Origin of the sequence: Paenibacillus sp. FSL R5-0701 (assembly GCF_037973995.1) — a bacterium.
In the GTDB taxonomy this organism is placed as follows: domain Bacteria; phylum Bacillota; class Bacilli; order Paenibacillales; family Paenibacillaceae; genus Paenibacillus.
The window spans coordinates 6,745,333-6,976,018 of sequence record NZ_CP150230.1; the positions used below are offsets into that span (position 1 = coordinate 6,745,333).

The following is a 230,686-nucleotide window of genomic DNA, read 5'->3' on the forward strand; positions in this document are numbered from 1 at the left end:
GAAGATTACCTGAAAAGATATGTAGAAGATTTTCTAGAAAGGTATGGCGATCTTAAAGAAATCCCCGTTTTAGAATTGATTGATGATGAGCTTGGATTGGGTCCTCCGGCGACGTATCGTTATCCTGAAAACCGAAAAAATTCATATGCGTTAAAGCGCAGGGATTCTCAGGGTAAAATGGGACAGGAACATTTATTTATGGAACTCTTGGTATCCGCAATACATAAAGGCCAGCATACAGTTGAATTGGATGAACACGTTATACAACAACTGGAAGGATCCAATGATTCCCAACTACCACCATTACCATCTATGGAATTGTATTTTTCCCTTCACACGTTGGATCAAAACAGTCTTGATCATGGGGAGTACAAACTGGTGCTCGCGCCTAATCCCGGCTCAAACGGAGCGGGAAAAACTTTCGGTCGTTTTTTAGATATCCTTGAACCCAATCTCCAAAAAGATTTAACACTGATTTCAAAAAAAGAAAAGGACTTGTATCCTGATGCAATGTGGGCAGAAACATCTTTTCTTCCCACTTCGGGTAAATCTGCGAATGTAATGCTTACGAAGAACTACCGGGACCATGAAATTCCGCTTAGTCATGGTGGGATAACTCCAAACGAACAGATCATATCCATGTCTGATCTTGTCGTAGGTGCGAGAGAAGGAAGGTTATATATTAGGTCCGTATCCCAAAACAAAGAAGTAATTCCAACTGCAGGTCATATGTTCAATTATCATCATGCGCCGAACATCTATAGATTCCTGATGGAGGTTGGCTTGATGAGATTTGATCAATGGTCCGCCCCAGACTTTGGGTATTTAATGCATGCCCCATTTATGCCAAGAATTCAATATAAAAAAATTGTGTTGTCTCCTGCAAAATGGAATCTTCGTTACCCTAATAATAATTTGAAAGAAAGTATTAATGCAGACAAATTAAAGAATTGGGTTTTAACATTTTTGAGGGAATGGAATGTTCCAAGATATGTTTATTTGATTGATTCAGATAATCGAATTTTACTGGATTTGGATCATCCGCTACATTTAAGTGAATTATTAAAAAATTTAAAGACAACACGACATATAAATTTAATCGAACACGCCGGCGGATTTGAAAATTTGCCTATCCATCGTAGTGATGGTTGTTTGGCTGCTGAATTTGTGTTTCCACTCATTATAGACGATGCTATGCCAATTAAAGGAAGTTCATCCGTTTTCCCTTTCAAAAAGCTATCGGACAGACGGGTTTTAGGGAAAGATATCTATCTCCCTGGCAATGAGTGGTTTTATGCTAAATTATACGGATTGGATAGCAGACAAAATGAATTCCTTGCTCTTTATTGGGAGGAATGTGTGAACGAGGCTAAAGATAATAGTTTAATAGAACAAGCTTATTTTATACGCTACGCTGATCCTGATCCGCATGTTAGGGTAAGGTTCAAGTTCAAATCCAATGATAAATCTCAGCTATTCGCTCAGTTATTTAAAAAATGGAGTGACGAGTGGTTTAAAGATGGTTATATAACTAAATTCACACTAGAAACTTATGAACCTGAAATAGAAAGATATGGCGGAACGGAATTAATGAAGTTAGCAGAATCTCTGTTCTCCGAAGATAGTTATGTGGTGGCTGGATTAATTCGTCTAAACCGTTTCGAGAGACGTGAATTTGAGATTGAACAAATTGGTGTACTTAGTGTAATTCATCTTCTTACTCATCTAGGATACAACAAAACTGAATGTTTCGAAACTTTAAATGATAAGTTTGATGTTAAAGATTACCTTCAAGATTTTCGCAAGGTCCGCAACACATATATGGATATGCTTAATACTTTTTTTGGTTTGAATGCTTCCCAAACCTCTGCTTCAGGAAACTTTTCACAAGAATTACTGCCCGTTTTTGAAGCAAGAGCAAACAGCTGTTTAACATACTACCAAAAGCTTGAGCAACATCGTTCAGAAGCTTTATTGACGAATAGCAAAGATGACATCGTGTTTAGCATTATTCACATGCACTTGAATCGACTAATTGGAACTGATCGAAAGCTGGAACAGAAAATAATGATATTGACACGCCATGCGATGAACAGCTTGATACAATACCATAAAAGAAAAAGAATAGAAAATTTGAGCAGGATATGATTTTTTTTGTAAACCAAAAAATTATAAACGGAAAATGGAGTCTTTATGTGGAATTCAGCGAAAAGCAGCATGAAGTTATTTTCACTAATTTTTCAGACTAATAAAGTATTGTTCATAATTAGTGCAATATTGCATATCCTGCAAGGTTTGATTCCCTTTTTTAGTTTGGTTGTTATGCAGAATATGTTGAATGGGATTTCATATTCTTTGATGCATGGAGCGGATCTAGTACGCATACCTTTTATCTTGTTTGTTATTGTGTACGCAGTAAAATTAATCATTAATTCAGGACAAACCTATGTGGAGGGGAATTTAGAAGCATCATTAGCGAAGTCTTTGAATATCATGATCGGGAAAAAATCAACTCAACTTGGACTTGCTGACTTCGAAAATTCGTCTATCAACGATCAATTAAAACGTGCAACTCAGGAAGCAGCATTTCGGCCATATCAGCTATATAGCCAATTAGCAGGTATTATCTCTGGTCTTATCACTGTAATTTCATCTTCAACTTGGTTGTTTCTATGGAAATGGTGGACCGTACCGATCATTCTCGTAGTCTCTTTGACATCACTGTATTCTTTATTCAAATTAAACAAACAACAATTCGATATCTATATGAAAAGGACCCCTTTATATCGTCAATCATGGTATCTGACGCATTTGCTTACAAATGATCGAGCAGTTAAGGAAGTTAAGGTTTTTCAATTGAGCACTCATTTACTTAACCGCTACTCTGAATTGCTCGAAAGCTTTTATAAAGTAGACAAGAGAATGTTAGGAAAGCTAACTAAATACACATTTATTTACAATTTTTTTGAGCTTGCAGTAATGCTTTGGTTGGTTTGGTTTGTCATTCAAGAAACTTTGTTAAGTACCTTGATGATTGGCAGTTTGTACGGGTATATTCAGGCAATAGTACTTACACAAAGTCAGATACAATCCATAATGAGGAGTTTATTGCAATTTTCCCAAAATCATCTCTATATGGAGCAATTGTTCCTGTTCTTTGAGTTACCAACATCTGACCCAGTTGCTCGATCTTCTCTGCAAAACAAAAAATCTGATTTTAGCATAGAACACCTGGAACTCAAGAATGTTTCTTTTCAGTACACTGGGAATGACAAGATAGCGTTGAAGAACATTTCCTTATCGTTACGAAGGGGGCAGACCATCGCAATAGTTGGGAAAAACGGATCGGGAAAAACAACGTTAATGAAAGTATTAATGCAACTTTATGACAATTACGAAGGTGAAATTATCATAAACGGAAAAAACATAACCGATTATGATCTGAATATGTATCAAAAAAAAATCGGTACTGTTTTTCAAGATTTCGTTCATTATGAAATGTCCGCCAGGAACAACATAGGTTTTGGTTCATTGGATCAGTTGGACCAAGACGAACTGATACTAAATGCAGCCAAGTACGCATCTATTGATGATGTAATCCATTCTTTGCCCCAAGGCCTTGATACGCAGTTGGGTAAATGGTTTGAAGAAGGTCAGCAATTATCTGGTGGTCAATGGCAGAGGTTAGCCATAGCCAGAGCTTTCATGCGCAATGCCGATTTATACATTTTAGATGAACCTAGCGCGTTTTTGGACCCGGTTGCAGAACGAGATTTGTTGGAGTTGTTTCTTGATTTAATGAAAGATAAGATCGGTGTATTCATTACTCATCGGCTATCTTCTGCACGCCTTGCTCATCAGATAATTGTCATGGAGAACGGTGAGATTATCGAACAGGGAACACACGAGAAATTGCTTAATGATAATGGTACGTATGCAGAGATGTATCGTATACAAGCTAAGACCTTTCAGGAAAATAACATTGAGGAGGTATATCAGCATTGAGTATTGCGATAAACCCTAATCTGGATAGATGGTTGGGCTTAGAAGGCGACTTAAGAAACAACGTTGCAAGCACTTTGGCGTCTGTTGCAAACAGATATAAAACTCCAAGCGAAATTTCAATGAAATCTCAAAATTCTATATTAGCAGTTGATGGATTCGAAGTAGAACGGTGGACGGAAGAAAGTCTAAGTAACGGACATTCCGGAATTTGCCTATTAATGGGGGAATTGGATTATCTCCAACCTGATGCTGGTTGGGATTATATAGGACATCAGTATTTAAAGGAATTGCAGAATAAGCTTGAACAAACGGGGTTGCATGATTTGTCATTATACGGCGGATTGCCTGGTGTTCTAGTGGCCATACGTTCCCTATCCCGGAGAGGCACCCGTTACCAGTCAATGACAGAAGGTATTGCAACTTGGATGGAAGAACTAGCAATTAAAAAAGTTGATGAACTAGTTGAAAATTGGGGAAGTACTGATTTAAAAATAGGAGATTATGATACGATTCTTGGTCTAAGTGGGCTTGGAAGAGTTATTTTATCATATTATGATCGCCCGGGAATGAAAAAGGTATGGGAACAGATTGTAAATTGGTTCAAATTATATTGTGCAAAAAAGGAAATAGGAGAAGAAACCGTCCCAGGATGGCATATTTCTGCTCGGAGCCAATTTCATGCTAGTGAGACGAATCAGTATCCTTCTGGAAACTTCAATTTAGGACTTTCCCATGGAATAGCAGGGCCCATTGCACTTATGAGCATTGCGATCCTTAAAGGACTACCTGCCGAACCCTTTAAGGATCAATTAAGTAAACTAACTGATTGGCTTGTTCAGTGGAAGGTCAATGGTGAAGATGGAATATACTGGCCTGGCAGGGTTTCTTATGAAGAATGGAAATTAGGTAATCTGCATGTTGAAAATAAAATGCATCCAAGAGATTCGTGGTGCTACGGAACTCCTGGAATTGCACGTGCAATATGGTTGGCAGGCAATGCTTTGGAAAATAAAGAATTATCTAATCTTGCACTTGAATCATATCTGGATATGGAAAAACGCATAGATATGGACGGAGGGCTAATCTCACCAACCGTTTGTCATGGCCTTTCAGGTTGGCTTCTACTCATCCAACGGATGTACTCTGAAACCGGAGAAGAACGTTTAAGAATGATGCGTGACCGCCTTGTAGAAAAGACTCTAGATTTCTACAAGGCGGACTCTATATTTGGATATTGCGACATAAACTGGATTGATAATAAACTTCAGTATATTGATGAAGCAGGCCTTTTAAACGGAGCAGCTGGGGTCTCTCTGGTCTTGGCATCATTATTATCGGATAAAAGTCCTGAATGGGATCAAGTGTTATTGATACATTAAATGAAAAAAAACGATCATTTACTGACCCCAGACGTATCCATCAATCGTTCTCATCAAGCTCTGCAATGTAATTGGAATACCCAGTAATAATGTTGCGTCGACAGTCCCACTTCCGCGGCAACCTCAGCCAGCCCTAGCGCCTCATACAGCCCAGTCTCGATCAAGTACAGACTCTGGCCAATTATAGCGCTATACTGACTTATGGAAAGTGAAGCAGAATCTTTGGCTAAACCATCACCGAGAAAAGGAAAGTTACTCGGTGATGGTTTAGCCATTATTTTAGCGTTCACTGTCCTAAACGGCAGGAACGGTCTGCGTTACAACCTCTTCGTCATCATGCTCCACCAGTTCATGTTTCTCCCAAGCTCTGCTCTTCCAACGGAAGAACATAATGACCGCACGGGTCCACTCATCAGCCGCAATGGCAAGCCACACACCCGCGAGCCCCAGATGAAGCTTGAATATGAGCAGGTATCCCAGTGGCAGACTCATGCAGACCATGGAAATCAGACCCATGTATACCGGGAACTTTGCATCACCTGCCGCACGCAGGGAACCAATGATCACTATATTGCAGGTACGCCCGGTTTCGAGCAACAGACTGAGTAAAATCACTTGAGCCCCCAGCTTGATAATTTCCGGATTATCCGTAAATATGCTCATCAGCGGCACACGGAACAGAATAATGATTACATCAATGATAACCGTGGCCAGAAGGGCCCATTTTACACTGTCAAAAACACGTTTGTACGCATCGTCTTTGCGCCGCGCACCCACAAGTCGACCTACAATGATCGATGTCCCCATACCAATCGCCATGCTGAACAAGTAGATATAGCTGGAGATGTTACCCGCATACTGTTTGGTTGCCATAGCTTCTGCACCCAGATAGGTCACATACAGCGTGAACACGAGCTGGCAGGAATGATATACCATGGATTCCATCGCAGATGGAATGCCAATCCGCAGAATTTTGCCAATAAAATGTTTGGACAACTTAATGTAGTATTCGAAATCCACCCGCACCTCGCTCACACGATACAACAACCAGAAAAAGATCAGCAGGCAGATAAACCGGCTTCCCACCGTAGAGATCGCTGCCCCTTCCACTCCAAGCTTCGGCAGGCCGAAGTGTCCAAAGATCAATGCATAGTTACCAACAACGTGAATCACGTTCATGAATACAGCAACATACATCGTTTCTTTGGTGTAACCATGTGTACGGATCGTCGCAGCCAGCGCATTAATGAGTGCCTGGAGGAATATCCCGCCACCAACGATATTTATATACGAACGGGCAAAATCATAAATTTCGCCTTGAATATTCAGAAGTGTTAACAATTGTCCTCCGAACAGAAGGAAGATTCCGCTCAGGACCAGACCTACGATAAGGTTCAGTGTAATCGCATTACCCGTAACTTGTGCTGCTTCACTTAACTTTTTCGATCCGATATATTGTGCGACTACAATCGCAGCACCATGTCCAATGACTTCCAATACAAGGATAGCGATAGAAATAATCTGATTGGCTGCTCCAACGCCGGAGACCGCATTATCGGACACCGAGCTGAGCATGAGCGTATCCACGCTCCCCATCAACATAAATAAGAAGAGTTCCAGGAAAATAGGCCATGTCAGTCGAATCAGATTCAGATCCTTGGCATCAGAACGAAGGGACTCTTTGGTTGAGGATATTGCTGTCATTTTCTCACCTTTCCCATGTGGGCTTTAATTCTTAGGGTATGTTAGCACAGGTGGTTTGAAAATGCAGTAGTTTTGCGAAAATAGTTGAAAGTTTTTTGTAATTCCATATATAGGTATTTTCACCGCTTTCATAAAGCCCCGCTTCCGTACGTCTGCCAGAGGTTTTAGAAGACAAAAAAGGCCCCTCCCAACTCGCTTTTAAGCAAGAATGGAAGGGCCTTAGGCCCACAGCCTCTTAACCTTTAACAGAACCCGCAGCAATTCCCTCCACGATTCGGTTACTCAAGATAAGAAAAGCAATCAGGATTGGCATAATGCTAATCATCAGCGTTGCACCAATGGCTCCCCAATCCGTTGTGTATTGACCGATAAAGTTCTGTACACCAACAGTCAGGGTTTTGTACGAATCTGTACTGATGAACGTATTAACAAAGATGAATTCATTCCAGTTATAGATCATGTTAATGATCGCCGTTGTGGAAATGACCGAAGACGTCATCGGCAGCACAATCCGAAAGAAAATCCGATGCACGGAGCAGCCATCCATCACTGCGGCTTCTTCCACTTCTCGGGGAAGCGCGTAGTAGAATCCGAGTAAAATCATAATGGTAATTGGCATATTAAAGGCAATATAAGACAAGATGACTGACAAAGGATGATCGGTGAGATGAAGCTTCAGGAACAAGCTGAACAGCGGGATCAACGTGGAGTGTACAGGGATCATCAGACCCACCATGAATAGTCCCAGCACCAGCGAACGACCCTTCCAGCGCATACGTGTAATGGCGAAGGTCACCAGACTGGCAAACAGCACGGTAACCACCACCGAGACCACCGTAATCCATACACTGTTGAAGAAGTACAAGCTGATATTTCCCTCTGTCCATACCTTGACATAGTTTTCCCAACGCGGAGTAGCAGGAAGGGAAAAAGGCGCCATGTCGAATACTTCCTGATTATTTTTAAGCGAGAACAACAGCAGCCATACCAAGGGTAAAATTTGCAGCAAAGCTACCAGGGACAAGAGGAAATACAGCAGAATATATCCGAATCTCCTTAACCATGCCGAACCTCGGCCTGTCCCCGGGTAAGTTGGCAATCTAACGGTCGTATCCGTCTTCACCGGGATGGACCTCCTTTCATTTCACTAGGGCGTGTCTGGAAACTCCGAAGGTGGCAGATTTTGCCGAATTTTCGTTCCAAGCAAGGAAATTTTCCGCAGGCGTGCCGGGGCACGTCAAGGGAAAGTGACGCAGCAGGGGGCGAAAAGGCGGTAAAAGATGCACTTCAGCGAGTTTTCAGACACGAACTAGCGTCAGGAATACTGGATCGTATCTTTGGATGCTGTCGCTTTTCGAAGCAGCCAGGTAACCAGCAGACAGATCAAGAGCAGGAAGAAACCTACAGCACTGCCGTAACCAAAGTCGAAGCTACGGAACGCCTGACGATACATATAGGAGGCCATCACTTCGCTGGAGCCATTCGGTCCGCCATCGGTCATGACGTAGATGAGGTCAAAATACTTGAGCGAGCCCACCACAGCCAGTACAACGGTCACCTTGATGACTTCAGTAATTAGCGGCAGCTTGATTCGAAAAGCGATCTGCCAAGGGCTTGCCCCATCAATCCGGGCTGCTTCCACCAGAGATTCCGGAATATTTTTGAGGGCCGCATAATAGATCAATATATAGAAGCCTGCATACTGCCATAGAATCGGTACGAATAGTGCATACAGCACCAGGGATGGCTCCGCCAGCCAGGCTGGCGGATTGCTGAAGCCGATCGCTTCCAGAAAGGTGTTCAGTACACCATTGCTGGGATGATAGATCTTCAGCCATAACTGGGCGATCGCGACCGAAGACAGCAGCATCGGGATCAAATATATTTTGCGGAACAGATTGGCCCCCTTGATCTTGCCTGACAGCACCAAAGCGATCATCAGATAACCGATCAGACTCAGCGCAGAGAACAAAGCAAGCAAAAAAGTATGGTTCGCACTCTGCCAGAATGTCCCGTCTTGAAGCAGTCTGGCGTAATTATCTAATCCAATAAAGGTCATTGCACCGATCCCGTCCCATTGCATCAACCCATAATACCCGGTGAGCACGATCGGGATGTAAACCAAGACCAGCAGCAGAAGCAGTGCAGGAAGCACGTACAACGCAGCAACGAGACGGTTGGACATGACTTTGTCCATCACATTATCCTCCCTTCAAGCGTTCAAACGTGTGTACGTCAATTGCCTTTATCAATTGCAGCCTGATGATTCTTCACAAAATCCTCTGGTGTTACCGCTTTGCCAAACAATGCCTGGATCATGTCAAGATGGGCCTGAGCGGCTGCCGGTTTCATCTGTACGTCTGCAAAGAGTGTAAGGCTGCTCGCCTGATTCAATTCGTTGAGCAAGTCAATGTAAAGCTGTGGCAGCTGTACTGCAGCTGTATCCACTTTGGTAGCCGGGATGACGCCTGCTTCAGTTACCGAACTTTCACCCCATTTTTCCACAAAGTATTGCACAAACTTCTGCGCTTCTTCCTTCACTTTGGAGTTCTGGGCCACGAACAGTCCTACACCTGGACCACCTACCCAGCTGTTAATGTCACTCTTGCCATCTTCCATTGTTGGGAATTTGAAAAATCCGATCTTGTCCTTGAATTCCTGCGGGATGTCCGGGTTAGTCGTGAAGTTTGGCAGTTCCCAAGTACCCATCAGGTACATGGCAGCTTTTTCGTTCATGAATTCGGATTTGCCCTCATCGTTGGACAACCCGTTGAAGCCTTTGTTGAAAGCATTCATATCCACCAGTTTTTGTACCTCGGCAGCAGCTTGTGTCAACGCAGGATCGTCAAACTTGCCAGAGCCATTGATGGCCTTTTCCAATGCATCTCCACCTAACCGATTCGCCAGATACATATACCAGAGTGAGCCGGTCCAACGGTCTTTATTGCCCAGTGCAATCGGCACCTCACCGTTCTCTGTCAGTGTCTTTAGCACATTCAGGAATTCATCGTACGTTGCTGGCGGATGCAAGTTATATTTTGCAAAAATGGCTTTGTTATAATAAATGGGGGAGATATTCAACTCGATTGGTAACGCATATGTTTTGCCGTCTATGGCATAAGCTTCTGTTGTTCCGGCTATGAATTTCTCGCCCAGCGAGTCACTCAGCAGATCATCGACCGGTGCGAACAGATTCCCCTTTACATAAGGCTCCAGAAATCCGGCAGCCCAAGTTACACCAACATCGGGAAGTTCATTGGATGCCGACAGGATTTTCAATTTGTTCTTATATTGTTCATTCTCCAGCACTTCCTGCTTAATGGTTACATTCGGATGATCCGTCTGATACTGCTTGATGATATCGTTGACCAGTTTGTTTTGCTGTGCGGAGCTGCCTGCTGGCCAGAGGTGCATGAATTTGAGGGTTACTTTCCCATCTGTGCCGTTGCTGCCTGTTTCACCCTCTTCATCCGAACTTGAACTGTTACATCCGGATAAAATTACGGCGAGAACCAGCGTCCATGACAGAAGAATGGCCATCGTTTTTTTGCTCATTATTCCAGACCCCCTTGGTTTTTTCGGTTAATGTAACCGCTTTAACCAAATTGTAGCATGGGCCTATTGCCTCTATAAGACCAGAACAATTTGGAAAAACTCCACTTTTTTGAGGTTATTTGTTATTTCGTTCAGATAGGGAATGCCGATATTTGCTTGGACTTAGCCCCTCAAGACTTTTAAATACTGTGATAAAATACTTATCCGTCTGATAACCCACCTGTTCGGCAATCTCCGAGATTGGCATCGTTGTCTGCACAAGCAACTCCTTCGCGCGCTGAATGCGTTTGCGGGTAAGATATTCACTAAAATTGATACCGATCTGTTCCTTAAACAATACGCTGAAGTAACTGGAGTTGAGATGGAGTAAATCAGCGATTTCACGCATGGTTACATGTTCACCCAGATGAGTATCCACATAGGTCAAAGCTTCACTGATCTGGCTATTTAGCCTCTGTTCCCCTCGCTCCTTAACATCCAGCAACTTGGGGTCAACCATTTCTTGCATCGTTTGAATACGTCGTTGTTGTTCGCTGAACTTTAGGGCTTTTTCGACGGTCTGCAGCAATTGCTCCTTATCTATCGGTTTCAACATATACTCCACAACACCCAACTTCATGGCCTGCTGGGCGTATTGAAAATCGGCATGTCCCGACATAATCAGGACAACAGGCTTGTTCGAAAAATGTTGAATGGCTTCAATCAGAGACAAGCCAGAGAATTCCGGCATGCGAACATCCGTTATTAACAGATCTGCCGACTTTTTCTTGAGCCATTCCACTGCCTCGACGCCACTTTCTGCAGTCTGAATGTGATTTCGTCCTGCCGACCATCCTTCCAGTGTTTTGCGAATACCCTCTCTTGTACGCGGCTCATCATCCACGATAAGAATCGTTTTGTCATGAATCATATGCACCCTCCGTTCCCATGGGAATCTCAAAGCAAATGACAGTTCCTTGCCCAACCTTACTTGTTATGGAGAGCTTACAACGTTCGCCAAGTTGGCTGCCAAAGTAAAGCTTCAGTCGTCGATGTACGTTGATTAGACCTACACCTGTCCCCTTCTTGGACACAGCCGGTCCGCCATGTAAAGCATGAATGACAGATTGTAACTGTAATTCATCCATACCGGGACCATCATCCCGAACCTCAATGCGAACCAGATTCTTCTCGGTCGAAGCATCCACATGGACGCTTATCTTTCCCGGTCCCAGTTTACTTTCAATCCCATGAAGAATCGCATTTTCGACCAAGGGCTGTATAAGAAGTTTCGGTATTGCGACCTTACGCACCGTATCACTCAGCTGAATCTCCCATTGCATTCTCTCTCCCAACCGCATCTGCATAATTTGAAGATAACGCTCGGCGTGTTCCAGCTCGTCGGCAATCGTAACCCATTCATCCTGTTGCGAACTGGAGATGATGTAGCGAAATAATCGGGACATCGCCACAACCATACGTGCCATCTCCTCGTCTCCCTTCTCCTCAAGGGACCAATAGAACGCCTCCAGGGTGTTGAATAGAAAATGGGGATTAATCTGTGACTGCAACGCCTTCAACTCGGCCCGGGACTGCATGACTTCCTTCTCATGAACCACACGGGTCAATTCATTCTGCCTGTAGACCATCTGGTTATATACGTTGTTAAGTTCATTGATCTCCATCGTAGAGCTAACCATTAGATTAGGTCTCATTGCTCCCGGCTGTGCACTGCGCATGGCCCGCATCAGACGTATGAGCGGACGTGTAATCATTGTGGACAGAAAGAAGGACATGATAAGGAATAGAACAACACCAATCATTCCCGAGACGAGCAGCGCTGTCCTCAGGATGGATACACCTTCCGTTGTCTCCCGCAGCGGGGTCAGGACAGCAAGTGTCCATCCCGTTAACTCCGATTTTTGCCGGACGACGATATAGGATTCCTCCCCGTTCTGCACGACTGATCCACTGTCCAATATGGCTTTGGGATCGAGATTAATCTCCAGATCGGAAGTTACCACTTCGCCTGCCCCATCCAAGAGCATGATAGAGTCCTGCGAACCATCTGTCCCATTCGAATCATTCAATTGAAAAAAACTGCGCTGCATCCGCACCACCACATAACCTCCATGTTCGAAAGAATGATCCAGCAGGTTAATCCGCCGAATAGCCAGAAGCACACCCGGATCTTCAGGGTCAGAGCCTGCCCATACCAGTCTGCCTTTTCCTTCATCCGCCAGGTTGATCCAGTTGCGCTCCACTCTGAGATCGAGGGATCGGTCATCCATTGGAAAGATGCGGTTATAACCCGTAGTGTATATCTCCATACTTTGCGCTCCGTTGATGAAAGACTGATAACTGCCTGCAATCTGCAAGAGGGCTTGACGCTGATTAAAGGTCGCCGGGTTGCCTTGCTTCTCATCGCTGAGCAGACGCTGCACGTATGAATCATCCGCCACCTGGGCAGTCAGCGAATTCACTTGTGCAATGATTGCATCCAATCTGCCACTGGCCTGGACGGCGGTTTGGTGAATATGTTTCTCGGCATTGCTTTTTAGCAAAGCGGCCACCCGGTCATAGGCAGATATGCCTGCGAGCAGCAGAACAATGAGCATCACCATAACGAAACCAATGAAGATCTGATTGCGAAGTGAGTTAAAATGTCCTTTTTTCCCGTGCAACTTCCCCATTCTCCTCTCTTTTTGGCATGTAAAAGAACCCACCATCTTACGCCTGTGCTCTTGAAGTCTGGGTACAAACGATGCCGGATTTATTACGTATTCAGTTCTTCTATATAAAATGAACAAAAGAATATTTACACTAGCCACTACGATGACAGAATAACCTTCCAATCGCTGTTATCCCCAGATTTTTTGATTCCCTTTTTAAAGGGGAAAATCCGGTGATAAAGGCGAACGCTCCGCTTTTTCAGGTTATTTCTACCCTCTCCGTTCTCGTGTAAATGTTTAGTTCATTTATATAGTTAAAGCGCTTGCATAATTGAACCTTAATCTTTTTCTCTTCTAGTCTTTGTTTACCGATTAAACTAACGACTAAAAAATAGCATAGTTTTTCAGGTTAATCAATCCTCTGAAGCGTTCCCAAACGTTAAATAACAAGGATCAAAAAAAGAGAGGGAACTTTTAAAGTCCGCCTCTCTTTGTTCATATCTCTTCACACATATTCTTTTCTTTGGCCAATCTTCAGTTATTTCACAGACCCTTGGGTAACCCCGTTGATGATCCACTTCTGCGCAAACAGGTAGATGATAATCATCGGCAGCAACGCGAGCAGGTAGGATGCAAACGCAAGGTTAAACTCGGTATTGAACTGTCCTTGGAATACATACTGTACCAGCGGCAGCGTGTATTGTCCCGGATCACTGATAATAATGAGTGGCAGCAAGAAGTCGTTGTACGTGGACAGGCAAGTCAGAATACCAACCGTGGCACTGATGGGCGCCATGAGCGGGAAAATGATTCTCCAGAACGTGCCCCAGGTTGTCGCTCCATCCACAAAAGCCGCCTCCTCCAGCGCTACCGGAATGGACCGGATGTATCCCACGTACACAAATACGTTAAATGCCAGGCCATATACCGTGTGCAGCAGGATCAGACCTACCAGATTTGTCATCTCCAGCGATGCGGTCAGCTTAACAATCGGCAACATGATGATTGGAAATGGAATGAACATCGCGCTGACGAAGTAATAGTACAGTCCTTTGAAAAACTTGCGTTTCTCCATATTCCGCGCAATCGCATAGGCCACCATCGAGTTACTGAGCAACGTCAAGAGCACAGTTGATGCGGTAACGATCGCACTGTTACGGAACGACTGGAAGAAGTTTGTCATGTCGATGGCCCTCGCGAAATTCTCCCAGTGAAGTGTCGTCGGAATGGCAAAGACCGATTGGGCCATCTGTTCCGGATTTTTCAAAGCTATTGTAACGGTCATATACAATGGGAACAGGATAAACAGGGTACCCAGCACCACGAGCAACATAACGAGCCAATTGATTCGTGTACGGCTTCTCATTACAGATCCATCTCCCTTCTTTGCAGGAACCGGATTTGCAGAATTGAAATCACCGCAATAACGATGAAGTAAATAACCGAGTTCGCAGATTGATATGCATATTCGCCGCCTTCGAATCCGCCGGTGTAGATCAGATGGGAGATGGACTGCGTCGCCCGCCCGGGACCACCGTTGGTCAAGGCTACGATTTGGTCGAAGACCATAAGCGAGTTTTTCATGGCCAGCACCATATTAATGGTGAAGAACGGGGCAATAAGCGGGAAGGTAATACTCCAGAATTCACGCCATTTACCTGCCCCGTCGAGGTTGGATGCCTCGTATAGTGTCGTTGGTATCGTTTGCAGACCAGCCAAATACAGAATCGTATTCAGGGCCACCGATTGCCATACTGCAACAATGACGATACCGATCCAAGCCAGACTTTCGCTACCGAGTATGTTCGTGGATAGTGCATTGATGCCCAGATTTTGTCCCCAGATCGGGAATACGTTGGAGAACAGGTAGTTAAATATGTAACCTACAATCAGTACACTCAGAATATTGGGCAGGAAGTAGATGCCGCGGAAAAAGTTACGGAACTTGATCTTGGCATTCAGCCCGAGTGCAATGAGCAGACTCAGGATATTGGTCAGGATCGTCACTACGATCGCGAACTTGAACGTAAACCAGTAGGCGTTACCTACATTGTCGTCCTGGAACAAGTTGAAATAGTTTTTGAAGCCAACAAAATCATACTCTTTCCCGAATCCGTTATAATTCGTAAATGAATAATAGATGCCCTGGAGGGCCGGCAGCGTCATAAACACAAAGAACAACACGACTGCCGGAACCGTCATCCAGTAATAAGGTGCGATACGCTTGTTCATATTCCATCCTCCTTCAGACAAGGCTTAACGCCGGTTCGCGACCTTGTCCCATTCTTTGTCGAGTGTATCTAGATAGTTGTCGATGTTTTGATTCTGCAAAAAGGACTGTACGATGGAATTCAGCTGCACGGCAGCCGGGATATAGTGATCGGGAAAGTCAATAACTTTGCCCTGCTCGATATATGGCATCAATTCCTGTACGGCAGGATCATCCTGCTTCACGCCTTCTACCGCAGAGAACAGCGTCTGTTCGTCAATATATCTTCCGATATTTTCAGGCTCTAATAGAAACGCAATAAACGTCTCTGCCTGTTCGCGATTAGGTGTGTCCGCCGCAATGGTAAACAGGGAGTCGATCCCGTTCACCAGCTTGATCTCACTCGCATCGTTGCCCGTAGGGAATGGGAAGAAACCAATGTCGACATTTGGGTTCGCTTTGCGAATCTCCGAGATGGCCCAGGTTCCCTGGATGTACATGAAAGCTTCACCGTTAGCAAAGGCACGGTTACCGTCCGAATAGGCTTTACCAAAGTTATCGCCGTGACCATACTTCATGATTTCCAGTTGCTTCTCAGCTACCTCGCGGTATTTCTCCTTGAACGTCACTTTGTTATCACGCCGCTCCTGGTAGAAATCAATACCGACCAGATTGGAGGCCAGTGCATTGAAGGGCAGGCTTGTCTGCCAGTCATCCTTGTATGTGAAGTAAAATGGAATCTCACCTGCATCCTTAATCTTTTGGGCGGTCGCAATGAGTTCATCCCACGTCTTTGGCACGTCCAATCCCATGTCCTTAAACAACGTTTTGTTGTACATAATGCCGTTTGCATTAGTCGCGTAAGGAATACCTGTCACTTCGTCCATGCCTGTGAGATCATTCAGCATCTGTATGTAGTTCGGATCAATCGTCTGGAGTAATGAACTATCCGTCAGATCGGTGAAAATATCACTCTGAGCCAGGATCGAATATGTATCCGTTGCCCCCATGGCCATGATATCCGGGATATCATTTTTGACAACACGCGTCTTCAATACCGTCTCCGCATCGGGTGGATTCACCTGTGTCACCTGAATATCGTCATGCTCCGCGTTGAACGTTTTAATTAGTTCATCAAAGGTTGTTTTGGCTTCAGGCTTGTTCTGGAAAAATTCAATCTGCACTTTGCCATTCGCGCTATCTCCACTGGTACAGGAAGATAAAAGTACAGCCATCATTCCGCACAGCAACATTGTCCCGAGAGCCTTGGTAAGCGTTGTTCTCATGTTGTACCTCCCTCAGCTTTATACGTAAGAATTTACCCATTCAGATGGTGAAATAACCATTTGGTTAATCCTTCCAAACGAACTTCAATCTGAATGGATAATATACGTCTTTATTATTTCTAAAACGGTTTCGGTACAAATGAATCACGGCAGTTCTTTCCATGACCTGAATGGGGCATAACAAAAAGGACACTGGATGATATCCAATGTCCCTCATTTAATAAGTTATATTCAGCCACTGTAACGCTTTTATCCAACCTATTAAGAACGCTCAACCTTCGGCAAAGCATTACGTAAACGCTTGGCCCGATAACTCTGAAATGCTCGAATCAACATGCCGATGATGATCATGACCACACCGATGTTAATTGCGACATCAGCGAGATTCAAAATCCCGCGTCCTGACGGAAACACGAGGAAATCCGTTACCCGGGCATAGATAAATCGATCGATCGCATTTCCTAAAGCCCCACCGACCATAAAACCCGCGCCAGCTTGCATCCAGAAACCGCGAATCTCACCTTTACTCCGGTAATACAGCATGCCCGCTATGAACAGAACAGCAATTACACCGAACAGACGCGCATTTCCCTGAAACATGCTGCCCGCCATTCCACTGTTCTCGTAATGCTGTAACTGCATGCCGGAGTTACCCAGTCTCATGACGTCGCCAACTTCCATATACATCCTCACTGCAATCTTGGTTCCCTGATCAACCAAAGTTACCAGCAGTGCTACAAAATAAAACAGCATCGTGCCTCTCCTCCTGCCTACGTAGCAATAACTTATTTTAACTTTAAGAGTTATGTATATTAGGTTCCCTTCACTTTAACACAGCCGATGTATGGTCTCCAAATGAACGGCCTTTAACCACGCAAGTAATGTCCACTAACATCGTTCAGACTGCATCGAGAAGGGACTACACCAATCCATGTCGAATGTAGACATCAATCATATATGTAAAGGGGCTGCCTGCAATTTGAACCTAACCATGACAGAGAAATTAAAGGAAATGCAACAGGAAGAAAAGGACTTGGTATTCAGCACATTTGATTCTGAAATAGCGCTTGGACTTGGCCTGCATCTGATCGAGGAAGCGAAGCGTCGTTCCCAAGCCGTGACCATCGACATTACCCTGAAGGGACATCGTCTCTTTTTGCATGCGATGGAAGGCACTCATCCCGACAACGAGGACTGGATTCGCCGTAAAAACAACGTGGTGAATCATTTCTCCTCCAGTTCTTGGCATACGGCCCTACGGTTGAGAAGTGAAAACCAGACACTTGAGCAAGACTTCAATCTGCCTTCATCGGACTATGTTCTGGCTGGTGGCGCTTTCCCGCTGATTCTGGAAAATGAGGGACAGGTCGGCACCATTACGGTATCGGGTTTGCCTGATGAGGAAGACCATGATCTGGTCACGACAGGCATTCGCTCGTTTTTGTTGCAGCAAAACTAGATTAAATGGAGCAAAAAAAGCCCACCTGATCAATATAGATCAAGTGGGCTTTACTAGCTAAAGCAGTGCTCAGGACGGATTTTTGCTTTTCATAATATGGTACACATTGCTCAAGCTGCCGGAGAGAATGCCTGTAATCGGGAATATGGCCCAATTGATATCCCACCGTTGATATACAAAGCCTGTGAACAAGAAGATGGCTGTCGCCAGCGGCCATACAATCGCTTCCACGGCTCTCACAATTTTCACTTCTTGCTTCTTCTCTACCGTCAACTGGTGCTTCTCCAGCAAGTTCGTGTAAGCCCCCTGAATATTACCGTAATATACAAACAGGAATGCTCCTACCCCAGCCATAACCATAAAGGCAGATACACCATAAGAGGCGTAGTTATCATTGATAGAGGACGCTGCGAAAATAAACACAGGAGACAGAATGCACAGGCAAACACCCGTAATGATGGCTATACGATAAGTCAGAGCGAAGCTCTCCCGACTATGCTGAATACTCATTTTAAGTGTATAAGGAAGCTGGATGCCCTTCTCCATATGACTGAAGCGTTCAAGCTTCATGCCACTGTGAATGAACATGCCTACCGCAATCGCAATCAGCACGAACATGCCGATCAGGCCCAGTACAGCCCCCGTTTCCACCGAACGGTTTGCAGCTGAAGTCGCATAGTTCTCAAATAAAGTATCCATGAAAATCAGAAACGCCACACCCGACGCGCACAATAAAACACCCAGCCCGATCCAAAATCCGGCATTTCTTTTTGCATTGGTATATGCGTAGGCTTCTTCTTCCGTCAGCACAGGTACTGCCTCTTCCGCACTGACTGGTTGAATACCGAGTTCTGCAGTTAGCTCCTCGATATTACCGAATTCTGAGATCACAATACCGATGGCTTCATTCTCCGACTTGCCTTCCCGCTTCAACTCTAGGTACTTATCTTCCATCCCCGAAAGGAGCTCCTGCTTCAGATGCTCCACCTCGGGTGTCTTCGGTAGACCCGCAAACATGTTCTCCAGATACACCATAATTGTCTCCATGTTCCGTCACAACTCCCTGATAAATAGATTAACAACCTCTTGCGTAACCTTCCATTCCTCACACTTTTCTCTGTAATAGTCGAGGCCGGGCGGCGTAATCCGGTAATAGGTACGACGCTTTCCCAAACTATTCTCATCCAGGTAAAACGATTCAATATAACCGTTCTTCTCCAATCGGGTGAAGGCCGAGTATAATGTCGTCTCCTTCATGACGTACTTTTCCTCTGTCAGCTGCCTGATGTTCTTGGAAATCTCGTAGCCGTACGACTCCCCTTCGAGCAGCATGTAGAGGATCAGCGTATCATTGTAGCCACGTATAACGTCACTGCTGATCACAAAAGATACTCCTCCTCATTACTTCATCTGTCGTAGTAGTTGAAGTATAGCACATTTTACTACGACAGGTGAAGTAGTTATGCCAAAAATGGACAATAAAAAATCCGTACCTGGGATAGGCACAGATTTTCTTCTTTTTCCTGTAGTTACATTCCTGCGTTTACTGGATCGCTGAGAGAACGTCCAGCAGCATGGATTTGAATTTGGGCCGATCAATGGCTTCACAGACGCGTACATTGGGCTCTTTGCCAAAACGTCCGTTGATATCAACCACACTGTATCCACGTGTCAGCTCTCCTGCCGCTTCCACATCCACATAATATTGACCCGACTTGGTCATGATGGATTCATCTGCCGCAACAGCCATCAGCAACGTATCGGGATGAGTGGTGCCATTCAGCTTATGTACCGACTTGTTGAACTGCATAACCACTTTGTTGATAGCGGTGAAGAAATCGGCACCGGATGTACCCAGAGCCGCAATCTCTGCATGATCGTCATCGTCCATCACTGAATATTGCGTGCACATCTCCCAGCCAACCATCGTAATCGGAATGCCTGCATGCAGTACAATTTTCGCTGCTTCCGGGTCCACGTAGAAGTTATACTCCGCTGCCGGTGTGATATTGCCCAGTGCATTATTCGTTCCGCCCATGATGTACAGGTGAGCAATCTCCGGAATAATCGTGGGGTCTTTCTGAATTGCCATCGCAATATTAGTCAGCGGGGCAATCGCCAGAAGTTCAATTTCACCTGGATATGCATGCACCTTCTCAATGATAAAATCAACCGCGTGCCCGCTCTCGGGACGTTGATCTGCCTTCGGGAAATGCGCGCCGCCCATGCCGTCATCGCCATGCACATCTTCCACTGTGCGGTGCTGAGCCTTTCCATAGGCCATTAGCGGACGCTCGCAACCTTTATACACAGGCACCTTGCCGCCATGTCCAGCAACCTGTACCGTGTACAGGGCATTTTCAACCTCCTGGTCGAATTGTACGTTACCGCCCGTAATGGTAATGCCCTCCACCTGAAAGTGATGCAATGCCGTCAGGATCGCAATCGTATCGTCTCCTGCTGTATCTGTATCGATGATGACTCTTCTCATGATGCCGCGCTCCTTCTTCCCATTGATAGTAAACTCTATAAAACACTATGTCTTATTTTACATCAAAAACGTACCGATGACGATGGAAACGCCGATGATAATCGAACGCAGCAGCTGTGCTACTGCCATATTGCCTCGTGCGATTTCTTCGCATACTCGCATTTTAGGCGTAAGGAAATCAAATATAATATAGACCAGGCACAACACAATAATTCCAAGTGCCGACCACAGCAGCATATCCAGCCACGAATGCGTCGAGAAAGACACCATGCCTACGATAATACACAGTCCCAGCAATTTGCTGCCCATATACATGCCTGCCGCTTCGTTACCTTTGGCGATTTCCTCACTATCGTCATACCGGGTCAATCTGCTAAAAGCGAAATATCCACACACCAATACCACCAGCAGAATGCCTATACCCACCGCAACATTCAGCAAGTTCAATCCCAAGTTCTCCATTCCTTCTCCTCCTCATCATTCATCCGTTCGCGAACTGTAGCCGCGCAATAATAGGCCATATCTCCGGTTACTTTCTCCCCGACCCGTGGTAGCAACCCAGCCAAACGCCCACCGATAACAAACACCCCTGTAAGCAGATAACCACTGTACGCTCCAGCTTCCGTCTCGATCACAACCTGTTCCATCGGAACCAGCTGCTGATAGATTTTGGGCTGATTTTCGTAATAAGCTGTGATCTCTTCATCCTCGTCTGTTGCCCCAGTTGCAAGATTGGATTCCAGCGCCTCGTTAAGAGGATGCCCTATATCCTGCTTCCCAAGGGCATTGTCCGTTCCTCCATCCAGCAAAAGAGTTCCTCTACCTTCGCGCCCCCAATAGCTTTTGGATACATATGGTATGGCGTTCAGCTCGAAGGGCTCAGCCGAAAAATAGGTAGGCAACAGATATCGGGAAATAACGTCCATCTCTGTTTCATCAAAGAGGGTAAACCCGCAATATTCCGGGGTTTGCTCGTTCCGCTCGTAGAGCGACCAGATTGCCGCCATGAAGCCTTTACTCTGCATCAGTACATGCTGAACCGGATTCATCAGGCCCAGTCGTCCATCACGTACAAGTTCAAGCAGTGCAGCACCAATGTCCACCCCTGTCGTCTCATCCCGATCATCGATCAGATACTCCAGTGGATAAAGGCGATACAGTAGGTTAATCTCCCGACCCTGATGGTAAAGCGCCTCCCCCGGAGCAATCTCCAGTTCCTCAAGTGGAGCATAGAAGACTTCGTATCCAGCTTCCTGACAACGTTTCATTAGGTATTCCGTATTCGTTCGATCTTCGACATGTTCACCAAAAGAAGTAAACGTCACCGGACCCTGTAATCCTTGGTTTGCATAGAATTCGAGCCATATCCTGAAACACTCCCGAATACGTGTATCCATCTCGGCAGATGGTGCGGTCAACGCGGCATCCTCAGCAAGACCCACCAGGATATTTTCCAATGCAGCAGCCTCCGGTATACCCGTAGGAGTGTCCGTATTATTTTCAATACACTTCGGCCCAGCTTCTCCAATAATCCAGTCCTGACGGGTAATGCCTCCAGTCACCATCTCCATACGTGCCGTTGGAATAAGCCCGGGATGGATACCGAGCTGATGCTCCAAAAAGGAGTCCGGCATATATTGCTGGATAAATCGCATCACTTTACAGTAAATGCCGTCTACCGCCTCGGCTGCCGCACGCAGTTCCTGCATCTCCGAGGGAGAATAGACCGTCAAGGCAGGCACACAATACTGCTTCCCGTACATTCGATGGTATGGAATCTGTTGTTCTGTTTCGCCCTGAAATACCTCTTCGTGACTAAAGGGTAGTTGAACCACTTGCCTCATCCGGTTATCCTCCCGAACTGCGGAAGAAGCTACCGAAGCCGCTTGATTTGGACTTGGACTTGCTATAGGAGCTGTTACTGTCCTTGTTGCTTCGATACGACGACCCACCGTAGTAATAGTGCCCACTGCTGGAATCATATTCACATCCGGTATCATACTCCGGGTCACATTCATCATTGTTGCTGCCACAACCGGATAACACGGCAGGAACCGCCAGCATCAGGGAGAAAGCAACCAGCTTCGCTTTTGATCCGGGTTTGGATGCTTGCCCCCGCTCTTGGTCACTCATTACAGATCCACCTCTTTCATATAAAACAACACTTTCTTGCGATCCGCATCCAGCACGGAATACAGGAACTCATACGTCTTGCCACTGCGAACCATGTAATGGTCCAGCAGTTGCTCGGCAAGCTCCATCGTATAGGTGGATGACGTTGTGAGCTCCAACTCCTGAAACGAACTTCCATTCCACAGCATATACTCTGCACTGTACATGGAAGACATTTTGCACATTGCCAGCGCAGCATCCGCAATAGCTGCACCGTACTCATCCGGCATCTGTTGCTCATACGCCGTTACATATACTGCATGTTCTCGCCCATCCTGGCATTCATTGGACAGATGCGCCCAGAGTTTGTTTTTCACCAAGGTGGCATCCACCAGTTTGCGCATGAACAGTTCATCTCGTGTGACTGAAGTCTGTTCCAGCAATCCCGTCTCCGCCTGTCGATCATCCGACCAACTCCGATACGTCAAAGAATAATAGATACCGATAACCTCCCTTTTTGCGAGCTCTTAGGTGAGCCGTTTCAATTCATACAAACGTATTTAACGCATCAGAAGGAAAAAAGTTACACAAGTGAATCAATTTCATATTACCTTTAGCTGCTTCAAATCAAGGATAGACATAGATCAAAATGGTTTAATTTGTCTATGTCTAGTTGCAAAACTCCATTTTTAATGAGTTATGAAATTGATTCTATTCACCATGACATGTAAAAAAAGCTACTGTTTGAGGCGTCATCGATGATGCTACATTCGTGATTTAACGCTTGCTTGGCTAGCACGCAGATTCCTCGTTTGGTATGTAATTCAGTTCTAAAAGGCCGGAGAAGATTCTCCGACCTCGTTTGTTCCATCTTATGCTCATGCCATTCGGACTTATAACTCAGCCCACTGTGCCAATACATCATTATATTCAGCGGACAATTGCTCGCGATCATTCCAGATTTGCTCCAGTTCAAGCGGATTGTTCTGCACAACTTCCAACTGTTGATCCAGTACCTGAATCTGTGCCTCAAGACGAGCCAGGGTCTTCTCCAGCTTCTCCGCAGACAGTATATTGCCGTTGCTACTTCTATGATTCGATGCAGTTGCTGCCGAAGGAGTCAATGCCTTGCTTGATCCTGTGGAAACTTCATGACCACGACTTCCATCGGTAGCCGCAACAGCGGAACCGTTCATTGTCGATGTTGCTTCTGGTTTCTTCCCTGATCTGGCAGTCCCGCCGGGCGCAGACGTTAAACCTGACTTCAACTCTGACTTGGCATTCCCACGAGAGGAAACTCCCACTCCTGCTGTAGCCTGAGTTGTCGCCGCCGCACGAGCTTGCATATCAAGCTTCTTCTCACGATACGCCTCATAGTCTCCCAGATAAGAGGTCATCTGTCCGTCCTCCAGTTCCCAGACACGGGAGGCGAGGCGATTGACGAAGTACCGATCATGCGAGATGGCAAGTACGGTTCCTTCAAAATCAACCAAGGATTCTTCCAGCGCTTCTCTGGATGCGATATCCAGATGGTTGGTCGGCTCATCGAGCAGCAGTACATTGGGTTTGCGTTGCACCAGCAGAGCCAGCCGCAGGCGCGTCCATTCCCCGCCAGATAATTGCCCGACAGAGCGGAATACATCCGCTCCATAGAACAGATATCGGGCCAGAATCCCGCGAGCCTCGCCTTCCTCCACACCCGCTTCCAGACGGAAGTATTCAAGTACGTTCAGTTTTGGATTCGTGGGTTCCTCCTGTTGAGCCAGATACCCCACATCCACACGTGCCCCCCACTCCAGCTTGCCCGCATTGGGTTGCTCGTCACCAAGCAACAGCTTGAACAGGGTCGTCTTGCCAGAACCATTCCGGCCAATGAGTGCAATTTTATCCCCATACTCCAGCAGACCCGAGATTCCGCGCAGGATTTCACGCTCGCCATAACTCTTCTCGACCTGTTCCAATACTGCTACCCGTTTACCCGTTCGATCCGTAGGGCGCACATCGAATTCGGCATTGCGGCGCTCCAGTACAGGACGCTTCACCTGTTCCATCCGCTCGATGGCTTTACGCATAGAAGCCGCCCGTCTGAAGAACTTTTCATTCCCACCAACTCGGCCCCACTCCTCTAACTGGCGGATCGTTTCTTTCATTTTCTTGATAACCTTCTGCTGCTCCTTGAACTCTTCGAATTGCTGCAACAGCCGTTGTTCCTTCACTTTCATATATTCCGTATAACCGCCAGCAGACGTTTCCGCTTCTCCATCCTCCAGCTCCAGTGTTCGATTCACGACCCGATCCAGAAAATAACGATCATGCGAGATCAGGACAATGGTGCCGGGATATTCTCGTAAAAATCCTTCCAGCCACTCGACCCGCTCCAGATCGAGATGGTTCGTCGGCTCATCCAGCAATAACAGATCGGGCCTTACGATTAGCTGTGAAGCCAACACTACCCGAGTCTGCTCCCCACCGGACAGGGAACCGAAGCGCCAACCATAATGCGCCTTGTCGATATCCAGACCGTCCGCCACCTGATCGATCCGGGCATCCATTTCATATCCACCCTCACGCTCGAACTGTTCTTGCAGCGCCGCGTAGCGTTTCAGCAGACGCTCTAATTGATTAGGGTCTGCTGCACATGCCGGATCGGACATCTGCTGCTCCATTTCCTTCATTTGCGTGCGACATATCATAAGCTCCTTGAATCCAAGACTCAATACATCCAGTACGGTATGGTCATCCAATCCTTCTGGGACCTGAGCCACGTAACCCATTCGTGTATCTTTCTTGATCATCAATTGCCCTTCATCCGGCTTGTTCAGTCTTGCCATCAGGCGCATAAGTGTGGTTTTGCCGCTTCCGTTGCGGCCGATCAGGGCGACCTTGTCACCTTCCATAATTTCAAACGTAATGCCGTCCAGCACCAGATGTGCTCCGTGGTATTGAGTCAGTTGTTGCGCGCTAATGATCATCATAATAAGGTTCCTCCTATGGTATGGAAGATCCTGACCGCAACACAAAAAGAGCCGCAGGAGGTTAGCTCCGCGGCCCTTCAGAATTCAAGCAATATCGCTTATCGTCCGAATGAGGTCAAGGCAGGCATCTTCTCGCAAATGTTAACTTCCGTATATTCAAAATTGGACAGACTTCTCCCGTTGGTCAGAAAAGTATGAACAATGCCAGCCATAGCAATCGGCAGCTGGCTAATACGGTTGTTAAGCATCTCGTGATTCACCTGTCTTCACCTCCCCTGTCATAATTAATGTCAATATATCACAGACGAATGCATTCCTGCAACCATCCCATCGCCCAATTCATCCTTACTCCACAGTAGCTACTGCTCTGATTAATCCCTGCCCCGTCGCCGAAGCATTACATCCCTGATCGCCACCGTAATAAGTGTTAACATTCCCGAGGTACCCAGTGATGCGCCAAGCAGGGCATATCCGATGCCGTTCCACCCGCCAATATCGATGCTGATCATGATTACAACGGCACCGCCGAGCAAGGCCACACATGGCAATATATATTGTACCCACGTCATTCGGCGTCCTTGCAACCGGTAGATAAGCCATTCAATCAGCAGCTGCACCGCCCACATTCCCAATGTCCACAAGATCAGTACTTCCATAAGGTTCCCCTCCTGTTGCTGGATGGATCAAGCCCTTTGTTACAGACCTTACGTTACTTCAACCAATTTGAGAAAAAGTTCCGGTACCCTTCTTTCATCTTCGTGCGCGAAAAAGCACCAAAAGCATACTCCCGGTTGTCTTCTGACACACTGCGCGGCGCAGCCGCAGCCATGTTCACCAGTTCAAACCAGTTATCCTCGTTGCCTGCAAAGGCATGCGTGGATCGAATGTGACCGTAGCAGGCATGCTCCGGCTTCACGACCATTTTGCCCATCGCCATCGCTTCCGTCAACGGCATCGCAAATGTATCAAAGGCTGAACAGTTCCAATACACCTTGGATGAGTTCATCAACGTAAATATCTCATCCTGCGCGAGCGCAAACTTCAGCTTCACGTTGGAAGGAATGTCGTACTTCTTCATGGTTTCCTTATAGCGTACACCACCAAACACCATATATACTTCCTTGTCCGGGTTCTGCCGAGCATATTCCAGAACTAGATCCGGGCGACGGTTCGCCTCATCCCTACCGATCCAGAGCACCCGATTATGCACAACCTGACTCGGATCATAGTGCCGGTTCGCCAGCTCTTCGCTAAAGCCAATCGGAATAACGTTCACGTCATGCACACCGAAATTGCGACCCAGCTCTGTTTTCAAAAACTCCGTCTGCACAATCGCTTTATCCACCATCGTATAAAATGGCTTCATCATCTCATATCCCGTCAGCGCAGGATCGGGGAAACTGTGCGGAAACAATACGCTTTTCGGTAAGAACATCTTCAAAAATGTAAACCCGGATACGGTGTAGATAACATGCTCTATATTTTGACTATGAATCTGATCCAGCACGATATCGTAGTTCACCAGGTCACCTTTCTCATGCTCATAACCCGGCAACCAGTCGTATCCGCTGACATGACGCTCCGGCGAGATGAACACAATATCCACGCCCAGCTCCAGACCAATCTGCTTCAGCCGATCCGCAAATACGCGTGGCCCCTGTGCTTCCGTGAATTGAATTTTACGCATAACAAGTCCGACTTTACGCAAGCTTCTCACCCCTCATTTCTATTCCTTACACATGTGCTTCATGCACTGTTCCAGCGTCGCTGCTGTCTCATACCACTGGTTACTTAACTGTTCCTTCGGCCACACACATTCCTCACTCCTCAGATCACCGTCAATCAAACGCAGCATCCAGAGCGAGAATACAATAGCATAGGCGTCGTACCATTCTCCAAAAGGAACCCGTTCAATCTGTACGCCCAAGCTCCCCAGTTTGTCCAAATAAACATCCATAACCCGCTCTCGCAGGTCCGGCGTAACCGTTCTGGGAAATAGCGGATGCGAGAGATCCACCAGATGAACTACATCCCACAGCGGCGTATTCAGATGGGCATGCTCCCAGTCCAAGACGACCAGTCTGCCGTCCACCTCCGCCAGATTACCGGGATGCAAATCTCCGTGACACAGAACAGTTGGAAGTTCTTCCTCTGCCGTGAGGATCAACCTCGTGATCTTATTCCAATCGGGTTCGGACAGTTGCATATCCAGCCTGGATAACAGTTCATCCGTAGATTGTCTGTGCATTTGTAACTCATCCAGCATTGTGTGAATAGACGGTTTCTGGCCCACGCGAGGCAGTTCACCCCAATCCGTGACAGACAACGCATGCCACGTTGCCATATGTACAGCTGCGCCGAGCATCGTCGCTTCTTGTGAATCATGCACCAGTTGCCCCAGATCCTCGTAGATCATCCAACTCTGTGCCGGTGTAATGGTAGGGTCCGACGATGCAATGAGCTGCGGATAGATCGGTGGTAAGCCAGACATCACACGCTCGTACATCCATCGTTCCCGTCCATGCTGTGCAGGATTCGTCAGCGGTTTGAAAATATAACTTTCACCGGTAGAAACAGTGAATCGCTCCACATATCGTCCGTTCATTCCTTTATACAACGGTTCACGGCTTGTTATATAGTGATCATTCAGCATTCCTTTAGGTGTCACCCAGCTGTATGCATCCATCTCTTCGTTCACGCTACCCACCATCCGTTTCGTTCTCCCTGCTGCTCCGATTATGATTTCTATCCATCATACGTTGCCGTTCACAAGCCTGCAAGCTTTGGTCGTAAGCGCTTATTCAGTGTCTCAATTCAGAGTTTCAAAATTACTTATTGCATTTTGGTTAGTAATCACTTACTATAAAATCATGAAGAACAAATCTCATGTGGATAGCAAAAAGAAAGATATCCTACAAGCGGCGATGCGCTTGTTCGCAACCAAAGGCGTTGACGGCATATCCGTCAAAGAGATCGGTGATGCCGCCGGAGTAACCGATGCGGCGATCTACAAACATTTTAAAAACAAGGATGCCGTTGCCCTGGAAGCCTTCACCCAATACTGTGTCGACTATACTGCACTAATTGACGGGTATGTTCGACAGGAAGGTCCCGTACTGGATCGCTTCAAGCAACTGGTTACCGAGGTTCTCCATCTGCATGATGAAGATCCCTACGGACTGCTGCTGATTTCACAGAATCATGAAATATTCATTGAAGCTGGAAGCAGCGAAGATTACCGTCAGCCATTGGATGCGTTAATGGATCTGATCGATCAGGGAATGATGCGTGGCGAACTGCCTCAGCAGGATTCGAGGCTCACTGCCGTGCTGATTATCGGTGCAATTACACGCATGGCGGTCTCCAGTATGCAAGGTGAACTGCCGGAGTTGCTGGTACCTTATACGGGGGAAACGGTTCACCGACTTGCATCGATGTTGGGGCAGGTACCTCAGGAGTAACGATGGAAATGGGATGAAGCTAGAAATGGAGTAGCGGAGCGTAGGGAAAACGACGTGAGCAACTACGTTGTTTCCGAAGGAAACAACCTTCGTAAGTTCCCGCTTATTTCGGCTGAATCCCATCTTCGATGCTGATGATACCGCTAGGCATGATTTGTAATGCGGACTCTTTGAACAACTTCTAAAAGAGAATCGTCAACATACCATCAGGATATACCAGATGGATTATCGGGTCATACGTGACCTTTTCTTTTTGCACATGAGGTTAGTGTTCATTAACTAAAATAGTCAGGATGTGTCATCTTCCATGAAAAAAATATTAATTATTCAAGGTAATCCCGTCTCCCCCAGTTATAACGGCGCAATCGCCGAGGCGTACCACAAAGGTGCGGTGCAGGCTGGTGCTGACGTCCGCATGATCACCCTGAACGAGTTGGCGTTTAACATGAATCTGGAGGGAGGATATCGTAATAAACTTCCCCTTGAACCGGATTTGCTACAAGCTCAAGAAGCAATCAAGTGGGCCGAGCATCTCGTATGGGTGTTCCCAATATGGTGGGGAGGACCGCCTGCCCTGCTGAAAGGTTTTGTTGACCGAATCTTCATGCCAGGTTACGCCTTCAAGTATCAAAAAGGAAAACCTTTCCCGGATCAACTTCTCAAAGGCCGGACCGCTCGCATGATCACCACGATGGATGGTCCGAGCTGGTACTTCAAATGGTTCCAAGGTGAGCCTGCACATAAAATGATGAAAATCTCCACATTTGGACTCACCGGCATCAAACCTGTGCGTATAACAACTGTAGATCAAGTCGGGAAGAAGTCCGATGAACAGAGAAAGAATTGGCTCGATAAGATTGAGCAGCTTGGGCGGAAGATGGGGTAAGACAGAAGATAAAATTGCCTAATTCTAAACAAAAAAGGGATGTCCCCTACGTCATGTTCAAGACGGGACACCCCTTTGTTGCGTTTATTATAGTCTAACGAACCTTGCGCACATTATTTACCCAAATGAAATACGACCCGACGGATGCTCAGGCAAAATAGCTGTAACCAGCTGCTGGACTGCCGGATGATCCGACTGCATTACTGAATCCCCCGCATCACCGCTATAGACAATCCTGCCCTGATCCATCACGGCAATGCGGTCGCAGATCGTCATGGCCGCCCGAATATCATGTGTGATAAAGAGGTAAGACAACCCATACGACGTTCTGAGCTCCGCCAATAAGGATAGGATTTGCGTCTGGTGCACCATGTCCAGGCTGCTGATCGACTCGTCCAGTACGATTAACTTCGGCTTGAGCGCAATGGCTCGTGCGATGTTAACTCGCTGTAATTGGCCACCGCTGAACTGGTGCGGAAGCTTGTTGGCATCCTCTGGTGTAAGTCCAACCTGCTCAAGCAGTTGTCCGATCACACGAAGTTGTTCTTTTGCCGACAAACGCTCGTAATTATCCAGCGGCTCCCCAATGATCTGCGCGGCAGTCATGAGTGGATTCACAGCCGAATAACAGTCTTGGAACACGACCTGCAGATCACGTCGTAATCCCTTGAGGACGGGTTTGCTGGATCGGTAGATATCCTGTCCTTGAAATAAAACCTGACCCTGGCTTGGCTTCTCCAGACCAAGAATAATTTTGCCCAAGGTACTTTTACCTGCTCCACTCGTACCTAACAGTCCCAGACAAACACCCTTTTCAATCGTAAGTGAGATGTCTGCCAGCACAGGAGGACGTGCTCCCGAACGATCCAGCCAATTGCGTTTGCCATAGCTATGGCTTATTCCACATACCTGAAGCATCAGGTCATCCTCCTCTCTTGTACTTGGCAGAAGCAATCTCCGAAGAAGCCGAATTTAACCATCACCATGTTCATTCCACCCCTGCGCCTACCCACTCAAAATACAGTGCATACCCGCTCTACACATACACTCACTGAACGATTCATCTCATCAGTGATTCGCTATCGTCCCAAAGACATACTGGGTCTGGCATTTAACAACATCCGGGTATACTCATGCTGCGGGTGGTCGAACAGTTGGTGCACATCCGCCTGCTCCACAATTCGCCCCTTCTGCATAACCGCGACTTCATCCGCCATTTGCGAGATCACGCCCAGATCGTGGGAGATGAGCAAGATGGATGTGCCATACTCCGTACGTAGCCGATCCAATTCCTGAAGCACCTTGAACTGATTCACGACATCCAGTGCCGTCGTTGGTTCATCAGCAATAACCAAAGCCGGTCGCAGGCACATCGATATGGCGATCATCACCCGCTGCAACATACCGCCACTCAGTTGGAATGGATATCGCTTCATCAGTTTGACTGGCTCGGGCAGGTTCATGTCTGCCAAGGCAGTAATAGCCCGCTCTCGAGCCGCTGCTTTGGACATCCCCGTGTGCGTACGCAAGGTTTCAATGAATTGAGATCCAATCGTATATACGGGTGTAAAAGCATTCATCGGATTCTGCATAATAAATCCGATTTCCTTGCCGCGGATGCGCCGCATCTCCTCACCTGACAACGAACCCAGCTCCCGTCCATTCAGACGGATGCTACCCTTTACCTCCATCCTGCGAGGATCAAGCAGATGGAGCAGCGCGTTACACGTAACGGTCTTACCGCTGCCACTCTCGCCAACCAGACCGAAGACACGACCTTTTTCCAATTCGAAATCTATGGGCTCCAGTAACGGGACTAAACCCTCCGCTGTTCTAAGATTAACTTGCAGACCACGAACTTCGAGCACCTTCGCTGCATCATCCATCGTTACGTTCACCTCCATATGCCTTAGATTCCGAATCATTACCTTTTTGCAATGCCATAACGCTCAGATAACGCTTCTCCCAAGATGTTGAACGTAATAACTACCAGCAGAATTAATGCACCCGGGTAGATCATCAACTCCGGATGACTGCGAATGTAACCTGTTCCTTCATGGATCATGGCGCCCCATTCTGCATTCGGTGGTTGGATGCCAAGCCCCAAGAATGAAAGTGCCGATATATCCATAATCGCCCATCCCATCTCCAGCGTGCCCATCACAACAATCGGACGCTGCACGTTGGGGATGATATGTTTCCGAATAATCGTCCACGAAGAAGAGCCGCTAATCCGCGCCGCTGCGATAAAATTCCGTTCCTTCAGACTTACGACCATGTTCCGGCAGATACGTGCATAATACACCCACTGTACCATCATGAGGGCTAGAAGCACCTGCGTCAGACCTGGACCAAAGATCCCTACAATACCGAGCACCAGCACCAGATTCGGAAACGCCATAATGCCTTCACACAAGCGCATCAGCAGACTGTCCACCCAGCCACCAAGGTAACCGGAGATTGAACCCACAATGACACCTATGAGCAAAGAAGACAGAAAGATCAGGGTAGCAAATCCGAGCGACACCCGTGCTCCATACATCAGCCTGGTGAGATTGTCGCGTCCCAGATGATCCGTTCCCAGCCAATGCTCAGGCGATGGACTCGCCAGCTTCTGCAACAGGTTTACCTTCACCGGATCATGAGGAGCAATCCATGGGGCTAATAACGCGATCACGAAGAAAAGCAAGATGATCACCGAGCAGATCTGGATGGCTCTCTGTCCTTTAAATACCGCACGCCATTTGTTTATCAATGTTCTGCCCGTCCTTTCGCTGAAATCCGTGGGTCCATAACGAGCTGCACCAGATCAACGAGCAGATTGCATACGATGAACAGGCATGCCGCCAGGAAGACATAACATTGAATCACGGGAATATCCCGGTTAAATATCGCATCGACGAAATAACGCCCGAACCCAGGCCAGGAAAACACCTGCTCTACAATAATGGTGCCTGTGAGCAGCTTGCCCATACTCATCCCCATCCCCGTAATGAGGGGCGATATGGCGATTTTCAGCACATGCTTGAGCATAATCACTCGTTCGCGAATCCCGCGTGTTCTCGCATACTGTACATATGTCTCCTGCAATTGTTCCAGCACACTGGAACGCAACAATCGGGTGTAGACCGCAATCAGGATCATGGATAGTGTTACCGTAGGCAGGACCAGATTCTCCCACGATCCACGCCCCTCCACAGGCAGCCAGTCCAGCTTCACCGAGAAAAAGAAGATCAGCAGGTAACCGAGCCAGAATTGCGGAATAGATGCTCCAAAATAGGAAATCGCCCGGCTGACCATGTCAATCCAGCTATTCTTATACACCGCCGCCAGTACTCCCAAAGGAATACTTACCAAAACCGATAACAACATACTCCAGAAGGCTAGTTCAGCCGTAGCGGGAATCCTTAGTTTCACTTCATCCCATACGGGTTTGTTGGTGAGATACGAAGTGCCAAAGTCGAGCTTGGCAATCTTCTGAATCGTATGCGCATATTGGGTTAATAAAGGCTGATCCAGACCGAACTCATGCCGCTTTTGCGCAAGCAGCTCCGGTGTTGGATAGATATGAGCGGCTGTCAGATAAGCCTCGGCCGGATCAACTGGTGAAATATGAATAAGCGCAAAGGTAACGAGTGTAGCGATAAAAACGATAGGAATGATCGCGATCATTCGTTTCCCGATATAACTGATCAACAAACTTCCTCCCTTTTATCAAGCTACATGACCTTTCCAAGGCCTTACCATTTCCAAAATCAAAGTAATTATGACTTATTGATTGCCCAACTCAATGCCTACAAACGGATTCTCATCACGGTTTGCCGGGAAAATAAAGTTGGAAATTTTCTTCTGATATACCGCCGTTTTCTTAACATACGAGATGGGGACAATCGCCGATTGTTCCTGAAGTGTTGTCAGGATAGAGCCATACAGCTCCTGACGTTTCGTCTCATCTGTTGATGATAGTGCGGCATGTACCTGCTCGTCCAGTTCCTTTTTCATCGGCAAGGCACTGAGCGTCTCAGAGATACCAAATCCAGGGCTCGCTACAACGTTAATGAAGGAATGTGGATCATACGGAGCACCATAGTTGTACCAGAAATACAGGTCAAAATCATTGGCTTTCAACCGTTTGATCTGTACCGTCAGTTCCAGCCCAGTGAGGTTTACCTTAACCCCAAGCTCGCTCCATTCCGCCTGAATGGTCTCAGCCATCGCTTTCTGAATCGGGTCCGTCTTGTCAAAAATCATTTCGAATTCAAGCTGTTGTCCGTCTTTCTCACGAACGCTACCATTCGCAGGCATCTTCCAACCCGCTTCATCCAATAAAGCTTTGGATTGTTCCACGTTATATTCGATCGGTTTCAGGTCAACATTGGTGTATGGGTAGTTTTTGGATAGTGCCGTATCTGCCGGTTCTTCCAGACCCAGAGTGATGCCTTCCACCATCGCTTTTTTGTTAAATCCTTGCTGGAGCGCCATCCGCACTCTGAGATCAGACAGCTTCGGATTGGAGGAATTCAGCAGCAGATCTCGCGTACCTACCGGATCAGACAGCTGACTCACATATTTATCGTTGTCACGAAGCTGTTGGAACGCATCCAGACTGATCATACCTTCACCATAGATCAGGTCGAGATCACCTTTTTCAAAAGCAAGCACGCGGGTTTCTGCATCAGGGATGATCTTAACCGTAATCTGATCCACCTTCGGTGCGGTTCCCCAATAATTCGGGTTGCGTTTGAAAACAGCATATTCGTCCTGCTTGTAATCAGCCAGCATCCACGGGCCAGTACCCACCGGCTCTTTGATGCCTTGGGAAGTATCTCCGTCATCCGGGAATCCGGCTTCACCCAGGAAGCGGAAAGGACGAACCACCGACAAGTCCTGAAGAACAGGATAATACGGCTCTGTGAGTGTCATGCGGAAAGTCTGATCGTCCACAACCTCCGTCTTGTCGAGCACACCTACAATGCCCAGCCAGCTATGTGTGTCTTTATTTTTCATTACAGCGTCAAAATTCTTTTTCACAATCTCAGCATTAAATGGCGTACCATCTGAGAATTTCACACCTTGGCGAAGCTTGAATGTATATACTTTGCCGTCATCGGAGATCGTCCATGATTCTGCCAGCGCAGGTTCCAGTTTTCCGTCCTTCTGGTAACTGATCAGCGGCTCATAGAGCATGGATTGGGCAAATAATTGCGAAGGATTGTACGTGTGCGGATTCATTGTACCGATATCACGTGGCCATGACATCGTAATCGACTTCGTAGATGTTTGATCCGAAGCAGCAGATGAGGATTCATCTCCACTTCCTGTATTGCTGCAACCCACAATAACGAATAACAACAAGAGCATCGTTGCCAGCGTGAGGGCCGAAGATTTGCGATGTTGTACAGACATGGATGTTGAACCCCTTTTCTCTATTTTATGATAATGATTATCATATTCATCCATTAAGAATAGGCAGGAGCCCTCCTTTTGTCAACAAAATTCGACATAGTATGCATCACTACTAAATATGCCAAAAAAGCCCTTCCTGTAGGAGGAAGAGCCTCTCGACCTGCATATGAATCACAACTGAAAAAATAAGCTTCACCATAATCTGTTATTCCTTGCTCACAGCATGGAAATCACGAAAGTACATATGGAGATATATCACTGAGATTCATCATCACATACACCTTCTTATTTCTCGTTTAAACTTCTACAGCGATGCCCTCATAGAACCGACGAATTACCTGCTCCGCTGGCTTGCCGTACACTCCATATCCGTCATCGGTCAGCGCATCCTTCTCCGCGTGTAAATGTGCGCTCCAATCCCACAGACCGAATCCGCGTACCCAGTCACGCTGACTGACATGCCGGAACATGGCTTCATAGAAACGCTCCTGTTCCTCCGCGCTCACTTCGCCTTCCAGCCCCCAATCATTCGGTACTTGGGCTGATCCATTGCGGCTGGGACAGCCTGCTTCCGCGAAGAAAAAGGGTTTGCCATAAGGAGCAATCGCCTGTTCAATACGATCCAGTTGCGCCTCCCAATCTCCGATGGGATAGTAACCACTGGAAGAGATGACATCCACGGCATCCCACCACTTCACATGGCCTTCCTGATATTTGTCCGTGTTGTATGACACCAGCCCAGTATACACTTCACGCACACCGGCGATCACCTCGCGCCACTCTTGATCCCGACGCTCGGATTGCACCATCTCACAGCCAACGATGAACATTTCACACTTTTCCTGCTCTGCAATCGCTGCATAATGCTTCTGAAATGCCGTGTAGCTGCGGAACCAATCCTTCCACTTTGGCTCACACGGCACATCGATATCAAAAAAGTTAATGTGTGCACGCCATGTGCCATCGGTACAGTTGACGGTTGGTTTCAGAATGACACGCAGCCCGAGTGTACGGGCATAACGAATCATGTCCACCAGTTCATCATCCTCCACCAGATGTGCACCCCGATACTTCACTTCTACCGCCTGCGGATGATCCTGATGTGCCGCCAGTGCAAAAATAACATGTGAACTGCCTGTACGTTCTGCCATCAGACGCAAAGACTCTTTGGCTTCCGGCTTGCGGAAGTCGCCCCTGCCACTCATCCAGCCAAATGTAAATCCCTTGATATACTCCATATGCATTGCTCCCCAATGTATACACTTTCACTACGATTGCAGTACCATCTTCCGATCGCCGTTATCCCCAGATTTCTGTCAATCCCTTTTATACAAGGGAGAAATCCGGGGATAAATGCGACCACTTCGCTTCTTCAGATTGGTTCTGCACTCTCCGTTATTGTGTAAATTTCAGCTTTCCCAAAATTTGTTTCACTTCGATTACAGCTTGCCCTCTTCATGATCTCCGGCGATGACTTCATCCGTCTCGATCACATAGTTCACGATCTCTTCGATGGTCGTGTACGCCACGCCCACATACGTATCAGCAGCGCCGTAATAGATGGCGATACGTCCGGTATCAGCATCATGCAGTGTTGCACACGGGAAGATGACGTTATCAACGAAGCCTTGTTCTTCATACCATTTTTCCGGTGTCAGCACGAAGTTGGAGGAACGATATTTTACTTTGGATGGCTCATCCAGATCCAGAATAACCGCACCCATGCTATATACCAATCCACTACAGGTTCCCGTGACGCCGTGGTAAAACATCAGCCAACCTTCGGACGTTTCGATCGGAGCAGGACCGCCCCCAATTTTGACCGATTGCCACCAGCCTTGTCCGCCTTTGCTCATCACATGACGGTGCTTGCCCCAGTACACAAGATCCGGGCTTTCACTCAGGAAGATGTCCCCAAATGGCGTATGTCCACTGTCACTTGGTCTGGACAACATTACATAGTTGTCCTTGATTTTGCGCGGGAACAATACGCCATTACGGTTGAATGGCAGCATTGGATTTTCGAGGCGGACAAATGTTTTGAAGTCATCTGTTTTGGCCAGGCCCAGTGCTGCGCCGTAGAAGTCTGTACACCAGATGATGTAATACGTATCTTCGACTTTGACCAAACGTGGATCGTACGCATAGTTCGGCATAAATGGATCACCATTTTCATCTACAAATGCAATACGCTCTTCTTCAATCGTCCACTCCAAACCGTCCTCACTTGCCCCCATGTGCAGGTGCGGACGGCCATTAACGGTTTCGGCGCGGAATACACCAATAAATTTTCCTTCATACGGTACAACAGCACTGTTGAAAATGCGGGCAATGCCTTTGACCGGGTTACGCGGAACCACCGGGTTCGCCGAGTGTCTCCATACCGGGCCTTCCGTTCCCTCCGGTTTGGCTTCCCACGGCATATTCGGCAAAGCATCCCCAACAATGTGTACGTTTTTCGTTTCAGCAACTGACATTTCCATTTCTCCCTTCGGTTTTTATTTAACTGAGCCTTGCGCGAAGCCGTTGTAGATGTACTTCTGTAGCAGCAGGAAAATGATCATGGTTGGAATAATGGCGATCATGATGCCGGCACTGATGACTTCCCACTGCGATCCGAACGGCCCCTTGAATTTGAACAAGGCGGTGGATATGACCTGTAGATCGGCCTTTGGCATGTAGAGGAACGGTGTGTAGAAGTCGTTATAGATGTTCACACCCTTCACGATAATGACCGTTACAATGGCCGGTTTCAGCAGTGGCAGAATGATTTTCCAGTAGATCGTAAAGTACGAAGCGCCGTCCAGCATGGCGGATTCATCCAGTGCACTTGAGATGGAACCCAGGAATTGCAGGAAAATATAAACCGCGATGATATCTGTACCCAGGTACATCACGATGGCTGCCCAGCGCGTGTTGAACAGGTCGAGGGCGTTAATGATCTGGAATGTGGCGACCTGCGTCGTAACACTTGGAATCAGCGTAGCTAGCAGGAATGCCGCGACCATGATTTTCTTACCTTTGAATTTGAAACGATCCAGTACATACGCGATCATGGAACCCGTTAACGTTGCACCTATAATGGAGATGATCAGGATAATAATTGTATTTTTGAAACCGACCAGCATGTTGCCATCCACAAAAGCCTTCGTATAATTCGCAAAGTTCAGCCAGTTGGCTGGCGGGGCAAGCGGACTGCTGGTAGCGTATTCCGCATTGGTTTTGAGAGATGCAAACAGGATGACCACGATGGGTAACAGCGCGATAAACGCCGCAAGCACCAGGGAAGCATATTTAACCACGCTCGCAAGGGTGTATTTGAATTGGTTCACATTCATTCCTCCCCTTTCATGGTGACGCGCTGAACGAGCGTAACGAGAATAACGATCAAGAGCAGCACCACAGCCATGGCGGATGCCAGTCCCAGCTTGCCATATTTAAACGCCAAATGAACCGTCTGGATTACAAATGTCATACTGCCGTTGGAACCATCAGTCATGATATATGGAATATCGAACGCACTAATTGCGCCGCTAATCGCCAAGATCAGGTTGAGCTGCAGGATGCGTGTAATGCTTGGCAGGATGATGTGGCGGAATTGCTGCCAGCGATTGGCACCATCAATATCGGATGCTTCATACACATCCTTCGGAATGGAGGAGATTGCACCCAGGAAAATGATAAAGTTGAAGCCCATGTATCTCCATACCGAGGCACCTGCGAGTGACACGTTAATAATATTGGGATTACCGAGCCAGAGCTGCGTGTATTGTCCCAGCCCGACAGCCTGCATGAGCATATCGAGTGTACCGTCCGGTTTGAAGAAAAAGAGAAAGATAAAACCGATGGCTACCCCATTCAGCAAATAAGGGAAAAACAGTATGCCTTTGAAGAAGTTTTTGCCTCGAACTTTGAAACTCAAAATCGTGGCAAAGTAAAGCGCCAAGCCCATCTGTAAGAACGTAGCCACGAAGTAATACAAGCTGACAATAAATACTTTGAAGTATTCGGGATCACTGAATATGCGCGTATAGTTCTCAAACCCAACATAATCAAACCTTTTACTGTATCCGTTCCAATCGGTGAAACTGTATTTGAACATGTTGATGACCGGTAAGTATGCAAACGTGAACAGCAACGCCAGCGGAATAATTGAGAAGGCACAAATGATAAATATGCGTTGCGCTGAGTAGCCCCAATTCGAAAGTTTTAAGTACTTCATGCTCTCCACACCTCCAAGCAGTTCTCCCGCCTATATATCGAAAGACTCCCGTCCAATGGAATTCCGGAGGAATAACTGCCGGGGAAAGAGCATGGGTATCATGCTTTCAAATACCACATACTCCATGCTCCATTCAGATATGGATTCCTATATCCCCGCAGTCCATTCATCACCTGATCCACTTACGTTAATCCAATTATTTCGTGAATTCTGCTCTTGCTTTTACCCACTTGTCGTTCAGATCTTTCATGATGTCGTCATATGATTCCTTGCGGTTCCCAATACCTGCTTCGATAATGCGTTTCTTGAAGTCAGGCTGCCAGAGACCGATTTCGCCTTCGTTATCAATCTTGTCAACCAGCCCTTCTTGACCACCTTTGGCAGGTGTAAGCGTGGAGAATTTCACATCTTTATATTGATCCAAAATCGGTGGCAATTCAGCATTCTTGTCTGCATCCATACCGCCGCCCTGTTCAACTGCGTAGTTCGATTTCGCCAGGAACCAGTCAATCCAGGCTTTGGCAGCAGGTTTGTTCTCACTGTTCACGTTCATGCCGATGTTATAGTCAGCGGAGAGCGGAACCACAACCTCACTTGCATTAGTTGGGAAAGGTAAGAATCCAATATTGTCCGGTGTATCCGTCATCCCTTGGATCTGTGTAATCGCCCAAGAGCCCAGTGCCATCGTAGCAATTTTGCCTTTGGCAAGATCAGCCTTGGAGCTTTCCCAGTCGGTTGTTGTTGGGTCTTTCTCGATTAGACCGTTCTTGGCTGCATCATAGAGCACTTTATATAGTTCATAGTGCGGCTGACCAGGCACAAAGTTCTCATCTGTATTCGGTTGGTCCACGTTAACGTAATCCACACTGCCTGCCACGGTTGGCAGATCCGATTCCCATTGGGTGAGAGCCCAGCCGGATGCATAGTTGGTGTAGAGTGGAACCGCATCTGTATTGTCTTTGACCAGTTGAAGCGCAGCCTGGAATTGCTCCGGTGTTTTGGGAATTTCCATAATGCCAGCGTCTTTGAAGACCTGTTTGTTATAAATGATTCCGGAGAACGTGATCACGGTAGGGATACCGTACACCTGACCATCCACCATGCGTTCTTCAATAGCGGTGTATTTGTCTTTCAATTCATCGTACGTGCCGAGCGGCTCGAAAAAGTCCGGGATATCTGCGATCGGAACACTGGTCGGGATCATCAGTACATCACCATAATCCTTGGTGCTCATACGGATCTTCACTTGTCCTTCGTAGTCGGCCAGCGCCTGAAAGTTAACTTTGACATCGGGATATTCCTTGTTGAATTCTGCTGCGTAGTCTTTGAACACGGTATCCACAATATCTGTCCGTTGCGTCAGAACGGTTATTTCACCTTTGATATCTGCCGGATCTGTACTGATCTCCTCCCCTGCCTGCGAAGATCCACCTCCGGATGAACATGCAGCAAGTAGCGAAGTGATGAGCAGCATCGTCAGCAACATCATCCAACCTTTGTTTTTTCTCAATTGTTTCGACCCCTCTCTTAAGTAAATTTAGGTTATCGTTAAGGTTACAAAATGAATTCTATTATGGTAACGCTTACCTGTCAATTAAATTATTTATAAATTAACAAGAGAAATTGCGAAGTAATTCGTTGACATCTGTTTTTCAGGGCACTAATATTGTTTAATAAAGTTACCGTTAACTTAACTATATATATTGATTAAACATTTACACGAAACGTAGAGGACAGAAAGAACCTGAAAAAGCGGAGCGTTCGCCTAAAAGCTTTCTGAAAGAAAGCTACATCGGAAGCATACGCTATCACCGGAATTTCACCTTTGAAAAAGGGAATCAAAAAAAATCTGGGGATAACAGCGATCGGAAGGTTATTCTGTCATCGGAGTGGCCAGTGTAAATATTCTTTAGTCAATTTATATATTAAGATTTATGTAACACGTTGAAGGAGCGCTCACTTATGAATACCAAAACAACCCAACTCCAATCTGAGATGAAGGAACATTGGGAAAAGCAAATTTTACCCTTCTGGTCCACCCTTAAAGATACAACCCACGGTGGATTCTACGGCTGGGTTGGCAATGATCTTCAGGTGAATCAACAGGCACCCAAAGGCGGAATCGCAACGGCACGACAACTCTGGTCTTTTGCAGCAGCGTATCGGGTTACCGGAAACGAAAGATGGCGCGAGTACGCTGAACATGCATACCGTTTTCTCGCTGACCATGTGATGGATACCGAATATGGCGGTATGTACTGGATGGTAGATTACACAGGGGAAGCATTGGATACGAGCAAACATGTGTATACGCAATCATTCGGTGTGTATTCACTCAGTGAATACTATCGTGCTACCGGGGATGCTTCTGCATTGGAACTTGCGAAAACGCTTTTCGCTCTAATCGAGGACAAAGGTCTGGATGCCGAACTACCTGCGTACAAGGAACAATTTGATCGCACATGGAAGGAACAGCCCAATGAAATGCTGAGCGAAAATGGGGTTATTGCGGATTACACAATGAATACGCATATCCATGTGCTGGAGGCCTACACCACACTCTATCGCGTGTGGCCGGATCAACAAGTGAAGGCGGCGCTGGAACGCCTGCTCGGGATTCTATATGAACGGGTGTATGACCAAGACACCAAGTTTCTCGGGGTATTTTTCAATAAACAGTGGGAATCCCTCATTGACCTGCGCTCGTTTGGACATGACATTGAAGCCAGCTGGCTGATCGACGAAACGTTAAAAGTGCTGGGGCTGGAACAACATCCGGAGTATGCGGCGATGGTAACAGATATTGCCTATAACATCTCCAATGTAGCCGTGAATGTGGATGGTTCCCTGTTAAATGAACAAGAAGGTGAACATATCGATGAGAAGCGAATTTGGTGGGTTCAAGCCGAGGCGATGGTCGGTTTCTATAATGCATATCAGCGTACAGGTGATCCGCTGTTTCTGGAGAGAGTGGAGCGCTTGTGGACCTATACAAAAGAAAACATCATTGATCAGCGCGCTGGTGGGGAATGGTACTGGTCAGTTGATGGGAACGGCACACCGGATCAGAGCGAAATTGCCGGACCGTGGAAATGCCCGTATCACAATAGCAGATTCTGTATTGAACTAATCGAGAGGATGGGATCAGAATGATACACCCGAAATACAAGGAGTTACTGGAGAAACAGGAGCAGCTGCTTACTCGCCCCAATGAGATCAATTCTTCCTTCTACAACGGCATATATGATCGGTATCAATATCCGGTTATCACCCGCCATCATGTACCGCTGCATTGGAGATTCGATCTGGATGAGACGACCAACCCGCATTTCATGGAACGTCTGGGCATTAACGCAACGCTTAATCCAGGAGCCATCTATTTCAATGGCAAATACGTCATGGTTATTCGTACCGAAGGATTGGATCGCAAATCGATCTTTGCGCTCGCCGAGAGTGACAATGGCATCGACGGATTCCGCTTTACAGGTAAACCATTAGTCTGGGAAGATATTGATGCGGATGAAACCAATCAGTATGATATGCGCCTTGTTCAGCATGAGGATGGCTGGATCTATGGCATCTATTGCTCGGAACGCAAAGACCCGGAGGCTCCTACATTTGACACGTCCAGCGCAGTGGCACAGGCAGGATTGGTTCGGACACGAGATCTCACAAGCTGGGAACGGTTGCCCAACATAACAACGAATTCCCCTCAACAACGCAATGTCGTATTGCACCCGGAATTCGTGGATGGAAAATATGCCTTCTACACCCGTCCACAGGATGGATTCATCTCCACAGGCAGTGGCGGCGGAATCGCCTTTGGTCTGTGTGAGGATATCTTGAACCCTGTCATTCATGAAGAGACAATTATCGACGAACGGCAATATCATACGGTATATGAGGTCAAAAACGGTCAAGGCCCTGCTCCGCTCAAGACGGATCGTGGCTGGATCCACATTGCTCACGGGGTTCGGAACACCGCGGCAGGCCTGCGTTATGTGTTATACACCTTCGCCACCGATCTGAATGATCCGGCGCGTATTATTGCCAAGCCGGGCGGCCACTTCATTGCTCCTTATGACGATGAGCGGGTAGGCGATGTGTCCAATGTTATTTTCTGCAATGGTGCTGTGGTCAATGAAAAAGAAGAAGTCTTTATCTATTACGCATCCAGCGATACCCGCTGTCATGTGGCAACAACCACGCTGGAAAAACTAGTTGATTATACGTTCAATACACCGGCTGATCCGTATCGTTCCCTGGACTGTGCCAGCCAGCGGGGTCAGCTGATTGAACAGAATGAGAAGCTTTTACAGAAACAATTAACGTAACATCGGTAGAGCGTCCTCTCAGGGAAACCTGCAATGTGCTGAAAATTAGCGAAACAACAGCCAGAATGGCTTTATTCCAAGTGGGTAACGATGTATACTGATATGGATTGTTATTATGTTGGAAGAAAGTGTTCATCATAATGACAGCACATTGTGCCTATACCGGCTTGAAGGAGGCGACCATACTGAAGAACAATATCACCATGCGGGATATCGCCGACAGGCTCGGGGTCAGCAGTGTGACCGTCTCGAAAGCATTGAATGATAAAGATGGCGTGAGTGGCGAATTAAAGGAAAAAATTAAAGTGCTTGCTGTTGAAATGGGCTATCGGTATAATGCTGCTGCCCGTTCCATGAAGGAAGGCTTAACCCATAATATTGGCGTAATTATCCCGGAGCGTTTTACCGGGCCGACGCAGTCGTTCTATGTACGCGTGTTCCAGCGCATCACCAAACATCTGGAGGAACAGGGCTACTACGGCATTCTGCACATTCTGAATGTGGAGGATGAGGAGGAATTAATACTGCCCAAGCTGTACAGCGATAACAAAGTCGATGGTTTCATCGTGCTCGGACAGATCAGCAAAGAGTATATTGAACTGGTGCGATCAATGGAGGTTCCCAAAATGTTTCTCGACTTCTACGATGAACATTCGGACATCGATTCAGTTGTTACCGATAACTTTTACGCTGCCTATGAGCTGACGAACTATTTGGTTCAGCAAGGCCACCGGAACATTGCTTATGTAGGGAACCTGTATTCCACGAGCAGCATACAGGACCGATTCCTCGGTTACTACAAATCCTTGCTGGAACATCGGTTGCCAATGAATCCGGATCTGGTTCTGAATGATCGGGATGAACGGGGTACGTTTATTGAGATTGATCTGCCGGAACAGCTGCCAACCGCTTTTGTATGCAACTGTGATCAGGTCGCTCATCTGCTCGTTCAAAAACTGACTTCCATGGATATTCAGGTGCCTGGCCAATGCTCTGTTGTTGGTTTTGATAATGATATCTATGCGATGTTATCCGATCCCAAGCTGACAACTGTTGAAGTAGATGTGGAACAGATGGCACGCACGGCAGTTCAGTCCATGCTCAAAAAGGTCGACAACCCGAACCGCAGTTTCGGCCGTGTACACGTGAAAGGCAACATCATCTATCGTGACTCGGTGAGTGCTGTGTCTGCCTCATCAGATATTATGGATATTTGAATTAAAAAATGAAATAAACGAACACAGATGACTGGCCTTTATCTTACTGGCCAGTCTTTTCTGATACAGCGGAGCTTAACGCCGGCGACGATCTGTTGAATTCTTCAAAAATGTAGTCGTTCTCCAAATCGAGAGGATGAGGATCAGCTCATACACATTGGTTAAAGTACCGGTTTCCACTGGCAGGGAGATTAACTGCCCTGCAAACAATAATGCAGTCCCAACAAACAGCCATACCCATTTATGTTTGAAAAGAACGATCAGGCTAACAAATAAGAGTACAAGCCCCACGATGATCACCATCATCGGCGGACCTCCATGACCTTCTGCCATATATCTCAGTACTCCATACTCTTCTGTAACTTTGAGATTTTGAACCTCGGATAAAGTAAAGCCTACAATCTGGTAGATAACCAGACCCAGCGTTATCAGCCATGCTACCACACTCGTTATTCTTCTATTTGCAAACCTGGCACCTGAGCTGCGCAATATATGGTAGCTAGCAAGAATAAGGGTAGGGGTAGCAAAGGCATGTAGCCAAAATCGAAGGCTACTGAGAACCATTAGCGGTTCCCCTTCCCCGATTATATTACCTAGAGCAATAATTCCATTATCATATGCTAAGCTGAACGCTACGAATAACTGAAAACTGGCATACGTAAGCCATTGCTTCCTCTGGGTCAACGCGACGGTCATCCGAATAACAAGTATCAAATAAACAAGAGTAAGTGCGAAGTATATCCATACATCCAAACTGCTTCACCATCCTTATTGGTCAATTCTAATAAATTATATTTACCGGTAAGTAAAATTACAAGATGAATTTGAATAAATGGTTAATTTGTCATAAATTACTCACTGGGGTAATGAAGATGAATATTGATATACAACGATCACCGGAGAGACCAACACATGCTGTAGCTGGAGATGGTCCACTTTTACAAGAAATCATTCTTCTATAGGCCACCAAACTGTTTATAGAGCTAAATTATATAAAAAGAGCACTCCCGGCAATCTTAGCTGCAGGAGCACTCTTTTCCTTATTTGAAGAACGTAAAAGCAACAGGTTACTCTGATATCAATAACTTGTCTTCAACCAATTATCCTTGGACCAGGTCAGTTTACCCGAACCCGCGCCATTGGAAGCCGTGAGGCGTGCATTCAAAGTGGACGGATCATCCGTAGTATAGCTGTACGGCAGTGACGAGAAGCCATTCCAGGAGAAGGATTTTATCACCGCCGGGATTGGCGCCAGTGGACTGCCAGACGTATCACTGCTGCCACGGAATGAGCTGCCATCCAAAGAATACATAGTATCGGTCACTCTGATTTTGCCGGTATAGGTTGGATCTGCCGGATCGGTCTGATTGTTGCGCACAGGATACAGCACGTCCTTGATGACTGATTTCTCAACTAATACGGCTCCGCTCTCTGTGGAGATTGCCCCATTGCCAATGATATCGAACTTATAACCTTTGGACGCAATCGCTGTTGCCATCGCTGTTGTAATTTTGGCTTTAGCGGCACGTGCCCCTGTCGAATCCATCACGATGTTGTATGCATGTGCGTTGCCTCCACGCAGGCGTGGCATCCGGTCCTGAATATCTTTGTAGAGATTATGGTGCAGTGTCATGGACAGGTTGGCGTTAGCTGATTCCAGGCTGGTCGAACCGACCAGATGTCCTTTCTTCTGTGGTCCCGAGATGGCAATAATATCGGCTTTGCTGAGACCTACAGCACTGCTGCGAAGGTAGTTGTACATGGGATAGGAAGCCTTATTCGCTTCCAATTCGTTAATCTGCTGGGTAACCCAGCTGTTCGAGCTGCCGTCATCCCCTTTGAAGAGGGACCAGGAGATGGTCACGCCGCTGGTTCCTTTTTTCGAATCGACAAGTCCGTCATAGGCTTTATTAAATGTGCAGTGATCAATCCATACGTTGCTGTTCTCCTCCAGGGTGATGTAATCCCAATCGTTCTTGTCGTAATCACCTTTGGTGGATTCATCCCATTCCCATAACTCATCGAATTCCAGGTTACGGATGATGACATTTGAGCTTCGTTTCACGCTGATTGCAGCGTGTTTGATTTTGGAGCCGTTAGCGGAGAAAATCGTGAGTCCATTGAAACCGTCAATCGTGAGCTTGCTGACACCTGTCTGTTTTAATACAGGATGTGTCAGCGCATCATTATGCTTGGCAAAAGGAGAAATCTGCGCTGCACTCGGAATTTCATTCCATCCCAGATTCAGATCGTTCATGATCTCAACAACTTTGACACCGGAGTTCTTTTTCAGCGCCAATGCCAGATCGGTCGCATTATACACTTTCTTATACGTGGCTGTGTTGGATTCGTTAATAATGCCGCCGCCCGTATTCCCTTGGGAGAAGCCTGTGAGATTGTAGTCTGCGTTGCCTGCTGCCTGCACACTTGCCGGGCCGGACAATAAAGTTAACCCCAACGTTAGAGCCAAGGCTGTGCTGCATAAGCTTCGAAATTTGATTTTCATCGATTCCATTCCTCCCGAAATATAATGATTACATTCGCCCATCGCTGCCATGCCATGTTACGAAGGACATGTTCTCAATGTACATTTTGTAAACGATTACAACAATAATCCCTATCTCACATATGGTTGGAAAAGGCTGGTATGGTAAGGGTTTGTACTGTAAGCAACCTTGAATCGTACAGAGTTAACTTGGGGAGTAAGGTTTCATGGATATATCGTGGTACAAGAACATTCCAGATGGGATGAAATTAAAAAAGCAGGACTGCATCTGCTGCAGACCTGCTCGATTTTACTTTTTGATGGAACGTGTCCAGAAGCCGCCATGGAACTGTTTGGGCTCCACGGTAATAACAAATGCTTTGGGGTCCAGATCGAGAATCGTCTGGTAGAGCAATTTCTGGTTTTTACGTTTTGCCAGAATCTCCATCACAAGCCGATCTCCATCACGTCCACTGCCCACCCATGCAGTAACACCATATCCTTTATCTCGCAGGGCATTCGCGACGTTGTTGCCCATCTGGTTACAGATGACTTTAACGGTAACGTAACCGAGCGCGATCTTCTCTTCAATCCACGCACCGAGCAACACCCCAAGTCCATAACCCACCGCGTACACAATCAGGGCCGAAGGCTGAGTCAGGTATTGGAGCACCAGATTCAGACCGAGTACATAGATCACAATCTCACCCATGCTGATCAGTGCGGCGATATATTTCTGTCCTTTGAGTGTCAGAATCATCCGGAGTGTATAAGCGGATACGTACACAATCTGGATCAAAAAGATAAATACCAATATTTTAAACAATCACAATCCCTCTTTCCTGGCCTTCACAATGGAATTGGCCCTTTGCTGCATATCCTCGAAGATTTCGTATCATCTATGCTTCCTGTATGTTCGCTCTATCTCCATCATTGGACGTTATGCCCTCATTCTAAACGGTTGGATGTAAATCCGTAGGCATTTTCTGCTCTCTGGCATGCCGGAACTGCCATTATAGAACCGTTTGTACCGATTATCAACCCGGCGGAGGTCCCGGGGTCGAAAACGGGGGTCTTTGAATATGCTGTATCATCATAAAGCCAAGCACGCTGGCACAGGATATCAGGTCAGAACCAGGATGGATGGGTCAAAACAAAAAGGGGGTACCGTCATGCAGCTATGGCAGGAGATGGAGCGGGAAGGCATGGAGGAACTCATTTTTTGCCATGATGCAGATAGTGGATTGAGGGCGGTCATTGCCATTCATAACACGGTCCTTGGACCTGCGCTGGGCGGATGCCGCTACTGGACGTATGCGTCCGAGGAAGAAGCTGTTCGGGATGCTGTGAAGCTTGCCAAAGGCATGACGTACAAAAATGCAATCTCCGGATTGCCGTATGGTGGTGGAAAAGTGGTCATATGGGATGTGCCTTTAGCGAAGAATACAAAACCGGATGAGGATGGTTGCGGATCTCACAGTGCTGAGCAGGTCGCTGGAGATCTAGGAGTAGAGCAGCAAAAGGGCGCTGCCGCTGAACGGAAAGTCGTCGCTGATGAGATGACACATCCACAAGATAAAAGTCTGGATACAGACGCATCCAAGCGGGCGCAGCGCTTTCGTGCACTGGGTCGTTGTCTGGAGCGGCTGAACGGGCGATACGTGACTGGTCTTGATCTGGGTACCACGGCGACAGACATGGACCAGATCCGACTGGAGACCGCACATGTGACGGACACCACCGGTTCGCTGGGGGCGCAGGATGACTTCACTGCCGAGATGACCGCCTACGGCGTGCACATCGGCATTGTGACCTCGCTGCGCCAACAAGGCATTGCATCTTTGCAGGGCATTCCCGTTGCCGTCCAGGGACTGGGCAAGGTGGGGTATGCCCTGTGCCGTTACCTGCATGCAGCCGGGGCACGGCTCATTGTGGCAGACGTTGTACCGGAGCGTGTACAACGTGCCCTTGTGCAGTTCAGCGGCGCCATCTCGGCCGATCCGGCCCATATCCACGCCGCTGACTGCAAGATCTTCGCCCCCTGTGCCCTAGGGGGCGTACTGACCCCGGCAACGGTGGAGGAGCTGCGCTGCTCCATCGTTGCCGGGGCGGCCAACAACCAGCTGAGTGAACGACAGCTGGTTGCAGGCCGCATGCAGGCGCGCGGTATCCTGTACGCGCCTGATTATGTGCTCAACGCAGGCGGAATCATCTCCACCGCCTACGAGCTGGAAGGCGCCGGGCCTGACCTGATCCGCCAAAAGGTGGCGGGGATTGCAGGCACGCTGAGCAAGGTATACGCAGAAGCTACGCAATCTGCGATCTCCACAGCCGATGCAGCCGATCGGCTAGCGGAATCCATTCTCCGAGCAGGCCACACAAGATAGGGTGCCCCCCTCCTGGGGAACCTCCACTGCTTTACTTCATTCTAACGAATCTGTTACACCCTATTTGCCCCTTTTAGCGCGAACCTAATATCTAACGAATCTCAGACATGTTATTGTGCATAGTTTGGTCCTTTTTCAAGCTAAATAACTACTTTTCCGAAGAATAGTGTTCCTGAGGTTCGTTAGAATTTATATTTCAGATTTTGACCCTGAATAGGTTGTCTCAGGTTCTTTAGCGCTGCGGACGAGGTTCTATGGGGTAGTATCACTTATCAAAAGAGCTAACCTAGACGTAAGTGTCCAGGTTAGCTCTTTTACCCTCTCTTATCGTTTAGCGCTCTTACTCTCTCTTACTCTCTCTTACTCTACTACTCCTTAAACTGCAACCGACCTCTTCTTCACTGTCTTCTTCTCTCGAAACAGCAGCGTCCACAGCAATACATTCGCTACGATCAGTATTGCGCCATAGATCCAGATGCCCCCCGATACCGAACGAAAAAAGACATGGACTCCCCATAACATGGCAAGTACAGGAAGGGCGGCGAATACATACCAACCATCACTTTGCTGCGCCATACTGAAGGATTGGGAGAACGGTGGCTTACGCAGCAACAATTTGCCTGCCAGTGGGACAAGCGCCGTAGCTGTAAGCATAATAATTGCAATATCCGGCAGTATCCGTAATCCAAATGTCCAGGTGAACAGAATGGCATTTGCCAGAAATATAGGCAGGAACATGTTGCACAAGAACGCCTTCAGAGCGCCTTTATATAACGCGCTATCATTTGCCATCGGTGCAGCGCGAAAGGTCCAGAATGCCTTGTATTGTCCTGAAAATTTCAGCATGACCACCACCGTTACAACCAGCATCAGCACGATGTAAAAGGTGTATACAAACGAGCTTTGTCTAAACTCCGCCCAGGTAGAAGATTGCAATTCGGTAAACCAAAATACATAAGGTAAAACAAATGATAAACCAAGCGATGGATACACCTTAAGCTTGAATTCCCGTTCATTACGCATCATGCTGGCTGACAGACGGAAGCAAGCCTGCTCTTCTCTGGAACGACTGACCACCTTGGAGATCAACCGATCCCATCGTCCACGTCTGCGTCCGGAGGACTCACCCGAATGTGCCATTTTTTCCAAATACAATTCAAAGGAAGGCATAAGCTTCACATATACGATCATACTCACCACAGGAACCAAAACTGCCAGTGCTGTGAACGTATAGATCCACACATTCCCGCCCCCTGCAAATAACCATTCATATGCGGCCGCATACCATAACGGAGGCAACAGCAACTGCCACCATGCCGGGGTAAATACCATACCAAAGTCAATAATACTGAACGAACGGATGACCAGCTGATAACCGATTGCAATCCCCACGGACAGCAGAATCTGCACCATATTGATCATATCCTTCAGCTTCTCACCATCCAGAAACTTCATCATGAACAGATAGATCAGAGACGTTGTCACCAGAATCAGCATATTGATCAGAATCAGTTCTACAAGGAAAATCAGAAAGAATCCGATCCCATGCGTCACCAACGCGGCAATTAGCGGTATACCGGTTAATGAACCCGTCAGCAATAGTAGATAAACGCCTGCGTGGATGGCTCGGGCCATACCTACCGTTCGCCCATTAACGGGCTTCGTCATGATGATATTGCGATCCCGAATGTCCAGCAGTACGGAGGAAAAATCCGAGATCATGGACGTCATGATCATAAACATTAAAATGCCAAATACAAGACCCATCTGAAGCATAAAATGCCCCGTATCCCAGACGACGAAGGGAACCATCATCAGTCCCATTAATCCATACAACCACAGGGATCGAAGAAACTGATTACCTTCCTTGCGCTCCTTTTTCCCTGAATTGTTGGATAAAATGGTAGGCACTCTACGTTGATCCATCTGGAACTTCACTCGCAAAATCAGGCGCAGCACATCATAATCCGCCCCTGTTTTGGCGATGAGCGGACGAAAGCGATCCAGAATCTTGAGCGTGCGGAAGTCAGAGGATTCCTCCATATCAGTACACCTCCTGCACAATCGATACAAAACGCTCCGCAATGGCTTTATGCTCATTGAAGCCCGTTAATTGATTGAATACTTCCTCCAGCGTACCTTCCATGGATTGCTGTTGAAGCTGCTTGAACGTACCGTCTGCCACTACGCGTCCTTCAGCGATCAGTACAATTCGACTGCTGATCTTCTCCACCACATCCATGATGTGTGACGAATAGAAGATGGTTGTGCCTTTGGCTGACAATTGTGACAAAATCTCTTTGACCACCATCACACTATTGGCATCCAATCCGCTAAGCGGCTCATCCAGGAACAACAGATCCGGGTCGTGCAGCAGTGCAGAGATTAACAGCACTTTCTGACGCATACCTTTGGAAAAGGAGGCAATGCGGGAATGATATGATTTTTCCAGTCCAAAACAATCCATCAATAGCTTGGCCTTGTAATCCGCATCTTCATAGGACATACCGTATAACTCTCCCGTAAAAGTCAGATACTCCGCAGGCGTTAATTGTTCGTACAATTCCGCCACCTCCGGAACATAGCCGATTCTGCGTTTATACTCTACATCGCCATCCGCAATATCTTTACCAAAGATTCGCACCGTGCCTACATATCCTTCAACCAGCCCGAGTAAAATCTTAACCGTTGTACTTTTGCCAGCCCCGTTTGGACCAATATATCCAATCATCTCACCGCGATTCACTTCCAGGTCGATGCCGTTCAGCACATAACGTCCGTTGTATCTCATACGCAAGCTTTCAATGGATAGCACTTGTTGTTCACTCACTTCGTTATCCAGCTCCTGTCTCTATCTTTTTCTACAATTCTACTAGTTTACCACAGATTGGGATGGTAATGATCGGAAATAGGTCACGATATCAGCCATCATCTGGATATTCCTTTCGAGTAAAAGCATCACGTAACATACGTGAATACATCACAAAGCCCCTGTCTCACCTTATGGTAAGAGACAAGGGCTTCCACTTTATGTTGAACCTTATTTTATAATATTTAAAACGTCTTACTGCACCTTAACAATCTGAAAATGTTGATTCGTGCCGCCATTATCCGTCCACTGGATGGCCGCAGCCCCATCTGCCAGGGATTGACTGGAGATATCCAATACCTTGCCTGTACTGCGGTTTTTCAGTTTATAATAACCACCACCTACATGGACGAGCTGCCATTGCTGGCTGGCCCAGCCACCATCATTCCACTGTTCAATGACAGCCCCATCCGTCGTGGCACCATTCTCCACACCAATTAGCTTGCCACTGGAACGGTTGATGATTTTGACATAACCGCCACCCGCATCGGTAATCTGCCACTGTTGACTTGTCGTCCCCCCATCTGCTCGCTGCTCCAGATCCGCACCGTTGGCGGAAGAACCCCCAATGACATTCAGTAATTTATTGCTTTTACGGCTAATCAGCTGATATGAAGCATTCGGGTCCCATACATCCGATGTACTAATTCCGGTCACGGTCCCTGTTGCTGTATCTATCGTAATACTGCTGGCCCAGTTCATCACCAGACTGGTTGCGCTCGGGAACGAGAGTGGCAGCCAGACATACTTGGAATCCTGCACGGGTCCGCTCCAGGCACCGGCCCAGCGATCACCCATGTAGAGATAAGATGTGGTCTGTGAACCTTCTACAGGAACAACATAGGTGGATTGAGAACCATATGTTGTGCTGTCTCCAAAATTGCTTAGGCCGCTCCATGTGCCTGTAATGCTGGAGGCTGTCGCATATTTGGCCTGATTTGGATTCCAGCCAGTTGCACCCGAGGTGATCAGGAAGTAGACACCGTCTTTTTTGAATAGGGCAGGTGCTTCACGATATTGTCCGGGCCATAGTGTTGTGACCAGGGATTCCACACCCAGGAAATCCGGGGTCAGTTTATATATATTCAGATCAGCATTCACTCGGGTTGCAGAGATCAGATAAGCGGTTCCGTTATCGTTGTATACCGTCATATCTCTGGAGTCATAGCCAAGCGGACGATAACTGCCCACATACGTGTAGTTGCCATCAACCGTATTCGAAGTAGCTACAGCTACTCTTGCCTCGCCATAATCCAGACCATTCTCTTTGTGCATCCACAGCACATATTTGCCGGTTGAACTGTTATAGATGACTTTTGGACGTTCAATGTTGGAGATATTTAGCTCGGCTGCCGAGCTGCTGGTCAGCACATCATTGCGATACTCCCAGTTCTTCAGATCCGATGAACGATACACGGACACTGCCTTGAACGTTCCATTCGTATTGCGGTTCTCTCCAAACCAGTAATAATACCCGTTTGCCTTGATCATCCCGCCCCCATGGGCATGAACAACATTGCCATTGGTATCCTTGAACTGTATCCCGTTTGTTACACTAAGCGGAGCAGCTGAAGCATACGGTCCGGGTGCAAGCAGCATCCCTATGGATTGCAGCGCCAAGAGTAAAACAAGCAGATAACTTAAGCGGTGGGTAAAGCGGCGTGAAAGTGTATTCTTTTTCAACCATCCATCGTTCATAGCCATATCGTAATGCACCTCCATATTTTTAGTGAAGCGCTTACATAAAAATAAAATCGATATGTCTCTTCTGCCTCCGATCGATGATGCATTTCAGCATTAAAATTCCTGGCATTACTGGCTGGGCCTTCACCTCCCTGATTCCGATTGTATCCGCCACGTTCCCGCTCGAATAGTGAACAATCCGGCGGAAGATGTACAATTTTATACTCCGCTCTCTCCATAAACAGCAAAAAGACGCTTCCCCCGAAGCGTCCACTGCTATACCTGCCCTGCACCTCCATGATGTAACGATCTCTAGCTGTGTAAGGCTGTTCATAGGCAGGTTTTTATATGATGTTTTAACGGCGTATACTCGCCCTTATTGCTTAATCTTGGTCGTCAAAATCCTGGTCAAACGATAACACTTTACCTGTGTTGGCATCGATATCTACATCTGCTTCACCTTGAGCAGTTCTCAGTTCGATCTCATACACATAGCGACCATCATCATGATCCAGCTCGACTTTGGTTACTTTACCACCCGTAACTTGTTTCAACGCAATGTTTGAAGCTTGGGATGCCGTCAATTTGACCTGCTTGGAAGCAGAGTTATTAGACGTGTTGCCGGATACAGTACCTTTATAATCGTCGTCATCATCGTAGTCTTCATCATTCACGACCGCAAGGATTTTGCCTGTATAAGCATCCAGACGAACGACAACATCATTAGTTCCTTTTCTGTCGATCTCAACTTCATAGAACGTTTGGCCGTTTCTACGCTCCAGATCCACGTCATCCACTTTACCATCGGCTGCTTTTAACGCCAACGCTTTCGCTTGTGATGCATTCAGCATTTTACCTGTGCTGTTCTGATTCTGTGTTGCAGATTGTGTTGTTGACGTTGGTGTAGTTTGCACCGATTGTCCGTTCACATTCCCGCTAGCCGCCACAGCTGATCCACCAAGTAATACTGCTGCTGACAAGCTACCAATCCAAAGTTTATGTTTGTTCATCATCATCATTCATCTCCTCGTTGTTGTTTTCGTTCTCGTCTACTTTTATAGAATAACCTGCAGGAATGAGAGATCAGCGAGAGTTAGATTAGAATTTGATGAGAAAATGAAGAGAATGCTCATTTAACAGGTATTCATTACGTATGTAATCTACACTAAATGAAAAAGATGACCCCTAAACTAGGAATCATCTCTCTAAGCAGTTTAACACTATAACTATATTTAATGTGTTCCTTGCAACATGTTAATCCTCGTCCTCATCCCAAGTCACCGAACGAATCGCTCCCGAGATGGCATTCACCTGCACAATGGCTTCCCTGCCATCCGCCAGATCAATTTCAACCAGATAATACGGATTCCCGCTGTTGGTTCCACGCAGTTCGATGTCGTCCACTTCCCCCGGAACCTCCGCAAGTGCCTTCTGCTTGGCTTGTTTCTCGCTCAGAAACTGAGGTTTGGGATCATCCTTGGTTGGTTCAGTTGTCGGGGCTGCTATTGTTTTGGAAGATATCGTCTCTCCCGTGTATGGATCAATCGTGAGTTCTTCACGACTGTTATCCTTTGCCTTCACTACCGCGGTGTATACCGGACTGCCTTGTTGCTCCACAAGTTCAAGCGAGACCAATTGGTTATCTGTTTGTTGTTTTAACAATGCCGTCTTGATCTGCTCGCGGCTCCATAACGTCTTCTCTTCCGCTTGCGGATTCGACTCCAGCCGTTTAATGGAATTCACAGCAGCTGTAACGGCATCCACTTGCACATCATATAGGCCAGTCTCCGAACGGAGCTGCATGATATACGTCCCGTCCTTCAACGTGGAATTCACAATCTCACCCGGATATTGATCCAGTACGGATTGGGCCGCCGCATCTGCCGTAAGTACCACACCCGTCGATTGCCACGGCTTCCACCACACAACAGCTGCCACAATCAGCACAACGAGAAGCCCTGCACCCCACCAGAGTGACCTTCGCGATTTCGCCCATCCGCTGATCCCTTGTTCATGCCGTTTCATTTCCGGTGGTCGCTGCTCACGCTCTGTCATCACGTTTCCCCCTATGCACTCTCTTATCATCCCCAGTTGATCTGATGCTTATCAGTATATAAGAGAAGAATGAGAATTTCATGAGAGCGGCCCGTTCTGAACCGATAAAGGCAAAATAATCGAAGCCTCGGTGCCTTCACCCTCGGTGCTGGTCAGTTCGATCCGTGCTCCAACTGCTCCTGCAAGCTCTTTGGCAAGTGACAATCCCAGACCTGAACCGCTTGCGCCTAAGCTGCGTGTTCTGGCCGGATCAATCCGGTAGAATCGGTCAAATACCTTCTCCAGCTCATCCTCCCGCATACCAATCCCGGTATCCACAATCCGAATATGGCACTCTTGCCCCTTGGCTTCCAGCCTGACTTCAATTGCATCTTCACTATACTTCCGGGCATTATCCAGCAAAATAAACAAAAGCTGCTTCAGCTTGCTCTCATCGCTGATCGCCCAGATTGGACCTGGATCTTCGCACCGGACTTCACGGTGATAGGCTTCGCGGAACGCACGTGTGGAGTCTGTAGCCAGTCTTGTGATATCCACACGTTCCAGCTGCACATTCCACTGCTCTGGCTGCTTCGCAAGCAGTAACAGTTGCTCGGTCATCTCCCGCATACGAACCGATTCGGACAGAATCGCCTCTACCGCTTCATCAAATACCTCGGGCCGCTCTTTTCCTCGCCGCTGTAGCAGGCTGGCATAGCTCTCAATAATGGTCAGTGGAGTTTTGAGCTCATGAGATGCATCAGATACAAATCGTTCCTGTCGTTCAAAGTTGGATTCGAGCAGATCCATCATCCGGTTAAACGTCTGTCCCATCGTTTTCAGTTCATCCTTAGACCCTTCCTCCAGTGGAAGACGCTTGAATTGGCCGCTGGACTGAATGTCACTCATTGTACGTGTCATCTGCTGAATCGGTCTGGTCATCCGATTCGCCAGAATCCGGCTGGAGATAATGGCTGGAATGAGAGCAATAATCGTGACCGCCACAAGCACGGTTCGCAGTACAGATAGGCGATTCTCTGTCTCTGCTACACTCTCGGTGACCTGCACATTCACCACCTCGCCATCAGGCCAGATGACAGGGACTGATACCCACACATAACCAATCTGTTCAACTTGGGTATACTCCGATTTCTTCTCACTTTCATACTTATAGGGCAGCTTGCTCAGCTGCTCGGAAGCTGCTGTTGTTGTCACCGGGGAACTGGTGCCGTCTTCATTAACAATCCGAAGCATGCCGTTCACAGGCGCGTAGGCCCGCAACAAGTCGTCCGGCGGAATGGAGCCGGCAGACTGACGTACTCCTTTGACAATAGACTCCGCTTCCGCCTCCACCCGATTAACCTCGTTATCAATCGACATCCGTTCAAACACGATGTAGACGGACAGGTTCACCGCGATTAACAGCACAGCAAATAATACAGACGAATATCCGTAGATTTTACTGCGCAGGCTCATAACTGTTCCTTCAGAACGTATCCAACGCCCCGTACGGTATGTATTAAGGGCGGTGTGAATCCGTTATCCACCTTTTTGCGCACATAACGGATGTACACATCCACCACATTGGTATCTCCATAATAATTGTATCCCCACACGGCCTGCACAATTTGATCACGACTGAGCACCTGACGTTGATTCTGAAGCAGATACACAAGCAGGTCGAACTCACGTGGAGTAAGCTCAATGGCCACACCATCTCGGGATACCTCTCGCGTTCCTTCATTCAGTTTCAACCCGGCAGCCGTCAACCAGCCTGCCTCAGCTTCATCCTTATGCCCAGGAAAATCATTCCCCGTATCAGCAGGTGTAGACGAAGAAGCGGAAGAAACAACAGACGCCACTGCACTAAGCCGCAATGCAGCCCGAACTCGGGCAAGCAGCTCTTCAATCTGGAACGGCTTGGTGATGTAGTCATTGGCTCCGAGATCCAGGCCGGATACTTTGTCTTCTACAGAATCTTTGGCAGTGAGCATAATGATCGGAACCGTAGCATCTTTGGCCCGAACTCGCCGCAACACTTCAATTCCACTCAGACCAGGCAACATCACATCCAGCAGAATCAGATCCCATTGTCCGTCTGCATACTTCTCCAATCCTTCTGTTCCACTGCCTGCCTTGCCTACCTGATATCCCTCATACTGTAGCTCAAGTTCCAGCAGACGTGCTATTTTGGGCTCATCCTCTATGACCAGCACGGCTTCGTTCATGCAGCGCTCCCCCTCATTCCCATCATTTCATTCTCCCGTTATCTTACAATAACATCTACAATTTGCCCAAGGCATCTTCAACCGGATGCTCCCCGGCAATCAGATCAAAGGCCATCCGGTACGTCTTCTCTTCCTGCAAAGAAGCCACGATTACACGGGCTACATCTTCACGCGGGATGCTTCCTGGCTCCAGATCGGTTCCAACTGCAATCTTGCCTGTGCCCGGTTCATTCTTCAGACCACCTGGACGTATAATCGTGTAATTGAGATCACTTGCAAACAACACACGATCCGCATAATGTTTCGCCACGTAATAAGGCTTAATGGACTCTGACCATTTCTCCCGTTGATCTGCGCCATACGCACTGACCAGAATATATCTGGAGATTCCTTGCTGCTCTGCGGCTTCCATCGTTTTCACCGCACCGTCGAGATCAATCAGCAGTGTTTTGTCCTGACCGGTAGATCCGCCAGAACTCGCCGTAAACACAATCGCATTATGATCCTTCATTGCCTCAGCCAAGTCCTCCACACTACCCTCCAGGTCACCAATTACCACATCTGCACCGAGTTCCTTCAGTGCATCCGCCTGCTCCGGTTTGCGGATCATAGCCGTTACTTTATGTTTGCCTTCCTGTGCCAGCTGCTCCACCACAAACTTACCGATTTGTCCATTTGCTCCTATAACTAAAACGTTCATACGTCATTTCTCCTCTCAGTTGAACGGGCTGCTTGTTGTTGCGCTCCCCGTTCCTTTTATTTAAAGATGCTCATCCTATAATTTAAACGAAAGCCGGCGCTTCTAAGCGCCGGCTTCATGTCCATGCCCGTTCAGTACCTCTATGAAATGTGAAGTCTTCCGTTGTTCCATTAATATGCCATATCCCCTAGGTGGTTTATACGCCACCTCACATCGACCACTTCTGCCGCACCTTTTTTCCATCTGAATATCTGTTTTCCTTTGTAATCGTGACAACCAAAAAGGACGCCCAAAAGGGCGCCCTTGAATGGCATTAAGATTAGTAAGCCAGTGCGAACAAACCGTGAATATGAGCCAGGTAACGGATGTTACTTGCTTCTTTCATCATGGTTGCAGGCAGACCTTTCAGACGAGTCTGGTTGCCACCGATCATGCCGACAGCATCTTTACGACCCAGACTTCCCAGCGTACCGGAGAATACTGGTGTGAAGGATTCCATTGCGCCACCTTTGAACATAACGCCCAAGTTGTGACCAATAGTCTCACCCATTTGCCAAGCCAATTGTGCTGTTGGAGGGTAAGGGCGAGCACCTTCGCTAGGGAAGACCACTGCGCTGTCACCAGCAACAAACACGTCTTTGTGAGAAGTAGATTGCAGAACTTCCGTAACTTTCGCACGGCCACGATCCACTTCAATTCCGCTGTTAGCAACAACAGCGTTGCCTTGTACGCCACCTGTCCATACGAGTGTGTTCGTAGGGATGGAGCTGCCGTCTTTCAGCAGAACTTCGTTTTCTTTCATCTCGGTAATCGCTACGCCAACGATGAAGTTAACGCCACGTTTCTCAAGACTTGATTTAGCACGTTCAACCAGCTCTGGCGGGAATCCTGCCAGGATGGAAGGACCTGCTTCAACTGTGTACAGGGATACTTCTTTGAAGTCGATGCCTTTTTCTTGACATACAGCAGGAAGCAGGTCAGCGAATTCGCCAACAAGCTCAATACCTGTCAAGCCGCCGCCACCAATAACAAACGTAGCGTCTGCTTTGTTGCCGGACTGTTTGTAAGCATCAAGACGTGCTTCAACGTGTGCACGAATACGGTTTGCATCGCTAACCGATTTGAGCGTGAAGCTGTACTCTTGCAATCCCGGAATTCCGAAGAATGCCGTTTCGCTGCCCAAGGCAACGACAAGTGCATCGTAAGAGTATGTGGAGCCGCTGGTCATCAGAACTTTTTTCTCGTCCGGCTTGATTGTATCCACCGTATCGATTTTCAAGTTCACGTTTTTGCCACGCAGCAATTTTTCAAGTGGAAGAGCAACTGCTTGTTCAGCAATGCTTCCCGCTGCAAGACGGTGCAGTTCCGTGATAATTTGGTGTGTAGGGTAACGGTTCACGACAGTAATTGTCGCTTCTTCCGGAGACAAGTATTGACGCGCAGTCAATGCAGTCAACAGACCGCCGTATCCTCCACCCAAGATCAAAATTTGCTTCGACATATCCATCCTCCGTTCTTCTAAGTCTTAACGTTTCGGTTGTTGACGCTCGTTCAAGATGCTCAAGAAAGATTGAGCAAAACGAAGCGATTGTTGTACGTTTGGATCTTTAAGCATTTTCAGCATAGCGAACAAGCCAACTGAAGTTTGCTCTGTTTGCGCACGGTCATTGGCTTCGATGGCAGCAGAAGCTACACCTTTAGCTTTGTCTACAACAGGCTTAGCGAACTCGCCCATTGCGCTCATTGTGTCGCTGATCAGAACTTTGTCTGTTGCTACACTTTGTGCAAAGTCATAAGCTTTTGTCATAGCAGTAACCATTTCAGCCAATTTAGGCAGGTTCTCCACCAGAACGGTTAAAGACTCCTGTACCTCAGGCTTCATCAGTTGATCCAGAACGTCCAAGGACTGGCGCTCGGAAACGTTGGCACCTTCTGTAACTGGCACCTCTTGTTGAGTAGGCGATTGTGACATAAGAGAAAGTCCTCCTTTACTTTGGGATAGAAGTCCGCGACTTTCATGATGCCTGTCAAGCAGAGCCGAACCACAAAATACATCGAATACATTTAAATGTACCAAATTTCACACAATAGGATGAGCGTAGCTCAGGGCCACTCCCATATCATGCATTGTATCTTGGATCTATTGCGGACAACATGTGTTGACGCACAAAACGACAAGCAGGCCGAAACCGAACTCTATACCCTTATATTACACCTCTTACACATGAACATGAAAAAGAAATTTTTTACACTTGTGAAGATATTGTGAACATTGTAACAAAATCGATTTTTTTGTCAACCCATGAAGGCAAGCTAACGCCGCCGATCCTCCTGTCCAAAATCTGTATTCCTACCACATGTGGTATTAAGACAAGATCACATATGACCAGATGTGCGATATGTACACAAGGAAGGATTCGTTTATCCAAATGTTCAGGAATTGTTTTCCAATATCACAATTTTCATGCAACGAAATTGGTCACTGTCGTTATTATGCAGCGTTGGGCTCAGCCTTATTCCATCATTGAGACATCTTTTCTATTTCAAGTATGAACCTCTTGCGTCACGAATGCAAAACTCGGCACAAACCCATTGCGTTTAGAATACGGACATCCCGGTTAATAAGGACTACACCAGAAACGAAGGAGATGTTCGATATGAGTAATTCAACTAGCGATAAAATCAAAGCAGGCGTTAACAAGGCCAAAGGCGAAGTGAAGGATCAGATCGGTAATGCAACCAATAACAGATCCCTTCAGGCTGAGGGTAAAAAAGACAAAGCCAAAGGTGCCGTACAGGATAAAATTGCCGACGTTAAAAGAGATCACTAGATCCTTTTGATGCAAACCTCAGAAAGCACGAAGATTTCGTGCAATAGATCGTTTTAAAATAGCCTGACCGTCCGTGTTCGGAAGTTATCCGAATGTGAGACGGAGGCGCAAAAAAGCCAAGGAAGGTGTTACTCAATACACCCTTCCCTGGCTTTTTTTGTGCTTTTTATACTGCTGGAACTGCGTATCTTGCCATATCGATAATGAAACTGCGCGTTTCCCTTGTTGTATGGTATTCACGGCTGAACTGTCTGACCCATTCGGGATGTTCCCGATACCAGCGGAAGGTTTTTTCCAATCCCTTTTCCAACGTGGTTTGCGGTAACCATCCCAATTCCGCTCGCAACCTGCCTGAATGTACGACCAGACTGGACCCTCTGGATTGGGTTGGTTCCTGCTCCCGAATCTCTATTGCAGCTACCGATCGATCCATCGGTTTCAATATCTCCCCGATCTCCTGCATGGTTGTTCCAAGCCCTGTTGATATGTTGTAGACCTGTCCGTCTTTGCCTTTCAGCATGATCTGTTCAATGGCCCGGAGGGCATCATCTACATACAAGAAATCACGCACTGCCGATCCCTGAATATCCAGAGGCAGTCCGTCCAACATCCGACCAAAGTTTCGGGGAATAATACGGTCTGGTAATTGCCATGGACCATAGAGGTTGGTCAAACGAAAGAGTTTGACTGGAAGCTGGTAACATTGAGCATAGGAGTGAGCCAGCATTTCACATGCAACTTTGGACGCGGAATAAGGAGAGACGGGTGCATACGGATCTGATTCGTGATAGACTCTGCCCCAATCACCGCCATACACTTCCACGGATGAAGCCAGCAAGACTGGAATGTGATGTTCCGTAGCATATTGCAGGATAGCCTGTGTGCTAAGTGTATTATTGCGGAAAACTTCCCCTGGCTGATGATACGAATAATCCACGTGTGGCATGGCCGCCAGATGGATAATGTAATCTGTTCCTGAAGGTAGATGAATCCGGTCATATGCAAGGTTACAACAGATGAACGGCATCTCATGCAGAGGAGAGATATGAACAAGTCTCTGACAGTAATCATCCCGATCCAGAAGGGTAATTCGATGCCCCTTTTGCGCCAAATACTGTGAAAGATTAAATCCCACAAATCCAGAAGCCCCTGTAATCACAATGTTCACACACGATTCCCCCTTGCGATTTATACAACGAGTGCATTGAAGAGAGTTTATGTACTGAGTATAACCTTAAAATGATACATTTTGTATCGTTTTACAATTGTTTTTTGTTCGTCCTTGACGTTATCGGGTAATTTATAGTGAGGTGATGTGAGATGAATGAACGGAAAAAGGACATAGAGACGTTATTCCTTCAGGATGACGGTGTAATTCCCAATCATCCGACCCTGCCTGTGCTTTTGTATAAGAACGTATGGGCTGAAGAGGCTCTTCATGCAGAATCGTTGCTGAACCGTAATGGATGGGGAAATAGCTGGTTGAATGGTGTGTTCAATTATCATCATTATCATAGTAATGCTCATGAGGCTCTTGCTGTGGTGAGTGGATTCGTGAAACTGATTTTAGGCGGAGAACATGGTCAGAAAGTTTACCTTCAAACAGGCGACGTTGTTGTGCTTCCCGCTGGGACAGGGCATAAACGTCTGGAGTCCAGCACTGATTTTCGTATTGCCGGTGCTTATCCGGGCGGCATGAGTTACAACACACGCACAGGTGAGGAAGACGATCGTGCCAAGGCTCTTCAGGAAATCCGAGAAGTTCCGATACCGGATACCGATCCGGTCTATGGACAGAACGGGCCACTACTAGAAATCTGGAATGGGAAGAAGTCATAATACAAATGAAGATCATAAAGACGAATGTTATTGGACAATGCACAAGTGAAACTGGTTCAGTACTTAATGAGAAACAAATAGACTGTTCCCCGGACATGTAGGAGTTACTCACCGGTGGAACAGTCTATTTAAGTGTTAAATCTGAACAGCTTGTAACGGAGACACTTCGTGATCATCTTCCTATATGGGTAAGGAACTGCTCAAATCTTCCGTCTTATTTCAAACTTTGCGATCTCGTCGCTTGTTTTTCTATCTGTGCGTTTCAGCCTTAGTCCCTTTCAGCGCTCGGCAAGCCGAATACTGTAATACCTCATTGCAAGTGGCTTTCCATCCATTTCAAGTTGGCCTTGCAGCACCAGTTGTCGTAGACGGTACTCCACGAACGCATCACTTATATGCTGGCTACTTGTACCAATCACTTCACCCACAATACGAGCTGCTCGGATATACTTGCCTGGCTCCCAGTTCGGTGTCAGTTCCCTCACCTTCTGCATAATGTACTCGTCCAACGCATCTTCAGTTAAGCTCCGAATCACGCCATTCTCCATCATACGTAATAGCCCAGGCTGTACCGAAAGTTCCAGCCAATCCTGCTCCAGTTGGCGGCGCTCTGGCTTGGACAATGGCTCTTGCTCAGAGCAGACGTGCCACATCGCCAAAAGCTTTTCCGGAAGAATCTCGCCTGTGTGGAGAACATCGTATTGAACGTCAGGTCTATCAAATAATTGCTTATATAAGCCACTCGTTTCGATAAGATATATGGGGCTCTCGCTGTTCCGCAATAGATACATGGCGTAAAGCAGTCCCGTCTTCTCCCGTGCATTATTCGCATACCAGATAATGATCGACGTCTTGGAATCAAAGGACTGTATTGTGGCTTCGAGATCAAATAATGATTCCAGTTCATGCATGCCATATGCCTCACGGTCATTGAGACACATTCGTTCGGTCAGCCAGAGATGCCTGCGTTGCAAGTCTGCACGCCGGGTGAGATCACCTAATGGCCCTACCGCATAATTATCATCTATAGAGAAATAACTCCGTTTTTCCTGATCAGGTAATGTACTCATTCCCATTTTCAGACTACTCAGAGGTGATTCTCCAAACGTAATATGAATTTCATTTGGCTTGTCAACCTCGGCGAGAGCTTGTTGTTCCAGACGACCCAGATCAAATGGGGTATCCATATTTCGAAACAGTGACTGTACCGCTTCCGCAAAATCCACCTTTTCGCCTTGCTCTTCCTGCCGCTTGACCACATGTCCTGACTTCATATAGAGCACACGCAGTACTGAACGAAGTTCATCTTCACTCATACGATTTATCGTTCGGCTGAATGCATAGATATTATCATTCATGCTAGGTCCTCCTTCGAGCTAACGAGATAACTGACATCCCATATCTGCATACTGATCATTCTTTTATTTATGAAGAAATCGATTTGCCAGTTGGTTGATTCAGATCATGTAGATCTTCACCATCTGACGATGACCGGGTAAAGTGTCGCTCCAGTTTGCGGCTTGCCCACAGGGATACCGCAATAAACAGCAATACGCCTACCCAGCGTATAGGGTGCTCCAGAAATTGTTCCACATTGGAACCGATATACGTAACCGAGAAGATCATGATCGCTTTACCACAACCCACCGCAAGCAGGAAGGATAACAATCGCATTCGCGCGATACCTGCCGCCACGTTAATAATGACAAACGGACCTACCGGGAAGATACTCAGCAGAAAAACATAACTGAATGCATTCCTTCGAATCCATACCATGCTGCGTTGCACACGAGGTTTGCGTGCCCATCGCTCTACAAAAGCGGATTTCCCAATCTCCCGTACGATCAGGAATGTAACGGTACAACCGAGCACCATGCCGATCCATGAATATATAAATCCTGCCCACAGACCATATACCGCACCGTTTACGCCCACAATCAACAGCGTTGGAAGCGGCGGTACAAATGATTTCATAAACGTAAGCAAAATTCCCGGTAACGGGCCCAGGGAGCGAAACTTCTCCAACCAGAAACGAATATTTTCTTCCGTAATATATGACATAATGTCTAATGCTGCCGGGGTCATCTGCATCCATCCAATCTATACAGTCTAGGTTCTCAGGTTTGATGTTCACTATACATTTCATCATTCTTATGGATGATGAAGCTTCTTTAGCAACTCCCTCCCAGTATAACGTACATCTTCGATGAACACCGTTGTCAATTTGAAGAAATTATTGCACAGCAAACTCATTTCCCACCCCAATCAAAATTAAATCAAAAAAGCACACCTCGACCTCTGTGGTCTTGGTGTGCTCTTTATATCAAAACCCCGATTTCATCTTCGGGGGCATTTATCCTTCTTCCAGCTGCGCTTCCTGCATGGCCAGTTCAATCAATTCTGCCTGATGGGCAGCATTCCATTCGGGAATACCGGAACGCATGAACTCTTCGGCATCCATCGCTGCTTTGGACTGGTTGCACAGATTACAGGCGCAGACACAGTTGAGCGGAGTGGTATGTCCACCTTTGGCACGCGGCAGCAGATGGTCAATCGTATCTCCATACGATCCACAGAAGTAACAGGTGTAGTGATCCCGAGTCAGAATATACCGCTTGAAATCCTTGTTGCTGAACAATCGGCGAATCGTGTACCGATTGACCACCACAGCGGCTTTTTCCTTGACCAGCGTGACCGCAAGCTCCATGTCCACTTCCTGATGCCAACGTCTGCCCTTGTCGGTCTTACCCCTCATCCGTACCATGCCTTGCCGATTGGTCCGGAGCGAAGCCGGATCTTCCGGGTCGATGGCTACCGGGGCCGACGGGGTCTGGCGGCGGGGACGGCCATCCGTGCCAGCCCCGTGGCTTCGGCTGGCATGCGCGGGTCGCTGCCCAGATACACCGCGGGCAGCGTCTTCGCCGTTCGCCTTGGGCGCACGCTCCTTGCGCGCCTGGCGCGGCTTGGACCCTGGCGAGCCAGGCTGGCGCCCGGTGGCGGCAGGCTGTGCCTCAGCCGCCGTAGGCGCAGCGACCGTGGTGGCATCGCCACGGTCGCTCAGTGCCGGCGCATGGGCCTCAGCAGCTACGCTGCGGGCCTGCCCTGCGCCGGGCGCGAGCGCGGCAGCACGCTTGCGGCGCCGCTTGCGCTTGCGTTTGGCTGCGGTCGGTTGATCCGCAGCCATGGGCTCTGCTGCCGGGCCTTGCGGCTCAGCCGGCAGCAGAGCTTGGTGGGCCGCCGCAGCTTGCTCGGCGGCCCGCACTGCAGCGGCAGCTCGCGCGCTTGCCCGCTGTGCAGTGCCTTTTTCATTCGCAGCAGCATGCCCCTGCGAATGCCCTTCTTCCCCACGCCAGTGCTCGCCTGGCTGTGGCTCAACCAAGACCTCACCTGCCAAACCATCATGCTCCAGACTCGTCTCTCTCAGCTCATTGCCCGTTATGCTCTCCGATCGCTTGCTCTTTCTCCGTCTTCTCCTCTTCTTCCGAATACCCGAAGAAGAGGGGGAGGAAGTCACCAAGTCAGCACGTTCATCGTCATTCGAAGATGACGAGCCTGCTGAGGGTTGAGACACCAGAATTCTGTCAGACCCAGACACCGTAGCAGCTCCCTGCTCCATACCATGGGAGGTATGACTTGCCTCATTTCTTGCAGATGCAGAGGGTCTGGCAGTAACAGCACGTGTCTCCAAGCCATCCCGTTGACGCTCCATCCGTTCATTCGTTCGCCCGCTCACACTTGAACCTGCCTCGTGGTCAGCCTGTCCACCAAGCTGGCGACAGCTACGGCAGGCTCCCCGCCTGGCTCCGGGACCTGCCCGCTTTCCGGTTCTGCGCCGGAATTCGGACATTGGCCGCTGTTGTCCGCAATACATACACGTTTTGCTCAGTCGCGCTTCTTGTTCCGTCTTTCCTTGCCGGAAAGGGGCTGGACCCGTCTCCATGTTGTCACCTCGGTTCCGTATGAATCCGGTTTCTTTCTATTGTATCACATCTGCTCGTGAACACCCTCATGGCCATAGGCCTGATAATCTTTCGAGTTGTACTCCTGTGTCTGTTCACTGCATTCGTGAAGAATGTGTTCCACATATTCCAATATATCCTGCATCGGTCTCCCGCATTTTTCGCATGTTGTCATTATATTCACCTTAATCCTGTTATCCATAATGTATTATCGTTCCGCCTTATGATTACCCCTTATACATGAAAAAGAAACACTCGTTCCCCACATCTAGCATATCTATATAGACGAAAAAACCGCTCCCCGCTCTCCCCTAAGGTCGACCAAGAAACGGTTTATTATTCCTCTAATTGGAAATGTATCTTAACGTACGTCCAATTGTCCCGAGTTCTGTTGTGGCGCGAGACGTGGTTTCGGTTTTGGCAGATTGCCAAAGATGACCCATGCATATGGAACAAACCTTGCCGTCAATCCAACGACAATCCACGAAGCGATCAGAGCTACACCGAATCCTCCGGCATACCACAGATGCACTAACCAGGAAACACCTGTTTGCGGTGGAAATTCACGATACACCAGCAGGAAGAAGGGATGGATCAGGTAGATGCCAAAGGACAATGCCCCAAGCCGATTCAGCGGCTTGACGATGAGTGACGGCCCTTTGCGATAGAGCAGATAGGCAATCTGGATAAGTACCAGCGCACAAGCAAAGGTATGCACATTCCAGAAGAATTCATACCACAGTGTGTTATACGTTGCGATCTTCAGACGCAGCAGATAATAGATATACACATGGCCAAGTCCGGCAATGATCCATACCGCCCAGAGCAGAATCCATGAAGCTACGCGTCCTTTGGTGGCATTGGCCCGACTGATGACAAACCATTGCTTGATTTTAGGGAAATACACCCCGATAAAAGCACCCAGCATGAAATAGGAGAAGTACGAGAACGCCCAGCTTCCCTTGTTGGGTACCTGGAATCCATATTTATTACTTACGATGAATGCCCATTGAATCAATAGTCCAATCGGAACAGACCATTTCACCACAGAAGGATACTTCTTAAGCAACCATAACACCAATGGGAATAACAGATAAAATTGCATGTTAATAAATACAAAGTACAGATGTGTATAGGCCTTACCTGTAAACAATTTCGTGATAAAACTTACTGCCGATTCGCCGAAAGGCCGGCCCTGATAATGCGTGAAATGCAGCAAAACAAAATACATTAATGAAAACAGGAAGTATGGAAGCAAAATATACACAAATCTTTTCTTGTAGAAGTTACTCACGAGTTTCTTATCCAGCGGACGGGAATAATAGTTATAGAACAGTACAAAACTGCTCATAAAAATAAAGGTTGGCGTACCATATTTCATAAAGATATTAATAAAGTTGTACAGCCAGTAGTAGCCTGAACCCGTCATGTCCACCGTCGCATAGGACGTGGAATGCACGCACAGTACGCCGATAATTGCCATGGCACGCACCAGATTCAGTTCTGGAATTCGCTCTCTTTTCAGTGTTTCACTCATGTTTACGTTTCTCCTTAATGTGTTCGTCAATATGTCAGATATGACTTAATACAATAAAGCTCTCTATCTATTAAAAGCCATAATGCTTAAGATGGATAGTCCATTTTCTTAACAATTCCTAAATTTTCAACACATTTCACACTATTTTCATGTCTATATATGTAAAAAAGACCGCAAGTACGCGGTCTGTGGTACATCCTGCTCTCAACCAAATGAATATTGGATCAACCGGATGAGAATGGTAAATTTGGGTTTGGGCATGCATCCCGCCCCTGACTGAGTCTACTTCGCACGACTCGCCAGAATCTGTTTATACACATCAATCGCTGCCTGTCTCGATGCCTTCAGATCAACAATGGCATCCTTGCGCGGCTGATGGATGTCCTTGCTATGCAGATCCTTCAATTCAGGCAACCACTTGCGAATATAATCACCTTGCGGATCATACTTCTCGGATTGCGTTACTGGATTGTTCACGCGAAAATACGGAGCCGCATTCTCCCCAAGCGAGGCACACCATAACCAGTTACCACGGTTTTGAATGTTATCATAGTCACGTAGCTTACGCCTGAAATAGGCTTCACCCAAGGTGAACGAGCATTGCAGGTTTTTGGTGAGAAACATCGCCGTGAGAATCCGCAGCCGGTTTGGCATATGTCCGGTTTCATTCAGTTCCGTCATCGCTGCATCAATAATCGGAATGCCAGTCTCCGCCTTGCACCACCGTTCAAAGTGATCATCATGGAGAGCCGAGAGATCGTACACCTTTTCATATGTAAAATAGTGACTCTCATAGACCGCTCGATACAGATAGAAGTCGCGGAAGCACAACTGCCTGATCCATTCCCCAGCCTCAGCCGTGCGACTCGCCGCATCATACATTTTGCGAATGGATACAGCCCCCACAGCTACGTAAGAACTGAGATGACTTGGCTCGTACGCCTCATATTCATCCCGATGATCCCCATATTCAGCAATTCGATCCGACAAAAATTGATCCAACAGCAGATGTGGGTCCTCGTCATTCGAACGACTGCCCTCCAGCAACTCTGGAGGTACCTGCATTGCATCCGGCCATTCAATCTGACGATCACTCACCTTCAACGCTGCAACCGTTGTTGCCGAAGGAGGGTTGGGATGTTCATTCATGAATTCCACCCACCGCCGATGAAAAGCCGCAAATACCTTATATGGCTCCGACTTGCCTGTAAAATTGGCAAATCCATTCAGATCCATCAGCAGATGATCCGTCAGTTGTGTGAACGTAACCTCGTGCGCCTCACTGACTTTGCGTATGGCCCTATCCCGCTCGATTGCATATGGCGTCATGTCCCGATGGACCACAATCTCGTTAATCTCACCTTCGAATTCGTTCAGGATGAAATCAACCACTTCAGCCGGTTTGCCATAAGCAACATGCAGTTTTCGTTTGGCTTCAAGATACTGTCTGCCTAATTCCGCTGCGTGCTGCCTGAAATTCACACCGCTGTGTTCCTTCTCTCGGCCTTGCCGCAGGAGGAATGAATCATAGATGAGAACATGCACACTCTCTTCCTGGTGTTCCCGCAAATAATCGAATGCGGCCAGATCATCCGTACGCAAATCTTTGCGGTGTATGAATAGCTTCATGCTCACCCTCCTGTCTGAACTTACATTACATACGTTTATTTATCCGTCAGGTTCTGATATAACCTGCTTGTTTCGGGCTCCGGCTGATATCCCAGATCCTCATTTAATGTCAATGTAAATGAATGATATAAACGAAGTATGCCTTGCTGATCATCCATGGATGCATACACTTCCATCATGAGTCGGCAGATCTCTTCCGAATAAGGCTCCCGTTCCTGCAATATCGTTAATTGCTCAATCGCTTCCTTGCCACGACCATGCTCCATATCCCATCTCGCGATATCCATAACCAGCGCTGTATACTTGCGTCTGAGTTCCCTTGCTTTGGCCTGTGCCCAACGATAGTCATGCTCTTCCAGATAATCGCCACGATAAAGCGGAATCATATGTCTCAAGTCTTCAACATTGTCTGATGTGATGACGTTGTAGACCATGGCTTTTTCAAATTGATCCACATCACTTACCAGATTGCCTGATAACAGACGATAACGGTTCATATTGTACTCCAGCTTGCCTGTCATGTTCCATTCCTTAAGCAGCTTTCGAATCTGGTACACGGAAGTATGTAGATGGGTTAATCCCTTTTCCTGGGAAACATCACCCCATAGCTTATCCAGCAGAATCTCCTTGCTTACCCATTCTTCCCTGTGATGAAACAAAAAAGCAAACAATTCCTGTGATTTGGTTGTACGCCACTTATGTTTCTTGGCACCCTGATCCAGACTTCTGTAGATATCCAGATGTTTGAACGTAAGCAGCCCCGGAACTTCAGTATCCAACTCCACAGATACAGGTTCCGATTCCTGTACCTCGGCGGTGGCTGCAACTTGGGAAGTATGCAACATTATGCCCGCTACTCGATCAATGGTTTTGGTCAATCGGGCGGAACTTACCGGTTTCAGTACATAATCCAGTGCATGCAACTCAAATGCTTCCACTGCATGGTCCGCATAAGCCGTAACAAAGATAATACGAATACTCTGATCCAATTGCTGTATATATTCAGCCGCTTCCAGGCCATTCATCTCGGGCATTCCAATGTCCAAAAATACAACATCTACACGTTCGTTTGCCAGAAAATGAAGACCATCACGAGCTGTTGAAAAACATTGCACGGGTGTAATTCGTCCGTCCGTTCGTAGTAGTCGCTCCAGATGAAGCTGCGCTGGCTTCTCATCATCGATCACAATGGCTCTCACCGTTCTTTCAGCCTCCTGCCATGAAAGATTCAATAGGAATACCGATTTTATCAGCACCCGCTTATTAATCTGTTAACCATAATTGCTTCACTCTGCACACTAATTGGAATAATCCACCTTTTGCACAGGGATACGGAATCGGATCTGCGTGCCTTTACCCACATGGCTATGAATCTCCAGTCCCTGACCATAGAGAGACATCAGGCGACGGTTTATATTTTGCAGCCCGACACCTCCCGGACCTTCGGTGCGCCCAGACTTGACCTGAGCCATACGCTCAGGAGGGATACCTACACCATCATCCTGGACCTGGACGACTACATGCTCGCTCTCTTTGAAAATCCTAAGATGAACAGTCCCGCCGGCTGCCCGCTCCATCACGCCGTGGCGAATGGCATTCTCCACAAGTGGCTGAATACTGAGAGGTGGCAGATACAGATGTACGTCCGATTCCACCTCATACTCAACCACCAGTCTTTCCTCAAATCTCGCCTGTTCCAGATGCACATAAGACTCCACCAATTCCAGCTCTTTGGTCAAAGGAACAAGCTGCTCCCTGTTCTGGAAGTCAAAACTTCCGCGCAGGTAATGACTCAGTTCAATCAGCAGATCTGTTGCTTTGTCCGGATTCACTGCACAGGTCGCGATAATAACATTGAGTGCATTATATAGAAAGTGTGGCTTGATCTGGGCCTGCAAAAAGGCCATTTCGGTCCGAATAGCTTCCTGCACAGAACTCCGCATCTCAATTAACGTCCGAACCCGGGCACGCAATTCACCGGCATCCACCGGTTTGCTCAGGAAGTCATTGGCTCCCGCCTGGAATCCGTGTTTGATATCCTCAGGCAACCCGCGGGCGGTCAGCATCAGAATCGGTAACTCCGACAAGGAACTGTGCTCGCGCAATTTGCGACATAACTCAAGCCCGGACATCTTAGGCATCATCCAGTCCGTAATAACAAGATCAATGGACGGGAACTCCTCACGGAGTTTCAATGCAGTGGACCCGCTGTCCGCTGCAATCACGCGATATCGTTCTGTCGACAATAGGTTAAGCAATACCTGTCGATTCACGGGGTCATCGTCTACAATCAGAATCGTATGCTCCGCTTCCGGAAGATCATCCGGCTCATCTGACTCTCTTGTCACAAGCTCCTTCGCCCCTGCCCCCTGTGCAGCAACATATCGGGCGGCAACTGGTTTCGAATGAGATTGCAACATAGGCAACTTCATAACAGGCAGGGTGAAATGAAAGGTCGAACCTTGCCCCGGCGCCGATTCAACCCAGATCTCACCACCGCCAAGCTCAACGAGTTTTCGCGTAATACTCAGACCCAGTCCGGTTCCATTGCTCAATCGCTCGATCGTGCCGTTACTCTGCTCATACGCCTGGAAGATATCCTCCTGTTTGTCCAAGGCAATGCCTACCCCTGTATCCGCGACCGATACCTTCACCCAATCCCCCTCCACACTGGCGTACAATCGAATCTCACCCTGCTCAGTGTACTTATAGGCGTTACCCAGCAAGTTATACAGAACTTGCCTTAGGCGATCTTCATCTGCCTCAACAAGCGGCAACGACTGGGGCCATTGTTGAATCAATATAACCGGCTTGTCCTCAAACGTGAAACCCGAGACTTCAACCACAGTACGAGCAACGGATTCCAGATCGACAGCTACCCGTTTTAACTCGATCTCACTATTTTTTAATTTGGAAAAATCCAAAATATCGTTAACCAGCAGTGAAAGGCGTTTGCCGGTTGAAGTAATCATGGAGAGATTTTTGGCTTGCTTGGGCGTGACTGCTCCGGCCGCCCCTTCCAGCATGGATTGCGCAATATTAATGATGCCATGGAGGGGAGTTCGCAGCTCATGAGACGTGTTCGCCATGAACTCGTCCTTCAGGCTGTCGATGGCAAGCAAACGCTCTGACAGGGCTTCCACGTCTCGGAATGATTGTGCGAAGCGGATTGCGGTCACTATCATCTGGGCAAATACAAATAATAAAAGTTCAATCAGCGCAAAGAACGCTGTGTCTAGGGTAGTGAACGCACCAAGCGTATACAACACAACAACCATGAGTATGCTCATCATACTCACCAGTGCAAAGTGGCTGTCATTCGGCCGGCCTTTCAACCAATAGAACATGGCTCGCAGCGTATACAACATGACAACAAGCGAGATCAGCAACATGGGAAGCTCAAGAGACGAGAACAGTGTCGGTGGAAGCGTAAGACCCACAATAGTCTGGGTAACGATTAGCACTACAGCCAGACGAACAAACCACTGATGAACTGCTCCTGGCACACGGGCATCCATATACCGAAGCAAAAAGTAATAGGCAGCGGCTGAACTAAGGAGCTGAATCCGAAGTATCTCATTATTGGTCAGGAACGGTACAAACGTACCCAGTAACTTCTCCCCATGTGTCAGGGCGTATAGCGCACCAGAAAGGCTGAATAATCCGAGAAAACGAAGCTCCTTCTCCGTACGTCGTAATCTGAACAGAAGTAGAAAAAAGGCGGCTGGCAAGATAAAACCGAATAAGGCCATCAGATCCTTGAGCCAACCTTGTTGCTGGCTTTTCAGAATACTATGCTCGTCTCCAAACAAAATAGGCGCTACAATGCCCCCAGACGAGTAACTATAATTTGATACCTGAATGATAATGTCAGCCGTATTGCCCTCAATGGACGTGAATCCTGTAAAGGGCAGATTTAATTGTATATCTGTCGCCTTGGTCTTTCCTGGCAGACCTTTGCCGCCAATCTCTTTACCATCGATAAATACCCGGTGGGCCATGCGTATATTCTGCGTACGTATACCATAATCATTTTTCATCGTCCGGGGTGTAAGATGAACTTGCAAATGATAGGTTCCATACCCATGGGCCTGCCCCAAAGATTTGTTCCATCGGGCAGGAACTTGAGTGCCAGACGAAGCCGGCAAAGGCTTGCGACCGGATACATTTGCTTCAATATCTGCCGGACTCAGCAACTGCCCAGGGTAGAAATCCCAGACACCCTTTAAAGACGCTGCACCCTTGCGATCAAAGTCCCAATGGGTCAGGTCAATTCTTCCATCTGCAGCCTGGGGGTTACTCCGCTCACTAATTAACGTCTGGGCGATCCAACCCAGCGGAACAATGACAATGCATATGAAACTTATGGTCAGCATAATCCAGTGTTTTCTCATCTATGTATTCCTTCCATTCACAATGGCGAGAGACGTCTAATTTTGTCGATTTATCACTATAATTCATGTTACACGTTTCTGGTGCTCACGGAAATAGTTTCCGTATCAAAATCGGTCAAATTCGTTATAATTTGACGGATCTCTATCTGTTTACGCCAGCTCTTGGTACACCAAGAAACCCCAGGCCGAATTTCACCGGAATGAACGGGCGAAATGACCTGGGGGTGATTAAATGAAGATTTATTTAACAACTTGGGCAAGCTTCTGAACGATTCCGGCCCATCCCTGTTCCATACGTTCGCGTACGATAGCGTGGGCCTGTCCAAACTCGGTCAGTTTATCCGCATCCCAACCGCTGTGAATCAGCGTGAAATCCGTACCTTCGGGCTGTTCATTCAGTTGGAACGTCAACGTCCAGTCCTTACCCCAGCGGAAGGACAACTTGTGCAGCGGATGAACTTCCGTCACCTGACATGGTGATTGGCCGAAGGGGCCAGCTTCCAATATAAACTCGTGACCTTCCACGGGTTCCAGATTGCCTGGCATGAACCAGGTTTTCAGTCCCTGCTCGGTCGAGACCATTTCCCACACCTTCTCTACAGGTGCATGGAGTACCAGTTCCTGCCGGATATCTGGCAATGCGCTTGATGAACTTGATGATGAATCCATTCGAATCACCTCCTTATACATTTCATTTCCATTTCGTATGACTACCCGAATAGAAGTTGACCTCCGCTTTATCCCCACCCTATAATTGGAACATATTCCATAAAAGGTGCGTGAATCCTATGATAGTCTGCTCTGAAAAATCCATTTCCAACCGTTGCCGGAAGGGATAATCTTAACGAGTTCCCTTTCACGTTTGCAATTCATTATATCAAAATGTGGGGGACACCTATACTATGTCATTCAGTTATTACGGTCCATTATGCACCACCGTTTATGATCTAACAAAACCTGTGGGACACTCCTTGGGAGGAGATATTGAATTCTATCGCCATTATCTTCAGCGCTGCAAAGGACGTATCCTTGAAGCCATGTCGGGATCAGGCCGAGTGCTCATTCCTTTGCTTGAATCAGGCTTGAAAGTGGATGGAATTGATTATTCAATGGATATGATCAATTCTTGCCGTTCTCGTTGTATGGAGCGGGCATTACCCATGCCTGAGCTGTTCGTTGCCGATCTGGAGAAGCTTGACCTTCCATATCGATACGAGGCAATTATCATTCCCGGAGGTTCTCTGCTCCTCATCCAAGAAAGACAGGCGTCGATTAACGTATTACGTAATCTATTTCAGCATTTGGAACCTGACGGAAAGCTCGTGTTTGATCTGTTTCTGCCCGATGTGACACAACCCTCTTCCGTAGAAACATCAACCGTTTCATTACCCGATGGTGATACGATCACGGTAGAAGTGAAAACCATTGAAGTGAACCTTCTACACCAATATAAAGTAAGTCTGATTCGCTACGAACAATGGCATCAGGGTGCTCTTGTTGCTACGGAGCTGCAACAACTTACCCTACGTTGGTACGGCATAGAAGAGTTACGCCTAATTCTCGAACATATTGGTTTCTCCGACATCAAGGTATATGCAGACTTCAACCCGGATCAGCCACCTACAAAGTCGAATCAAAAATTCGTCTATGAAGCAACTCGAAGAGCGTAGTCATCCAAAATCAGGCCACAGCATGAGGTTTAACCCATGCTGTGGCCTTTTTTTACTATATAAAATTTGCAATAATATTTACACGAGAACGCAGAGGACAGAAATAACTTGAACAAGCGAAGCTACAAGCTTTCTGCAAGAAAGCTACATCGAAAGCATACACTTCGCCTTTATCCTCAGATCGGAAGGTTATTCTGTCATCGGAGTGGCAAGTGTAAATACAATTTAGAGCAAATTAGTATCCACGAGAATATTGCTCTGCAATGGCAGCTTGATCCTTGCTGACACCCAGTTCCAGAGCGGCATGGTTCGCCCAGTAAGGATCACGCAGCATACCTCTGCCAACAGCAACCAGATCCGCATCACCGTTTCCAATCACCGCCTGAGCCAATGCTGCATCCTCCAGCATACCCACTGCGATTACAGGAACGTTCAGTTCTTCACGGAAGCGACGGGCAAATGGTACCTGATACCCCGGATAGTTCCCCGGTTTCCGCTGTCCCGAAGGTCCTTCTCCACCTGAACTGATATGGAACATGTCCACGCCTGCGTCTTGGTAGGCACGAGCGATATTGATGGTGTGGTCGATGTCGTATCCACCATCCGCGTATTCTACAGCCGAAATCCGCAAAATCAGCGGCATATCTGCTGGCATTTCTTGTTTCACTGCACGAATGACTTCAACGCCAAAACGGGACAGATCCTGCCCATATACATCCTCACGATGGTTCATCAGCGGGGAATGGAACTGGTGGATCAGATATCCATGTGCACCGTGCAGTTCAATGGTATCTACTCCAGCCTGTACTGCGCGGCGAACACCGTCTGCGAACTTCTGCACCATGGCTTCTACCTCTTCCGTACTTAACGCGCGTGGTTCCTTGTACTTTTCTCCCGGAAATGTAACTACTGATGGGGCAACCGGCTGCGGAGCATCCTCTGCTTTTCGTCCTGCATGTGCGATCTGAATAGCTACTTTGGAACCGTAGGCATGAATTCCATCTACAAGTTTGGTGAAGGCCGGCACATGCTCATCTGACCATATACCCAAGTCATTATCCGTAATACGTCCATCCGGATCTACATCGGTCATCTCGATTACAATCAGTCCTGTTCCTCCAACCGCACGGCTCACATAGTGAACCTGATGCCAATCGTTCGGAATACCATCCTTCGCAGTGACAGAATATTGGCACATTGGTGCCATGACGACACGGTTATTTAATTGCAGACTCTTGAATTGATAGGGCGAAAATAATTGTTCAGTCATTAATGTTACATCTCCTGTTCCATGATCATGATATATATGAAGCCTTACTTATTTGTCTAAGTCCGAAAACAGTTTTCCGTTCTTGCCGTAATTGTCCTTCTCCAAATCCTCAATGAAGATAAAGACTTTGCTCGGATCAACATCCAGCGTCTCACAGGTCACCTGAGTCATACGTTCAATCAACTGACGTTTCTGTTCAACCGACTTGCCTTCCAGTACTTTAACCGTGATAAATGGCATGTCTAGAACTCATCCTTTCTTCATTATTTATTATGAACCTCAGTTACAGAAATACAAGTACGTACATTTTTGTGACCTAGTACCCTTTTTGATACCTAGAAATCCTCATATTTCGGATCTGCCCCATTCTGGAAATGACTGCAAAACATGATATGATAACCATAGAGAACCACAATAATTACTATACCCAATTTACATAAGTTGTGACTAACGGTTACACGATAACGGAGAGGGCAGAAATAACCTGTAGAAGCGAAGCGCTCGCCTTTATCCTCAGATTTTCACCTTTGTAAAAGTGGATCAAAAAAATCTGGGGATAACAGCGATCAGAAGGTTATTCTGGCCTCGTAGTGGATCAGTGTAAAACAAGTAGTTCAACTTATATACTACTCAAGCTAGGGAGAGGTTATATATGAAAGATATATTAATTCAAAGACTGAGTACTTATGTTCAGATGGATACCCAATCCGATGAAAATAGCGAGACATGCCCTTCCACATCCGGCCAACTGGCCTTGGGCAAACTGCTCGTTGAAGAATGTACCTCCATTGGTCTGCAAGATGTAACGATGGATGAGAACGGTTATGTCATGGCTACACTGCCATCCAATACCGACAAGGATGTTCCCGTAATTGGTTTCCTGGCTCACCTCGATACAGCGACCGACTTTACTGGCAAAAATGTCAAACCACAGGTTATCGATAACTATGATGGTGCTGACATTGTGCTGAACTCGGAGCTGGATGTAGTACTGTCCAACAAGGATTTCCCGGAACTGCACGAGTATAAAGGCCACACCCTGATCACAACCGATGGTACAACATTGCTTGGTGCAGATAATAAGGCAGGCATTGCCGAGATCATGACGGCGATGACCTATCTGATTGAGCACCCGGAAGTGAAACACGGTAAGATTCGGGTTGCTTTTACCCCGGATGAAGAGATTGGCCGTGGACCGCACAAGTTCGATGTAGCTGCTTTTGGAGCCAAATATGCGTACACAGTCGACGGTGGACCACTTGGTGAGCTGGAATACGAGAGCTTTAACGCAGCTGCCGCCAAAATTACCGTACGAGGCACCAATGTACATCCCGGAACAGCGAAGGATAAGATGGTGAACTCCCTGAAAATTGCGATGGAATTGAATCGACGCCTGCCTGTGGAGGAAGCTCCTGAATTCACGGACGGTTATGATGGGTTCTACCATCTGTTGTCTCTGGAGGGTGACGTTGAGTTGACGAAAATGAGCTACATCATCCGTGATTTCGACCGGGAGAAGTTTGAAGAACGCAAAACAAATCTGCTCCAAATCGCAAACGAACTGAAGACCAAGTATGGAGAGAAAAGCATCACGGTTGAATTGAATGACCAGTACTATAACATGCGCGAGAAAATTGAACCCGTACGCCAGATCGTCGATATTGCCCATGAAGCCATGACCCGACTGGACATCGAACCTGTTATTCGCCCCATCCGGGGAGGAACAGATGGTTCCCAACTATCCTATATGGGCATGCCAACACCAAATATTTTCACTGGTGGTGAGAACTACCACGGCAAATTCGAGTATGTATCGGTAGACAATATGGTGAAGGCAACCCGTGTCATTGTAGAGATCGCTCAATTGTTCGAACAACGCGGAGATATCTAATCCACTTGAAGTGTATAGCAAAAAGAGCACCCCTCGGTATATTCGGGAGGGTGCTCTTTGTTATACCGTATTGTAATTTAATGTGTCGCGTCATGTCGCATAGATATACAGACCTGGTCTTTATTTTAAAATGCCATCACTCATATATATTGCCTCCCGCGATGACACGCAACTGTTCCAGATCACAGATCACTAGCTTTCGCTGCACTTTGAGAATAATATCTCGATTACACAGATCTTGAACGACTCTATTAAGATGTCTATAGCTGGTGCCCAGCATATCTGCCAGTTCGGTGAGCTTGGAGGTCTGGATCTCTTCTGAAGAGGACTCCTCCTGGCCCATGGTGGACAACAGATAGCTGGCAAATCGGCTTTCGACCGGATATAACATATTCAGACTTGACAGGTTGGAAAAGGTGTACAATTTATGCGTAACTTGACTCAACATAAAGTGGAGAAACTTAGGGTTCTCTGCATACGTATTCTGGAGAGCGCGATAGCTGATACCCAGCAGCAGGCTTCTGCTCACAGACTCTACCGTATTCATAGCCTCCTTGCCATTTATCAGTTCCAAATCTCCCACGAGCGCAAGTGGTGTACTGAAACGAAGCAACAGAGACTTCCCGTTAGGCAGGGTGGTATAGATCTTGAGCTTGCCCTGCACGAGAAAATACAATCGCTCCGGTCGCTCACCTTTGGCACATATCATCTCGCCCTTCGCAGCTTCAAGTAGTCGCAACTCAGCAAGTGCAGGCTTGTCCAGCACCTGATCCAACCCATTCTCACGGGCGAGCTGCCGCACAAGTCCAAAGTCCATAATTTCTTTCATTCCGACTTCCCCTCCGTTGTCGTATATAACGCATGCAAAAGGACATATGTCCCATAATTGATATACATTCGTACAAATATCTTGATATAAAAATAGTTACAGCTAACACTTATATCCAGTAAATCATTTCAAATGGGAAATATTTTAAAATTTAATCATAATATGTTCATTCTTTCATGCAAAATGCCGTTCACGAAAGGCCATTACCGTCCGATGAAAGATAGAGCATTCCATAGAGATCGTTAAAAATAATACATTCAAATATTGAAAGGATGGTCCTCTTCCATGAACGTTGTAGATGCCCTGCTTAAAGTAATGCCTTATATCAGCCTGATCCTTAGAGAACCAGCTAGTTTAACTGTATATGATCACGAAAAGGTATTGGAGGTTATTACCACCGACAAGTTTGACCTTGGTTTTGAAAAAGGAATGCCACTCTTGGAATCGTATCAAAACTTTTCCATCTTAAAAAATGGAAGAGAAGCTACTCTCGCTACTCTCTCCAAGGACGTTTATGGTATCGAACTGGATATTTTGAACATTCCGATCTTTGATGATCACCAGAAAGTTGTTGCTGTTTTCTGTGTATCTTACGACCAATCTAACCAGAACCAACTTGAGGATATTATACAAGAAAATCAAACCATCAATGGTAACCTCGTTGATATGGTGCAACATGTCGCTGCTCATGCTGAAGAATTGCAAGCAACCAGTGAGCAGATCTTGCAGAACACAAGACTTGCTGTTCAGAACTCTTCCCAAATCAACAAAGTAGCCGGGTTCATTCGTGAAATCTCTGAGCAAACCAACTTGCTTGGCCTGAATGCCGCTATTGAAGCCGCTCGCGTTGGTGAAGCTGGTGCTGGTTTCGGTGTGGTTGCTTCCGAAGTACGCAAACTCTCTGTGGATGCCAAACAAGCTACAAGTGATATCGATACCAGTCTGAGAGATGTACAACAGGTCATCAAACAGATGGAAGTTGAAGTCTCCCAGATTGCAGCCTCTTCACAGGAACAAGCAACGCTTGTATCCTCCTTTACGGATGTGATTGAGCAGCTTAATGAAACAGGGGAGCGAATGAAAGTTCTGTCCGAACAACTGATCAGTTATTCCGTTAAAAATTAACCAAAACATATCTTTTGATGAACTTTGGCTAGTGCAAGAATACATTTTATATGCAACAAACAGGACTCGGGTTGCCCATGATGGATAATCCAAGTCCTGTTGTTTGTTGTGCCCATTTTATATAACCAACTACGTTCAGATAAAATCTTAATTGGTTACATGTATTGATTTATCTCCTATAACTTCTTCTTCCGACTGCCAGCATTCCACTTCACCCGGAATATGAATGCGGTCCCGCGTAAAGACGGGATCACGACCTTCAGCCTTTTGTTTCTTGTAGTCCTTCAACGCTTCAAAAGTCACCTTGGACAGCATCAGAATAGCAATCAAATTCACAACAACCATGAGCCCCATGAACAAGTCTGCTAAATCCCATACCAGCTGCACTTTGGCTACCGCACCAAACACCACCATCGCGATAACGCAAATGCGGTATACCCACAGCCAAACTTTGTTGGATTTGATAAACTCAATGTTGGTTTCTCCGTAGTAATAATTTCCGATTAGTGTACTGAAAGCAAACAGGAACACCATAACCGCCAGGAATCCTGATGCCCATGGACCAATATGTACACTTAATGCAGCCTGAGTTAATTCAATGCCACCCAGATTGGAGCCTTTGTATACCCCGGATAGCAAAATAATCATGGCTGTGCTTGTACATATCACTAACGTATCTGTCAGCACGCCAAACGCCTGAATAAGTCCCTGTTTCACCGGATGTGTTGCATCCGCCGTTGCAGCAGCATTCGGGGCGCTACCCATTCCCGCCTCATTGGAGAACAATCCGCGTTTCACACCGTTCATCAGTGCAGCACCTAACGTTCCGCCAGCTACCTGTTCGATGCCAAAGGCATTTTTGACAATCAACGCAATCATGGCCGGAAGCTGGGTAATGTTCGCCAGCACCACAAAAGCCGCCACCCCAATGTACAATACGGCCAGTACAACAACGATGTATTCCGATGCTTTTGCAATCCGCTTGACACCGCCCATGATAATTCCTGCAAATATCACAGCCATAATGATACCCACCGTTAACCGATCCGTGCCAAATGAGTTCTCAAATGCAACGGTAATCGTGTTAGACTGCACCGCATTGAAAACCAAACCGAATGAAAGTGTGATGAGAATGGCAAATAAAATCCCCATCCAGCGTTTGCCCAACCCACGTTCCATATAATATGCCGGACCCCCGCGGAATCCGCCCTTATCCTTCACTTTATAGATCTGAGCCAACGTACTCTCCACAAAACTGGAGGCTGACCCGATAATTGCAATGATCCACATCCAGAATATAGCCCCAGGTCCACCCAGTGCGATCGCCAGTGCAATACCGGTAATATTCCCCGTACCTACACGGGCCGCCATACTAATACAGAACGCCTGAAAAGGTGAAATTTTTCCTGGTACCTTGCTTTTCGGCTCTAGAAGCACCTTCACCATGTCTCCAATCATGCGGAATTGCATGAATCGGGTCTTGGTGGTGAAGTATATACCACATATTACCAATAGTATAATTAACACTTTGGACCATAGAAAATCATTGAAAATGACGACAATATCTTGTATTGTTTGCTCCATCGGTATGCCCCTTTTATGGTGTATTTCAAACACAGAGATGGTCACGTGAAAAGTTTGTACCATTCTGCACAACACTAGCCCCAGACTTCAGGATGTTACTTATACTACAAGGGCATCTACGGAAATCGACAAATACCTACATGCAATTCCTACATTTATTTTAAAAATGGGCTTTATCGCCCAATCATTGTCATTTAACCTGACATATCAGGTTCTATGCAAGAAGGAAAGGAACGATTACACTGGAACGAGAGTTCATGGCGGAGTTAACCCCCTTTACCATAGATTTCTCAATCACACCATTCGCAGAGAAAGGGAATGACTGACATGCGTTATTTTATCGTGGATGATGATCCCGGCGTTCGTTCCATGTTGATGGATATTATTGAGGATGAAGGCCTTGGCGATATTGCCGGGGAAGCTGAGGATGGAGCACATATTCACGCGGAAGTGTTGGAACTGCATAAGGTGGATATCCTGCTGATTGATCTGCTGATGCCACAACGAGACGGGATCCAGACTGTGCGGGCGCTTGAAGGAAGGTTCGAGGGCAAGATCGTCATGATCTCCCAGATCGAGTCGAAAAATATGATCGGAGAAGCCTATTCACTAGGCATTGAATATTATATTACGAAGCCGATTAACCGGTTAGAGATTCTATCTGTTCTGCGGCTGGTGAACGAAAGGCTTCGGATGCAGCAATCCATCGCTGATATTCAGAGGACATTGCAGGGATTGTCCGGTTTGAATTCTATCGAACGTGCTGCGGCTCCTGTTCCGGACAAAACAATTACGACTGCAGGACATTTCCTGCTGTCCGAGATGGGCATGATCGGCGAAGCAGGCAGCAGGGATCTGCTGGACATGCTGGAATATCTGGAGCAGGTAGAGACAGATGAGCATAAGCTGTCCCCCTATACGTTCCCATCCCTCAAAGACATCTTCCAGAATGTAGCGATACGTAAACTGGGAGAAGACGCCTCTCTCGCAGAGGTGAACAAGGAGATCAAGGCATCGGAACAACGTGTTCGAAGAGCCATCTTCCAGACTCTGAGCCATGTGGTTTCTCTGGGATTAACAGATTATACACATCCCAAATTCGAGAACTATGCATCCAAATTTTTCGATTTCACCGAAATTCGCAAGAAAATGCTGGAGCTGCAAAACAATGTGGAGCCTTCCTTGTCCCAGACACGCATTAATACAAAAAAGTTCGTGCAGGTCCTATATTTGGAAGCCAAACGATTGCTGCATTAAACAGATGCATGATGGATACAATGCCAAAACAAACGGGCATGAATATTACGCCGGTAGGATACCGCCTCATCAACTGAGGCTGTCCATACCGGCTATATTCATGCCCGTCTGTACGATCAAGCGTTACAATCTATATGATTTGTTTCGTGTATAAAATCAAAATCGCTTTGGGTTCAGGCCCGTGAATGGTTTCGGCTAATTCGGTTATACTCATTAATCAATTCGTCCAATGCCATAGACTGCCGAATCACATCGGGATGCCCAAGACCACCCTTGTTATGCTCTACCAGCATATGAAGGTTATGTCTGGCCTTCTCTATTTTATTTTTCAAATCCAAACTCATAACCATGACCCCTGATACCTCCTTATTCTGTGAACCATTTTAGTTTTTCCTGTCAATCTATAGTTGGATTAACATATGGCATAGGAGACAAGGATGTTTTGTATTCTTCTCCAAATTTTGATAAAGATTATTTTATCACACAAGAGCTGATCCGAAAATGGCTGATATGACGCAATTTTAGTGGTATTATCGTGGGTTGGATTCTAGCGTCTGGCCTCATCGTTCACCGCCAGAACGGATTGTGTCGTAAATGTGTATATTGAAAAAACAGAAAGTACATTGGTTCAAAAGGTAATAAAATCCCTTTCCATAATAGGGTCATTCAGGTACAATAGGGCGATGTGTGTGTCCGGACCCGGCGGATACAAATGATGTAATTTAGAGGACGGCCAACGACGGCCATTGATCCTGATTTGATATTATTGGAGGCTTAATCATCAACATGCAGACCGATTCACAGACTAAAGTCAAAATTGTTAACGCCGATCCCAGCGCAATGGGATTATTTGGGTTGGCTATCGTAACCCTGGTCGCTTCTTCCCAAAAGCTTGGCATTACGGATGGACTTAGCTACGCTATTCCTTGGGCGATCTTCCTGGGTGCCTTTGCCCAGCTATTCGCATGTATTCAAGATTCCAAACGCAACAATACCTTTGGCACAACGGCTTTTGGCGCGTACGCATTCTTCTGGTTTGCCATGGCGGCCAACTGGATGATCAAAATGGGTGTATTTGGCTCCACGCTTGCTGAACAGGCCGATGGCAAACAGCTCGGATTTGCTTTTGCCGGATACCTCGTATTCACCCTGTTCATGACAATCGGTGCGATTGAAGCGAATAAAGTATTGCTTATCATCTTCATTCTGATCGACTTCCTGTTCCTTGGCTTGACCTTTGACGCTTTCGGCGTAGCTCCTCACATTTTCCACACCATTGCAGCATACGCTGAAATGGCGATCGGAATTGTGTCCCTGTATGGTACAGGTGCTTCGGTACTGAACGCTCACTTCGGTTATGCGTTCTTGCCGATCGGCAAACCGTCCGGCATTTTCAAGCCTAAGGCTTAATATACAGCAGTTAACCGCCAGCGCGCCGGTCCGCGCCTGGCGGTTTTTTTGCAGTCTGACTTCATTTGAATATGTATCTAACCGACACCTATACTAGGGAATAATAGATTATAAAAAGACCCTGCAGCACCTGAAAAGAAATGTCACAGTAGCAATACTGTCAGGAGGAAAAAGCATGAGAGAGATACCGAAACCCACGGAGATGGATCAGGTGGAGAAAAAATATGTACGCGAAACACGTTGTTTCAAGACGGCACGGGTGTTCCCAACCGATGTCAACAATCATAATACGCTATTCGGCGGCAAGCTGATGTCCTACATCGATGATATTGCATCTATCGCCGCTTCCAAGCTATGCCGGGTCAATACCGTAACGGCCTCAACTGACTCGGTAGATTTCCTGTACCCGATTAACCCATCGGATTCGGTTACGCTTGAATCGTTCGCGTCCTGGACAGGACGCAGTTCCATGGAGATTTTTGTGAAAGTGATTCGAGAGGATCTGAAAACCGGAGAGAAGAAAATTGCAGCAACTGCATTTCTGACCTTTGTGGCCTTGGACGAAAATAATCGCAAACTGATCGTGCCTCGCATTATTCCGGAGACGGAAGAAGAAAAGAAATTATACGAGACCGCCCCGGATCGGGCGGCCATGCGGAAACAACGGCGGCAAGAGAGCAAGAAATTCGCTGACTTCCTGACCGTTACTTATCCTTGGGAATAAAAACAAGCTAAACAATAACAAGATTGAATACCAGCATTACATTATCTGGACGATGCCGGATAGATGGACACCGCTCTGTTATCCGGCAGTTCGCCACCCATGGAGACACACCACTGCTGATAGATGCGATACGCTGCACCACTCTCCAGCAATCCCTGACAAGTGTATATGCCCTCTTCGATGGAATTGACACGCCCCGCCACGTACAAGCGAAAACCTCCATTTAACAAGACCTGATTCACAAAAGCAATATGACCCTCACCGCTTAACACACTTTCCGCCACTTCAAGTTGCTTTGCAGCCGTCCAGACGAGCTCCGGCACGGGCATATCCAGTTCATAGGCTGCTGGATCAACCAATTCCAGCTTCATATCACTGTCTTCCACGGCGTATACGCGGGTTGGGCGATCAATATACAGATCTTCAGAACCTTCCATCCCCTGTACAACATAAGCACGAAGATAGTTAAACCGGGTGAGCAACTTCGCAATCCGATCCAGAAAGGTATTATGAAACACACCAAACACCAAATACGGTGAATGGTTATAATCAATCAGTTTCTCTGCTGTGTTAAACACCGTTCGAAAACCCAGCTCTTCCCGTAACGGACGAAGCTTGCGAAGAGGTTCGCACCAATCCTCGGAGGACACGTACATGACACCCGAACGCAATGCAGCGCTCCGGGCATCTTCCCGATCCATCTTGTGTGTATCAATACCCACTTCCTTCAACAGTACCGACAACGTGACGCCCCACTTGGGCGGTAAAGGATCACTTCCGTGCAAAGTCACCGGCAACCCGGCCGCCGCGAGTACAAACGCAACCGGAAACGTGGCCATGAACGACTTTGTCCGTCCATCATAAGGACCCGCACAGTCCAATCCATCCTGAAATGTGGTGAAACGTTCCGCACTGTTACGACAAGCATGAACAAAAGCTTCCAGCTCCTCGACGTTTTCCATTTTCATACGTTCAGCCATAAGAAACGCAGCCGTCTGGGCAGGGGAAACCTCCTGTTTCAGGATTTTCTCTGCAACGGTCAGTGCTTCTGTATAATTCAGATCACGCGAGCCTCGTTTCCCACGTCCGACCTCTCGGAGTATCTGAGACATATCCATGGAGAATCCTCCTTCCAATTAAGACTGGAGCAGTTGATGGGCCTTCACAATTGCTGTAGCTACATCGACCATCCGTTTGCGTTCATCCATCGCTTTTTTGCGTAACAGGTCATAGGCTTCGGCCTCCGAGATCTGCTTCAGATCACTGAGGATAGCCTTCGCCATATCAATCCACTTCCGATCTTCCAGCCTGGATTGCAATTGCTTCCGTTCCTGCTCCCACTGTTTGCGTTCCATGTAACGTCGGGCTGCAAAGTGAAGAGTCCAGTGAATCTCGGGCCCGGTCATGGATGGCGTAAGTATTCCATCAAATGAGGTTTCGACCTCGCAGGACTCTGCGGAGGAAGAGGCTGTGTCTGGCGCGCACCACCAAAGCAGTGGTGAATCCGACTTACCCTTTCCCAGGCAGTTCCCCCAGTATTCCACATCAGTCAGGGATAGGTGTAAAATGGATGCTTCCGCCTCACGAGCTAGCTTCAGCACCTCCGTTTCACTGCCTGCCACTTGTACATGGTACCCGTTTGCTCCCAGCAGCCTCTCCGGTGTCAGAGGGATTGCATCGGATGAGGCAGCTATCGTTGGTTGTACACGGATGACCAATAAAGATCGCATGATGGATCAATCCCTCCCTATTACGTATAGTCAGAGTCCATAACATTTAAGGCGTTAATACATGAAAGCAATAAATGTGTCATGTTACCTGACAAAAACCAAATAGTCACGATTATACGTTCTGAATTCAACATGTTGATAAGCACTTCATGCCTCGCCATCCTGCACTAAAAAAGGGTGAAACAGTGACCATGGCACCTTTTCTACAGTTTTATTCATAACCGGTATACTAATTTTATCTAAATCCTTCATTCTTATGAAGGTATGTCTGTAAAACGTCGTCGTCCCATTGATATTCCAATAAACTCATGTAAACATAATTAACTTTAAATTTCAAATACTTTTTTATGTTAACTATCTTGACATGGTTAGATCGATCTTTTATAGTTAAGCCATAACAACTCCATATTTGAATCGATCACAGTTACAACGGCGTAGCTGGTTGAAACGGCAATGAAGCCTGTTTTGCAATCTCGGAGCAAGGGATGCGTATGTATATGCGCAGTCCTCCGAGGCATAACAGGCTTTTTCGATTTTAGAGACAAGGTTTTGAGGCAGTTTGCAGAATGGACCTAAGGGGGCTAATCATAATGAGTACAACGAAAAAACTGGTGCTGGTCGGTAATGGCATGGCGGGAATCCGCACAATTGAACATATCCTTAAGCTTGCTCCGCATGCTTATGAAATTACAGTCTTCGGCGCAGAGCCGCATCCCAACTACAACCGTATCATGCTATCTTCTGTACTGGCAGGCGGAACAACGATCGAAGATATCGTAATCAACGAGTGGAGCTGGTACGAAGATAACGGCATTCGGGTATACCCCGGTGACCCAGTCGTTCAGATCAATGCCGAGCGCAAAGAAGTTGTATCTCAAAATGGTGTACGCGCAGCCTACGATGAGCTGATTATGGCAACCGGTTCACAGGCGTTCATCCTCCCGCTTCCCGGCGCTAACAAGGAAGGCGTGATCGGATTCCGAGATATTAAAGACTGCGAGACCATGATGGCAGCATCACAAAAGTATCGTAAAGCTGCCGTCATTGGAGGCGGATTGCTTGGACTGGAAGCAGCGCGGGGACTGCTTAATCTGGGCATGGACGTCACGGTCATCCATATTAACGGTCATCTGATGGACCGGAACCTGGATTTGCCGGCAGGCCTGATGCTCCAGCGTGAGCTTGAAGATCAGGGCATGAAGTTCCTTTTGAACAAACATACCGAAGAAATCACAGGCAAACATCGAGTGAAAGCCATTCGTTTCACCGATCAATCGGTGCTTGAAGCGGATCTGGTTGTCATGGCTGTCGGGATTCGTCCGCAGATTGAACTGGCTCGCAATACCGGCCTCGATGTGAATCGCGGAGTCATTGTAGATGATTATATGCATACCAGCATCCCTGGCATCTCTGCCGTTGGCGAATGTGCAGAACATCGCGGTATTGCCTACGGACTGGTAGCTCCATTATATGAACAAGGTATGGTGCTCGCAAAACGCCTGGCTGGCGCGGCAACCGAAGGATACGAAGGTTCAGTCACTTCTACCAAGCTGAAAGTATCAGGTGTTGACGTATTCTCTGCCGGACAATTCAAAGACGCTGCAGACACTCGCAGCATTCGTATTCAGGATGACGTCGATGGTGTGTACAAAAAGATGGTGATCAAAGAAGGACAGCTGATCGGAGCTGTATTGTTCGGGGATACCACAGATGGCGCTTCTCTATTTTCCCTCATTAAGAGTGGTGAGAACATCAGTGGTCGGGAGAAAGAAATTTTGCTCGGTGTACCTTCCGGTAGTTCGGCCTCGGGCCCATCTGTCGCAGAACGCATGGCGAGTATGCCGGATGACGAGATCGTCTGTGGTTGTAACGGTGTTACCAAAGCTTCCATCGGGGACGCGGTTCTGAATAAAGGCTGTAATACACTGGGTGCAATCAAGTCCTGTACCAAAGCTTCCGCTTCTTGCGGTGGCTGCAAACCTATTATCGAAAATCTGCTCACGTATTATGCCGGTGATAATGTAGGCGAACAGACCAAAGAAGGCATCTGTGGCTGTACGTCCTATGATCGGGATGAGATTGTTGCTCAGATCAAGGAGATGGGACTCAAAAGCGTGAAGGAAGTCATGAATGTTCTCGGGTGGAATGAACCGGAAGGTTGCTCCAAGTGCCGTCCTTCCCTCAACTATTATCTCGGTATGATCTGGCCGGCTGAATACACAGACGAGCGTGTATCCAAATTCACCAATGAACGCTATCATGCCAACATCCAGAAGGACGGTACCTACTCCGTTATTCCACGGATCTATGGTGGTGTTACTTCTCCAGCGGAATTGATCAAAATTGCAACTGTTGCAGAGAAATACGATGTGCCTTTGGTGAAATTCACGGGTGGACAACGACTCGATCTGCTCGGTGTACAGAAGGAGAACCTGCCGAAGATCTGGGAGGAACTCGATATGCCTTCCGGCTTTGGTTATGGCAAAGCGCTTCGTACGGTGAAGACTTGTGTAGGTAATACGTTCTGCCGATTCGGCACACAGGATTCCATTGAGATGGGTATTCGTCTGGAGAAAAAACTCGACAAGATGGTAGCTCCAGCCAAAGTGAAACTCGCTGTCTCGGGATGTCCGCGGAACTGTGCTGAAGCGACCATCAAAGATCTGGGTGTTGTCGCCATTGATGGCGCTTGGGAGATTCATGTTGGCGGTAACGCGGGAGTCAAGGTTCGTGCAGCCGAGTTGCTCTGTACGGTGAAGACCGATGCGGAAGTGGAAGAGTGGACTTACTCTTACCTGCAGTACTATAGAGAGAACGCAAAATGGAATGAGAGAACAGCGGCATGGATTGAACGGGTTGGTCTGGATCATGTGAAGGAAGCATTGGCGGATCGGGATGTACGTCTCGCTCTGGTTGAACGTCTGGAAGTTACACTGGGTCACACGGTTGATCCTTGGAAGGAAATCATTGAAGATGAGAAATTACGTAAAAACTTCACCCCACTGTCCGGTGCCGAGCCGGTAACCCACTAGAAGAGGAGGAACAGCGATGAACAAATTCCGGATTGGACACCTTGCGGATATTGATGAAAAGGGAGCACGGACATTCCTGATACAGGACACCGAAATTGCCGTCTTCAAACTGAGCGACGGAAGTCTGCACGCCGTCGAGAATCGCTGCCCTCACAAGGGCGGCAAGCTGTCGGAAGGCATGGTGTGCGGGACAGCTGTTCATTGTCCTTTGCATGATTGGAAGATTGATCTGCGTAACGGTAAGGTACATGAGCCGGATGAAGGCTGCTTGAATACCTACAAAACAGAAGTGGATGGCAACAGCGGAGAAATTTACATCACGATTGCGGGCTAAATGCTAGAGATACCCTGACATCAAGGAGGCGTGCGCTATGGATTTTGTTAAACCTGCAGAAGTGCTGCAATCGATGGTCGAAGCTGGTGAGAGCAAGGCCAGAATGAACCGGGTACAGATGCTGATCCGCGGTTTTCTGGCGGGGGCTATCCTTGCCTTTGCAACGACACTGGCATATACCGCTGTATCTCAAACTTCCGTTGGTTTGGCAGGTGCACTGATATTCCCGGCTGGATTCGCCATTATTATTCTACTGGGTCTTGAATTGGTGACAGGAAACTTTGCGTTGCTTCCACTCGCAGTGATGAAACGTAGAGTAACATGGATGGAGATGCTCCGAAATTATTTTTGGGTGATTACCGGTCATCTGATCGGATGTGCTTTCTATGCTCTCTTATACGGCCTGACCATTACCAAGATGGGTACGGATATGAGCAACCCTCTAATTCAAACGCTGATCCAGACCAGTGAAGGCAAGACACTGGGGTATCAGCACTTGGGCGGGGCTGGCATTGTTCTGGTCACCATCAAAGCCATTCTATGTAACTGGATGGTCACACTCGGGGCAGTGATGGCAATGACGTCCACTTCTACACTGGGTAAAATCGTAGCGATGTGGCTGCCCATTACGATATTTTTCGCTCAGGGATTTGAGCATGCTGTGGTAAATATGTTCGTCATTCCGGCAGGTATGATGCTTGGTGCACAGGTCAGTCTCGCTGACTGGTGGCTGTGGAATCAGATCCCGGTATTGGTGGGTAACCTCATTGGAGGAGCTGTATTTACAGGCCTCGGTCTATATGCTGCACACCACTGGGGAAATCCAGTAAAGCTATCGACCAGACTGGCGACCATTCAGGGTGGTCGTTCAGGATTGGCAAGTTCCGATGCTGGACCGAAACTGGGGACACGATCATGAGTCGGGGCCTGGTTAGTATTATTGGCGCTGGTCCTGGAGATCCGGATCTGATTACGGTAAAAGCCCTGAAACGTATTCAGTCTGCAGATGTCATTATGTATGATCGGCTAGTGAATGATCAATTGCTCGCTGTGGCTCGTGAAGGAGCACTCCGCATCTACTGCGGCAAGGCGCCAGGCCTTCATTCCATGAGTCAGGAGATGATTGGACGGATGCTGGCTGCACATGCGGCGGAAGGCAAACAAGTTGTAAGACTCAAGGGTGGCGATCCGTTTATCTTTGGCCGTGGTGGTGAAGAAGCGCTTGTGCTGGCGGAAGCAGGGATTGCATTTGAGATCATTCCTGGCATCACTTCGGCTGTAGGTACATCCGCTTCATCCCTTATTCCGTTAACCCATCGCGGGGTTGCTTCATCCTTCGCATGTGTCACGGGAACCGGCAGTGATGGAAGTGTATCTTCGGTCCGCTGGGACCTGCTGGCCCATAGTGTAGATACGTTGGTCATCTACATGGGTATTAGCCAACTGCCCCAGATCCAACATGAATTGCTTCACCATGGCAAAAGCGGACACACCCCTGCGGCTTTAATCGAACGGGGAACCACTTCGGAGGAACGCATCATTACCGGCACACTTGCCGAACTCCACTCCCTCGCCAAGTCGCATAAAGTGATTAATCCGGCATTAATTATGATCGGCGAGTCTGTCCTGATCCGCGAACAGCTGCTTCAGATGCAACAGGCGGCGAACGCATCCATGACCGGATAATCTGACTTAATCCAACAGCATACGCTCATGAATAGTCCGACCCTTCTGCCCTGGTTCAATCAGCAGACGGGTCGGTTTGATGTTAATCAGCGCCGTAAGCTGCTCTCCCATATAATGCGCAGAATATTTGAATCCAATCTCTGCCCAATGCATGATCACGCCTACCGTAGCAGATACCAGATAACTTAACATGATGTCGTAATTAATCGTCCACTCACTATCCTCGGTCACCAATACAAAATCTTCGGTTAGATACGTTCTAAACATATTGCACAGCCGGGAACCCATATCCGAATGCATCGTTATTAATGCACGAAAGATATCCTGATGGGCTTCAATATATTCGAATACAGGCATCGTGGATGGCAGCAATGCAGTCATGTCCACTTCTTTGAGCTGTGCGTATGGTTCTGCATAAGCTCGCCCCACTCCCTGCATGAAATCATCCAGTATGAACTGCAACAACTCCGGTTTGCCGGGAAAATGTAAATAGAAGGTTCCTCGGTTGTAATCCGCCCGCTCCGTAATATCCCGAATGGTTAAAGCGTCTGCTCCCTTCTCCACTATCAAAGAAACCGCCGCAGCGATGATCGCATCCTGCGTTCTTCGTGCTCTCCGGTCCTGAGGATGTTCAATGATCAACATTCTCGCCTCCTTTGTTCATTATTGTAATATAAATGAACACCGCTTACATCTCTGTCCGATAGCTGACATATGCGCTGTCAATGATTATTGTCACACGGCTATGTATATCTTAACATTGAGACAGGAAAGATAGACGACAGGTTGAAACTTTTTTTGAGAAATACCTGCCAATAATGAATAAGGAGCGGATAATCATGAGTACAACTTATACACATACAGCCGTTATTACAGGAGCAGCCGGAGGCATTGGTAAAGAATTGGCACGCCGCCTTGCTGAGCGCAAAATCAACTTGGTTCTGGTGGACCTGAATGAAGAAGCCATCCAGCAGACGATTACTGATCTGAACCTCGACAAAGAGCACGTCATCGCCGTAAAAGCGAACGTATCCCAAGAAGCAGACGTGAAAAACTATGTGCAAAAAGCATTGAATGCTTTTGGTCGAATCGATTATTTTGCCAACAATGCCGGAATTGAAGGTCCAACAGGACTGATCGAAGACCTGAGTGTTGAAGCACTCGACACCGTATATAACGTCAACATTCGTGGGGTATTCCTGGGTCTGCAAAATGTCATTCCAGTGATGAAAAAACAAAAATCCGGTGCGATTCTCAATACCTCTTCCCTCGCGGGTCTGATGGGTGCACCTGCTGTGTCTCCATATATTATGTCCAAACATGCCGTAGTTGGTCTCACGCGTACCGCTGCGAATGAACTGGCACCTTATAATATCCGGGTTAACGCTGTATTGCCAGGTACAATCAACACACGTATGATGCGTCAGATCGAAGCTAATTCCGGTAACGTGGAAGATTATCAATCAGCAACCGTGTCCAGTATTCCAATGGGCCGTTATGGTGAACCGGAAGAAGTCGCTGCAGTAATGAACTTCCTGTTGTCCGAAGAAGCATCCTATGTAACAGCTTCCCTCTACACTGTAGATGGCGGCATGATGGGACAATAAGAAGCTGCAAACGGTAGGATTGATAGAGATTGGGTCGATAGAACTTCAAGTCCATCCTTAGAAAAGTTATACCGACAGGTATTCCCGAAGGAATGCCTGGTCGCTACAATCTAAAAAAGGCCTCAACACCACAGTATTGTGGAGTTGAGGTCTTTTTGACAGTACAGCACTTGCCATGCATAAGGTTGCATCTGTGAAAATGTCTTTTGAAACAGCCAGTTAACGCCTCGTTGCACCTTGTGTTTACTCTAACGAATCTAGGACACCTTATATCAGCTAATAGAGCTTATTTCCCGAACTAACGAATCTCAGACACGCTAATTCCGCGGAAATGCTTTAACTGCATGGGAAAGTCCTAAAATCCAGAGAATAACACGTCTCAGATTCGTTACATTCCCAAGCGAGCGAGAAATACCCGAATAAGGCATGTCAGGTTCGTTAAATTTTGCGTACACTTAACTTAATCGACGTATCCCGCGTGACCCTTGTCCATCAAGTAATCCATCTCAGCATCCAGGATGCTTTCCACGGTCAACTCATCCAGCTTCACATCTTTGCGACTAAGGATGTAGTCAGCCAGATCATCGCCGTCAATATCCACATCGTTACCTTTGGAATTTTCATGCGCCTTGTTGATGTACGCTTGCTCATGCTTCAGCACAAGGGCGATATTCGCCTGGCTTGCCTTCGTTTTATCTGCAATATACTGCATCATTTCTTGTTCATTAATTGCGTTTGCTTCTGCCACGTCAGTTCATCTCCTTGATTCATACATACTGTTGCCATTGTAGCATAGGTTAACCCATTACAGGCAGAACTTATGCCTGACCAACGATTATAGAGCGGGAGCGAAGGATAAGTGTAGAGATAGCTCATCACTCTGCCCCTACGACAACCGCACGTAAAATGTTGCGCCTTCTCCGACCACGCTTCGAGCGTACAGCTCTCCTTTGTGCTGATCCACAATGGAGCGAGCAATCGCCAGCCCCAGACCATGCCCACCATGTTTGCGTGCTCTTGACGAATCGGTGCGATAGAATCGATCGAAGATCCGATCCAGATGTTCCGGCGCAATGCCTTCCCCTGTATTGGACACGGCTAGCATGACATCATTATTCTGTTTCTGGAGGGTGACGTTTACGGCGCCTTTTGGACCGGAATACTTCACCGCATTATCGAGCAGGATCAGAATGACCTGTTTGATCTGCTCACTGTTCCCATAAACCGTAAGATTCGGCTCAATGTTGTAATCGAGGGAGATATTTTTCTCAAAAATAACGGCCTCCATCGGCAAAATAATACTCTCTACCGCATCACTCATATTAAACTTCGCATGAATCATCGTGGAGCGTGAGTCGTCCATCTGTGTCAGATAGAGCAGATCATTCGTAAGTCCGGTCATGCGCTCGGTTTCCGACTTGATATAGTGCAGCCACTTCGCCTGGTTCGCTATGGTATCCTCCTGATTCGCGAGCAGTACGTCGGCATTGGTATTGATGATCGCCAGAGGTGTCTTTAGCTCATGAGAAGCATCACCGATGAATTGTTTTTGTTTCTCAAACGCTTCCCTAACCGGTGCAATGGAACGATTCGCAAAATAACGGCTCAAGAAGTAGATCACAATCAGCATAACCAGTCCGACAACTGCAAATGTATAGATCAGATTCGTAAGAATACCTTGTTGTGCCGTCACATCAATGAAGACAATCATATGCCCATCACCGCTCGGATCAACCACATAGGCCCAGTCCGTTCCATCCAGCGCAAATTGTCCAGTCTGCCGTCCCGAATCACCAACTTTATCTTGGTCAACCTTTTGCAACGCCTCGGTGTAGAACGTATCTTCCATATCAAAGCGGGAATGCGTATCCGTAATCTTCCACTGGTCGTCCGTCTTAATCATGAATGAAACGGAACGTGCCGGAGGTGAGTTGGGATTACCCCCCGGTCCTTCATTATCACCACCCATGGCATCGGAGGGAAACGAATCTGTACCGGAACCCTGTCCTTCCCCGCGCGGCATCTTGGATGAATTATAAGGACTGTGATAGAAATCGGACACCTTGTACAACTCCATATTTGTCTCACGTTGCACATTCTGATACGTAATTGTATAGATCGTCGCAAATGCCACCAGCATCATAATAGATATGGACAACAGATTCACGATCAGGAATCGATTTCGGAGTTTCTTGAACATCAGGACGTCACCTCAAGCACATACCCCACACCCCGAATCGTGTTAATGCGAACAGCAGAGTTCAGGAAGGTTAATTTTTTGCGCAAAAACGATATATAAACCTCCACATTGTTATACTCCACTTCCGAATCAAATCCCCATAACTTCTCAATAATCTGCTCTTTGGAGGTAATCGCCTGTTTGCGGGCAATCAACAGCTCCAGCAGTTCATTCTCCTTCAGATTCAACTTGATCTCTTTACCCTGTACGCTCAGCTTCAACTGGGTTGTATTCAGCTCAATGTCGCCAAACTTCAGCCCATCCTCGGGAACCACTTCACCCTTCCGCCGTAAAGCTGCACGAATCCGGGCTAACAATTCCTCTGTGGCAAAAGGCTTGGCGATATAATCATCGGCACCATAATCGAGCCCTGTGACTTTGTCCGATAGTTCACCCTTGGCAGTAAGCAGAATGACAGGCGTATGAATGCCTTCACTGCGAAGTTTCTTCAGGACGGTGATCCCGTCCATCTCCGGCATCATGATGTCGAGTAGTAACAGGTCGTAGATGCCGCTCTGCGCATAATCGAGTCCTGACCTGCCGTCGTGGACCATGTCCACGGAGTAGTTGTTTTTTTTCAAAATCTGCGACACAGCCTCTGCCAAATGAACCTCATCTTCCGCAATTAATATTCTCATCATCTATTCATTCCTCTGCTTGAATTATTCGTCTTCATGAACCCTTGTATGATATCGCCTATTCTATCAATCAAACCTTGAATCAATCTTAATTCATTTTGTGCATGCGCACTATTATAGGAAGGTAAAAAAATGTTAACGCAATGTAAAACCATTTAAGATTCATTCAAGGTTGGGGCTCTAAGATACAGACATGGAAGCAATACACGATGCAACAAAACATACAACCCACCAACGAAAGGAATGAGTCCCACATGGCTATTGAAGTATTCAACCGATATGAGAGCAAGTACCTTCTGACGGATGAGCAGTACGCACATTTCTACAATGACCTGCTGAAATACATGGAGCTGGATGCCTACAACAAGAAACATGAGTACTACTCCATCAGTAACCTGTACTTCGACACTCCGCAGGATTCGCTGATCCGCGCCAGTCTCTCCAAACCAAAATACAAGGAGAAGCTGAGACTGCGGGCTTATGGAATACCTGAAGAGAATGCCAAAGTGTATCTGGAGATCAAAAAGAAAGTATTTGGCCTGGTGAACAAACGCAGAACAGCCTTGAAGTTGGATGAAGCTTACGAATTCGTTCGTTCGGGACAGGCACCGGAGCTCGCGGATTACATGAACAAACAGGTTGTCGAAGAGATCAAATATTTCCTCCGGGTATACGATCTGGAACCGAAAGTGTATCTGGCGTATGAGCGCAAAGCACTCTTTGACAAGAACAGCCGGGATCTCCGCATTACCTTTGATACCAACATCCGCAGTCGTAGATACGATCTGAAGCTGGAACAGGGAGATTACGGCGAACCGCTGGTGAAGGACGGTCGATGGCTGATGGAAGTAAAAGCCGAGAAAACCGTTCCGCTGTGGCTGTCGCAACTGCTCTGTGAGCATGGTCTATACCGCACCGGATTCTCCAAATACGGTAACGAGTACAGACACCTGGTGAGAACAACCAACCTGAATTACCAGACAGAGCGCATTCTTGTACCAGGTACCGATTTCAACCCATCCATAGAACAAGATAAAACGATTATAGAAAGAGAGCGTGTCCTATATGCTTGATTCACTGTTCAGTTCAGCCCTAACCGATACCAACCTGACGTTTAACAACGCAGTCATTACTATTGGTCTTGCCATCATTCTGGGATTGGTCATCAGCCTCACCTACATGAAGACTAACCAAAACACATACTCCCAGAGCTTCACCTTAACGATGGTTGTCCTGCCCGTCATTGTCGCTATTATCATCCTACTCATCGGCAGCAACATCGCACGAGCTTTCAGCCTGGCAGGTGCCTTCTCGATCATCCGATTCCGAAGTGCCCCTGGTGATCCAAAGGACATTGCTTACGTATTGTTCACGATGGCTTCCGGTCTTGCTTGCGGTGTAGGCGCTTTTGGATACGCGGTTCTGTTCACCATTATCCTGTGTGTACTGATGTTTGTCCTGAGTCGCTTCAACTTCGGCGGCAAGAAAAGTCAGCTGAAAACGCTGAAAGTCACCATCCCCGAAAACTTGAGTTATGAAGAAGCACTTAATGAAGTGTTCCATACATTCAATGTACCTTTTGATCTGAAAAAAATCAGAACCACTGAACTCGGCAGTCTGTATGAGCTGGTCTACAGTGTAACCATTCACGAAAGTGTTAGCCAAAAGGAATTCCTCGATGCGATCCGCACACGGAACGGCAACCTGGATATCTCGTTAACCATGAGTCCAACAACAGAATATTAATTTTTAATTCGAAGGGAACGATCTAATATGAAGAAAAACATGATAACAGGCAGCAAACTTTGGTCCATCGCCATGATTACCAGTCTACTCGCAGCATGCAGTTCACCAGCAACGACAAGCACAACGGCCAATGCCGCAACGTCAACGACAGGAACAACCAAAACGGTATCTGTCAGCGAGCAAACTTCAGTAAAATATGCAGATCTGGTCTCTCTGGATGCTGACGATACCAATATTATCTGGAGTGAGGCGGATTCCACAGCGATTAAACTGAATGGCACAACTGCAACGGTGACTGGTTCGGGTGCCAAAGCAGCGAATGGTTCGGTAACCATCTCCGAAGCAGGTACTTATGTACTTAGCGGTGAGCTAACGGATGGCCAGATCATGGTTAACGTTGCCGATAAGGGCACTGTACATCTCGTATTAAACGGAGCAACCATTCATGATAACGACAGTGCAGCGATCTACATTCAGAAGGCTGGTAAAGCGGTGATTACGCTCGAAAAAGGAACCAAGAATACCATTTCCGATGGTAAAACGTATGTGTACGCCGATGCTACGATAGATGAGCCGGATGCTGCGATCTTCAGCAAAGCGGATCTTACGTTCAACGGTGCAGGTCAATTGACCGTCACAGGTAACTATAATGAAGGTATTACGAGCAAGGATGATCTGAAAGTCATTAGCGGTAACATCAGTGTCAAAGCAGCCGATGACGGCATCAAAGGTAAGGATATGGTCGCTATTCAAGCGGGTACGATTACCATTCAAGCCGAAGGCGACGGTATCAAATCGACCAATGACACGGATACCACCAAAGGTTACGTTGCTATCGCAGGAGGTACCTTCGATATTCAAAGTGGCAACGATGGTATTCAAGCCGAAACCGCACTTGTTGCGGATGGAGGCACATACAACATTGTAACGGGCGGCGGTAGTGCCAATGCACCAGCCAAAGTTGAAGAAGGTCCATTTGGCGGCGGTGGCGGTGGATGGGGCGGCGGCACACCACCAACAGATATGGGCACACCACCAGATGGCGAACCACCTGCGGATATGCCAGAGATGCCTAATAACAGCGGTACAAATGCAGGTGCTAATACGAATGACGCAGCAGCATCCAACTCTGCCAATGCAACAGCAACAACGGATAACAATGCTGATGCGGACACTGCTACAACAGCAACGGAGTCCACAAGTGCCAAAGCACTCAAAGCAGGAACAGACCTTACAATTAATGGCGGTGCGTATACCATTGATTCCATGGATGATTCCCTGCACAGCAACAATAACGTAACCATCAACGATGGAACATTCAGCATTGAATCCGGTGATGACGGCATCCATGCCGATCAGGCCCTTACGATTAACGGTGGAACCATCACCATTGCGAAGAGCTACGAAGGACTTGAGGGGGCAGTCATCACCCTGAACGATGGGGATGTGGATGTAACAGCATCCGATGATGGCGTAAATGCTGCAGGTGGCGAGACGGAAACAGCTGCGAATACAGCGGCAAGTACAGATAGCGCTACTACAGCAACCGATGCCGCAACGACTTCCAACATCTCTGTAACCGAAACGACGGGCACAACATCAACTACCGATCAGGCATCCCAAGGTACAGCTACTACTCAGCAAGGACGTGGACCGGGCGGTATGGGCGGTGCGGCAGCGAGCAATAACGAGTTCCACATTAACGGCGGTACACTCACGGTGAACGCAGGTGGTGACGGACTGGATTCCAATGGTTCCATTAACATGACTGGTGGAACGGTTATTGTGAACGGACCGACGGATAGCGGCAACGGAGCACTGGATTATGACGGCACCTTTGAAATCAGTGGTGGATACCTCGTGGCTGCCGGAAGCTCTGGTATGGCACAAGGAACATCCGATGCGTCTACGCAAAACACCATTGTGATGACATTCCCTGCAACGCAAAAAGCTGGAACACTTGTACATGTACAAGACAACGAAGGCAACAACATTCTGACATTCGCTCCGGCAAAAGATTATCAAACCGTGGTTGTCAGCTCACCGGATCTTGCAAAAGATGGTTCCTACGTGGTCTACTCCGGTGGTACATCAACAGGTAAAGCGGTAGATGGACTCTACACAGACGGTACGTATAGCGGTGGAACTCAAGTGGTTGCCTTCCAATCGACAAGCAATGTAACTTGGGTCAATGAATCTGGTGTAACTACAGCCAATTCAGGTATGGGTGGTCCAGGAGGAGGCCGTGGTCAAGGTGGCTTCGGAGGCGGCAGAAACAGATCCCAATCCGGTACAACATCCGACAGCACAGGCACTACCGATTCTGCAAAATAATACGTGCGGTAAACAATAATCAAGCAATCTCTTGCCCCAACTCAAAGGCGAGACAAAAAGGCCCCGAATCACTTCATAGTGAGTTCGGGGCCTTTTTCGTATCCTCATTCTTACGTGGTATCTGCATTACTATGATATGAAGCGCACTCTTTCATCCATTAACGTTATGGCAGAAGGTTTACAGCACTCCAGCTGAGTAAACCTGGTGATCACTTTCCTGTTCTTTTCTTTAAAAGGAATACACGTATACCTTGGTACGCAGGGCATCCCGGCATGTAATAGTACGTAGTGGTTCTTTTCCTGGCAGGGCAAAACAGACGCTAATCACCTTGGCACCCGGCGGAAGCTCTCGACTGAACTTGTCCAGAAGCTTAGTCATGGCACCCGGAAACAGATAACAGATCACACAATCCGCATGTTCATAGGAACTGGTGTAGATATCCCCGCGCATGAAGCGCAGCCTGCCCTTGAGAGAGTACTTTTTTCCCTTGGCTCGACGTAAGCGAACACTGAAATAGGCAATCAGTTGGGAAGACCATAAGGGAATTCTCGAATTCTCAATCCCGGTAAGCCTTTTACCAGGGCAGTGTCTTACAACATCCAATCCCAATGTGCCCCATCCGGAGCCTGCTTCAAGCACATCCCCGTACCCGGGAATACGGTTTACCTCTTGAATGACCACCTGTCTGACACGACTGGATGTGGGCATCGGGGAAATCCCGTTTTTCCAACTCACGAGTACGATCGATATGACACCGATCAATGTCACCACGGCAATCAGCCATGGAATCAGGTAAATGATGAACATGAACTCATCCCTTTGTTATCACTCATTCATTCCGGCACATGAGACTTCATATATACACCTTTTTTATATACAGACTTGATGGTAAAATGTACACCCAGCTTGCGATTCGTCCGATAGATTAGCGAGTTAATCTCGTCGATCCCCACCGCTTCACTCTCCAGCATGCTCCGCTCCGGCCACACCTGAGCCACAATCTGCTCTCGGGTCACAAAATGGTCCAGTTCACTATACAGCAGCTTGAACAGTTGATACTCCTTCTTGGACAGCGGAATCTCCACTTCACCGATCTGCACGGTTTGCAGGTGATCCTGCAAGCGTACACCCTCACCCAGCAGATCCGACACCCGATATTCCCTCGTCTCTCCAAGATCCCCTTCAGCGCGAAGCTGGATCAGTCCGTTGACCAACGTCAGGCTATCGCCCTCGCTAAACGGATATTTCTCATAGGGAACGAGGCGCTGCCCATTCAGTTCGGTACCATTTTTGCTATCCAGATCCTCAATCCATAGCTGTTGCTGTACATCATAATGAATGCGGCAATGCCGCTTCGATATCATCTGATTATAGATAGACAAGTCCAATTCACTTCCGCCTGTGTAACGTCCCACCGTAATGGAGCGACCTTGGCTTACATAAGCAAATGAGCCGTCACTTTCCTGTCCTGGCGTACGAATGACGATTTTTGCCGTCTCCCGCATGTTATTCTCCCACCTTCAATGATCACTCACTCGATCTCTATAAACATTTCATAACAATAATGATAAAATCATCAGATTTGTTCCATTGTTTGCACCGCTATAGTTCAATATAGTGGTATACAGGAACGATTTATGTTCGGTTCTACTCACTCTACTATACCAGACGTTGTGCTTTTTTTCTCATGACGGCCGGATGTCTACTTTTAGCTCATTCAACAAGAGAGGTACCTTCCTATGAACAAAAAAAATATTTTCATATACGTGTTACTCGCCTTTGCCCTATCCATGACATTAACTGTGCTCTCCCGTATGAATGATGATGGCGGAGAACCACTGAAAGGCACCTCAGCTGCCGAAACCTCATGGTTACAAATGAAGATCCAACCCTAAGTCTACTCTATTATAACGTGATCTCTGCGCAAAACGTTTCACGAATGTCATATTAGGCTAAGCCATAGACTCATATCAATAAGGCCCCAGATTGCTGGTAACAGCAACCCGGAGCCTCATTTTAATCCAGAAAATCTATATTACACGACTTATTTCACAGAGCGAAGTGAAGTGGACAGCGGACATTCCCACCATCCGCACTCACGTCATTGCCGCTTCTTTCTCACGCCGAATTTCCTCCACGCATACACGATAAGAGCTACAGGGCCACCAAGCCATAACAGTTGCCAAAGCATGATTTTCAGGTCAAATCCCACTTCGAATCCCTCCCCATATAATCGCAAATGCTACTTCTATCGTTCGTATCCAAGTTAGTCTTGGTCTTCCTCAGGCACATTCGGCTCGTCGTCAGGCTTCGCTACCACTCTGGACTGTACTTCCTCCATCCGGCTGGACACCTTCTGATACAGGTAAGAGATCCCAAGCAGTAGTACGCCAAAGCTAAAATAGGCAAAGATTTTGCTGCCCGAGGTGAGCATCCCCACATCATAGAACACCATCTTCCCCGTAGCGAACAACGTTAGTCCTAGGCCCAGACGCCGAATCATGACATATTTTCTACGGAATCCATAGGCAATATAGAGAATCGCCAGCAGCAGATAGATCAGGCTGAACATCAGCCCCACATCGCCCCATTGGAACTGAATCGTCAGGAAGACGGTGATGACACCCAGCAGATACACCCCTGCGATAACCGGGTACCATTCAATGCTCTTGAACTGCCCGCGGATGCCTGCAATCAGCAGATCCCTTCCTGCAAAGAATACCCCTACGTTAAAGATAATTAGCACCAGCAAACCAATAATCTCCGCCGCCGTATGCTGCTGAACTTCCGGCTGAAGCGCTGGCATGGTTAAGGTTACGGCCAGTGCAATACAGCAGCCAATAGCATGCAAGAAGGTGGTATACACCTGCACGTATCGATCACGCAGCAGCTTCACCTTGTTCAGTCCATAGGCCAATGCAATGGTGAGCGCTGCGAACATGAGCAACTTGTAGAACATGTATAACAGGAACGTCCCATCGACAGCTCTGGTATACAATTCATTCGACTCATACAGCACGTATAACCACAGATTCGCAAGTGTTACATACTTGAACCCGTTCAGGAAACCCAGCTCCAGCGCGCTGTAATTGAATCTCTCCCTGGAAGATGAGTTGCCGTGGACTGCCCAGGCATAATAAAGTGTAATAAGTAAGGTTCCCAGCGTGATGCTGGAGTATTTTAACATAAAGTAAGAACGTTCCCCGATGAAGAATAGCGCCAGCAGATCATAGTACACAAAAGTGATTAGACATAGAAGCACAATGCCCCATCCAGCACGTTCCACCGATTTGAGCCGTTTTAGATGTCCTAGCGTGACCAGCAGAACGCCTTCAATTAACCAACCCATCGATAACCACTTGGCCCCGAATTGGAACGGAATAATTAGAATGGCAAAGGTCAGGGAAGTGACATAAAAGAGCAGAATCGTCTGTTTCTCCTGAACCATATGGCGCTGGACGAATCGTGCGAGGCCCAGATACACCACGCAGAAGATCAACGCCAGTAAACCCTGAGCATCATTCCAACCCGCCACATCAAATAATACGTATAACATCAGACAACTAATGCTCGTATTCATGGCGAGTAGAGCGAAATCCCACCAGGTTAACTTCATCCGGTGTTTGAACGGATATGCCAGCGTAATGCCTAGATATAATGCAAACGTCACAATGGAATACAACATGCCAATCTTCTCACTTGGCGACAGCCATAATAGGATGAGCATGGATGGTGTGTTGAACAGGAAACTGATATAGTGCACCACTGGCCACCGTTTGCCAAACGAAATGAACACAATAATGCCGTTTAAGAGCAGCAGATAGATCATGGCTACATAGACAGCCGGACCTTCGAGTCCGAACGAGAACATGTAGGAGAATAGCGGAAGATATCCACCCACCAAACCTAGTGAACAGATGGTCTTCGACTGGTATCTCAAGGACAATAATACGGAGATTGCCGATACCAATACAGACAGGGCAAGTCCCGTATATAACCCGATAATATGCAGTAAAAAGTAACTATAGAAGACAGAGCCGAACAACACGGATATCCCACCGCCGAGCAGCCCCATCGCAAACGTCTGTCTTTTGCGGCGGAACAGCCACTCTCCTCCAGCGAGCATCAGTGCACCGAGCAGGAAAAAGGCTCCGCTCTTCATCTCGTCATTAAACCAGGTCGAGTACGAATATTGGAACGCTGCTCCAACCCCCAGAATGAGGAGCAAGATGGCTACTTTGTTGATCCAGCTGAGTCCAATCTTCATCTCCATGCGATTCTGCTTGATCCGGCGTTGAATAGTCTCTTCGCTCAACCCTTCCTCCGCCATATGCTCATATCCACGTTCCATGTGCCCACGCAGAGCCTCTTCTCTATCCCGTACGGCTCGTCTGTGCGATTCAATACGCTCATTCACCTCTGCCGCAAGGTAAGCAATCCTCTCCTTTACCTCATCGGAATCCTCTTGCAACTCCTGTGCCGCCTGGTTGTACAGCGCGTTTAGATTGGATTTGGTTCGATGTTCATGGAATGCAATTCGATCATTATGTACTGCTGTTTTCCCTTGAAAATAGGTCTCCATCTTCTCCCGGGATACCCGGATCAGATTCAGCTTCTCATCCAGCATCTGTTCAGATAACGCCATGCGAAGACGTGCATTCTCTTCTTCCATCTTGCGCGAGCGAAGTTCAAGCTGGTGCAGCTTGAGCTTATGGGCTTCATACTGTTCCTGTAACTGTTCATTCTGAACGATCAGGTCATCGGACTGGTATTCCTGGAGCAAGGCATGATACTCCTTCGCCAGCTGTTTCTGCTGCTCCTGAACCTGTTGAAGCCGATCCTTAAACTCCTTCATGAGCTTCCTCCGTTGGTTGATGTTTAATCTTTTCCCTATATTTTACTATATGTATGCCATAAAAAGAGGTTTAAACATTAGATATATCTGTTCAATATTTCATCCGTAGGATCTCAAACGCAAAAAAGCCGGGAAGCAACTGCTTCTCCCGACTTATATTCATATGAGCTTTGCACAAGAATGGATGCTTATGCCGCATCACTCGTCTCTGATTGGTCCGCTGACTCGGGTTCAATAATCTCAGTCGCATCCGGGTCCAGCCAACTGGCGATCATGCCACGCACATATTGCAGATCGTCCTCCGACAGATCGTAGTACCATGTGCCACTGCGCGTTGCACCCTCACCCTTCAGCATATAATTGCTGATCGTTGGTATGCTATCTTTCATATATAAGGACTCGGCAAATTTCACGATAAAGTCCGAGGTCATGTTAGTTGTAAAATTCGATCCGGCAATCTGGATTACGTCCGGGATCTTGGTCAGATTTTTGACTTCCAGCGCACGATTCATGAAGGCGCTTAAGAAAATCCGGTGACGCATCGTCCGATTGAAATCGGAATCTTCCCGGTAACGCACATATCCAAGCGCTTCTTCGCCGTTATAGATCGGTTTATTCGCTTCAACAAACAGCTTCTCATGAATTTTGAGCTTGTTCTCAATGTTCTTTTTGATCGGCAGTTCCACACCACCAACCGCATCAACAATATCCTTGAGCCCGTTAAAATTAATCGCGGCATAGAAATCCACTTTGTTCCCCAGCAAATTCTCCACCGTATCCATCGCCATCTTGGCTTCACCATGGGCATACGCTGAGTTGATCTTCGACTTCACATCCCGGCCGACAATCTCGGTATAGGAGTCACGCGGAATGGACAGCAGCAGCACTTTATTGTCTTCTGGACGCACGACGGAATAGATGATGGTATCCGAACGGCTTGGTTCGTTATCCCGTTGGTCAATCCCTAGCAGCAACAGCGAGAATGGGTCGGTATGTTCCACGACAGGGGCATCCTTATCGCCCGCTGGTACAAAGGAGTCATCCAAGGCTTCCTTCACTGTAGCTGAAGCGAACAAATTAAAGGCAAACACGACGAGTTGCTTTTGATAGATAAATCCGAGTCCTCCCAACACAAGCAGCACACTTAGGGTGATGATCAATGGCTTCTTCCATTTCTTCTTCGGTTTCTTCGGCTTCCGTCTTGTTAAATGTGCAGCACTGTTTTCCATCATATCTCCTTTGATAACGGGTTCTTAGAATCATTTAACTATATTAATAACACGTTTTCAATAGATTACGTTATAATCTGCATTACATAAATGTACATAAAGGGAGCGATGAATGATGGAGTATCGACGTTTGGGCAATAGTGGTTTGCGTGTATCGGCACTGGGGCTTGGCACCAATGCATTTGGCAAACGCGCGGATGAAGCAGCTTCTACCCGCATTATTCATGCAGCGATGGATCAGGGCATCAACTTTATCGATACTGCCAATATCTACGCAGGCACGGAATCGGAACGCATTATTGGACAGGCTCTCACAGGTCGACGGGAAAACGCGGTGCTTGCTACCAAGGCCGGATTACCCCGGCATGATGGTCCTCATGGGCGGGGTTCCTCCCGCTACCATCTGCAACAAGAGCTGGAACATAGCCTGCGGCGTCTGCAAACGGATTATGTCGATCTGTACCAGATCCATACTTTTGATCCGCATACACCGCTGGATGAGACACTGCGCACACTGGATGATATGGTCACTTCCGGCAAAGTCCGTTACATCGGAGCCTCCAACTACGCAGCTTGGGAGCTGATGAAAGCTCTGGGCATCAGTGAACAGAAAGGTTATGTGCGCTACATCTCCACCCAAACCAGCTACTCCCTGGCAGACCGTACGCCCGAGTTGGAACTGGTACCGATGTGTCTGGATCAGGGTGTAGGTATTATTCCGTACTTCCCGTTGGCAGGTGGTATTCTGACAGGTAAATATAACGGACAGACCCGTGTGCCTTCTGGTTCCAGAGCAGACACCGATCCGTCTTTCAACCGTTTCTTGCTGGAACATAATATTCAACTGAGCGAACAAGTAAGCGCAAAAGCGGCTGCATATGGATGCTCCCCGAGTGTGCTGTCGCTTGCATGGCTGCTGACACGTCCGGCTGTATCCACAGTGATTGTTGGCGCTACACACACCGATCAGTTGGAACATAATCTGGCTAGTCTGGACATGTCACTGCCCGATGAGCTGTTGGCCGATCTGGACCAGATCAGTGACTCTTTCCGTCGCCGCGAGCCGTTTGCGTCCTATCGAATCGATTGAGCAACCGAAACAGACCTCCCGACAAGATGAAGTCAGGAGGTCTGTTTGTATTTTGCAGAGGTGCTATAATTATTAATAATTAGAAAATTTCCCAGTTCCACTACATTCTGTAGTTTAATACATTAAAAAAAGATATATTACGGATCAACTCTCTGTTTTTTGGCGAAGAAACTCCTGCATGATCTCCAAATACTCTCCCTTACGTTCATCCAAAGTTTCGAAAAATGCCTTGTCCGATTCCTCGACCAGATGGATTCCCTCCACAGCCAATCGGGTTCCTTCTTCCGTTGTTGTGATAATGTTGGCACGCGTATCTGTCTGATGACGGGCGCGGGTAATTAATCCCCTTTTTTCAAGCGCACGTAGAACCTGAGAAGTTACGTTAACATCCACCTTGGCAAAATGAGCAATTTGGACCTGAGTAACTCCTTTGCCTTCCTCATCGTGTTCATTGAGCCACAAACAGGCGTGCAATAATACAAATTGAGGTTGTGTCAGTTCGAGGGGCTCCAGCACCCTGCGTACTTCCTTTTGCCACATGGCTGTAACCTGCCATAACAGATATCCCGGACTTTCTTGTGCGTTTTTATACCGTGAGCTTGTCATCTCATACCTCCATGATGTGCGACCTTATGCAACAGAATATATACCCGTCAGTCAATGAAGTAAATCCATTATTCATATAACGATGATGGAAACATATCCGTTGCAATTCTGTGTGTTCTTTCTCAAAAAAATAATTAGCGGGCAGGAATAAACTGCTTCACCCATTGTCCGAATCCTTGCGGATTGCGGCTCTGTATAAGAATGGTTCCTTCTCCCCGGAACCGACATACCAGTCCTTCTCCACTTGTAACACTGGATAACCAGCCCTGTGAAGCTTTCTCAATACGGTAATCTACATAATGAGGCCATGCCACCAAATGGGCGTTATCCACGATCATTTCTTCACCTGCTGCCAGATTAATCGCATGGATGGCACCATAGGAAGACAGAAATACGGTTCCACGTCCGCTGATCTCAATAATGAAGAAACCTTCTCCCGAAAAGAGACCTTTCTTCAGGTTTTGCATTTTGGTATTCACCTGAATGCCCTCGGTTCCCGCCAGAAATCCGTCTTTCTGCACATAGAGTGAATAGGAACCGTCCAATTCAACAGCTTCTACATCGCCCATGCTTGAAGGTGAGAGCAGAATCTCTGCCGACCCGCCCGCAGCCGTCAGTTCCTGAAAGAAAAACTTCTCCCCGCTCAGCATCCGACCGAACCCGGCAAACATTCCACCTTCTGCTGAACCCTTCAGTTCAACCGTAGGCGTCATGGATACCATCGCACCACTCTCAGCCTTGAACCGCTCTCCCCGCTGCAAATGTACCTTGAGCATCGCAAAAGCACCATCATATAAAATCTCATAGTTCACGGTTGCACCAGCTCCCTATTGTCAGAGTTAAAATCATTGAGTCCATTATCTTCCAGAACTGCTGATTTGTCTCCGTATTCCTTCACAATATGTTGATCTCCCCAATTACAGAGTGCATTGAGAATCGGTTCAAGACTTCTCCCGTAATCACTCAATTCGTATTCTACTTTGGGAGGGACCTGATTATATACGATTCGGTTTACGATTCCGTCGTTTTCAAGTTCTCTCAGCTGCTGTGTTAACATTTTCTGTGTGATTGCGGGCATAATACGTTTGAGATCACTGGTTCGTCTCTTCCCATGTGTCAGATGACAGAGAATGACGCATTTCCACTTGCCACCGATCACTTCTAAGGTCGCTTCAACCGAGATGTTATATTTTTTTCTTACCATAACTTGCTTCCTCCCTGATGAATTGGATTACATCCGTCGCATGCTGTATAGGCACCAAAAAGTACGTAGGGTACTAAAAAGTACGTACTATTCAATCTATACCGAATAACTCATAATAGCATTTGCCGGTACGTAAATCTACATTCTGGGGAGTTGAGCAAGAAATGTTACAGGATTCAAAACGCAGCACGTGGGCACTGCTAGCACTGGCCATTAGTGCATTCGCGATCGGTACCACAGAGTTTATCAGCGTTGGGCTACTGCCCCTTATTGCAGATGACCTGGGCATTTCCGTAACTACAGCGGGACTGACCGTTACTTTATATGCATTAGGCGTTACCTTTGGGGCTCCTGTTCTGACCTCACTGACGTCTACCATATCACGCAAAACGTTATTGCTTGCCATCATGATTGTCTTCATTGCGGGTAACACGATGGCTGCATTATCGACGGGCATCACCATGTTACTCATTGCACGAGTAGTGTCCGCTCTGGCACACGGGGTGTTCATGTCCATAGGCTCCACGATTGCAGCCGATCTGGTGCCTGCCAACCGTAGGGCGAGTGCTATTGCCATCATGTTCTCCGGTCTAACCATTGCCACAGTAACCGGTGTACCTCTCGGTACACTCATTGGCCAACATTGGGGCTGGCGCGCTGCCTTTATCCTGATTGTTGTGGTTGGCATCATTGCGATGATCGGGAACCTGATACTCGTGCCATCCACGTTGAAGCGAGGAACACGGACGGCATTTCGGGATCAGCTGAAGCTCGTTACAGGTGGACGCTTGCTGCTTGCTTTTGCCATCACTGCTGTTGGGTACGGAGGAACATTTGTTGTCTTTACGTATCTGTCCCCGTTGTTGCATGATATTAGCGGTTATTCCGAGAAAACAGTAGCGTTCATTCTGTTGTTGTACGGAATAGCCATCGCTATTGGCAACATCATCGGCGGCAGAGCAGCCAATCGCAACCCGCTCAAGGCGCTCTTCTACATGTTCATCATTCAGACCATCATTCTCGGCGTGATGTACTTCACCGTCCCGTTTAAGTTGGCCGCATTGCTCACCATTATGGGTATGGGCCTGCTCGCTTTCATGAATGTGCCTGGTCTTCAGATGTACGTTGTAACCTTGGCTGAACGATATGCACCACAGGCCAAGGATGTAGCCTCAGCCTTTAACATCGCCGCATTTAATGCAGGGATCGCTATAGGTGCCTATTTGGGTGGAGTGATCAATGACTCCATTGGTTTGATTCACACGACATGGGTTGGTGCCATGATGGTTCTCGTAGCTGTAATCCTGACCGCTTGGGCTAAAATGCTGGAAAGCAAGGATCAACATGTACCTGCCGAACTGCAGAAGGCTTCGTTCTAAGTTGCATCCCGACCCTTGGGCTCGGCCTGGGAATATTGGTTCCAAATTTATGAGGGGAACCGGTTTCACATCGTATTTTACTATACTATATACGTTGAACCCAATTTGATCTACTATGATTTAATTTTGTATGATAAAACAACAAAAATTCAGCTTAATATGACTGATTTTTACACACTTTAAGGAGGAAATCTCATGACAACAGCTCAAACCGCACAACATTTACAATCTACAGTAACTCTGCATAACGGTGTTTCTATGCCTTGGTTCGGACTTGGTGTATTTAAGGTAGAAGAAGGATCTGAACTGATTGAAGCCGTGAAAAGTGCGATTAAACATGGCTACCGAAGCATTGATACTGCTGCAATATACGGCAATGAAGCTGGTGTTGGCCAAGCGATTGCAGAAGCTTTGCAAGAAAATAACCTGAAACGCGAAGAACTGTTTGTTACATCTAAAGTATGGAATGCAGACCTCGGATATGAAGAGACACTTGCCGCTTTTGATACCACATTGAACAAACTGGGACTGGAATACCTTGACCTGTATCTGATTCACTGGCCTAAGGCAGGCAAATACAAAGCAGCCTGGAAAGCAATCGAGGAACTGTACGCGGCTGGTCGCATTAAAGCTATTGGTGTAAGCAACTTCCAGATTCATCATCTCGAAGACCTGATGCAGGATGCCAAAGTGAAACCGATGGTCAATCAGGTGGAATACCACCCTCGCCTGACTCAGGTTGAGCTTAAAGCTTTCTGTGAGAAGCATGGTATCCAGCTTGAAGCTTGGTCTCCTCTAATGCAAGGTCAACTGTTGGACAACCCAGTGCTTACGGCGATTGCTTCAGACAAAGGCAAATCGGTTGCACAAGTCATCCTGCGTTGGGATCTGCAAAATGGAGTCATTACTATTCCGAAGTCCACCAAGGAAAACCGGATTATTGAGAATTCCTCCATCTTCGACTTTGAACTTTCAAATGAAGAGATGGATCAGATCAGTGCTCTGAACGAAGATGTACGTGTTGGACCTGACCCGGACAACTTCGATTTCTAAATTGAAGTTGTCCACATGATTCAGGGTTGATTTACAGCAAAAATAAGTAGGGCAAAACCTCCAACTCTCATTATGTACGAGAGTTGGAGGTTTTTTGACGTGGATTCACATCAAAGCCGATATTTCTATAAAGTCTGTTCTAAGCATACGCACTTTCGAATCATGTACTCCACTCCCTGTGCCTTGGATCAGAACAATGACAACTTCATCTTCCCCATCTGCATCTAAATCAACGACCGATATTTGAGGATAAAAGGAGGGATTTGCTACATTGCCCCATTTGAAGGTTTTCGTTTCACCATTTATTACGATCTGCTGAATTTTAGCTGCCTCGCCTTCCAAATCCTTAAGGTTAACGTCAGTAAATTATATCCATTATAGCGAATGTTGTTCGTTCTCCTATCCTTAGATTTGATGGGCTTGTAACGATTATCAGCAATTATGTTTATGTTAATATAGAGACAGTCGCCCCATTCACTACCTCGGCTGCGAGCGGGTATGCCGCGCTAGGGGCAAGTGGAGCAAACAAACTGTGCTTCTTATGGACACGATGACGCAGAGGAGGAGAGTTGCAATGTATCGCATATGGATTGTGGAGGACGATCCGAATTTGGCTTCGCTTTTACAGGCTTGTCTGGAAAAGTACAACTTAACAGCGCAGTACGCGGACGATTTTGAAGATATAATGGCGCAGTTTCAGCATTACGAGCCCCATCTTGTACTGCTGGATGTCAATCTGCCGAGTTACGACGGGTATTACTGGTGCCGGCAGATCCGCAAAGTGTCTACCTGTCCGATCATCTTCATCAGCGCCCGCTCAGGCGATATGGATCAGGTAATGGCGCTGGAGTACGGAGCCGATGACTATATGACCAAGCCGTTTCACCATGAGTTGGTCATTGCCAAGGTGCGCAGCCAGTTGCGGCGGGTGTACGGTGAATATGCGGGGGATGCGCGGGAGAAAATGGTCGAGCAAGGCGGGCTCGCCCTCTATCCGGAGCGGCTGGAGCTGAAGTGGCGGGGCGCGACTGTCGCATTGGCGCGCAAGGAGGCGGATCTGCTGGACCTGCTGCTTCTACGCTACCCGCTGGTCGTTACCCGCGAAGCACTGCTGGATAGGCTGTGGGACGACCAGCAGTTCGTGGACGAGAACACACTGAACGTGAACATCGCGCGTGCCCGCAAGAAACTTCAGGAGATCGCGGTTGCGGGCAGTATCGAGACGGTGCGCGGGTCCGGATACAAGCTAGTGCTGGAAACGGACGAATTGGGTGAACCCAAATGAAGCTACTAATCCGTGAGCATTGGCCCATGTTTGTTATGCATCTTGTTCAGTTGACGCTGGTTGTGGCGATCTACTGGCTTGACGGCTATCGCAACGTGTACACCGCCCTCTATTCGATATTTCTTGGCATGGTCACCTTGCTAGTTTATACTGGTTGGCGCTATATCAGCCATCGCAAGATGTACGATCGGCTTGCGGAGCCGCTAAATGAGCTGGATAAGTCTGCGGCTGGTTCCGGCAACAGTGCCCCCATCGCGCAGGCAGTCGACCAACTGCTGCAGGCGCAGTATGCACTGTACATGACTCGTATCACAGAGATGGAGCGGCGCCGCCGTGAGCATTCGACATTCATTACCCAATGGGTCCACCAGATGAAAACGCCGCTTTCGGTTATCCACCTGCTGACCGAAAACGAGAGCGACCGGCGGCAGGTCGACATCCGCGACGAAGCAGACCGAATCCAGTGGGGGCTAGAGACAGTACTGCACGCGACCCGGTTGGAGACGTTTGAGGAGGATTTCCAAGCGGCGCATGTGCCACTTAAACGTGTTGTGCGAAAAACGGTCAATGAACACAAGCGGCTGTTCATTGTCAATAATCTATACCCTCAAGTTCAGATGGACGATGAACTGACGGTGCCGACCGACGAGAAGTGGATCGGGTTCGTATTGACCCAATTGCTGTCGAACGCGATCAAATACTCTGCTGGCTGCGGCCGGACCGTCGCCATTCGCGCCTGGCGGCAAGGCGCGAAGACGGTGCTGGAGGTGGCAGACGAAGGCATCGGTATTCCGCTAGCCGACTTAAAGCGGGTGACTCGGCCGTTCTACACTGGTGAGAGCGGCCGCAAGTTCAGGGAGTCGACGGGAATGGGGCTGCATCTGGCACAAGAAGTTTGCAACCGACTGGGCCACGAGCTGGAGATCGATTCTACCGTTGACGTTGGCACCCGGGTGCGGGTTTATTTCTTGACTGCGGTCAAGCTTACATCGATGTAAGCTAAATGTAATCTTCGTCGATTGGTTTGCTCGGCGAGCCCGCCGTATACTTGAGGTGGAGAACAAGAAATCACCAGCTACATGAAGGAGCGAGGATATGGAACTTCTGCGAACAACTCATCTGGGCAAGATTTACAGCGGCCAGGTCATGCACCGGGCACTCGGCGATATATCGTTCAGCGTCGAGAAGGGCGAGTTTGTCGGCATTATGGGGCCATCGGGCAGCGGCAAGACGACGCTACTACAGTTGATCGCGACGATCGACAATCCGACTTCCGGTGAAGTGCTCATCGACGGCCAGAACCCACACCAATTGGGCCACAACGCGCTCGCCCGGTTCCGCCGACAACAGCTTGGATTTATTTTTCAAGACTACAATCTGCTTAACACACTGACAATTTTAGAAAATATCGTGCTGCCACTGACGCTGGAAGGTGAGAAGGTGCGCACGATGGAGGAGAAGGCGCAGAGAATCGCTGACAGGCTTGGGATCGCCTCCATTCTGGACAAGTGGCCCTATGAAGTATCTGGCGGACAGGCGCAGAGAACGGCCATCGCCCGGGCGATCATTCACGAGCCGAAGCTGCTGCTGGCTGATGAACCGACAGGTAACCTCGACTCCAAATCATCTCGGGACGTTATGGAGACGCTGACGGCGATCAACCGGGCGGACGGGGCGACAATGCTGCTTGTCACGCATGACGCGCTAGCGGCCAGCTACTGTCACCGTGTGCTGTTCATCAAGGACGGTGAACTCTACAACGAGATTCACCGCGGGGACAGCCAGCAGGCGTTCTTCCAAAAAATCATCGATGTACTGTCACTGCTTGGAGGGAATGCGCATGACCTTTCAACAATTCGCGTTTAATAACGTCATGCGCAACAAACGCCTGTACATAGCGTATTTTCTCAGCAGCGCATTTGCGGTGATGGTGTTTTTCGTCTATGGCGTTTTCGCCTTTCATCCGGGGCTGGCAACGAGAGAAATCGGCAGTCCGGTAACGATCGGATTACTAGTGGCGCAGATGCTCATCTACCTATTCTCATTCTTCTTTGTCCTTTATTCAATGAGCGCTTTTATCAAGTCGCGCAGCCGAGAGTTCGGATTGCTGGTCATGTTCGGCATCACCAATATGCAGCTCCGGAGGCTCGTATTTATCGAAAATATTGTGATTGGTTTCGGCGCCACGCTGACTGGCGTCGCGTCCGGGCTGGTACTATCCAAGATATTGTTGCTTGCGGCGGAGTCGCTGATTGGGATGGAGGAAGAGCTCCCCTTCTACATGCCGTACCGAGCGCTCGTTCTGACCTTTGCCGCGTTCATGCTGCTTTTTCTGGGCATCTCGCTATTCACGGTGCTGTTCTTTCGTGGCAACAAGCTGATTGACCTACTCAAAGGATCCACCAAGCCCCGGCCTGAGCCCCGCGCTTCGATCTGGCTGTCACTCGCGTCGCTCGCACTGATCGGTTGTGGATATGGTGTGTCGCTGGTCGTCGAAGGCTTGATGGTCGTGTATGCATTGCTGCCAGTGACAGTGGCGGTCGTCGTCGGGACGTACTTTTTGTTCACTCAATTGAGCGTATATACGATCCGCGGCTTGAAGCACAACCGGAGGCTATACTGGCGACGAACGAACTTGTTGTTTTTCAACGATCTTGCATATCGGATGAAGGACAATGCCCGCACTTTTTTCCTTGTGACGATCCTGTCGACTGTCGCTTTCTCAGCAATCGGTGCCCTAGTCGGGTTCAAGACGATCCTTACTGAGTCGATTGAAAAACCGTTCGCCTTTGAATATATCTCGTATGCGGGGAACTCTCCGGAACAGGCCGCCTCGGCGGTGGATGTGATCGAACATAAACTTTTCGTGGAGGGAATTCCCTTCACGAAGCTACAGGCCGAGCTGCGCTCTTACAAACGAGCCGAGAGCAACGAAACGGTGATGATCGTCAGCGAGTCAATGTACAACACATTTGCCGTTGTCGCCGGGGATCAGAAGTTGAAACTAGGAGCGAACGAAGCGGCTATCGTCCAGTACAACTCAATAGACGGAAGAGGCGAATCCTTCGACGAGCAGGAGCTGGCCGTGGAAGGCGGCGGAAAACCACTGTTGATCACACAGAGTGCCTCCTTCTTAATGTCGGAGTACATGTCGAAGTACAACAAGTACTATGTCATGAATGATGACCGCTACGAGCAGCTGCCAGAGCCGCAATCGTCCGAGGGCTACTATGTGTTCGCAGTCAGTGACTGGAAGGCGACAGAAGCAGTCGGCCAGCAGCTGAACAATGAGATTGGCCACTCCAAGAATGATAGCTTCTTCTCACTCGCGTTCCACATCAAGCAGTTGCTTCAGAGCTATAGCGCAGTGATGTTCGTTGGGTTGTTCGTTGGCGTGGTATTCTTTGTGGCGTCCGGCAGCTTCCTCTATTTCCGACTGTACACGGATCTGGATGATGACAAGGCGAAGTACGCTTCAATCATGAAGCTCGGGCTGACCAGCCGTGAGCTGTCGAAGATCGTCACTCGCCAGATGGCTATTCTGTTCTTCCTGCCGATTGCCATCGCGCTCATTCACGGTGCAGTGGCACTGACGGCACTGCAGGGCATGTTCAATTTTTCGCTCATCAAAGAGTCGATAATCGTGTTGAGTGCATTCGCGATCATTCAAATCGTGTACTTCCTAGTTATCCGCAGCGGCTATTTGCGGCAGCTTCGGTCCGGTGGAACCGGATAATCTCGTATTAAAGAACGGTTACAAGGGGACGATTTGTACGACCTGTTCATGCAAAGAGACAGAAGAGTATAGCAGATTGCCGATAGAGGACGTCCTGTAAACGTATTATCGTAATGTTGATATTCCTGTTTTTCGGGATTACGTCATGTGGCGTCATCTAACAGCTAAGAATCGGTATTATGTTGGGTGAAGTTAGCTGTTTCTATTGTCGGCCCCGACGATGTTTATTACAACATGCGCAAAAAAACTAACTGCGTGTAAACCATTATTTTTACAGTTGTGTTTGAGATGGCGAATATAGTATCGCAAACTATGACTATAAAGCGATTTTTCCATAGTCAGTCGTGCATTTGATTGCGGAGTTCCTGCATACCCTTCGTTCTACTCCTATGTGTCTCTTTATGCTGCTGCCGTTAGGACTAGTGGCAACAATTGCCTACTTCAAAAAAATGGATAATCACTGAGGTAGGCTGGTTGGAGTTCTCCATTGTAAGTTGGAAATTCAGGTGGAGGTGGGATTTTGTTTCAATGGGATATTGATATGTTCCGGACGATTAATGATCTGGGCAAACAGTTTACTTTTCTGAATCCAGCTGCTGTATTTGTGGCGGAATATATGCTGTATGTACTAGCGTTAACAATGCTTGTTTATTGGTTCACCCGCAGCAGCCGGAATCGGATGATGGTTATCCAGGCAGGGCTTGCTTTTGTTCTGGCAGAGATCATCGGTAAATTGGTAGGCAAGTTTTATGAGCATTATCAGCCGTTCGCGGTATTGCCAAATGTCAACAAACTCCTAAACCATGATATAGATAATTCTTTTCCGAGCGATCATACGATTTTGTTTTTTTCCATCTCTGTCTCCTTCTGGCTTGTCCGGAGAAAGGGTGGGTGGCTCTGGCTGGCGCTTGCTTGTTGTGGTGCTGTCTCCCGCGTTTGGGTTGGAGTTCATTATCCAATAGATATCGCAGTGGGAGCGTTGATTGGCATCATTTCAGCTTTGTTCATCTATTGGTTGGCACCAAAGCTTGGGATTATCAGGCGGTTTCTGGCTTTATATGAAAAAATGGAACAGCGCGTATTACCTGTCCAACGTAAGTCTGGTAGTATGTAAATTCCCGCCAGTACCAGGTTTGTTACGATATGTCGAAACAATTGCTATGTATCTGGTCTTAAACAAAAATGCGCAAAACGTACACTGTGTAATTAAATCCAGTAAACTCACCGATTTCCGTACACTAAGGAACGCAGCACAAAGCCAATTATATGGTATTTCTTCTTGTTATTCAGGCCAAACCAACCAAGGAGAAATAAGCAGGTATTATCTTTAGTGGTTTGTAGCGCACAATAAAAAGCGGTAGCAGGTCTAGAACTTCTTGGTTCCTAGATTGGCTACTGCTTTTTTTACGAGTCTTTAATAAGTGGATTTATGATTTTGATCCCTTTATTTTGCCGAATGATTGTTCCTTTCAGCGTAAAGTACAAAAAAAAGCCTAGTTATGTTGGCTATCATAGCCACAAGGCTTCAAGTCATCCTACAGCCCTTAAGCTCCGAATGATATTTATTCTGCCCCTCTCTCCTTAACGAAGAACCATAATCCAATTGCAAAGAAAAATATAATATAGATGATGTCTATCATTAACGATATAGGTAAGCCAACTAATTCTGATTTATGTTGTGATGTGCTCCAGTAGACACTTAAATCATCGTGATGAATGAATAGAATGTGCGTCCATGATATGGATAAAAGGCTATTTTCAAATATTAACTGAAAAAAGTATAACACTAAGCTTCCGCCTACCCCGAAAGCAGCTGATCTCGTCCATACGCCTATAAATGACGCTAAGCTTGCATATAGGCAGCATTGCAATACGAGAGCTCCGATAATGTATATAACAACTGTCATGTCCCCCCATTGAATGTTTTGTGGAACTGCTAAGAGATTTAATACCAAAGAAATCAGGAATATACTAAAAACACCCGAACTGATGAGCAAGATCATCGCAACAATTTTGGCAAAATACAACCGTAAGCGCGAAGAAGTATGCAGAAATAGCTGTTTCAGAGTACCATAATGATACTCATCCGTCCAAATAAGAGGGGACATAACTATCGCCCAAGGTAAAATAACAAGCATTCCCGATAAACTAAGCAAAGAACCTACCATTTGAGCCACTGTAACATCAGCCTCAAGACCACTGATGTACGACGAAGACAACAGTAACGTCATCACAATAAAACCAAGGTGTGAAAAAATAAAGACTTTTTTATTCACTATCTTCAAACATTCATTCCATATCAACTTAACTCACCCCCATCTTGCACAGTTGTCCATTCTAAAAACTTATCCTCTAAACTGGTATGTGCCTGGAACACCCGATGAACGTTCACATTAGCATCACATAATGTTCGGATGAGCTTTGGAACTTGACCTTCATCAATAGCTATTGTAATAGTATACAGGTGGTTGGATAATTTATCCAATTGCTTATATTCCAATGCATTTTGATCATGCCTATACAAGTTGGCCATAACTTCTCTTGTTCGCTCAATGTTATCAATATGAAGAGTAATACAGAAGATGTCATCATTTATACCCTTACCAATTTGCTGTTCTGTCACTAAACGACCATGCTGTATAATGATCACTCTGCGCGCCATCTGCTCGATCTCTGATAGTTGATGGCTAGAGATTACAATTGCTACTCCCAAGTCGGCAGCTATTCGATTTAAGTAGTTTCGTGTTTCCCGCACACCAGCAGGATCGAGTGCATTCATTGGCTCATCCAAAACTAGCAACTTTGGCTTACGTAGTAGTGCTTGTGCTATACCCAGTCTTTGCTTCATTCCCATGGAGTATGTGCCTACTCGCTGCTTAAGCGCATATTCTATCCCGACCAGGCTAGCCACCTCTGACAGCCACTCTTTACTTGCATTTCTGTGCAACCGCTGATATTGGCGTAGATTTTCATATCCGCTTAAATATGGATAGAATGCAGGGGCTTCAATCACGGCCCCCACATTAGGGAGGGCTTTAGAGAAATTAGTCTTAATGCTATAACCTGCGATATGAATGTCCCCGGCACTTACTTTGCTTAGACCAACCATCATCTTCATCGTGGTTGTCTTGCCCGCTCCATTGGCACCAAGTAGTCCGATAATCTCCCCTGCTGCCACATCAAACGATATGTCTTGTACAATCAACTTGCCCTTAATTTCTTTCGTTAGGTGTTTTACCGATAATATCGTTTTCAAATGTCTCCCTCCTCAATGTATCTGTGCAACTCAATTTTGTTTAATTCAACAAGAAAATCCTTTATATTACAGATTGTAATATACTTTACAGCATCTTATCTAGAAAATAAAAAGAGCCCATGGTCTAATCCGTGTAGAATAAAGTCACAAACAACTACATTCACACAGGAGAATAAGTCCATGAGATCCTCACATCTACTTGATTGAAAACCCGCCATATAAAAACAGTTATGAACTCATTTCTTGATAGTAATATTGATAATAGCTTGAAGTATGTAACAACTGATTGTGATTTCCTACATCACAAACCCTTCCATTCTCCAAGACAATAATCATGTCACTGTTCATAACGGTCGATAACCGATGGGCAATCACAATTCGTGTGCATTTAATACTTGATAAATATGCATCTACTCGAGCCTCAGTTATATGATCCAATGCACTCGTTGCTTCATCTAATACAAGTATTGATGGGTTATTTAAAATTGCCTTGGCTAAGGCGATTCTTTGTCGTTGTCCTCCTGAAATATTTCTACCCATTTCAGCTAAAACTGTCTGATATTGCATCGGCATCGACATAATTTCATCGTGAATATTTGCTGCTTTTGCTGCCCGCACTACTTCATTCATAGTTACACCATCCTGGTGCATGACAATATTATCAAAAACACTACGATTGAATAATGATATATCCTGCGGCACTATCCCCATCTGTTTACGTACGTATTGCATGTCCAAATCCGATGTTCCATAACCATCATAGTATACCTCACCGGATATCGGGGCAAATAACCCAATTATCAAATGAGCTAAAGTTGATTTTCCAGAGCCAGATTGTCCAATAATGGCTATCTTCTGTCCTAATTTGATGTGTAATGAAATGTCATTTATAACGATCGGACTATACTTTGAATAGGAATAGCTAACATGTGATAGTCTGATGTCACCTAGTACTTTTAATTGCAGTTTACCTTCATTCTGCTCAGGTGGAGCTTCCAACACGTCATGAATTCGTTTCAAAATAGTAGTCGTAAGAATATATGAATTTATCGTATTCATGAGGCTTGATGATGTAGTAAAAAGAAGAGTCGCAATCGCTTGAAATGAGACAACCATACCAACAGTCATAGAACTGTATTCCCCTGTAATTAACATAACGCCGATACTTAGCACAACGAGTGGTGACATAAATTGCAATCCATTGCTAATTGTTGTAATGTAGCTATTCAGATTTTCCTTACGGCGGTATACTTGCAATAAATGTTTGAATTTATTAAGCCATTGGGAATATACTTGTTGTTCTGTCCCTGATATTTTCACACCCATAATACCGTACAGCATCTCTGTCTGCACTGCTTGTACTTCTGTCGTAGCCACCACTTGTTGCTGATTAATCTCGGCTACATATTGTTTAGTGAAAATTACTAACAAAATATTTATACTCACAAGCAAAAATACAATCATCGCAAGCAATGGAGATATGAACAACATATAACCAGACAATACAAATAACATGAAGCTATCCAATATACCTGTAATCAGAGCGCCTGACAGCTGATTTCGAATTGTGACCAAGCTATTCATTCGAAAAAGCATGTCCCCATACGAGCGCAGTAAGAAGAACGGAAAAGGTAACTTCAATAAATGTGAAAAAAAGCGTGTCTGCATCTCATAGTCCAAAGCATTGTGTAATCGAACCAAAACACGACTGCGCACGAATGTAATTATCATGTAAGCAAGTAGAAAACTGACTACAGATATAAAAATCATTATAGATAAACTGGATTTTTTAGGGATCATAACTTCATCAATAACATGCTTCATGAATAAAGGCATACCTATAACTATGAATTGCAAAGCTAGTGTAATAAGAAAAACATATACAAACAGATTTTTATGCGCTTTTACATGGACTAAAACATCTAACCAAATATTTGGGCTTTTCTCAATGTCGATTTGTTCGGTTAACCCCACTGTCATTAAAAATCCAGAAAATTGCTCGCTGAAATTCTTTAATGACAGCTTAATTCTCCCAAAACGTGGGTCAACAATACGGGCATAATTATTATCTATCTTTTCCAAAACTACAAAATGACCTTGGTTCCAATGCAGAATGGCTGGTAAAGAAACTTGCTGTAATTGAAATTGATCAATATGTTCAATGCGATAAGCTTTTACATCATAGCCTAAGCTCACAGCAATTTTCTTTAGTTGCAACAGCGTTGTACCATCTCGTCCAACGTCTGCCCGTTCACGTAGGCGAGATAATGAAATCTCTTTCTTATGGTATGCAGATATCATTGCAAGGCAACAAAGTCCACACTCTGACTGATGCATCTGCTCGACATAGGGTACACGCCGACGAGCCATTACATTCTCTCCCTTCTACTTTGATTTAAGATCACACAGTTAGCCTTGAGATGGAAGGGAAGAATTTATCATTTTCCAGGTTTAAAATATTAGGAACTCTTTCCGGAAATGCCTGTTTTAATAGCCCAAATCCAATACCCGAAAGACCACCCATTAATCCTTTAATATCAAATGCACGATGGACACCTGTGTTATTCCATGGTTGATCATTTAGAAGTCTGAGCAGATACGCTCTGACTATATTGATAGTATCCTCATTACGCTCCAAAACTGAATTAGCATAAAGTAATATTTCCAATTGTCCAAAATCACCATGACAATAGACAGGTTCTGTCCCAAAGCCTAATTTAAGAGTTGTTTCAAGCGCAATATTAATCTCTTGATCAATATGTGCATCCCAATATCCATTTTCCAACAATCGTAGTCGAGATAATAATATACCCGGTGCACCATGACACCATGTTACCCTTGCGGTATCATTAGGAGTAATCCAATTTTTCAATTCAGCACTATAGTTTGCACGCTCATACTGTAAACCTTTTTCAATATATTCAATGTACTTTTTATGTTGAGTGACCCTATATAACGATGATAATGAAGCAATAATTCCAGATACGCCATGGGAATACCCTACATAAGGCTTACTATTTGGTGTTGTCAACCAAATCATACTACCATCTGGCAAGGTTTGAGCATTCTGAAGCAAATGTTCAGCGCATTTCTCTGCACCTTGTAGCGCCTGTTTCCATCCGGTTCCATGATATACATGTAAAAGCACATCAATAGCTCCAGCTGCACCACCGATATAATCGAATGAGGTATCTTTATCAATGAGGTTACAGTAATAAGGAAGAAATTCTTTAACAGTTTGTAGTAAATCTTCATCATTCCATAAGCGTGATAATTGATAGGTAGTAAATACGCCACCACCAATGCTACCAACTTCAAATACCCCAACGTTTAACGATACATCATTTGATTGATACGTATTTCTCATAATTTCAATCAACGGCTGCAAAGCTTTTCGGGCCATATCTTTATAATTGTTATTTGTAGTTAGTTCAGATAAATAACCCAAAAATAAAGCAATTCCGCCATTCCCATTATAAAGATCATTTCCTACAGGAACGAGTCTCAGTTTTCTTTCATCCTCACTATTGGCTACTAAGCCAATCCATGTTATATCATCAGCTGCTGGACTTGAAGATATAACTGCTGATTGAACTAAACTTTCTCCAATTGAAATAGCTAATTGGACATACTCGTCTTTCCAATTAGACCCTAACACGTCGTTTGATTTTATAAATTGAATTTCAGGAAAACAATAAGTATAAAGATCAGGCTTAGATGACAAAACAGACATATTTAATAACTGTAACTGTTCTTTTAGGTCCTTCTCGCCCATTTTATCGATTTTGTTTATTACAACCTCTATACCTGATTGTTCAAATAACTGAGGGATTCGTTCATTATTAGATGACCAAGCATCTCTTTCGGACGGAGAAGTGTAAAAGATAGGGATATCCCCGTCTTCAATATCACGCATCTCGTGGGAAACAAATTTTAAATGTTTAGGATCGGCTAAGCATTGTAACCATAATCGATGCAAAACAACTTTACGATCTAATTCATCTCGTAATAAGTCAGGATGGTATAGGGTACGCATTAATTCACCATACGCTCTAGTATCTCGCACGATTACTCTAACTCTAACATCATCAAACTCTCGGATCATTTCTTTCAGTCTGTGCTTGTTTTCCATCATAATCCTGTAAGCTTGAGCAAAACCTTGTTCAATGTCGTCAATATAACGATAACTATCTACAACTTCATTATTATAATATGGAAGATTATAGGTCTTACTAGATTCTCCCTCCCCTTTTTCTAACCTCATTCGGTCTGTCCCTCTGTGAGTGAGATTCAGTACATTTGGTACTTTTTTTCCACCGTGTCCGAAAATACCACTGATGTCTATACCGGAGTACGTATCTGACTTAAAAATGTACTGTGGTAACATGCCAGAAGACATCACAGAATGAGATATAATTTCATATGCATGGCCACTGGCGTTATGTTCAAATTTCTTCGTACTTATATGTCTATGAAATAAGGATTCTAGATCAATTACAACAGGGCTAGATCCATGCGCAATAATATTCTCATAATGGAAGTCTGTGGCGTTAAACATATACATTATAGCCAAATTTACGCCCATGTTTTTGTAAAATCCACTAATTTCCTCAGTGGAATTGCACTCAGAATGCTCTACAAACTCTGTCCAGCCATAACTTCCACAATCTAAATTTTTTATCATTTTTGTGTGAGGAACGCCAAAATGCTGCATCCAAGACAAAATTTTGTAATATTCTTTATCAACTCTTAATGAACGAGGTTTATATACTAATTTGCCTCCTGTTGTAAACTCTAGAATCGTTACACTTCGTCCATCATGAGTATCACCTGCCCCAATATGTAACTGGACAAGCTTACCGAACTGGTTGACATCAGGCATATGTGAAACAATTTTTGGATAGTCAGCCTTGAACCTATCTAACACTTCACTAACATGGGCTGTCCATTTTTCAGTTATACGAAGCAATGAACGTATTAACACTGGGTATTCATTGGCCAATTGTCTTAAATACTCTTTATCATGTAGCAAATTTTCAAAGTACTGGTACCTCTGTTCTGGAGTTTCTCCTCTCAAAAGTCCCTGATTACTTAATACATTCAATTCCAATATTAAAGTTTTGTAACTGCAATCCATGATTCTTTCGAATAAAGAAGAAAGTAGCCTTTTAAAAAAAGAACTACTTGTATGTAAAATACGAGAATCTGAATCACTGATGTTTTCTTCCAATTTATTGATAGCAAGTAAGAGGAAACGTTCAGTAAATCCCCAAAATTCAGGCGGAGTAGCGGGAATATATTCATCCATTGAGTCAATTAGCAACAAATTTTCCCATTTCAATTCCCATGATGAGTCAATTTTTTTTATATTTGAAATAGTATCGACTTCTAAATTTGACACTTCTTTGAGACTTTTTTCCAAATATTCTTCTTTATCATAGAAAAATTTTGCCCAATATTTTATCTTTTCACTAGTATTTATCAATGTATAATAACAACCTTTCGATAATTTAGAAGAAACAGATAATTGATATACCTACATGGATAAGAGGGCATTTCTAGCTGTATCCTCGGCAGCATCATTTATAATGCTCCGATAATATCAGCAGAATGCCCTCCTTATAAAATCCATGTCAAACCTAACTGCATTATCATTCTGTTACTACCGTGTATCAACTAGCCCAATGATTGCAATAACATTTAAATTTCAGCTGTTTATTAACATACCCATGTCCATCCTGGGGTACAATCAGCCGTAATGCTCTTAACACAATTACCATCTGTAAAGCCTTGTGCCTGAGCACCACCAGCCACTGTATCCATCTCAGTGTCTGTCAATTCAGATAGCACACTTCCTACTGGATTATATGTAGCTGCATTAGTATTTTCCATTTGATTTTTCAATTTCATAGTTTTCACCTCCTTTCATAACTCATCCTGCTCAGCAGGGTATTCATTGTTCAATATGATAATAGTGTTCCAATTGGTTCTTAAGTACCAATTACTTATATGGGCAATATTACCATATGTATTTATGGAAGTAAATAGATTTAATAGATATATTTAAAAATATTTAGATATAATAAGTTTATTTGGAGATTCATATACATTTATATCGAAATTTAGTAGTTATACATTTCAAATTTTTTAACCTCATGAAGCTAATTAAAGGACTGATCCTAAAGAAACTAAAATCAATCACATAAAATTCTTTGAATACGAGATTGCTCAGAATGAGCAAAGGATTTAGCGAAGTAGAGCAACTTTCTGTAAACCTCTATGTGAAATCTGTATCGACCAAGGGAATAGCGTATACGGACGAATTCAAACAAATCTTTATTGCATCGAATCAACAAGGACAGCTGCCCAGAGAAACTTTTGAGTCTTGTGGATTCGATGTTCAGATCATCGACATGACCCGGATTAACGCCGCAGCCGACCAACGGAGAGCAAGTTACCAGGAACAAGGAGAACAGGAACTCACTACACTCATCCAGATTTTCAGAAGACAGTGAAACGTATGGGGCTTGGTCAATCGATGTCCAGACGAGGGAACTGCTGGGATACCGCACCGCAGGAGTCGTTCTTTGATCATTTTAAGGATGAAATCTCGTTAAAGAACTGCGCCAAACGGGATGAAGCCAAACAAGAAGTTAAAGCCTATATGTCTACTACAACCACTGGACTAAAGATCCCTAGTGTTGGCTTGTTGGCCTCAGCCTACCTTTTGCCGGATGCTAACTACGGCGAGTGTTTCATTCACATGAGAGAAAAACCACCGGATCAAAGATCGGCGGTTTTTCGTGTCTACTGCACGTTTCAATTCAAAATGTGGTAATCCATTTTTTAACTATTGAACCTGCCACAATGCAGGGACATTGGATGGTTCCCACCCAGACAAGGATGTGTGGGACTGCAAACATTTATACGTCTTACCGCTATAGGTGACCAGCTGTCCTACAGTATAGGCTGTATTCGCCTGCCAGGCGGAAACGCCCGGATTTGTCGTTCCTGCTGTTGTTTTCACGGTCACCGCATTGCTCGCAGCAGAACCATTCCCCGCCGCATCCTTTGCTTTTACCGTAAATGTATACGAGGTATCCGCTGCAAGCCCACTGATCGTTGCTGTCGTTCCCGTCACGGATGTCGCCAGAGCCGCTCCGTTGTACACATCATAACTCGTTACACCCACGTTATCCGTAGATGCCGCCCAGCTCAGCGTTATGCTGGATATTGTTTGCGCGGTTGATGCCAGATTCGTCGGTGCAGTTGGTGCTTGCGTATCACCTCCCGGTTGAGTCGTAGTGCTCACGTTTACAACATTACTGGCTGCAGACAGATTGCCTGCCGCATCTTTTGCTTTGATCGTGAAAGTATAGGAAGTACCCGCGGACAGGCCGCTGATTGTTGCGGTCGTTCCGTTGACGGAGGCAGCAAGATTGGCACCATTGTAGACGTTATACCCAGTAACCCCCACATTATCCGTTGAAGCATTCCAGGCCAGCGTCACCGAATTGGCCGTCACACCTGTCGAGCGGGCATTACCGGGTACACTTGGCGCCGTCGTATCTGCTGGAGGCACTGTACCTCCAGTAGGCAGATCGGCTTTCAGTTTATTTTGGAGTGTTTTGTTCCGGTCACCGCTAAGCTCCCAGAACATCGCTCCGCCGAGTCCTTTGCTTTTGATATAAGCGGTTTTATATCCAATAGACTCCGCATCGTCATAGCTAATAAATCGCTTGTTGGTCGCATTATAGAGATATGGCACCTTGGCAATGTCATTCCAGTAACGCGTGTACCCGTTTTTGTTAATGTAGTTAGTCTCCAGATCATAAAAATCAAAGGAGCCTGCTTCCCATGTTCCAACGGAAGAACCTCCCGCGCAGGTCTGATACTGGCCATTACTCGCCTGTGCGCATCCATCCCAGCCACGTCCATAGAACGGAACACCAAGCACAAGTTTAGCGGCTGGTACGCCTGCATTCAAATGTCCTTGTGCTCCGGTAGCCACATTAAATGTATTGGCATCTGGCACCCCAGCAGCCGAAGCCGCAGGGTCATAGTTCAACGGCGCGTTATGCGCGCTGACTTTTTGCCAGGCCCCGTTAAAATCGTATGTCATAATATTAATCCAGTCGACGATGGCAGCTATATTGGCAAGCTCAGTATTCGCAGCATAGGTCGTCGATGCACCGCTTGCAATCGTAAGCAGATACTTCTTGCCGTCCACAGCTCCGGCAGCATCCAGCTTCTCACGGATTTTGCTCAGAAGCAGTGTGTAATTTTGCTTATCCTCAGGACGTTTGCTATTACCATCAAGTCCGCCTGATACCGGATACTCCCAGTCCAGATCTACTCCGTCAAAATTGTATTTCCGCAGGAAGTCGACGGCAGAGTTTGCAAATACCTCTCGCGTTGCAGCAGTCGCAGCTACATCAGAGAAGCGGTTGGACCATGTCCATCCTCCCACGGAGATGATTGTCTTCAGATTAGGATTGATCTGTTTCAGCTTGTTAAGCTGATTGATATTGCCTGCAATGGGCTGATCCCACGTATCCCCTGCAAATGTCTTTCCGGTATCGATCCATGGATCGCCAAGCACAATCGTTCCATTCGGTACATTGATTGTCTGGCTCTTCTCATTCTGACACGTCCAGGTCACCGGGTTAGGGCCCGAAGGGTCCGGATTTCCATGAACACCATTCCAGCAAATATCGGCAAACGCATAGTTGATATGCGTGACTTTGGTTGGGTCGATGTCCGTTACATTATAGTTTCTCCCATACGCAGCCCAGGACGGGTAGTAACCAACAATTTTATAAGAATCTGCAGCTGCTGCCGTAGCGGGTTGGAGCACAAAGGAAGGAATAATGACGGATAAGAGCAGGGATAGACCCAGGAGAAACTTTGCGGTTTTCTTGAAAGCAGTGTGTTTATTTAAATGTATCATCTAATACACAACCTCCTTTGTCGTTTGCGTGCTAAAACCATTCAGGAATGAACGATGTGCGCTCGAAAACTGGTTATTCGTATATGCATCCCAGTTGATTGACCAGGTCATAATCCCTTTTATCCCCGCATAGCCCGCAGGCTGGAGCAAGGTATAGGAACCGCCGTATGACACACCTTTGATTAGGTAATTCAGTGCCTTTTGCAGCTCGGCTGGCGTTGTATAACCACCTCCAGCAGCCTGCTGGGAAGCCGGTACACCGATGGCAATCTGATCCGGTCGTAAGGGACTAAAGAATGGGCCTGTGCTGCCGCCTACATGAAAGCCTTGAAGCAACATCTCCGCCATGGCCACATGGAAATCAGCTGTTCCCTGGGCGTAAGAGCGCCCATCCAGCCCCACCATGGAGCCCGTGTTATAGTGCTGCACATGAAGCAGGGTCAGGTCATTACGCAAGGCATGGATGACTGGCAAGTATGCTCCCCAAGGACCGCCGTAGCTCAGATATCCACCCTGTACATAGGCCGTCTCCGGCGCAGCCGTCAGGATGAAATTGGCGCCGAAGTGTGACTTAACCGCTTTCACACCTTGGATGAGGTTAACAATTTTCGGTGTAGTTGGACTACGGAAATCGGTATCCCCTGCATTCAGAGACAGGGAACTTCCTTCCAGATCGATATCCAGACCATTGAAACCATACGTGGAAATGATTGATTTTAACGAATCTTCGAACTGCTGTCTCTTGGTCGCATCGGTGAGCTCAATGGTACCGTTGGCTCCCCCCATGGAAAGAAGTACTTTTTTCCCCTGGCTTTGCAGATAGGCAATATCGGATTGGAATTCGGCTACCGTCGCATTGTATGGAGTAAAAGCAAGCGTTCCGCTGCCATGTGAAATCGGTTCGGCAAAGGAGACATTAATAACGTCATAGGCTGTTGATACGTTACGAAGTCTGATATTGGTTGAACCATTGTCGAAGTTATGCCAGTAGCCAATCAGCCATTTGCCGCCGGTTGGCCCCGGATTGGATGATCCATTGGAAGTTGTCACACTGAGGGAGGTACTCGCAGCGGATATATTGCCTGCGGCATCTTTGGCTTTTACCGTAAAAGCATAAGTCGTGCTGGCTGTCAGTCCCGTGACTACAGCTGTTGTAGTTGAAGTACTTGTCACAAGAACGCCGTTCCGGTACACCTCATACCCCGCTACGCCCACATTATCCGTGGATGCATTCCAGGAAAGACTCACAGAGGTGTTCGTGACGGAGGATGAAGTCAGACCCGCAGGAACAGAAGGTGGTGCCGTATCTGGCGTCGGCGTTTCCCCTCCCGAACCTTCCCCGACGTATTTCCACAACGCGGGCACAACAGAGGGCTCCCATCCGGTCAAAGCTGTGTGTGCCTGAATACACTCATAATCTTTATTTTGATATGTTACGAGGTCTCCTTTCTTGTATGCGGTGCCTGCCTGCCACTGGGCGGCGGCATCGGCTCTCGGTGCAAACCACGAAATAAGAAGAAGAAATGCCAAAGCAAATGTAATGACCGGGCGGAATCGAACAGCTTGATTCAAGCAAAATCCCTCCTGTACTAAGGATACGTTCACCTTGCAAACAAAACTTCAATTGTCCATCTGCATCTGATCTGTGATCGATTAGAGCCAGCCCCATTCAGCCATCTGATGTTGCGTGTCACTTCACTCCCTTCCCTTACCAAAATGGACCTTCCCTCTCGTGTTCTTTTTTTGCAGGCACCATCCAAATTTTACAGGGAATTTACAGATCCTCACCCTGTATTTAATCAGTAAAATGCAAAAGAGATAAGGGATAAAATAGTTCTATTGGGGGCGAAAAATGTAATATAGCGCACAAAAAAGGTTTTCTTTCAACTCCTTAGGAGATTTGAAAGAAAACCTGTGTTAGATATTGCGCAGAGAAGAGGGCATATCTTACCGCCGTTGCTCCCCTCTCCCTTCCAAAGGCTGCCACTCATCCACGCCGGACAGAATCAGAGGTATAGTGTACTCGGCCGCTTCCTGTTCGGTCAGTATTTTGGCCCAAGACACACGATCAGCAGCATATCCTGCACCAGGTCCGGCGCTGTTGTATTCCGCATACTGAACGGTCTGCTCTGCATCTGTCTTGTTCCAGTTGTGCCATCCCTCCCGCTTCACATGAGCGCCGATCCAGCAGTTCAGAAAACAGACTTTGGCATGATGACGCCACGGTCTGCCCAGATACACCGACTGCGGCGGAGCATTGCTGGTCAGATCACAGTCCAGAAACACATAGCCGTAACGCACATCCTCCGGCGTAGAGGCTGCGGTAATCCAACCGTTCACTTGTCCATCTGCAGCCTCCACTTCAGTCAGGCGATTCTTCGTAAAGATCTCGCAGCCCTTAAACACCACCGTAGCCGAACCAAAAATAAAATCGATATCACCTTCGATGTAACAGTCCTCGAAATACTGCCGCAGCTTACGCCGCTCGGCACCATCGCGTGGCCCGCCAAAATAACTGCGATCCATGGGCTGCTCCGGCAGCGGGCCGGTGAAGATCGTATCCTGGTGACCGATCAAACGACAGCGGCGAAAGACCGCCCGGTCTCCATCCACATAAACGGCCAGCGCCTGACCAACCTGCTTGCCCGGCCCGGCAGCATTTACGAAGGAAATTCCCTCTGCCGTGAAGTCATCAGCACCAATGAAAGCCGTATAGGAATGAAACGTATGATATGGCGACCCGTCCGGGAACTTCTTGAGTGCATGATCATCATACGTAATGATCGTCTGCTCCGCCCCCTCACCAATCAGGTGGATGCCCGGCTTCTCCATATGCAGCTTCTCATGATAGACACCAGCCTTCACTTGAATTGGAACGGTTCCGATGCCATTCTCCGGCAGCGCATCAACTGCAGCCTGGATCGTCACATAATCCCCTGTCCCGTCTGATGCAACAGTCAGACAGGGGGCCGATGATTCCAATGCTGTATTTGGCAATCTCTGCTGCGTCATGGCAATCGCTCCATTTCCAGCGCTGCCAGCAGAAGTGGAGCCACCCCCATAAAGGAATCGCTTACAACCGCTTCGCTTACATAGTAGTTGTACGAGCCATCCCGATCCAGGCTTAGTCCTGCGCCATGACAGATCCCGTTTAACCGAACGCCGTCAGCCGTCTCCTCCACCAATCTGGAGGACAGTCCCTGCCATCCTTTCTCCGCCGCCTCTCTGAAATGCGGCTCCAGATACCTTAGCCGCACACCCTTAGCAAGTGCATATACAAACATGCTTGATCCGGATGCTTCCAGATAGTTGCCTTTGCGGAAGCCCTGATCCAGTACCTGGAACCATAACCCGCTCTCCTGCTCCTGCACGCGCACCAAAGCATGGCACATCCGTTCGAAGATACCGATGATGGTTCCGCGCTTTGGATGATTCACAGGGAAATGCTCCACGCTGTCTACAATCGCCATGGCATACCAGCCCATCGCCCGGCTCCAGAAATGTGGGGAGCAACCTGTCGATGAATCTGCCCAGACCTGCTCCTTCGATTCATCCCAGCCATGATAGAGCAGTCCGGTCCGCGGATCACGGGTCTGGCGTTCGACCAGCAAAATCTGATGCGCCACTTCATCCCATAACTCGGGATGATGAAATGTCTTCGCATACTCGGACAGAAAGGGAGAGGACATATACAGGCCGTCCAGCCACATCTGGAATGGATAGATTTTTTTGTGCCAGAAGCCGCCTTCTGATGTTCGGGGTTGCCCTGCGAGTTGTGCTGCCAAGAGATGCGCCGCTTCTGCGTAACGCTGATCTTCAGCACCATCCAGTAATGCAAACAGGTTTTTCCCCTGATTAATCTGATCCAGATTATATTCTTCCAAAGTATAGGTGCCAATAGAGCCGTCGGGCTGGATATACAGGTCCATATGTTTTTTCATAAAATCAACATACTCTTGCTTGCCATAATACTGCCCGGTTCGTGCCATCGCCATCAAGGTCATGCCTTCCACGTATGCCCATCGTCCCGAAGGGAACGCATGATAACCGTCCCCGTCACATTGCTGGATGATCGTTGCTGCAATTCGCTCAGACCAGGATAACTGTGTCTGTACCTGCATAAGCAATTCCTCCTTGAATGTTGTACTCACCTAATACATGTATGACTAACGGATAACCGCTTCACTCTTCAAAGGTTACTGTCCTTACTGCCGGCATATTGCCGTTGAATTGCGAAGGTTCAGCTTGGGCTGAATAACTACCGGAACGTCGACCTGCTCATCACGGATTAACGAGACAATCAGCTCTGCTGCCTGCACGGCCAGTTCATCCAGAGATGGGCCAATCGTCGTCAAAGCCACTTCGGCATATTGCATATCCGGCAGATCATCATACCCGATTAACGAGATATCGCGTGGAACACTGTAACCTGCCTCAAGTAAAGCCCGGAGTGCACCTCGGGTGACCAGGTTGTTCAGTCCAATAAAAGCTGTCGGCGAATCCGCCCCAAACGCATGATTACGTATGGCAAAATACCCGTCTTCCCAGGAAGAATACGCTGGTAGCACATGGTCTTCGTTAAAAGCCAGACCCGTACGCTGTAACGCTTCCCGGTATCCCTCCAGCTTGACGTGCTGGGAGTTGCCGATGAATCCGATTCGGCGGTGGCCCAGCGATTTCAGATGCTCCACTGCTTTGAACAGCCCTTCTTTGCGATCAATCTTGATATAAGGAGAGTTCGGCGCTTCATCTGTACCCAGCACAAAACATGGCATGTTGAGTGTTGCGAACTTTTTCCAGAACATCTCCCGATTGTCCAGTGCATAGTCCCACAGAATACATCCGTCCACGCGCAGCTGGCTGAAGACATCCACGCCATCATCCGCCACAACCAGAATCATCTGATATCCCCGCTTCTTCAGCTCGGTGTGCAGACGGCCGGAGATGTTCGAGAATAACGGATTGCTCAGCTCATCCAGTACAAAACCGATGATGTTGCTTCTGCCTGTGGAGAGCTGCCGGGCCAGCATGTTTTTCCGATATTGATGTTTCTCCGCGACCGCAAGCACCTTCTGCTTTGTTGCCGGTTTGATCGCGGGATCATCATTCAGCGCCTTCGATACCGTGCTATAGCTCACCCCCGCCAGTTTGGCAATGTCTTTAATGGTTATCAAAATCAATCAACACCTCTCATACGCCTAAAACCCTATTTCTTATTTCTGTGCAGACTTATAACGATCATATTGTGCCTGTCTGCCCGCAATAACCTGCTCTATATTCATCTTCTTCAACGTCTCAATATAACTGTCAAACTGGTCCAGACCGGCGTCCCCGCTAATAAACTTGAAGTTCATCTCTTCCACATATGTGGTGATGTCAGGCATCGCCATGCTCTCCACGCTCGCTTCATCCGGCAGGGCATAGACAAACGGGAACGGTTCGCGGACATACGGCTCCAGTTCCTTATCCATCTTTGCATGCCAAGGTGCTACGACGGAATCGGCAGAATCAGTGGATTGGATGTTCGGCAGATTCACCGGGCCAATGCCGAGCTTCTGAATGTATTCATTGTCCTTGCCTTTGTCCGTGAATGTCTTCACGCCATTCTCTTCCGTATACGTGTCATCCTTAATGCCCCACGTATAATACGTCTGTGCTTCCTCACTTACGGCATAGTCCAGGAAGCGGAAAGCAAGTTCGGGATTTTTACTATCGCGTGTAATGCCAAAGATGCCACTCACTGGTGTACGTCCTACATAGAACTGATCCCCATGCGGTCCTTTCAGTGGTAAAATGCCTTTGATGATTGGCTCTTCCGGATTGTAATCCTTGAACAACGGACTGTAGACCATCGACATATACCAGCTAAAATTAAACGTTGCGCCCGTCACATCCTGAGAGATGCGCGACGTAACCTGATCACTCGTTGTACTCGCATAATCCACCCCAAGCAGACCTTCCTTGTAGAGTCCGTTCAGATAGGTCAAGTACTCCTTGTAGGCAGGCTCATAATAGCTGAAATGCACCTTGCCCTGATCGTCTGCATAAAACTGATTGGACAGATCAAGTCCAAATGCCGGGCCAAAGGCCATGGACACAAATTTTGCTTCCATGGACAGTGGAATCTCATCGGCTTTTCCGTTGCCGTTCGGGTCATCTGTCTTGAACTTGCGCAGCATCGCCGTGAATTCATCCAGCGTGGTCGGCTCGCTTAATCCCAACTTATCAAGCCAGCGCACATTGACCATAAATACCGGCATGTAGTTGCGGGTTAACGTCTGCTGCGGGATATAATACATTTTACCATCTGGCGTTGTTAAACTGGCTTTGACCGAAGGCGACTTTTCATATATTTTTTTGAGATTCACGCCGTATTTCTCTACCAGTTCATTAATCGGAATGAACAGACCGCTGTTAATGTACTTCATCAGTTGATCCTGATCCGGCAGGTACACGATATCGGGCAAGCCGGTACCAGCAGCCAGCCTCGGATTTACGGCATCCGCATAGTTCTGCGGCGGAATCAGATCCCAATCCACCGTCACACCAGCGTTGCTCTCAATTTTCTTCACGATGGCTGCGGTGGACAAGTCCACATTGGTCGTCCAAGCGTTGGTGCCGAGAATAGACAGCTTGGCATCCGGTTGATCCGTCACCGGCCCTGCTCCGGTATAATTGAAGGCTGGCTCCGAACTGGACGGGGTGCTTCCCGCATCGGTTCCCGCCCCTGTTCCGCCGCTACATCCCGCCAGGCTGATTGCCAGTATCGCTGCGATTACACTTTTTCTTCCTGCCCCTTTAAATCTCATCCATCATTCCTCCTTGGTATGAACCATTTTGAACTCCCTTGAATGACATGACACTTAAGTAAGTAAAGCTATCCTTTCACGGCTCCGAGGGTGATCCCCTTAACGAAGTACCGTTGGATAAACGGGTAGATCGTAACAATAGGCAGAATGCTGACCACAATGGATACATAACGAACCTGAAGGGAAGAGACCGCCAGCGCACCGGATGTCATCGTACCGCCCATCTTTTGCATCACTTCCGGCGAAGCCATGATCAGCACCCTTCGCAGGAACATCTGTAAGGGCTGCATATCCTGTTTGCCCAGATATAATAGGGCCGTGAAAAAGTTGTTCCAGTGGAATACCGCATAGTACAGCGTGAGCACAGCCAGTGTTGGCTTGATGATCGGAACCGCCAGACGATACAGCATCGTCATCTCGTTGGCCCCGTCTATACTGGCACTTTCGAATATTTCATTCGGAATACCTTCGAACGCTGAGCGGCAGATCATGACGTTAAACGTAATCACCAGCACAGGCAGCACCATAACCCAGCGGGTGTTGTACAGCCCAAGCGAGGTAATCAGCATGTAGACCGGAATGAGTCCACCCGAGAAATACATGGTGAAGGCGATGAAGAAATTCAGCTTGCGGCGTAAGAAAAACTGCTGTCTGGATAATGGAAACGCGGCAAGACATGTTGCCACAATGTTCAACAGTGTGCCTACCACGGTGTACCAGAGGGTGTTGTAGAACGAAACCCACAGCTCCTTGTATTGCAGTACCATTTGGTAACCTGACAGGGTAAATCCAACGGGCCACAATACAACTTTTTGTTTGTCGATGGCATCCACTGAGCTGAATGAAATACTAATGACGTACAGGAAGGGATACAACGTAATCACGACCGCCAGTATGGTCAGCAGGTAAACGCATCCGTAGAACAACCGATCACTACTCGATTTTTGCATACAGGATCTCCTTTGGGTTCGGTTATGGTGTTACCAGAGTGACATCTTGGTCAGGCGGCGGGTCATGGAATTGGCTGCAAAAACAAGGATAAAGGTGATGATGGAGTTGAACAGGCCGACCGCTGTGGCGAAGCCGTAATTCTGGCCCTCAATCCCCATCCGGTATACATAGGTGGACAAGACATCAGCTGTTTCGTAGGTGGCTCCGTTGTAGAGCAGATATACTTTCTCGAAACCTACACTCATAATGCCGCCAAGCGACAGAAGCAGAAGAATGACAATGGTTGGTTTGATACTGGGAAGGGTCAGGTGCCATAGCTCCTGGAATTTGTTGACGCCGTCAATTTTGCCGGAATCATACATCTCGGGGTCGATCCCCATAATGGCTGCAATGTAGATGATGGAACTGAAGCCAAAGCTCTGCCAGATGTCGGAACTTGTGAAGATGGTACGGAACCAGCTCGCATCCATCATGAAGTTCACTTTTTCCATGCCAAGACTCGCGATGAGGGTGTTCACAATACCGTCTGTTGGTGACAGGAAGTTAATAATCATGCCAGCTACAACAACAGTGGAGATGAAGTGAGGAAGGTACGTAACCGTCTGGGCAAATCGCTTGAATGTCCGGTTCTTGATCTCCACGATGCAAACAGCGAATAAAATCGGAATGGAGAAACCAAACAGGAGTGGCAGGAAGGCGAGCAAAAATGTGTTACGAAGCAGTCGCCAGAAGTAAATGGAATTCACAAACTGTTCGAACCAGCGCAGTCCCACCCACTCCCCGCTGAGCATGCCCTGCCCCGGCAAGAAATTACGAAATGCCAACAGCACGCCAGGCATCGGAAGGTACATGAAGATGAGGTAATACAGAAAGATAGGCGAAAACATCAGTAGCAAATATTTATCCCGTCTGATCAGGCTGAACAGCGTGGACATGCGTTTTTTCAACGTGAAACACTCCCCTTCGCTACATAATTACAACGTTTGAATTTTTAAATAAAAAGGAACTGTCATTCCACTGACGCATTTGTTATTCATCTCATTGACAATTTTGTAACAACCTATATCATTCTGCGTAATAGCGAGATAACTAATTTGAAATAGTCCTCCTCACATCGTTTTATTTCTTTTTAACGGTTGCCATAATCATAATTACAACGTTGTAATTTTAATTTAAATGTATACGCTTACATAAACTTTTTCCCATCTTAGCAAACTCTTTAATGTTTGGCAACAACTAAAATCAGTGTCATGTGATAACGTACTAAATACAGTCTCGCATACGCGAGACTGCCCGTTAAAATCTACATATGATTCCGATATTCCATCGGTGTCATCACATACACTCGCTGAAAGGCTCTGTAAAACTGACTGACGCTGGAAAATCCCAGTTCATAACTGATTGTGGTCACTGAATCCATTGTATGGCGAAGCCTCCTGGACGCTTCTTCTACGCGCAAATTCAGCAAATATTGATACGGTGTTGTTCCCGTAAGAGCCTTGAAAGAACGCATAAAATGATACCGGCTCTGATGCGCGACCATCGCCATCGAATCAATATCCATTGGACCTGTGTAGGCACTGTGAATGTAATCCAGCACTCGTTGGAGATGAGGATCAATGAATGTACCGGGATTTACAGTCTTTTTTCCATTTTCCTGCCCCGTCAACATACGTCTTAGATATGTCTCAACCGCCAGTTCTGTTTCCTGCACTTGCAGCATTTCGGGAACATCATCTAACAAAATGGAATTCCAGCCTCGAAACAGACTGCTGATCTCAGCAGGATCAAAAGTCTGGGTAGGTCGAAACTCAGCTCGCCCCCCACTTAACTCCGCACCTTCGAAACTGCCTAATGGCGGTTTACGGAACTTGATCACAATGACAGCCGAATCCGACCCTATCTCAAAATAATGCTCAGTCTGGGGATGAGCAATAATCCCTATCCCTGCTTTTAGCGGGTATGCATGCCGTTCCTGTACCAGATGACATTGACCTCTGACCGGCAGCGTTAGCTGATACCAGTCGTCATGTACATGCGGCTCATTCGCGAATCCTCCAGTAGCTTTCCATAATTCCAACCCATTTAGCGTCATGTTTAATTCCATCGTTTGCTCACCTGCTGACATTATAGCAAATCGTGCTCACTTTCCAAGCACTTTTCACAAAGACATGATCTGCCCCCATCTTTTATCATAGAAAAAAATAATTCGAGGTGATCTCCCATGGCTCAGGCCACTTTAAGCAAAATGCAAATCAACTCCTCCGCCAATTGGGCACTTGCCGGAGTCAGCTTCGCCCATCTGCTGAATGATGCGATGCAGACAGTGGTTCCGTCTGCTTTCCCACTATTCCAGCAGACCATGCAACTCAGTTTCGCCCAGATGGGCTGGATTGCCTTCACCCTGAATATTACCGCATCCGTCCTTCAGCCACTGGTCGGTTATATGTCAGACCGCAAGCCCATGCCGATCCTGCTTCCCGGAGGCATGTTATTCTCCCTGATCGGTGTTCTCGGCTTAGCCTTGTCATCCGAGTTATGGATGCTGCTTGTTTCGGCAGCATTGATTGGTATAGGCTCATCCATCCTCCATCCCGAATCCTCACGTGTGGCCCATATGGCAGCCGGACGAGGACGCGGAATGGCGCAGTCGATCTTCCAGGTGGGAGGCAACACAGGACAGGCTATTGCTCCATTACTGGTCGCCTTCATCCTGCTGCCACATGGACAGCGAAGTTTTCTATGGCTGATGGGCTTTGCCCTGATCGGCATCTTCATTCAGTCTATGGTCAGTCGTTGGTACAGAGACAAGCTTGCCGAGACTCGCATTCGTCAGCAACGCCCTCTAAAATCAAGTGGCGTAGAGCCAGCAGCTCGACCTGTGAGCAAGGGATTCATCGCTTTTACAATGGGAATTCTCATCCTGCTGCTGTTCTCCAAATTCGTATATATTGCAGGCATGACCGGGTACTACGCCTTCTATTACGCCGATGCCTATGGCTTGCCTCTCTCCCAGGCACAGATCTGTCTGTTTATTTTGCAATTTGCAGGTATGGTCGGAACCTTGCTCGGCGGCCCACTCGCTGACCGCTATGGACGCAAACCGATGATCTGGTTCTCCATTGCAGGCACTGCACCGTTTTCCCTGCTGTTACCTTATGCAGGACCCGTATTGTCCATGGTATTATGCGGAATGATTGGACTAATCCTGATGTCCGGCTTCAGCGTCATCATTGTTTATGCACAGGAATTGCTTCCTCGTCATATTGGAACGGTATCCGGATTGTTTTTTGGCTTGTCGTTTGGCATGGCTGGACTTGGCTCGGTTGTGTTAGGTTCCTTAATTGACGTGACCAGCATTTCATTTGTTATCAAGTTATGTTCGTTTTTGCCACTGCTTGGTGTGTGTGCTGTATTTCTGCGCAAGGACCAACCAAGAACAGTGTGATAACCGTTGAAACCTCACTGATTTTGTGACTACAATACACCTAGGACAATCGAGGATAACAGAAGGAAGGAATAACGCATGATTATTGATGTACAGCATGTCACTTGGAAAAGGGGACCCCTTACCCTGCTGAACGATGTGAGCTGGCAGGTTAATGACGGTGAACACTGGGCGTTGCTTGGCCTGAATGGCTCCGGCAAAACAACACTCCTGAACATGATCACCGGGTACCTCTGGCCAACCGAAGGCAAGATATCCGTGTTAGGCCATGAATATGGGGATGTGGATCTGAGACAGCTTCGCAAATCCATTGGCTGGGTCAGTTCATCTCTGCAAGAGAAATTGCATGGCACAGACCGCACGCAGTATGTCGTGATCAGCGGCAAACACGCCACCATTGGCCTGTATGACAAGCTGTCAGATGACGATCTGGGTCAGGCACAGGAATTGATGCAAATGCTGGGCTGTCAGCACCTATGGGATCGCGAATATCGTACCTGTTCTCAAGGGGAGAAACAGAAACTTCTCATTGCCCGAGCACTCATGGCCAATCCACGCGTACTTATTCTGGACGAGCCTTGCAATGGACTGGATCTGTTCTCAAGAGAACGACTGCTGGAGAGTATTCGTGAATTGTCCCAGCGACCGGATACCCCTTCGCTCATCTATGTCACCCATCATACCGAGGAAATATTGCCTGTATTCAGTCACAGCCTTTTGCTGCGTCGGGGCGAAGTCGTCCGTAGTGGATTAACCGGCGATCTGATGAATACGGAAGTGCTGAGCAACTTCTTCGAGGCATCTGTGGAAGTGGATCGACATGGAGAACGTGTCTATGTCAGAGCTGCGGCGGATTCATAATTACGGGGTTATGCACAGCAAACGTAACATAGGTGTAGAAACATAACAGTAAAAAGCCCAATATCTTATCCACATGTGGATAGATTTTGGGCCTTTTACTCCTATATCTAGTGTTATCCACCGTTTTCTGTGTAGAACTTTCTAATTTATGAGTATAACTTTACGGTTCATCTATTTATCTATACGTTTTACCACTATCCTATTTCCGGGCACCTAGAAACAGAAACAATGGAATACGCTGCCTGCGTAGATAGGTTTCCTCGTTCACAAAATAGGCACGTTGTGGTGCTGACTCGCGCAAATGTTCTACACGGAATCCTGCCCGCTGCAATGCCATAAAGTATGATTCAATGGAACGATGCATCTTTTTCACAGAACCGCCCAGCCACTGCTGCTCCCGATATCCTTCTACAAAATACTGATCAACCACCCAATCTGTTCGAGTCCCGGAGGGTTGCAGTGTGGACGTGATCACAGGATGTTCTACCGAGAATACAAATGTCCCGTTCTCTTTCAACGTATTGTATATGTTGTGGAACAGGCTCTCCACATCTTCAATATAGTGAACAGCCAGTCTCGATATAACCAGATCGTACACTCCGTCCGGATAGGTCCAGTCTTCCATGAACTCTTGCTCAATCCGCGCATTCAATCCTTTTACCGACTCGTTGGCTGCCTGAATCATATTCACGGAGCCTTCAATCCCCGTATATGTTGTACCTTCACTCTCCATACTGAGCAATTCTGCCGCGAACCTCGCATCCCCACAACCAAGGTCCAGAATATTCTTGCCAGCAACGTCTCCGATCAACTCCAGCATCACCGGCTTCTCCAATGTATCATTGGCGTTCTCCTGCCACTTGCGACGTTCCATGTACTTTTCGAAATTCGCCTCATTATCGTAAAAATCCGATCCTCTGCCCTTCATTCTGTGACCCTCCATTTCGGATAAGCATGCTTTCTATTTACAGCCTGTAAGAGTATACAGAATATGGATGTGTCTGACTATAACAAAAAAAGGCTGTTGTCTGGAGTTGTCCAGTAACAGCCTTTCTGCCTTACACTTATAACATTTACGCCGCCTAGCCAAAACGTTCTGTTTTGTACCATTTGCTTTCGCGTTTCCGAATCTTGTCCATGATCAAGGAGTAGAAAGCCTTGATCGAGACCAGGATGAACAGCTGTGCATACGTGAAATAGGATACGCAGGCATAGATGAAACTACGAGTATTGCTCTGTCCAATATCTGCGGCAAGTGCCAGATTGATCTGTAACACGTAAATAAAGTACATAAGTGCCCAACCAATGACCAGGAACACATACGCATCGCCGGCAAACTGGAACGGTGAACTTACCTCTGGTTTAAATATGGCAATGACCCGATAAACCAGATTCACGAGAAATATAATATCCGATACAATGATCGCAAGCATAAACCAGAAATAACTGACGGCATAATAGATGACAAGCAACTTATTACGCCAACTGGAACGGTTAAACAGGTTATGAATATTATCCAGTACCACCTGGTAGTTCCCCTTGGCCCAGCGTTCGCGCTGCTTCATGTATACACTAAGCTGTTCCGGCTCCTGCTGATAAGCTTCCGCTTGCGGCGCAAGCGCCACAAACTGTCCGCGATTCAAAATCTCGAATGATAGCGCCGTATCTTCTGTAATGGCTGTCACATCCCAGCCGCCAATCTCCCGGATCAAGTCGGTTTTGATAATGTAATTCGTTCCCGGGATGGAACCCAGCTGAAACAATTCCCACAGACCCGTGTGATACACACGTTGCGAAGTGATGATCTCCAGATTAATGCATTTGGAGAGGAAATTCTGTCCTCTGTTGCGTGCTTTGTTTCTGCCAAAAACCACGCCATATTGTTCAGGGTTCTCAAGCGATTTTTGGGTCAAAAACATTAATGAATTCCGTTCAGGTGCGGCATCTGCATCGAAGATACAGATCCAGTCGCCCGTGGCAATTTCCAGTCCGTCATTTAATGCCCCGGACTTGCCACCGGTTCCTTTTCGCTCCATTACCGTCACATTACGATGCATATAGCTGGTCTGACTGAGGAATGATCTCAACTTCTCTGCGGTATCATCTGTACAGTTATCCGCGATCACAATGACCTGAACTTTATCCTCCGGATAATTCAGGCGCAGGATGTGCTCTACCGTCGCAACAATGACCAGACCCTCGTTATGCGCAGGTACCATGACCGTGACTGTTGGATAATGATCCATATCTTCAGGGATCTGAATCCCTTTTTTGTCCTGTTTATTAATAAAACGAATCGCACCTGCCATAATAACAATCGACTCGAATACGGCAATCCAGATACTAAATATGGATAATATTAATATAAAATCAGCCACTTACTTTCCTCCGATCATACTTGCGAATAACTTTCGACCGAAAGCGAAGGGTTGCAATTGTTAACCAAATCGTGAATACCGCAAATAAAGAACTGACGGCGATACAGATCGGGATGAACCAGGACATATAGTCCACAGCGCCTCTCTCCTTCCCGTTATATATATTCTCCGATGAGATCGGTCTCTGTGTTTCGTTCAAGGGCAGCAATAACCGCGTCAATGTCCTCGTACTTGCTGAATTGCTCCTTTTGGAATACCAGAGCACCAGAGCGTATCACCGTCTGCAGTTCATTTCCCTTTTTATCAATAATATGAAGATCCATGATGGCTTTTTTGTCCGCTGTGTAAGAAGTGGAAGGTATTCCACATTCACCATTGGACATAAGATGACAAAACGCCCACGATCCACGAAAAATTTATAATCCTCATACCGAATCTGCTTCTGGATCGTACCCGAGATTTCAAGCAGGAATTGTGCATACCGGACTGAACCAAGGGATTCCATCACCAGTGGCAAGAATTCAATCTTGAACATGGCAATGCTGAATCCATACTTTTCGGAGTAGCGACGAGCAAGGTTACTGTGTTTGATTAACGTATCTGCCAGAGCTCCCTTATTACCAAGCGTGGTATCCAGATCGATTTCCGGGTTACGATCCTGCATATCCTGAAGACGTTCCACTACACGCGCACTGCGCAGCAGACTTGCCTTGATGAACGCAGCCACGGCAACGTTGGCAGGGATGAGCAACCACCAGGAGAATACAAGCACATTTGCATCAGCATAAGTAACAAGCCACACAAAATAAGAAACCAGATATACAAACCCCGCCACGACGGATACGCCAACAGGCAGAAAAAGACCAAAAACCAAAGCACCCAGCGACACGATACTAAAAATCATATCCCCTGTAGTGTAGCTCTGATCCATGTACACTTTAAGATAAATCATCAGTTGCTGCATGAGGGCTAGTCCAATTAAAAAGGCATATCCCCATGCAATACGGCGGGTAGGCGCTTTATTCCTCATAGTTCCTTCTCTCCGTTGAATTTTTAGAACTCTTGTTCAAACTCATTTCTTTTATATTACAACAATTTATGACATGTTTAGACAAAGATATGCTAACACATTGCAGAGTTCATTAAATGACAAAATCCTTACTTTTTAATACTTTTCTGTAAATTAACTTCTCCCAATAAAGGAAAAAGATTATCAAACAGATGTGTGTTACCGTCAAATACATATCCACCTGGATAACGAGTGTCCTTACCACGCAACGTAGTCATATGGTTATACAACTGTTTGGCCCATTTTGGATCACCTGAACGAACAGCGAGTAAGATAGCGAGGCCATATACCGAGGAAGATTCATAAGAGACGGCAGGTGTGCGTGATTCTCGCTTATACTGTCCGGGCAGCTGATGCCGGGTGTTGAACTCCTTTTTCAAAAAGGAAATGAGCTTGTCCGGTTTGCGGTCGGTCACGGTTAGATGATTCGCCACAATCAACTGGTCGATCAGATTCACCGTATCATCATACGTATATTTTTTATGGACCACATCGAAGGTCTTCGGATAGAACAATCCATCGTCAGGCATCTTCTTCAGCAAAGCTTCGTACTTGGCATAGGTTCCCGGTTCCACCATCTGATGTTTTTCCATCAATTGAAGAGACGGGAGATCAACATAAACCAGGCTTAATGTATCTGTGGAGTGACCACTCGCAAAATCGTGAAAATCCACATAATATCCTTTATTCCGAACCGATTGCGAAAGTGTACGGGATATTTCCGAAGCCGTTTCCAGCTTGGCTTCTCTTCCTTGTTTCCATTGATCTGCTGCCTTTAATAAAGCACCGACAATTCGAAAATCATCGCCAAGCGCGTTGGTAGTCACTTGAGATTCACCTTTGGCATTCAGCTTCCAGGCAATATATTTTTGCGGCGTGAGGAAATAGGTGGTCAGCAGTTCATAGCTTTCCTCGAATAACGCCTGATCATTCTTGGCTACAGCATATTGCATCCAAAGACCAAGTGACTCAGATAAAGCCTCTCTGCCTGCTACGATGTCCGCTCTCTCTGAGGTAGCATCTTGCAAATAGGTCGCAATTGTACCATTGGGATTAGTCATATGATCTTGAACAAAGGATACCGTAGGGGATGATTCATTCATCACAAACCGCTCCTTCACAAAAATAATTAACGCTGCCGTGATACTGACTGCCAATATGATCCACCACGTTAGCCTTTTCCGGTTTACCCGTCTCATGACTCCCTCCTGTACTGATGTTTCTCTGGCATAATGGCTCTTCTCCTTTGGATAGGTTCGGCTAGAGTCTGGGATGCAGGGGTCAAGGATCGTTCCTCTGTTCATTCCGAAATATCCATGTAGGGTCGCCGTCCACCCTTTTTGACAAATTTCCAGTCCACCTCGATATTATGTCGCATTCGACGGAGAAGCATGACCGCGGTCTCGATCTCTTCCTCCGTCAGACCATCCAGAGTCACCTGATCCGAATGCACGCCCTCTTTACGAATGAATTCCCATGCTTCAAGCCCAGCTTCGGTGGGATACAACACCTTATTCTTCTTATTACCCATTGCTGGCTGTTTAATAATGAATCCATCGGATTCGAGTTTGCTAATAGCTCTGGCCGCCGTCGTGCGATCCACTTTGATCAGTTCAGCAAGCTGATTCGGAATAATGCCCGGATTCTCACAGATTCGATACAGATATAGATATTGTCCACGGGACAGGTTCAGATGCTGAAACTCGACGTTACTGATTGAATCCAGACAGCGGGCAATCATACCAATTTCACGCAGCACTTCTTTTTTCTCAGTCAACACACTCACGCCCCTATAAAATTGTTGCAATCGCAACATAATTGATGGTATAACTACTGTTGAAAAGAACGAGATTCGTTCCACATTCCTGTTATGTACCAGTTTATCACGTCAGGATAACATTACGATCACCCAAAGGAGAAACATTCATGAATACAACGATTGTTGAAGTTAATAATCAGGAATTGCTCGATGCCTGCTTCGCCATTCGCACCGCTATTTTTGTTGAAGAACAAGGTGTACCCGCAGCGGATGAATTCGATGCTTATGATACATTAGACGCGGAGGCGCGCCACATTCTGCTCTATGTAGACGGAGTACCTGCTGCTTCCTCTAGACTGCGCATTGTGGAACAGGTCGCCAAATTGGAACGGATCTGTGTCATGCTCAATTACCGTAAACACGGTCTGGGCCGTGTGCTGATCGACAAGCTGGAGCAGATGGCTGTTGCTGATGGTCTGGAGAAAGCCAAGCTGCACGCACAGGTACAAGCTTCCGGGTTCTACGAACGTCTTGGATATGCGCCCGCGTCGGAAGTATTTATGGAAGACGGCATTCCCCATCTGCTGATGACCAAAAAACTGAAATAAATGACATTCCAAAAAACGCCTCCGTTATCACTTCTCAGTGATATTCAGAGGCGTTTTGCATTCAAGCAACGCATTCATGAGTGACTCAACAACGGTAAATGGCACGTACAAAGTACGAGCACTGATTATAATAACCATGCATTCTACTTACTTGCCAGCTCCGTGCTGTGCCTTATCCCATTGCCAGACGGTCTGGCTCGGATTCGGCAGCGTTGTTCTTCATTTGTTTACTACGCAACTGTCCGCAGGCGGCATCGATATCGGTACCGTGTTCCATACGTACAGTAGAGTTGATGTTGTTCTTTTTGAGTGTATCATAGAAGCCCAGAATCGATTCTTCTGTACTCCGTTGATACTGACTGTGCTCATCCACCGGGTTGTATGGGATCAGATTCACACTGACCATACTTCTGCGACTGGACAACAGTTCAGCCAACTCCGCGGCATGCTCACGTTGATCGTTAACATCACGCAGCAGGATGTACTCAAACATGATACGTTTGTTCGTTGTAGCCAAATAATAATCCACCGCATCCATCAATTGCTCAATCGGGAAAGCCCGGTTGATCTTCATGATGTGTGTACGCAGTTCATTATTAGGTGCATGCAGAGAGATCGCCAGATTAACCTGCAGACTGCTGTCTGCAAATTCCTTGATTTTGTCCGGAAGGCCACTCGTGGATACAGTAATCCGTTTGGCGGCAAGTGCCAGTCCTTTGCGATCTTTAATGACCTCGATGAAATCACTCATGTGCTGGAAGTTATCAAATGGTTCACCAATACCCATCACAACCACGTTGGTTACCCGTTCGTCTTGACCCGCTGCATCCAGATGTCGCTGCACATGCATAATCTGTTCCACAATCTCTCCAGCGGTCAGGTCTCGGCTCTTCTTGATCAGACCGCTCGCACAGAAGCTACAACCAATATTACAGCCCACTTGTGTAGTCACACAAACGGTAAGCCCGTATTTTTGCCGCATCAATACCGTCTCAATCAGGTTGCCATCCTGCATCCGAAGCAGAAATTTCACGGTACCATCTGCTGATTCCTGCTTCACATGTTCGCTCAGAGAGTTCATTGTGAAATGCTCGGAGAGTACATCCAGACATTCCTGACGGACATCAGACATCGCAGGAAAATCGTGTACACGCTCTTGATATAACCATTCCCAGATCCGGGATGCACGGGATTTCTTCTGCCCATGCTCCGGCAGCCAGGAACGTAATTGCTCTAATGTTAATCCATATATGGATGACTTGTTCATTGTATAATCCTCTTTTCGCAAAAAAGCTATGGCTTATCGGTCCTACCCAAAAAACCTCTACTCCGTATTGTCCCAAAATTGAAGCGGGAAAACAAGGGCTTTAGCATTTCTTCCAAGAGGTTTTATCTATGGCAAATCTGCACAACAGACAACATTTATACCTATCTGGTCTTCAGTTTAGAAGTGAATGATACCGGAAGTGTGCAGTAGAACCAGCAGAACCAGGATCGGTGCCACGTAACGAAGCATGAACAACCACACCCGGAACCATCCGGAACGCAGTCCTGAAGCTTCCGCAGCCGTTTTCCAGAAGTATCCGGCAAAAATCGTCACAAGCAATCCACCCACAGGCAGCAGGATGTTGGATGCTACAAAGTCCATCCAGTCGAACACACTCTTCGATCCAATGGTCCATTCAGGCAGCAAGCCGAGCGACAATACTGAAGGAAGTCCCACGATGAAGACTGCGAGTGATATCACCCATACTGCACGACTGCGGCTCCAGGACAGACGTTCCATGAAATATTTCACCGGAACTTCCAGCAAGGATACTCCCGAAGTCAATGCGGCAATAGCCAGCAGGATGAAGAACAGTCCGCCAAACAGGAAGCCAAGCGGCATCGCCGAGAAGGCTGCCGGAAGTGCTATAAAGATGAGTGACGGTCCTTGGTCCGGTGCAATACCAAACGAGAATGTCGTTGGGAAGATGATCAGGCCGGCAATGAACGCATAGAGCAGGTCCCCCGCCCCAACAGCGATGGTTGCCGCTCCGAGTGATTGATTTTTGTCCACATACGAACCATAGGTTATTAGAATACCCATACCGAGTGACAGCGAGAAGAAGGCATGCCCAAGTGCCACCAATGCTGATTCCGTTGTAAGTTGTGAGAAATCAGGATTCAGGAAAAAGGAAACCCCTGCTCCTGCACCAGGTAACGTTACGGCCCGGATCATCAAGACAATGAGCAACACCAGCATGGCGGGAATTAACACTTTGTTAAACTTCTCAATCCCGTTGGATACCCCTTTGGCTACAATCCAGCCTACGATAAGTACCGAGACCAGTTGCCACACGATTGGCATATAACCGCCTACAAAGGAATTGAATTGTCCCGCATAATCCGGATTGTTAAACAATGTTCCACTGAAGGACGTAATCGCATATTGCAAGGTCCAGCCTGCAATAATGACATAAAAAGAAAGGATGATAAAAGGTGTCAGTACTTGCAGCAAACCGGCTGCGATCCAGCCTTTATGTCCGCCTGCTTTGATAAAAGCAGTTGCGGCACTTCCTCTGCCGCTACGACCAATCGCAAGTTCTGCGAGCAGCACCGGCAGACCAATCAGCAGCAAACAAACAATGAAGAGCAGGAAAAACGCAGCTCCTCCGTTCTCCCCCGTAATGTACGGGAATTTCCACATGTTACCCAGACCAACCGAACTACCAATGGCTGCCAGAATGAATCCGGCGCGAGAGAAGCGCTCACCTTTGCCAGTGTTGTCTTGATCGAGATTAGGCTTACTAAAATTCATCGTATCTACTCCATCACTTTAAAGTTTTCCCGTAATTATATACTACTCACCTTGTCAGGTCATTCGAAATTCGAAATTTGTCGAAATGTTATTTTTTTACATATAAAACAAACGGAAATCTTCATCTCATAAGTTCCTTAAACACAGTATGTGATAAAGTCCGTTAGTCCAACCGTATGAAGTTACTACAAACCCATATTCCCAAACGTTCAAAGCCCAGTAGAATCAAAAAGAGGTGTCCCGTCAGCCACTTGGATGACTGCGGAGCACCTCTCTTTTTGAATTACACTTTGATTTGAAGTAACTCGTACTTGATAACGCCCATCGGAGCATTGACATGAATGACGCTGCCCACTTCTTTGCCCATCAATTCCTTGCCCAGCGGGCTCTCGTACGAAATTTTATTATCCGCAACATCGGCCTCGGCAGGACCAACCACTTTATATTCAATCTTCTCGGCGAACTCAATGTCATTAAGTAACACCGTCGATCCAATGCTCACTTTGTTGGAGTCTATATTGTCTGAAGAGATGACTCTTGCTTTTGTCAACATCTTCTCCAGAATCAAAATCCGTGTCTCCATAAAGGCCTGATCATCTTTGGCTGAATGATACTCACTATTTTCCTTCAGGTCACCGTAACTGATCGCGAGTTTAAGACGAGCTGCCAGTTCCTTACGCTTCACCGTCTTCAAATCCTTCAGTTCGTCCTCCAGCTTTTCCAAGCCTTCCTGTGTCAAAATCACTTCATCATTAGCCATTTTTCCATCTCCTAATCCTGCTATCTATCTATATTCTAACCTATATCCACTCCAAAGGGTTAGCATACCCCGGAAAAAGAAATAGCTCATCCATATATTGTATTTCAATGACATCAGAACCATGTCCATCTCTTGAGATGAATTTCAAGGCTTTGTTCAATAATTGTACCGTTACAATCTGCTCAACTGATGATGTTGTTTTCACCCGTTGACTTTTACAATGAACTCAGGGCAGCAGACGTTTTATAATCATCGCCTGCAGCCCACTATATGACGTGAGGTGATCTGGATGATTGAACTATTGAATACAGCTGAAATACAAGCCTATCTGAAACGGATTGGCATGGATGATATAAAGGAACCTACACTGGAATTCTTATTTGAACTCCAGCGGGCACATGTGCAATATTTATCCTGGCAAACGGTCGATATTTTTGCAGGTCGTCCTGCGGGAATCAGTCTTCAAGAATCGATTCAACTTATATTACAGGGACGCAGCGGCTACTGCTTTCATCTAAATGGTGCGTTTAGTGTTCTTCTCCGCTCGCTAGGTTATACGGTTAATTGGCATCGCGGGGGAGTACAGCCTCATGGGGAACAACCCCGTGTGAACTCATTCCATCTCGGTCTGTCTGTGCTTCTGGCGGATGCTGAATCGACAGTTGAACGCTGGATTGTAGATGCAGGTCTCGGCGGAATGCCCTTTAAACCTCTACCACTTCGTTATGGAACCTATGGTTCAGCTCCGTTCACGTATCAGTTAATGCCATCATCTGTTGCTGCTGAGGGATGGCGGCTTGAGTACGAGCCGAATGGTCCAAGTGAAGGAGTCGACTATGCTTCCGAGATAGTCCACGATCTGGGAGAGTTCATTCCCAAACATGAATTCTACAGTCAGGCGGCAGAATCACCTTGGCATAACGTATTTTTGCTTCGTCAGCGGGATGAGAACCGCAGTCAGGAACTACGTGGATGTATGCTCCGAACACATGATATGGAAGGAATCCAGAAAACGGAGATCCGGAATTATACCGAGTGGCGTAACGTATTAACTGAAATATTCCATGAACCCTTGGTGAATTACAGCGAACTGGAATGCCAGGATATGTGGGAGCGAGTGCAGGCTGCACATACGGAATGGAAACAAGCGCAAGAAGCATGATGATTTGGGAGGAAGAGTTGAAGAGACGTTCCATATAAAGGAAAGTTACTGAACTGCGCCGAATACGTATTCAGGTGATAAATGATGATAACTATTCGTGTGCTCCAAGTTCCAGAAGTATTGCCCGAGGCGTACTGGAACCACCTTTTGTCGCAAGTTTCTGCCGAGCGACGTGCTCAGGCTTCGCGTTTTGTGCGTCAGGCTGACGCGTATCGCTCCGTGCTGGGAGAGATATTGACTCGTGTGACTTTGAGCAAGTTAACTGGACTGAGACCTGCTGAGCTTTCCTTTACCCGTAATTCCTACGGCAAACCTTCGCTCAGTCACCATTCGGATGTACCATTCAACGTCTCCCATTCTGGTGATTGGATTGCTCTGATCTCCGGCGGTACAGATGAACTGGGCGTGGATGTGGAAAAAATAGCTCCAATTGACATGCAGATTGCAGAGCGTTTCTTCTCTCCTAAGGAGAGCCAGTTCTTGGCTGCCGAGCCTGACGATCGTCGGCTGGAAACCTTCTACCGTCTATGGACGCTGAAGGAAAGTTATATCAAGGCAGTCGGTATGGGTCTGTCTATACCACTGGACTCCTTCGCCATCCTTCCCAATGAGCGGGAAGATTGGCATTGCAAACAGGCTACGGCACATCGCTTCTATAGTCAGCGTTTGGATGATCAGCATATGCTTGCAGCCTGTTCAGCCGGGGGAGAGCTGCCGAGCAAGCCGGAAATCGTAACCTTGGAGGATCTATATACGGATTTGGTTTAGTGTGTGGCTGGTTGGGCCTCAACGAGTTGGAATCAGTTGAGTTATGTAAGAGGCCGCCATTAATAATATCCTGCTAAGGTTAATCAAAAAAGCTAACGACGTGAGTATCACGCGTTAGCTTTTTAGCTTTAAATCCACACTCCGTTTAACGTCTATCTGACGTATTGAATAGGACTAGTCCCGGCTCCGCAATTTGCCAAGCAGACGGATAATCTCAATGTACAGCCATACCAGCGTCACCATCAATCCAAATGCACCGTACCACTCCATGTACTTGGGTGCACCACGTTCAGCGCCCCCTTCAATGAAGTCGAAATCAAGGACCAGATTGAGGGCAGCCACAATGACGATAACGACTGAAATACCGATGCCGATCAAGCTGTTATCATGCAGATAAGGGATCGTAATTCCGAAGAAACCCAGTACAAAGCTCAGCAGATACATGATCATGATACCGCCAGTTGCAGCCACGACCCCAAGCTTGAAGTTCTCCGTAGCTTTGATCAATCTGGTTTTGTATGCCACCAGCAGAGCGATGAATACAGCCATGGTCAAAAGAGCTGCCTGCAAGGTAATTCCGTTATACAGGGACTCATAGGTTGCTGAGAGTGCGCCAAGGAACAGGCCTTCTGCCACGGCATAGACAGGTACCAGATAAGGTGCCGCTACGGGTTTGAACGAAATCACAAGCGCCAAGATAAAACCAACGATTAATCCACCATAAGCGAGCGGCATCACTTGTTGTCCGTTAAAGAACATCATCCAGGTTGCAAATGCACTGCCCAGCAGGATCACCAGCGTAATAAACGCTTTATTCACCGTGCCGTTGATCGTCATGTAATTCTGATATCGATCTTCTCCATATCCTCTGTTTTCAAACGTGCTGTCTTTAAGTGTAGGGTTACCGCTACGACCGATCAACACAATCACCTCGTCATATGTATTTGGTATATCTGTGATACTAAGCTTGGGCTTACTACGTTTCAAATTCTACAAGCTACTCCCTCGAAAAGATTGGGATGGCACCAGAAGGAATCGGATGCAATCCTTCGATTACATCCCTACCCCCTGGCGCAACACTTAGGACATATGTCCCAGACATTGCATGTTCATGTGCTTTTTAAGCGTCTTATTTGTACAACACTTTATCTACATTGTATTTCGCACGCATCGTGTTGATGATATACGTCTCGTAAATTTCACGATCTACCGGATCTTCAACCAGGCATACTTCAATCTTCGTTACTTCCTCGCGGTGATTCTTGATTGGTGATACGGTGTCTTCAAAATGCTTTTTGATGCGGGGTCTTAATTTTCGTGCTTTACCGACAAATAACAACTCTCCAGCGGCATTGTAAAACATGAAAATCCCGCCTAGTTCCCGGGTAATCAGGTGAAAATCAGTAAATCCATAAATGTGACTAAGCTGTGGATCAACCTGCTTTGTGATGGTTACATCCGGTGTTGGCACAGTAATATTAATCAATAGGCTCACTTCCTCATTATCTATAGGTTTAGATCTTATCACATATTATAAAGGGACACCATTTCATTCTATATGAAGTACAATTCACGCAATTTTCGCTATTACGACAAATATTTCAAAAAAAAGGTTAACTTCCCTGATTCAAAGTGGTACTATAGGGGTATGAGGAAGAAATTGGGCACTGAGACATACGTCTTTATATCTACCTCCGTCTATTGTACCCTATGATTGAATATCTTTTTCATGCTGAATTCTGTTATGTGATCACGACAAGAGTACAGTTAGCAAGAACCCTAGTTTATAGATTGTAGATTCATCATCTAATCGACCCCTTGCAGCAAGCAAACCTAGGAAGACCTAGATTCATGATTCACTGTAGATTTTTAGTATCACCTAGAAAGCCTGCAATTATAGTCGTACTGAAGTTAATAGACACACGTAGAAGGTCAGATAGCTATCGATCCTAGAGAGACTAGTCATGCAATACAACTGTAGAAATTATAGCAGCAGTACTATAGAAAATGGATCAAGTTTCACCACCAGGCCCGGCATACTGCCAGGGCTTTTTTGCGTTTGTGCGAACAACCAACCACACGCTCAGGGAAACAGAGGTATCGTGGTTCTTTCTGCTGGGTTTATAATATGGCAAGATACCAGTAGAGGGAGTGATGGGATGTATTCCGATCTGCAACTGACGGAGGACCGCCCTGTATATATACAAGTCAAAGATTATATGAAGCGATTGATGCTCAAAGGCGGCCTGCAAGCCAAACAAAAACTGCCCTCGACCCGTGAACTCAGTACACTCATGAAGGTTAGCCGCAGCACAGTTCTGCTCGCTTATGCCGAGCTTGAAGATGAAGGCTTGATCTACGCAGTCAAAGGCAAGGGCAATTACGTCAGTGCCTCCATCGAAACACCTGAGGCAGCAGCGAGCTGGGAACTGGACTGGACGACAGAGGTAAGTGAGTATGCAATTCAGGCAGAGCAGTACGATCTGATGAAGCATGGCTCCGGAGCAGAGCGCGGCGAGATATCGTTTACCAGCATAGCGCCGGATGAAAAGCTGTTTGATCTGCACAACGTGAAACGGGCTTTTCTGGATCGCATGTCACTTGAAGGCGAAGTACTGCTGAATTACGGATATGCGCAGGGATACAGACCGCTGATGAACTATTTACTACGATATATGGAGAACAAAGGTGTCGACCTCCGTGGCAAGGACATCCTAATCACCAACGGATTCACGGAAGGTTTCGATCTGGTGCTTGGAGCGTTGCGCAAAAAAAGCGGCAAAGCGCTCTGCGAGAATCCAACGCACCACACGGCGATCAAAAATCTAAAGCTGCACCAGTTTCACCTGACCGGTGTGAACATGGAGCCAGATGGCTTGGACTTGAAGCAACTGGAACATGAACTTGAGGCAAGTCCATATGATCTGGCGTATCTCGTGCCATCCTATCACAATCCAACCGGGATTGTGACGTCCCCTGCAAAACGGGTAGAGATCATCCGGTTGATGAACAAGTATCAAGTACCCATCATTGAGGATGGATTCAACGAAGAGTTGCGCTATTCCGGTTCCCACGTATCTCCCCTGATCGCCAGCATGGGCAAAGGCAATGGACTGGTGTATCTGGGCAGCTTCTCCAAAGTCCTGTTCCCAGGCCTGCGGGTAGGTTGGATTATTGCGGATGCGGCGCTGATTGATTATCTGGAGAGTATGAAACGGGCACGCAGCATCCATACCTCCACGCTGGACCAATCGTTATTGTATCAATATCTGAGCAACGGTAATTTCGAGAAATATTTGAAGAGAGCTCGGACGGAGTATAAGCGAAAATATGAATTGGTTGTGCGTTGCCTGAAGCAGCATCTGCCAATGTGCCGGATCTCCGGTGCGGGTGGTCTGCATCTGTTCGTGCAGTTCCCGTCCGAATACAGAACCCGTGAACTGCTGGCGGCCTGTAAAGTGAAAGGTGTGACGTTCACACCAGGGGATACCTTTTATCTGGAACCCGGTCAGGGTGTAAACACGATGCGCCTGGGTTTCTCCAGAGTCAGCGATGAAAATATACGTAAAGGCATTCGCATCATTGGCGAGACAGCAGCTCAAATGAGATAAGGAGGATTTCACATGAAAGTTGGCGTGATTATGGGCGGTACATCTTCAGAGCGGGATATTTCCCTGCTGACCGGACAGGAGATGATTGCAAACCTGAATAGAGACAAATACGAGGTTGTACCCATTGAGCTGAATACCAAGCGCGATCTAATCGACAAGTCAGCGGGGATCGATGTGGCACTGCTTGCCCTGCATGGCAAATACGGCGAAGACGGTACGGTCCAAGGCACATTGGAATCTCTGGGTATTCCCTACACAGGTTGTGGTGTGCTGGCGAGCAGTGTATGCATGGATAAAGACATGTCCAAACAACTTATGCAGCATGCAGGTGTGCTTACCGGAGAGTGGCTACGAGTGAGTCATATCGAGGAACTGTCCTCAACTGCTGTTCAACAATTAACGTACCCCGTGGTGGTCAAACCCAATTCAGGCGGTTCCAGCATCGGTACCCAAGTAGTGAAAGAGGCTGCCGCCCTGCCCGCTGCTGTGGAGGCTGCCCTCGCCTGGGATGATACAGTCATGATTGAACAGTATATCGAAGGTGAGGAGATTACCTGTGCCATTCTGGATGGTAAGATGCTGCCGGTGATCTCCATTCGTTCGAACGCCGAGTTTTTCGATTATTCTTCCAAATACGATGACCACGGAGCAGATGAGCAGGTTGTGCAATTGCCTGCGGATCTTCACCATCGTGTGGAAGCCGCGGCACTTGCCTGTTATCAGGTGCTGAAATGCAGTGTCTACGCGCGCGTGGATATGATGATTCGCGAAGGTTTGCCTTATGTGCTTGAAGTAAACACGCTGCCGGGTCTTACCCGTAACAGTCTGCTGCCCAAAAGTGCAGCCGCTGCAGGCATTTCTTTTGCAGAGTTGCTGGATACCATTATTGAACTTTCATTGAAGGAAAGACCCAAGGAGGATATAACATTATGAGCCTGGATGTGACGATTAGACATAGCTCCACTACAGATCTGCAAGATATGGTCATTCTGATGGACCAACTTGGTTATCCCACCACGTACGCCGAGATGGAGGAGCGCTATACCCACATTGCTGCAGATGCTAACTTCACCACACTGGTTGCTGAAGCACGCGGACGTGTAGTTGGACTGATCGGATTACAGACGTCTTATCTGTATGAAAAGAACGGAAGACACTGCCGTATCATGGCATTGGTTGTTCACGACCAGTTCAGGGGCTCAGGCATCGGCCGTCAGCTCATTCTGGAAGCCGAACAATGGGCCGCCACGCATGACGTGGACTCCCTGTCTCTGAACAGTGGTAATCGCCCTGAACGTGAAGCTGCACATGAATTCTATCGTCAGATGGGCTTTACAGCCGGGAGTACCGGATTCAGCAAAAAGCCGCAGATTCTACAGCACACCTAAACTGCGGATGATATGTTATCTCGATTACATGAAAAAGAACGCCCCCGGCAAAATGGCCAGAAAAGGGCGTTCTTTGATATATCTATGTCGGGTCTTTGTACTTTACTTGTTACTTCAAGCAATTAAGGACGGTCAATGTAAATCCAGCCTGTTTCTTGTTCCTTATCTACAGTAGCTCCAAGGGATTCAGCCACAAAGCGCAGCGGCACATACGTCTTGCCGTCCTTGCCTACATAGGCGGATTCCACCATGGTTACTTCTTTACCAGCAACGGTTGCCTTCTTGGAACCTACAGTCAGGACAATCTCATCACCAGTGATGTCATCAATGACAACGATTTGGTTTGAGCCTTTGGTCCATTTCACTTCCGCATCCAATTCCTCAGACACGTAGCGAAGCGGAACAAATGTTGTATTCTTAACGGTGATCGCTCCAGCGTATTCATCATCCGGGAAGAGCACTACACTTTTACTCGTGATTCCAGCTTCATCTTTCAGCAATTGGTATGCCAGTGAGTTGGAATCAAAATTGCGCAGCATCTGTCCAGGCGTAATATCATCCTTCATCAGATCCATAACGCCGCCCGATACATCCACTTCATCAACTGCAACTGTGCCACCGATATTCCACTGTTCACTGTCTCCACTTACGGTTACGGAGTTCAGCGGCAGATCCTCGGAAGCAGGCAGTGCCACTTTCAGTTCAAAGTTTTGCTTGCGAACATCAAGCTTGCTGTCGAGATAAAAATCCAATTTCAGTTTGGTATCTGTGCCAAATACCGTTTTGAATTCAGGGGTCTCATTCAACAGGTTGTTCAGCTCCTGATCATAATTGACCAGCATACTGTCCAGTCCTACTTTGATGATGGCATATAGTGACGCAACAGCTTCATCTTTCGATTCAGGAACGATCGAATTCAGCGTTTCATCTCCCCCGCCTTCAACCTCATTCACAGCTTCAAGTACAGGGTAGAACACATCATACAGATCGCCAATCAGGTCTTTCAGTCCTTGCTCATCTTTCGAAATACTCGTCAGGAACGGTTTAACCATAGCCAGCATCTCTTCACCACTAACTTCCAGATGCAGCTTGGAGAGGCTAAGTGATTCGCCATTTACGGATTCCTGTACCGGTGTTACGGAGATGTTCTTCGGATTGGACAGATGTTTCAGGACAAAAGAGAACAGTTTCGGGGAAAGTTCCTCGAGTTGTTTCTCCAGAGCCTTCGTATCTACCGTTGGAAGAGCCTGTGCATCCTGGAACGTATCCAGAGATATGTACAGCGGTTTTTGGGCTCCGTCCAGATCAATCACCATTTGGGACTCATTCATGGACAGGTGGAAAGGTAATTTCGTTCCCTCCATGCTCAGTGTACCTTTGATCGATGCTGTCTTCGCATCTTTCATTTTGGCTTGATCAATATCCAGGGATATGGAGTTAATAAGTTCGATCATTTCAAGGTCTTTCTCTGTAGCAAATTCCTTAGCCGGTTCTATGTTTATATTCATGGATTGTCTGGATTCACCGGACTTGATACTCGCGCCGTTGGCCATTGCTTTGCCAACGTCTACTCCACCCACAGCCTGACATCCTGTAAGAACAACCATTAATAATACAAGTGGCACTGCCATCCATTGGACTAACTTCCGATTCTTAATATGAACTCCTCCTTAGAAAAATATGGTTCATTTCTATTATGAAGGAATAGGTAATTCTTGTAAACGGATACGCAAAAAAATAAACCAAAAGGCCGGAACATGTCCGACCTCTGGTCTATCTATATTTCAGCATATCGTAAGATTCGATAAAACATCCTGCTTCATTATGCAATGCTGGGAGTTATTCTTGCTCCTGATCATCTGCGAGCTTCTCATCTGTTTCTTCATCTTCCGCAGTTGCGGGAGTCTCGAATTGATCCGGCTCGTCCTCTTGAATCGCTTTGTTCTCTTCGTTCTGATCCTGTGTCATATCGCATTCCCTCTCTTCTACCGGATTGTCATGTCATCAAGGCCTGGGCCTTGTGTCTATCAATAACCCGAATAGGCGTAGTTCAAACCTGTCTCAATATCGGCATGACATTTTCCATCATAATTTCAATGCTCACTTAGAAAACATAAAAGATGATCCCGTTCCCACTTGCAGCCGTGGCCTGAAACAAGGCCTGGACATCATCCACGGTCTGAACGATCTCCTGAAATGTCTCTTCCGCATCCCAATCTTCCATGACAGGGTAGACGCCTTCAGCGATCATCCGGTCCAGACTATACCGTTGCTTCAATTCCTCCGGTGTGAGCTGCTCCAATGCCATGTAGGCTTCCAGCACCTGTTCGTTACTAAGCAAAAACAGATCCATGTCCGAATAGTTTCCCACGTATTGCTCACCTGCGAGAGGCACCACATATCCCAGGGGCGGCTCCCCTTCTACCAAGTTACCGTTCAGCGTGAATTGAAGCATCTGCCACGTTTTATCAATATCCAGATCAACTGCACAATCATGCACACTGATCTCACCTGACTTAATGGATTCGACTATCTCCTTTGTTACCACAAGATATCTGCCAGACATTCCCATACCTCTACCCCTCCTGTGTAATTCCTTCTATTGTTCCCCATTAACCGTGCTTGTTGGTTCAGAATCGGGGTAATCCCTATCAAGGAGGGTGTATACATGAAAAAATTTGATTATAGTCTCAATTATGATGAGTTGGATCTGCGCAAACATCCTGAGCTGTACACCGTAGGCCGGGGTGAGCAGGGTGTTCTTATGGTTGAGCCATACAAGGGCGAGATTCTGCCACACTGGCGATTCAAAACACCAGAGATTGCGACAGAGTCATCGGAGAAAATCTATGAGCTATTTTTGGAGTATAAGAAAAAGGGAGATTTCGTGGGTATGGATATGGCTCGCAAATTTCTCCAGATGGGTTATACACGGGCCAGACGGTATACAAATCACAAAGGAGGACGCAAATACTCGAAGGAGGATGGCTCTATCTTGCCCTATCAGAATGATAAGGTGAAGGCAGAAGCCGCAGCTATATTCAAGGCACAATGGGAGATTGCAAAGACGGATCCAGACTATGTGAAGATGAAGAAGGAGCATCGGGAAAAGTACGAGTCTGATGAGGCCTAGGAACAACGGTGAAAAGATTGACTTATGGAAACATTTGTCTCAGAATCGATCTTGTTACTGTACATTTTCAACCATTATATTGGAGAAGAGAGGCGCATCCGAATATGACAGATTCGTTCATCCACTTAAACACAGGCCAGAATATCAGTATCAACGAATGTGCTCAACTTCAGGTAACCATTCAATGTACATCATCTCCTTCTCCCTTGGATGTTAGCTGCTTTATGGTGAACGAAGAGGGAAAGGTCCCATCTGACGACTATTTTGTATTTTATAATCAGAATGCCGATCCCCATCAAAGTGTACTTCTGCAACAGGCAGAGGAACTGAAATCCTCTTTTGTACTGGATACGAATCAATTACGGCAGGCCCCTGTGGAAAAATGTGTGTTTACGGCTACTCTCGATGCGGGAGGCACATTCGCCGATGTTCAGGCATGTCAGGCGATTGTACAAGCGGGTTCCCAGCAGATCACCTATGAGATCAGGCAGGTCACTGCGGAAACAGCTCTTATTTTTATTGAAATCTATAAGTATCGTGACGGGTTCAAAGTTCGTGCGATTGGACGAGGTTTCTTTGGTGGATTGCAGCCGCTGGCAGAGTCATTCGGTGTTGAAATTGAGAGTAACGACACTTCTGAAGCCAAACAGGTTCTTCTCACGGCACAAGCTGAAGTGGCAGCCGCCTCTCCAGAAGTCTTGGTACCTGATGCTGCACCAAACACGAATCATGCACCGCTTAACCTGACCAAGATCGATCTCCTCAAGCGTAAAGTAACCCTGTCTCTGCAAAAGAAAAAGATCGAACCTATACAGGCACGTGTTGCTGTCGTATTTGATGCATCAGGCTCCATGTACCATCTGTATCGCAAAGGCATCGTGCAAGAAGCCTTCGAGCGAATTCTGGCGATTGCATCCGCTTTTGATGATAACGGAGAGTTGGACGTCTGGTTCTTCGCCAAAGACTTCTTGCGTGCACCTAGCGTCACCGCCAGGGATTTCGAGAATTATATTGAACGCACATATACACTGGGGAGCAAAGGTGGTACCAATAACGAACCTCCTGTGATGCAGGATGTCATTCGCAAATATACGATCGAGGAACCCGATGTGAAGATTCCAACGTATATTATCTTTTTTAGCGATGGCGGAGTTAGTCAAAAAGGGAAGATCATGCGGCTTATTACCGAAAGCTCAACCAAAAACCTGTTCTGGCAATTTGTTGGCCTGGGACAAGCCAATTACGGTATTCTGGAGAAACTCGATGACATGACTGGACGTTTCATCGATAATGCTGACTTTTTTGCTCTCGACGACATCTCCAAGATCAGCGATGAAGAATTGTACGATCGTCTCCTCACTGAATTTCCAGGCTGGATAAAGGAAGCTCGGGCCAAAGGCATTTTGGCCTAAAGCTTTTACCCTATACCACTAATCAGGCTTGTACTTTTTCTGCTTTACCATCCTTGGAACGTGGACGGAGCATACTTCCTACGATTCGCAACATCAACTTGCGTGGCACGAGGCGGGTGAACTGCGCTGTCCAGTAATTGCCGGCCCCCGGTACAGCATAAGGTTTGCCTGACTCGAGTGCTCTCATGGCCACTGCCACGACATGCTCAGGTGTATCACGTTTACCCACCGAGGCTTCATCAGCGCCCACTACATCAAAGAACGAAGTCTCGGTTGAGCCTGGGCATAGGGCCAAAAACTGAACGCCACGCTTCCTGTTTTCTTCGTATAATGCCTCTGTAAAAGAAAGTACAAATGCCTTCGTTGCTCCATACACAGCCATATACGGATCAGGTTGAAAGGCAGCCGTCGAAGAGACATTAATGACAGCACCATTTTTCTTCTGTAACATGCCTGGCAAGAAAAGATGTGTCATGTTTGTCAAGGCGAGCACGTTCAACATAATTTCCTCCTGTTGCCGGGAACCATCCACCTGTTCAAATAATCCATGGGTAGCAAATCCCGCATTGTTGATCAGCATATCGATGTGTATTCCCCGATTCTGACATTCCTCATATACCCTCTGAGGTGCATCGACTTGAGACAAATCCGATACGATCACCTCAGCCCTTACTCGATATGTACGTTCTATACGTTCTGCCAATTGATTCAGTTTGGATTCTGTTCTGGCCACCAGCACAATATTTTTACCCTTGGAAGCCATTTCGAGTGCAAAAACTTCCCCAATACCTGAAGAAGCACCTGTAATAAGTACCCATTGACGCTGTTCCTTTATCATCTCTCATCCATCCTCTATACATAATTTAAACACTCGTTTTCACTAGGAAACATTGTTTCTTTATAGAATCATCGTAACCAAATTTCATGACGCTGTCAAATACATTTGATAAATTTGAATCTAGAACGTGGTGCTTACTTACTAAATTCGGATTAAATTGACGTCATCCGGCGTAAAACAGTAGAATGACCTTAAGAAAAGGAAACGTAGTTTCTGTTCAACAACAATACGGTTACGAGGATGAAATCAATGAAGGATCTTAATTCGGGTTCCACAGAATCTGCACATACGGTAACAACCTTTCAGGAAGCCAGACTCCAGCACTCGGATAATCTGCGGCAAAATATTGTGCATGCTGCTGCTGCTTTACTGCAAGAGCATGGACCAGAAGCCGTCACGGTACGCCGTGTAGCTGAACGCATGGAGTGCTCCACCAAAATCATATATAATCTTTTTGGCAAAAAAGAAGGGTTGGCCAAGCATTTATATTTAGAGGGATGTTCCCTTATGGCCCAGCGATTTGAAACTATACCCCGTCAGGAATCGTTCGAACAATATTTCCGTGATCTGGCCTATGTCTACTGGGACTTCGGCATTTCTCAATCCAGCTTCTATCAGCTGATGTTTGGAGGATCTTTTTCCGAATTCAAACCAGATGGAGAGACCTTGCAGGGAACAGCAACTGCACTGAAGCAAGTATCTGCTTTGGTGGAGATAGCGATTGAACAAGGAATGCTTCAGGTGCAAGATCCCCTGCTTGCGGTACGAATGATCTGGGCTCCCTTACACGGTGTTATTCATCTGTATTTGGGAGGCCATATTGAGAGCGAAGAAGCTGCCAAAACCCTCTATGATCATACGTTGTCCATGGTTATACACTCCCTTGTGAGTACATCTGCAAATGGATAAGCATTAGATCTGCGCTGTTTTAGATGCTTTTAGACGATAAACGAAAAAGGAGCAGACCCATTGGCGTAATACGCCTAGGGCATGCTCCTTTATTGGGTTGACTTTATCTAGTTCCGTAACGGTTTCAGTCGATTAACGTGCCTCTTCGTTCTCAGCTTCCCAACGTGCAATTTCTTTGCGCACAATTGGAGCAACTTCTTTACCAAGCAGTTCGATCGCTCTCATGACCTCGTTGTGCGGCATGGTGCCGAGGGGGGTGTGCAACATGAAGCGTGTAATCCCAACTTCTTTGCGCAGGTAAATAATTTTCTGAGCTACCGTCTCCACATCACCCACGTACAAAGCACCCTCTAGGCTACGCGCTGCATCAAATGTTGCACGGCTGTAATGTCCCCATCCACGTTCACGGCCCAGTATGTTCATGACCGCTTGCGCTGGCGGGAAGAATTTTTCCACGGCTTCGTCTGTTGTATCGGCAATGAAGCCGTGAGAGTGAGAAGCAACGGTCAGCTTGGAAGCATCATGTCCTGCATGTGCTGCTGCTTTCTTGTACAGTTCCACCAGTGGTGCGAATTGCACCGGACGGCCACCGATAATGGCAAGCACCAGTGGCAAACCGAGCAGTCCTGCACGAACAACGGATTCCTGATTACCGCCACTGCCAATCCATACCGGAAGTTTTTCCTGTACCGGGCGCGGGTAGATGCCCAGATTGTTAAAGGAAGGGCGGTGTTTGCCTTCCCAGGTTACTTTTTCCGAATCACGCAGCTTGAGCAGTAAATCCAGTTTCTCGTCGAATAACTCATCGTAGTCGTTCAGATCATAGCCGAACAGTGGGAACGATTCGATAAATGATCCCCGCCCAGCCATAATCTCTGCACGTCCGTTCGAAATGCCATCTAATGTCGCGAAATCTTGATATACCCGTACCGGATCATGCGATGACAGCACCGTAACCGCACTCGTCAAGCGAATATTCTTGGTCTGTGAAGCTGCGGCCGCCAGAATGACAGCTGGTGATGAAGCGGCGTAGTCGGCACGATGATGTTCTCCCACGCCATATACATCAAGACCCACCTGATCTGCCAAAACAATCTCTTCAACAACATCGCGAATACGCTGCGCATGACTGATAAGTTCTCCTGTTTTTACATCCGGGTTCGTCTCCACGAATGTACTAATTCCGATTTCCATTGTCTGTTCCTCCCTGGTATGAAGCGATCCGTTGTTCATCTAACCTATTGTAAGTAGATCACCTTTTGTTATATATCTTAATATTGAACTATTTTGGTGAAAAACACAAGTACCCTCTGTTTCCAGAGGGCACATTTATGTTTATTTCTTCCTCCCGATGTACAGCAGATGAGACGAGATTCCCAATATGGAAGGGTCTTTGGCGGCTTCAATCATATAGTGCATGAGTTCATCATACTCGCCACGCTCTTTCCAGTATTGCTGCTGCTCGTCCGTAAGCATCGCTCTAAGGCTGGATGAACCAATTAAATCAATGGTTTCAAATCCATGTTGCTCCATGAAGGGTGTAACGTCCTGAATATTAAAATAGTATGCTCCCGTAAATCGTCCTTGATCCTGATGATCGAATATACCCTTTTCCACAAAAGAATGGATTGCTGCCATGTTATCATTCGGTTTCCAGTGCTGCGGGGATTGCAGCGAATTGATACTCATGCGCATACGGCTCTGCATGGCTACAAACACCACGCCTCCTCGCTTGGTCACACGGTACAACTCCTGTACAGCAGCCGTGCGCTCTTCGTCTGTCTGCAGATGATATAACGGCCCCAGCATGAGGGACGCATCGTACGTCTCGTCAGCCATACCGGAGAGCGAAGTGGCATCGAGAACATGGAACCCATCGAATTGCTGTGTCAAACCAAACTCCTCAGCCTTTTGCCTCGCAGTATCCACGGAGGACGGTGTCAGATCAGATAAAGTGACCTGGTACCCCAGTTTCGCCAGCTCCATGGCATACTTCCCCGGCCCAGCGCCATTATCCAGAATATGACCGTTGGCAGGCAGATACTCTCTGATGTAATACATGTTGATGATGAATTCAATTGGTTCCCGCTCCAGTCTGCCCCATTCATCAAACCCTGAATAATATTTAATAATGTGATCTCTCTTCATCGCTCTGACACCTGCCTTTTCTAATATGTAGACCACCTAACCATGTTCAAAATTAAATTCCAACCAGTATATATCTACCAAATATTTCCTGTCAAACAAAAAACGTTCAATTCCCATTGAATACGGAACTGAACGTTTCTCGAACTTATATCTTTTTCACAAACTCAGACTTCAACTTCATTGCACCCAAGCTGTCGATCTTGCAATCAATATCATGATCCCCATCAATTAGGCGAATATTCTTCACCTTCGTGCCCTGTTTAACCACGAGTGAGCTACCTTTTACCTTCAGATCTTTAATGACGGTAACGGTATCGCCATCACTTAACACATTTCCGTTGGCATCACGGATTACTTTTGCATCCTCTGCATTCTCATTGTCTGCTTCCAAAGACCATTCATGCGCACACTCCGGGCAAACCAACAGGTTACCATCCTCGTACGTGTACTCCGAATTACATTTCGGGCAGTTAGGCAAATTAGACATATGTATTAAACTCTCCATTCTACGATTGGCTTTCCCGCAAGTATACGGGATATCGACGGTATATTCCATACGCTAGGTCACTGCATGGATGGATTTAAACCAAATTTAAGGTTCATGCCTCCCTCACTTTAAGGGTAACTGCTTATGATGTAACTAATAGATACGCACTACACATACATGAATTTTAATGTCTCTATGAATTGTTATTATATTTAAAACCAAAGGAGTTCCTGCTCATGTCCTCATATGTTTTCCCTGTGCAAACGGCTTTTTTTATCTTTGTCGTTGCCGCCATGTTCTTGCTGGTGCCATGGTTGATCTACGGATATCGTAAAGACGGTTTCTTCAGCTGGTCACGGTTTGGCATCAGCTTTTCGTTTATCTTTTATATTCTGGCCGCCTATTGCCTCGTCATTCTCCCGTTTCCGACTACGCGAGATACCTGTGCGCAGCAAGCTGCTGACACGATCTACTACAATCTGGTTGCATTCACTTTTGTCAAAGACATCATGAAGGAAACACCCATTGTATGGTCTCAGCCTTCCAGCTATCTCAGTATGATTCAGGGCAGAGCTTTTCTGCAAGTTCTATTTAACGTCCTGCTTCTCATGCCGCTGGGTGTATATATCCGTTATTTTTTTCAAAAGAGATCATTCTGGAAGTACGCCCTGGTTGGTGGATTCGGGCTTTCCTTATTCTTCGAGATCACTCAAATCACCGGATTTTACGGGTATTATAATTGTCCTTACCGCCTGTTCGATGTGGATGATCTGTTATTGAATACTTCGGGAGCAGTCATTGGATTCTTCACAGCGCCCATCCTGCTTGCTTTATTCCCATCACGTGCAAGCATTCAGGCGAAGAGCGAACAGATCGTGGAGGAAAACCAGGTGTATGTTATGCCTCAATTGCTCGCGTTAATTATTGATGGAATCATTATTGTCTTCCTTTCGAATCTACTCTCCATCTTTACAGCGTCTGATGTGATCAGTGATGCGCTAAGTACATCCATTGCTATGGTCATTGTGCTGTTCTTCATACCTTGGGTGCGAAATGGGGTAACTCCAGGCTCGGCTATCTTGCGATTCCGCTATGTGGATCGTCAGACCGGCACACCTACCAGTGAATCATTATTCAAAAGATTTGCCGCACTCTATGTTCCATGGCTGCTAGTTACGATCATTCGCTTGGTCAACGAATATGCCTTTTCAGGTCATCAGGATGTTATGCTTCAGCCTTATCAAATGTGGATCTCCTTGGGGACATTCGGTATCTATATGTTAGTCTACGCCGTGCTTTGTGTTCATGTCTTGACCGTACTCTTTTCCCGTGGAAAACGTTCCTTCTACTTCGATGAGGTGTCCCGCACACGTGCTTCTCGTAAATAATGTTTGGAGTTAACAAGGCATAATGAAGGCATAATATCCCTCTAATTAGCGCTTACGTTCTGCTTACTATTCAGCCGGATCACCTAAAGAGGACGTTCATTCTCAGAATGAACGTCCTCTTTTTAATTTGCTCATTGCAACTATTTAGAGTATCCATACACAATAACCAGCCTGGATTATAACCCTAACAGCTCTCGCTTGGCTGAATCCGGATCATGTACAACCTCAATCTCATGGTTGAAGATTAGTGTCGCACGATCCTGCTCATATTCAGGCCAGTTCACACCTGCAACCTCAGGTTTGCCATTCTTGGCAAAGGAAATCCATGCATCCTGTACCTTGAGAGCAAGTACCGACGCAGCTTCGTCGGGCTCCGCATTCATGAATTTAAGGACATGCAGTGTATTGAACACAAAGAACATTTCGATGCTGTGAATTGCTCTTTTCAACAGGGGATGTTCCGGCATGACCCAATCAAATCGATACATCCACACGGGGGCATACTTCTGCTGTGCCGCAGCATATTGCAGCGATGACCGCCAGAAGAACATATCGGTCATAACTTGGGCTTGTCCATCTGCCGTTTTTGGATAACTATCCGCGATGGATACCCGGTTCTGCAGATCTGGTGTCATAAAGTCTACGCCCTGAACCATATCGATTTCTTTTGAATACGGTACATGCGGCTGGATGAACAGTGCACCCTCGTGCAATGTTGTACCAATCAGCACCGGGATGTCCTGTGCTGATCCTTCGCTCACCGCCTGCAGTGGAACCTGTGGAAGTATCTCCCCATCCAATACAGGTTGGAAGAATAATGCCATGCCCGCTCCGCTCTGCTGTTTGGCCGTTTCAGCAGCTGCAATAATCTGTTCTACAGGGATTGTACTTAGCTTCTGCAGATTATCCCGGTCCACGCCAAGAATCTTCAGTATCCCTTCCCGCATAGCTGAAGCTTGCTCTGCCGGCATGAATTGTGAAGCACCGCTCTCCATAATGGCACGATGGAAGTGTCCTTTGGCCGCTGGCATCGCCATCAACGCCGCAATACTCATGCTGCCTGCTGATTCGCCGAACACCGTAACCTGGTCCGGGTTACCACCAAAAGCAGAGATATTGTCCTTCACCCATTGTAACGCCGCAACCTGATCCAGCAGACCTGCATTGGATACAAATGAATCATCCAATGGGGCCATGTGAAGGAAACCCAAAGGTCCGAGTCGGTAGTTGATTGTCACAACGATGACCTCACCCCGAACCGCTAACTGCGTACCATCATACATAGGCTGGCTACCTGAACCTGATACGAAAGAGCCGCCGTGAATCCATACCATGACCGGCAGTGGTTCCGCGCTTTTTTCCTTAGGCGCCCAGATGTTCAGATATAGACTATCTTCTGACTCATTCGGAAGTTCTGTCAGGCCTTCTGGTTGATGATTTCGAGGTTGTATATTCTCAGGTCCAAATTGCGTGGCCTGTTTGATTCCATCCCATGACTCGGGCTGTACCGGAGCCTTGAAACGCAACTCACCTACCGGAGGTTTCGCATAGGGAATACCTTTCCATACGCTTGCACCATGCAAAAGCTCTCCTTGAACGTTACCGTACTTCGTTGCAACTTGAAGTTCTCTCATGCCACTTCTACTTCCTCTCCGTAAATAGGTTAAATTAACGAGTACGTGCATACCATGTGTACTTATTTGAGTATAGTTTGTAGTCATACCCATTTACAACTTTACCCAACTCTAGCCTCCCCTGCTACGTTTCACGTGGAACTTTATGGGGTGGATGATCTGATACACATCGAGTGATGGACACCAAAAAGGCCATCCTTAGAGCAATATCATCAAGTCTTAATGACATTGACCCTTAGCATGACCCTTTCCCGTCGACTATCCGAATAACTAACCTTCTACTGGATAACGCACCGTAAACTCAGCACCTTCAATCCATTCGCCCGTAACAAAGTTCCGTCCCTTCACAACGACTCGATCCTTATAAATCTCCACATGAAGTCCTTCACTGCCCTCCAGATGCTCATCCTGATCCGTCCAGAGATAACCTACAGACGACGCATTGAACATGGTTGGCATCTGGCCAGCACCATCATACATCGTATGCTGCGCCTCTAACTGCCAATGGGTATGACCTGAGAAGAGAATCGTTTGCGGATATTTGGCGAGAACAGTCTTGAGTTCAGCATCCTGATTCACCCCATACCATCCCTGTTCCTTCAACGACCCAGCTACCGTATCTATAAGCGGCTGGTGCAAGAACAGGAAGATGGGATGATCTGACGTTGCACGTTCAGACAATTTCGCATCCAGCCACTTCAACTGTTCAGCCGACATATCACAATCCTTCGGATGAGGTTGCTCAGTGCCCAGGAAAATATAATGATACCCGTCGATCCAGTGATCGTGGTAGGAACCCTTCATGCCGGTTGTCGCTTCAAAATCACTCAATCGACGTTGCCATAACCCGGCGACTGTGATGGATTGAGCTTCCTCTGACATATCCTGACCCTCCTGCTCCGAAGGTGCGGCAGACAACGTATAAGTTCCACCTGATAACTGCTCAATCAGTGCAGCTGATTCAGCAGCGGTTTGTTTTTGAACCAGCTCCATTTCTGCCTCTTGTTCCAATAACTCAGCTACATCATCCTCTTTCATCTCAAGCAAAACGATCGGCGGATCTTGCCATACCACGGCTCCAATATCATGATTACCTACCGTGTACCGGATATCGGGCAAGTGCTCCGCATGTTGCTTCCATATACGTTGCAACTCACGGTACTCGCTCGGCAGACCTCGATCTGTCACATCGCCCACATGCATAATCCCACTGCTACCCTGACTATACGTGGCCATATCAGCAAGTGCCAGATCAAAATGTCGGTTATGAATGTGGTCTGCCTCATCCCGTACATGCGTATCTGTAATGACTTGGAAGGTAGCAAGAGGTTGCTCCGGTGTATGTTCATTTCCCATCAGGAATCACTCCATTTCAGTCCAATAATGCCAATCAGAATAAAACCGATCCAGACCATCGACGTGAGCCGCAGACGTTCACCAAAATAGTAATGCCCCACGACGCCAATAAGCGTAATGCCCACGCCAGACCAGATCGCATATGCCACAGCCAGCGGCATAGACTTCACTGCAAAGTTGAGAAAGGTAAAGCTTGCGCCATAACAGACAAACATCAACACCGAAGGCCATAACCGCGAGAATCCATCCGATACTTTCAGCAAAATGGTAGCGCTAAGCTCCAGCACGATGGCCATTGCCAGTAGTACCCAGCCCAAGTAAGCATGACTGTTCGTCATTGGACGAACCCACCATTCATTAATTCATGGAACGATTGAATCGTCCTATCCGCCAAGCGGATTTTTCCCGGTTCTCCAATGCCAATCCTGTACCCCGCACCAGCGGTTCGTGCCATCTCCATGTCTCCGTCCGTATCTCCAATGACCACCGTATGCTGCACAGATACACCCAACCGTTTACAGGCAAGCAGTAGCATATCGGGAAAAGGTTTGCCCCGCTCCACCAGATCCGTACCAATCACCACGTCAAAAAAGGAATCCAGTCCCATCCACTGCAAATGTTTAACCGCACTTGGTGTATCATCTGCCGTTACTACGCCCATAACGATACCTTCGCTACGGCACTGTTCAAGGAATTCACGAACGCCCGGTAACGGATGTGCCGGACGATGCTTTTCCATCTCTTCCTCCGCTCGCGCCAAGCATCCCCGAACCATAATCTTGGCTTCCGCCCAGCTGAGACCCGCACGATATCCATGCCACGTCAGCACGGCATACACTTCATCCATGGTTCCCATCGCAAGCGGCCCTCGCACGTCATACCCATTCATTCGGCCTTGTTCATCGTGGAATGTACCCCAGATCTGCGGAAGTTCATCTGTGTTGATACGCAGTCCTCGGATTGCCAACTGATCTCTGAAGTCGTTCAATACACAATCGGTCCAGAATCCCCACATACCTGTAAAATCAAGCAATGTCCCGTCCTTGTCAAACAAAACGGCTTCAATCGGATTTGGTAATCTGTCCACATATATTTCATCTTGCATTGGTTAAACTCCTTGTCTGCGATCTTGTATAAACGGAAAGGACGGTACAGCATGTACCGCCCTTATCGCGTGAGTCAATTGCCTGTATACGTTTCTTATTTCGTTACACGATCTAATTCCTTCTGCGCTTTCTCTTTCGCTTCCTTCAGCGCTTGTTCCGCTGGCATATTATTGATCTGCACCTGATCAGCTGCATCTTTCAATGCATCATTGATCTTGCCACCCGTTGGATCCTGGAATGGAGCCGAAGCGTGAGCTGCCTGTTGCAGTGGTACAGTGATCTGTGGATTTTCCTCACTGAATTTCATGAACTCTGGATCTTGTTGAGCCGATTGACGAACTGCAATATATCCGGTGTTCATGGACCATGAAGCTGTGTTCGAAGTCTCAGAGAAATACGTAAGCCACTTGTACGCTGCCTGTTGTTGTTCTGGCGTTGCTGCTGACGGAATACCTGCCGATATAGCACTTGCTACCGGTTTTCCTTCACCAACGCCTTCCCAGCCTGGTTGTTGCATTGCAGCGACTATGCTAAAGTCCAAGTCGCCTTGGTCACCACTAGATCCCGTGTAACCCGCTGCTTTATTCTTCATCACATCATCAATCGTTTTGTACCAGTACTCCCAGCCCTGACCTCCATAATGAATGCCCATAATCTTGTCTTCGTTAATCCACTTACGGAACAACTCCCATGTCTCGATCCATTCCGGGGAGTCAATCATGACGGTTTTGCCATCGTCGCTAAGAATCTGTCCGCCCTTACCCAGCACAGCATCAATCATATTGTCTCTACCCCACATCGGTTCCCAACCGTAGAAGGTGGTCTTGCCATTCTCTTGCTTGCTCATCTTCGCTGCTGCCTCAGCCAGCTTCTCCCATGTCGTCAGACTCGCTGGGTCGATTCCGTTCTCCTTGAACGTATCCATGCGGTAATACATGATCTGGGTTGTACCGTACATTGGCAAAAAGTATTGCTTTCCATCCACCTGTCCCTGGTTCAGGAATGTCTGAATGAAATCGTCTTTCTTAAAATTCGGATCAGCGGCAATCATCTCATCCATGGGTGCGTAATATCCTTTGCGTGCCCAGTCTATATTGGAGCTGAGTACAGCGGCTGGAACCTTCTTGGAAGCAATTGCTGCTTGCAGCTTCTGTTCCGTTTCCGTGTAATCTGCTTGTACAATCCCTTTTACAACGACTTCGTTCTGGGAGGCGTTGAACGCATCAATCGTCTTTTTCATGTTATCGCCCAGATTACCACCCAGACCATACCAGAACTCAATCTCCACCGGATCTTTCGCCTGAGCTTCGGTTCCACTGGCAGTAGCCGTCGTACCTGATTCTACGGGTGCTTGTGTTCCACAAGCGGTTAGCAGTGCAAAGCTGGTCGCGAGTACCAGCGACATGCCCCCCTTCCAGTTCAACCTCAATCTCTTTTTCCATGTCATGCTTGCCTGACTCCAATTCATTGTTGTTCCTCCCGTTTTAGGTGAAATGGTAGTTTGCATAAAATGAACTAAACAATATTTACACTAGCCACTCCCATGACAGAACAACCTTCCGATCGCTGTTATCCCCAGATTTTATTGATTCCTTTTTATAAAGGTAAAATCCGGGGATAAAGGCGAGCGCTTCGCTTCTTCAGATTATTTCTGTCCTCTCCGTTTTGTGTAAATGTTTATTTCAATTTATATAGTAAGGTAGTTAATCTCAGTTCTTGTTCACACCAGCCGTAATATTCACGCTCTGCATGATCGTCTTCTGGGTGAACAGGAAGAGAATAAGTAGGGGTGCGATGGTGAAGGCACTCGCAGCCATAATCTGTGGCCAAGCCAGTCCATATGCTCCGCCTTCTACAAAGAAGCTGCGCAGACCCGCTGATACCAGCTGTAAATCAGGGTCTTTGGTGATGAGCATAGGCCAGAAATAGTTGTTGTACTGTTCAATGAACGTAATCAGAACCATCACAGCGAAGCTTGAGCGTACAAGCGGTGTGATAATCGTCCAGAGAATCCGAAAATGAGAAGCACCGTCCAGCTGTCCGGCTTCCACCAATTCATGAGATACCTGCATGAACGCCTGCCGGATCAGAAAGATCGAGAACACGCTGACACAGTTGGATACAATTAAGCCTGTGTAGGAATCCAGCAAGTTAAGCTCACTAAGCACCAGGTAACTAGGCAGATACACGGCCGTACTCGGTATCATATAACCCACCAGAATCAGGGATGTCAGTACACCTTTGAGACGGAATTTCATATGTGTCAGGGCGTACGCCATCATACTGGAGTTGACGATCTGAAATAGACAGATGGCTAAGGCCACCCCGGTACTGTTCAGGATGTAACGGGCAAATGGTGCCGCATTCCAGGCATCCACGTAGTTGCTCCACAGGAACGTCTCTGGCCAGAAGGTCGGCGGAAACTGCCAGATCTCATCATTGGTTTTAAACCCGCTAATGACCATCCAATAGAAGGGAAAGGCTGTACCCAGCGCGATAACGGCTAACAGAAGGTAGCGGATTAATTTACTTATTTTAAAATTCGGTTGTGACACATTCTGCAACTCCTTGCGCTTCATCCGTTTAGACTTTTTGGTAGGCAATGTCATTGTCATTAGTAGTGCACCAGACGTCTGCCAAGCAGGAAGGATACTCCCGACAGCAACACGCAGATCAGAATAATCACAACGGCGATGGACGAAGCTTCACCTACGTTAAAGGATTCGAAGGCAGACTGGTAATACATATACAGCAACGTTCTCGTTGATCCCGCGGGTCCACCCTGCGTCATGACATTAATCTGGTCATAGGCTTGCAAGGACTGGATAGTAAGAATAATCGAGAGAAAAAATGTCGTTGGTGAGATCAGCGGCAGTGTGATACTTCTGAACTTGTCCCAACCGTTGGCTCCATCGATTGAAGCTGCTTCGAGCAGATCGGACGGTAGATTTCGTAGCGCAACGAGATAAAATACCATCGCCCACCCGATCGACTTCCAGAGTGTGACGATCAGAACGGCAACCAGTGCCCAGTCCGCGTCACGCAACCATCCGATCGGAGATACGCCAACCCAGCCCAGCATCAGATTAGCGAGTCCCACTTCGGGTTCAAAGATCCAGGACCACGCAATGGACACCGCAACTGTCGGGGTGACCCAAGGTGAGAAGAGTAATGTCCGGAAGATGCCTGATGATTTGATCTTGCTATTCATGAGCATCGCAAGTGCCAATCCGCCCACAATGGTTGGGATTACACTTCCAAGTCCGAATAACAAGGTTACTTTCAATGAACGATAGAATTCAGAGTTTGTCAGCAGATAACTGTAATTGTCCAAACCAACGAACAGCTTATCCGGGCTCATGAAGTCCCAATCGGTGAAACTGAGATAAACGATATATCCCAGAGGTCCCAGCCAGAAGATCAGCAATGGGATTAGAGCTGGCAGCGTGAATAGAACCGCCTCAGACTCCCTCCATAGTTTTAAACGCAAATCCCCCACTCCTTACTGTCCAATTTTTCTTTAATGATTGGGAATTTTTGAGTATAATCCGCTTTATATTTATTCTGTACAAAATTGATTGTACACTCGTATTGAAAATTCTAATTCCGGCTTATGTTAAAATTGGAGCAAGTCATGTAAAATATGAGGCAGCTAGTGGGAACGCTATCATAAACCAGAGGTGACATTGTGGGAAAAGAAACCGCCGGGAACTCGAATCATTCTTCGTTACCTGATCGGCATGCGCTGAGGGAGAGAGTTATTGAGGCCATCGCCAATACGATGGATCTGTATGGGGTTAATCATACGTTTGGCAAATTGTACGGCATCATGTATTTTGAGGATCGACCGATGACACTTGAAGAAATGAAGAATTCAATGAATATGAGCAAGAGCAACATGAGCTACGCGGTTCGTTCGCTTACAGAATCACAGATGATCTATAAGCTGGAGGAAAAGAAGGAGCGTCAGGATCAGTATCTGGCTGAGACCGATTTCTATCGTACATTTCAGAACTTCTTCGGTTCCAAGCTGCAACGGGAAGTGGATGTGATGTTAGAAGGCATCCGTGAGGTCATTCCGGATCTGTCGTCCATAATCCTCTCTGAGCATACCTCTTCCGAAGATCGGGATGCCGCACTGCGGGATCTGCACAAACTTCAACATGCAGAGCAGTATTACGTGTGGCTTCAGGGGTTCGTGGATCAGTTGCGGGATGGTAGATTTCAACAATCGTGAAACCTAACTAAGAGGGCTCCTTCTCAGCTGATATCCATGATATCCTCAAAAAGCAGCGCGCGATTATAGATGGACTCGTTCAATATTACGCGCTGCTTCAAACCAAAATGATGCGAATATTTTTTTCAGCTGGTCATCCGCAGTCTGGAAATCAAGTTAGGAAGTAAGTTAGAGATGTTTCGTGCTACATATATAGGTGCTTTATCAGATATAAATACAATTGTAAATATCCAAGAAAGGATGTTTATTCAAATAGGATTATTAACGTAAAATCATAACAATGAACGGTATCTAAACATATTGAGAGTTATAGCAATACAAAACACCCACCCTTCCCTTAATACTCGTATCGCAGTAATAAAAGAAACTTTCAACTTAGCTCTGAGACAGGGAAGCAGAACGGTTTGCAAGTGTTGAATTCACTCATATTAGGAGGTTTTTACTTGAAAAATTGGAAACGTCTTTTCTTGTCTCTTACCATTTCAGCAGGTTTACTCGCATCCGCAGTACCCGCCATAGCCGCTCCGCAACAGACGTCAGTGAAGGTAAATGATGAACTCGTTGCATACGCTGTAGGAGCACCTGTTAATGATAAGGGGATAACTCTTGTCCCGTTGCGCTCTACGCTGGACGCCATGGATGTGAAGTTGACTACAGCTTCAGATGATACCATTACCGCCATTGTTGACGGCAAAACGATTACTCTCCAAAGTAAGCTTACGCGTATCAATGGCGTAACATATGCTCCGATTCGCATCGTAGGGGATGCAACAGGCTACGAAGTTCGCTGGGATCACACAACGCGCACGGTTTTCCTGGTATCCAAGGGAGAGGCGAAAGAAGCATTCCCAACGGGTGGCGAAGGCTTCATGTGGGAAGTCGAAAGCAATGGCAATACAGTATATCTGGTAGGATCGATTCATATCGCGAATGACAACCTCTACCCGTTGCGCAAAGAATTTGAAGAGGCGTTCGCTGAGGCTGATTATCTTGGAGTAGAAATTGATATGAGTAAAGCAGCCGATGCAGCACAACAACAGCTGGTACTCAGTAAGGGTACATACCAAGATGGAACAACTCTAAAGGAACACATTTCCAGCGAGACTTATGGCAAATTGGAAGAAATTCTGAAGAAAAATGGGGCAGCACCCAGTGCTTTGGACGCATACAAGCCATGGGTCGTTGAGAGCACACTTGCCAGCCTAAAGTCGGCGAAAGTTGGATATACAGAATCTGCGGGAGTGGATCTATATTTCATCCAGAAGGCCATCGAACAGAAGCTACCGATCATTGAGCTGGAATCCTATGAATCCCAGCTTAGTATGCTGGATGGTTTCTCCAAAGAACTACAGGAAAGCTCACTGAGTGCAACATTGGATAATTTCGATGTATTGGAAAGCAACGTTAGTGGGATAGTCGAAATGTGGAAAACTGGGAGCGACGAGCAGTTGTTAGAGCTGACAAACAGCTTCTCCGAAAATGAAGAATACAATAAGGCGATGCTGATTGATCGTAACATTGACATGGCCAATAAAATTGAAGGATACCTAGAAAACGGGAAAAATGAGGAATACTTCATCGTAGTTGGTGCAGCGCACTATTTGGGTGACCACGGAATTGTAAAACTACTGCAAGATAAAGGATACACTCTGACACGAAAATAAATTTCATGAAAATGCAAGTGTACGCAAACAGCCTGTCGCCCGGTATATCCGAGTCACAGGCTGTTTATCATGTGTACTCACTCAACTTCCCTTCATAGACTAGCTGCAACCGTTCACTCTGGCGAAAATCATCCGGTGTCACCAGCGCAGGCAGCTTATTCCACAATTTGATTCCCGAACGCTGTAGAATCTCAGCTACAAATTGGGAGCAGAAGTAGGAGTTGCTGAACTCCACCGGTTCCTTGAGTGTAATGCCAATCACGCCGAGCAGATTGTACATATATTTCTGGCGGCTGCGGATGAAGATGTGCAGCACACGTTTCATCTTTTCCACTTCACGATCCGTCACCTGAAGCTTGTATATGACACATGTGGTATTGGGATATTTGCTGTATGTACCTGTCTGAATATCTTCCTTCACAAACCCGCCATTTAGCGGATTGCTCGGATGTTTGCGTCCGAAGCTGTACAGCTCGGTTAACTCCCGGTCAAACGAGATCGATGCGTGATTATATGGCGCTCGGGTATAACTCTGAATAACCTTGGTAAACAGCGTTCCTGTATTCGTAAGCAGGATATAGATGGAGCGTTCATCTGTCATAGCAAAATTTCCCCTTATCAAGTCGGTACTATTCCTTCATAATAACATAGGTACCCTATAATGGAATCTTACTTTGAATAAGCAGGTGATCAGTACGTGAGCAGTTCACTCTTTACACTAACGTTAATCTTCACAGCTTTACTTGTGATACATATCGTGTACAAAATTATTGCAAAGCTCCAGCCAAGCAAAGACTATTCAGGCATCGGCCAAAAAATCAAAACTTGGTGGGGTATGTTTGTGATCTTCTGCCTCGCCACCCTTTTCAACCCCATCGTGTCCCTCATCTCCCTCATGGTGCTTGCATTCTTCTCACTCAAAGAATACTTCTCCATGATTCGCAGCACACGCAAAGCCGACCGCAGGCTGTTCCTATGGGCGTATCTGGCGATTCCGGTTCAGTTCTACTGGATCTACATTGGATGGTATGGCATGTTTATCGTGTTTATTCCCCTATATGTGTTCCTAGTGCTGCCCCTGCCACGTTTGATTAACAAAGGTACGGTCGGGTTCCTGCGCAGTGTCAGCTCCACGCAATGGGGACTGATGCTGATGGTGTTTGGACTGAGCCACCTGGCCTATTTTCCTTTTGCCACACCGGAGTACGGGTCCAAGCTGGTGTTGTTCCTAGTCGTGTTAACACAGCTTAATGATGTGGTGCACTATCTGGTCTCTCTCTATCTGGGCAAACGAAAAGTGGTGCCTACCGCCAATCCTTTTGTCACCTGGGAAGGGTTCGCGTGTGCGTTTATTGTAACGACAGCAACGTCTTATTTTATCCATCCCTACCTGACGCCATTTGATTGGAAATTCTCGCTATTCATCGGGGTCTTGATCAGTTTGGCTGGATTCTTCGGCAGTCTGACGGTGTCTGTACTGAAACGCGACCTATTAATTGGAGATGACAACAAGTTCGATTCGCTCAAAAAAAGCTACCTGAGCCGGGTCGACAGCCTGACCTATACCTCGCCGGTTATGTTCCACGTGGTCCGTTATTTCTTTGACTTTATGTAGCAACAGAACGGATAGATCGGCGAGCTTGTAATTATGTATGTCAAAAAAAGCAGCCCAAGTGGCTGCTTTTCCTGTTCAACAGGCTCCAGTCGGAGCTTTAATCATATGCGTGCTACTTCAACGTAATTTCTTTTTCCGACATGATTTCGTTCCCCTCATCATTTGTGAAGACAAATGTGGCTTTGCCCCGCTCACCCTTCATCTCATCCGAATAGATAAAGCCGGAGAATTGTCCATTGCCGCTAAAGTAGAACCCCTCTTCACCATTTCCACCATGTTCAATGGCTTCCTGTAGTGAATTCACAATCGTCACCGTGTTAGACGTCCATCGCATCTCCGTTAGTGTATACCCTTTCGGAACCTGCTTGATTCCAAAATCAAAGCTGTTACCCTCGCTCGGTTTCTCCGACTGGTCAATGACGATATCAATCTGCTCAGACGGTTCAGTGGATTCCGATTGAGCCGTAGGCTTGCCCTCATCACCACTGGCACTACCTTGATCATTGTTATTCTTCGCATCCGCATTCGGAACAGAGTTTTCCCCAGCTTCCTCTACGGGTTGCTTCGATTGCGGATAGGCGTGCTCCTGAACTGATTCTCCACTAGTGCCACAGGCAGTGACTAATAACGAAATACATAGCACAGACATGCAAAGTGCAGATTTCTTTATATTTATTTTCATCATCTAATTCTCCCTTCATCTATCTACAGCACGTATATCCAACATACTACTTACTAATCACTACACCATATCGTCCCACATGAAGCTCCATTATATGTAAATGATTAATAAATTCAGTATGTAACTGCACCTCGATGAGTAAAAAAAGAACTCTGTTCATGACGTCATGCACTGTTTAATTTATCGATCAAACCCAGGCAAGACCAACACTTGTCCAATCTGGATGGCATTATGCTCGATTTTGTTCACTTTCTTGATTGCTTCTACATACACACGAGTGTCCATCTGCTGAGGTTTATATGCCAATGAAATGCCCCACAGTGTATCTCCCTGAGATACAACGATCTGGTCACCCGATAATAATTGCTCATCCCCGGCAAATGCAGTGAATACAGCACTACACCCTATGATTATAATTAGAGTTATAGTGACGATCTTCATTAGCCAAGATGGCGCCTTCACACGCTGCATGAATTGATCTTTAACATACACGGTGCGAGACTCGGACGTTTTGGTATAAACGGACTCATAAATACTTTTGTACGTAGAATATCTCATTCTAGTCGACCTCCAGACTTTCATTCCGCTAATCTTTAATTTCATGTTTACCTATGTATTTTTCCTATAACAATGAATGATCAATAATTCACTTTTTCACTGTATAGGTATCTTTGCCTAAGTATCCCTACCCTGATAGGTCTATACTACCAGTTCACTCTAAACAAATTCTGAACAACCGAATTTCAATGTTATATCCGATTTAATCTATCCAATATTCATGCCTGATTTTCGGCGATGCTTGCTGTAACGTTTTTCTATAATAGGTTATAGATAAAGATTCTAATGAGTAAGGACGTGCCCCATGATTTCTGCTGATCTAAAGGAACAATATTACGAGGCGCTTGTGGCCAAGGATTCGGAATACGAGGGTTTATTCTATGTTGGGGTCCGAACCACGGGTGTGTTCTGTCGTCCCACATGCCCGGCGCGAAAGCCAAAATTCGAAAACTGCGAATTCTATGAGACGGCTCAGCAGGCACTTCTGGCCTCTTATCGCCCTTGCCAGCGCTGTCGTCCGCTCTCTCACCCTAACCAAGTATCCGATGTCGTTCGCATATTAGTGGAAGCTGTGGAGAAAAATCCGGAGAAACGCTGGAAAGAACAGGATTTCAAGGCCCTCTCCATCGACGAATCCACTGCTCGCCGACAATTCAAGAAGCGGTTCGGCATGACCTTTGTAGAATATGCTCGCGCTCGCCGCATGGGACTTGCCCTGAAAAATATTCGCTCCGGACGCACCGTGATTGATAGCCAATTATCTACCGGATATGAATCAAGCAGCGGCTTCCGCGATGCCTTTTCACGGATCATGGGTGCTGCCCCTACACAAGTCGATGAAGGACATATCCTAAAAGCGTCCTGGATTGACACCCGCCTCGGCCCGATGATGGCTATTGCTGATGAGGAGTCGCTATATTTACTGGAATTTGTGGACCGCAGAGGTCTGGAACGCGAAGTTGAGCGTCTGCGCAAACGAACCAAATCAGCGATTGTACCCGGCTCTACACCTCCCATCCAGTCCATTGAGCGTGAACTAAACGAGTACTTTCAAGGTATTCGGACAGCATTCGACACACCGTTGTTCTGTTTAGGAACACCATTCCAAAAGCGTGTGTGGGACGAGTTGCTGGCCATTCCGGCTGGTGAAACGAGGTCTTATCAGGAGATTGCAAATGCACTGGGGAAACCGACTGCTTGCCGAGCTGTGGCACAGGCGAATGGAGCCAATCAGCTTGCGATTGTGATTCCATGCCACCGTGTAATCAATGCCAGTGGTGAGCTGGGCGGATACGGCGGGGGATTAACTCGCAAAAACTGGCTTTTGACTCACGAGAAACAAAAACAGGGTAGCTGAAAAACAGAATGAAGTAATGAAGTAATGAAATACGCATCAAATGTCCAAAGAAATGCATGATATAACAAAGGAGAGTCATCATAATATGAGTACTTTAGAAGAAAAAGCAGCGTTGTTCCAACAATACCATGTGAAAGGAAAACCACTTGTTCTGGTCAATGTGTGGGATGCCGGAAGTGCACAAGCCATTCAATCCGCTGGAGCAACGGCCATTGCTACCGGAAGCTGGTCCGTTGCTGCGGCCCACGGTGAACACGATGGTGAAGCCATGCCATTCCATCTGGTGCTTGCCAATCTTGCAAGGATTACAGCGAGTGCGGATCTACCTGTAACGATCGATATAGAGGGAGGGTATGGGAGGTCTGTGTCAGAAGTGAAGCGAAATATCCTGCAAGTCATCGATCATGGTGCTGTAGGAATCAACATGGAAGATCAACTTCCCGCTGGCTTGGGATTGTACACTGTGGAGGAGCAATGTCCGAGATTGTCCGCCGCCCGGGAAGCTGCGGAGCAAGCAGGCATACCGTTGTTCATTAACGCCCGCACAGATATTTTCCTGCAACATGAACCTGAACACCATAACCACTCCCTCCTGGAGGAAGCACTTATACGTGCGAGTCAATATGCAGATGCAGGAGCCAGTGGTCTGTTTGTACCCGGTTTGCAGGATCACCAACTGATTCAGGAATTATGTGAGCGTTCACCACTGCCAATTAACGTCATGGTTACGTCTCCTGAGCCTTCACCAAAACAGCTTGCCACACTGGGTGTAGCACGTGTAAGCTATGGGCCTTATCCCTATCTGCAAGTTATGGAACACCTGAAAGAACTGGCGAGAAACATTTTATCGGGAAATTAACAGGAGGGCATGTTATAATCACCTCTATTGAACATTTACAGGAGGCAATTATGCTTAACGTGGAACAAAAGCTTGAAGTGTTACAATCGTATCCCCAACTGCAACGCAAAGATGTTTCTCTCGGTCGAGTTAATTTCCACTACGAGGATAGTGCGTATGATAAAAAAATTGTTGCTCTCCATATTCACCCTAACGGAAACGGTTATATCTATGCAGGACTACTGCCTAACTATGAGACCGATGCTAAAGGATTCGTCAATATTCGTGATTACTCCGAAACAGATCTGCGCACATTGTTAGATCAAACGATCCAAGCGATGTCTCACAATCCCAACGCAGCTGAATTCCAAGAGCCAGAACAAGTAAAAGCTGCTGCTCCTGCATTGTCTACAACCTCTACGGGTGGCGGAACGTGGATCGATGAAGATGGACATACGCTGACTTTAAAATACGAAGATGACATGTGGTATGTATATTCCGGTGATAACCTGGATATGGCTTTTGAAACGCGTAGCGAAGCCGGCGAGTACCTCAAAGACGAAGGATTCAAACCGCAGGCTCAGGCTTAACTCATACACATTTCAGTTTGGAATTCCGCACAAAGATTGTTGAATAGGTATATTCAGTGATTTAATATGATACAAAAAAACACGAGGCGTGTTCGCACTCGTGTTTTTCATATTTACAGAAAGTTTCGCTTAGATTCCTTGCCCAGTTCCTTTATAACTGTTTCCTGTCAGTCTTTTTTGGATTTCATGGTAAGCGGCGCATTCTTCATCATCGGGTACGTAGAGAGTAGTAGCGCACCACCAATGAATCCCAGAACGGTGAACAATGTCATGCGATTGATCCCAGCAATCCACAACATAAACTCACCAAGATCGCCCAATGTAATTATCAGCGTAATGACCAAGCCTACCCCAAAGAACATAATGAAGAAGTTACGCATCCCTAAGCGCATCCAACAAACCGTTGGGAAGACAGAGATTCCCAGTACGAGAAAGCCGCACATCAGATCGATCCACAGGTAGGATAAGAAATGATATTCGCTTGAATACAACATGCCCGGTTGATAAAGGGTTACGTCAACAATTCCTTTTCCCTGAAGCAGGTGTATGAGGAAATACGCCACATGCAGAATAACCATGGTGCCTGCAACCATCCATACCGAGTTCATATAGAAGGATTTCATAAATTGAATTCGTGTACTGCCCATACCAATCGCAACCGGAAACAGTGTAATCATTCCCCCGATGGCAAACGCACATATCCCTCCGTACATGGGACCAAACAGTTGCGTAGCATACGAGACATCAAATATGAAGCCAATGGCCAAATATACAACGGTGAGCATTAGAGCGATGGATGAAAATATGGTCAGAAACAAACGCATATCATCGCGAATCAGTCGGTTTGTACCTTTTACTGCGTTCATGGTTTAACCCCCTCTTGATTACGGGTTCTGTTAACCAAATAATCTTGTAATGTCGCTTTCTCAATAGAAAGCCCCTGTGAATGAGCGATATCCTTCCACATTTTCGAGTAGGGCTCATCAATCATCACTTTCACAGTTGATCCCATCTGGGAAGACTCTATAACTTTAGCACCTGCTGTGACTCGGTTGATATCATCAATTCCCCCTGTTAGAAGAATCCCTTTTTCACGCATCTCTTCCATCGGTTGATTTAACAACACCTCTCCGGCTTGCAAAACGATAAGAGACTCACATAAAGGCTGAATCTCCTCAATGTGATGGCTGGATATCAGAATCATACGCGGGTTATCTTCATAACTTTCCAGTAGCGCATTATAGAAGAATTTACGCTTCTCAGCATCGAGCCCATTGGTGGGTTCATCCAGAATGGTTATCTTTGCATTACTGGCAAGACCCAATATAATCTGGGCAGCAGTCTTCATGCCTTTCGAAAATTTAATGATTTTCTTCTTCGCCGGTAGTTCGAACACATCGATTAAACGTTCCGCCAAATCCTGTTTCCACTGCGGATGAAAATATTGTCCCATTTGAACCATATCACTAACTGTCCAGTTTTTCCCCAGGGGATGATTCTCCTGGATGTAACACAGATGCTCTTGGGAAGCCAGATTATTATAGGGGTCTTGACCCATGATCTGAACGGTTCCACTGTCCGGGCGGTTATGCCCTGCCAGTAAACTCATCATGGTTGTTTTCCCCGCTCCATTTCTTCCCCAGATTGCACTAATGATTGGCTCACTCTCATGTAGCGTAACCTGGTTCAGAACGGGCGTCTTCTGGTAGCTGTAGTTGACCTGCTCCATATGAATCATAACTCACTCTCCTTATCCTTCTTGCCGCGAATCAGATCAATGATCATGTCTTCATTCATGTGAATCCGTCTGGCTTCTTCAAGTAAAGGCTTGATGTATTCTTCATAAAAATCTTGTTTCCGTTCAACGAGCAATGCTTCTCTTGCTCCCTTTGCAACAAACATTCCAACACCTCGCTGTTTGTATATAATCCCCTTGTCCACGAGTTCCTGCAGTCCTTTGCGGGCTGTAGCCGGATTGATATTGTAGAAACGTGACAGTTCATTGGTTGAGGGAACCTGTTCTTCCACTTTCAATCTGCCCTCTACAATATCGTCCATAATCATCGTGGCAATCTGATGAAAAATAGGCTGAGATTCATCCAAAGTCGATTTCATGTGCTTCCAACTTTCATACGTATTCATTAGTCAGTTAGTCGGTTAGTTACTCATGTAACTAACTATAGTATACAAAAACTCAAATGTAAATAGGCGAACTTAATTCATCGCTTTTCCTACCTTGGCTCTGTTGTATTGATTAATAAGCCCGTCCAGGACTACGGATTGCTGGATCACTTCCGGATGAAGCAGACTGCCGTATTCCATATGCATGCGATATAACAACTGTCTGGCATCTTCGATCCGTGATATCAAATCCAGGCGATCCATAGTATCCCTCCTTTTTGTCATATTTTAGTGTATTATGCCAATCAAAAGCGCATGTGAGATACGACATACTTATTCTTCCACTTTGATACACAAAAAAAGAACGCTTCTGAATAAATCAGAAGCGCTCTTTACTTTTGTTAAGTTCCAAATCCATGATCAGCCGGTCTCATAATTTCGGGGTTCGGGATTTCCTTGCCTGGGACAGGTTCCGTAGCAGGGGCTACGATGAATACAACGATACTACAGGTAGCTATCAGCAAAGCCAACTTTCTCTTCATTGAGTTTCTGCACCTCACTAATTATCATTTTGTATTGCTTTTTCGCCGTCTCAGATGCAAATTCCCGGTATTGCTCAAACAGTCCGACACCTCTAAGCATACCTCGTCCACTGCTAATTTCAATAGAAAATTTCAAACTATCCAGAACAAATTCTATCCCTAAATGGAACTCGTCTTTCTTTAAATAATATGCACCTAAATCTGCTAAAAGTCGTAAATATCGATCATCCGTAACCTGTCTGCTCACTTTGCCAATTCGGTTGCTCTGTTCCTGATAAGTGAAGTACGATTCATACTGTTTGAGAACATGATCAATATCCTTATCATAACGATTAGCCGCTGTTACAATATCACACAGCGCTGGGAATATCTCATTTTCCTTCGTCGAGATATACGCCAGATAATCAGGTAACACCTCAAAATGACCACCCATTAAATGATATATATATCGATTCGCTTCAGCCCATTCCTGAAACTGATTCATAACAACGATTTCATCTTTATCCGGGTTCTTCACCCAGTGATTATCCGAATATAAAGAAACATATTTAAGTGCCCCAGTGTAGTCTTTCAAATGATAACAGGCACTTCCTGCAGCTAGATCGGAGTACAGAATATAGAAGACAATTGGTCTTTTGGTCTCTTCTTGTTTCCTTCGGCCATTCATCTCATAATGGATGGACGCTTTTATTTTCAATTTTTCAGATAACTCCTGAACCTTGTTCCATCTATGCAACGCTCCAAATGCATTAATTAGTTCGTTAAGCGCATCCAATTGATAGCGCTCATCCAGCCGATCCACATAATATTCGAACCGTGCTGCAATAATCAGATTCCGCTGCTGATCATTGGTCAGTCCCAACCGGAATAGTCGATACTGACAGAGTGCAAGCCGCTCGGAATGTTGCATTTTCTCGCTTTCAGCAATGTTCTCATATAGAAGAATGGCCGGTTTGAATTTACCCGCTTGGTAGAATTCTTCAGCCACATCAAATAACAAAGGAATATAAGATAGATTATCCATCATTAGACGAATAACCTCTTCAATACAGTCCAATTTGTCCAACTCGGCACAGCGATGAAGGAAGGGTCCCAGTCTTCGCCAGTCCGGGGTCGCGTGCACAAAACACTCATCTATGTATAACTCATAGAAGTAACCTTCTTCCAGTCTCATGGCGGAAGTAATGCGATCCAACTGCTGCATGGCAATTGGCCGATTTTTATTCAAAATATTGCTGAGCGTACCCGAATTAATCCCTGACGTTTCCGAAAAATGACTAATGGACATCTGTTCACGCTTCAGATAACTTTCCAAGTGATCGCGTATCGTGGTTGTCGACTCCAAACGAACACCACCCTCCAAAATAAAAAACATAAACGGGATTATCGGTATGCAAAGTAATTATATGTAATTAGAAAGTATCGGTCAATATGATAATTTCAACTAATTTGTATTAAAACCATTTTAATCCTTTTATGAAACGGACAATCATATCCTTATTTTATATCGGAAACACGTCTGGCATCAAACCTGAAAATAGACAAAAAACACGAGCCATCCACGGGCTCGTGTCCTCAACTGACTCAGCAGTCAGTATGCTCACTATAACTTGGATTTAAGGCAGTATATTACCTGCCGCACGGTAAATTTCATACCACTCTGGACGAGTGAGATGAACATCTCCTGCTTTTACACAGTCTTGCAGACGTTCAATATTCATCGTGCCTGTCACAGGTTGCATCTGTGCAGGGTGACGAAGCAACCATGCGATTGCAATCGTTGTATTGCTCACGTCATACTTCGCAGCAATCTCGTCAATCTTTGCATTCAATTCCGGGAACTTGTCGCTACCCAGGAATACACCTTCGAAGAATCCGTACTGGAACGGGGACCACGGCTGAATGGTGATATCATGCAGACGACAATAATCCAGGATACTGCCGTCACGGTTAACCGCAGCGTCGTTCTCCATGTTCACGTTGATGCCACTGTCAATCATCGTCGTATTGGTAATACTCATCTGCAACTGATTGGCTACCAGTGGCTGTTTCACGTATTTTTTCAACAATTCGATCTGGTTCGGATTCTGGTTGGATACCCCGAAGTGACGCACTTTACCTTCGCGCTCCAGTTGATCAAAGGCTTCAGCCACTTCCTCCGGCTCAACCAATGCATCTGGACGGTGCAGCAGCAGAACGTCAAGATATTCCGTTTTCAGACGTTGCAGGATGCCATCGACTGAATTCAGGATGTGCTCTTTGGAGAAATCAAACATGCCTTTGCGGATACCACATTTGGATTGAAGAATCATATTTTCACGAACTTGGGGATTCATCTGTACTGCTTCGGCGAAGATCTCCTCACATGTTCCTGTACCATAAATGTCGGCATGGTCAAAGAAATTTGCGCCAACCTCCATTGCAGAACGAACAAAATGTTCGGCTTCCTTACCGTCTAGTGAATTAATCCGCATGCAGCCCACCGCGACTACAGGTACTTCTAGTGCACTGCTGCCCAATTTAATCGTTCTCAAGATGTTTTCCCTCCATATTCGAATATTATCGTGTATCTTACCTTTGATTGTGACATATATCTGCAATCGGTTTCAATAGCTTTATCCTACATTCATATGGAGAAATGATAGGTTCTTCATTCCAGCCTATAGATCCAAAAGAATAAACTATACTTCTTCCGGTATAATGACCTCAATATGCCTTGGCAGGACACGGATATGAATCGGCAGGGCAGGACCTTCTTCCCCATCTACATTGGTGCGAATGGCTTCGTCTGAGCGAACATGAACTTCTTTGGCTGTAAAATAGTCTACGTCCTTATGGTCTTTCAGACTACCAAATAACAGGGAGGTGCCCAGGGTCAGACTGTTGAACACACTGATATTACGAACAACAAAACAATGTATCAGACCATCGTCCACCTCTGCATCCGGGGATAACTTCTCGAATCCTCCGACCGAGTTGGTCAGCGCCGCAAGAAAAAGTGGCGATTCCCCCTCCCAGAGCTGTCCGTCATATTCGATGGTTAGATGATTGGCTGGTGTATTCACCAGGTCTTTCAAGCCTTCCTTGAGATATGCGAATGATCCCAACTTCGACTTTTCTTCCGAGGATACGGAGAACAAAGCTTCTGCCAAAGAACCTGCAGCCACAACGTTGGCAAACAGGCGATCATTGATTTTCCCCAGATCCACGTTATGGGTCTGATTCGAACGTAACTGCCTAATGGCTTCTTCCGGGTCAAGCGAGATATTCAGCGCACGCGCAAAATCATTCACCGTACCTAGCGGTATAACGCCTAATCGGGGACGATGATCCTGATCCATCATGCCGTTAATCGTCTCATGCAGTGTACCGTCGCCTCCGATGGAGATGACCAGATCACAGCCGTCTTTGCAGGCGCTCAAACAGTAGTTGGTGGCATCACCTTCCCCCGCCGTCTCATTAACCACCACCTCATACTGCTGAGACTCCAGAATTTCTCTGACTTGGGACACATACTGCTCGGCCTCTTCCTTACCTGACGATGGATTACTAATGATCATGGCTTGGCGCATACTCACATCTTCCCCTCCAAAATGGCATCTTTACTTCATCTTTACCCGTTTCAAGGGTGGGTTGAATAGGGTCTGCGGGAGATGTTTTATTTTTTTTGATAAACATGTCTCTGAAGAGTGCAGAGCAGGGTTTGTTTCATATAGAATAGAAGTAGAGAAATACATATTACGAAATTCCTTGTTCCTTTTTCCCGTTGACGGGTTAATAACTATAGATGTGCTTTGAGCCGGACCTGCATATGTTAAACTCTTCAATTCACACTGAACACTCCGTGGGCAGAACAACCTTCCGGTCGCTGTTATCGTGTAGATACTATACTTAACTAACTCAATCTGTTCGGATTATTTTATAATTCTAAAAATCGGAGGGAATGCATGCAATGAGAAGAATGACGCTACTATTTCTAGTATTCATCCTGAGTCTCTGGGCATCGGGGCAAGCCATGGCTTACACAACCACGGACTTGGGCGAGGGAATCATTGAAGATCCTGCTTTGGAGGACGGACTGAAGCTAATCCTGAACAAACCTCTGGATGTGCCCTTAACTTCAACGGATCTGGAGCAGCTTGAGGTGGTAGATCTGAGCAATGCAGGTATTCACAGCCTGTCCGGTCTCGAATATGCAACCAATCTGACTCACCTCCGATTATATGGGAATGAGATTGAGGATCTCACACCGCTGGAGCACCTAACCCAGCTTCGCGAGATCGATGTTCGCAATAATTACATTACATCCATAGACGCACTTACTGAATTGAAAGACTTGGGACGGCTGTATATCAGCAATAATTCCATTTCTTCTATAGAGGTTGTACGTGGGTTCAACCGATTACATACGTTCCACGCCAGCGGTAACCAGATTGCCAGTCTTGCGGCCCTCTCGGATGCGGATGCACTGAAGTGGCTTGAGATTTCGAACAATACCATTAGCGATCTGACACCGCTCATGGGTAAAACCCGGCTCCAACAACTCAACATAGCTAACAACCAGGTTCAGACGCTGGACGTACTGGCTGAATTGCCAAATACACTGCGGAATCTGAATGTGGCAGGCAACCAAATCACGGATCTGACACCACTGGCGCACATGACACGCCTTCGGACACTTGATATCTCTGGTAACCAAGTACAGCACCTCAAAGGGCTTGAGGGACTGACTGGGCTGACGGAGTTGAATGCAGAATCCAATCAGATCTATGATCTGGAACCTTTACGGCAGCTTTCCAGCCTGGACGTGTTAAAATTATCCAACAACCGGGTGTGGGATCTCACACCGATTGCAGGTTTTACGTTTACCCGTGATCAGTCAGCGACAAATGTTATACAGGATATCTCGGCGTCTACCTCGTTATCCTCGGGTATTCAAACGTCTGTCTCAGAGGTTGAGCCTGCCGGACTCACAGTGCAGAATAATTATCTGGATGTTGTGAGTGGTAGTCATACGATGCAGCTTCTGAACCAGATGAATGTGCGGGAGCAGAAACGAACGCCGCAGGGCAGCTTCCAACGTCTGATTGAAGGATCCACCACTGCCTATGTCGGGGATCGTGCTTATGCACTGGATGCTGCACCTTTTATCGATGAAGGGCGCACCTATGTGCCTCTGCGTTTTGTCTCGGAGCAGTTAAACGCCCGTGTGAACTGGAACAGCGGTACGCGCGAAGCCGTGATCACACAGCATGATAAGACCATCCGCTGGAGCGTGGGTAACAAACAAGTTGCCGTGAATGATACGCTTGCGATCAATGATGCTCCTCTTCTGATGAAAAATGGTAAAGCTTTTGCACCGGTACGCTTCATCTCGGAGCAATTCAATACCTCTGTTGGTTACATCGGAAGCAGCAAAACAATTCTGATTTTTGAAAATAAACAGCTTGGTGAGAGTGTACAGCCTTAAGTTGTGTCTCACGTTCATTTTCAGCCATAAGAGAATATGAGAAGTATAGCCAAAGTCCCCGTCTGAACGATCAGCGGGGACTTTGTTGTGCCATGACAGTTGTATTATGACATTGGATAATGGTATATGGACATCGCCGATCACAAGTAAATACAGCATACGATCTGTCTGTGCGAATACGAACTCGTGATGCTCTATCTTGGATTAGGGTAAATTTCACACGGTTTAGCATATCTTCTTTTGCCGTGGGAGTTGTTATACTGAACGTAATATATATGACAGTTGAAGTTCAAGCGAGGAGGAAATTCACATGACATTCACGCTCACTGGTTATTCCACAACCCAAGACAACCCGTGGAGAGAACTATCTTTTGTACCGACGAATGAAAGCGCCAACTTAAAACTAACAGGTGAACAGCACCAACTTGTGGAAGGGTTTGGCGGATGTTTCAACGAGCTTGGTTATATGGCTGTGTCCCACTTGAATGAGGAGCAGCGCCATGAGGTATTCCATTCTCTCTTCCATCCGGAGGGTGAGCACAAGTTTAACATCTGTCGCCTGCCCATCGGCGCAAGTGATTATGCGGAGCAGTGGTATAGCCACAACGAGGTGGACGGCGACGTGGCCATGGAACATTTTTCGATCAATCGTGATTTCAAATACCTGATTCCTTACATCAAGGAAGCTCTGAGTTTTAACCCGAATCTGCAATTCTTCGCCTCGCCATGGAGTCCGCCAACGTGGATGAAGTCGCCCAAAGCCTATAACTATGGGACACTGCGCTGGGAGAAAGATATTCTGGAGGCCTACGCCCTGTATTTTGTAAAATTTGTACAGGCTTACCGTGACGCAGGCATTACCATCCATCAGGTGCATGTGCAGAACGAAGTAATTGCAGATCAGAAATTCCCTTCCTGCATGTGGACAGGCGAGCAGCTTCGTGAGTTCATCGCCGATTATCTGGGCCCGGCTTTTGACAAACAAGGTCTGGATACGGAGATCTGGCTGGGAACGATCAACGCCCCTGATCCATGGGAGGAATTGATCAAGAAAAAAACAAATGACTTCGATGAGTACGCCGGGCTTGTCCTGAGTGATCCGAAGGCCTATTCCTATATCAAAGGTGTTGGGTATCAATGGGCAGGCAAAAATGCCATTCAACGTACCTCGGCCAGTTATCCGGAGTTGCGTTATATGCAGACTGAGAACGAATGCGGTGATGGCAACAACTCATGGAACTACGCCAAATATGTATTTAATCTCTACCAGCATTACTTCAGCAACGGAGTGAACGCGTACATCTACTGGAACATGGTTCTGGAACCCAAAGGCCGCAGCACATGGGGCTGGGAGCAGAACTCCATGATCACCGTAGATCCGGATAATAAGGAGGTTACTCGGAACCCTGAGTATTATGTGATGAAACACTTCGCACATCATATTATTCCTGGTGCTCGAAGAGTCGGCCTGTCTGGCGCGTGGAGCGGTAAATCCGTCGCTTTCCGCAACCCGGATAACAGTCTCGTCATTGTCATCAACAATCCATTCCAGGATCGTCGTGACCTGTATCTAACCCTTGAAGAAGGACAGACCCTGCACATGAAGCTGGAAGCCGATTCATTCAACAGCATGGTTATTCAACCGAAATAAACAACTTAACACATCGTTAAAAGCATAGAGATCAATAGCGTCAGGCTCAGGAATTCCTTGAGCCGGCGTTATTTTTTATGAGCCAGACCATGCTTATTGTCACCATGAACACTCCTGTAGAACACAAGCTGAAGACGAATTAAAGATATGACGTTTCACCTTTTATATTTACAAATCTATAAATCTAGATATAATGTAATCCAGAGAACTTACTCTCATGTCCATTATATTATAGGAGGCAAGGCAGGCTCATTTCGACATAATATATCTACTTTTCTCTATATTTAAATTTATTGGAGGTACGCTTTGCATGAAATCACAACAGGTCAATCCACTCCTTATCTTGATGCTGGCACTCGGGGTATTCGGGATTATTACAACAGAAATGGGAATCGTGGGGGTACTTCCTCAGGTTGCGCATAAATTCAACATTACGGCTGCACAGGCAGGTTGGCTGGTGAGTATATTTGCGCTGGTTGTAGCCATTGCAGGTCCTTTTCTCACCTTACTGGCATCCGGGATGAATCGCAAAATTATCCTTTTAGCCGCTGTGCTGATGTTTGCCATTTCGAACGTTGTATATGCCTACGCCACAACATTTGATACCATGCTTATCTTCCGTATCATTCCCGCGTTATTCCATCCCGTCTTCTTTTCCGTAGCCCTGGTCACCAGTGCCCAACTTGTTCCGGCAGAGAAAAGCAGTCAGGCCGTCGCCAAAGTATTTACCGGAGTTACCGCTGGCTTTGCCTTTGGCGTGCCACTGACATCGTATCTTGCTGAACGCCTATCCCTCGAAATCGCCTTTTTGTTTGGAGCGTTGGTCAGTGTAGTCGCTTTGATCGGCATATGGATCTGGCTACCCTCGATGCCCGTGAAGGAAAAGATGTCTTATGGCAAGCAACTCGGTATTCTGCGCAAACCTGGATTATGGCTAAATGTTGCCGCAGTCATTTTTATATTCGCCGCCATGTTCTCCGTGTACAGTTATTTCGCCGAGTATCTTGGACAGGTCACCCACATGAGCGGATCATGGATCAGCGTCATGCTGACTGTCTTTGGTGTCGTCATGATCATCGGAAATTTGGGGTTTGGACAGTTTCTGCGTAGGAGCGTGGTCCGCACTGTCCTCATGTTCCCCCTGCTGTATGTAGCAGCTTACGCACTCGTCTATTGGGCCGGTCCCCACTTCATGTGGATGGTTATTGTAGTCATCCTCTGGGCATCCGTGCATTCAGGAGGATTGATTGTAAGCCAAACCTGGTTAACCGCTGAAGCGCAGGATGCACCTGAATTCGGCAACAGCTTGTATGTATCCTTTTCCAACCTAGGTATTACCCTGGGTACTGCTATCGGCGGCTGGTTCATCGCGAACCTAGGAATACATCAACTGATCTGGAGCGGAATGATCTTTGCACTGATCGCTTTTGTATTGGTTTGGATTAAAATTAAATGCTTCCCTGCACCATAAATTTCCGAACACTGTTGAGACAAAGCATTAATACAAATAGCGCCATATTCCCATGTTTAACATGTGGAACAGGCGCTATATGGTGTTATATAGTCAACCGATTTACATGGAAGCTCAGACTTGTCAAAACGCAAGCTTAAGGATTGTTCGCCAGGTAATTTCTCAGCCATTGCATAGCCGGACGTTCTGTACCGTTGCTATTGACCAAGTGGGAACCAGCCTGCCAGGTTTGATTTTGGTTGTAACCCCACAGCGTCACACCTTTAACAGCAGAGTGTTTCCACAGCACAGGGAATTTTTGCTGATAACGCTGCAATTGTGTATTATCGTCACCTGTCATATCCAGCTCGGATACATAGATTGGCAACCCTGTCGCTGCAAGCTTGTTCAATACTGTGTTCATCGTGCTCACAGAAACGTTGTCCATATTGAAGTAATGCGCCTGGATTCCAATACCATCAACTAGACCTCTGTTTTTCAAAAGGTTGATAATCTGGATATATTGGTCCGCTTTAGCGGGATCACCGATAATACCATACTCATTAATTAACAATTTGGAGTTAGGGAAGGCTTGTCTCGCCTGTTGAAATGACCAGATAACCCAGTCCCAACCCGTTGCCCCATCTCCACCAATGGCATTGCGATAGGATGGTTTCGCATGCAGAGGTTCATTCACCACATCAACGAAGGCAGACTTCGAATACCGCTGTCCTGCGGCTTTAATCCATTGTGTCACTTCAGCCTTCTGATCTGCGGCTGAGAGACTGTTAATCCAATTTGGCTGTTGATTTCCCCATACGAGCGTATGGAATTTGAACGGAAATCCGTTATTGTTAGCATAGTTGTAGGCCATGTCCGCCTGGCCCCAATTCATTACGTTGCGTGTGCCTTCAATAGCATCCCACTTGGTAGAGTTCTCCGGAGTTACCTGATTCCAATATGGGTTAAAATTCGAAGGAACCTGGTTGGCAATAATATTGCCCAGAAATTTGCTACCTTTCGCCAAACCAGCACTCACACTGCCAACCGCAACAGAAGCAGCGAGAATCCCTACCAATGCCAATGAGCCGACTGTTTTGAACCACTTAGACTTAATCAATGATTTTCCTCCTTAGTATTCATTTTTTGTTAAGCGCTTACAAACATCATTTTACTGGATAATTTTGGTTTTTAACACCTGTCAAATTATAGTATTTTATTGTAAAGAAAATAGAATTAAGTGCTTTTTTTGAAGCTATTTATAGATTCACTCTCATAAATCCAACATAACCTCTTACATTGGAGTTTACATTCACCGCATGTTTATCTAGTATGAAATGATACATATCTTTACACACACTAGATAACAAGGGAGATTACAACATGAGCAAAATTTCAACGAAACGTTTCGCCGGATGGCCTTTATCTTTCCTCTTATGTGCCTCCATTTTGTTCGCCCCTTTTGCTTCCACTCCGGTTCAGGCTACTGAGGCAGACAAGGAGACCAAGATTACGTTGCTGGGTACATCGGATATACATGGTCGATTCATGCCGTGGGACTATGCTCTGGACGGTCCAAACCCAACCGGTAGCATGACACAGCTCTACACCATTGTGAAAAAAGTCCGTGCGGAGAATCCCAATACGATCCTGCTGGATGCAGGAGACATGATTCAGGATAACTCGGCTGAGTTGTTTAATGATCAACCTCAATCTCCCATGATGGTTGCAATGAACGAAATGAAATATGACGCATGGGTTATGGGTAACCATGAGTTTAACTTTGGACTGGACGTACTGGAGAAAATCTCTTCCCAATTCAATGGACAGCCTCTCGTGGGTAATATTTTCAAAGAAAACGGCGACCGCTACATGCCTGCCTATACGATTATCGAGAAAGACGGAATCAAAGTGGGTGTTATCGGAATGAACACACCTATGACTACCGAATTTGAAAAAGGTACGGATCACCTGGACGGCATCATCGTCAAAGATCCTGTGGAAGAGACCAAAAAGGCCATTGCTGAGCTGAAAGGCAAAGTCGATGTCATGGTTGGACTCATGCATATGGGATTGGACAACGAGAACGGTAATCCGGGAACCGGAGTGACGGATATCGCCAATGCCAACCCGGAGCTGGCTGCCATTTTTGCCGGACACATGCATACTTTGATTGAATCCCAAACGGTTAACGGCGTATTGATCTCCGAACCGAATAAATATGGCTCACATATTTCACGAATCGATCTGACATTTGAAAAAGACGGCGACAAAGTTGTGCTGAAAAGCAAAGAAGCTCAAGCACTCGCTGTAAAAGCAGCAGACGGAACGTATGAAGTCTCCGATCCTGCGCTGGAAGAGACTTTGCACCCATTCCACGAGTTCGCTCGTGCCGATGCCAACATTGAAGTGGCTGAACTCAAAGGAACGAACCTGGTCCCTTCTGATGAGATTAAGGGTATCCCTGCGGTGCAGATCCAGGAAACACCTTTGTCTGATTTTTTCACCGAAGTGATGTTGCATTACAGTGATGCCGATGTGGTCGCGCATCAGATTGATAACGACAAAGCCAAGCTGGATGTAGGCCCGATTAAGAAAAAGGATATTGCATTCAACTACCAATACACCTTTGGTGAAGTGACCGTATATGAAGTAACCGGACGCGATCTAATGGATTATATGGAGTGGTCTGCGGGGTACTTCAACTCCACACGCCCGGGTGATGTGACCGTCAGCTTTGATCCGAAACGACGTGCTTCCAAATACAGCACCGATGATTTCTTCGGCGGCGTAACATATGAGATTGACCTGACCAAACCATACGGTAGTCGGATTACAAATCTCAAGTACAGCAATGGATCCGTTGTCAAAGAAGACGATACGCTGAAGCTCGGTATGAATGCCTACCGGATGGAAGCCCTGATTGCCAAAGGCGGCGCCATGGAAGGTCGCAAGTTCAAGCAGCTCTGGTCCTCCAAGGATGCCTCGGCATTTGGTGAGATTCAAGGCACGATTCGCAACCTGTCCATCGCCTATCTGAAAGATGTCATGAAAGGTGTCTACGAACCGAAGATTCAACGCAACTGGAAAATCACCGGCGTAGACCTGACTGCACCGGAGCGTGCAGATGTGGTGGAGTTAGTTAACAATGGCATCATGTCTGTGCCAACAACGGAAGATGGCAAGTACACCAACATTGCCTCCATTAACATTTTGGATGCGGTGACTCAAGAAGAGATTGATACACTATCTGCCAAAGCAGGTGTGAGTGCAGCACAATTCGCAGGCGTGAAAAACAAGGGAGCATTCTATCAGCAGCTGAACAAGGCTCGCAAAGCAGTAGGTAGTGGTGAGGGAGCAACTACTCCTACACCTGAGAAGCCGACAACGCCAACAGTACCAAAACCAACACCAACTCCAGGCACGTCGAAACCTGGTAAACCATCCACACCAAGCACTGATAAACCGGGAACTGTCATCAAAGGCAAACAAGCCAAGGTTACTGCGGCTTACCTGAACGTACGCGCTGGCGCTTCATCCAAAGCGAAGGTCGTTGCTGCGGTACCAAAGGGCACCCTGCTTGAGGTGATCAGTACAGACAAGTATGGCTGGGTAAAAGTGAAGCTGGATGGACGTGTAGCATTTGTATATGGGAAATATGTAAGTATTTTGAAATAGATACAATCGTGACGCACCACGCTTAACGAAAAAGAAAAAGGGCGATTCTCCCATGAATATCATGGTCGGGATCGCCCTTTGTTATGTTAAACGAATGGTTAGGATTATGGCCCTTCCTCTACTGCTCTAGGGGAATGAAGTCATTTAGCCTTGTGGTTGGTTCTTGATTTTATCCATAAAAGCGTCCAGCTGGATGCCATTCGTTTGTTCCATAAAATCACGCAATTCCTCCGATTCCCCCTCGTAGGCGGCAAGTACGTAGTCATCATCGACAATATAGTACGTGCCGTAGCGAGTGAATGAATATCCTCCCTGCTGTTCTCCGGTCGTCCCCTTTTTGACTACAGCGATAATCTTCATACCTGGTTTAAGTTCAGGCTCCACACCTGCGAAGTCAGCGTTGTAAAATAAAAAAGTATCCTTTCCTACATCCTCACCTGTTACAACCTTATCCACCTTCACCTTGTAAGTAATGAATTCAGGCTTGTAGGGTACAAGACCAGCAGCCCGATCCTTTTCTGCAAAATCACCCTCAGGCGTGCCCGGTTCGGCAGGCAAATCCACGCTAAAATTCGGAAGGCTACTCTCAACCTCTGCTACAATAACGGAGTCCGCAAAATCCATGATCTCTCTGAAACTTACTTCTCTGATATTGATCATCACCGGGGTGTCAGTAGATAGCGGGTATTCCTTCCTCAATTCTTCCATCCGCTCTGGCGACAGCCTGTTTCCTGCGCCTTCATGTGAGTTGGTAAAAGGGGCCGAGCAACCGGCTAAACTAACCGTCAGTACAATGTTTATTAACCATCGCGTCTTACCCTCTCGTGCCACATATCCACCTCCCCTCATCCGACATACTTAGATTTACACCTTCACTGGAGCACCTAATCCCGCCTCACATCCCAGTTTGCCAGCATGCCTCTCGCCATTTCCATCGTCGACTCTTCCCCTGTGGTTAGAGCAAACTTAGCAACAATTGCAGGATAGGCTGCCCACTGCTCCCGAATATGCTCCAGCATCTGGGGCCATGTTCTTCCCCCTGCCTTCTCATAACGACTCAAAAGCTCACGCAGCCCTTCCTCCTGAAAGAGTGCGTAGTAGATGACAAAGTCCTTACCCGGATCTGCAATCTCCGCTTCCGTCCAATCAATAAGTCCATTTACTCGCTGGGCACCATCGACAATAATATGCGGCGGATGCAGATCACCATGGATGAACGCCGAGTGCTGCGGCCAATAGCTATTCATAGAAAGCCATACCGTCCAGCGTTCAACCAACTTGGTTGGTACCGTAAAGTTCTGCTTAACCTCCTCTATATTGGCTGCAAATTCTTTGCGAGCTTCCATAGGTGTCTTGATCCGCACTCCACCTTTCTTCGCCTTGTCGGGATCGATGTTATGCAGCATGGCGAGAGTCGTAGCCAGTGAATCCAGGAATGTATCCGATAAGCTCTCCTGAGGGAATCGCCATACATACCCTCCCCCTGCGGGGTCCACAACTGCGATCGGATCACCATCAAGTAAAGGATAAGCTATCAACTCTGGCGTGAAGATCCTCCAATCCGGTACTTGTGCGGGTATATTTCCTCGGACCACATCCAGCACCTTGCGCTCATTCTCGGCTCGCTCCCACACGTCTTCGCGTCGCGGCTGGCGCAGAACCCATCTGCGGCCTTCTTCATCCGTGGCAAATGCTACTCGAAAATCCATACCCGACTCGTTGATCTCCAAGGATTTCTCAACAATAAGTAGTCCGTTCTGTTTTGCTAAAGTTAATAGTTCCTTATGAATTGCCAAATTTTCATTTAAGTTCGGTTTTGTCATATCAGGTACTCCCCTTTTCCTGGATAAAATAAAAAACACAGACATGTTCGCCTGTGCAGTTCATTTCGGAAGTTGGCATACCTGGATGCTCACAAAAAAATAGTAGTACATCAAAGAACCACTTCAAAAAGTGATCCTTTCATGACGACTAGCGGCATACGTGTAAACAGGCAAACTTCTCCCGATGATCTGCACACAGGCAGTGAAACAGCAAGCGCAAGCAAACGTTCCGCTACTATCTCAATCGAAAAAAATTTACCACACGTATCCCTCCGTTCAGTAAGTTAACTATATGCTAACATATTCCAATTTTCAGTACCAGACTGAATCGAATGATTTTGGTTCTTTTTTATTGATATACAGGAACTTCGTCACCTCAGGTAACGTCCATAGTTATAGATGCATTAAAAAGGATGAGAGGTGAGTAACCCGATGTCCATTGTACGAAGATTATTCGTATTCCCGTTTATCTTGCTTCTGCTAACGCTCGGATGCGCAGATAAATCCGAGGAACAAGGGAAAGAGAAGCCACATGTGCGAGGAATTATTACGGATTTTGAGGAAGAAAGAGGTCAGGTACTCATCGAGAATAAAGAAGATGGCGGTGTTGATTCTGGACCGATTTGGGTCTCGCTCAGCAAGGACGCCGAACTCATCATCGAAGAAGAGATTGTCACCGTCTCTTTGGATGAGACACTCGTTGGTCGAAGTGCAGAAGTATGGATCAATGGAGTTATTGATCAATCTTACCCTCCCCAAACCAAAGCTGTAAAAATGGTCATTCATTAACACCAAGCAAAATACGCCGATACATTTCGTTTCACGTGGAACGTTATGATACACATACGAACAGCAACGGGTGGTTGCTACTAAAATCGGAAATGATGAAAACAATTTACACACTTGAAGCATTTACTCCGTTAGCCTGCCTGCATATAGAGTATAATGAAGAGGTATACGATAAATGTACGGTGCAATGCTTGTATGTAGAGTATTCAAAACTAACGCAAAAGAGGTAAACGATGAGCGAGCAACAATTTAAAGATTATGGACTTGGTGAAGAGATCGTAAAAGCACTGGACAGTCTGGGCTATGAGACACCAACCGAGGTTCAAACCAAAGTTATTCCGGTAGCACTAGAGAATCAGGATCTTGTGGTCAAATCACAGACAGGCAGTGGTAAAACAGCCGCCTACGGCATTCCGCTCTGCGAGCTGGTGGATTGGAATGAGAATAAGCCACAGGCTTTGATTCTTACACCAACCCGGGAACTGGCTTTGCAGGTTAACGAAGATATTACGAATATCGGCCGCTTTAAGCGTATTAAAGCAACCGCACTATACGGACAGTCCCCTTTTCATATCCAAAAAGCAGAGTTAAAACAAAGAACCCACGTGGCTGTTGGTACACCAGGTCGGGTACTGGATCATATCGAACGCGGCACGCTGCCACTCGAACGGATCGCCTATCTCGTTATTGACGAAGCGGATGAGATGTTGAATATGGGCTTTATTGAGACAGTACAGTCCATCATTCAGAAACTGCCGCAGGAGCGAGTAACGATGTTGTTCTCCGCTACGTTCCCTGAAGATGTAGCCAAGCTGTCACGCAAATACATGAACAAACCGGTGGAGATCGAAATCAAGGCAAGTGGACTGACAACAGCCACGATTGAACATGCTGTGATTAACGTACCCGAGGTGAACAAAACCGCACTGCTTCAAGACTTGTTCATTGTGGAAAATCCGGATAGCTGCATCGTGTTCTGCCGTACGCAGGAGAATGTGGATAAACTGTTCCGGGTTATGGCTGATCTTGACTACCCAGCAGATCGTATCCATGGTGGTATGGAGCAGGATGAGCGGATCGAAGTGATGAACGCATTCAGACGGGGACAATTCCGTTATCTGATCGCAACGGATGTAGCCGCACGTGGTATTGATATCACAAATATTACCCATGTCATCAACTACGATATTCCTTTGGAAAAAGAGGGATATGTTCACCGTACAGGCCGTACGGGTCGCGCAGGCAAAACAGGTAAAGCCATTACGTTGATCACACCGAAAGATGGCAGACGTCTGGCTGAGATTGAATCCTATATTGGATTCGAAATCCCTGTCGTGAAAGCACCTTCTGAAGAAGCTGTGGATCGCCGCAGAGAAGATTTTGAGAAACGATTGAAGATCGTTCCTGAACGTAAAAAGGACAAGCGTGAACAGCTTAACCAACAGATCATGAAGCTGAACTTCAACGGAGGCAAGAAGAAGAAACTTCGCGCCGTAGACTTTGTAGGTACCATAGCCAAGCTCGAAGGGGTAACCGCAGACGACATCGGGATCATTACGATTCTGGATAATGTGACGGATGTAGAGATTCTGAATGGCAAAGGCCCCCTCGTACTGGAGCTCATGCAAAACACAACGATCAAAAAGATGCAGCTCAAGGTTCGCAAAGGTCATAAATAGTTTGGTAAATACGGTCAAATAAATAGAAATTCAAACAGGGATAGTGGACTCTTTTCTAAGTCTGCTATCCCTGTTTTCATTACCTCTTCTTTTTCCGCACTGTACCGCCTTCCACCGTATACCGAAAGAGCGCATCTTCGGCGCCCCCGATATCATCCGTAACCTGAAACGTTGCTACATCTCCCGACTTATAAACCCCACCCGTCACAAAACTGAACACCACACGCTCATCTTTACCCCAATATTGATTCAGCATGACAAATGTACTACCGCTCACACCCTTTACCGTGCGGTTGCCATTGGCATTATATAGACCATTCTGATCCATTGCCCAACTCTGGGGATCAGCATCGAATAGATGTGTAAAGCTGGCTCGATCGATATGTTTATTTGGTTTACCCCATAGATACACACGATTGGCATCCACCGCCCAACTGCCGGAAGGTGTTATTAACTCAAACGTTGCAGCATCAGCTCCCTTGATGATCTGAAGCACATCGTCTGGATGACCGAAAGGCTGACTTGTCCGAACAACCTCGGCACGATACACATGTTGCTGATCCATGGAAAGTCCAAGATGCTCCGTCCCGGCAAACGCTACAAATTGCCGAGCATCTGCCTCGTCGACACGGTAACCGTTGTAATACACGTGTTTGCCATCACGTCCAAAAGGTCCACCTAGTGACTGGAACGTATCCGGGTCTGCTCCTTGTACAGTACGCCACTGAAAATAAACACGTTTTCGGTCCCGTGCAAACTGCTCATCCAGCGGTTCACAGGTAGACCTGTCTGCTCCACGAACAAGGTTGAATACCTCTTTTGCTTCTCGATGAGCCGTACCGCCCCATTCGGTTTTATAAAAAATAGACGACTCTGTCTCATACCAATTCCCTGTGATCTGCGTAGCGCCCTCTGCACTGTGGGCATAATGCGCATGCCACCAGCCATGTACGTCGGGATGATGTTCTTGCAACCATGCCCTCACCTCATCCTTTTCCCCATTCGCGTAACGAAGAGAGCTGGACAGATGGAACAGATGGTCCTGGTCGGTGCAATAGTCGTGATGAGCAATCACAGAGTTCGTATCGATATCCTCAAATAGATGAAAATGCGTGCTGCTCTTTACATATAAATAACGTTGGTCCTGAGCAAAGTAGGGCGTATCCGGCAATAGCCGAAAGTTGCTCGGATCAGAGTCAGGCATGGCCCGATCTTCCAGATAGACGTACTGAGAGTCGCAGCAGTAATCTTCATCGATCACACGAAAAGCTTCCGTATCCCAACTGAACAAACTCGCCTTGTTCTTACGGGCATTGAACCACCATATTCCCTGACGATCACGTAGATAGGCGAAGGTCAACCATCCCTTTTGATAAGTAGAGATGACTTCAAAATCCTGAGTAGTAATGCCTCCCTTAATCGGAGTGCTCGTTCTATCCTCGTCATTATGCAATATCACCTGAAGGTCTTCATCTACAATAAACTTGTTCATGACGGTTCACCCTCCAACCATGATGTGAATTCAGTCTAGCTTTATTTTAACGTGTGTACCTGATCCTCTCTACATCATCGTACTTGATATTTAGGAACATTTCCTCCGCTCTCACCGCTCAGCCACGATGAAATGAAGGTTTGTTCAGCAATGGATGGATTGTTCACTTGAAAAAGAGTCTGACCCAACTACAATATAAATGAAAGCGCTACATTTAATCTGATATCTTTCGGGAGGTGTATGTAATGGGTAACAGGAAAGCCGTCTGGTTTCTGGTCTTTGCACTCACGTTCACCCTGTTTGGACTTCATCCTGAACGGACAAGCGCAGCAAGTGTCACAATAACCAACGGTACCGATTGGCTCGATACCGCAGGCAACCCCATCCATGCGAATAGTGGCAACATTCTGCAGGTAGGCTCGACGTATTATCTGTACGGTGAACATGCGGTGGGCGGCAGGTTTGACAGCGTGAACGTCTACACCTCCACTGATCTGAAGAACTGGACTTTCAGCAATGCCATCCTGACGAAAGATTCCGCAACCGAGCTGGCCTCCAGTAAGATCGAACGCCCCAAAGTCATCTATAACGCCTCCACCAATCAGTATGTGCTCTGGGCACACTATGAGAACGGTACAGACTACAACCTCGGGCGTGTAGCGGTCGCAACAAGCAATACCCCGAATGGCAAATTCACCTATGAGGGCAGCTTCCGCCCGCTGAATTATGAATCCCGTGACATGACCGTCTTTGTTGATACAGATGGCACAGGTTATCTGGTTACTGCTTCCCGCAAAAATGGCGGTGCCAATGATACGATGGCTATTTTTAAAATGAATGCAAGTTACACCGGAATACAGTCCTTCGAGGGCTGGCTGTTCGAGAACGCCTACCGTGAAGCACCTGCTGTTGTGAAAAAAGGAAACCGTTACTACCTCTTCACCTCTCAAGCCGCTGGCTGGTATCCGAATCAGGGCGCTTATGCTACAGCAACTTCCATGACGGGTCCATGGGCTGCGCTTACGCCATATGGCAATCCATCTGCCTTCGGTTCGCAGATTCACGATATTGCCACGATTACAGGCAGCAACACCACATCCTTCATCTACATGGCGGATCGCTGGAATCCGATGAACCTCGGAGAGCACAAACATATCTGGCTGCCACTAACCTTGAATGATTCGAACGGAACCGCATCACTGGAGTGGTATACAACGTGGAATATCGACGCAGTAACGGGTGCGGTAACACCGCCTGCTCTCGTCAATCATGCACAAGGCAAAACAGCTACCGCCAGCTCCACAGCCTCCGGCTCGTCTGCATCCAACGTCAATGATGGCAACTACCAGACTTCATGGGTGGCTTCCTCCAATAGCTGGCCTGCCTGGTGGCAGGTGGACTTCGGCGCACCGAAGACGATCAACGAGATCGACACGTCCTGGTTTATGTATAAAGGTTCCGAAGGATACTACAAATACAAAATTGAAATTAGCAACGATGGTGTCAATTACTCCACCTTGGATCGCACCAACAATCTGACCTATGGCTTTACAACAGATGCTGTGCATTTCACAGCCCGTTATGTACGGATTAATATGGTGAACGCGGTCTTGTGGAATAATCCGGGTAACTGGTACACCCCAACCCTGCACGAGGTCAAAATGTTGGGTCCTGCAACACCGGAAGCCACAGGTTACAGTCGGTTCAGTTCACACAACATTCCGGATCGATACATCCGTCATGCCAATTACACTGCTCGCGTGGATGCCAACGTCTCCCCTGTTCTGGATTCCCAGTTCCGCGTCGTACCGGGTCTTGCCAGCTCCACGGGAATTTCACTGGAGTCCATCAACTTCCCGGGTTACTTTTTGAAGCGCAACACCAGCAATAAAATTGTACTTGAAGCTTATGCCGACACCTCCGCCTATAAGGGAGATGCTACGTTCCTAAGCAGTCCAGGTTGGGCTGACAGCACCAAAGTATCCCTTCAATCGTATAGTCAGCCTGGACATTACATCCGGCATTATGATTACGTATTACAACTCGATGCCATCAATGCATCCAGCAGTTCAACGGTGAAGAGTGACGCCACGTTTGGGCGAACCAATTTCTAAACAAATGAATTACAGATGAGGATTTAGCCACCTACATCTACAATTTAAATTTCAGAGAAAGGCCGCTTTTTCAGGAGTCACAACTGAAGAAGCGGTTCTTTCTGCTGCACTATTTTAGATATAGATTACGTAACCCTATCTCAGACTGAAAATATAGATTTAATTAGCGCGTAATCGCCAGCCAGCTCTCCATGGATATTTTATAACGACCGGCATATGCCTCTGCATTCACCCGTATATGCTCTACTTTTCCAAGAACCAGATGATCGCTGCATCGACTCCACCAACGAAGCCGGAACCATATTGATGACAAATTCCCCCGTCTCTCGAATATTGAGGAGCGTGTCCTTCAAGATACCTTGGATGGAACATAATAAGCGTCAAAAGTTTGGTTCGAACCGCAGACTTGCCAGCTTGCACATTTCAGTTACATTGTGCTTTCCGACGCTTTTCCCTCGCCTTGCTAACGCAAAAAAAAGAGCCTGCTCCCTTCGGAAGTAGACTCTTCTTATACTTTTTGATTAACATCTTACACTATTGCAACTTATGTTTCCTCACAACTATTTTTCCTGAAACTTCCTCTCTATAAATCATATACAGGTTGCCGTCTTTACCCCTAGCGAAACTCAAAGTGAGCGGACTAGCTATGGAAAAACCTTCTTCGCCAACTTTGATCCACGCACTTTCGTACTTCACTACGGTTGCCAGTTTCTCATTTGATCGATCATCATAAGAAACATAAGGAACACCGTAGTCGTCAACAGCGAGTCTTAACCTTCTATAATCGGACGTCGGTACCCTGCCCTCACCGACCTTTTCCCAATCCGTCCCGTTGTAGCTCGTCAGAACCCAAGAGCCAGGCGTTGAGTAAAGGACATAGGGCACGCCATCAGGAGCAACCGCAAACTCTGCTGGTTCCACAAGAGCTCTTACTTCTACGAGACCCAAGTTGCCGATATGCTCCCAAGCTTCATTCTCATATTTCGAAACTGTGATACGTGAACCTCGTCCGTTTATAGCAGGATTCCCTCTATCGATAAATTCGGACACATCGTTCATTACATATGGGATATTGTTTCTATCAAATTGGATAACTGGATTAAGCGCCTTCCCGCCAAGACTATCGCCGCCAGTTACGGAAACCCAACTATTCCCTTCGTATTTAACCACTCTCATTTCATACTTATTGCTGCTAATTAAATGATTATAAACCAGATAAAGCACGTTATTTTGGTCAAACGCAATATTTGAACCTTCCCCCGGAAGAGATCCGTTGCGGGCTATATCTTCCCACTCCGTGCCGTTATACTTCTGCACATATACGCCTTCGCCGCTGGACGAAGTCTGGTAAAGATTGTCCTCATTGTCAAAGACAAACCGCGTATAGCTCAACTTGTCACCCGTGCCTTGGTAGATGTTCTTCCACACGCCTCCTTCATATTTGTCCAGGCGCAGGTCATTCGATCGATAAGAAGCATACACCGTACCCTCACTGTCGGTTAACACTTGATAAGTTGTACTGCCTTCTAACAAACCACCTACGTTGAACCACGGTGTCACTGACCATTTTGCGTACAAGGTAAGGGATGCCGTCACTTCCGTGTCGAAATCATAAGCTTGCGTTCCGGCAATGTCGCTGTACCAACCATCGAACTTATAACCCTCCCATGTTGGCGTAGTCGGTACTATCGCTTTGCCGCCGGGGCTTACCATTTGGTTCTCTACATCCGACCCGCCGTTGCTGTCGAAGCTCACCGTGAGCTTGTTGGATGTCCACTTCGCGTATAATGTTAAGTTATTCGTCACTGGTGTCGTGAAGCTGTAAGCCTCGATCAGACCTGCATCACTGTACCAGCCGTTAAAAATATACCCTTCCTTTGTTGGAGCGGCTGGCTCTGTAGCTGTTCCGTTGTATTCCACCGTCTGGTCATCAACCACCGAACCTTCATTGCTGTCAAAGGTCACTGTATAGATCGCTGTCCATTTTGCGTACAACGTGATGTTTGTCGTCACCGATGTTGTGAAGCTGTAAGCTTGCGTACCGGCAAGGTCGCTGTACCAACCGCTGAACACATAGCCTTCGCGTATCGGTGCGGTAGGTTCTATAACCGTATCGCCCTCGTTCACGGACTGGCTGCTCACCAATGATCCGCCATTACTGCTGAAGTTCACAGTATAGCTGTTCTTCGTCCACTTCGCGTAGAGCGTTATATCTTCCATAACTCCTGCTGTAAAACCATAAGCAATCGTCAAGTCTATATCGCTGTACCAACCGTTAAACGTATAGCCTCCCCGTAAAGGAACGCCAGGAGCGGAAGCCACAGCGCCTTCGTTCACCGTTTTGGCATCTACGATCGACCCACCATTACTCTCAAAAGTCACCGTATAGGTATTCGGCACATAAACCGTCCACTTTGCGTACAACGTAAGATCCGTCGTCACTACTGCTGTTGTGAAGTCGTAAGGGGTGATCAGATCAATGTCGCTGTACCAACCACTGAATACGTAACCTTCGCGCTCCGGAGCGACTGGAGCTTCAGCCCTAGACCCTTCGTTCACCATCTGGCTCGTTACTATTGAGCCTTCGTTACTCTCGAAGCTCACCGTATAACGGAGCAGCCACTTCGCGTACAATGTAAGATCACCCGTCACCGGTGCCGCGAAGTCGTAGAGAGTCGTCAGGTCGCTGCCGCTGTACCAACCGCCGAAGACATAACCTTCATTTGTCGGTTCAACCGGTGTGCTGACCAAACTGCCATACCCTACCGTCTGGTTCTCCACTTCTTCCGCTCCGCCATTGCTGTTGAAGCTCACCGTATAAGCGTTCGTCGTCCACTGCGCGGTGAACATAATGCTTTCCCCAGGCATGGTTGTCGGAGGAGTTGGTGACCATCCTGTGAAGACATGCCCCTGCCAGATCGGTGTGCCCAGATAGAGCTGCGTCGTCGCTCCAAATGGAACTTCTACAACTTTGGTCTCTTGGCCGGAACCATTGTAATCGACCGTCAATGTATGAGCATCACGCTTATAATACAGCTTCAGAACCGTTTTTCCATTGCCGGTTATCTGACTTGTTAACACCGTTCCGGGAATATTTTCATCCAGTTTAAACCCAGCATAGGACCTTGGAGTTATATTCGTCAGATTGGCTTCTGTATCGGTAGCTCCGCGATACGTTTCCGTATCTGCCACCGTATAGGTGTCACTCGCCATATTCTGCTTCAAATACACGACTTGGTAAGGCGTATCTTCTTTGGCTGTCCATATTGCGGTATACTCCGTATTCGAAGTCGGCATCACGCTTGGCGCCTCCGGCGACCAACCGGCAAACGCATAACCCGGTCTTGTCGGCACCGGTATACGCCCCTCGATATTTCGGCCGGACGGTTCGGTTAAGGTGCTGCGCGGAGAGCCCGGATAGCTCAAATTAAAAGTGATAGTCGGACTCGTCGGATAATACTCAACCCTTACGACCGTCGAACCATCCCCCTTGATCAGGCGTCCGTATATTTCTCCGTTCGCATAACCTCGATCCTTGTATCGGTCAGAGTTGATGCGAATCTCCGTATCGGTCGTTCCTGTCAACAGTTCCTTATAATCCGGCGTAGTCGAAATCGACTTTCTTGTATTCGGGTCTATCAAATAATGCTCCACTGTATATGGCGTATTCTGGTTCGCTGTCCAGTGCGCATACAGTTGGTAATCATCCTTAGGCATGCGGCTCGGAATCGTTACCTTTGTTCCCCCTGTAGCTGCCGTATACCATCCGTCAAATGTATAGCCCGGATAGACCGGAGTAGGCACATTAACCGTTGCATTATAAACAAATGGAAGAACCTGAGTCGCGTTGCCGTTTCGTGGATCCAACTGGAGGATATATTCACCCTCCGTAACGCGCCACGTCAACGGTATCGTGCGCTTGAGCGTACGAGACGTGAATGAAAGCGGCGATCCTTTCCAAGTGATGACCAGATTACCCTTACTTACCGGAAGGCTGGTATTCACTACTTCGACCTTATTCGTACCCAAGTTATACCTGAAATTCGCATTGTCTACGTATATATCGAACCTTGAAGCACCAAACGCTTGAGTATCGGTATCGCCTGTTTTCAAATCGAACATACTCATCGAGAGCATCGACTGCGGTACATCAAGGGATGCCGCAACACCTGCCAGACCAAGCAAAAGATTCTTATCCTGCGGATAAGCGAAGTCGGAGACGTTGTATTGTTCACCAATCGTATATAGTGGCCACTCTTCATCAACCAGCCCCACGCTGCCCGAGAGCGCTCCATCACCCAACTGGGCACCGAGTTCGACCTCCAAATAGATACCGATCTCAACAAACAGAGCACCTAAAGACTTTGTAGATCTTACCCCGTTTGTATTTGTCAACTGATAGTAGAAGTAACCCCATAGATTGATATACACACCAGGTTCTACGGCAAGTCCAATACTATTTAATTTGACACTGCCAATCCCCGCTTTGACCTCCATATGAATGCCGGCTCGCAACCCGAGCGTCCCCATCACATAGAAGGTGAACTGGTAATCGCCGTCTCCCGGCAAGCTGACCGTATTGCTCGTACCACTAAAACTTAACACACGCAAGGTCACCGAGTAGCGCTTCGCCATCTTGTAGTAGAAATCTGCACCCATCGTTAAGTTAACCTGAGCACTGACTACAAACTCTGCTTCAAATTTGACTTCTACAATCCCGTAAGCCACGCGCACACTTTTTTCAAAGAGCTCTTTCTTGACCAAAGGAACCCATTCCGTATCTTGCTCCAACATCTCTTGGTACTGTTCTTTCAATTCCTCCGTATCCACAGAGGTACCTTGTACACCATCCATAGATGCTTTGATCTGTGTGGCGATGTCCTGTACCTGACCTAACCTGCCAGCTTTTTTCTCTCCGGCCCAGTTATTCAGTGCAGCCTGCAACTTATCGTGTTCAATGAGGGCCATCTCTGCTGTAATATTAAGCCCGGTATAGCTATAGGCATCCAGATTGGCAGTGATCACATAATCGTCGATGCTATACCAGTAAGGGATTCCCCACTTTTTCAGCCAATGCCCTTGCATATCACCATTAATGCCGAGATCCAGGCTCATTTCTTGAACGAATGTACTAGTCATATGGATAACCAGATCGCTGTCTTCATTAATATTCACGACGATATCGGCGCCAACTTGCAGTGTGGCGCTGACGCCGGAACTTCGGCCGTTAATATTCTTCAGTTTCGTCCCGAGTGAGGCAACGACCGTCAGGTTCTCTACGCTCACCCGGCTACTTTTGCCCGAAGCCAGGGAAGACTGAGCCTTGATCTGCTGAATTTCTTTCAAATCCTTGATATCCTTCGTTTCCATAGCTAGATCGGATAGATAATCTGCGGCTTGATCGACGAATCCGCTGTCTCTCGCTTGCTGCTCGATCTGCTCTTCAAGCTCCGCGATCTGCTCTTCCGATAACAGATCTTCGCCGTCAATTGCTTGCTTCTGATAGATGTTGAAGACATTCTCAATATCTTCAATCGTGGCGTCAGTATATTCGATGACGTCCATCTCAGCTTCAGGCGTAATCGAAGTGATACGTCCGTACCCAACGGTCTCAAAACCTGTTTCGGCGCCGAATTCACCTTTATAGAACCCGATAAAATCACCCACATCCACCGTGGTTAACTCATCCAAGCCGAAAGGCTCATACATGCTGTCGCTGTAGTTCATCTTGGTATGCTCAACTGTGATGGAGTTGTTGTTCGGATTTCCATCTGTGTCCGCTTGCTCACTCACCGGCAGAACATCCGCCTTGAGCAACACTTGCTTGATATCCGCATGATCGTAGGTATAGGTGCTTCCGTCTACCGCCGTAATCTGGACATAGGCCACATCGCCGTCGTCAGCGTCGGTGGTTTCTAACGTGCGTTGATCGGGACGAACCCCTTGATAGATGGCGACTGTATTGCCGACTTGAATCACGGTGCTGCCGGAATACACGAACGTTCCACTGCTCGCATTCGCCTCGGCAAGCGCATTTTCGCTACCGCCCACCGTCGTGGCAACTACCGAAATCGCTGGTGAACCCACCTCTGTGCCATTCAGCATCATATCCGTGACATCCGTGTACGGAAGGTAGATCATGTTCGGGTTCAGCGGAATGTCTAAAACCTCTTGCTTAGCGACACTAAACACGTAGATGCTTGTCGTCTCGTCTTGTCCTTGGAAGGACAACTTGTCATCCGTCAATGTAAGTTGATACGTATTACCTTCGACGAATTTTCCGTTTTCGGCTGCAGACGCTACCGTGAAGGCCCCGTTCCCGCCAGTGACGGTAATACCTGCGAAGTCGGGATTCGCCGTGTCTGTGAACGTCATACCCGCTTGGACCTCAGGTACTGTCAGATTGCCTGATGCATCGTGTACTGCAATCGTGAAGTCCGGTGCCACATCCAGCACCGAATAGCTTGGTGTGCTCTGTACGGCATTATCTATGCTATCTGTATACTTCGCATACAACTTCGTATCCGCACTTATCGCACTATCCTCTGCAAAGATGAGCGAGAAATCGCTATCTGTAAACCATCCTTGGAATATATATCCTTCTTTTGTTGGAGCCGGCAGGTTATTTAGCACCTGGCCTTTTCGTACCGTCTGCGCAGCAATCGCCGTGCCTCCGTTGCTCTCAAACGTGAGCGTATACGTAGTGGAACCCGTGCCGGGGTTACCCCCGTTATCTCCAGGCGTTCCTCCACCACTATTACCGCCGGGTGACGGCGTTGGCGTTGATGTCACCGGCGATGTCGGTGTTGGTGTCACCGGTTGTGCCGGTGTTGGTGTAGGCGTAACCGGCGTTTGATTCTGATTTTTCCACGCCTCTACAACCGCGTTGTTGCGCATGAAGAGAACCGCTGCTTCCGCGCGAGTCGCTTGCACAAGCGGGTTGAAGTTACCCTTTTCATCCCCGGTGAACACCCCGGCTTGCCACAGCTTGATGACCGCGCCAGCCGCCCAAGGCGATACATCCGCGAGATCGCCCGGCTCTGTCGTGACCGGATTTTCGGTCTGATAAGGAATCTGTTCGCTTTCGAAATATCGCAACGTCATCGTTGCCATCTGCTCCCGGGATACAGTGGCATTCGGCGAGTATTTTCCTCCGCCCGTACCGTCGGTAATTCCTTCCTTAACTGCCCATTCGACATATGGGGCATACCAACTGCCCGCTTGTACATCAGCAAAGCTAGAAGTAGAATAAGCTCCTGTATCTACCCCAGCCATTCGTCCGAGCGCTGTCACATACATGGCACGCGTCATCGTCCCTTTTGGCGAGAAGGTGCTGGCAGTCGTGCCACTAAATATCCCCTTCTCCTGCACCTGGATGACCGCATCGTGGAACCAGTCCGTCGGACTCACATCCTGGAACCCACTGGATTTGGTTACTGCTGTCTGCTGCATCGGCAGTTCAGCCGCTGCCGCCGACTGCGCCGGAAATACGGGCACAGCAGACACTATTAAGCTGATAACCAGCATCCACAATAGAATCTGTGAGCTCAACTTCCACAACCGTTTTGTTGCTTTCTTCACAATCATTCATCCCTTCTATGTATAAAACTAAAGAACCGACTTTCTAGAACCTGACAAAGAGCAGATTCATCATGGTTAAAGACACTTTCGTTAGGCAAAACTCAATACTCTTCTTGCTAACAACCGCAATGTAATGGATGCAGATTGGCTAATTCTATCGATTTTTCTCCTCGAATTCTATCATGCTAAATGAGCCGCTTGTGAATTATAAAGAAAACTTTAAGTAAGCAACAACTTGCAAGCGAGAACATCATCAACCAGCATCCTCGTAAATGTCTAAACTGGGAATCTGCTCAAGAAACCTTCATGGAAGCACTGTCTCACTCGGCTGGACAATCCGTCATATTAAAAAGGATGGGCAATAGGAGACTCCCCCTTGCCCAACCTCGGTATGCTAGTCTGTAATTCATTTTAGATGATTCGCGTCTAAACAATTCATATACCAAATTCGACTATATCGAACTACTCTCCCCCCAGCGCAGTCTTTGAGAAAGCGAAAAAATACTTCTATGCTTCTTGGATTTTAATGAGATAAAAGGCTCCTGCTGATTCTTCGCCACATTGTGGGCGATGTGCCGGAAGCGCAGTCCGTTTTCAAGCTCGGGATCAAGCGCAATCGGGATTCCTTTATGTACGGAACGTATAACTTCTACATCGCTATAGATCACGCCAATCACACCAATATTGAGAATATCGATGATATCCTCCATCTTTACCGTTGTCGAAGGGGTTTCCTGTCCGTCGGCCATATTAATGATGAGCTGTGGAGGAGCCGGAATCCTATCTTCTAATAATCCGATTACACGATCCGCGTCCTGAAGCGACGTACGATGAGGCGTAGTAACGACAATAGCCTCATCTGCCGCTAAAGATGTATTCCAGAATCCATTTTCAATGCCTGCCGGCGAATCGATCAGCACATAATCATAACCCTGGGCTATTTGCTGCACAACCTTGCGAAACACTTGCGGATCATCGTGATGCATCACGTCGTTACTACAGGAGATAAAGAACAAAGTGCTGATTCGCTTGTCTTTGACGATTACTTGATGCAAAGCACAACGACCGGTCAGGAAATCGGAAATATGATAGTTTACCCTATTGCTCAAACCAAGCGGGATATCCAGATTTCTCAATCCAAAATCAGCGTCAATCAGGCAAACCCTGTTCCCCGATAAGGCAAGGGCAGTCCCCAGATTAGCCGTCACCGTCGTCTTGCCAACTCCACCTTTCCCTGATGTGATACATATAACTCGTGCCATTGGAGCCACTTCCTTCTTTAAGTGCTAATGCGGGACAGCATGACAACTATTTCTTCACGTGTAATCGTTATATTGGACACTGTGATTTTATCATGGTGGATTAGCCTATTTGAGAAACCTAAAGAAAACTTTAAAATCGTGCTCACAATGCAAATCATTTTGAAGAGGATGGAAAAGCGCAGACTGGTGTTGAGGAATTCAATATCTTGAGTCGATTACGAAGCTAGTGGAAAGAACAAAAAATGGGCCAATAGCGTCAGTTACTGCTCCAACGCCATTTACCCATTTATAATAGACTACCCTTACTGCTATATTCATGCTTGTGATGTACTGTTAGAAACCAGCATATATCCGCTCCCCCGAACCGTAATGATTCGCTCGGGGTCGGCAGGGTCAGACTCAATTTTTTTGCGTAAATTACTGATATGTACAGCGACCGTTCTCGTATCCTCCAGACTTTCCATTCCCCAGATGATTTGAAACAACGTATCAACACTGACGACACGATTTACGTTTTGTGCCATATAGGACAGCAGACTGAACTCTTTTTTAGATAAAGAGATAGGCATACTCCCCATGTTGACGGACTGCGTATAGAAATCCAGTGTCAAACCCGGTAACTCCAGCAGTTGTCCCTTTCTGCCCGTTGCTACTCTGCGAAGGTGCGCCTTGATCTTGGCCATGAGCACTCCCGGACTGAACGGCTTGGTCACATAATCGTCGCCACCATAGGATAACGCGCTAATTTTCACTTCGTCTTCTTCCTGGCTGCTCAAAAACATGATCGGTGCGCTGGTGAAGTTACGCGCATTCCTGCACCAATCAATGCCGTTTTCATTAGCCAGCAATATATCCAGTACAATCAAATCGGGCTCGAACGATGCAAGCAGTTCCATCGCTTCTGTCCCGCTATGACTGTAGGTGGAGATAAACCCCTCCCGTTCGCAATACACCTGAACAATCTCGCATATATGAGGATCATCATCGACGATCATTATTTTGTGAGTGTCCATCCCATCATCCCCTTCCTTCATTGCCGATACAAGGAAGCGTTACATAGAAAGTCGCCCCCATCTTACCGTCGCTCTCCGCTCGAACTGTCCCTCCTTGTGCGAGTACGATTTCTCTGCAAATCGCTAGCCCTAGCCCACTGCCTTCTATTCCATTCCCCAAGCCCGGCCGATCGTATCTGTAATTACGTTCGAAGATTTGCTCAAGCTGATCCGGAGGAATACCCATGCCAGAATCCTGTATGCTAATGATCGCATGGCGAGTATGATTTATCTCTTCCACAGCTAGCGCAATACGCACCAGCCCTCCCCTGGAGGTGAACTTCATAGCGTTCGACACTAGGTTAAATAAGGCCTGCTCTACTCTTTTGGCATCCATCTCCACAACAGGCAAGTTAGGTTGCTGATCCTCCGCATCTCCGATATCCAGTATGAAATCTAATCCTACGTCACGCACAACCAGCTCATATTGTTCGAAAAAATCACGCAAGAAGGTAATCATCTGAACCGGCTCCATTCGGTACGAGACTTGTCCGGTCTCCAAATGCGACAAGAAAGACAACTCCTCGATCATGCGGTTAATTCTTATCGTGTTATCCCGGATATATTTCAGGTACTGTTCGTTACGTTCCGGCTTGACCCTATCCTGTATAGCTTCTACATACCCAAGCATGCTGGACAGCGGCATACGCAGATCATGCGTAATATATGCAAGAAGTTTCTTCCTCCCTTGTTCGGAGTGAAGCAGCTGGTCATACGAAGTGCGGAGATCATCATGAGCTGTAGATAAGGCCTGAGTTCGCTCCTGCACGGTCCGTTCCAGATTCATATTCATTTCGATCAGCTTGTCGTTAGCGTCCTGCAACTCACTTGATATTTTCTCCTCATTGGATGCTGTCCTCGTAAATCTCGAAGAAAGCAGAACCATCTGTGCCATCGTAAATATCAATAAGCCAAGCGGGGATGTATTTCCGATCAGCGACCAACCGTTGTAATATAAAAAATCGTTGACGACCGTGACCAAAGTAATCACCGACACCAGCAGGAAGATCAACGCTCCCTCCATACGTCGCACAGCCGCTTGAACCAGCCCGATCATCAGATAGACCATATGTAGAACAACCATAACACCGATCATCAACAGAAATTTCGTATATATAATTGCAGGGGTTACCACCACAAGGATACAGAATGCGCCAGTTACAATCCGGGTACCAAGACGAAACCATCGCGATACGTAATTCGGAAAAATGCAATCAAAATACATGGTGATGATATAACCGCTGAGGCAAAGAATCAGATATTCGATCTTGAACTGCGATTCCCAAGGAAAATGAGGCAACCATTGTGTAAAGATAAGTTCGCCGTTGAACAAGGATCGAATACCAAGCAGTACAGTAAACAGGCCAAAATATAATGGAGCTTTATCCTTACGTCGCAGCATGAACAACAGCAGATTATACAAACCGATCACTAGCAAACTTGCCGTGATGAACATATCCCTGGCAAGATTCAGATTGGTCTTGGTCGTTAGTACGTCACTGCCACCCAGCTCGATATCCTTGGTAATGCCGCCCCGATGATGTTGGAAGTTGGATACTTGCATGACCAGCTCTAACGTGTCGCTTTCAGGCTGAAAATACACCAGCTTTGTTTCCAGATGCGGGGTCACGTGGTTCTTGTCCTGACCTACCTCACCAACTTCCGCCAGCAGCTCGCCATTCACCCATAATTTGTACGCATGAAAAATGCTGGGCAGCCGCAGAGTAAGCCGCTCGTTTCGATCCTGCTCGCTTAGTTTAATCATCAGTCGATAGGTTGTATAGCCTGTACCACTCAGCCGCTGACCTTCTAACGGATAGCCTAGCCAGGAGCTCGGGATGCTGATCCAGTGGTCCTGATTTCCTTCCCTTGCCGAACGAACCCGTATGTCCTCAGGCGACAGTAGCTCTTGCCAGTAGAACGACCACTCCCCTGTTAACTTTTGCGGATTCGTACTGAGCTGAACCTGCCTTAAATCCAGAATACCTTTTTCACTTTGCAACTTAGGAGAGTCCGGCTCAGAGAGGACGACATAGCCTGCAACCAAGCCAACAATAACGGCAACAACGATATAAAACCACACCTTACGAGAACCGACTCGGAGAATTCCCCTCATGATGAATCCAACCCCAATCTCTAAAAGCGCAATAAGTAAGTTTATTTATCCAAATGATATCATCATTACAGGAGAATGTACCCTGCAAATTTCTAGGAAGAGACAAGAACAATCATCACGATGAAGCCCTTTTGACGACGCACGCTTAGCTGGACACACCCACAAAAAAGTACGCACTTTGAAGTGCGTACTTTTTTGAAGGAGCTTATTCGTAATGGACAATTCAAGTACAACCCCATGTGCCAGAATCACAGACACTTCATGAACTATAAAGAACTATTAATGATGTCTGCGAATGCATCCCTGTTGTACGTATCATCCTGAATGCGCCATTCGCCCTGATCCTGCAAAAAGGTGATATCGCCCGATAGCGGAATGGACTTGAACTCTTTGCCATCCTTATCCGTAAATTTCAGATCAAGCGTGTATTCCACCAGAATCCAGTCGCTCTTGCTATCTTTGATCTTGGTTTGTATATTTTCAGGATGCAGCTTCGCTTGTTCGATGTGTGCAACCTGAAGAGGCAAGACAATATATCGATTAGCCATGTAAGCCTCATAATTCCTGGAGGTCAGGAATGGCTTCATCGTCTCTCCTTTGGCCAATAACCCTTCCATCTCTAACGTATCCTCATAGTCCTTGCCATCCACAGTGAGTTCTGTTGTCTTATACTCCAGTGACATTTCGAGCGCTTGTTGCTGCTCCTCCGCAGTCGCCTTCTGGTCCCCCGTATCACTTGGCTGTTCCGTTGCTGGTGGAGTGACGGGTTCCGTGCTTTCCGCTGGTTCAGATGATGTACATCCCATTAACATGGCGGCGGAAAGAAATAATATACCCATCACATATGCCAACTTGCGCATGGTTAATCCCTCCCTTTCTCGTCAGTATTACTCTCAATTATCCCTTCAATAGGATATAATGTCCAGTTATTGGGCGCATCTGAACAGACACCCAGTGAATTACATCCATTGGGTGTCATCTTCATCATAGATTGTGTTATAGTCATCGGGAAGTGATTTGGAGGAGATAATAATGATGATCAAAATTACAAATGGACCAACTCTCGAAGGACAGCGCCTGCGGGTCCAATAACTGCGTGTTTCCTTCAACAATGAAGGTGTGAAAGCTATGTCAACTTATCAAGTCGTTCCTATGATCTATAATTCCAAGGAACAGATTGATGCTATTATTTTGCTCGAACAACAATGTAAACAGCTTGATTCGATTTATCTCAAGGCGGACCTTGACCATATCAGCAAAAAAGACGGGGACCATGCACTCCTCTGTTATCGTGATGGTGAATTGGTCGGACTTCTCAGTTGGTACCCTTCGGATGACGTAACCGGAAATATTAATGCCATCGTACATCCGCATTTTCGTCGCCAAGGTGTGTTTCTCCACTTACTGAAACGAGCCCTCCTAGACATGCAACCACAGGGAATCAACCAACTCAGTTATCGCGTTCCTCAGGGATTATCTCCGGGTGTTCATACTGCCCAATCCCTCGGAGCCATTTATGATCGTGCGGAGTACTCGATGCAACTTGTGAATGAGGTCCTTTCGGTTGTGGAGCCTCCTGAACTAACGTTGTCCTTGGCAGAAGCCGAGGATATGGAGTTTATGGTCACTTGCTCCTCCCAAGCCTTTGGAGATTCGGAGGACTGGACACGCGAGTACTTTATGCAAACAAATGAACCCAGCCGAGTCACCTATATTGCATGGCAGAATCAACTGCCTGTTGGGCTGGTACGGGTCAACTCCATTAATGCAACAACCGCATTTATTCATAACTTCTGTATCTTGCCTGCTTATCAGGGACAGAAACTGGGGCGCACTGCGCTTAGCATCCTGGTTGATCTCCTAAGGAAACAAAATTACACAGATATCCGCCTGTCTGTGGTTACCGAGAACAAACGCGCTTTGAATCTGTACCGCAGTGTTGGTTTTGAAGTAAATTCTGAGTATCACTATTTCAACGGTAGTTTATAAAAGGCAGTGGAGAGAGATATCGTTTTCCGCAAAGGGAGACGGTCTCTCTTTTTATATATTGGAGAATTGAAAAATCAATTTATAACCATCGAACGTTTGCCCGTACATCTCCCGATAGTTACCTTTGGTATAATTATTCACTGTTTTCCGCCAGAAAGATTGGCCAATCTTATTTTTCTCCGATGGATTGGTGAACAACTCCCAGTTTCCTATAAACATTCCGAAGATCGTCGATGCCGCGTGTTCAGCAACGCCTACACCTCGAAACGGCTGCATCAGAAAGAAGTCATGTACAAAGAAATTCGTGCCTTGTGAACAATATGGCGGAGTAGCTATGAACGCAAAACCTGCCGGTATGCCATCCACAATCATGAGGAACGGATAAAGACACTCCGGTTTTTCCCACCATATGTTCTGGACGTTATACTGATCCTGCAAAGTTATATAATCAGGACTTGGCTCAAAAATGCCATGTTCGTTCGGAGTATGCTCTCCACCCAGACCATAATGTCCGGATAGATCATGAAGGTATAGCGGGTACATATTTTTAATCACATACGCCTCGTCTTTATTCGTTAATTTCACTTCTATATTCATATTATTCATATTCACCAACCTTACCAGATGATTTAAGGAGTTATTTTCAAGAACTCTCAACGCATATCCTTGTACCGTCAAATGAATTGTACGCGTAATTAACAACCTCGAATATGTAAAAAAGCTTTAATAACTATTCTTTATTCTTACAGGAAAAAGCCACATTCGATTGCTCGAACATGGCTTTTATAGTTTCATCCCTTTTTGCAATACACAATTTTCTTGATGCTATCGATGGATAAACAGTATTGGTCCGCAAGCTTATCGATGGTTGTTCCGGCAGCAAAAAGCTGGCGGATCTCGTCGTTCCGCTCCCTGACAATCCTTCTGCCACCCGAATTCTCGCCCCACTTCTTGTGGGCATCCTTGGGCCTCGGAATATAGATCAAGCCACCAGAGATATGACGCTGTATTTCTTTGAGTAATTCTTCCGGGAAGATTGTATCCGCATTAATATATTTCACGTTGCTCCACTCCTTAAAAGTTAAAATCTTTAAGGCAGCAGAGTCGTACAATGAACACATTGGATATGCACTACAATGATATGGCGGAAAAGAATTTCAAGCTCTATGCAAACAACCGCCGTTGTTCATCACATGGACTCTGCATAGAGCGGGTCGTTAAATTTATTATGAATCGAATCATGGTAGCCCCCCATTCAGTTAATCTTATTCGTGCTGAAGAACTTTTAACTGTCTATACCATAATAAGGTTTACTTTCCCTAATGGCAAAATCTACACGTCGAATCTGTAATATACCCCTGTTAATTCTTCTGATACGCTCCATAGCTTGTTTGAAATGTTAGCGTCATATAATTTTTCGATGATCTTAGCGCTCTTGGGATAGCCCTTAGTGCCGCCCATACCGCTGGGAGCAATATACTCCCCTCCCGTGATCGTCGGATCTGCTACAGCATATAAGGTAGGTAATGCCCCCATATGTGCCGGTTGACTAATGATTTTCAAAAGACTGCGCATGAATATATTGGTCTGTTTCCCCGAACCAAAGGAAAATAGATTGGTATGCGAAATCCCTGGATGAGCGGCGATACTCATGGAATCAATATGGGCGGAATTAAATTTATTCTGCAGCTCTCTCGCAAACATCAGATTGGCTAGCTTGCTTTGACTGTAGAACTTCATGGGATTATATCCTTTGGAGCCATCTAAATTATTAAAATCAATCGCACCATTATGAGCTGCCATACTACTTACAGTGACAACTCTCGATTTCGGAGTAGAGATCAATCGAGGCAATAGTAGACCCGTAAGCGCAAAATGGCCTAGATGATTACTACCAAACTGTAATTCAAAGCCATCTTTCGTCAACTGGAAAGGAGGGTTCATAGTTCCTGCATTATTAACGAGAATGGACAAAGAATCGTATTGCTCAAGAAAAGCGGCTGCGAACTTACGGATACTAGCTAAATCGCTAAGGTCGAGCTGCATAACGATTACCTCTCCAGCTACATGCACAGACGACTTTATTTTATTAGCTGCCTTTTCACCTTTTTCCATATTACGAACTGCAAGGATAACTTTTGCGCCTTTTTCAGCTAACGCTAATGCCGTTTCATACCCTAACCCGCCGTTCGAACCTGTCACAATCACTACTTTATCGGATACAGTCGGGATGATGTCTTTAGTCCAAACTTCGCTCATTTGTCTACACACCTTTCTTATCTCTTCCTTGATACCCTAATATCCAGCGTTTGAAAGCTCTTATCCCCCACCATACTGGCTTAAACTCCGTTCCAGCATCCCTCTAACCTGCTGCTGCAGTTCGAGCGGAGACACCACCTTCACTTCCGGCCCATAGGAGAGTAACTTTCGTGCTGTAAAAGAAAACTCTTCAGGCGGAATCAGTCCGCGCCACTCATGGCCTTCAACTGACTTGAACAACACATCTGACGCAGCAATCCTTGCTCCAAATTCCGTGAATTGCAGCACCACTTCTACGCTTGCTCTATCTTCTTTGGCAGCTAGCCATGCCTTTAGACTTGGAACAGATTTATCCACTGATTCCATAACAACCAACTGCTGCATGCGATCCACCCGATACAACAATACACGATCCTTATTCCGGGCTGGCATGTACCAATGTCCCTGCTCATAGTAGATGCCATAGGGAAAGACCTGTACTTTTTTAGGACCACTGCGGGCATGATACATAAATTCCATTTCTCTCTTTTCTACCGCTGCACCCAATATCGCTGTTGTTAAAGGCTCGGAATGCCCACCGGGGTGCTGGACAAAGGTGATATGCTCTCTCATTCGCATAATGAGATCCTGTACATCTTCGGGTAAAGTAGAGAAGTATTGCTCAGCCAGATGCTCACGCATTGATCCATATGGAAAATCCGGTACTTGCTGTAGATATTCCAGCATCATAAACAGCCCTAATGCCTCCTGCTGTGTCAGTTGAAGGGGTGGCAAAATCCGATTGGGCAACACCTGGTATCCTCCGTTCACGCCAACTTCTGTGTACAAGGGAAAACCCAGCGCCTGCAATGCATCCAGATCGCGCTGGATCGTACGAACCGAAACGTCGAACCGTTCTGCCAGTTCCCGTGCAGTGAACTTCTGTCTGGAATCCATCAGGCGCATGATAGCCAGTTTCCGATGATTCATTTATTCAACATCCTAACTACGTCAACTTTTGTCATAGTTAAAGTGTATCATACATTTTAGAAGGGAGCGATGAACATGTCTGATAACAAAACAATTTTGTACATTGCTATGAGTTTGGATGGATATATCGCAAGACTGGACGGTTCGGTCGATTGGTTATTTGATGTGGAGGGTGATGGTGGAGACAACGGGTATGCTGCCTTTTATGAAACGATCGGTAGCGTTGTTATGGGACGTTATACGTATGAAGAGGTGCTCACACTTTCCGAAGAATTTCCCTATGCGGATCGCCCAACGTATGTGCTTTCCCGCTCGGAACAGCCGCCCGCTCCGCATGTACAGTTTACAACCGAGGAGGTAGATACGCTCATTCCCCGGTTAAAACAAACTTCTGATGGAGATGTGTGGATTGTGGGTGGCGGCATATTGGTTCAAGCTGTGTTAGCAAAAAAATTACTGGACGAGATTGAAGTCGCCATCATTCCCAAGATTCTTGGTGAAGGCATCCCCTTATTCCCGACAGGCACTGTGCTCAGCCAATTCAAAATGGTCCGGACCCAGACGCTCGGACAGATCATTTCGATTCGTTATGAGGTACAGAACAGCGGCCCAGCGGACACAATTTCGAATGTCTAGATAGTAGAAAAGGGAAAGACCATTCTTGTGATACATGGACACCATAAAGTTAGACACCATCTAACCATTGGGGTACCCGTTCATGAAAGAGTGGTCTTTCCATTACCATGTATCAAGTTATCCTATCATTCCTCGTACATATTCCGCTAACATCTCTGCCGTCCTACGGTGAGATAACTCGCCTGGATGGGTGCGTGCACCTACCGTCTCTTCGGTTGTATCAGGAAGCTGGATGATTGAGACCTTGCGGTCTCCTGTCCCCTTCGTAAACGCATCAACCGCGCGGTAGATGGCAGGCATCATGGGAAAACCAAGCATGCCATAAGCCCATACGAGTTGTGCATCTGGATTGTTTTTCCGAAGTTTGAACAGGAACCGTTCCACCGCTTTCTCAAAAGCGGTCAGATCCTCTTCATGATACGTACCGTCTTCGTTCAGCCGCTGCTTGTACACCTTGCCCGTGTCGGGGTCTTTCCACTCAGGTGACTGAAAGGCGCCCCCATCATTGCTACCCAGATTCACGACTACCACATCCGGCTGCCAGGAACTAAAATCATGCTGATCTCCTGCACCGAGCGCTTCGTTACGCTCACCAGTAAGCAAGCCACAGACCTGCTCGTAATACTCGGGGATGTTCCCCTTTGGATTGTTATCCCAACTTGTCAGCACACCCCAGCCACTTTGCGAGATGACCCGATACTCCGCATTCAATGCCTCTGCTGTCATAAACGTATAATTATGTATGGCGCTGAACCACATCGGAATCCAATCTTCCTCCGCTTTCGCTCCAATCGCACCTTCGCCAGATGTAATACTGTCACCAATGAACTCGATCTTGTACGGTTTTTCCTGCACAGGCAGGAACGCTCCATCCGATTTCACCGCATGAATCTGCAAGGCACAACCCGGGTCACCACTCATCGCTTGAACATCTTTGACGATCCGTACATTCTTCACCACATCTGCGTTCATACCTCGGAATACACAGACCCAGTACCTTCCCGCCGTTAACATCTGTCTGCTCACCGGAACACCGTTGATCAGAATGCTGATCCATGACTCATACATGTCATACTGCGACTCTACTTCAACCCATAGTTCGGATCCCTGTACATTGAGTTCAACTGCACTCCCCGTCCAAAATAACGTCAACGGCGATCGCTCTCCAGTTGTTCTGCCATGCACTTTAACATTTCCGATCTCAGGCAGAGCATATACCTTTAAATTCTCATTAGATATCACGGTGCAAACCTCCTACGTTTGGCTCAGATTATAAGCAGGCTCTCTACATGCCTCGGATGTACGCTTAACTGATATTATGCAACTTTTGAAGCGCTTCCTCTTTGTTTTTCAAAAAAAAAACATGCTTGCCATTGTTGCACTCATAGATAAAATCTCTCAAGCTCTTGCTGTTATGCCCATCGAAATCTCCCACAATAGCAAGCTTAACATGATAGTTTACGTATTTCTGCAAAATCTCACCTGCAAGCTTGGTTTTCAGTTCGAAGAACTCTTCCGTGATGTTGGATTTGTTGATAATGAGTTTATCGGCATCATCGCTATACTTTACCGAAGCCATCAAATCCAGTGCATCTTGAGCATTGTTGATGACGATGCCATCACTTTCAATAATGGCGACCTTGGAATTGCCTTGCTGATCAATGGTTATGTTCATTTCACTTTCTCCTCCTCTGAACATCGTTTCTTTATAATATCTCGTAGTTTTATAATAAAAAGCAATAATCGTAGAGTGCGTTCAATCATTAGCGTGATTAATTAACTTCGAGTTGTCCTTTCTTAGTAGTTATAGACTGTAATTCATATGATATAATGGGGTTATTTCCTAACTAAACTAAATCTCGTGACTTGCGAAGAAAAGAGGTGTCCATGGACACAAAGTGGCTAGAATGGGCAAAACAGATTCAAGCTATCTCACAAACAGGTTTAACCTATGCCAAGGATGTTTATGATATCGAGCGATATGAGGAATTGAGGCGCATTAGTATTGATATCTTAAGTAACTATACTTCTGTTAACAAAGAGAAAATATCACTTACATTTGCAAGTGATTCAGGTTACGCAACGCCTAAAGTCGATATTCGCGGTGTTGTTTTCAGGGAAAACAAAGTGCTTTTGGTTCGAGAGAAAATAGATGGCGCATGGGCATTACCAGGGGGATGGAGTGACATCGGCCTATCACCATCAGAAGTAGCTGTGAAAGAAATTAAAGAAGAATCCGGTTTTGATGTTGTGCCGATGCGGTTGTTAGCAGTATTGGACAAAAAATTCCATGGACACCCACCTGAGCCTTATCACGTATATAAGATGTTTATCCGCTGTGACATTGTGGGAGGGCATGCGGAAACAGGTGTAGAAACCAGCGCAGTTGATTTTTTTGCTATCGACGCTTTACCTGAATTATCATTGGAAAGAAATACGCTGGAACAAATTAAAATCATGTTCGAATTTCTTGAACAACCAGATAAAGAAGTCATTCTGGATTAAAATAATAACCCCTTCGGCTTGCCCGTCTTTGGTAAAGTGACCTCGACACCGCCGATGGTCACCTTCCCGGGTTTTCATATCCTCCAACAGACAGAGGCATATGATGCCTCAATTATTCATCTTTTCAAGCGTCTCCATATAGAACACATGCAGGAACTTTTTGATATTAACCTTGCCTTTGTCGCCTGCCTGATCTTCTTCCATGGCTCTCATCTTCATTCGAACATCCTGGAAGTCGAAGTACAGGGGAGCATAGTGCTCAAACTTGTGGTTGCTATAATCGTTGAGTCCAATCGAGGCCATGTTTGTTAACGCGGCAATTACCGTTCTGCGAATGCGCTGTTCCATCGCCTTGCTCTCTTTCTCGACGTCTTTGGGCGTGGACTTATACGTCTGGGCCACCGCTTCATAGGACTCCTTCAGTGGCGGCCACTCTGCGACCTGCTTCTGATCAATCGCATACTCCATGAGCGCAATGATGTCCTTGCTACCACTTTCTCCGATGATCCCCAGATCCATTAGAATGCTTCTTGCCGCATCTCGCACCGTACGACCTTGGGCAGGGGCCGGCGCTTCCACCAGATTCAATCGAGCCATCGACTGCTTGATCTCCAGCACGTATCGTTCATACTTCCACTGGTCATTCACTTTGCTGAGCACATGCTCCACTTCCACCCGATTAATCGGTTTATGAATAAAGAATTCAATTCCGTTTTGGTAGGCCTCCCCTACCATCTCTTTGTTCTCTACCTGAGAGATCATGATGAATTTACCGGTATAACCGCATTGCTTCAGCTTCCCTACCGTCTCAATTCCGTCCTGATCCGGCATCAGCAGATCAATCAGCACCACATCAGGACGCAGATCCATGATCATCCGCGCTCCTTCTATGCCGCCCTCAGCCATGCCCGCAAGCTCGCCGATACCACAGAATTCAATGATATCATGCAGCATGCTACGGCTCACCACATCATCATCCACGATCATGATAGAGAGTGTCATCGACATCGGCCCCCTTGATTAGATTCACTTTGGGAATAGCTATAGCAAATGTTGTTCCTGTCTCTCCTGAAGGCGCCGACTCTACCTTCATTTGTCCCGCCAACGACTGAACGATATCACGTACATGGGACAGGCCAATGCCCGTCGCGGCAATGCCGACTTCATTGAACTTCGTTGTATAGCCCGGTTCGAAGATAACCTCCCGTTTGGCTTCAGGTACACCTTTTCCAGTGTCCATCACGACGAAATGTACATCATCTTCCTGCTCATACACACGAATTCGGATCTGCCCACCACGCTCAATCGCCTCTACCGCATTGGCAATCAGGTTATTCATTACCGTGAGAAGAGGAATGTAATACGGAGACTCACAATCATACTGTTGTTCGATGTCGATCTCGACCTGCTTATGCAGCATTTCGCTATATTTTCGGTTTGCTTTACTGGCAAAGTTCAGTACTTCAGACAGGCTCATGTTGACTGCTTTTTCGTTATCATACAGCTT

203 protein-coding genes and 3 pseudogenes (2 of these 206 running past the window's edge) are annotated in these 230,686 nt (G+C 46.8%); 65 read left to right on the forward strand and 141 right to left on the reverse strand.

Annotated elements, in window-relative coordinates; translation table 11 throughout:
- The 3 genes from MKZ13_RS29615 to MKZ13_RS29625 form a co-directional block, all read left to right on the forward strand.
- Positions 1-2,148, forward strand: the 3' portion of a protein-coding gene (locus MKZ13_RS29615) for a lantibiotic dehydratase (RefSeq protein ID WP_339180398.1). It extends 1,065 nt beyond the left edge of the window; 2,148 of the gene's 3,213 nt are visible here — the last part of the coding sequence; the start codon falls outside the window, past its left edge; the stop codon is at positions 2,146-2,148.
- 69 nt (positions 2,149-2,217) lie between these two features.
- Entirely contained in the window at positions 2,218-4,005 is a 1,788-nt protein-coding gene (locus tag MKZ13_RS29620) for an ABC transporter ATP-binding protein (protein WP_339180400.1), read from the forward strand.
- Positions 4,002-5,384, forward strand: a complete 1,383-nt coding sequence (locus MKZ13_RS29625; RefSeq protein WP_339180402.1) for a lanthionine synthetase C family protein — start codon at positions 4,002-4,004, stop codon at positions 5,382-5,384. The genes MKZ13_RS29620 and MKZ13_RS29625 overlap by 4 nt, the downstream gene beginning before the upstream one ends.
- 53 nt (positions 5,385-5,437) lie before the next feature.
- Here the strand turns inward: MKZ13_RS29625 and MKZ13_RS29630 are convergent, their stop codons facing one another.
- The 11 genes from MKZ13_RS29630 to lspA form a co-directional block, all read right to left on the reverse strand.
- The gene (locus MKZ13_RS29630; protein ID WP_206105797.1) at positions 5,438-5,659 is read right to left on the reverse strand and encodes a hypothetical protein; all 222 of its coding nucleotides are present in this window, start codon (positions 5,657-5,659) and stop codon (positions 5,438-5,440) included.
- Between the two features lie 19 nt (positions 5,660-5,678).
- Positions 5,679-7,088 carry an MATE family efflux transporter gene (locus MKZ13_RS29635; RefSeq protein ID WP_339180405.1) on the reverse strand — a complete coding sequence of 470 codons (1,410 nt, stop codon included), beginning with the start codon at positions 7,086-7,088 and terminating at the stop codon, positions 5,679-5,681.
- A gap of 235 nt (positions 7,089-7,323) precedes the next feature.
- Positions 7,324-8,187 (reverse strand): carbohydrate ABC transporter permease, encoded by an 864-nt coding sequence (locus MKZ13_RS29640; protein ID WP_051154087.1) that lies wholly within the window; start codon positions 8,185-8,187, stop codon positions 7,324-7,326.
- Positions 8,188-8,403: 216 nt separating this feature from the next.
- Entirely contained in the window at positions 8,404-9,285 is an 882-nt protein-coding gene (locus MKZ13_RS29645) for a sugar ABC transporter permease (RefSeq protein WP_036606643.1), read from the reverse strand.
- Between the two features lie 38 nt (positions 9,286-9,323).
- Positions 9,324-10,643, reverse strand: coding sequence for an extracellular solute-binding protein (locus MKZ13_RS29650; protein WP_339180409.1), 1,320 nt, complete (start codon positions 10,641-10,643; stop codon positions 9,324-9,326).
- A gap of 115 nt (positions 10,644-10,758) precedes the next feature.
- The gene (locus tag MKZ13_RS29655) at positions 10,759-11,553 is read right to left on the reverse strand and encodes a response regulator (RefSeq protein WP_339180411.1); all 795 of its coding nucleotides are present in this window, start codon (positions 11,551-11,553) and stop codon (positions 10,759-10,761) included.
- The gene (locus tag MKZ13_RS29660; RefSeq protein WP_339180413.1) at positions 11,543-13,306 is read right to left on the reverse strand and encodes a sensor histidine kinase; all 1,764 of its coding nucleotides are present in this window, start codon (positions 13,304-13,306) and stop codon (positions 11,543-11,545) included. Before MKZ13_RS29660 ends, MKZ13_RS29655 begins: the two co-directional genes overlap by 11 nt.
- A gap of 526 nt (positions 13,307-13,832) precedes the next feature.
- Positions 13,833-14,660: a carbohydrate ABC transporter permease gene (locus MKZ13_RS29665; RefSeq protein WP_339180415.1), complete on the reverse strand. Its 828-nt coding sequence runs from the start codon at positions 14,658-14,660 to the stop codon at positions 13,833-13,835.
- The gene (locus MKZ13_RS29670) at positions 14,660-15,526 is read right to left on the reverse strand and encodes a sugar ABC transporter permease (RefSeq protein WP_036606633.1); all 867 of its coding nucleotides are present in this window, start codon (positions 15,524-15,526) and stop codon (positions 14,660-14,662) included. The genes MKZ13_RS29665 and MKZ13_RS29670 overlap by 1 nt, the downstream gene beginning before the upstream one ends.
- A 24-nt stretch (positions 15,527-15,550) precedes the next feature.
- Complete coding sequence (locus tag MKZ13_RS29675) at positions 15,551-16,789, reverse strand: extracellular solute-binding protein (protein WP_339180418.1); 1,239 nt, start codon at positions 16,787-16,789, stop codon at positions 15,551-15,553.
- 261 nt (positions 16,790-17,050) lie between these two features.
- A complete protein-coding gene (gene lspA / locus MKZ13_RS29680; RefSeq protein ID WP_221819808.1) occupies positions 17,051-17,542 on the reverse strand; it encodes a signal peptidase II in 492 nt (163 codons plus the stop codon).
- Between the two features lie 238 nt (positions 17,543-17,780).
- Here lspA and MKZ13_RS29685 point away from each other — a divergent pair, with 238 nt between their 5' ends.
- Positions 17,781-18,248, forward strand: a complete 468-nt coding sequence (locus MKZ13_RS29685; protein ID WP_339180421.1) for a heme-degrading domain-containing protein — start codon at positions 17,781-17,783, stop codon at positions 18,246-18,248.
- Positions 18,249-18,317: 69 nt separating this feature from the next.
- On the opposite strand, the gene MKZ13_RS29690 is transcribed toward MKZ13_RS29685, so the two are convergent.
- From MKZ13_RS29690 to MKZ13_RS29745, 12 genes are all read right to left on the reverse strand, one after another.
- Positions 18,318-19,295, reverse strand: coding sequence for a permease prefix domain 1-containing protein (locus tag MKZ13_RS29690; protein WP_339180424.1), 978 nt, complete (start codon positions 19,293-19,295; stop codon positions 18,318-18,320).
- Positions 19,296-19,301: 6 nt separating this feature from the next.
- Positions 19,302-19,631: a PadR family transcriptional regulator gene (locus MKZ13_RS29695; RefSeq protein ID WP_017691704.1), complete on the reverse strand. Its 330-nt coding sequence runs from the start codon at positions 19,629-19,631 to the stop codon at positions 19,302-19,304.
- A 160-nt stretch (positions 19,632-19,791) separates the two neighbouring features.
- Positions 19,792-20,739: a nucleoside hydrolase gene (locus tag MKZ13_RS29700; RefSeq protein WP_339180426.1), complete on the reverse strand. Its 948-nt coding sequence runs from the start codon at positions 20,737-20,739 to the stop codon at positions 19,792-19,794.
- Between the two features lie 57 nt (positions 20,740-20,796).
- Positions 20,797-21,201, reverse strand: a complete 405-nt coding sequence (locus MKZ13_RS29705; protein WP_221819821.1) for a DUF350 domain-containing protein — start codon at positions 21,199-21,201, stop codon at positions 20,797-20,799.
- Positions 21,183-22,583 (reverse strand): glutathionylspermidine synthase family protein, encoded by a 1,401-nt coding sequence (locus MKZ13_RS29710; RefSeq protein WP_221819823.1) that lies wholly within the window; start codon positions 22,581-22,583, stop codon positions 21,183-21,185. The genes MKZ13_RS29705 and MKZ13_RS29710 overlap by 19 nt, the downstream gene beginning before the upstream one ends.
- 4 nt (positions 22,584-22,587) lie before the next feature.
- Positions 22,588-22,872 (reverse strand): hypothetical protein, encoded by a 285-nt coding sequence (locus tag MKZ13_RS29715; RefSeq protein ID WP_036671603.1) that lies wholly within the window; start codon positions 22,870-22,872, stop codon positions 22,588-22,590.
- Positions 22,872-23,339 carry a hypothetical protein gene (locus MKZ13_RS29720; protein WP_221819826.1) on the reverse strand — a complete coding sequence of 156 codons (468 nt, stop codon included), beginning with the start codon at positions 23,337-23,339 and terminating at the stop codon, positions 22,872-22,874. The genes MKZ13_RS29715 and MKZ13_RS29720 overlap by 1 nt, the downstream gene beginning before the upstream one ends.
- 405 nt (positions 23,340-23,744) lie before the next feature.
- On the reverse strand, positions 23,745-25,826 hold the full coding sequence (locus MKZ13_RS29725) for an ABC-F family ATP-binding cassette domain-containing protein (RefSeq protein ID WP_339180430.1): 2,082 nt from the start codon (positions 25,824-25,826) through the stop codon (positions 23,745-23,747).
- Between the two features lie 98 nt (positions 25,827-25,924).
- On the reverse strand, positions 25,925-26,086 hold the full coding sequence (locus MKZ13_RS29730; protein ID WP_017691697.1) for a hypothetical protein: 162 nt from the start codon (positions 26,084-26,086) through the stop codon (positions 25,925-25,927).
- Positions 26,087-26,197: 111 nt separating this feature from the next.
- Entirely contained in the window at positions 26,198-26,482 is a 285-nt protein-coding gene (locus MKZ13_RS29735) for a hypothetical protein (RefSeq protein WP_076216814.1), read from the reverse strand.
- A gap of 53 nt (positions 26,483-26,535) precedes the next feature.
- A complete protein-coding gene (locus MKZ13_RS29740; protein ID WP_339185472.1) occupies positions 26,536-27,534 on the reverse strand; it encodes a glycosyltransferase in 999 nt (332 codons plus the stop codon).
- 18 nt (positions 27,535-27,552) lie between these two features.
- Entirely contained in the window at positions 27,553-28,536 is a 984-nt protein-coding gene (locus MKZ13_RS29745) for an aminoglycoside phosphotransferase family protein (RefSeq protein WP_339180433.1), read from the reverse strand.
- 160 nt (positions 28,537-28,696) lie between these two features.
- Here MKZ13_RS29745 and MKZ13_RS29750 point away from each other — a divergent pair, with 160 nt between their 5' ends.
- The gene (locus tag MKZ13_RS29750; protein WP_339180436.1) at positions 28,697-29,287 is read left to right on the forward strand and encodes a TetR/AcrR family transcriptional regulator; all 591 of its coding nucleotides are present in this window, start codon (positions 28,697-28,699) and stop codon (positions 29,285-29,287) included.
- A 307-nt stretch (positions 29,288-29,594) separates the two neighbouring features.
- Positions 29,595-30,173 (forward strand): NAD(P)H-dependent oxidoreductase, encoded by a 579-nt coding sequence (locus tag MKZ13_RS29755; protein ID WP_339180439.1) that lies wholly within the window; start codon positions 29,595-29,597, stop codon positions 30,171-30,173.
- Between the two features lie 117 nt (positions 30,174-30,290).
- Here the strand turns inward: MKZ13_RS29755 and nikE are convergent, their stop codons facing one another.
- The 10 genes from nikE to MKZ13_RS29805 all read right to left on the reverse strand — a co-directional run bounded on the left by nikE (position 30,291) and on the right by MKZ13_RS29805 (position 41,311).
- Positions 30,291-31,091: a nickel import ATP-binding protein NikE gene (gene nikE, locus MKZ13_RS29760; protein ID WP_339180441.1), complete on the reverse strand. Its 801-nt coding sequence runs from the start codon at positions 31,089-31,091 to the stop codon at positions 30,291-30,293.
- A gap of 161 nt (positions 31,092-31,252) precedes the next feature.
- Positions 31,253-32,059: an ABC transporter ATP-binding protein gene (locus tag MKZ13_RS29765; RefSeq protein WP_339185473.1), complete on the reverse strand. Its 807-nt coding sequence runs from the start codon at positions 32,057-32,059 to the stop codon at positions 31,253-31,255.
- Between the two features lie 38 nt (positions 32,060-32,097).
- Entirely contained in the window at positions 32,098-32,928 is an 831-nt protein-coding gene (gene nikC, locus MKZ13_RS29770; protein ID WP_221819843.1) for a nickel ABC transporter permease subunit NikC, read from the reverse strand.
- Positions 32,925-33,869 (reverse strand): nickel ABC transporter permease subunit NikB, encoded by a 945-nt coding sequence (nikB, locus tag MKZ13_RS29775; protein ID WP_339180444.1) that lies wholly within the window; start codon positions 33,867-33,869, stop codon positions 32,925-32,927. Before nikB ends, nikC begins: the two co-directional genes overlap by 4 nt.
- A gap of 75 nt (positions 33,870-33,944) precedes the next feature.
- A complete protein-coding gene (gene nikA, locus MKZ13_RS29780; protein WP_339180446.1) occupies positions 33,945-35,579 on the reverse strand; it encodes a nickel ABC transporter substrate-binding protein in 1,635 nt (544 codons plus the stop codon).
- A gap of 296 nt (positions 35,580-35,875) precedes the next feature.
- Positions 35,876-36,817, reverse strand: a complete 942-nt coding sequence (locus MKZ13_RS29785; RefSeq protein WP_339180449.1) for a 1,4-beta-xylanase — start codon at positions 36,815-36,817, stop codon at positions 35,876-35,878.
- A 201-nt stretch (positions 36,818-37,018) separates the two neighbouring features.
- Complete coding sequence (locus MKZ13_RS29790; protein ID WP_339180452.1) at positions 37,019-38,056, reverse strand: glycoside hydrolase family 130 protein; 1,038 nt, start codon at positions 38,054-38,056, stop codon at positions 37,019-37,021.
- A 21-nt stretch (positions 38,057-38,077) separates the two neighbouring features.
- Positions 38,078-38,911 carry a carbohydrate ABC transporter permease gene (locus MKZ13_RS29795; protein ID WP_339180456.1) on the reverse strand — a complete coding sequence of 278 codons (834 nt, stop codon included), beginning with the start codon at positions 38,909-38,911 and terminating at the stop codon, positions 38,078-38,080.
- A 2-nt stretch (positions 38,912-38,913) separates the two neighbouring features.
- Entirely contained in the window at positions 38,914-39,801 is an 888-nt protein-coding gene (locus tag MKZ13_RS29800; RefSeq protein WP_221819858.1) for a sugar ABC transporter permease, read from the reverse strand.
- A gap of 196 nt (positions 39,802-39,997) precedes the next feature.
- Positions 39,998-41,311 (reverse strand): extracellular solute-binding protein, encoded by a 1,314-nt coding sequence (locus tag MKZ13_RS29805; RefSeq protein ID WP_339180460.1) that lies wholly within the window; start codon positions 41,309-41,311, stop codon positions 39,998-40,000.
- A 452-nt stretch (positions 41,312-41,763) separates the two neighbouring features.
- Here MKZ13_RS29805 and MKZ13_RS29810 point away from each other — a divergent pair, with 452 nt between their 5' ends.
- The 3 genes from MKZ13_RS29810 to MKZ13_RS29820 all read left to right on the forward strand — a co-directional run bounded on the left by MKZ13_RS29810 (position 41,764) and on the right by MKZ13_RS29820 (position 45,352).
- The gene (locus tag MKZ13_RS29810) at positions 41,764-42,954 is read left to right on the forward strand and encodes an AGE family epimerase/isomerase (protein ID WP_339180463.1); all 1,191 of its coding nucleotides are present in this window, start codon (positions 41,764-41,766) and stop codon (positions 42,952-42,954) included.
- Entirely contained in the window at positions 42,951-44,135 is a 1,185-nt protein-coding gene (locus MKZ13_RS29815) for a glycosidase (RefSeq protein ID WP_339180465.1), read from the forward strand. Before MKZ13_RS29810 ends, MKZ13_RS29815 begins: the two co-directional genes overlap by 4 nt.
- 140 nt (positions 44,136-44,275) lie before the next feature.
- The gene (locus tag MKZ13_RS29820) at positions 44,276-45,352 is read left to right on the forward strand and encodes a substrate-binding domain-containing protein (protein WP_339180468.1); all 1,077 of its coding nucleotides are present in this window, start codon (positions 44,276-44,278) and stop codon (positions 45,350-45,352) included.
- A gap of 75 nt (positions 45,353-45,427) precedes the next feature.
- On the opposite strand, the gene MKZ13_RS29825 is transcribed toward MKZ13_RS29820, so the two are convergent.
- The 3 genes from MKZ13_RS29825 to MKZ13_RS29835 form a co-directional block, all read right to left on the reverse strand.
- Positions 45,428-45,796 (reverse strand): hypothetical protein, encoded by a 369-nt coding sequence (locus MKZ13_RS29825; protein WP_339180470.1) that lies wholly within the window; start codon positions 45,794-45,796, stop codon positions 45,428-45,430.
- 634 nt (positions 45,797-46,430) lie between these two features.
- Positions 46,431-47,858 (reverse strand): hypothetical protein, encoded by a 1,428-nt coding sequence (locus MKZ13_RS29830; protein WP_339180473.1) that lies wholly within the window; start codon positions 47,856-47,858, stop codon positions 46,431-46,433.
- A 289-nt stretch (positions 47,859-48,147) separates the two neighbouring features.
- Positions 48,148-48,663 (reverse strand): DUF2179 domain-containing protein, encoded by a 516-nt coding sequence (locus MKZ13_RS29835; protein ID WP_036606590.1) that lies wholly within the window; start codon positions 48,661-48,663, stop codon positions 48,148-48,150.
- 346 nt (positions 48,664-49,009) lie between these two features.
- Here MKZ13_RS29835 and MKZ13_RS29840 point away from each other — a divergent pair, with 346 nt between their 5' ends.
- Positions 49,010-50,224 carry a Glu/Leu/Phe/Val dehydrogenase dimerization domain-containing protein gene (locus MKZ13_RS29840; protein ID WP_339180476.1) on the forward strand — a complete coding sequence of 405 codons (1,215 nt, stop codon included), beginning with the start codon at positions 49,010-49,012 and terminating at the stop codon, positions 50,222-50,224.
- A gap of 375 nt (positions 50,225-50,599) precedes the next feature.
- On the opposite strand, the gene MKZ13_RS29845 is transcribed toward MKZ13_RS29840, so the two are convergent.
- From MKZ13_RS29845 to MKZ13_RS29890, 10 genes are all read right to left on the reverse strand, one after another.
- Entirely contained in the window at positions 50,600-52,267 is a 1,668-nt protein-coding gene (locus tag MKZ13_RS29845; RefSeq protein WP_339180479.1) for a hypothetical protein, read from the reverse strand.
- 1 nt (position 52,268) lies between these two features.
- Positions 52,269-53,054, reverse strand: a complete 786-nt coding sequence (locus tag MKZ13_RS29850; RefSeq protein WP_047840868.1) for an ABC transporter ATP-binding protein — start codon at positions 53,052-53,054, stop codon at positions 52,269-52,271.
- A 234-nt stretch (positions 53,055-53,288) separates the two neighbouring features.
- Positions 53,289-54,692, reverse strand: coding sequence for an RICIN domain-containing protein (locus MKZ13_RS29855; protein WP_339185474.1), 1,404 nt, complete (start codon positions 54,690-54,692; stop codon positions 53,289-53,291).
- A gap of 467 nt (positions 54,693-55,159) precedes the next feature.
- Positions 55,160-55,789, reverse strand: coding sequence for a PepSY domain-containing protein (locus tag MKZ13_RS29860; protein WP_179087883.1), 630 nt, complete (start codon positions 55,787-55,789; stop codon positions 55,160-55,162).
- Positions 55,790-56,030: 241 nt separating this feature from the next.
- Positions 56,031-56,831, reverse strand: a complete 801-nt coding sequence (locus tag MKZ13_RS29865) for a PepSY domain-containing protein (protein WP_339180483.1) — start codon at positions 56,829-56,831, stop codon at positions 56,031-56,033.
- 78 nt (positions 56,832-56,909) lie between these two features.
- Positions 56,910-58,286: an ATP-binding protein gene (locus tag MKZ13_RS29870; RefSeq protein WP_339180485.1), complete on the reverse strand. Its 1,377-nt coding sequence runs from the start codon at positions 58,284-58,286 to the stop codon at positions 56,910-56,912.
- Positions 58,283-59,038, reverse strand: coding sequence for a response regulator transcription factor (locus tag MKZ13_RS29875; protein ID WP_339180487.1), 756 nt, complete (start codon positions 59,036-59,038; stop codon positions 58,283-58,285). Before MKZ13_RS29875 ends, MKZ13_RS29870 begins: the two co-directional genes overlap by 4 nt.
- A 55-nt stretch (positions 59,039-59,093) precedes the next feature.
- Complete coding sequence (locus MKZ13_RS29880; protein ID WP_339180490.1) at positions 59,094-59,738, reverse strand: SDR family oxidoreductase; 645 nt, start codon at positions 59,736-59,738, stop codon at positions 59,094-59,096.
- Between the two features lie 319 nt (positions 59,739-60,057).
- Positions 60,058-61,239 (reverse strand): NAD(P)/FAD-dependent oxidoreductase, encoded by a 1,182-nt coding sequence (locus MKZ13_RS29885; protein WP_036606574.1) that lies wholly within the window; start codon positions 61,237-61,239, stop codon positions 60,058-60,060.
- 24 nt (positions 61,240-61,263) lie between these two features.
- On the reverse strand, positions 61,264-61,710 hold the full coding sequence (locus tag MKZ13_RS29890) for a DUF1641 domain-containing protein (RefSeq protein WP_017691658.1): 447 nt from the start codon (positions 61,708-61,710) through the stop codon (positions 61,264-61,266).
- Between the two features lie 685 nt (positions 61,711-62,395).
- On the opposite strand from MKZ13_RS29890, the gene MKZ13_RS29895 reads away from it, so the two are divergent.
- Positions 62,396-62,569: a CsbD family protein gene (locus MKZ13_RS29895; protein WP_017691655.1), complete on the forward strand. Its 174-nt coding sequence runs from the start codon at positions 62,396-62,398 to the stop codon at positions 62,567-62,569.
- Positions 62,570-62,735: 166 nt separating this feature from the next.
- Here the strand turns inward: MKZ13_RS29895 and MKZ13_RS29900 are convergent, their stop codons facing one another.
- A complete protein-coding gene (locus MKZ13_RS29900) occupies positions 62,736-63,737 on the reverse strand; it encodes an NAD-dependent epimerase/dehydratase family protein (RefSeq protein ID WP_221819898.1) in 1,002 nt (333 codons plus the stop codon).
- 152 nt (positions 63,738-63,889) lie between these two features.
- Here MKZ13_RS29900 and MKZ13_RS29905 point away from each other — a divergent pair, with 152 nt between their 5' ends.
- On the forward strand, positions 63,890-64,408 hold the full coding sequence (locus MKZ13_RS29905) for a cupin domain-containing protein (protein ID WP_339180495.1): 519 nt from the start codon (positions 63,890-63,892) through the stop codon (positions 64,406-64,408).
- Between the two features lie 278 nt (positions 64,409-64,686).
- On the opposite strand, the gene MKZ13_RS29910 is transcribed toward MKZ13_RS29905, so the two are convergent.
- The 9 genes and pseudogenes from MKZ13_RS29910 to MKZ13_RS29950 all read right to left on the reverse strand — a co-directional run bounded on the left by MKZ13_RS29910 (position 64,687) and on the right by MKZ13_RS29950 (position 76,596).
- Complete coding sequence (locus tag MKZ13_RS29910) at positions 64,687-65,766, reverse strand: DUF3658 domain-containing protein (protein ID WP_339180499.1); 1,080 nt, start codon at positions 65,764-65,766, stop codon at positions 64,687-64,689.
- A gap of 67 nt (positions 65,767-65,833) precedes the next feature.
- Positions 65,834-66,469: a TVP38/TMEM64 family protein gene (locus MKZ13_RS29915; protein ID WP_253504142.1), complete on the reverse strand. Its 636-nt coding sequence runs from the start codon at positions 66,467-66,469 to the stop codon at positions 65,834-65,836.
- Positions 66,470-66,761: 292 nt separating this feature from the next.
- A pseudogene (locus MKZ13_RS29920) lies at positions 66,762-67,196 on the reverse strand (HNH endonuclease); the annotation flags it as partial.
- A gap of 1,196 nt (positions 67,197-68,392) precedes the next feature.
- Positions 68,393-68,542, reverse strand: a complete 150-nt coding sequence (locus tag MKZ13_RS29925) for a hypothetical protein (RefSeq protein WP_179087885.1) — start codon at positions 68,540-68,542, stop codon at positions 68,393-68,395.
- Positions 68,543-68,728: 186 nt separating this feature from the next.
- Positions 68,729-69,904 carry an acyltransferase gene (locus MKZ13_RS29930; RefSeq protein ID WP_237177932.1) on the reverse strand — a complete coding sequence of 392 codons (1,176 nt, stop codon included), beginning with the start codon at positions 69,902-69,904 and terminating at the stop codon, positions 68,729-68,731.
- A gap of 282 nt (positions 69,905-70,186) precedes the next feature.
- Positions 70,187-71,533: a deoxyribodipyrimidine photo-lyase gene (locus MKZ13_RS29935; RefSeq protein ID WP_339180503.1), complete on the reverse strand. Its 1,347-nt coding sequence runs from the start codon at positions 71,531-71,533 to the stop codon at positions 70,187-70,189.
- Positions 71,534-71,568: 35 nt separating this feature from the next.
- Positions 71,569-72,732, reverse strand: a complete 1,164-nt coding sequence (locus MKZ13_RS29940) for a response regulator (protein ID WP_339180506.1) — start codon at positions 72,730-72,732, stop codon at positions 71,569-71,571.
- Positions 72,733-72,831: 99 nt separating this feature from the next.
- On the reverse strand, positions 72,832-75,927 hold the full coding sequence (locus MKZ13_RS29945; RefSeq protein WP_339180508.1) for an ATP-binding protein: 3,096 nt from the start codon (positions 75,925-75,927) through the stop codon (positions 72,832-72,834).
- Between the two features lie 240 nt (positions 75,928-76,167).
- Positions 76,168-76,596 (reverse strand): SRPBCC domain-containing protein, encoded by a 429-nt coding sequence (locus MKZ13_RS29950; RefSeq protein ID WP_237177936.1) that lies wholly within the window; start codon positions 76,594-76,596, stop codon positions 76,168-76,170.
- 233 nt (positions 76,597-76,829) lie between these two features.
- Here MKZ13_RS29950 and MKZ13_RS29955 point away from each other — a divergent pair, with 233 nt between their 5' ends.
- A complete protein-coding gene (locus MKZ13_RS29955; protein WP_237177937.1) occupies positions 76,830-77,597 on the forward strand; it encodes a class I SAM-dependent methyltransferase in 768 nt (255 codons plus the stop codon).
- A 235-nt stretch (positions 77,598-77,832) separates the two neighbouring features.
- Here MKZ13_RS29955 and MKZ13_RS29960 read toward each other — a convergent pair whose 3' ends face one another.
- Together MKZ13_RS29960 and MKZ13_RS29965 are read right to left on the reverse strand one after the other, a co-directional pair.
- Positions 77,833-78,867 carry an NADH:flavin oxidoreductase/NADH oxidase gene (locus MKZ13_RS29960; protein ID WP_339180510.1) on the reverse strand — a complete coding sequence of 345 codons (1,035 nt, stop codon included), beginning with the start codon at positions 78,865-78,867 and terminating at the stop codon, positions 77,833-77,835.
- Positions 78,868-78,915: 48 nt separating this feature from the next.
- Positions 78,916-79,107, reverse strand: coding sequence for a 2-hydroxymuconate tautomerase family protein (locus tag MKZ13_RS29965; RefSeq protein WP_339180512.1), 192 nt, complete (start codon positions 79,105-79,107; stop codon positions 78,916-78,918).
- A gap of 412 nt (positions 79,108-79,519) precedes the next feature.
- On the opposite strand from MKZ13_RS29965, the gene pepT reads away from it, so the two are divergent.
- Complete coding sequence (gene pepT, locus MKZ13_RS29970; protein ID WP_339180514.1) at positions 79,520-80,758, forward strand: peptidase T; 1,239 nt, start codon at positions 79,520-79,522, stop codon at positions 80,756-80,758.
- A gap of 136 nt (positions 80,759-80,894) precedes the next feature.
- Here pepT and MKZ13_RS29975 read toward each other — a convergent pair whose 3' ends face one another.
- Complete coding sequence (locus MKZ13_RS29975) at positions 80,895-81,587, reverse strand: cyclic nucleotide-binding domain-containing protein (protein ID WP_339180517.1); 693 nt, start codon at positions 81,585-81,587, stop codon at positions 80,895-80,897.
- A gap of 285 nt (positions 81,588-81,872) precedes the next feature.
- Here MKZ13_RS29975 and MKZ13_RS29980 point away from each other — a divergent pair, with 285 nt between their 5' ends.
- Complete coding sequence (locus tag MKZ13_RS29980; protein WP_339180520.1) at positions 81,873-82,712, forward strand: methyl-accepting chemotaxis protein; 840 nt, start codon at positions 81,873-81,875, stop codon at positions 82,710-82,712.
- Between the two features lie 147 nt (positions 82,713-82,859).
- On the opposite strand, the gene MKZ13_RS29985 is transcribed toward MKZ13_RS29980, so the two are convergent.
- Positions 82,860-84,296 (reverse strand): alanine/glycine:cation symporter family protein, encoded by a 1,437-nt coding sequence (locus tag MKZ13_RS29985; RefSeq protein WP_339180522.1) that lies wholly within the window; start codon positions 84,294-84,296, stop codon positions 82,860-82,862.
- A 327-nt stretch (positions 84,297-84,623) separates the two neighbouring features.
- Between MKZ13_RS29985 and MKZ13_RS29990 the strand changes: the two genes are divergently transcribed.
- Positions 84,624-85,553, forward strand: a complete 930-nt coding sequence (locus MKZ13_RS29990) for a response regulator (protein WP_339180525.1) — start codon at positions 84,624-84,626, stop codon at positions 85,551-85,553.
- 173 nt (positions 85,554-85,726) lie between these two features.
- On the opposite strand, the gene MKZ13_RS29995 is transcribed toward MKZ13_RS29990, so the two are convergent.
- A complete protein-coding gene (locus tag MKZ13_RS29995) occupies positions 85,727-85,903 on the reverse strand; it encodes an aspartyl-phosphate phosphatase Spo0E family protein (protein WP_017691636.1) in 177 nt (58 codons plus the stop codon).
- A 436-nt stretch (positions 85,904-86,339) separates the two neighbouring features.
- Between MKZ13_RS29995 and MKZ13_RS30000 the strand changes: the two genes are divergently transcribed.
- The gene (locus MKZ13_RS30000; protein ID WP_091012490.1) at positions 86,340-86,963 is read left to right on the forward strand and encodes a GPR1/FUN34/YaaH family transporter; all 624 of its coding nucleotides are present in this window, start codon (positions 86,340-86,342) and stop codon (positions 86,961-86,963) included.
- Positions 86,964-87,174: 211 nt separating this feature from the next.
- Positions 87,175-87,687: an acyl-CoA thioesterase gene (locus tag MKZ13_RS30005; RefSeq protein ID WP_339185475.1), complete on the forward strand. Its 513-nt coding sequence runs from the start codon at positions 87,175-87,177 to the stop codon at positions 87,685-87,687.
- A gap of 41 nt (positions 87,688-87,728) precedes the next feature.
- Here the strand turns inward: MKZ13_RS30005 and MKZ13_RS30010 are convergent, their stop codons facing one another.
- Positions 87,729-88,805, reverse strand: coding sequence for an anthranilate phosphoribosyltransferase (locus MKZ13_RS30010; RefSeq protein WP_339180528.1), 1,077 nt, complete (start codon positions 88,803-88,805; stop codon positions 87,729-87,731).
- An 18-nt stretch (positions 88,806-88,823) separates the two neighbouring features.
- A complete protein-coding gene (locus MKZ13_RS30015; RefSeq protein WP_339180530.1) occupies positions 88,824-89,417 on the reverse strand; it encodes an ANTAR domain-containing protein in 594 nt (197 codons plus the stop codon).
- A gap of 590 nt (positions 89,418-90,007) precedes the next feature.
- Here MKZ13_RS30015 and nirB point away from each other — a divergent pair.
- The 4 genes from nirB to cobA are packed head-to-tail and all read left to right on the forward strand — an operon-like array spanning position 90,008 to position 94,469.
- The gene (gene nirB / locus MKZ13_RS30020) at positions 90,008-92,449 is read left to right on the forward strand and encodes a nitrite reductase large subunit NirB (protein ID WP_339180532.1); all 2,442 of its coding nucleotides are present in this window, start codon (positions 90,008-90,010) and stop codon (positions 92,447-92,449) included.
- A gap of 16 nt (positions 92,450-92,465) precedes the next feature.
- Positions 92,466-92,783 (forward strand): nitrite reductase small subunit NirD, encoded by a 318-nt coding sequence (gene nirD / locus MKZ13_RS30025; RefSeq protein ID WP_074092734.1) that lies wholly within the window; start codon positions 92,466-92,468, stop codon positions 92,781-92,783.
- Positions 92,784-92,820: 37 nt separating this feature from the next.
- Positions 92,821-93,702: a formate/nitrite transporter family protein gene (locus MKZ13_RS30030; protein WP_339180535.1), complete on the forward strand. Its 882-nt coding sequence runs from the start codon at positions 92,821-92,823 to the stop codon at positions 93,700-93,702.
- A complete protein-coding gene (gene cobA / locus MKZ13_RS30035) occupies positions 93,699-94,469 on the forward strand; it encodes a uroporphyrinogen-III C-methyltransferase (RefSeq protein ID WP_221819963.1) in 771 nt (256 codons plus the stop codon). The genes MKZ13_RS30030 and cobA overlap by 4 nt, the downstream gene beginning before the upstream one ends.
- 6 nt (positions 94,470-94,475) lie before the next feature.
- Here cobA and MKZ13_RS30040 read toward each other — a convergent pair whose 3' ends face one another.
- Positions 94,476-95,114: a TetR family transcriptional regulator gene (locus MKZ13_RS30040; protein ID WP_221819964.1), complete on the reverse strand. Its 639-nt coding sequence runs from the start codon at positions 95,112-95,114 to the stop codon at positions 94,476-94,478.
- Between the two features lie 194 nt (positions 95,115-95,308).
- On the opposite strand from MKZ13_RS30040, the gene MKZ13_RS30045 reads away from it, so the two are divergent.
- Positions 95,309-96,076: an SDR family oxidoreductase gene (locus MKZ13_RS30045; protein WP_221819966.1), complete on the forward strand. Its 768-nt coding sequence runs from the start codon at positions 95,309-95,311 to the stop codon at positions 96,074-96,076.
- 460 nt (positions 96,077-96,536) lie between these two features.
- Here MKZ13_RS30045 and MKZ13_RS30050 read toward each other — a convergent pair whose 3' ends face one another.
- The 3 genes from MKZ13_RS30050 to MKZ13_RS30060 form a co-directional block, all read right to left on the reverse strand.
- Positions 96,537-96,791 carry a hypothetical protein gene (locus MKZ13_RS30050; protein WP_047841084.1) on the reverse strand — a complete coding sequence of 85 codons (255 nt, stop codon included), beginning with the start codon at positions 96,789-96,791 and terminating at the stop codon, positions 96,537-96,539.
- A 171-nt stretch (positions 96,792-96,962) separates the two neighbouring features.
- Entirely contained in the window at positions 96,963-98,276 is a 1,314-nt protein-coding gene (locus MKZ13_RS30055) for a HAMP domain-containing sensor histidine kinase (protein ID WP_221819968.1), read from the reverse strand.
- Positions 98,276-98,953, reverse strand: a complete 678-nt coding sequence (locus tag MKZ13_RS30060) for a response regulator transcription factor (RefSeq protein WP_047841085.1) — start codon at positions 98,951-98,953, stop codon at positions 98,276-98,278. The genes MKZ13_RS30055 and MKZ13_RS30060 overlap by 1 nt, the downstream gene beginning before the upstream one ends.
- A gap of 254 nt (positions 98,954-99,207) precedes the next feature.
- On the opposite strand from MKZ13_RS30060, the gene MKZ13_RS30065 reads away from it, so the two are divergent.
- From MKZ13_RS30065 to MKZ13_RS30075, 3 genes are read left to right on the forward strand one after another with little or no spacing between them, the layout of a single operon-like run.
- Entirely contained in the window at positions 99,208-100,026 is an 819-nt protein-coding gene (locus MKZ13_RS30065) for a polyphosphate polymerase domain-containing protein (RefSeq protein WP_221819970.1), read from the forward strand.
- On the forward strand, positions 100,019-100,699 hold the full coding sequence (locus MKZ13_RS30070) for a DUF4956 domain-containing protein (protein WP_221819971.1): 681 nt from the start codon (positions 100,019-100,021) through the stop codon (positions 100,697-100,699). Before MKZ13_RS30065 ends, MKZ13_RS30070 begins: the two co-directional genes overlap by 8 nt.
- Before the next feature lie 27 nt (positions 100,700-100,726).
- Entirely contained in the window at positions 100,727-103,033 is a 2,307-nt protein-coding gene (locus MKZ13_RS30075) for a carbohydrate-binding domain-containing protein (protein ID WP_221819972.1), read from the forward strand.
- A gap of 229 nt (positions 103,034-103,262) precedes the next feature.
- Here MKZ13_RS30075 and MKZ13_RS30080 read toward each other — a convergent pair whose 3' ends face one another.
- Together MKZ13_RS30080 and MKZ13_RS30085 are read right to left on the reverse strand one after the other, a co-directional pair.
- Positions 103,263-103,841 (reverse strand): class I SAM-dependent methyltransferase, encoded by a 579-nt coding sequence (locus tag MKZ13_RS30080; protein ID WP_221819973.1) that lies wholly within the window; start codon positions 103,839-103,841, stop codon positions 103,263-103,265.
- Positions 103,842-103,867: 26 nt separating this feature from the next.
- A complete protein-coding gene (locus tag MKZ13_RS30085; protein ID WP_221819982.1) occupies positions 103,868-104,539 on the reverse strand; it encodes an FHA domain-containing protein in 672 nt (223 codons plus the stop codon).
- 234 nt (positions 104,540-104,773) lie between these two features.
- Here MKZ13_RS30085 and MKZ13_RS30090 point away from each other — a divergent pair, with 234 nt between their 5' ends.
- Complete coding sequence (locus MKZ13_RS30090; RefSeq protein ID WP_192135259.1) at positions 104,774-104,929, forward strand: hypothetical protein; 156 nt, start codon at positions 104,774-104,776, stop codon at positions 104,927-104,929.
- 371 nt (positions 104,930-105,300) lie between these two features.
- Here MKZ13_RS30090 and MKZ13_RS30095 read toward each other — a convergent pair whose 3' ends face one another.
- Together MKZ13_RS30095 and MKZ13_RS30100 are read right to left on the reverse strand one after the other, a co-directional pair.
- Positions 105,301-107,889 (reverse strand): DUF2339 domain-containing protein, encoded by a 2,589-nt coding sequence (locus MKZ13_RS30095; RefSeq protein WP_221819985.1) that lies wholly within the window; start codon positions 107,887-107,889, stop codon positions 105,301-105,303.
- A 188-nt stretch (positions 107,890-108,077) separates the two neighbouring features.
- Complete coding sequence (locus MKZ13_RS30100) at positions 108,078-109,121, reverse strand: LCP family protein (RefSeq protein ID WP_306299259.1); 1,044 nt, start codon at positions 109,119-109,121, stop codon at positions 108,078-108,080.
- Positions 109,122-109,233: 112 nt separating this feature from the next.
- On the opposite strand from MKZ13_RS30100, the gene MKZ13_RS30105 reads away from it, so the two are divergent.
- Positions 109,234-110,208, forward strand: coding sequence for an aldo/keto reductase (locus tag MKZ13_RS30105; RefSeq protein WP_221820280.1), 975 nt, complete (start codon positions 109,234-109,236; stop codon positions 110,206-110,208).
- 144 nt (positions 110,209-110,352) lie between these two features.
- On the opposite strand, the gene MKZ13_RS30110 is transcribed toward MKZ13_RS30105, so the two are convergent.
- The 3 genes from MKZ13_RS30110 to MKZ13_RS30120 form a co-directional block, all read right to left on the reverse strand.
- Positions 110,353-110,814: a MarR family transcriptional regulator gene (locus MKZ13_RS30110; RefSeq protein WP_221819987.1), complete on the reverse strand. Its 462-nt coding sequence runs from the start codon at positions 110,812-110,814 to the stop codon at positions 110,353-110,355.
- 134 nt (positions 110,815-110,948) lie between these two features.
- The gene (locus tag MKZ13_RS30115; RefSeq protein WP_017691614.1) at positions 110,949-111,626 is read right to left on the reverse strand and encodes a TIGR00266 family protein; all 678 of its coding nucleotides are present in this window, start codon (positions 111,624-111,626) and stop codon (positions 110,949-110,951) included.
- Entirely contained in the window at positions 111,623-112,018 is a 396-nt protein-coding gene (locus tag MKZ13_RS30120) for a winged helix-turn-helix transcriptional regulator (protein ID WP_017691613.1), read from the reverse strand. Before MKZ13_RS30120 ends, MKZ13_RS30115 begins: the two co-directional genes overlap by 4 nt.
- Before the next feature lie 164 nt (positions 112,019-112,182).
- Here MKZ13_RS30120 and MKZ13_RS30125 point away from each other — a divergent pair, with 164 nt between their 5' ends.
- Both MKZ13_RS30125 and MKZ13_RS30130 read left to right on the forward strand, forming a co-directional pair.
- Complete coding sequence (locus tag MKZ13_RS30125) at positions 112,183-113,397, forward strand: MFS transporter (RefSeq protein WP_221819989.1); 1,215 nt, start codon at positions 112,183-112,185, stop codon at positions 113,395-113,397.
- Positions 113,398-113,592: 195 nt separating this feature from the next.
- Positions 113,593-114,450: an aldo/keto reductase gene (locus tag MKZ13_RS30130; RefSeq protein ID WP_221819990.1), complete on the forward strand. Its 858-nt coding sequence runs from the start codon at positions 113,593-113,595 to the stop codon at positions 114,448-114,450.
- A gap of 105 nt (positions 114,451-114,555) precedes the next feature.
- Here MKZ13_RS30130 and MKZ13_RS30135 read toward each other — a convergent pair whose 3' ends face one another.
- Complete coding sequence (locus tag MKZ13_RS30135; protein WP_221819995.1) at positions 114,556-114,792, reverse strand: hypothetical protein; 237 nt, start codon at positions 114,790-114,792, stop codon at positions 114,556-114,558.
- Between the two features lie 232 nt (positions 114,793-115,024).
- Between MKZ13_RS30135 and MKZ13_RS30140 the strand changes: the two genes are divergently transcribed.
- The 5 genes from MKZ13_RS30140 (at position 115,025) to MKZ13_RS30160 (ending at position 120,585) form a co-directional block, all read left to right on the forward strand.
- Entirely contained in the window at positions 115,025-115,735 is a 711-nt protein-coding gene (locus tag MKZ13_RS30140) for a response regulator transcription factor (RefSeq protein ID WP_221819997.1), read from the forward strand.
- A complete protein-coding gene (locus MKZ13_RS30145; protein WP_221819999.1) occupies positions 115,732-116,733 on the forward strand; it encodes a sensor histidine kinase in 1,002 nt (333 codons plus the stop codon). The genes MKZ13_RS30140 and MKZ13_RS30145 overlap by 4 nt, the downstream gene beginning before the upstream one ends.
- Positions 116,734-116,830: 97 nt before the next feature.
- Positions 116,831-117,601, forward strand: coding sequence for an ABC transporter ATP-binding protein (locus tag MKZ13_RS30150; RefSeq protein WP_221820000.1), 771 nt, complete (start codon positions 116,831-116,833; stop codon positions 117,599-117,601).
- Positions 117,576-119,471, forward strand: coding sequence for an FtsX-like permease family protein (locus MKZ13_RS30155; RefSeq protein ID WP_221820001.1), 1,896 nt, complete (start codon positions 117,576-117,578; stop codon positions 119,469-119,471). Before MKZ13_RS30150 ends, MKZ13_RS30155 begins: the two co-directional genes overlap by 26 nt.
- Positions 119,472-119,988: 517 nt before the next feature.
- Positions 119,989-120,585 (forward strand): undecaprenyl-diphosphatase, encoded by a 597-nt coding sequence (locus MKZ13_RS30160; RefSeq protein ID WP_221820281.1) that lies wholly within the window; start codon positions 119,989-119,991, stop codon positions 120,583-120,585.
- A gap of 448 nt (positions 120,586-121,033) precedes the next feature.
- On the opposite strand, the gene MKZ13_RS30165 is transcribed toward MKZ13_RS30160, so the two are convergent.
- From MKZ13_RS30165 to MKZ13_RS30185, 5 genes are all read right to left on the reverse strand, one after another.
- Complete coding sequence (locus MKZ13_RS30165) at positions 121,034-121,774, reverse strand: ABC transporter permease (RefSeq protein ID WP_221820002.1); 741 nt, start codon at positions 121,772-121,774, stop codon at positions 121,034-121,036.
- On the reverse strand, positions 121,771-122,727 hold the full coding sequence (locus MKZ13_RS30170; protein WP_221820003.1) for an ABC transporter ATP-binding protein: 957 nt from the start codon (positions 122,725-122,727) through the stop codon (positions 121,771-121,773). Before MKZ13_RS30170 ends, MKZ13_RS30165 begins: the two co-directional genes overlap by 4 nt.
- A gap of 228 nt (positions 122,728-122,955) precedes the next feature.
- Positions 122,956-125,097 carry a peptidase domain-containing ABC transporter gene (locus MKZ13_RS30175; RefSeq protein ID WP_221820004.1) on the reverse strand — a complete coding sequence of 714 codons (2,142 nt, stop codon included), beginning with the start codon at positions 125,095-125,097 and terminating at the stop codon, positions 122,956-122,958.
- A 31-nt stretch (positions 125,098-125,128) separates the two neighbouring features.
- The gene (locus MKZ13_RS30180; protein ID WP_221820005.1) at positions 125,129-128,212 is read right to left on the reverse strand and encodes a type 2 lanthipeptide synthetase LanM family protein; all 3,084 of its coding nucleotides are present in this window, start codon (positions 128,210-128,212) and stop codon (positions 125,129-125,131) included.
- Positions 128,213-128,445: 233 nt separating this feature from the next.
- Positions 128,446-128,637 (reverse strand): hypothetical protein, encoded by a 192-nt coding sequence (locus tag MKZ13_RS30185; protein WP_221820006.1) that lies wholly within the window; start codon positions 128,635-128,637, stop codon positions 128,446-128,448.
- Between the two features lie 323 nt (positions 128,638-128,960).
- On the opposite strand from MKZ13_RS30185, the gene MKZ13_RS30190 reads away from it, so the two are divergent.
- Together MKZ13_RS30190 and MKZ13_RS30195 are read left to right on the forward strand one after the other, a co-directional pair.
- Positions 128,961-129,242 carry an HTH domain-containing protein gene (locus MKZ13_RS30190; RefSeq protein ID WP_221820007.1) on the forward strand — a complete coding sequence of 94 codons (282 nt, stop codon included), beginning with the start codon at positions 128,961-128,963 and terminating at the stop codon, positions 129,240-129,242.
- Positions 129,203-129,337, forward strand: a pseudogene (locus tag MKZ13_RS30195) (IS3 family transposase); the annotation flags it as partial. The gene MKZ13_RS30190 and the pseudogene MKZ13_RS30195, both read left to right, overlap by 40 nt.
- A 240-nt stretch (positions 129,338-129,577) precedes the next feature.
- Here MKZ13_RS30195 and MKZ13_RS30200 read toward each other — a convergent pair.
- The 9 genes from MKZ13_RS30200 to MKZ13_RS30240 all read right to left on the reverse strand — a co-directional run bounded on the left by MKZ13_RS30200 (position 129,578) and on the right by MKZ13_RS30240 (position 141,565).
- Positions 129,578-131,677 (reverse strand): glycosyl hydrolase family 18 protein, encoded by a 2,100-nt coding sequence (locus tag MKZ13_RS30200; RefSeq protein ID WP_047840901.1) that lies wholly within the window; start codon positions 131,675-131,677, stop codon positions 129,578-129,580.
- Positions 131,678-133,189 (reverse strand): glycosyl hydrolase family 18 protein, encoded by a 1,512-nt coding sequence (locus tag MKZ13_RS30205; protein ID WP_339185476.1) that lies wholly within the window; start codon positions 133,187-133,189, stop codon positions 131,678-131,680.
- A 435-nt stretch (positions 133,190-133,624) separates the two neighbouring features.
- Entirely contained in the window at positions 133,625-134,689 is a 1,065-nt protein-coding gene (locus tag MKZ13_RS30210) for a pectinesterase family protein (RefSeq protein WP_339180558.1), read from the reverse strand.
- Positions 134,686-135,798: a glycoside hydrolase family 88 protein gene (locus tag MKZ13_RS30215; RefSeq protein WP_339180561.1), complete on the reverse strand. Its 1,113-nt coding sequence runs from the start codon at positions 135,796-135,798 to the stop codon at positions 134,686-134,688. The genes MKZ13_RS30210 and MKZ13_RS30215 overlap by 4 nt, the downstream gene beginning before the upstream one ends.
- Before the next feature lie 84 nt (positions 135,799-135,882).
- Positions 135,883-136,851, reverse strand: a complete 969-nt coding sequence (locus tag MKZ13_RS30220; RefSeq protein WP_339180564.1) for a LacI family DNA-binding transcriptional regulator — start codon at positions 136,849-136,851, stop codon at positions 135,883-135,885.
- Between the two features lie 39 nt (positions 136,852-136,890).
- Positions 136,891-138,486, reverse strand: a complete 1,596-nt coding sequence (locus tag MKZ13_RS30225) for an extracellular solute-binding protein (RefSeq protein WP_339180566.1) — start codon at positions 138,484-138,486, stop codon at positions 136,891-136,893.
- Between the two features lie 68 nt (positions 138,487-138,554).
- Positions 138,555-139,436, reverse strand: a complete 882-nt coding sequence (locus MKZ13_RS30230; protein WP_339180568.1) for a carbohydrate ABC transporter permease — start codon at positions 139,434-139,436, stop codon at positions 138,555-138,557.
- 30 nt (positions 139,437-139,466) lie between these two features.
- On the reverse strand, positions 139,467-140,372 hold the full coding sequence (locus MKZ13_RS30235; protein WP_047841090.1) for an ABC transporter permease subunit: 906 nt from the start codon (positions 140,370-140,372) through the stop codon (positions 139,467-139,469).
- A 368-nt stretch (positions 140,373-140,740) separates the two neighbouring features.
- The gene (locus MKZ13_RS30240) at positions 140,741-141,565 is read right to left on the reverse strand and encodes a helix-turn-helix domain-containing protein (RefSeq protein ID WP_339180570.1); all 825 of its coding nucleotides are present in this window, start codon (positions 141,563-141,565) and stop codon (positions 140,741-140,743) included.
- A 96-nt stretch (positions 141,566-141,661) separates the two neighbouring features.
- On the opposite strand from MKZ13_RS30240, the gene MKZ13_RS30245 reads away from it, so the two are divergent.
- The gene (locus MKZ13_RS30245) at positions 141,662-142,885 is read left to right on the forward strand and encodes an MFS transporter (RefSeq protein ID WP_339180573.1); all 1,224 of its coding nucleotides are present in this window, start codon (positions 141,662-141,664) and stop codon (positions 142,883-142,885) included.
- 78 nt (positions 142,886-142,963) lie between these two features.
- Positions 142,964-143,746, forward strand: coding sequence for an ABC transporter ATP-binding protein (locus tag MKZ13_RS30250; protein ID WP_339180575.1), 783 nt, complete (start codon positions 142,964-142,966; stop codon positions 143,744-143,746).
- 199 nt (positions 143,747-143,945) lie between these two features.
- On the opposite strand, the gene MKZ13_RS30255 is transcribed toward MKZ13_RS30250, so the two are convergent.
- From MKZ13_RS30255 to MKZ13_RS30275, 5 genes and pseudogenes are all read right to left on the reverse strand, one after another.
- On the reverse strand, positions 143,946-144,674 hold the full coding sequence (locus MKZ13_RS30255) for a class I SAM-dependent methyltransferase (protein ID WP_339180577.1): 729 nt from the start codon (positions 144,672-144,674) through the stop codon (positions 143,946-143,948).
- Positions 144,675-144,828: 154 nt separating this feature from the next.
- Positions 144,829-146,124 carry a glycosyltransferase gene (locus tag MKZ13_RS30260; protein ID WP_339180580.1) on the reverse strand — a complete coding sequence of 432 codons (1,296 nt, stop codon included), beginning with the start codon at positions 146,122-146,124 and terminating at the stop codon, positions 144,829-144,831.
- Positions 146,125-146,279: 155 nt separating this feature from the next.
- Positions 146,280-147,154, reverse strand: a pseudogene (locus MKZ13_RS30265) (diguanylate cyclase).
- 128 nt (positions 147,155-147,282) lie between these two features.
- Positions 147,283-148,392, reverse strand: coding sequence for a glycosyl hydrolase family 8 (locus tag MKZ13_RS30270; protein ID WP_339180582.1), 1,110 nt, complete (start codon positions 148,390-148,392; stop codon positions 147,283-147,285).
- A gap of 101 nt (positions 148,393-148,493) precedes the next feature.
- Positions 148,494-148,934, reverse strand: a complete 441-nt coding sequence (locus tag MKZ13_RS30275) for a MarR family transcriptional regulator (protein ID WP_237178046.1) — start codon at positions 148,932-148,934, stop codon at positions 148,494-148,496.
- A gap of 185 nt (positions 148,935-149,119) precedes the next feature.
- Between MKZ13_RS30275 and MKZ13_RS30280 the strand changes: the two genes are divergently transcribed.
- Positions 149,120-149,560, forward strand: a complete 441-nt coding sequence (locus tag MKZ13_RS30280; protein ID WP_339180584.1) for a GNAT family N-acetyltransferase — start codon at positions 149,120-149,122, stop codon at positions 149,558-149,560.
- Positions 149,561-149,732: 172 nt separating this feature from the next.
- Here MKZ13_RS30280 and rlmN read toward each other — a convergent pair whose 3' ends face one another.
- From rlmN to greA, 3 genes are all read right to left on the reverse strand, one after another.
- On the reverse strand, positions 149,733-150,827 hold the full coding sequence (gene rlmN, locus MKZ13_RS30285; protein ID WP_221820042.1) for a 23S rRNA (adenine(2503)-C(2))-methyltransferase RlmN: 1,095 nt from the start codon (positions 150,825-150,827) through the stop codon (positions 149,733-149,735).
- 177 nt (positions 150,828-151,004) lie between these two features.
- Entirely contained in the window at positions 151,005-152,360 is a 1,356-nt protein-coding gene (locus MKZ13_RS30290) for a sodium-dependent transporter (RefSeq protein ID WP_339180587.1), read from the reverse strand.
- A 283-nt stretch (positions 152,361-152,643) separates the two neighbouring features.
- On the reverse strand, positions 152,644-153,120 hold the full coding sequence (gene greA, locus MKZ13_RS30295) for a transcription elongation factor GreA (RefSeq protein WP_221820044.1): 477 nt from the start codon (positions 153,118-153,120) through the stop codon (positions 152,644-152,646).
- 289 nt (positions 153,121-153,409) lie between these two features.
- Here greA and MKZ13_RS30300 point away from each other — a divergent pair, with 289 nt between their 5' ends.
- Together MKZ13_RS30300 and MKZ13_RS30305 are read left to right on the forward strand one after the other, a co-directional pair.
- Complete coding sequence (locus MKZ13_RS30300; RefSeq protein ID WP_339180589.1) at positions 153,410-154,282, forward strand: arylamine N-acetyltransferase; 873 nt, start codon at positions 153,410-153,412, stop codon at positions 154,280-154,282.
- Between the two features lie 84 nt (positions 154,283-154,366).
- On the forward strand, positions 154,367-155,050 hold the full coding sequence (locus MKZ13_RS30305; protein WP_339180591.1) for a 4'-phosphopantetheinyl transferase superfamily protein: 684 nt from the start codon (positions 154,367-154,369) through the stop codon (positions 155,048-155,050).
- 174 nt (positions 155,051-155,224) lie between these two features.
- Here MKZ13_RS30305 and MKZ13_RS30310 read toward each other — a convergent pair whose 3' ends face one another.
- Entirely contained in the window at positions 155,225-155,971 is a 747-nt protein-coding gene (locus tag MKZ13_RS30310; protein WP_221820284.1) for a Bax inhibitor-1/YccA family protein, read from the reverse strand.
- Positions 155,972-156,179: 208 nt separating this feature from the next.
- Entirely contained in the window at positions 156,180-156,536 is a 357-nt protein-coding gene (locus MKZ13_RS30315; RefSeq protein ID WP_076213814.1) for a nucleotide excision repair endonuclease, read from the reverse strand.
- A 673-nt stretch (positions 156,537-157,209) separates the two neighbouring features.
- Between MKZ13_RS30315 and MKZ13_RS30320 the strand changes: the two genes are divergently transcribed.
- From MKZ13_RS30320 to MKZ13_RS30330, 3 genes are read left to right on the forward strand one after another with little or no spacing between them, the layout of a single operon-like run.
- A complete protein-coding gene (locus tag MKZ13_RS30320) occupies positions 157,210-158,661 on the forward strand; it encodes a PLP-dependent aminotransferase family protein (protein ID WP_237177977.1) in 1,452 nt (483 codons plus the stop codon).
- 12 nt (positions 158,662-158,673) lie between these two features.
- Positions 158,674-159,594 (forward strand): D-alanine--D-alanine ligase, encoded by a 921-nt coding sequence (locus MKZ13_RS30325; RefSeq protein ID WP_221820048.1) that lies wholly within the window; start codon positions 158,674-158,676, stop codon positions 159,592-159,594.
- A complete protein-coding gene (locus tag MKZ13_RS30330) occupies positions 159,591-160,049 on the forward strand; it encodes a GNAT family N-acetyltransferase (RefSeq protein WP_260632665.1) in 459 nt (152 codons plus the stop codon). The genes MKZ13_RS30325 and MKZ13_RS30330 overlap by 4 nt, the downstream gene beginning before the upstream one ends.
- A 122-nt stretch (positions 160,050-160,171) precedes the next feature.
- On the opposite strand, the gene MKZ13_RS30335 is transcribed toward MKZ13_RS30330, so the two are convergent.
- The 3 genes from MKZ13_RS30335 to MKZ13_RS30345 all read right to left on the reverse strand — a co-directional run bounded on the left by MKZ13_RS30335 (position 160,172) and on the right by MKZ13_RS30345 (position 162,621).
- Positions 160,172-161,680: a copper amine oxidase N-terminal domain-containing protein gene (locus MKZ13_RS30335; protein WP_339180599.1), complete on the reverse strand. Its 1,509-nt coding sequence runs from the start codon at positions 161,678-161,680 to the stop codon at positions 160,172-160,174.
- A gap of 208 nt (positions 161,681-161,888) precedes the next feature.
- A complete protein-coding gene (locus MKZ13_RS30340) occupies positions 161,889-162,017 on the reverse strand; it encodes a hypothetical protein (protein WP_339180601.1) in 129 nt (42 codons plus the stop codon).
- Positions 162,018-162,153: 136 nt separating this feature from the next.
- Positions 162,154-162,621 (reverse strand): YfbM family protein, encoded by a 468-nt coding sequence (locus tag MKZ13_RS30345; RefSeq protein WP_339180604.1) that lies wholly within the window; start codon positions 162,619-162,621, stop codon positions 162,154-162,156.
- 96 nt (positions 162,622-162,717) lie between these two features.
- On the opposite strand from MKZ13_RS30345, the gene MKZ13_RS30350 reads away from it, so the two are divergent.
- Positions 162,718-163,182, forward strand: a complete 465-nt coding sequence (locus tag MKZ13_RS30350) for a DUF4385 domain-containing protein (RefSeq protein ID WP_047840920.1) — start codon at positions 162,718-162,720, stop codon at positions 163,180-163,182.
- 104 nt (positions 163,183-163,286) lie between these two features.
- The gene (locus tag MKZ13_RS30355) at positions 163,287-164,594 is read left to right on the forward strand and encodes a VWA domain-containing protein (protein WP_339180607.1); all 1,308 of its coding nucleotides are present in this window, start codon (positions 163,287-163,289) and stop codon (positions 164,592-164,594) included.
- Positions 164,595-164,616: 22 nt separating this feature from the next.
- Here MKZ13_RS30355 and MKZ13_RS30360 read toward each other — a convergent pair whose 3' ends face one another.
- Positions 164,617-165,432, reverse strand: coding sequence for an SDR family oxidoreductase (locus MKZ13_RS30360; protein WP_339180609.1), 816 nt, complete (start codon positions 165,430-165,432; stop codon positions 164,617-164,619).
- Between the two features lie 249 nt (positions 165,433-165,681).
- Here MKZ13_RS30360 and MKZ13_RS30365 point away from each other — a divergent pair, with 249 nt between their 5' ends.
- The gene (locus MKZ13_RS30365; RefSeq protein ID WP_339180612.1) at positions 165,682-166,341 is read left to right on the forward strand and encodes a TetR/AcrR family transcriptional regulator; all 660 of its coding nucleotides are present in this window, start codon (positions 165,682-165,684) and stop codon (positions 166,339-166,341) included.
- Between the two features lie 132 nt (positions 166,342-166,473).
- On the opposite strand, the gene MKZ13_RS30370 is transcribed toward MKZ13_RS30365, so the two are convergent.
- The 3 genes from MKZ13_RS30370 to MKZ13_RS30380 all read right to left on the reverse strand — a co-directional run bounded on the left by MKZ13_RS30370 (position 166,474) and on the right by MKZ13_RS30380 (position 168,976).
- Positions 166,474-167,535: an LLM class flavin-dependent oxidoreductase gene (locus MKZ13_RS30370; RefSeq protein ID WP_036612299.1), complete on the reverse strand. Its 1,062-nt coding sequence runs from the start codon at positions 167,533-167,535 to the stop codon at positions 166,474-166,476.
- A gap of 141 nt (positions 167,536-167,676) precedes the next feature.
- Positions 167,677-168,489, reverse strand: coding sequence for a class I SAM-dependent methyltransferase (locus MKZ13_RS30375; RefSeq protein ID WP_221820055.1), 813 nt, complete (start codon positions 168,487-168,489; stop codon positions 167,677-167,679).
- 145 nt (positions 168,490-168,634) lie between these two features.
- Positions 168,635-168,976: a zinc ribbon domain-containing protein YjdM gene (locus tag MKZ13_RS30380; RefSeq protein WP_169482263.1), complete on the reverse strand. Its 342-nt coding sequence runs from the start codon at positions 168,974-168,976 to the stop codon at positions 168,635-168,637.
- 236 nt (positions 168,977-169,212) lie between these two features.
- On the opposite strand from MKZ13_RS30380, the gene MKZ13_RS30385 reads away from it, so the two are divergent.
- On the forward strand, positions 169,213-170,364 hold the full coding sequence (locus MKZ13_RS30385; RefSeq protein ID WP_339180616.1) for a VanZ family protein: 1,152 nt from the start codon (positions 169,213-169,215) through the stop codon (positions 170,362-170,364).
- Between the two features lie 176 nt (positions 170,365-170,540).
- Here the strand turns inward: MKZ13_RS30385 and MKZ13_RS30390 are convergent, their stop codons facing one another.
- From MKZ13_RS30390 to MKZ13_RS30420, 7 genes are all read right to left on the reverse strand, one after another.
- Positions 170,541-171,998 carry a carboxylesterase/lipase family protein gene (locus tag MKZ13_RS30390; protein WP_339180618.1) on the reverse strand — a complete coding sequence of 486 codons (1,458 nt, stop codon included), beginning with the start codon at positions 171,996-171,998 and terminating at the stop codon, positions 170,541-170,543.
- A gap of 270 nt (positions 171,999-172,268) precedes the next feature.
- Complete coding sequence (locus tag MKZ13_RS30395) at positions 172,269-173,354, reverse strand: metallophosphoesterase family protein (protein WP_339180621.1); 1,086 nt, start codon at positions 173,352-173,354, stop codon at positions 172,269-172,271.
- Entirely contained in the window at positions 173,354-173,692 is a 339-nt protein-coding gene (locus MKZ13_RS30400; protein ID WP_339180624.1) for a multidrug efflux SMR transporter, read from the reverse strand. Before MKZ13_RS30400 ends, MKZ13_RS30395 begins: the two co-directional genes overlap by 1 nt.
- On the reverse strand, positions 173,689-174,459 hold the full coding sequence (locus tag MKZ13_RS30405; protein ID WP_339180627.1) for an HAD family hydrolase: 771 nt from the start codon (positions 174,457-174,459) through the stop codon (positions 173,689-173,691). The genes MKZ13_RS30400 and MKZ13_RS30405 overlap by 4 nt, the downstream gene beginning before the upstream one ends.
- Positions 174,460-174,554: 95 nt before the next feature.
- Positions 174,555-175,928, reverse strand: coding sequence for an ABC transporter substrate-binding protein (locus MKZ13_RS30410; protein ID WP_339180631.1), 1,374 nt, complete (start codon positions 175,926-175,928; stop codon positions 174,555-174,557).
- 241 nt (positions 175,929-176,169) lie between these two features.
- The gene (locus tag MKZ13_RS30415) at positions 176,170-177,015 is read right to left on the reverse strand and encodes a carbohydrate ABC transporter permease (protein WP_235599520.1); all 846 of its coding nucleotides are present in this window, start codon (positions 177,013-177,015) and stop codon (positions 176,170-176,172) included.
- A gap of 59 nt (positions 177,016-177,074) precedes the next feature.
- The gene (locus tag MKZ13_RS30420; protein ID WP_036671737.1) at positions 177,075-177,950 is read right to left on the reverse strand and encodes a sugar ABC transporter permease; all 876 of its coding nucleotides are present in this window, start codon (positions 177,948-177,950) and stop codon (positions 177,075-177,077) included.
- 198 nt (positions 177,951-178,148) lie between these two features.
- Here MKZ13_RS30420 and MKZ13_RS30425 point away from each other — a divergent pair, with 198 nt between their 5' ends.
- Together MKZ13_RS30425 and MKZ13_RS30430 are read left to right on the forward strand one after the other, a co-directional pair.
- The gene (locus MKZ13_RS30425) at positions 178,149-178,697 is read left to right on the forward strand and encodes a transcriptional regulator (RefSeq protein ID WP_339180635.1); all 549 of its coding nucleotides are present in this window, start codon (positions 178,149-178,151) and stop codon (positions 178,695-178,697) included.
- 443 nt (positions 178,698-179,140) lie between these two features.
- Positions 179,141-180,361, forward strand: coding sequence for a TraB/GumN family protein (locus MKZ13_RS30430; protein ID WP_339180639.1), 1,221 nt, complete (start codon positions 179,141-179,143; stop codon positions 180,359-180,361).
- A gap of 67 nt (positions 180,362-180,428) precedes the next feature.
- Here MKZ13_RS30430 and MKZ13_RS30435 read toward each other — a convergent pair whose 3' ends face one another.
- On the reverse strand, positions 180,429-180,962 hold the full coding sequence (locus MKZ13_RS30435) for a hypothetical protein (protein WP_339180641.1): 534 nt from the start codon (positions 180,960-180,962) through the stop codon (positions 180,429-180,431).
- A 96-nt stretch (positions 180,963-181,058) separates the two neighbouring features.
- On the opposite strand from MKZ13_RS30435, the gene MKZ13_RS30440 reads away from it, so the two are divergent.
- On the forward strand, positions 181,059-181,976 hold the full coding sequence (locus MKZ13_RS30440) for a phosphatidate cytidylyltransferase (protein WP_076213755.1): 918 nt from the start codon (positions 181,059-181,061) through the stop codon (positions 181,974-181,976).
- Between the two features lie 112 nt (positions 181,977-182,088).
- On the opposite strand, the gene MKZ13_RS30445 is transcribed toward MKZ13_RS30440, so the two are convergent.
- Positions 182,089-182,658 (reverse strand): hypothetical protein, encoded by a 570-nt coding sequence (locus tag MKZ13_RS30445; protein WP_339180644.1) that lies wholly within the window; start codon positions 182,656-182,658, stop codon positions 182,089-182,091.
- A gap of 180 nt (positions 182,659-182,838) precedes the next feature.
- On the reverse strand, positions 182,839-183,216 hold the full coding sequence (locus tag MKZ13_RS30450; protein WP_221820068.1) for a LysM peptidoglycan-binding domain-containing protein: 378 nt from the start codon (positions 183,214-183,216) through the stop codon (positions 182,839-182,841).
- Positions 183,217-183,520: 304 nt separating this feature from the next.
- Here MKZ13_RS30450 and MKZ13_RS30455 point away from each other — a divergent pair, with 304 nt between their 5' ends.
- The 3 genes from MKZ13_RS30455 to MKZ13_RS30465 all read left to right on the forward strand — a co-directional run bounded on the left by MKZ13_RS30455 (position 183,521) and on the right by MKZ13_RS30465 (position 186,001).
- The gene (locus MKZ13_RS30455) at positions 183,521-184,573 is read left to right on the forward strand and encodes a trifunctional transcriptional activator/DNA repair protein Ada/methylated-DNA--[protein]-cysteine S-methyltransferase (RefSeq protein ID WP_339180647.1); all 1,053 of its coding nucleotides are present in this window, start codon (positions 183,521-183,523) and stop codon (positions 184,571-184,573) included.
- 85 nt (positions 184,574-184,658) lie between these two features.
- On the forward strand, positions 184,659-185,432 hold the full coding sequence (locus MKZ13_RS30460; protein ID WP_339180650.1) for an isocitrate lyase/phosphoenolpyruvate mutase family protein: 774 nt from the start codon (positions 184,659-184,661) through the stop codon (positions 185,430-185,432).
- A 50-nt stretch (positions 185,433-185,482) separates the two neighbouring features.
- Positions 185,483-186,001, forward strand: a complete 519-nt coding sequence (locus tag MKZ13_RS30465; protein WP_237178005.1) for a hypothetical protein — start codon at positions 185,483-185,485, stop codon at positions 185,999-186,001.
- A 167-nt stretch (positions 186,002-186,168) separates the two neighbouring features.
- Here MKZ13_RS30465 and MKZ13_RS30470 read toward each other — a convergent pair whose 3' ends face one another.
- The 7 genes from MKZ13_RS30470 to MKZ13_RS30500 all read right to left on the reverse strand — a co-directional run bounded on the left by MKZ13_RS30470 (position 186,169) and on the right by MKZ13_RS30500 (position 192,236).
- Positions 186,169-186,867 (reverse strand): hypothetical protein, encoded by a 699-nt coding sequence (locus MKZ13_RS30470; RefSeq protein ID WP_339180657.1) that lies wholly within the window; start codon positions 186,865-186,867, stop codon positions 186,169-186,171.
- Positions 186,864-187,739 (reverse strand): ABC transporter ATP-binding protein, encoded by an 876-nt coding sequence (locus MKZ13_RS30475; protein WP_339180660.1) that lies wholly within the window; start codon positions 187,737-187,739, stop codon positions 186,864-186,866. Before MKZ13_RS30475 ends, MKZ13_RS30470 begins: the two co-directional genes overlap by 4 nt.
- Positions 187,736-188,116 (reverse strand): GntR family transcriptional regulator, encoded by a 381-nt coding sequence (locus tag MKZ13_RS30480; protein ID WP_036611682.1) that lies wholly within the window; start codon positions 188,114-188,116, stop codon positions 187,736-187,738. The genes MKZ13_RS30475 and MKZ13_RS30480 overlap by 4 nt, the downstream gene beginning before the upstream one ends.
- A gap of 99 nt (positions 188,117-188,215) precedes the next feature.
- The gene (locus MKZ13_RS30485) at positions 188,216-188,386 is read right to left on the reverse strand and encodes an aspartyl-phosphate phosphatase Spo0E family protein (RefSeq protein WP_017691550.1); all 171 of its coding nucleotides are present in this window, start codon (positions 188,384-188,386) and stop codon (positions 188,216-188,218) included.
- A gap of 240 nt (positions 188,387-188,626) precedes the next feature.
- Positions 188,627-190,009, reverse strand: coding sequence for a transcriptional regulator (locus tag MKZ13_RS30490; RefSeq protein WP_221820075.1), 1,383 nt, complete (start codon positions 190,007-190,009; stop codon positions 188,627-188,629).
- A 271-nt stretch (positions 190,010-190,280) separates the two neighbouring features.
- Positions 190,281-191,198, reverse strand: coding sequence for an aldo/keto reductase family oxidoreductase (locus tag MKZ13_RS30495; protein ID WP_076213731.1), 918 nt, complete (start codon positions 191,196-191,198; stop codon positions 190,281-190,283).
- A gap of 147 nt (positions 191,199-191,345) precedes the next feature.
- Positions 191,346-192,236: a diacylglycerol kinase family protein gene (locus MKZ13_RS30500; protein WP_339185477.1), complete on the reverse strand. Its 891-nt coding sequence runs from the start codon at positions 192,234-192,236 to the stop codon at positions 191,346-191,348.
- A gap of 380 nt (positions 192,237-192,616) precedes the next feature.
- On the opposite strand from MKZ13_RS30500, the gene MKZ13_RS30505 reads away from it, so the two are divergent.
- The 3 genes from MKZ13_RS30505 (at position 192,617) to MKZ13_RS30515 (ending at position 197,256) form a co-directional block, all read left to right on the forward strand.
- Positions 192,617-194,134, forward strand: a complete 1,518-nt coding sequence (locus MKZ13_RS30505; protein WP_339180665.1) for a leucine-rich repeat domain-containing protein — start codon at positions 192,617-192,619, stop codon at positions 194,132-194,134.
- Positions 194,135-194,444: 310 nt separating this feature from the next.
- The gene (locus MKZ13_RS30510; RefSeq protein ID WP_339180667.1) at positions 194,445-195,785 is read left to right on the forward strand and encodes a glycoside hydrolase family 30 protein; all 1,341 of its coding nucleotides are present in this window, start codon (positions 194,445-194,447) and stop codon (positions 195,783-195,785) included.
- 310 nt (positions 195,786-196,095) lie between these two features.
- The gene (locus MKZ13_RS30515) at positions 196,096-197,256 is read left to right on the forward strand and encodes an MFS transporter (RefSeq protein WP_339180669.1); all 1,161 of its coding nucleotides are present in this window, start codon (positions 196,096-196,098) and stop codon (positions 197,254-197,256) included.
- Positions 197,257-197,392: 136 nt separating this feature from the next.
- On the opposite strand, the gene MKZ13_RS30520 is transcribed toward MKZ13_RS30515, so the two are convergent.
- Positions 197,393-198,355: an endo-1,4-beta-xylanase gene (locus tag MKZ13_RS30520; protein ID WP_221820079.1), complete on the reverse strand. Its 963-nt coding sequence runs from the start codon at positions 198,353-198,355 to the stop codon at positions 197,393-197,395.
- Positions 198,356-198,618: 263 nt separating this feature from the next.
- Between MKZ13_RS30520 and MKZ13_RS30525 the strand changes: the two genes are divergently transcribed.
- Complete coding sequence (locus tag MKZ13_RS30525; RefSeq protein WP_339180672.1) at positions 198,619-200,913, forward strand: 5'-nucleotidase C-terminal domain-containing protein; 2,295 nt, start codon at positions 198,619-198,621, stop codon at positions 200,911-200,913.
- Positions 200,914-201,057: 144 nt separating this feature from the next.
- On the opposite strand, the gene MKZ13_RS30530 is transcribed toward MKZ13_RS30525, so the two are convergent.
- Both MKZ13_RS30530 and MKZ13_RS30535 read right to left on the reverse strand, forming a co-directional pair.
- Positions 201,058-201,744: a hypothetical protein gene (locus tag MKZ13_RS30530; protein ID WP_339180673.1), complete on the reverse strand. Its 687-nt coding sequence runs from the start codon at positions 201,742-201,744 to the stop codon at positions 201,058-201,060.
- Between the two features lie 53 nt (positions 201,745-201,797).
- Positions 201,798-202,736, reverse strand: coding sequence for a macrolide 2'-phosphotransferase (locus MKZ13_RS30535; RefSeq protein ID WP_339180674.1), 939 nt, complete (start codon positions 202,734-202,736; stop codon positions 201,798-201,800).
- A 432-nt stretch (positions 202,737-203,168) separates the two neighbouring features.
- Between MKZ13_RS30535 and MKZ13_RS30540 the strand changes: the two genes are divergently transcribed.
- Positions 203,169-203,525 carry a YobA family protein gene (locus tag MKZ13_RS30540; protein ID WP_221820087.1) on the forward strand — a complete coding sequence of 119 codons (357 nt, stop codon included), beginning with the start codon at positions 203,169-203,171 and terminating at the stop codon, positions 203,523-203,525.
- A 233-nt stretch (positions 203,526-203,758) separates the two neighbouring features.
- Complete coding sequence (locus tag MKZ13_RS30545; RefSeq protein WP_076320241.1) at positions 203,759-205,204, forward strand: DEAD/DEAH box helicase; 1,446 nt, start codon at positions 203,759-203,761, stop codon at positions 205,202-205,204.
- 79 nt (positions 205,205-205,283) lie between these two features.
- On the opposite strand, the gene MKZ13_RS30550 is transcribed toward MKZ13_RS30545, so the two are convergent.
- A complete protein-coding gene (locus MKZ13_RS30550) occupies positions 205,284-206,696 on the reverse strand; it encodes a DKNYY domain-containing protein (protein WP_221820089.1) in 1,413 nt (470 codons plus the stop codon).
- Between the two features lie 245 nt (positions 206,697-206,941).
- Here MKZ13_RS30550 and MKZ13_RS30555 point away from each other — a divergent pair, with 245 nt between their 5' ends.
- The gene (locus MKZ13_RS30555) at positions 206,942-208,810 is read left to right on the forward strand and encodes an AbfB domain-containing protein (RefSeq protein WP_221820090.1); all 1,869 of its coding nucleotides are present in this window, start codon (positions 206,942-206,944) and stop codon (positions 208,808-208,810) included.
- Positions 208,811-208,973: 163 nt separating this feature from the next.
- Here MKZ13_RS30555 and MKZ13_RS30560 read toward each other — a convergent pair whose 3' ends face one another.
- The 6 genes from MKZ13_RS30560 to MKZ13_RS30585 form a co-directional block, all read right to left on the reverse strand.
- The gene (locus MKZ13_RS30560) at positions 208,974-209,123 is read right to left on the reverse strand and encodes a hypothetical protein (protein WP_221820092.1); all 150 of its coding nucleotides are present in this window, start codon (positions 209,121-209,123) and stop codon (positions 208,974-208,976) included.
- A 221-nt stretch (positions 209,124-209,344) separates the two neighbouring features.
- Positions 209,345-216,391, reverse strand: a complete 7,047-nt coding sequence (locus MKZ13_RS30565) for an InlB B-repeat-containing protein (RefSeq protein WP_221820101.1) — start codon at positions 216,389-216,391, stop codon at positions 209,345-209,347.
- 452 nt (positions 216,392-216,843) lie between these two features.
- The gene (gene minD / locus MKZ13_RS30570; protein WP_221820105.1) at positions 216,844-217,653 is read right to left on the reverse strand and encodes a septum site-determining protein MinD; all 810 of its coding nucleotides are present in this window, start codon (positions 217,651-217,653) and stop codon (positions 216,844-216,846) included.
- A 314-nt stretch (positions 217,654-217,967) separates the two neighbouring features.
- Entirely contained in the window at positions 217,968-218,666 is a 699-nt protein-coding gene (locus MKZ13_RS30575; RefSeq protein WP_339180681.1) for a response regulator transcription factor, read from the reverse strand.
- 4 nt (positions 218,667-218,670) lie between these two features.
- The gene (locus tag MKZ13_RS30580; protein WP_339180683.1) at positions 218,671-220,821 is read right to left on the reverse strand and encodes an ATP-binding protein; all 2,151 of its coding nucleotides are present in this window, start codon (positions 220,819-220,821) and stop codon (positions 218,671-218,673) included.
- A gap of 266 nt (positions 220,822-221,087) precedes the next feature.
- Positions 221,088-221,681, reverse strand: a complete 594-nt coding sequence (locus tag MKZ13_RS30585; protein ID WP_221820111.1) for a hypothetical protein — start codon at positions 221,679-221,681, stop codon at positions 221,088-221,090.
- Positions 221,682-221,949: 268 nt separating this feature from the next.
- Here MKZ13_RS30585 and MKZ13_RS30590 point away from each other — a divergent pair, with 268 nt between their 5' ends.
- Complete coding sequence (locus tag MKZ13_RS30590; protein WP_221820113.1) at positions 221,950-222,810, forward strand: GNAT family N-acetyltransferase; 861 nt, start codon at positions 221,950-221,952, stop codon at positions 222,808-222,810.
- A gap of 51 nt (positions 222,811-222,861) precedes the next feature.
- Here MKZ13_RS30590 and MKZ13_RS30595 read toward each other — a convergent pair whose 3' ends face one another.
- The 4 genes from MKZ13_RS30595 to MKZ13_RS30610 form a co-directional block, all read right to left on the reverse strand.
- Complete coding sequence (locus MKZ13_RS30595; protein WP_339180685.1) at positions 222,862-223,416, reverse strand: hypothetical protein; 555 nt, start codon at positions 223,414-223,416, stop codon at positions 222,862-222,864.
- A gap of 185 nt (positions 223,417-223,601) precedes the next feature.
- A complete protein-coding gene (locus MKZ13_RS30600) occupies positions 223,602-223,871 on the reverse strand; it encodes a CD3324 family protein (RefSeq protein ID WP_221820118.1) in 270 nt (89 codons plus the stop codon).
- A gap of 271 nt (positions 223,872-224,142) precedes the next feature.
- Positions 224,143-225,069, reverse strand: a complete 927-nt coding sequence (locus MKZ13_RS30605; protein ID WP_339180688.1) for an oxidoreductase — start codon at positions 225,067-225,069, stop codon at positions 224,143-224,145.
- Positions 225,070-225,129: 60 nt separating this feature from the next.
- Positions 225,130-226,038, reverse strand: a complete 909-nt coding sequence (locus MKZ13_RS30610) for a YafY family protein (RefSeq protein ID WP_339180691.1) — start codon at positions 226,036-226,038, stop codon at positions 225,130-225,132.
- Positions 226,039-226,107: 69 nt separating this feature from the next.
- Here MKZ13_RS30610 and MKZ13_RS30615 point away from each other — a divergent pair, with 69 nt between their 5' ends.
- Positions 226,108-226,674 (forward strand): dihydrofolate reductase family protein, encoded by a 567-nt coding sequence (locus tag MKZ13_RS30615; protein ID WP_339180694.1) that lies wholly within the window; start codon positions 226,108-226,110, stop codon positions 226,672-226,674.
- A 117-nt stretch (positions 226,675-226,791) separates the two neighbouring features.
- Here the strand turns inward: MKZ13_RS30615 and MKZ13_RS30620 are convergent, their stop codons facing one another.
- Both MKZ13_RS30620 and MKZ13_RS30625 read right to left on the reverse strand, forming a co-directional pair.
- Positions 226,792-227,916, reverse strand: coding sequence for an SGNH/GDSL hydrolase family protein (locus MKZ13_RS30620; protein ID WP_339180696.1), 1,125 nt, complete (start codon positions 227,914-227,916; stop codon positions 226,792-226,794).
- A 64-nt stretch (positions 227,917-227,980) separates the two neighbouring features.
- The gene (locus tag MKZ13_RS30625) at positions 227,981-228,349 is read right to left on the reverse strand and encodes a DUF4180 domain-containing protein (RefSeq protein WP_339180700.1); all 369 of its coding nucleotides are present in this window, start codon (positions 228,347-228,349) and stop codon (positions 227,981-227,983) included.
- Positions 228,350-228,561: 212 nt separating this feature from the next.
- Between MKZ13_RS30625 and MKZ13_RS30630 the strand changes: the two genes are divergently transcribed.
- Positions 228,562-229,179, forward strand: coding sequence for an NUDIX hydrolase (locus MKZ13_RS30630; protein ID WP_339180703.1), 618 nt, complete (start codon positions 228,562-228,564; stop codon positions 229,177-229,179).
- Positions 229,180-229,287: 108 nt separating this feature from the next.
- Here MKZ13_RS30630 and MKZ13_RS30635 read toward each other — a convergent pair whose 3' ends face one another.
- Positions 229,288-230,181, reverse strand: a complete 894-nt coding sequence (locus tag MKZ13_RS30635) for a response regulator (protein WP_339180706.1) — start codon at positions 230,179-230,181, stop codon at positions 229,288-229,290.
- On the reverse strand, positions 230,153-230,686 hold the end of the coding sequence (locus tag MKZ13_RS30640) for a sensor histidine kinase (RefSeq protein WP_237178029.1). It continues 786 nt past the right edge of the window; 534 of the gene's 1,320 nt are visible here — the last part of the coding sequence; the start codon falls outside the window, past its right edge; its stop codon occupies positions 230,153-230,155. Before MKZ13_RS30640 ends, MKZ13_RS30635 begins: the two co-directional genes overlap by 29 nt.

Excerpts from the sequence above, each read along its gene's own strand:
- MKZ13_RS29620 (WP_339180400.1), top strand. The coding sequence starts at position 2,218 with ATGAAGTTATTTTCACTAATTTTTCAGACTAATAAAGTATTGTTCATA.
- MKZ13_RS29630 (WP_206105797.1), bottom strand. The coding sequence starts at position 5,659 with ATGGCTAAACCATCACCGAGTAACTTTCCTTTTCTCGGTGATGGTTTA.
- MKZ13_RS29635 (WP_339180405.1), bottom strand. The coding sequence starts at position 7,088 with ATGACAGCAATATCCTCAACCAAAGAGTCCCTTCGTTCTGATGCCAAG.
- MKZ13_RS29645 (WP_036606643.1), bottom strand. The coding sequence starts at position 9,285 with ATGGACAAAGTCATGTCCAACCGTCTCGTTGCTGCGTTGTACGTGCTT.
- MKZ13_RS29650 (WP_339180409.1), bottom strand. The coding sequence starts at position 10,643 with ATGAGCAAAAAAACGATGGCCATTCTTCTGTCATGGACGCTGGTTCTC.
- MKZ13_RS29655 (WP_339180411.1), bottom strand. The coding sequence starts at position 11,553 with ATGATTCATGACAAAACGATTCTTATCGTGGATGATGAGCCGCGTACA.
- MKZ13_RS29665 (WP_339180415.1), bottom strand. The coding sequence starts at position 14,660 with ATGAGAAGCCGTACACGAATCAATTGGCTCGTTATGTTGCTCGTGGTG.
- MKZ13_RS29670 (WP_036606633.1), bottom strand. The coding sequence starts at position 15,526 with ATGAACAAGCGTATCGCACCTTATTACTGGATGACGGTTCCGGCAGTC.
- MKZ13_RS29675 (WP_339180418.1), bottom strand. The coding sequence starts at position 16,789 with ATGAGAACAACGCTTACCAAGGCTCTCGGGACAATGTTGCTGTGCGGA.
- lspA (WP_221819808.1), bottom strand. The coding sequence starts at position 17,542 with ATGCTGTTTTATTTTGTAGCACTGCTGGTAACTTTGGTTGATCAGGGA.
- MKZ13_RS29685 (WP_339180421.1), top strand. The coding sequence starts at position 17,781 with ATGACAGAGAAATTAAAGGAAATGCAACAGGAAGAAAAGGACTTGGTA.
- MKZ13_RS29690 (WP_339180424.1), bottom strand. The coding sequence starts at position 19,295 with ATGGAGACAATTATGGTGTATCTGGAGAACATGTTTGCGGGTCTACCG.
- MKZ13_RS29700 (WP_339180426.1), bottom strand. The coding sequence starts at position 20,739 with ATGAGAAGAGTCATCATCGATACAGATACAGCAGGAGACGATACGATT.
- MKZ13_RS29705 (WP_221819821.1), bottom strand. The coding sequence starts at position 21,201 with ATGGAGAACTTGGGATTGAACTTGCTGAATGTTGCGGTGGGTATAGGC.
- MKZ13_RS29710 (WP_221819823.1), bottom strand. The coding sequence starts at position 22,583 with ATGAGGCAAGTGGTTCAACTACCCTTTAGTCACGAAGAGGTATTTCAG.
- MKZ13_RS29715 (WP_036671603.1), bottom strand. The coding sequence starts at position 22,872 with ATGAGTGACCAAGAGCGGGGGCAAGCATCCAAACCCGGATCAAAAGCG.
- MKZ13_RS29725 (WP_339180430.1), bottom strand. The coding sequence starts at position 25,826 with ATGATGATCATTAGCGCGCAACAACTGACTCAATACCACGGAGCACAT.
- MKZ13_RS29735 (WP_076216814.1), bottom strand. The coding sequence starts at position 26,482 with ATGGAAGTACTGATCTTGTGGACATTGGGAATGTGGGCGGTGCAGCTG.
- MKZ13_RS29745 (WP_339180433.1), bottom strand. The coding sequence starts at position 28,536 with ATGGTGGGTAGCGTGAACGAAGAGATGGATGCATACAGCTGGGTGACA.
- MKZ13_RS29750 (WP_339180436.1), top strand. The coding sequence starts at position 28,697 with ATGAAGAACAAATCTCATGTGGATAGCAAAAAGAAAGATATCCTACAA.
- MKZ13_RS29755 (WP_339180439.1), top strand. The coding sequence starts at position 29,595 with ATGAAAAAAATATTAATTATTCAAGGTAATCCCGTCTCCCCCAGTTAT.
- nikE (WP_339180441.1), bottom strand. The coding sequence starts at position 31,091 with ATGCTTCAGGTATGTGGAATAAGCCATAGCTATGGCAAACGCAATTGG.
- MKZ13_RS29765 (WP_339185473.1), bottom strand. The coding sequence starts at position 32,059 with ATGGATGATGCAGCGAAGGTGCTCGAAGTTCGTGGTCTGCAAGTTAAT.
- nikA (WP_339180446.1), bottom strand. The coding sequence starts at position 35,579 with ATGTCTGTACAACATCGCAAATCTTCGGCCCTCACGCTGGCAACGATG.
- MKZ13_RS29785 (WP_339180449.1), bottom strand. The coding sequence starts at position 36,817 with ATGGAGTATATCAAGGGATTTACATTTGGCTGGATGAGTGGCAGGGGC.
- MKZ13_RS29790 (WP_339180452.1), bottom strand. The coding sequence starts at position 38,056 with ATGTCAGTTGCTGAAACGAAAAACGTACACATTGTTGGGGATGCTTTG.
- MKZ13_RS29800 (WP_221819858.1), bottom strand. The coding sequence starts at position 39,801 with ATGAAGTACTTAAAACTTTCGAATTGGGGCTACTCAGCGCAACGCATA.
- MKZ13_RS29810 (WP_339180463.1), top strand. The coding sequence starts at position 41,764 with ATGAATACCAAAACAACCCAACTCCAATCTGAGATGAAGGAACATTGG.
- MKZ13_RS29815 (WP_339180465.1), top strand. The coding sequence starts at position 42,951 with ATGATACACCCGAAATACAAGGAGTTACTGGAGAAACAGGAGCAGCTG.
- MKZ13_RS29820 (WP_339180468.1), top strand. The coding sequence starts at position 44,276 with ATGACAGCACATTGTGCCTATACCGGCTTGAAGGAGGCGACCATACTG.
- MKZ13_RS29830 (WP_339180473.1), bottom strand. The coding sequence starts at position 47,858 with ATGAAAATCAAATTTCGAAGCTTATGCAGCACAGCCTTGGCTCTAACG.
- MKZ13_RS29840 (WP_339180476.1), top strand. The coding sequence starts at position 49,010 with ATGCAGCTATGGCAGGAGATGGAGCGGGAAGGCATGGAGGAACTCATT.
- MKZ13_RS29845 (WP_339180479.1), bottom strand. The coding sequence starts at position 52,267 with ATGGAGGAATCCTCTGACTTCCGCACGCTCAAGATTCTGGATCGCTTT.
- MKZ13_RS29855 (WP_339185474.1), bottom strand. The coding sequence starts at position 54,692 with ATGCTGCTTGCACCCGGACCGTATGCTTCAGCTGCTCCGCTTAGTGTA.
- MKZ13_RS29860 (WP_179087883.1), bottom strand. The coding sequence starts at position 55,789 with ATGATGAACAAACATAAACTTTGGATTGGTAGCTTGTCAGCAGCAGTA.
- MKZ13_RS29865 (WP_339180483.1), bottom strand. The coding sequence starts at position 56,831 with ATGACAGAGCGTGAGCAGCGACCACCGGAAATGAAACGGCATGAACAA.
- MKZ13_RS29870 (WP_339180485.1), bottom strand. The coding sequence starts at position 58,286 with ATGAGCCTGCGCAGTAAAATCTACGGATATTCGTCTGTATTATTTGCT.
- MKZ13_RS29875 (WP_339180487.1), bottom strand. The coding sequence starts at position 59,038 with ATGAACGAAGCCGTGCTGGTCATAGAGGATGAGCCCAAAATAGCACGT.
- MKZ13_RS29880 (WP_339180490.1), bottom strand. The coding sequence starts at position 59,738 with ATGAACGTTTTAGTTATAGGAGCAAATGGACAAATCGGTAAGTTTGTG.
- MKZ13_RS29885 (WP_036606574.1), bottom strand. The coding sequence starts at position 61,239 with ATGTCGAAGCAAATTTTGATCTTGGGTGGAGGATACGGCGGTCTGTTG.
- MKZ13_RS29890 (WP_017691658.1), bottom strand. The coding sequence starts at position 61,710 with ATGTCACAATCGCCTACTCAACAAGAGGTGCCAGTTACAGAAGGTGCC.
- MKZ13_RS29895 (WP_017691655.1), top strand. The coding sequence starts at position 62,396 with ATGAGTAATTCAACTAGCGATAAAATCAAAGCAGGCGTTAACAAGGCC.
- MKZ13_RS29905 (WP_339180495.1), top strand. The coding sequence starts at position 63,890 with ATGAATGAACGGAAAAAGGACATAGAGACGTTATTCCTTCAGGATGAC.
- MKZ13_RS29910 (WP_339180499.1), bottom strand. The coding sequence starts at position 65,766 with ATGAATGATAATATCTATGCATTCAGCCGAACGATAAATCGTATGAGT.
- MKZ13_RS29915 (WP_253504142.1), bottom strand. The coding sequence starts at position 66,469 with ATGTCATATATTACGGAAGAAAATATTCGTTTCTGGTTGGAGAAGTTT.
- MKZ13_RS29925 (WP_179087885.1), bottom strand. The coding sequence starts at position 68,542 with ATGACAACATGCGAAAAATGCGGGAGACCGATGCAGGATATATTGGAA.
- MKZ13_RS29930 (WP_237177932.1), bottom strand. The coding sequence starts at position 69,904 with ATGAGTGAAACACTGAAAAGAGAGCGAATTCCAGAACTGAATCTGGTG.
- MKZ13_RS29935 (WP_339180503.1), bottom strand. The coding sequence starts at position 71,533 with ATGAAGCTATTCATACACCGCAAAGATTTGCGTACGGATGATCTGGCC.
- MKZ13_RS29945 (WP_339180508.1), bottom strand. The coding sequence starts at position 75,927 with ATGAGAAAACACTGGATTATGCTGACCATAAGTTTCATATGCATTGTC.
- MKZ13_RS29950 (WP_237177936.1), bottom strand. The coding sequence starts at position 76,596 with ATGGATTCATCATCAAGTTCATCAAGCGCATTGCCAGATATCCGGCAG.
- MKZ13_RS29955 (WP_237177937.1), top strand. The coding sequence starts at position 76,830 with ATGTCATTCAGTTATTACGGTCCATTATGCACCACCGTTTATGATCTA.
- MKZ13_RS29960 (WP_339180510.1), bottom strand. The coding sequence starts at position 78,867 with ATGACTGAACAATTATTTTCGCCCTATCAATTCAAGAGTCTGCAATTA.
- MKZ13_RS29965 (WP_339180512.1), bottom strand. The coding sequence starts at position 79,107 with ATGCCATTTATCACGGTTAAAGTACTGGAAGGCAAGTCGGTTGAACAG.
- pepT (WP_339180514.1), top strand. The coding sequence starts at position 79,520 with ATGAAAGATATATTAATTCAAAGACTGAGTACTTATGTTCAGATGGAT.
- MKZ13_RS29975 (WP_339180517.1), bottom strand. The coding sequence starts at position 81,587 with ATGAAAGAAATTATGGACTTTGGACTTGTGCGGCAGCTCGCCCGTGAG.
- MKZ13_RS29980 (WP_339180520.1), top strand. The coding sequence starts at position 81,873 with ATGAACGTTGTAGATGCCCTGCTTAAAGTAATGCCTTATATCAGCCTG.
- MKZ13_RS29985 (WP_339180522.1), bottom strand. The coding sequence starts at position 84,296 with ATGGAGCAAACAATACAAGATATTGTCGTCATTTTCAATGATTTTCTA.
- MKZ13_RS29990 (WP_339180525.1), top strand. The coding sequence starts at position 84,624 with ATGCGTTATTTTATCGTGGATGATGATCCCGGCGTTCGTTCCATGTTG.
- MKZ13_RS29995 (WP_017691636.1), bottom strand. The coding sequence starts at position 85,903 with ATGGTTATGAGTTTGGATTTGAAAAATAAAATAGAGAAGGCCAGACAT.
- MKZ13_RS30000 (WP_091012490.1), top strand. The coding sequence starts at position 86,340 with ATGCAGACCGATTCACAGACTAAAGTCAAAATTGTTAACGCCGATCCC.
- MKZ13_RS30010 (WP_339180528.1), bottom strand. The coding sequence starts at position 88,805 with ATGGATATGTCTCAGATACTCCGAGAGGTCGGACGTGGGAAACGAGGC.
- MKZ13_RS30015 (WP_339180530.1), bottom strand. The coding sequence starts at position 89,417 with ATGCGATCTTTATTGGTCATCCGTGTACAACCAACGATAGCTGCCTCA.
- nirB (WP_339180532.1), top strand. The coding sequence starts at position 90,008 with ATGAGTACAACGAAAAAACTGGTGCTGGTCGGTAATGGCATGGCGGGA.
- nirD (WP_074092734.1), top strand. The coding sequence starts at position 92,466 with ATGAACAAATTCCGGATTGGACACCTTGCGGATATTGATGAAAAGGGA.
- MKZ13_RS30030 (WP_339180535.1), top strand. The coding sequence starts at position 92,821 with ATGGATTTTGTTAAACCTGCAGAAGTGCTGCAATCGATGGTCGAAGCT.
- cobA (WP_221819963.1), top strand. The coding sequence starts at position 93,699 with ATGAGTCGGGGCCTGGTTAGTATTATTGGCGCTGGTCCTGGAGATCCG.
- MKZ13_RS30040 (WP_221819964.1), bottom strand. The coding sequence starts at position 95,114 with ATGTTGATCATTGAACATCCTCAGGACCGGAGAGCACGAAGAACGCAG.
- MKZ13_RS30045 (WP_221819966.1), top strand. The coding sequence starts at position 95,309 with ATGAGTACAACTTATACACATACAGCCGTTATTACAGGAGCAGCCGGA.
- MKZ13_RS30050 (WP_047841084.1), bottom strand. The coding sequence starts at position 96,791 with ATGATGCAGTATATTGCAGATAAAACGAAGGCAAGCCAGGCGAATATC.
- MKZ13_RS30055 (WP_221819968.1), bottom strand. The coding sequence starts at position 98,276 with ATGTTCAAGAAACTCCGAAATCGATTCCTGATCGTGAATCTGTTGTCC.
- MKZ13_RS30060 (WP_047841085.1), bottom strand. The coding sequence starts at position 98,953 with ATGAGAATATTAATTGCGGAAGATGAGGTTCATTTGGCAGAGGCTGTG.
- MKZ13_RS30065 (WP_221819970.1), top strand. The coding sequence starts at position 99,208 with ATGGCTATTGAAGTATTCAACCGATATGAGAGCAAGTACCTTCTGACG.
- MKZ13_RS30070 (WP_221819971.1), top strand. The coding sequence starts at position 100,019 with ATGCTTGATTCACTGTTCAGTTCAGCCCTAACCGATACCAACCTGACG.
- MKZ13_RS30075 (WP_221819972.1), top strand. The coding sequence starts at position 100,727 with ATGAAGAAAAACATGATAACAGGCAGCAAACTTTGGTCCATCGCCATG.
- MKZ13_RS30080 (WP_221819973.1), bottom strand. The coding sequence starts at position 103,841 with ATGTTCATCATTTACCTGATTCCATGGCTGATTGCCGTGGTGACATTG.
- MKZ13_RS30085 (WP_221819982.1), bottom strand. The coding sequence starts at position 104,539 with ATGCGGGAGACGGCAAAAATCGTCATTCGTACGCCAGGACAGGAAAGT.
- MKZ13_RS30090 (WP_192135259.1), top strand. The coding sequence starts at position 104,774 with ATGAACAAAAAAAATATTTTCATATACGTGTTACTCGCCTTTGCCCTA.
- MKZ13_RS30095 (WP_221819985.1), bottom strand. The coding sequence starts at position 107,889 with ATGAAGGAGTTTAAGGATCGGCTTCAACAGGTTCAGGAGCAGCAGAAA.
- MKZ13_RS30100 (WP_306299259.1), bottom strand. The coding sequence starts at position 109,121 with ATGATGGAAAACAGTGCTGCACATTTAACAAGACGGAAGCCGAAGAAA.
- MKZ13_RS30105 (WP_221820280.1), top strand. The coding sequence starts at position 109,234 with ATGGAGTATCGACGTTTGGGCAATAGTGGTTTGCGTGTATCGGCACTG.
- MKZ13_RS30110 (WP_221819987.1), bottom strand. The coding sequence starts at position 110,814 with ATGACAAGCTCACGGTATAAAAACGCACAAGAAAGTCCGGGATATCTG.
- MKZ13_RS30120 (WP_017691613.1), bottom strand. The coding sequence starts at position 112,018 with ATGGTAAGAAAAAAATATAACATCTCGGTTGAAGCGACCTTAGAAGTG.
- MKZ13_RS30125 (WP_221819989.1), top strand. The coding sequence starts at position 112,183 with ATGTTACAGGATTCAAAACGCAGCACGTGGGCACTGCTAGCACTGGCC.
- MKZ13_RS30130 (WP_221819990.1), top strand. The coding sequence starts at position 113,593 with ATGACAACAGCTCAAACCGCACAACATTTACAATCTACAGTAACTCTG.
- MKZ13_RS30140 (WP_221819997.1), top strand. The coding sequence starts at position 115,025 with ATGTATCGCATATGGATTGTGGAGGACGATCCGAATTTGGCTTCGCTT.
- MKZ13_RS30145 (WP_221819999.1), top strand. The coding sequence starts at position 115,732 with ATGAAGCTACTAATCCGTGAGCATTGGCCCATGTTTGTTATGCATCTT.
- MKZ13_RS30150 (WP_221820000.1), top strand. The coding sequence starts at position 116,831 with ATGGAACTTCTGCGAACAACTCATCTGGGCAAGATTTACAGCGGCCAG.
- MKZ13_RS30155 (WP_221820001.1), top strand. The coding sequence starts at position 117,576 with ATGACCTTTCAACAATTCGCGTTTAATAACGTCATGCGCAACAAACGC.
- MKZ13_RS30175 (WP_221820004.1), bottom strand. The coding sequence starts at position 125,097 with ATGGCTCGTCGGCGTGTACCCTATGTCGAGCAGATGCATCAGTCAGAG.
- MKZ13_RS30185 (WP_221820006.1), bottom strand. The coding sequence starts at position 128,637 with ATGAAATTGAAAAATCAAATGGAAAATACTAATGCAGCTACATATAAT.
- MKZ13_RS30190 (WP_221820007.1), top strand. The coding sequence starts at position 128,961 with ATGAGCAAAGGATTTAGCGAAGTAGAGCAACTTTCTGTAAACCTCTAT.
- MKZ13_RS30200 (WP_047840901.1), bottom strand. The coding sequence starts at position 131,677 with ATGATACATTTAAATAAACACACTGCTTTCAAGAAAACCGCAAAGTTT.
- MKZ13_RS30210 (WP_339180558.1), bottom strand. The coding sequence starts at position 134,689 with ATGACGCAGCAGAGATTGCCAAATACAGCATTGGAATCATCGGCCCCC.
- MKZ13_RS30215 (WP_339180561.1), bottom strand. The coding sequence starts at position 135,798 with ATGCAGGTACAGACACAGTTATCCTGGTCTGAGCGAATTGCAGCAACG.
- MKZ13_RS30225 (WP_339180566.1), bottom strand. The coding sequence starts at position 138,486 with ATGAGATTTAAAGGGGCAGGAAGAAAAAGTGTAATCGCAGCGATACTG.
- MKZ13_RS30230 (WP_339180568.1), bottom strand. The coding sequence starts at position 139,436 with ATGCAAAAATCGAGTAGTGATCGGTTGTTCTACGGATGCGTTTACCTG.
- MKZ13_RS30235 (WP_047841090.1), bottom strand. The coding sequence starts at position 140,372 with ATGTCCACGCTGTTCAGCCTGATCAGACGGGATAAATATTTGCTACTG.
- MKZ13_RS30240 (WP_339180570.1), bottom strand. The coding sequence starts at position 141,565 with ATGTCAGCAGGTGAGCAAACGATGGAATTAAACATGACGCTAAATGGG.
- MKZ13_RS30245 (WP_339180573.1), top strand. The coding sequence starts at position 141,662 with ATGGCTCAGGCCACTTTAAGCAAAATGCAAATCAACTCCTCCGCCAAT.
- MKZ13_RS30250 (WP_339180575.1), top strand. The coding sequence starts at position 142,964 with ATGATTATTGATGTACAGCATGTCACTTGGAAAAGGGGACCCCTTACC.
- MKZ13_RS30255 (WP_339180577.1), bottom strand. The coding sequence starts at position 144,674 with ATGAAGGGCAGAGGATCGGATTTTTACGATAATGAGGCGAATTTCGAA.
- MKZ13_RS30270 (WP_339180582.1), bottom strand. The coding sequence starts at position 148,392 with ATGAGACGGGTAAACCGGAAAAGGCTAACGTGGTGGATCATATTGGCA.
- MKZ13_RS30275 (WP_237178046.1), bottom strand. The coding sequence starts at position 148,934 with ATGATTGCCCGCTGTCTGGATTCAATCAGTAACGTCGAGTTTCAGCAT.
- MKZ13_RS30280 (WP_339180584.1), top strand. The coding sequence starts at position 149,120 with ATGAATACAACGATTGTTGAAGTTAATAATCAGGAATTGCTCGATGCC.
- rlmN (WP_221820042.1), bottom strand. The coding sequence starts at position 150,827 with ATGAACAAGTCATCCATATATGGATTAACATTAGAGCAATTACGTTCC.
- MKZ13_RS30290 (WP_339180587.1), bottom strand. The coding sequence starts at position 152,360 with ATGAATTTTAGTAAGCCTAATCTCGATCAAGACAACACTGGCAAAGGT.
- greA (WP_221820044.1), bottom strand. The coding sequence starts at position 153,120 with ATGGCTAATGATGAAGTGATTTTGACACAGGAAGGCTTGGAAAAGCTG.
- MKZ13_RS30300 (WP_339180589.1), top strand. The coding sequence starts at position 153,410 with ATGATTGAACTATTGAATACAGCTGAAATACAAGCCTATCTGAAACGG.
- MKZ13_RS30305 (WP_339180591.1), top strand. The coding sequence starts at position 154,367 with ATGATAACTATTCGTGTGCTCCAAGTTCCAGAAGTATTGCCCGAGGCG.
- MKZ13_RS30320 (WP_237177977.1), top strand. The coding sequence starts at position 157,210 with ATGTATTCCGATCTGCAACTGACGGAGGACCGCCCTGTATATATACAA.
- MKZ13_RS30325 (WP_221820048.1), top strand. The coding sequence starts at position 158,674 with ATGAAAGTTGGCGTGATTATGGGCGGTACATCTTCAGAGCGGGATATT.
- MKZ13_RS30330 (WP_260632665.1), top strand. The coding sequence starts at position 159,591 with ATGAGCCTGGATGTGACGATTAGACATAGCTCCACTACAGATCTGCAA.
- MKZ13_RS30335 (WP_339180599.1), bottom strand. The coding sequence starts at position 161,680 with ATGGCAGTGCCACTTGTATTATTAATGGTTGTTCTTACAGGATGTCAG.
- MKZ13_RS30340 (WP_339180601.1), bottom strand. The coding sequence starts at position 162,017 with ATGACACAGGATCAGAACGAAGAGAACAAAGCGATTCAAGAGGACGAG.
- MKZ13_RS30345 (WP_339180604.1), bottom strand. The coding sequence starts at position 162,621 with ATGGGAATGTCTGGCAGATATCTTGTGGTAACAAAGGAGATAGTCGAA.
- MKZ13_RS30350 (WP_047840920.1), top strand. The coding sequence starts at position 162,718 with ATGAAAAAATTTGATTATAGTCTCAATTATGATGAGTTGGATCTGCGC.
- MKZ13_RS30355 (WP_339180607.1), top strand. The coding sequence starts at position 163,287 with ATGACAGATTCGTTCATCCACTTAAACACAGGCCAGAATATCAGTATC.
- MKZ13_RS30360 (WP_339180609.1), bottom strand. The coding sequence starts at position 165,432 with ATGATAAAGGAACAGCGTCAATGGGTACTTATTACAGGTGCTTCTTCA.
- MKZ13_RS30365 (WP_339180612.1), top strand. The coding sequence starts at position 165,682 with ATGAAGGATCTTAATTCGGGTTCCACAGAATCTGCACATACGGTAACA.
- MKZ13_RS30370 (WP_036612299.1), bottom strand. The coding sequence starts at position 167,535 with ATGGAAATCGGAATTAGTACATTCGTGGAGACGAACCCGGATGTAAAA.
- MKZ13_RS30375 (WP_221820055.1), bottom strand. The coding sequence starts at position 168,489 with ATGAAGAGAGATCACATTATTAAATATTATTCAGGGTTTGATGAATGG.
- MKZ13_RS30380 (WP_169482263.1), bottom strand. The coding sequence starts at position 168,976 with ATGTCTAATTTGCCTAACTGCCCGAAATGTAATTCGGAGTACACGTAC.
- MKZ13_RS30385 (WP_339180616.1), top strand. The coding sequence starts at position 169,213 with ATGTCCTCATATGTTTTCCCTGTGCAAACGGCTTTTTTTATCTTTGTC.
- MKZ13_RS30390 (WP_339180618.1), bottom strand. The coding sequence starts at position 171,998 with ATGAGAGAACTTCAAGTTGCAACGAAGTACGGTAACGTTCAAGGAGAG.
- MKZ13_RS30395 (WP_339180621.1), bottom strand. The coding sequence starts at position 173,354 with ATGGGAAATGAACATACACCGGAGCAACCTCTTGCTACCTTCCAAGTC.
- MKZ13_RS30400 (WP_339180624.1), bottom strand. The coding sequence starts at position 173,692 with ATGACGAACAGTCATGCTTACTTGGGCTGGGTACTACTGGCAATGGCC.
- MKZ13_RS30405 (WP_339180627.1), bottom strand. The coding sequence starts at position 174,459 with ATGCAAGATGAAATATATGTGGACAGATTACCAAATCCGATTGAAGCC.
- MKZ13_RS30410 (WP_339180631.1), bottom strand. The coding sequence starts at position 175,928 with ATGAATTGGAGTCAGGCAAGCATGACATGGAAAAAGAGATTGAGGTTG.
- MKZ13_RS30435 (WP_339180641.1), bottom strand. The coding sequence starts at position 180,962 with ATGACAGATGAACGCTCCATCTATATCCTGCTTACGAATACAGGAACG.
- MKZ13_RS30445 (WP_339180644.1), bottom strand. The coding sequence starts at position 182,658 with ATGAAAATAAATATAAAGAAATCTGCACTTTGCATGTCTGTGCTATGT.
- MKZ13_RS30450 (WP_221820068.1), bottom strand. The coding sequence starts at position 183,216 with ATGAGATATTCTACGTACAAAAGTATTTATGAGTCCGTTTATACCAAA.
- MKZ13_RS30455 (WP_339180647.1), top strand. The coding sequence starts at position 183,521 with ATGATTTCTGCTGATCTAAAGGAACAATATTACGAGGCGCTTGTGGCC.
- MKZ13_RS30460 (WP_339180650.1), top strand. The coding sequence starts at position 184,659 with ATGAGTACTTTAGAAGAAAAAGCAGCGTTGTTCCAACAATACCATGTG.
- MKZ13_RS30465 (WP_237178005.1), top strand. The coding sequence starts at position 185,483 with ATGCTTAACGTGGAACAAAAGCTTGAAGTGTTACAATCGTATCCCCAA.
- MKZ13_RS30470 (WP_339180657.1), bottom strand. The coding sequence starts at position 186,867 with ATGAACGCAGTAAAAGGTACAAACCGACTGATTCGCGATGATATGCGT.
- MKZ13_RS30475 (WP_339180660.1), bottom strand. The coding sequence starts at position 187,739 with ATGATTCATATGGAGCAGGTCAACTACAGCTACCAGAAGACGCCCGTT.
- MKZ13_RS30480 (WP_036611682.1), bottom strand. The coding sequence starts at position 188,116 with ATGAAATCGACTTTGGATGAATCTCAGCCTATTTTTCATCAGATTGCC.
- MKZ13_RS30485 (WP_017691550.1), bottom strand. The coding sequence starts at position 188,386 with ATGGATCGCCTGGATTTGATATCACGGATCGAAGATGCCAGACAGTTG.
- MKZ13_RS30500 (WP_339185477.1), bottom strand. The coding sequence starts at position 192,236 with ATGCGCCAAGCCATGATCATTAGTAATCCATCGTCAGGTAAGGAAGAG.
- MKZ13_RS30505 (WP_339180665.1), top strand. The coding sequence starts at position 192,617 with ATGAGAAGAATGACGCTACTATTTCTAGTATTCATCCTGAGTCTCTGG.
- MKZ13_RS30510 (WP_339180667.1), top strand. The coding sequence starts at position 194,445 with ATGACATTCACGCTCACTGGTTATTCCACAACCCAAGACAACCCGTGG.
- MKZ13_RS30515 (WP_339180669.1), top strand. The coding sequence starts at position 196,096 with ATGAAATCACAACAGGTCAATCCACTCCTTATCTTGATGCTGGCACTC.
- MKZ13_RS30525 (WP_339180672.1), top strand. The coding sequence starts at position 198,619 with ATGAGCAAAATTTCAACGAAACGTTTCGCCGGATGGCCTTTATCTTTC.
- MKZ13_RS30535 (WP_339180674.1), bottom strand. The coding sequence starts at position 202,736 with ATGACAAAACCGAACTTAAATGAAAATTTGGCAATTCATAAGGAACTA.
- MKZ13_RS30540 (WP_221820087.1), top strand. The coding sequence starts at position 203,169 with ATGTCCATTGTACGAAGATTATTCGTATTCCCGTTTATCTTGCTTCTG.
- MKZ13_RS30545 (WP_076320241.1), top strand. The coding sequence starts at position 203,759 with ATGAGCGAGCAACAATTTAAAGATTATGGACTTGGTGAAGAGATCGTA.
- MKZ13_RS30550 (WP_221820089.1), bottom strand. The coding sequence starts at position 206,696 with ATGAACAAGTTTATTGTAGATGAAGACCTTCAGGTGATATTGCATAAT.
- MKZ13_RS30555 (WP_221820090.1), top strand. The coding sequence starts at position 206,942 with ATGGGTAACAGGAAAGCCGTCTGGTTTCTGGTCTTTGCACTCACGTTC.
- minD (WP_221820105.1), bottom strand. The coding sequence starts at position 217,653 with ATGGCACGAGTTATATGTATCACATCAGGGAAAGGTGGAGTTGGCAAG.
- MKZ13_RS30575 (WP_339180681.1), bottom strand. The coding sequence starts at position 218,666 with ATGGACACTCACAAAATAATGATCGTCGATGATGATCCTCATATATGC.
- MKZ13_RS30580 (WP_339180683.1), bottom strand. The coding sequence starts at position 220,821 with ATGAGGGGAATTCTCCGAGTCGGTTCTCGTAAGGTGTGGTTTTATATC.
- MKZ13_RS30585 (WP_221820111.1), bottom strand. The coding sequence starts at position 221,681 with ATGCGCAAGTTGGCATATGTGATGGGTATATTATTTCTTTCCGCCGCC.
- MKZ13_RS30590 (WP_221820113.1), top strand. The coding sequence starts at position 221,950 with ATGTCAACTTATCAAGTCGTTCCTATGATCTATAATTCCAAGGAACAG.
- MKZ13_RS30595 (WP_339180685.1), bottom strand. The coding sequence starts at position 223,416 with ATGAATAATATGAATATAGAAGTGAAATTAACGAATAAAGACGAGGCG.
- MKZ13_RS30605 (WP_339180688.1), bottom strand. The coding sequence starts at position 225,069 with ATGAGCGAAGTTTGGACTAAAGACATCATCCCGACTGTATCCGATAAA.
- MKZ13_RS30610 (WP_339180691.1), bottom strand. The coding sequence starts at position 226,038 with ATGAATCATCGGAAACTGGCTATCATGCGCCTGATGGATTCCAGACAG.
- MKZ13_RS30615 (WP_339180694.1), top strand. The coding sequence starts at position 226,108 with ATGAACATGTCTGATAACAAAACAATTTTGTACATTGCTATGAGTTTG.
- MKZ13_RS30625 (WP_339180700.1), bottom strand. The coding sequence starts at position 228,349 with ATGAACATAACCATTGATCAGCAAGGCAATTCCAAGGTCGCCATTATT.
- MKZ13_RS30630 (WP_339180703.1), top strand. The coding sequence starts at position 228,562 with ATGGACACAAAGTGGCTAGAATGGGCAAAACAGATTCAAGCTATCTCA.
- MKZ13_RS30635 (WP_339180706.1), bottom strand. The coding sequence starts at position 230,181 with ATGACACTCTCTATCATGATCGTGGATGATGATGTGGTGAGCCGTAGC.